Source organism: Acinetobacter sp. 24-47-62, from assembly GCF_056779765.1.
On sequence record NZ_JBWYIN010000002.1, the window covers coordinates 1 to 230,686 of the forward strand.

The 230,686-nt window shown below is 39.0% G+C and carries 218 protein-coding genes, 3 tRNA genes, 1 rRNA gene, 4 pseudogenes and 1 riboswitch (1 of these 227 cut by a window edge); of the genes and pseudogenes, 106 read left to right on the forward strand and 120 right to left on the reverse strand.

The window, feature by feature from the left end:
• Positions 1 to 128: 128 nt before the first annotated feature.
• Positions 129 to 243, forward strand: a 5S ribosomal RNA gene (rrf, locus tag AC1M87_RS01510).
• Between the two features lie 215 nt (positions 244 to 458).
• On the opposite strand, the gene AC1M87_RS01515 is transcribed toward rrf, so the two are convergent.
• The 6 genes from AC1M87_RS01515 to tssH are packed head-to-tail and all read right to left on the reverse strand — an operon-like array spanning position 459 to position 8,093.
• Positions 459 to 1,436: a M15 family metallopeptidase gene (locus AC1M87_RS01515; protein ID WP_180029098.1), complete on the reverse strand. Its 978-nt coding sequence runs from the start codon at positions 1,434 to 1,436 to the stop codon at positions 459 to 461.
• On the reverse strand, positions 1,433 to 2,050 hold the full coding sequence (locus AC1M87_RS01520; protein ID WP_481592760.1) for a hypothetical protein: 618 nt from the start codon (positions 2,048 to 2,050) through the stop codon (positions 1,433 to 1,435). Before AC1M87_RS01520 ends, AC1M87_RS01515 begins: the two co-directional genes overlap by 4 nt.
• A 12-nt stretch (positions 2,051 to 2,062) precedes the next feature.
• Entirely contained in the window at positions 2,063 to 2,866 is an 804-nt protein-coding gene (gene icmH, locus AC1M87_RS01525; RefSeq protein WP_481592014.1) for a type IVB secretion system protein IcmH/DotU, read from the reverse strand.
• Positions 2,867 to 2,885: 19 nt separating this feature from the next.
• Entirely contained in the window at positions 2,886 to 4,250 is a 1,365-nt protein-coding gene (gene tssK / locus AC1M87_RS01530; RefSeq protein WP_481592761.1) for a type VI secretion system baseplate subunit TssK, read from the reverse strand.
• A 5-nt stretch (positions 4,251 to 4,255) separates the two neighbouring features.
• On the reverse strand, positions 4,256 to 5,374 hold the full coding sequence (gene tssA, locus AC1M87_RS01535) for a type VI secretion system protein TssA (RefSeq protein WP_481592878.1): 1,119 nt from the start codon (positions 5,372 to 5,374) through the stop codon (positions 4,256 to 4,258).
• 22 nt (positions 5,375 to 5,396) lie between these two features.
• Complete coding sequence (tssH, locus tag AC1M87_RS01540) at positions 5,397 to 8,093, reverse strand: type VI secretion system ATPase TssH (protein ID WP_481592879.1); 2,697 nt, start codon at positions 8,091 to 8,093, stop codon at positions 5,397 to 5,399.
• A 433-nt stretch (positions 8,094 to 8,526) separates the two neighbouring features.
• Here tssH and AC1M87_RS01545 point away from each other — a divergent pair, with 433 nt between their 5' ends.
• The 12 genes from AC1M87_RS01545 to AC1M87_RS01600 all read left to right on the forward strand — a co-directional run bounded on the left by AC1M87_RS01545 (position 8,527) and on the right by AC1M87_RS01600 (position 22,326).
• Positions 8,527 to 9,114 (forward strand): hypothetical protein, encoded by a 588-nt coding sequence (locus AC1M87_RS01545; protein ID WP_092766614.1) that lies wholly within the window; start codon positions 8,527 to 8,529, stop codon positions 9,112 to 9,114.
• A gap of 28 nt (positions 9,115 to 9,142) precedes the next feature.
• A complete protein-coding gene (gene tssB, locus AC1M87_RS01550) occupies positions 9,143 to 9,655 on the forward strand; it encodes a type VI secretion system contractile sheath small subunit (protein ID WP_092766613.1) in 513 nt (170 codons plus the stop codon).
• Positions 9,648 to 11,129, forward strand: coding sequence for a type VI secretion system contractile sheath large subunit (gene tssC / locus AC1M87_RS01555; RefSeq protein WP_092766612.1), 1,482 nt, complete (start codon positions 9,648 to 9,650; stop codon positions 11,127 to 11,129). The genes tssB and tssC overlap by 8 nt, the downstream gene beginning before the upstream one ends.
• Positions 11,130 to 11,173: 44 nt before the next feature.
• Positions 11,174 to 11,677, forward strand: coding sequence for an Hcp family type VI secretion system effector (locus AC1M87_RS01560; RefSeq protein WP_092766611.1), 504 nt, complete (start codon positions 11,174 to 11,176; stop codon positions 11,675 to 11,677).
• Positions 11,678 to 11,745: 68 nt separating this feature from the next.
• Positions 11,746 to 12,225 (forward strand): type VI secretion system baseplate subunit TssE, encoded by a 480-nt coding sequence (gene tssE, locus AC1M87_RS01565; RefSeq protein ID WP_481592762.1) that lies wholly within the window; start codon positions 11,746 to 11,748, stop codon positions 12,223 to 12,225.
• 13 nt (positions 12,226 to 12,238) lie between these two features.
• On the forward strand, positions 12,239 to 14,047 hold the full coding sequence (gene tssF, locus AC1M87_RS01570) for a type VI secretion system baseplate subunit TssF (protein ID WP_092766609.1): 1,809 nt from the start codon (positions 12,239 to 12,241) through the stop codon (positions 14,045 to 14,047).
• Positions 14,011 to 15,006, forward strand: coding sequence for a type VI secretion system baseplate subunit TssG (tssG, locus tag AC1M87_RS01575; RefSeq protein WP_481592763.1), 996 nt, complete (start codon positions 14,011 to 14,013; stop codon positions 15,004 to 15,006). Before tssF ends, tssG begins: the two co-directional genes overlap by 37 nt.
• A complete protein-coding gene (locus tag AC1M87_RS01580; protein WP_481592764.1) occupies positions 15,003 to 16,409 on the forward strand; it encodes a hypothetical protein in 1,407 nt (468 codons plus the stop codon). Before tssG ends, AC1M87_RS01580 begins: the two co-directional genes overlap by 4 nt.
• 26 nt (positions 16,410 to 16,435) lie before the next feature.
• A complete protein-coding gene (gene tssM, locus AC1M87_RS01585) occupies positions 16,436 to 20,275 on the forward strand; it encodes a type VI secretion system membrane subunit TssM (protein ID WP_481590192.1) in 3,840 nt (1,279 codons plus the stop codon).
• A gap of 43 nt (positions 20,276 to 20,318) precedes the next feature.
• Complete coding sequence (tagF, locus tag AC1M87_RS01590; RefSeq protein WP_092766605.1) at positions 20,319 to 21,278, forward strand: type VI secretion system-associated protein TagF; 960 nt, start codon at positions 20,319 to 20,321, stop codon at positions 21,276 to 21,278.
• Positions 21,278 to 22,036, forward strand: coding sequence for an OmpA family protein (locus AC1M87_RS01595; protein ID WP_481586948.1), 759 nt, complete (start codon positions 21,278 to 21,280; stop codon positions 22,034 to 22,036). The genes tagF and AC1M87_RS01595 overlap by 1 nt, the downstream gene beginning before the upstream one ends.
• Positions 22,037 to 22,059: 23 nt before the next feature.
• Positions 22,060 to 22,326 (forward strand): PAAR domain-containing protein, encoded by a 267-nt coding sequence (locus AC1M87_RS01600; protein ID WP_481592765.1) that lies wholly within the window; start codon positions 22,060 to 22,062, stop codon positions 22,324 to 22,326.
• A 135-nt stretch (positions 22,327 to 22,461) separates the two neighbouring features.
• Here the strand turns inward: AC1M87_RS01600 and AC1M87_RS01605 are convergent, their stop codons facing one another.
• From AC1M87_RS01605 to ribF, 5 genes are all read right to left on the reverse strand, one after another.
• The gene (locus AC1M87_RS01605; protein WP_481592766.1) at positions 22,462 to 23,004 is read right to left on the reverse strand and encodes an NADPH-dependent FMN reductase; all 543 of its coding nucleotides are present in this window, start codon (positions 23,002 to 23,004) and stop codon (positions 22,462 to 22,464) included.
• 120 nt (positions 23,005 to 23,124) lie between these two features.
• Entirely contained in the window at positions 23,125 to 23,607 is a 483-nt protein-coding gene (locus tag AC1M87_RS01610) for an FKBP-type peptidyl-prolyl cis-trans isomerase (protein WP_035270560.1), read from the reverse strand.
• Complete coding sequence (lspA, locus tag AC1M87_RS01615; RefSeq protein ID WP_481592767.1) at positions 23,600 to 24,142, reverse strand: signal peptidase II; 543 nt, start codon at positions 24,140 to 24,142, stop codon at positions 23,600 to 23,602. Before lspA ends, AC1M87_RS01610 begins: the two co-directional genes overlap by 8 nt.
• Positions 24,135 to 26,981, reverse strand: coding sequence for an isoleucine--tRNA ligase (gene ileS, locus AC1M87_RS01620; protein WP_481592768.1), 2,847 nt, complete (start codon positions 26,979 to 26,981; stop codon positions 24,135 to 24,137). Before ileS ends, lspA begins: the two co-directional genes overlap by 8 nt.
• Positions 26,982 to 27,042: 61 nt before the next feature.
• A complete protein-coding gene (gene ribF / locus AC1M87_RS01625; protein ID WP_481592769.1) occupies positions 27,043 to 28,044 on the reverse strand; it encodes a riboflavin biosynthesis protein RibF in 1,002 nt (333 codons plus the stop codon).
• A gap of 189 nt (positions 28,045 to 28,233) precedes the next feature.
• Between ribF and AC1M87_RS01630 the strand changes: the two genes are divergently transcribed.
• Complete coding sequence (locus AC1M87_RS01630; RefSeq protein WP_171076810.1) at positions 28,234 to 28,803, forward strand: 5'-methylthioadenosine/S-adenosylhomocysteine nucleosidase family protein; 570 nt, start codon at positions 28,234 to 28,236, stop codon at positions 28,801 to 28,803.
• Positions 28,804 to 28,880: 77 nt separating this feature from the next.
• Here the strand turns inward: AC1M87_RS01630 and AC1M87_RS01635 are convergent, their stop codons facing one another.
• The 10 genes from AC1M87_RS01635 to AC1M87_RS01680 all read right to left on the reverse strand — a co-directional run bounded on the left by AC1M87_RS01635 (position 28,881) and on the right by AC1M87_RS01680 (position 37,907).
• Positions 28,881 to 29,495, reverse strand: a complete 615-nt coding sequence (locus AC1M87_RS01635; RefSeq protein WP_035264923.1) for a TetR/AcrR family transcriptional regulator — start codon at positions 29,493 to 29,495, stop codon at positions 28,881 to 28,883.
• Between the two features lie 315 nt (positions 29,496 to 29,810).
• On the reverse strand, positions 29,811 to 30,605 hold the full coding sequence (locus tag AC1M87_RS01640; protein WP_481592770.1) for an ABC transporter ATP-binding protein: 795 nt from the start codon (positions 30,603 to 30,605) through the stop codon (positions 29,811 to 29,813).
• 8 nt (positions 30,606 to 30,613) lie between these two features.
• The gene (gene ssuC / locus AC1M87_RS01645; protein ID WP_180000343.1) at positions 30,614 to 31,411 is read right to left on the reverse strand and encodes an aliphatic sulfonate ABC transporter permease SsuC; all 798 of its coding nucleotides are present in this window, start codon (positions 31,409 to 31,411) and stop codon (positions 30,614 to 30,616) included.
• 53 nt (positions 31,412 to 31,464) lie between these two features.
• Positions 31,465 to 32,640, reverse strand: coding sequence for an FMNH2-dependent alkanesulfonate monooxygenase (gene ssuD / locus AC1M87_RS01650; RefSeq protein WP_481592771.1), 1,176 nt, complete (start codon positions 32,638 to 32,640; stop codon positions 31,465 to 31,467).
• 21 nt (positions 32,641 to 32,661) lie between these two features.
• Entirely contained in the window at positions 32,662 to 33,594 is a 933-nt protein-coding gene (locus AC1M87_RS01655; RefSeq protein ID WP_481592880.1) for a sulfonate ABC transporter substrate-binding protein, read from the reverse strand.
• 81 nt (positions 33,595 to 33,675) lie between these two features.
• Positions 33,676 to 34,650: a sulfonate ABC transporter substrate-binding protein gene (locus tag AC1M87_RS01660; protein WP_481592772.1), complete on the reverse strand. Its 975-nt coding sequence runs from the start codon at positions 34,648 to 34,650 to the stop codon at positions 33,676 to 33,678.
• Between the two features lie 362 nt (positions 34,651 to 35,012).
• Positions 35,013 to 36,365, reverse strand: coding sequence for an amino-acid N-acetyltransferase (gene argA / locus AC1M87_RS01665; RefSeq protein WP_481592773.1), 1,353 nt, complete (start codon positions 36,363 to 36,365; stop codon positions 35,013 to 35,015).
• 150 nt (positions 36,366 to 36,515) lie between these two features.
• Entirely contained in the window at positions 36,516 to 36,893 is a 378-nt protein-coding gene (locus AC1M87_RS01670; protein WP_180000335.1) for an RcnB family protein, read from the reverse strand.
• A 179-nt stretch (positions 36,894 to 37,072) separates the two neighbouring features.
• Positions 37,073 to 37,471 carry an RcnB family protein gene (locus AC1M87_RS01675; protein WP_092766593.1) on the reverse strand — a complete coding sequence of 133 codons (399 nt, stop codon included), beginning with the start codon at positions 37,469 to 37,471 and terminating at the stop codon, positions 37,073 to 37,075.
• Between the two features lie 280 nt (positions 37,472 to 37,751).
• On the reverse strand, positions 37,752 to 37,907 hold the full coding sequence (locus AC1M87_RS01680; protein WP_481592774.1) for a hypothetical protein: 156 nt from the start codon (positions 37,905 to 37,907) through the stop codon (positions 37,752 to 37,754).
• Positions 37,908 to 38,127: 220 nt separating this feature from the next.
• Here AC1M87_RS01680 and dapB point away from each other — a divergent pair, with 220 nt between their 5' ends.
• Together dapB and AC1M87_RS01690 are read left to right on the forward strand one after the other, a co-directional pair.
• Positions 38,128 to 38,949 carry a 4-hydroxy-tetrahydrodipicolinate reductase gene (gene dapB / locus AC1M87_RS01685; protein ID WP_481592775.1) on the forward strand — a complete coding sequence of 274 codons (822 nt, stop codon included), beginning with the start codon at positions 38,128 to 38,130 and terminating at the stop codon, positions 38,947 to 38,949.
• Between the two features lie 55 nt (positions 38,950 to 39,004).
• Positions 39,005 to 39,655, forward strand: a complete 651-nt coding sequence (locus tag AC1M87_RS01690) for an START domain-containing protein (RefSeq protein ID WP_481592776.1) — start codon at positions 39,005 to 39,007, stop codon at positions 39,653 to 39,655.
• An 18-nt stretch (positions 39,656 to 39,673) separates the two neighbouring features.
• Here AC1M87_RS01690 and AC1M87_RS01695 read toward each other — a convergent pair whose 3' ends face one another.
• Positions 39,674 to 40,084, reverse strand: a complete 411-nt coding sequence (locus tag AC1M87_RS01695) for a hypothetical protein (protein WP_481592777.1) — start codon at positions 40,082 to 40,084, stop codon at positions 39,674 to 39,676.
• Between the two features lie 94 nt (positions 40,085 to 40,178).
• Between AC1M87_RS01695 and AC1M87_RS01700 the strand changes: the two genes are divergently transcribed.
• A complete protein-coding gene (locus tag AC1M87_RS01700; RefSeq protein WP_481592778.1) occupies positions 40,179 to 41,621 on the forward strand; it encodes an aminotransferase-like domain-containing protein in 1,443 nt (480 codons plus the stop codon).
• Positions 41,622 to 41,626: 5 nt separating this feature from the next.
• On the opposite strand, the gene AC1M87_RS01705 is transcribed toward AC1M87_RS01700, so the two are convergent.
• The 7 genes from AC1M87_RS01705 to AC1M87_RS01735 all read right to left on the reverse strand — a co-directional run bounded on the left by AC1M87_RS01705 (position 41,627) and on the right by AC1M87_RS01735 (position 45,767).
• Positions 41,627 to 42,196: a DNA-3-methyladenine glycosylase I gene (locus AC1M87_RS01705; protein WP_481592779.1), complete on the reverse strand. Its 570-nt coding sequence runs from the start codon at positions 42,194 to 42,196 to the stop codon at positions 41,627 to 41,629.
• Between the two features lie 18 nt (positions 42,197 to 42,214).
• Positions 42,215 to 42,460 carry a hypothetical protein gene (locus AC1M87_RS01710; protein WP_481592780.1) on the reverse strand — a complete coding sequence of 82 codons (246 nt, stop codon included), beginning with the start codon at positions 42,458 to 42,460 and terminating at the stop codon, positions 42,215 to 42,217.
• Between the two features lie 29 nt (positions 42,461 to 42,489).
• Positions 42,490 to 43,014, reverse strand: coding sequence for a M23 family metallopeptidase (locus tag AC1M87_RS01715; protein ID WP_035264946.1), 525 nt, complete (start codon positions 43,012 to 43,014; stop codon positions 42,490 to 42,492).
• 58 nt (positions 43,015 to 43,072) lie between these two features.
• On the reverse strand, positions 43,073 to 44,104 hold the full coding sequence (gene mutY, locus AC1M87_RS01720) for an A/G-specific adenine glycosylase (protein WP_481592781.1): 1,032 nt from the start codon (positions 44,102 to 44,104) through the stop codon (positions 43,073 to 43,075).
• Positions 44,105 to 44,210: 106 nt separating this feature from the next.
• Positions 44,211 to 44,579 (reverse strand): HIT family protein, encoded by a 369-nt coding sequence (locus AC1M87_RS01725; protein ID WP_265596980.1) that lies wholly within the window; start codon positions 44,577 to 44,579, stop codon positions 44,211 to 44,213.
• A gap of 62 nt (positions 44,580 to 44,641) precedes the next feature.
• A complete protein-coding gene (locus tag AC1M87_RS01730; protein ID WP_035264872.1) occupies positions 44,642 to 45,379 on the reverse strand; it encodes a dienelactone hydrolase family protein in 738 nt (245 codons plus the stop codon).
• Between the two features lie 229 nt (positions 45,380 to 45,608).
• Complete coding sequence (locus AC1M87_RS01735) at positions 45,609 to 45,767, reverse strand: DUF1328 domain-containing protein (RefSeq protein ID WP_035264869.1); 159 nt, start codon at positions 45,765 to 45,767, stop codon at positions 45,609 to 45,611.
• Positions 45,768 to 45,957: 190 nt separating this feature from the next.
• On the opposite strand from AC1M87_RS01735, the gene AC1M87_RS01740 reads away from it, so the two are divergent.
• From AC1M87_RS01740 to AC1M87_RS01750, 3 genes are all read left to right on the forward strand, one after another.
• Positions 45,958 to 46,410: a YcgN family cysteine cluster protein gene (locus AC1M87_RS01740; RefSeq protein WP_481591991.1), complete on the forward strand. Its 453-nt coding sequence runs from the start codon at positions 45,958 to 45,960 to the stop codon at positions 46,408 to 46,410.
• Positions 46,411 to 46,520: 110 nt separating this feature from the next.
• Entirely contained in the window at positions 46,521 to 47,705 is a 1,185-nt protein-coding gene (locus AC1M87_RS01745) for a PQQ-dependent sugar dehydrogenase (protein ID WP_481592782.1), read from the forward strand.
• A 102-nt stretch (positions 47,706 to 47,807) separates the two neighbouring features.
• Positions 47,808 to 49,082, forward strand: coding sequence for a replication-associated recombination protein A (locus AC1M87_RS01750; RefSeq protein ID WP_092766586.1), 1,275 nt, complete (start codon positions 47,808 to 47,810; stop codon positions 49,080 to 49,082).
• Positions 49,083 to 49,502: 420 nt separating this feature from the next.
• Here the strand turns inward: AC1M87_RS01750 and purC are convergent, their stop codons facing one another.
• From purC to dapA, 3 genes are read right to left on the reverse strand one after another with little or no spacing between them, the layout of a single operon-like run.
• Entirely contained in the window at positions 49,503 to 50,222 is a 720-nt protein-coding gene (purC, locus tag AC1M87_RS01755; protein ID WP_092766585.1) for a phosphoribosylaminoimidazolesuccinocarboxamide synthase, read from the reverse strand.
• Between the two features lie 37 nt (positions 50,223 to 50,259).
• On the reverse strand, positions 50,260 to 50,865 hold the full coding sequence (locus AC1M87_RS01760) for a lipoprotein-34 precursor (NlpB) (RefSeq protein WP_035264860.1): 606 nt from the start codon (positions 50,863 to 50,865) through the stop codon (positions 50,260 to 50,262).
• 17 nt (positions 50,866 to 50,882) lie between these two features.
• Complete coding sequence (gene dapA, locus AC1M87_RS01765) at positions 50,883 to 51,782, reverse strand: 4-hydroxy-tetrahydrodipicolinate synthase (protein ID WP_481592783.1); 900 nt, start codon at positions 51,780 to 51,782, stop codon at positions 50,883 to 50,885.
• Positions 51,783 to 52,463: 681 nt separating this feature from the next.
• Between dapA and mhpT the strand changes: the two genes are divergently transcribed.
• The 3 genes from mhpT (at position 52,464) to AC1M87_RS01780 (ending at position 55,484) form a co-directional block, all read left to right on the forward strand.
• Positions 52,464 to 53,672: a 3-(3-hydroxy-phenyl)propionate transporter MhpT gene (mhpT, locus tag AC1M87_RS01770; RefSeq protein WP_035264856.1), complete on the forward strand. Its 1,209-nt coding sequence runs from the start codon at positions 52,464 to 52,466 to the stop codon at positions 53,670 to 53,672.
• Between the two features lie 143 nt (positions 53,673 to 53,815).
• Entirely contained in the window at positions 53,816 to 54,469 is a 654-nt protein-coding gene (gene pncA / locus AC1M87_RS01775; protein ID WP_481592784.1) for a bifunctional nicotinamidase/pyrazinamidase, read from the forward strand.
• A gap of 49 nt (positions 54,470 to 54,518) precedes the next feature.
• Entirely contained in the window at positions 54,519 to 55,484 is a 966-nt protein-coding gene (locus tag AC1M87_RS01780; protein WP_481592785.1) for a bile acid:sodium symporter family protein, read from the forward strand.
• A gap of 6 nt (positions 55,485 to 55,490) precedes the next feature.
• On the opposite strand, the gene AC1M87_RS01785 is transcribed toward AC1M87_RS01780, so the two are convergent.
• The 9 genes from AC1M87_RS01785 to AC1M87_RS01825 all read right to left on the reverse strand — a co-directional run bounded on the left by AC1M87_RS01785 (position 55,491) and on the right by AC1M87_RS01825 (position 64,313).
• On the reverse strand, positions 55,491 to 55,955 hold the full coding sequence (locus tag AC1M87_RS01785) for a 2-thiouracil desulfurase family protein (RefSeq protein ID WP_035264844.1): 465 nt from the start codon (positions 55,953 to 55,955) through the stop codon (positions 55,491 to 55,493).
• Positions 55,956 to 56,016: 61 nt separating this feature from the next.
• Positions 56,017 to 57,855, reverse strand: coding sequence for a glutamine--fructose-6-phosphate transaminase (isomerizing) (gene glmS / locus AC1M87_RS01790; RefSeq protein WP_481592786.1), 1,839 nt, complete (start codon positions 57,853 to 57,855; stop codon positions 56,017 to 56,019).
• Between the two features lie 12 nt (positions 57,856 to 57,867).
• Positions 57,868 to 59,232 (reverse strand): bifunctional UDP-N-acetylglucosamine diphosphorylase/glucosamine-1-phosphate N-acetyltransferase GlmU, encoded by a 1,365-nt coding sequence (glmU, locus tag AC1M87_RS01795; protein WP_481592787.1) that lies wholly within the window; start codon positions 59,230 to 59,232, stop codon positions 57,868 to 57,870.
• A gap of 26 nt (positions 59,233 to 59,258) precedes the next feature.
• Positions 59,259 to 59,735, reverse strand: a complete 477-nt coding sequence (locus AC1M87_RS01800; protein ID WP_481590207.1) for a phosphatidylglycerophosphatase A family protein — start codon at positions 59,733 to 59,735, stop codon at positions 59,259 to 59,261.
• Between the two features lie 10 nt (positions 59,736 to 59,745).
• Positions 59,746 to 60,675, reverse strand: a complete 930-nt coding sequence (thiL, locus tag AC1M87_RS01805) for a thiamine-phosphate kinase (protein ID WP_481592788.1) — start codon at positions 60,673 to 60,675, stop codon at positions 59,746 to 59,748.
• Between the two features lie 12 nt (positions 60,676 to 60,687).
• Positions 60,688 to 61,137 (reverse strand): transcription antitermination factor NusB, encoded by a 450-nt coding sequence (gene nusB / locus AC1M87_RS01810; protein ID WP_035264834.1) that lies wholly within the window; start codon positions 61,135 to 61,137, stop codon positions 60,688 to 60,690.
• Between the two features lie 3 nt (positions 61,138 to 61,140).
• Entirely contained in the window at positions 61,141 to 61,611 is a 471-nt protein-coding gene (gene ribH / locus AC1M87_RS01815; protein ID WP_035264832.1) for a 6,7-dimethyl-8-ribityllumazine synthase, read from the reverse strand.
• Between the two features lie 24 nt (positions 61,612 to 61,635).
• Complete coding sequence (gene ribBA / locus AC1M87_RS01820; RefSeq protein ID WP_035264829.1) at positions 61,636 to 62,757, reverse strand: bifunctional 3,4-dihydroxy-2-butanone-4-phosphate synthase/GTP cyclohydrolase II; 1,122 nt, start codon at positions 62,755 to 62,757, stop codon at positions 61,636 to 61,638.
• A 284-nt stretch (positions 62,758 to 63,041) separates the two neighbouring features.
• Positions 63,042 to 64,313: a hypothetical protein gene (locus AC1M87_RS01825; RefSeq protein ID WP_481592789.1), complete on the reverse strand. Its 1,272-nt coding sequence runs from the start codon at positions 64,311 to 64,313 to the stop codon at positions 63,042 to 63,044.
• 77 nt (positions 64,314 to 64,390) lie between these two features.
• Between AC1M87_RS01825 and serB the strand changes: the two genes are divergently transcribed.
• From serB to AC1M87_RS01840, 3 genes are all read left to right on the forward strand, one after another.
• Positions 64,391 to 65,611 (forward strand): phosphoserine phosphatase SerB, encoded by a 1,221-nt coding sequence (gene serB, locus AC1M87_RS01830; RefSeq protein WP_180028375.1) that lies wholly within the window; start codon positions 64,391 to 64,393, stop codon positions 65,609 to 65,611.
• Positions 65,612 to 66,024: 413 nt separating this feature from the next.
• Entirely contained in the window at positions 66,025 to 66,339 is a 315-nt protein-coding gene (gene aciT / locus AC1M87_RS01835) for a ciprofloxacin tolerance protein AciT (protein WP_481592790.1), read from the forward strand.
• Between the two features lie 190 nt (positions 66,340 to 66,529).
• Positions 66,530 to 67,009 (forward strand): SCP-2 sterol transfer family protein, encoded by a 480-nt coding sequence (locus AC1M87_RS01840; protein ID WP_481592791.1) that lies wholly within the window; start codon positions 66,530 to 66,532, stop codon positions 67,007 to 67,009.
• Positions 67,010 to 67,101: 92 nt separating this feature from the next.
• Here AC1M87_RS01840 and dtd read toward each other — a convergent pair whose 3' ends face one another.
• Positions 67,102 to 67,542, reverse strand: coding sequence for a D-aminoacyl-tRNA deacylase (dtd, locus tag AC1M87_RS01845; RefSeq protein ID WP_481592792.1), 441 nt, complete (start codon positions 67,540 to 67,542; stop codon positions 67,102 to 67,104).
• A gap of 233 nt (positions 67,543 to 67,775) precedes the next feature.
• Between dtd and AC1M87_RS01850 the strand changes: the two genes are divergently transcribed.
• From AC1M87_RS01850 to asd, 5 genes are all read left to right on the forward strand, one after another.
• A complete protein-coding gene (locus AC1M87_RS01850) occupies positions 67,776 to 69,290 on the forward strand; it encodes a catalase (protein WP_481592793.1) in 1,515 nt (504 codons plus the stop codon).
• A 193-nt stretch (positions 69,291 to 69,483) separates the two neighbouring features.
• The gene (locus AC1M87_RS01855) at positions 69,484 to 69,933 is read left to right on the forward strand and encodes an ankyrin repeat domain-containing protein (protein ID WP_481592881.1); all 450 of its coding nucleotides are present in this window, start codon (positions 69,484 to 69,486) and stop codon (positions 69,931 to 69,933) included.
• Positions 69,934 to 70,046: 113 nt separating this feature from the next.
• Entirely contained in the window at positions 70,047 to 71,249 is a 1,203-nt protein-coding gene (pncB, locus tag AC1M87_RS01860) for a nicotinate phosphoribosyltransferase (protein WP_035264803.1), read from the forward strand.
• A gap of 111 nt (positions 71,250 to 71,360) precedes the next feature.
• A complete protein-coding gene (locus AC1M87_RS01865; protein WP_180028378.1) occupies positions 71,361 to 72,209 on the forward strand; it encodes a sulfurtransferase in 849 nt (282 codons plus the stop codon).
• Entirely contained in the window at positions 72,206 to 73,054 is an 849-nt protein-coding gene (gene asd / locus AC1M87_RS01870) for an archaetidylserine decarboxylase (RefSeq protein ID WP_035264801.1), read from the forward strand. Before AC1M87_RS01865 ends, asd begins: the two co-directional genes overlap by 4 nt.
• Before the next feature lie 41 nt (positions 73,055 to 73,095).
• On the opposite strand, the gene phoR is transcribed toward asd, so the two are convergent.
• From phoR to AC1M87_RS01885, 3 genes are all read right to left on the reverse strand, one after another.
• On the reverse strand, positions 73,096 to 74,457 hold the full coding sequence (gene phoR, locus AC1M87_RS01875; RefSeq protein ID WP_035264800.1) for a phosphate regulon sensor histidine kinase PhoR: 1,362 nt from the start codon (positions 74,455 to 74,457) through the stop codon (positions 73,096 to 73,098).
• 10 nt (positions 74,458 to 74,467) lie between these two features.
• A complete protein-coding gene (phoB, locus tag AC1M87_RS01880) occupies positions 74,468 to 75,178 on the reverse strand; it encodes a phosphate regulon transcriptional regulator PhoB (RefSeq protein ID WP_035264799.1) in 711 nt (236 codons plus the stop codon).
• Between the two features lie 228 nt (positions 75,179 to 75,406).
• The gene (locus AC1M87_RS01885) at positions 75,407 to 76,093 is read right to left on the reverse strand and encodes a TetR/AcrR family transcriptional regulator (RefSeq protein WP_035264798.1); all 687 of its coding nucleotides are present in this window, start codon (positions 76,091 to 76,093) and stop codon (positions 75,407 to 75,409) included.
• A 198-nt stretch (positions 76,094 to 76,291) separates the two neighbouring features.
• Between AC1M87_RS01885 and AC1M87_RS01890 the strand changes: the two genes are divergently transcribed.
• A complete protein-coding gene (locus AC1M87_RS01890; protein ID WP_035264797.1) occupies positions 76,292 to 77,137 on the forward strand; it encodes an SDR family NAD(P)-dependent oxidoreductase in 846 nt (281 codons plus the stop codon).
• Between the two features lie 51 nt (positions 77,138 to 77,188).
• On the opposite strand, the gene AC1M87_RS01895 is transcribed toward AC1M87_RS01890, so the two are convergent.
• From AC1M87_RS01895 to AC1M87_RS01905, 3 genes are all read right to left on the reverse strand, one after another.
• The gene (locus AC1M87_RS01895; protein WP_092766554.1) at positions 77,189 to 78,556 is read right to left on the reverse strand and encodes an MATE family efflux transporter; all 1,368 of its coding nucleotides are present in this window, start codon (positions 78,554 to 78,556) and stop codon (positions 77,189 to 77,191) included.
• 104 nt (positions 78,557 to 78,660) lie between these two features.
• Complete coding sequence (locus AC1M87_RS01900; RefSeq protein WP_481592794.1) at positions 78,661 to 79,824, reverse strand: methionine aminotransferase; 1,164 nt, start codon at positions 79,822 to 79,824, stop codon at positions 78,661 to 78,663.
• A 155-nt stretch (positions 79,825 to 79,979) separates the two neighbouring features.
• Complete coding sequence (locus AC1M87_RS01905) at positions 79,980 to 80,852, reverse strand: LysR family transcriptional regulator (RefSeq protein ID WP_481592795.1); 873 nt, start codon at positions 80,850 to 80,852, stop codon at positions 79,980 to 79,982.
• A 97-nt stretch (positions 80,853 to 80,949) separates the two neighbouring features.
• On the opposite strand from AC1M87_RS01905, the gene AC1M87_RS01910 reads away from it, so the two are divergent.
• From AC1M87_RS01910 to thrH, 3 genes are read left to right on the forward strand one after another with little or no spacing between them, the layout of a single operon-like run.
• On the forward strand, positions 80,950 to 81,720 hold the full coding sequence (locus AC1M87_RS01910; protein WP_481592796.1) for a 2OG-Fe dioxygenase family protein: 771 nt from the start codon (positions 80,950 to 80,952) through the stop codon (positions 81,718 to 81,720).
• Between the two features lie 3 nt (positions 81,721 to 81,723).
• Positions 81,724 to 82,332 (forward strand): LysE family translocator, encoded by a 609-nt coding sequence (locus AC1M87_RS01915; RefSeq protein ID WP_035264787.1) that lies wholly within the window; start codon positions 81,724 to 81,726, stop codon positions 82,330 to 82,332.
• A 12-nt stretch (positions 82,333 to 82,344) separates the two neighbouring features.
• Positions 82,345 to 82,977 carry a bifunctional phosphoserine phosphatase/homoserine phosphotransferase ThrH gene (thrH, locus tag AC1M87_RS01920; protein WP_092766549.1) on the forward strand — a complete coding sequence of 211 codons (633 nt, stop codon included), beginning with the start codon at positions 82,345 to 82,347 and terminating at the stop codon, positions 82,975 to 82,977.
• A 187-nt stretch (positions 82,978 to 83,164) separates the two neighbouring features.
• Here the strand turns inward: thrH and AC1M87_RS01925 are convergent, their stop codons facing one another.
• From AC1M87_RS01925 to AC1M87_RS01935, 3 genes are read right to left on the reverse strand one after another with little or no spacing between them, the layout of a single operon-like run.
• Complete coding sequence (locus tag AC1M87_RS01925; RefSeq protein ID WP_481591972.1) at positions 83,165 to 84,472, reverse strand: DUF445 domain-containing protein; 1,308 nt, start codon at positions 84,470 to 84,472, stop codon at positions 83,165 to 83,167.
• Positions 84,473 to 84,509: 37 nt separating this feature from the next.
• Positions 84,510 to 85,064: a CC0125/CC1285 family lipoprotein gene (locus AC1M87_RS01930; RefSeq protein WP_481592797.1), complete on the reverse strand. Its 555-nt coding sequence runs from the start codon at positions 85,062 to 85,064 to the stop codon at positions 84,510 to 84,512.
• Positions 85,065 to 85,099: 35 nt separating this feature from the next.
• Positions 85,100 to 85,639: a DUF924 family protein gene (locus tag AC1M87_RS01935; RefSeq protein ID WP_035264779.1), complete on the reverse strand. Its 540-nt coding sequence runs from the start codon at positions 85,637 to 85,639 to the stop codon at positions 85,100 to 85,102.
• A 212-nt stretch (positions 85,640 to 85,851) separates the two neighbouring features.
• Here AC1M87_RS01935 and gshA point away from each other — a divergent pair, with 212 nt between their 5' ends.
• Together gshA and AC1M87_RS01945 are read left to right on the forward strand one after the other, a co-directional pair.
• Complete coding sequence (gene gshA, locus AC1M87_RS01940; RefSeq protein WP_481592798.1) at positions 85,852 to 87,429, forward strand: glutamate--cysteine ligase; 1,578 nt, start codon at positions 85,852 to 85,854, stop codon at positions 87,427 to 87,429.
• An 18-nt stretch (positions 87,430 to 87,447) separates the two neighbouring features.
• The gene (locus AC1M87_RS01945; RefSeq protein ID WP_481592799.1) at positions 87,448 to 87,948 is read left to right on the forward strand and encodes a disulfide bond formation protein B; all 501 of its coding nucleotides are present in this window, start codon (positions 87,448 to 87,450) and stop codon (positions 87,946 to 87,948) included.
• A gap of 43 nt (positions 87,949 to 87,991) precedes the next feature.
• Here AC1M87_RS01945 and AC1M87_RS01950 read toward each other — a convergent pair whose 3' ends face one another.
• Positions 87,992 to 89,323: a PGAP1-like alpha/beta domain-containing protein gene (locus AC1M87_RS01950; RefSeq protein ID WP_481592800.1), complete on the reverse strand. Its 1,332-nt coding sequence runs from the start codon at positions 89,321 to 89,323 to the stop codon at positions 87,992 to 87,994.
• A 248-nt stretch (positions 89,324 to 89,571) separates the two neighbouring features.
• Here AC1M87_RS01950 and AC1M87_RS01955 point away from each other — a divergent pair, with 248 nt between their 5' ends.
• Positions 89,572 to 90,156 carry a YqiA/YcfP family alpha/beta fold hydrolase gene (locus AC1M87_RS01955; protein ID WP_481592801.1) on the forward strand — a complete coding sequence of 195 codons (585 nt, stop codon included), beginning with the start codon at positions 89,572 to 89,574 and terminating at the stop codon, positions 90,154 to 90,156.
• Between the two features lie 14 nt (positions 90,157 to 90,170).
• Entirely contained in the window at positions 90,171 to 92,051 is a 1,881-nt protein-coding gene (gene parE / locus AC1M87_RS01960; protein ID WP_481592802.1) for a DNA topoisomerase IV subunit B, read from the forward strand.
• Between the two features lie 44 nt (positions 92,052 to 92,095).
• Here the strand turns inward: parE and AC1M87_RS01965 are convergent, their stop codons facing one another.
• The 11 genes from AC1M87_RS01965 to urtA all read right to left on the reverse strand — a co-directional run bounded on the left by AC1M87_RS01965 (position 92,096) and on the right by urtA (position 101,030).
• Positions 92,096 to 92,392: an FmdB family zinc ribbon protein gene (locus AC1M87_RS01965; RefSeq protein WP_481592803.1), complete on the reverse strand. Its 297-nt coding sequence runs from the start codon at positions 92,390 to 92,392 to the stop codon at positions 92,096 to 92,098.
• Between the two features lie 121 nt (positions 92,393 to 92,513).
• Entirely contained in the window at positions 92,514 to 93,692 is a 1,179-nt protein-coding gene (gene fmdA, locus AC1M87_RS01970; protein ID WP_092766540.1) for a formamidase, read from the reverse strand.
• A 39-nt stretch (positions 93,693 to 93,731) separates the two neighbouring features.
• Positions 93,732 to 94,847 (reverse strand): AAA family ATPase, encoded by a 1,116-nt coding sequence (locus AC1M87_RS01975; RefSeq protein WP_481592804.1) that lies wholly within the window; start codon positions 94,845 to 94,847, stop codon positions 93,732 to 93,734.
• Positions 94,848 to 94,885: 38 nt separating this feature from the next.
• Complete coding sequence (locus AC1M87_RS01980) at positions 94,886 to 95,929, reverse strand: aliphatic amidase (RefSeq protein WP_035264753.1); 1,044 nt, start codon at positions 95,927 to 95,929, stop codon at positions 94,886 to 94,888.
• Between the two features lie 212 nt (positions 95,930 to 96,141).
• Positions 96,142 to 96,840: an urea ABC transporter ATP-binding subunit UrtE gene (gene urtE, locus AC1M87_RS01985; protein WP_035264750.1), complete on the reverse strand. Its 699-nt coding sequence runs from the start codon at positions 96,838 to 96,840 to the stop codon at positions 96,142 to 96,144.
• Between the two features lie 9 nt (positions 96,841 to 96,849).
• Positions 96,850 to 97,608, reverse strand: coding sequence for an urea ABC transporter ATP-binding protein UrtD (gene urtD, locus AC1M87_RS01990; protein ID WP_092766538.1), 759 nt, complete (start codon positions 97,606 to 97,608; stop codon positions 96,850 to 96,852).
• The gene (gene urtC, locus AC1M87_RS01995) at positions 97,605 to 98,771 is read right to left on the reverse strand and encodes an urea ABC transporter permease subunit UrtC (protein ID WP_481592805.1); all 1,167 of its coding nucleotides are present in this window, start codon (positions 98,769 to 98,771) and stop codon (positions 97,605 to 97,607) included. Before urtC ends, urtD begins: the two co-directional genes overlap by 4 nt.
• A 19-nt stretch (positions 98,772 to 98,790) precedes the next feature.
• Positions 98,791 to 99,132, reverse strand: coding sequence for an ABC transporter permease subunit (locus AC1M87_RS02000; RefSeq protein WP_481592806.1), 342 nt, complete (start codon positions 99,130 to 99,132; stop codon positions 98,791 to 98,793).
• 27 nt (positions 99,133 to 99,159) lie between these two features.
• Positions 99,160 to 99,285, reverse strand: a complete 126-nt coding sequence (locus tag AC1M87_RS02005) for a hypothetical protein (RefSeq protein WP_481592807.1) — start codon at positions 99,283 to 99,285, stop codon at positions 99,160 to 99,162.
• 7 nt (positions 99,286 to 99,292) lie between these two features.
• Positions 99,293 to 99,712 carry an ABC transporter permease subunit gene (locus tag AC1M87_RS02010; RefSeq protein ID WP_481592808.1) on the reverse strand — a complete coding sequence of 140 codons (420 nt, stop codon included), beginning with the start codon at positions 99,710 to 99,712 and terminating at the stop codon, positions 99,293 to 99,295.
• Positions 99,713 to 99,791: 79 nt separating this feature from the next.
• Positions 99,792 to 101,030, reverse strand: coding sequence for an urea ABC transporter substrate-binding protein (gene urtA, locus AC1M87_RS02015; protein ID WP_179999684.1), 1,239 nt, complete (start codon positions 101,028 to 101,030; stop codon positions 99,792 to 99,794).
• A 202-nt stretch (positions 101,031 to 101,232) separates the two neighbouring features.
• On the opposite strand from urtA, the gene AC1M87_RS02020 reads away from it, so the two are divergent.
• Both AC1M87_RS02020 and AC1M87_RS02025 read left to right on the forward strand, forming a co-directional pair.
• Complete coding sequence (locus tag AC1M87_RS02020) at positions 101,233 to 104,709, forward strand: hybrid sensor histidine kinase/response regulator (protein WP_481592882.1); 3,477 nt, start codon at positions 101,233 to 101,235, stop codon at positions 104,707 to 104,709.
• 3 nt (positions 104,710 to 104,712) lie between these two features.
• Positions 104,713 to 105,621 (forward strand): response regulator, encoded by a 909-nt coding sequence (locus tag AC1M87_RS02025; protein WP_481588780.1) that lies wholly within the window; start codon positions 104,713 to 104,715, stop codon positions 105,619 to 105,621.
• A gap of 88 nt (positions 105,622 to 105,709) precedes the next feature.
• Here AC1M87_RS02025 and AC1M87_RS02030 read toward each other — a convergent pair whose 3' ends face one another.
• The 3 genes from AC1M87_RS02030 to alc form a co-directional block, all read right to left on the reverse strand.
• Positions 105,710 to 106,417 carry a phospholipase D family protein gene (locus AC1M87_RS02030; RefSeq protein WP_481592809.1) on the reverse strand — a complete coding sequence of 236 codons (708 nt, stop codon included), beginning with the start codon at positions 106,415 to 106,417 and terminating at the stop codon, positions 105,710 to 105,712.
• Positions 106,418 to 106,486: 69 nt separating this feature from the next.
• Entirely contained in the window at positions 106,487 to 106,987 is a 501-nt protein-coding gene (locus tag AC1M87_RS02035) for an ureidoglycolate lyase (protein ID WP_481588782.1), read from the reverse strand.
• A 93-nt stretch (positions 106,988 to 107,080) separates the two neighbouring features.
• Entirely contained in the window at positions 107,081 to 108,088 is a 1,008-nt protein-coding gene (gene alc, locus AC1M87_RS02040; RefSeq protein ID WP_481592810.1) for an allantoicase, read from the reverse strand.
• A gap of 212 nt (positions 108,089 to 108,300) precedes the next feature.
• Here alc and hpxO point away from each other — a divergent pair, with 212 nt between their 5' ends.
• On the forward strand, positions 108,301 to 109,458 hold the full coding sequence (gene hpxO / locus AC1M87_RS02045; protein ID WP_035264930.1) for an FAD-dependent urate hydroxylase HpxO: 1,158 nt from the start codon (positions 108,301 to 108,303) through the stop codon (positions 109,456 to 109,458).
• A gap of 31 nt (positions 109,459 to 109,489) precedes the next feature.
• Here hpxO and AC1M87_RS02050 read toward each other — a convergent pair whose 3' ends face one another.
• From AC1M87_RS02050 to puuE, 6 genes and pseudogenes are all read right to left on the reverse strand, one after another.
• Positions 109,490 to 109,996, reverse strand: a complete 507-nt coding sequence (locus tag AC1M87_RS02050; RefSeq protein ID WP_179999697.1) for a GNAT family N-acetyltransferase — start codon at positions 109,994 to 109,996, stop codon at positions 109,490 to 109,492.
• A 95-nt stretch (positions 109,997 to 110,091) separates the two neighbouring features.
• Complete coding sequence (locus AC1M87_RS02055; protein WP_035264928.1) at positions 110,092 to 110,841, reverse strand: outer membrane protein OmpK; 750 nt, start codon at positions 110,839 to 110,841, stop codon at positions 110,092 to 110,094.
• Positions 110,842 to 110,963: 122 nt separating this feature from the next.
• A pseudogene (locus tag AC1M87_RS02060) lies at positions 110,964 to 112,321 on the reverse strand (nucleobase:cation symporter-2 family protein).
• A 34-nt stretch (positions 112,322 to 112,355) separates the two neighbouring features.
• Positions 112,356 to 112,682, reverse strand: coding sequence for a hydroxyisourate hydrolase (gene uraH, locus AC1M87_RS02065; RefSeq protein ID WP_481588786.1), 327 nt, complete (start codon positions 112,680 to 112,682; stop codon positions 112,356 to 112,358).
• Positions 112,679 to 113,182, reverse strand: a complete 504-nt coding sequence (gene uraD / locus AC1M87_RS02070; protein ID WP_035264722.1) for a 2-oxo-4-hydroxy-4-carboxy-5-ureidoimidazoline decarboxylase — start codon at positions 113,180 to 113,182, stop codon at positions 112,679 to 112,681. The genes uraH and uraD overlap by 4 nt, the downstream gene beginning before the upstream one ends.
• Positions 113,183 to 113,315: 133 nt before the next feature.
• Complete coding sequence (gene puuE, locus AC1M87_RS02075) at positions 113,316 to 114,278, reverse strand: allantoinase PuuE (RefSeq protein WP_481590159.1); 963 nt, start codon at positions 114,276 to 114,278, stop codon at positions 113,316 to 113,318.
• Positions 114,279 to 114,518: 240 nt separating this feature from the next.
• On the opposite strand from puuE, the gene AC1M87_RS02080 reads away from it, so the two are divergent.
• The 3 genes from AC1M87_RS02080 (at position 114,519) to AC1M87_RS02090 (ending at position 116,326) form a co-directional block, all read left to right on the forward strand.
• Complete coding sequence (locus AC1M87_RS02080; protein WP_035264715.1) at positions 114,519 to 114,878, forward strand: HPF/RaiA family ribosome-associated protein; 360 nt, start codon at positions 114,519 to 114,521, stop codon at positions 114,876 to 114,878.
• Between the two features lie 125 nt (positions 114,879 to 115,003).
• Positions 115,004 to 115,546, forward strand: a complete 543-nt coding sequence (locus AC1M87_RS02085; RefSeq protein ID WP_035264700.1) for an ankyrin repeat domain-containing protein — start codon at positions 115,004 to 115,006, stop codon at positions 115,544 to 115,546.
• Between the two features lie 12 nt (positions 115,547 to 115,558).
• Positions 115,559 to 116,326 (forward strand): transporter, encoded by a 768-nt coding sequence (locus tag AC1M87_RS02090; RefSeq protein WP_481592811.1) that lies wholly within the window; start codon positions 115,559 to 115,561, stop codon positions 116,324 to 116,326.
• A 61-nt stretch (positions 116,327 to 116,387) separates the two neighbouring features.
• Here AC1M87_RS02090 and AC1M87_RS02095 read toward each other — a convergent pair whose 3' ends face one another.
• Positions 116,388 to 117,302, reverse strand: a complete 915-nt coding sequence (locus AC1M87_RS02095; protein WP_035264694.1) for an alpha/beta hydrolase — start codon at positions 117,300 to 117,302, stop codon at positions 116,388 to 116,390.
• Positions 117,303 to 117,445: 143 nt separating this feature from the next.
• On the opposite strand from AC1M87_RS02095, the gene AC1M87_RS02100 reads away from it, so the two are divergent.
• Entirely contained in the window at positions 117,446 to 117,883 is a 438-nt protein-coding gene (locus tag AC1M87_RS02100) for a DUF2147 domain-containing protein (protein ID WP_035264927.1), read from the forward strand.
• Between the two features lie 48 nt (positions 117,884 to 117,931).
• On the opposite strand, the gene AC1M87_RS02105 is transcribed toward AC1M87_RS02100, so the two are convergent.
• Both AC1M87_RS02105 and AC1M87_RS02110 read right to left on the reverse strand, forming a co-directional pair.
• Positions 117,932 to 118,282 carry a Spx/MgsR family RNA polymerase-binding regulatory protein gene (locus AC1M87_RS02105; RefSeq protein WP_092766526.1) on the reverse strand — a complete coding sequence of 117 codons (351 nt, stop codon included), beginning with the start codon at positions 118,280 to 118,282 and terminating at the stop codon, positions 117,932 to 117,934.
• A 431-nt stretch (positions 118,283 to 118,713) separates the two neighbouring features.
• Complete coding sequence (locus AC1M87_RS02110; protein ID WP_092766525.1) at positions 118,714 to 119,532, reverse strand: exodeoxyribonuclease III; 819 nt, start codon at positions 119,530 to 119,532, stop codon at positions 118,714 to 118,716.
• A gap of 38 nt (positions 119,533 to 119,570) precedes the next feature.
• Here AC1M87_RS02110 and pyrE point away from each other — a divergent pair, with 38 nt between their 5' ends.
• Positions 119,571 to 120,221 carry an orotate phosphoribosyltransferase gene (gene pyrE / locus AC1M87_RS02115; RefSeq protein ID WP_481592812.1) on the forward strand — a complete coding sequence of 217 codons (651 nt, stop codon included), beginning with the start codon at positions 119,571 to 119,573 and terminating at the stop codon, positions 120,219 to 120,221.
• Positions 120,222 to 120,404: 183 nt separating this feature from the next.
• On the opposite strand, the gene arsH is transcribed toward pyrE, so the two are convergent.
• Genes arsH through AC1M87_RS02130 form a run of 3 tightly spaced genes read right to left on the reverse strand, consistent with a single transcriptional unit; the run spans position 120,405 to position 122,474 of the window.
• Positions 120,405 to 121,109 (reverse strand): arsenical resistance protein ArsH, encoded by a 705-nt coding sequence (gene arsH / locus AC1M87_RS02120; protein ID WP_035264925.1) that lies wholly within the window; start codon positions 121,107 to 121,109, stop codon positions 120,405 to 120,407.
• A gap of 5 nt (positions 121,110 to 121,114) precedes the next feature.
• Positions 121,115 to 122,155 (reverse strand): ACR3 family arsenite efflux transporter, encoded by a 1,041-nt coding sequence (gene arsB, locus AC1M87_RS02125; protein ID WP_035264685.1) that lies wholly within the window; start codon positions 122,153 to 122,155, stop codon positions 121,115 to 121,117.
• A 4-nt stretch (positions 122,156 to 122,159) separates the two neighbouring features.
• Entirely contained in the window at positions 122,160 to 122,474 is a 315-nt protein-coding gene (locus AC1M87_RS02130; RefSeq protein WP_035264683.1) for an ArsR/SmtB family transcription factor, read from the reverse strand.
• Between the two features lie 82 nt (positions 122,475 to 122,556).
• Here AC1M87_RS02130 and arsC point away from each other — a divergent pair, with 82 nt between their 5' ends.
• Positions 122,557 to 122,985: an arsenate reductase (glutaredoxin) gene (arsC, locus tag AC1M87_RS02135; protein WP_035264681.1), complete on the forward strand. Its 429-nt coding sequence runs from the start codon at positions 122,557 to 122,559 to the stop codon at positions 122,983 to 122,985.
• Positions 122,986 to 123,283: 298 nt separating this feature from the next.
• On the opposite strand, the gene AC1M87_RS02140 is transcribed toward arsC, so the two are convergent.
• The 4 genes from AC1M87_RS02140 to AC1M87_RS02155 all read right to left on the reverse strand — a co-directional run bounded on the left by AC1M87_RS02140 (position 123,284) and on the right by AC1M87_RS02155 (position 125,698).
• Complete coding sequence (locus tag AC1M87_RS02140) at positions 123,284 to 123,511, reverse strand: hypothetical protein (protein ID WP_035270938.1); 228 nt, start codon at positions 123,509 to 123,511, stop codon at positions 123,284 to 123,286.
• Between the two features lie 550 nt (positions 123,512 to 124,061).
• Entirely contained in the window at positions 124,062 to 124,442 is a 381-nt protein-coding gene (locus tag AC1M87_RS02145) for a hypothetical protein (RefSeq protein WP_481592813.1), read from the reverse strand.
• Positions 124,443 to 124,457: 15 nt separating this feature from the next.
• Positions 124,458 to 124,931 (reverse strand): hypothetical protein, encoded by a 474-nt coding sequence (locus AC1M87_RS02150; protein ID WP_092766523.1) that lies wholly within the window; start codon positions 124,929 to 124,931, stop codon positions 124,458 to 124,460.
• 251 nt (positions 124,932 to 125,182) lie between these two features.
• Complete coding sequence (locus AC1M87_RS02155) at positions 125,183 to 125,698, reverse strand: hypothetical protein (protein WP_481592814.1); 516 nt, start codon at positions 125,696 to 125,698, stop codon at positions 125,183 to 125,185.
• An 82-nt stretch (positions 125,699 to 125,780) separates the two neighbouring features.
• Between AC1M87_RS02155 and AC1M87_RS02160 the strand changes: the two genes are divergently transcribed.
• The 4 genes and pseudogenes from AC1M87_RS02160 (at position 125,781) to AC1M87_RS02175 (ending at position 127,716) form a co-directional block, all read left to right on the forward strand.
• A complete protein-coding gene (locus AC1M87_RS02160) occupies positions 125,781 to 126,065 on the forward strand; it encodes a hypothetical protein (RefSeq protein WP_035270248.1) in 285 nt (94 codons plus the stop codon).
• A gap of 384 nt (positions 126,066 to 126,449) precedes the next feature.
• A pseudogene (locus tag AC1M87_RS02165) lies at positions 126,450 to 126,931 on the forward strand (GrpB family protein).
• Positions 126,932 to 127,182: 251 nt separating this feature from the next.
• Entirely contained in the window at positions 127,183 to 127,452 is a 270-nt protein-coding gene (locus AC1M87_RS02170; protein WP_155757006.1) for a hypothetical protein, read from the forward strand.
• A gap of 60 nt (positions 127,453 to 127,512) precedes the next feature.
• Positions 127,513 to 127,716 (forward strand): hypothetical protein, encoded by a 204-nt coding sequence (locus AC1M87_RS02175; RefSeq protein ID WP_481592815.1) that lies wholly within the window; start codon positions 127,513 to 127,515, stop codon positions 127,714 to 127,716.
• 350 nt (positions 127,717 to 128,066) lie between these two features.
• Here the strand turns inward: AC1M87_RS02175 and AC1M87_RS02180 are convergent, their stop codons facing one another.
• The 4 genes from AC1M87_RS02180 to AC1M87_RS02195 all read right to left on the reverse strand — a co-directional run bounded on the left by AC1M87_RS02180 (position 128,067) and on the right by AC1M87_RS02195 (position 131,255).
• The gene (locus AC1M87_RS02180; protein WP_481592816.1) at positions 128,067 to 128,690 is read right to left on the reverse strand and encodes a LysE family translocator; all 624 of its coding nucleotides are present in this window, start codon (positions 128,688 to 128,690) and stop codon (positions 128,067 to 128,069) included.
• Positions 128,691 to 128,836: 146 nt separating this feature from the next.
• Complete coding sequence (locus AC1M87_RS02185; protein ID WP_481592817.1) at positions 128,837 to 129,448, reverse strand: NAD(P)-dependent oxidoreductase; 612 nt, start codon at positions 129,446 to 129,448, stop codon at positions 128,837 to 128,839.
• A gap of 250 nt (positions 129,449 to 129,698) precedes the next feature.
• On the reverse strand, positions 129,699 to 130,634 hold the full coding sequence (locus AC1M87_RS02190) for a hypothetical protein (RefSeq protein WP_481592818.1): 936 nt from the start codon (positions 130,632 to 130,634) through the stop codon (positions 129,699 to 129,701).
• A 63-nt stretch (positions 130,635 to 130,697) separates the two neighbouring features.
• A complete protein-coding gene (locus AC1M87_RS02195; RefSeq protein WP_035270262.1) occupies positions 130,698 to 131,255 on the reverse strand; it encodes a hypothetical protein in 558 nt (185 codons plus the stop codon).
• Between the two features lie 331 nt (positions 131,256 to 131,586).
• Between AC1M87_RS02195 and AC1M87_RS02200 the strand changes: the two genes are divergently transcribed.
• The 3 genes from AC1M87_RS02200 (at position 131,587) to gshB (ending at position 134,264) form a co-directional block, all read left to right on the forward strand.
• Positions 131,587 to 132,303, forward strand: coding sequence for a 2OG-Fe dioxygenase family protein (locus AC1M87_RS02200; protein WP_481592883.1), 717 nt, complete (start codon positions 131,587 to 131,589; stop codon positions 132,301 to 132,303).
• A complete protein-coding gene (locus AC1M87_RS02205) occupies positions 132,300 to 133,193 on the forward strand; it encodes a LysO family transporter (protein WP_481592819.1) in 894 nt (297 codons plus the stop codon). The genes AC1M87_RS02200 and AC1M87_RS02205 overlap by 4 nt, the downstream gene beginning before the upstream one ends.
• Positions 133,194 to 133,325: 132 nt before the next feature.
• Positions 133,326 to 134,264, forward strand: coding sequence for a glutathione synthase (gshB, locus tag AC1M87_RS02210; RefSeq protein ID WP_481592820.1), 939 nt, complete (start codon positions 133,326 to 133,328; stop codon positions 134,262 to 134,264).
• Positions 134,265 to 134,283: 19 nt separating this feature from the next.
• On the opposite strand, the gene AC1M87_RS02215 is transcribed toward gshB, so the two are convergent.
• Positions 134,284 to 135,501, reverse strand: a complete 1,218-nt coding sequence (locus AC1M87_RS02215; protein ID WP_481592821.1) for an MFS transporter — start codon at positions 135,499 to 135,501, stop codon at positions 134,284 to 134,286.
• Between the two features lie 393 nt (positions 135,502 to 135,894).
• Here AC1M87_RS02215 and murG point away from each other — a divergent pair, with 393 nt between their 5' ends.
• The 7 genes from murG to lpxC all read left to right on the forward strand — a co-directional run bounded on the left by murG (position 135,895) and on the right by lpxC (position 143,992).
• Entirely contained in the window at positions 135,895 to 136,992 is a 1,098-nt protein-coding gene (gene murG, locus AC1M87_RS02220) for an undecaprenyldiphospho-muramoylpentapeptide beta-N-acetylglucosaminyltransferase (RefSeq protein ID WP_179999161.1), read from the forward strand.
• Between the two features lie 16 nt (positions 136,993 to 137,008).
• A complete protein-coding gene (murC, locus tag AC1M87_RS02225) occupies positions 137,009 to 138,457 on the forward strand; it encodes a UDP-N-acetylmuramate--L-alanine ligase (RefSeq protein WP_180028490.1) in 1,449 nt (482 codons plus the stop codon).
• Positions 138,458 to 138,512: 55 nt separating this feature from the next.
• Positions 138,513 to 139,442 carry a D-alanine--D-alanine ligase gene (locus AC1M87_RS02230; RefSeq protein ID WP_035265835.1) on the forward strand — a complete coding sequence of 310 codons (930 nt, stop codon included), beginning with the start codon at positions 138,513 to 138,515 and terminating at the stop codon, positions 139,440 to 139,442.
• 3 nt (positions 139,443 to 139,445) lie between these two features.
• On the forward strand, positions 139,446 to 140,300 hold the full coding sequence (locus AC1M87_RS02235) for a cell division protein FtsQ/DivIB (RefSeq protein ID WP_035265833.1): 855 nt from the start codon (positions 139,446 to 139,448) through the stop codon (positions 140,298 to 140,300).
• Positions 140,301 to 140,361: 61 nt separating this feature from the next.
• The gene (gene ftsA, locus AC1M87_RS02240) at positions 140,362 to 141,624 is read left to right on the forward strand and encodes a cell division protein FtsA (RefSeq protein WP_035265831.1); all 1,263 of its coding nucleotides are present in this window, start codon (positions 140,362 to 140,364) and stop codon (positions 141,622 to 141,624) included.
• Positions 141,625 to 141,787: 163 nt separating this feature from the next.
• Positions 141,788 to 142,966 carry a cell division protein FtsZ gene (ftsZ, locus tag AC1M87_RS02245; protein ID WP_035265829.1) on the forward strand — a complete coding sequence of 393 codons (1,179 nt, stop codon included), beginning with the start codon at positions 141,788 to 141,790 and terminating at the stop codon, positions 142,964 to 142,966.
• A gap of 123 nt (positions 142,967 to 143,089) precedes the next feature.
• Complete coding sequence (gene lpxC / locus AC1M87_RS02250; protein ID WP_092766514.1) at positions 143,090 to 143,992, forward strand: UDP-3-O-acyl-N-acetylglucosamine deacetylase; 903 nt, start codon at positions 143,090 to 143,092, stop codon at positions 143,990 to 143,992.
• Positions 143,993 to 144,089: 97 nt separating this feature from the next.
• Here the strand turns inward: lpxC and AC1M87_RS02255 are convergent, their stop codons facing one another.
• Positions 144,090 to 144,533, reverse strand: coding sequence for a DciA family protein (locus AC1M87_RS02255; protein WP_035265826.1), 444 nt, complete (start codon positions 144,531 to 144,533; stop codon positions 144,090 to 144,092).
• Positions 144,534 to 144,640: 107 nt separating this feature from the next.
• On the opposite strand from AC1M87_RS02255, the gene AC1M87_RS02260 reads away from it, so the two are divergent.
• From AC1M87_RS02260 to recJ, 9 genes are all read left to right on the forward strand, one after another.
• Positions 144,641 to 145,348 (forward strand): M23 family metallopeptidase, encoded by a 708-nt coding sequence (locus tag AC1M87_RS02260; protein WP_481592822.1) that lies wholly within the window; start codon positions 144,641 to 144,643, stop codon positions 145,346 to 145,348.
• Between the two features lie 302 nt (positions 145,349 to 145,650).
• Complete coding sequence (gene aceE / locus AC1M87_RS02265; RefSeq protein WP_092766512.1) at positions 145,651 to 148,353, forward strand: pyruvate dehydrogenase (acetyl-transferring), homodimeric type; 2,703 nt, start codon at positions 145,651 to 145,653, stop codon at positions 148,351 to 148,353.
• Between the two features lie 2 nt (positions 148,354 to 148,355).
• A complete protein-coding gene (locus tag AC1M87_RS02270) occupies positions 148,356 to 150,335 on the forward strand; it encodes a 2-oxo acid dehydrogenase subunit E2 (protein ID WP_481592823.1) in 1,980 nt (659 codons plus the stop codon).
• An 89-nt stretch (positions 150,336 to 150,424) separates the two neighbouring features.
• Positions 150,425 to 150,571, forward strand: a riboswitch (yybP-ykoY riboswitch).
• 75 nt (positions 150,572 to 150,646) lie between these two features.
• Complete coding sequence (locus AC1M87_RS02275; RefSeq protein ID WP_035265818.1) at positions 150,647 to 151,222, forward strand: TMEM165/GDT1 family protein; 576 nt, start codon at positions 150,647 to 150,649, stop codon at positions 151,220 to 151,222.
• A 214-nt stretch (positions 151,223 to 151,436) separates the two neighbouring features.
• Positions 151,437 to 151,802, forward strand: coding sequence for a YkgJ family cysteine cluster protein (locus tag AC1M87_RS02280; protein WP_035265816.1), 366 nt, complete (start codon positions 151,437 to 151,439; stop codon positions 151,800 to 151,802).
• 177 nt (positions 151,803 to 151,979) lie between these two features.
• The gene (gene guaB / locus AC1M87_RS02285) at positions 151,980 to 153,446 is read left to right on the forward strand and encodes an IMP dehydrogenase (protein WP_035265814.1); all 1,467 of its coding nucleotides are present in this window, start codon (positions 151,980 to 151,982) and stop codon (positions 153,444 to 153,446) included.
• 125 nt (positions 153,447 to 153,571) lie between these two features.
• The gene (gene glmM / locus AC1M87_RS02290) at positions 153,572 to 154,906 is read left to right on the forward strand and encodes a phosphoglucosamine mutase (RefSeq protein ID WP_481592824.1); all 1,335 of its coding nucleotides are present in this window, start codon (positions 153,572 to 153,574) and stop codon (positions 154,904 to 154,906) included.
• A 14-nt stretch (positions 154,907 to 154,920) separates the two neighbouring features.
• Positions 154,921 to 155,577, forward strand: coding sequence for a pyridoxamine 5'-phosphate oxidase (pdxH, locus tag AC1M87_RS02295; RefSeq protein ID WP_092766509.1), 657 nt, complete (start codon positions 154,921 to 154,923; stop codon positions 155,575 to 155,577).
• Positions 155,578 to 157,281, forward strand: a complete 1,704-nt coding sequence (gene recJ, locus AC1M87_RS02300; RefSeq protein WP_481592825.1) for a single-stranded-DNA-specific exonuclease RecJ — start codon at positions 155,578 to 155,580, stop codon at positions 157,279 to 157,281.
• 38 nt (positions 157,282 to 157,319) lie between these two features.
• Here recJ and AC1M87_RS02305 read toward each other — a convergent pair whose 3' ends face one another.
• From AC1M87_RS02305 to AC1M87_RS02315, 3 genes are all read right to left on the reverse strand, one after another.
• Complete coding sequence (locus AC1M87_RS02305) at positions 157,320 to 158,081, reverse strand: putative porin (RefSeq protein ID WP_481592826.1); 762 nt, start codon at positions 158,079 to 158,081, stop codon at positions 157,320 to 157,322.
• Positions 158,082 to 158,254: 173 nt separating this feature from the next.
• Complete coding sequence (locus AC1M87_RS02310) at positions 158,255 to 159,037, reverse strand: putative porin (protein WP_481592827.1); 783 nt, start codon at positions 159,035 to 159,037, stop codon at positions 158,255 to 158,257.
• Between the two features lie 289 nt (positions 159,038 to 159,326).
• Positions 159,327 to 160,178 (reverse strand): putative porin, encoded by an 852-nt coding sequence (locus AC1M87_RS02315; RefSeq protein ID WP_481592828.1) that lies wholly within the window; start codon positions 160,176 to 160,178, stop codon positions 159,327 to 159,329.
• A gap of 177 nt (positions 160,179 to 160,355) precedes the next feature.
• Between AC1M87_RS02315 and prfB the strand changes: the two genes are divergently transcribed.
• From prfB to AC1M87_RS02340, 5 genes are all read left to right on the forward strand, one after another.
• Positions 160,356 to 161,451, forward strand: a protein-coding gene (prfB, locus tag AC1M87_RS02320) for a peptide chain release factor 2 (RefSeq protein WP_143047395.1) whose coding sequence is annotated in 2 segments (ribosomal slippage) — positions 160,356 to 160,427 and positions 160,429 to 161,451 — 1,095 coding nt in all. Because the reading frame shifts where the segments join, the coding sequence is not laid out codon by codon here.
• 216 nt (positions 161,452 to 161,667) lie between these two features.
• Entirely contained in the window at positions 161,668 to 161,970 is a 303-nt protein-coding gene (locus AC1M87_RS02325; protein WP_035265803.1) for an ArsR/SmtB family transcription factor, read from the forward strand.
• A 26-nt stretch (positions 161,971 to 161,996) separates the two neighbouring features.
• On the forward strand, positions 161,997 to 163,061 hold the full coding sequence (locus AC1M87_RS02330; RefSeq protein WP_035265802.1) for an alkene reductase: 1,065 nt from the start codon (positions 161,997 to 161,999) through the stop codon (positions 163,059 to 163,061).
• A gap of 98 nt (positions 163,062 to 163,159) precedes the next feature.
• A complete protein-coding gene (locus tag AC1M87_RS02335; protein WP_481592829.1) occupies positions 163,160 to 164,440 on the forward strand; it encodes a 3-deoxy-D-manno-octulosonic acid transferase in 1,281 nt (426 codons plus the stop codon).
• Between the two features lie 11 nt (positions 164,441 to 164,451).
• Positions 164,452 to 165,165 (forward strand): 16S rRNA (uracil(1498)-N(3))-methyltransferase, encoded by a 714-nt coding sequence (locus AC1M87_RS02340; RefSeq protein WP_481592830.1) that lies wholly within the window; start codon positions 164,452 to 164,454, stop codon positions 165,163 to 165,165.
• Here the strand turns inward: AC1M87_RS02340 and AC1M87_RS02345 are convergent.
• Entirely contained in the window at positions 165,139 to 166,122 is a 984-nt protein-coding gene (locus AC1M87_RS02345; protein ID WP_180028484.1) for a mechanosensitive ion channel family protein, read from the reverse strand. The two genes, AC1M87_RS02340 and AC1M87_RS02345, sit on opposite strands and share 27 nt — an antisense overlap.
• A 453-nt stretch (positions 166,123 to 166,575) precedes the next feature.
• On the opposite strand from AC1M87_RS02345, the gene acs reads away from it, so the two are divergent.
• Both acs and AC1M87_RS02355 read left to right on the forward strand, forming a co-directional pair.
• Positions 166,576 to 168,519, forward strand: coding sequence for an acetate--CoA ligase (gene acs / locus AC1M87_RS02350; RefSeq protein WP_481592831.1), 1,944 nt, complete (start codon positions 166,576 to 166,578; stop codon positions 168,517 to 168,519).
• A 149-nt stretch (positions 168,520 to 168,668) separates the two neighbouring features.
• Positions 168,669 to 169,850 carry an acyl-CoA dehydrogenase family protein gene (locus tag AC1M87_RS02355; protein WP_481592832.1) on the forward strand — a complete coding sequence of 394 codons (1,182 nt, stop codon included), beginning with the start codon at positions 168,669 to 168,671 and terminating at the stop codon, positions 169,848 to 169,850.
• 43 nt (positions 169,851 to 169,893) lie between these two features.
• Here the strand turns inward: AC1M87_RS02355 and AC1M87_RS02360 are convergent, their stop codons facing one another.
• From AC1M87_RS02360 to msuE, 4 genes are all read right to left on the reverse strand, one after another.
• Positions 169,894 to 170,508 carry a riboflavin synthase subunit alpha gene (locus AC1M87_RS02360; protein WP_092766502.1) on the reverse strand — a complete coding sequence of 205 codons (615 nt, stop codon included), beginning with the start codon at positions 170,506 to 170,508 and terminating at the stop codon, positions 169,894 to 169,896.
• Between the two features lie 78 nt (positions 170,509 to 170,586).
• Positions 170,587 to 171,735 (reverse strand): MFS transporter, encoded by a 1,149-nt coding sequence (locus tag AC1M87_RS02365; protein WP_306669939.1) that lies wholly within the window; start codon positions 171,733 to 171,735, stop codon positions 170,587 to 170,589.
• A gap of 309 nt (positions 171,736 to 172,044) precedes the next feature.
• Positions 172,045 to 173,154, reverse strand: coding sequence for a dimethylsulfone monooxygenase SfnG (gene sfnG, locus AC1M87_RS02370; protein ID WP_481592833.1), 1,110 nt, complete (start codon positions 173,152 to 173,154; stop codon positions 172,045 to 172,047).
• Positions 173,155 to 173,183: 29 nt separating this feature from the next.
• The gene (msuE, locus tag AC1M87_RS02375) at positions 173,184 to 173,921 is read right to left on the reverse strand and encodes an FMN reductase (protein ID WP_481592834.1); all 738 of its coding nucleotides are present in this window, start codon (positions 173,919 to 173,921) and stop codon (positions 173,184 to 173,186) included.
• Positions 173,922 to 174,297: 376 nt separating this feature from the next.
• On the opposite strand from msuE, the gene AC1M87_RS02380 reads away from it, so the two are divergent.
• Entirely contained in the window at positions 174,298 to 174,948 is a 651-nt protein-coding gene (locus tag AC1M87_RS02380) for a response regulator (protein WP_035265788.1), read from the forward strand.
• A gap of 61 nt (positions 174,949 to 175,009) precedes the next feature.
• On the opposite strand, the gene AC1M87_RS02385 is transcribed toward AC1M87_RS02380, so the two are convergent.
• A complete protein-coding gene (locus tag AC1M87_RS02385) occupies positions 175,010 to 175,777 on the reverse strand; it encodes a hypothetical protein (protein ID WP_035265786.1) in 768 nt (255 codons plus the stop codon).
• Between the two features lie 424 nt (positions 175,778 to 176,201).
• Positions 176,202 to 179,693 carry a hybrid sensor histidine kinase/response regulator gene (locus AC1M87_RS02390; RefSeq protein WP_481592835.1) on the reverse strand — a complete coding sequence of 1,164 codons (3,492 nt, stop codon included), beginning with the start codon at positions 179,691 to 179,693 and terminating at the stop codon, positions 176,202 to 176,204.
• Between the two features lie 183 nt (positions 179,694 to 179,876).
• Here AC1M87_RS02390 and AC1M87_RS02395 point away from each other — a divergent pair, with 183 nt between their 5' ends.
• The 4 genes from AC1M87_RS02395 to betT all read left to right on the forward strand — a co-directional run bounded on the left by AC1M87_RS02395 (position 179,877) and on the right by betT (position 184,941).
• Positions 179,877 to 180,209 (forward strand): DUF485 domain-containing protein, encoded by a 333-nt coding sequence (locus AC1M87_RS02395; RefSeq protein ID WP_035265779.1) that lies wholly within the window; start codon positions 179,877 to 179,879, stop codon positions 180,207 to 180,209.
• A 1-nt stretch (position 180,210) separates the two neighbouring features.
• The gene (locus tag AC1M87_RS02400; protein ID WP_481592836.1) at positions 180,211 to 181,917 is read left to right on the forward strand and encodes a cation acetate symporter; all 1,707 of its coding nucleotides are present in this window, start codon (positions 180,211 to 180,213) and stop codon (positions 181,915 to 181,917) included.
• Between the two features lie 137 nt (positions 181,918 to 182,054).
• The gene (locus tag AC1M87_RS02405) at positions 182,055 to 182,744 is read left to right on the forward strand and encodes an ion channel (protein WP_481592837.1); all 690 of its coding nucleotides are present in this window, start codon (positions 182,055 to 182,057) and stop codon (positions 182,742 to 182,744) included.
• A gap of 226 nt (positions 182,745 to 182,970) precedes the next feature.
• On the forward strand, positions 182,971 to 184,941 hold the full coding sequence (gene betT, locus AC1M87_RS02410) for a choline BCCT transporter BetT (RefSeq protein ID WP_481592838.1): 1,971 nt from the start codon (positions 182,971 to 182,973) through the stop codon (positions 184,939 to 184,941).
• 63 nt (positions 184,942 to 185,004) lie between these two features.
• Here betT and omp33-36 read toward each other — a convergent pair whose 3' ends face one another.
• On the reverse strand, positions 185,005 to 185,940 hold the full coding sequence (gene omp33-36 / locus AC1M87_RS02415; protein ID WP_481592839.1) for a porin Omp33-36: 936 nt from the start codon (positions 185,938 to 185,940) through the stop codon (positions 185,005 to 185,007).
• An 821-nt stretch (positions 185,941 to 186,761) separates the two neighbouring features.
• Here omp33-36 and blaOXA point away from each other — a divergent pair.
• Both blaOXA and AC1M87_RS02425 read left to right on the forward strand, forming a co-directional pair.
• Complete coding sequence (blaOXA, locus tag AC1M87_RS02420; RefSeq protein ID WP_481592840.1) at positions 186,762 to 187,655, forward strand: class D beta-lactamase; 894 nt, start codon at positions 186,762 to 186,764, stop codon at positions 187,653 to 187,655.
• Positions 187,656 to 188,143: 488 nt separating this feature from the next.
• A complete protein-coding gene (locus AC1M87_RS02425) occupies positions 188,144 to 189,850 on the forward strand; it encodes a GGDEF domain-containing protein (RefSeq protein ID WP_481592841.1) in 1,707 nt (568 codons plus the stop codon).
• A gap of 196 nt (positions 189,851 to 190,046) precedes the next feature.
• On the opposite strand, the gene AC1M87_RS02430 is transcribed toward AC1M87_RS02425, so the two are convergent.
• The 4 genes from AC1M87_RS02430 to tenA form a co-directional block, all read right to left on the reverse strand.
• Positions 190,047 to 190,559 (reverse strand): hypothetical protein, encoded by a 513-nt coding sequence (locus AC1M87_RS02430; RefSeq protein WP_035265770.1) that lies wholly within the window; start codon positions 190,557 to 190,559, stop codon positions 190,047 to 190,049.
• A 112-nt stretch (positions 190,560 to 190,671) separates the two neighbouring features.
• Positions 190,672 to 193,503, reverse strand: a complete 2,832-nt coding sequence (gene uvrA / locus AC1M87_RS02435) for an excinuclease ABC subunit UvrA (protein ID WP_481592842.1) — start codon at positions 193,501 to 193,503, stop codon at positions 190,672 to 190,674.
• Positions 193,504 to 193,757: 254 nt separating this feature from the next.
• Entirely contained in the window at positions 193,758 to 194,129 is a 372-nt protein-coding gene (locus tag AC1M87_RS02440; protein ID WP_180028470.1) for a hypothetical protein, read from the reverse strand.
• A gap of 172 nt (positions 194,130 to 194,301) precedes the next feature.
• A complete protein-coding gene (gene tenA / locus AC1M87_RS02445) occupies positions 194,302 to 194,976 on the reverse strand; it encodes a thiaminase II (RefSeq protein ID WP_481592843.1) in 675 nt (224 codons plus the stop codon).
• A 317-nt stretch (positions 194,977 to 195,293) separates the two neighbouring features.
• Between tenA and AC1M87_RS02450 the strand changes: the two genes are divergently transcribed.
• The 4 genes from AC1M87_RS02450 to AC1M87_RS02465 all read left to right on the forward strand — a co-directional run bounded on the left by AC1M87_RS02450 (position 195,294) and on the right by AC1M87_RS02465 (position 199,101).
• A complete protein-coding gene (locus AC1M87_RS02450; RefSeq protein ID WP_179999088.1) occupies positions 195,294 to 196,379 on the forward strand; it encodes a DUF475 domain-containing protein in 1,086 nt (361 codons plus the stop codon).
• Between the two features lie 172 nt (positions 196,380 to 196,551).
• On the forward strand, positions 196,552 to 197,916 hold the full coding sequence (locus AC1M87_RS02455) for an MFS transporter (protein WP_035265762.1): 1,365 nt from the start codon (positions 196,552 to 196,554) through the stop codon (positions 197,914 to 197,916).
• Positions 197,917 to 197,967: 51 nt separating this feature from the next.
• A complete protein-coding gene (gene ssb, locus AC1M87_RS02460; RefSeq protein WP_092766486.1) occupies positions 197,968 to 198,543 on the forward strand; it encodes a single-stranded DNA-binding protein in 576 nt (191 codons plus the stop codon).
• A 153-nt stretch (positions 198,544 to 198,696) separates the two neighbouring features.
• The gene (locus AC1M87_RS02465) at positions 198,697 to 199,101 is read left to right on the forward strand and encodes a hypothetical protein (RefSeq protein ID WP_143047394.1); all 405 of its coding nucleotides are present in this window, start codon (positions 198,697 to 198,699) and stop codon (positions 199,099 to 199,101) included.
• 115 nt (positions 199,102 to 199,216) lie between these two features.
• Here AC1M87_RS02465 and AC1M87_RS02470 read toward each other — a convergent pair whose 3' ends face one another.
• The 4 genes from AC1M87_RS02470 to kynU form a co-directional block, all read right to left on the reverse strand.
• On the reverse strand, positions 199,217 to 200,377 hold the full coding sequence (locus AC1M87_RS02470) for a porin (RefSeq protein ID WP_481590135.1): 1,161 nt from the start codon (positions 200,375 to 200,377) through the stop codon (positions 199,217 to 199,219).
• Between the two features lie 65 nt (positions 200,378 to 200,442).
• Positions 200,443 to 201,195, reverse strand: coding sequence for an alpha/beta hydrolase (locus tag AC1M87_RS02475; RefSeq protein WP_481592884.1), 753 nt, complete (start codon positions 201,193 to 201,195; stop codon positions 200,443 to 200,445).
• 14 nt (positions 201,196 to 201,209) lie between these two features.
• Complete coding sequence (locus AC1M87_RS02480) at positions 201,210 to 202,610, reverse strand: amino acid permease (RefSeq protein WP_180028467.1); 1,401 nt, start codon at positions 202,608 to 202,610, stop codon at positions 201,210 to 201,212.
• 40 nt (positions 202,611 to 202,650) lie between these two features.
• Positions 202,651 to 203,904 carry a kynureninase gene (kynU, locus tag AC1M87_RS02485; RefSeq protein ID WP_481592844.1) on the reverse strand — a complete coding sequence of 418 codons (1,254 nt, stop codon included), beginning with the start codon at positions 203,902 to 203,904 and terminating at the stop codon, positions 202,651 to 202,653.
• A gap of 141 nt (positions 203,905 to 204,045) precedes the next feature.
• Between kynU and gigD the strand changes: the two genes are divergently transcribed.
• The 8 genes and pseudogenes from gigD (at position 204,046) to ahpC (ending at position 208,773) form a co-directional block, all read left to right on the forward strand.
• Positions 204,046 to 204,498, forward strand: coding sequence for an Lrp/AsnC family transcriptional regulator GigD (gene gigD, locus AC1M87_RS02490; RefSeq protein WP_092766480.1), 453 nt, complete (start codon positions 204,046 to 204,048; stop codon positions 204,496 to 204,498).
• Between the two features lie 518 nt (positions 204,499 to 205,016).
• A tRNA-Met gene (locus AC1M87_RS02495) sits at positions 205,017 to 205,093 on the forward strand.
• A gap of 311 nt (positions 205,094 to 205,404) precedes the next feature.
• Positions 205,405 to 205,617 carry a cold-shock protein gene (locus tag AC1M87_RS02500; RefSeq protein ID WP_035267602.1) on the forward strand — a complete coding sequence of 71 codons (213 nt, stop codon included), beginning with the start codon at positions 205,405 to 205,407 and terminating at the stop codon, positions 205,615 to 205,617.
• Positions 205,614 to 205,814, forward strand: coding sequence for a hypothetical protein (locus AC1M87_RS02505; protein WP_092766478.1), 201 nt, complete (start codon positions 205,614 to 205,616; stop codon positions 205,812 to 205,814). The genes AC1M87_RS02500 and AC1M87_RS02505 overlap by 4 nt, the downstream gene beginning before the upstream one ends.
• Before the next feature lie 345 nt (positions 205,815 to 206,159).
• The gene (locus tag AC1M87_RS02510) at positions 206,160 to 206,381 is read left to right on the forward strand and encodes a transposase (RefSeq protein WP_481592845.1); all 222 of its coding nucleotides are present in this window, start codon (positions 206,160 to 206,162) and stop codon (positions 206,379 to 206,381) included.
• Positions 206,382 to 206,747: 366 nt separating this feature from the next.
• Positions 206,748 to 207,181, forward strand: a pseudogene (locus tag AC1M87_RS02515) (uroporphyrinogen decarboxylase/cobalamine-independent methonine synthase family protein); the annotation flags it as partial.
• Between the two features lie 112 nt (positions 207,182 to 207,293).
• The gene (locus AC1M87_RS02520) at positions 207,294 to 207,788 is read left to right on the forward strand and encodes a flavin reductase family protein (protein WP_481592846.1); all 495 of its coding nucleotides are present in this window, start codon (positions 207,294 to 207,296) and stop codon (positions 207,786 to 207,788) included.
• A gap of 421 nt (positions 207,789 to 208,209) precedes the next feature.
• Positions 208,210 to 208,773, forward strand: a complete 564-nt coding sequence (gene ahpC, locus AC1M87_RS02525; protein ID WP_035267594.1) for an alkyl hydroperoxide reductase subunit C — start codon at positions 208,210 to 208,212, stop codon at positions 208,771 to 208,773.
• Positions 208,774 to 208,818: 45 nt separating this feature from the next.
• Here the strand turns inward: ahpC and AC1M87_RS02530 are convergent, their stop codons facing one another.
• Entirely contained in the window at positions 208,819 to 209,742 is a 924-nt protein-coding gene (locus AC1M87_RS02530; protein ID WP_481592847.1) for a LysR substrate-binding domain-containing protein, read from the reverse strand.
• 122 nt (positions 209,743 to 209,864) lie between these two features.
• Positions 209,865 to 210,491 carry an isochorismate family cysteine hydrolase YcaC gene (ycaC, locus tag AC1M87_RS02535; protein ID WP_035267592.1) on the reverse strand — a complete coding sequence of 209 codons (627 nt, stop codon included), beginning with the start codon at positions 210,489 to 210,491 and terminating at the stop codon, positions 209,865 to 209,867.
• A 300-nt stretch (positions 210,492 to 210,791) separates the two neighbouring features.
• On the opposite strand from ycaC, the gene AC1M87_RS02540 reads away from it, so the two are divergent.
• The 3 genes from AC1M87_RS02540 to AC1M87_RS02550 all read left to right on the forward strand — a co-directional run bounded on the left by AC1M87_RS02540 (position 210,792) and on the right by AC1M87_RS02550 (position 214,260).
• Positions 210,792 to 211,661: a pirin family protein gene (locus AC1M87_RS02540; protein WP_481592848.1), complete on the forward strand. Its 870-nt coding sequence runs from the start codon at positions 210,792 to 210,794 to the stop codon at positions 211,659 to 211,661.
• Positions 211,662 to 212,113: 452 nt separating this feature from the next.
• On the forward strand, positions 212,114 to 213,412 hold the full coding sequence (locus AC1M87_RS02545) for an FAD-dependent oxidoreductase (RefSeq protein ID WP_035267588.1): 1,299 nt from the start codon (positions 212,114 to 212,116) through the stop codon (positions 213,410 to 213,412).
• 8 nt (positions 213,413 to 213,420) lie between these two features.
• On the forward strand, positions 213,421 to 214,260 hold the full coding sequence (locus AC1M87_RS02550) for a class I SAM-dependent methyltransferase (protein WP_092766473.1): 840 nt from the start codon (positions 213,421 to 213,423) through the stop codon (positions 214,258 to 214,260).
• A 49-nt stretch (positions 214,261 to 214,309) separates the two neighbouring features.
• On the opposite strand, the gene AC1M87_RS02555 is transcribed toward AC1M87_RS02550, so the two are convergent.
• Both AC1M87_RS02555 and AC1M87_RS02560 read right to left on the reverse strand, forming a co-directional pair.
• Positions 214,310 to 214,385: transfer RNA gene (locus tag AC1M87_RS02555), tRNA-Thr, on the reverse strand.
• A gap of 177 nt (positions 214,386 to 214,562) precedes the next feature.
• Entirely contained in the window at positions 214,563 to 214,790 is a 228-nt protein-coding gene (locus tag AC1M87_RS02560; RefSeq protein ID WP_035267585.1) for a hypothetical protein, read from the reverse strand.
• A gap of 900 nt (positions 214,791 to 215,690) precedes the next feature.
• On the opposite strand from AC1M87_RS02560, the pseudogene AC1M87_RS02565 reads away from it, so the two are divergent.
• The 3 genes and pseudogenes from AC1M87_RS02565 to AC1M87_RS02575 all read left to right on the forward strand — a co-directional run.
• Positions 215,691 to 215,813: pseudogene (locus AC1M87_RS02565) on the forward strand (DUF6471 domain-containing protein); the annotation flags it as partial.
• Between the two features lie 32 nt (positions 215,814 to 215,845).
• The gene (locus tag AC1M87_RS02570; protein ID WP_481592849.1) at positions 215,846 to 217,726 is read left to right on the forward strand and encodes a site-specific DNA-methyltransferase; all 1,881 of its coding nucleotides are present in this window, start codon (positions 215,846 to 215,848) and stop codon (positions 217,724 to 217,726) included.
• Entirely contained in the window at positions 217,719 to 220,556 is a 2,838-nt protein-coding gene (locus tag AC1M87_RS02575) for a DEAD/DEAH box helicase family protein (RefSeq protein ID WP_481592850.1), read from the forward strand. The genes AC1M87_RS02570 and AC1M87_RS02575 overlap by 8 nt, the downstream gene beginning before the upstream one ends.
• Positions 220,557 to 220,704: 148 nt before the next feature.
• Here the strand turns inward: AC1M87_RS02575 and AC1M87_RS02580 are convergent, their stop codons facing one another.
• From AC1M87_RS02580 to AC1M87_RS02610, 7 genes are all read right to left on the reverse strand, one after another.
• Complete coding sequence (locus AC1M87_RS02580; RefSeq protein WP_481592851.1) at positions 220,705 to 220,863, reverse strand: hypothetical protein; 159 nt, start codon at positions 220,861 to 220,863, stop codon at positions 220,705 to 220,707.
• Between the two features lie 288 nt (positions 220,864 to 221,151).
• The gene (locus tag AC1M87_RS02585; RefSeq protein WP_481592852.1) at positions 221,152 to 222,381 is read right to left on the reverse strand and encodes a hypothetical protein; all 1,230 of its coding nucleotides are present in this window, start codon (positions 222,379 to 222,381) and stop codon (positions 221,152 to 221,154) included.
• 65 nt (positions 222,382 to 222,446) lie between these two features.
• Positions 222,447 to 222,908 carry a hypothetical protein gene (locus tag AC1M87_RS02590; protein WP_481592853.1) on the reverse strand — a complete coding sequence of 154 codons (462 nt, stop codon included), beginning with the start codon at positions 222,906 to 222,908 and terminating at the stop codon, positions 222,447 to 222,449.
• A gap of 15 nt (positions 222,909 to 222,923) precedes the next feature.
• Positions 222,924 to 223,220, reverse strand: coding sequence for a helix-turn-helix transcriptional regulator (locus AC1M87_RS02595; protein ID WP_481592854.1), 297 nt, complete (start codon positions 223,218 to 223,220; stop codon positions 222,924 to 222,926).
• 95 nt (positions 223,221 to 223,315) lie between these two features.
• On the reverse strand, positions 223,316 to 224,116 hold the full coding sequence (locus tag AC1M87_RS02600) for a hypothetical protein (RefSeq protein WP_481592855.1): 801 nt from the start codon (positions 224,114 to 224,116) through the stop codon (positions 223,316 to 223,318).
• Positions 224,117 to 224,129: 13 nt separating this feature from the next.
• A complete protein-coding gene (locus tag AC1M87_RS02605; RefSeq protein WP_481592856.1) occupies positions 224,130 to 225,398 on the reverse strand; it encodes a tyrosine-type recombinase/integrase in 1,269 nt (422 codons plus the stop codon).
• A gap of 210 nt (positions 225,399 to 225,608) precedes the next feature.
• A tRNA-Ser gene (locus tag AC1M87_RS02610) sits at positions 225,609 to 225,699 on the reverse strand.
• A gap of 123 nt (positions 225,700 to 225,822) precedes the next feature.
• On the opposite strand from AC1M87_RS02610, the gene AC1M87_RS02615 reads away from it, so the two are divergent.
• The gene (locus tag AC1M87_RS02615) at positions 225,823 to 227,703 is read left to right on the forward strand and encodes a potassium transporter Kup (RefSeq protein ID WP_481592857.1); all 1,881 of its coding nucleotides are present in this window, start codon (positions 225,823 to 225,825) and stop codon (positions 227,701 to 227,703) included.
• 71 nt (positions 227,704 to 227,774) lie between these two features.
• On the opposite strand, the gene AC1M87_RS02620 is transcribed toward AC1M87_RS02615, so the two are convergent.
• The gene (locus tag AC1M87_RS02620) at positions 227,775 to 228,137 is read right to left on the reverse strand and encodes a hypothetical protein (RefSeq protein ID WP_481590131.1); all 363 of its coding nucleotides are present in this window, start codon (positions 228,135 to 228,137) and stop codon (positions 227,775 to 227,777) included.
• 300 nt (positions 228,138 to 228,437) lie between these two features.
• Between AC1M87_RS02620 and AC1M87_RS02625 the strand changes: the two genes are divergently transcribed.
• Both AC1M87_RS02625 and AC1M87_RS02630 read left to right on the forward strand, forming a co-directional pair.
• Entirely contained in the window at positions 228,438 to 229,481 is a 1,044-nt protein-coding gene (locus AC1M87_RS02625) for a DNA/RNA non-specific endonuclease (protein ID WP_481592858.1), read from the forward strand.
• 73 nt (positions 229,482 to 229,554) lie between these two features.
• A complete protein-coding gene (locus tag AC1M87_RS02630; RefSeq protein ID WP_179999072.1) occupies positions 229,555 to 229,800 on the forward strand; it encodes a hypothetical protein in 246 nt (81 codons plus the stop codon).
• Positions 229,801 to 229,842: 42 nt separating this feature from the next.
• Here AC1M87_RS02630 and AC1M87_RS02635 read toward each other — a convergent pair whose 3' ends face one another.
• Positions 229,843 to 230,686, reverse strand: partial view of an AraC family transcriptional regulator gene (locus AC1M87_RS02635; protein WP_481592859.1) — the 3' portion only. The gene runs 164 nt beyond the window's last position; 844 of the gene's 1,008 nt are visible here — the last part of the coding sequence; the start codon falls outside the window, past its right edge — the gene reads right to left on this strand; its stop codon occupies positions 229,843 to 229,845.

A 230,686-nucleotide genomic window follows, 5' to 3' on the forward strand; every position in this document is an offset into this window, starting at 1 on the left:
TTAGTTAGATAAAACGCTAAACTGCACAAATTAAAGCAACTCAAATAGCTGTTAATAACTTCTTTGACCAAGCAAAGGCACGCAAACAATATATGCGAATAAGACCCAAGCAAAGTCACAACAGTTGTGCTGGCGACAATAGCAAGAGTGAACCACCTGATCCCTTCCCGAACTCAGAAGTGAAACCTCTTAGCGCTGATGGTAGTGTGGGGTTACCCATGTGAGAGTAAGTCATCGCCAGCTCATTATTCTAAACACCCCCTTCAATAGAAGGGGGTGTTTTTTTATGCAGTAAAGAAAAAAATAAACAAATAAAATTAAGGGAAATGCATGGGTACGGAAAAATTAACTTCTAAATCGATGTCTTCACATAGTTAATTACAAGCGCAAAATATATCAATAAATACAAAAATGCCTGTATCGTTAACAGGCATTTTGAAAAGAGAATCAACGGATTATTACTGTTCTATATTGCTTGCCATTAAATTACCTTGTTCAGCTTCTCGCATGAAACGATCATGAGTTTCCTTGCTACGAACCAAGCCAGGCATTCGATATTCTGTATGACCGTAGTCATGAATTTTTGTCCAACGTCCTCCCCAAACTAAACCGACAGACTCAGCAACTTGACCATATAACTGATAGCCACGCATAGCCCAAGGATCACGTTCAGAAATAACGACTTTACCATCTCGCTTGAATGCGACATCAGCTGCTAAACCAAATTGGTGATAGCTACGGTATGCAGTCGCTAAAGTGGTTGCTTTATTCCGAGATAGGCTATTTTGTCGTGCAGGACTACGATAACCCTCTAGTAATACTAATTCATAGCCATGTTGTTCCTTCATAATTTTGAAGACCATAAGTAATCGTTGTTTATAGCGTGGATGCATCTTGTCCCACTTACGATTTACCATTGAAGTATCGAGATGACCATGAGAAAACTCTGAATTTTCTACATTAGGAATAGTTGTAGATGAAACAGAACCGCCAGTTTGAGCTTGATATTGTTGCTCAAGACGTACAGCTTCAACGATTGCTGCATCGACGAGACTTTCTTCAACCTCTGGTGGAGGGGAAAGAATTTCCCCATTTAATAAGTTATAAATTTGAGGATCAGCTTTCTTTAAATAGTTCGCTTCTATTTTTGTAGGATCAACGGGTTTTGTAAAAGCAAAAAGCATAATACTGCTAAGTAAGAAAAAACCAGCAATGAGTATCCACCATTGCTGTAAGTGCCAATGCGTTTGAATTTGGTCTGCTGAAGCAGCATGATTCATTTCATGTGCAAATTTACGTGCGTTTAAAAGCTTTTTTTTACCTTGTGGTAATAAGCTTTGTGCAAAATCTATTACTTTTTGTCTTATCTCATAAGACATCAATAAAGTCAGTGCGATGATTAATATCACAAAACTGACAATGATAAAAAAAATCACGGTGCAGGTTCTTTCGCAGTTCGTGTGACTGAAACTTCTACGCTGGCTACAGGAATATCAATATTTTCATCAGTGTCAGCTTTACTTTCAGCAACTTTATTTGCATTGGCTGTCGTAGGCTTAGACTCAGGCTTTTTTATGGTTTTCGGTAATGCTTCAGTTGTGGTCTTTTTTACTGGTTCTGCTTTAGGTGGAACTTGGGGAGTTTTGTTACTTAAAGGTTGCGCTTGATTAAAAGTTGATTCAAAGGGATTTTTACTTGAAGTCACTGGTTGAGTTGCTTGAGCAGAGTTTGTTTGCTGATGTTTGAAAATATTATTAAGCTCATTTAGCTTGGGTTGAGCTTGGTGATATTCATCAGGTTCAGATTGCTCGTTTTGATCAGCTTGGGTGATTCCCGAATCAATATTGGACAATTTATCATTTGAGTGTGTTGAATCTGTATCTGCTGCGTTAATCGGTTGGAAGCTTGGTTGATTTAAATAGGTATAAAAAGCTAAAGATGTGGCAGAGATACCAATTGCTACACCAATGATCCCACTTACTAGAGGCGAAATTTTTTTATTTTTTTTAGTAGGTGTAAGGACTCTAATATTTTTCTTTTCTTGGCTCATATTGAATATCTTTTATGGTAAATGAATCGTTATGTGGGCCTGTTCAGCAGGTGCACTAATGACATTATTATATTGAGTCATGGCTTTGGTCTCTTGTTGACTGAGCATATAGCGAAGTCCAGAAAATGCCAATAATGCAAAGAGGAGTAAAAATAATAGAATCCAAGCGAATGGAAGTTCTCTATGAATAATGTTTTTAATTTGATCAGGCAATGCAGCGAAAGGTGAAAAGAGGGCTTTTTTACCTTTTAAATAATCTATTTCATCGCCTACGCGTGCAACCAAATGATTTAAGCTTTCAATTGATTCAATACGGTATTTACCTTGAAAACCTAACAGTAAACAGTAGTGAAAAACTTCTAAAGCCGCTAAGCGATCTTTTCCACGAGTTCTAATTTTTTCTAATAAGTCAAAAAATTGATAACCTGCGAGTTGAGATCCAAATAAAGTTAACTGAAGAGGACTAATTAACCACGAATTTTGTAAATGGAAATAACTAGGGTCCTGTTGTGTGACAATCGTTTCATCAAGTAATGCACAAAATGCATATTTTGCATCATGGATATCCTCGGCTGAGAACTGCAACTTCTTCGCTTGTAATTCGAAACGTTGTAGTTGATCCATGATTTTTTGGCGAAATTCATCGACATTGTCAGGAACGTATTGGTTACGAATTAAAAAAACGATATAGAAACCGTCATGCATTAAATCAACCAAATTAGAAGACTGTGTCAATTTATTCTGTTGCTGTGGTGTAGAGCCTGCTCCAATCTGACCGTCATCGAACAGTGAAGGTGCTCCATTAGGCATATTCATATTTTTCTCTTCTCAATCTCTAGCCATTCATCACTGCGATGAGTTCAATACTGATATCTTGGAATCCAGCAGGTACATAAATACAGATGGTTTCAGACTCCAACATGCGTTGATAGAGTTCATGATGAGGTTCAATTTCAAAATAACTCACACCAGAGCGGACTGGAATCGCAGTAGGTACTTGCATCAAATGGTGAATCGGAATAGCAGGCAATGCAGAGACGACACGTTGCTCAACATCGACTGTTGTGCCCACTTTAAAACGTAGTGGGACAATTTGTACAAGTTCGTGTGTCTGCATCATTGAACTAGACACAGCAATATACAGACGAGATTCGCGAGTGATCTTATCTGACTCTAAGCTACCAACCCAATACGAAGGACGTATTTCTTTAAGACTGATATTGAAGTATCGACTTGAAATGATTGTGTCAAGTAACTCTCTTAAAATGACATCTAACTGCGCAAAGCTATCTTGTAAATTATGATGTTGATATTGAGGTAAATGTTCAACTTCATAGGCTGTTGAGAATGTCAATAATGAGCCAGTCAATCTGAGTAATTCAAAAAATAAGCGTTCAGGGTGAATTTGGGGATGAGTCAATAAATGGCTGAGAGTTGCATGAGCAGTATTCAATGCATTCACTAGCCAAAATGAAACAATGTCACCTGATCTAAATTCAATTAATTTTTGTTCGTTTTCGCGATTGTTGGTTTGAATAGTTTTGATTTTTGCTTTAATGACATTCAAGGTACGTTTTAAATTAGCAACCAATGACTCACATGAAGCAATATGCAAAATTGGTGGAATAAATTTTGTATCAAGTTCAAAGCTTCCTGAACTATGACGCTTAATTTTTCCTATCGGCAAATATAAAAAACCATCCAGTTCATGAGGAGTATCATTCTGAGATTCCAGCAATTTCAGCTCAGCACGACGACGAATGTAAGTAATTTCAGCAGGTGTGGCATCTGTGAACAAATCATGAGTTTCATTCAGATACGAATGATATCGACTTGGTTGTGTCGAAGCCTCATGGGCGATATTACGCTTGTTTGGTTGAACGATAGGGAGCGCAAGAAAAATGGTCATTTCACCACGGAAATTGAGCTCATCGAGCAGTACGGGCTGAGGTAAAAGATCTCGCGAAGGAGCAGCGTAAATTTCACCATCTTGCCAAATCATTTCAATGTGCTCAATTGCTAGCACATGGGTCGTTAATTGAGATTCATCAAATTTGAGCTGTTGTACCCCATATGCGAATGGAATGGTGGAGCGAATAGTTTGATTTAAACGCTGTTCATGATAACTGTCTTGAATTTGAAAGTGCTGCGGTCTTAAAAATAGACCTTCACCCCACAGTACTTTTTCTGCTTTAAACATTGAGATTACCATTCATTAGATTCATTGCTATTTTTTACACCCAAGAGTTCATGGACTGATTCCAATGGGTTGTTATCGTTTTTAATGACTTGTGCGAGCCATTCATGAAGCGGCATTTGGCTCCATTTAATGGTTTTTTGAAGCATATAACTCACAGGACTATGTGGTTCATTTGCTTGAAAATAATCCGCAATATCTTTAAGCACCCGCATTGCTTGTTCACGATTTTGTAGATGACTTTGTGGTTGAGGTTGAAATGACTGCTGAGTTACTGCTGCTTGTATATTTGCTGTTGGAGCAGAATTTATATTTGAATTGTTTTCTTGGAATTGTAGGTCTTGATTCATGTCAGGAGTATCCTCAGACATTAAAAATGCATCTGCTTTGTAAATTTTTTTCAGTGTTTTATGTATGTCTTCCAACTGAGAATCAGTATTTGCGAAACTTGGAGCATCTAATTGCATCAGTTGATCAAGTACTTGCTTGAGGGTATCCCAGTGCGTCAAAATTTCTAAAAAGAACTGATAATTGTTGTATTGGAAACTTTTTGAGGTATTAAATAAGCTTTGTTCGAACTGCTCGATTTCTGGATGATTCTGAGAAGATCCATAATCATCAGCATTTTTTAATCTTACATTTTGTTGATGCAGTAATTTTTCATAATCGTAGATTGAATACAAAGGAGCTGAATTGATGAGTGGAACACGTTTAATCAAAGCAGGTAACTGAGAAGTCAAACCTTGCAATAAACCCAGACGTTGATCTAAATCATCATCTTCAATTTCAGGATGTATATCTTTCCAATAATTGGATAACATACGATGCGAAAGCTCAAGGCTACGAGCGACTCCTTCGTAACCGTAGAGTTGACTCCAAGCCTCGCTTAACCAAGTCAATAAACGAATATCCTTACTTTTTTGAGTCAGAACATCGATACATTTTGCCGAAACAAATGACCAATCTGCTTGTTTAGGTTCAGCTACCCAATCCCCCATATCTAAGAGCGGATCATCTTGGGTTTTCGCTTTCTTGATCTCATGAAATTCATTCGAAAAAGATAGATCTTCGCCACAGATTGCTTGATCTGAGATTGGTTGAAGTAGCTGTTCTATATCAATGTTCATATTCATTTATATACTCAAATAATTATGCTTCAACAATTTTCTTTTTGGTGGCTTTACGCTTTTTCGGTGCTGTTGTTGGATCTAATCGATACTCAATCATGTCATCTTTGCTATCAATTTGAATTAACTTAGGGACTTTGTTATCAGCCAAGGCGATCAATATTTGTGTTGCAAGTTCAGGTAAAACTGAAGAGTTTAGAATATTGTCGACATTACGTGCGCCACTATCGACTTCTGTACAGCGACTTAAGAGGAGTTCCACCAAATCATCCGTGTACTCAACACGTGTTTGATATTGTTTGAAAATACGATCAGTAATTTTGCCTAACTTATGATGAATAATACGCACAAGTAGATCATCATGGAGTGGGAAGTAAGGCACGATACGCATACGTCCCAAGAAGGCCGGTTTAAACTGTTTATATAAACTTGGCTTTAAATGTTCAATTAAGTCTTCTGCCGTAGGCCATTCTTCTACAGGTTTAGTCAAACAGGCCTGCATAATTGCGCTTGAGCCAGTGTTAGAGGTCAATAAAATTGTGGTGTTTTTAAAATCGATAACACGTCCTTCACCATCTTCAAGTGTGCCTTTGTCAAAAACTTGGTAAAACAACTCTTGAACATCTGAATGTGCTTTTTCAATTTCATCTAACAAAACAACGCTATACGGATTGCGTCTAACAGCTTCAGTGAGGACACCACCTTGACCATATCCTACATAGCCTGGAGGCGCACCTTTCAATGAGGAAACAGTATGAGCCTCTTGATACTCAGACATGTTAATCGTGATGAGATGAGATTCCCCACCATACAGCTCATTGGCTAAAGCTAAAGCCGTTTCTGTTTTCCCTACACCACTTGGCCCAACCAACATAAATACCCCTTGAGGCTTGTTTGGATCTTCAAGTTTTGCTTTAGAGGTTTTGATTCCTTGAACAAGTTGATGCAGGGCATAGTCTTGCCCCATGACTCGTTGTTCCAGTTTTTCTTCTAAACTTAGAATTTGCTTAATTTCGTCATTGACCATTTTTCCTACAGGAATACCAGTCCAGTCTGAGATAATCTCATTAATGATTTGAGCATTAACACGTTCAAATACCAGAGGTTGTTCACCTTGTAATATTTTTAAATCTGATCTAAGTTGCTGAATCTGATTTTTAAAATCATTACTTTGTTCTTCATCTTTTATTTCAGAATTTTTTTGCTCAAGTGTTTTAATTTGTTGAACAATTTCAATTTCTTGTTTCCACTTTTCAGTTGTGGTATTTAACTCATTTTCTATTTCATTGATCGTATTTTTAAGATCGGAAATGCGTTCGTCATGCTGTGGGAACTGATTATTCTCTTGTTCCAAAATATCTAATTCAAGCAATAAATTATGATGTTGAGCATGTAGCTGATCTAACTTTACTGGCTGAGCATTCTGAGTCAATGCCACACGAGCGGCAGCAGTATCTAAAACACTCACTGCTTTATCTGGGAGTTGTCGACCAGCAATATATCGATGTGAAGAATGAACAGCAGTCACAATGGCTTCGTCATCGATTTGAAGATTAAAGTGTTTAGCCATTACAGGAATCATGGCGCGAAGCATATCAATCGCAACCTCTTCAGTCGGTTCTTCAACTTTGACGACTTGGAAACGACGACTGAGCGCCGCATCTTTTTCAAAATATTGCTTATATTCAGCCCATGTAGTTGCAGCAATTGTTCTTAACTCGCCACGTGCTAAGGCTGGTTTAAGGAGATTCGCCGCATCATTTTGACCCGCTTGACCGCCTGCACCAATCAGTGTGTGTGCTTCATCAATGAAGATGATGATAGGATGAGCGGAACTTTGAACCTCTTGGATGACTTGTTTTAAGCGATTTTCAAACTCACCTTTTACACTTGCACCTGCTTGTAATAGACCCATATCAAGAACATGGATATGTACATTTTTTAATGCATCAGGCACTTGGTTGTTGGCAATCTTCAGCGCTAAACCTTCAACGACAGCAGTTTTACCTACGCCTGGCTCACCCGTTAAAATAGGATTATTTTGACGACGACGCATCAGAATATCCAACATAAGGCGAATTTCAAACTCACGTCCAATGACAGGATCAATCCCACCGTTAAGCGCTTTTTGAGTCAAGTTAATGGTGTATTGATCTAGTGCAGGTGTTTTTACATGAGATTCTGAACTTTGAATCGTATCCTGATCCTGAACATCATTTTGATGATCAGCTTGAGGGAGATGCTCTTCAATGCTAGCTCTACAAATTTCTATAAATTTGTGTTTCATCGTATCAATCGGGAACAGATCGAATAAACTCGATGCACGAAGCGCGATTTGATATAAATCTCCTGCAGTCAATAACGCAACTAATAAGTGTCCGCTACGGATGACTGGGGTTTGATCTGCGGAAGCGATAAGCCAAGCTTGTTCTAGCAAACGTACAATCGATTGAGCAAAAATAGGTGTACGCGTATTGCCTTTGGGCAAGTGCGAAATCGTTTCTTGTAAATCATCGATCAGTGCATTTTTAGAAATTTTATAGTGATCGAGCAAAATGGAGAGATCATTTTTTACGTTTTGATTTAATAATTCGAAGAGTAGATGTTCAATTTCGATTTCATAATTTTGTTGATTAATACAATAATTTGCAGACTTTTCTAGTGCTGTTCTTGTCGTAGGAGATAGTTTTGTAATCAAAATTTTCAAGTTATTCATCAGAATTCTCTGTGTTCAAATTATTTATAGTTACTTAAAATAAACCTGCATAACGTCTATTTTTAAGATTTTTAACGACTAAATATTTAATAAACAATAATTTTTAGTATGAAAAAATTCACCCATATTTTTTATTCTACCTAAATAAAGGTGATAAAAAAACTATCCTATAGTGTGAATCGTTTACAGAACTATATAATTTTGTAACTTAAAAAGCTTAATTGTTTCTTTATTATAATGGTCATAATGTTGACTAAGTTTGCATTTATAAGTTTAAATTTTAATTAAATCTAATATATAGAAGACATTGCTCTAAACATTGAGTGTGTTAAAAAAATGATTTAATGAATCATATAGTTAATGTAAATTTTATAATAAATGAGGGTGTGTTTTGAATACTAAAATTCTGCTTACAACTCTGCTAATTGGGTTGGGGATGGCGTCTACAACTTACGCAGATGAAGTAAAACTCAAAAGAGGTTGTGTTAAAGATCATCCATTAGTAGCGGGTGAAACAGACCAGACATTGCTACAAATTTATGCTCAAGCATGTGATAAAAAAAATAAAGACAACAAAAATGGTTTTCTAGCACAAGCAGCTCAGCGTTTTCAACAAATCGGACAAAATCAGAAAGCACTTCAATTGGTGAACAGTCTTAATGCACAAAATGTTCAGCACTCATCGTTAACAGATACTAAGTTTTTAGCTGGAATCGGAATCGCGAATGAGGCATTAGAGCAAATGCGTGGACCAGAAGTACGTTATTTGACTGAAGAGACTTACGAACCTGCGTTGGCACTTTCTGAAGCAGTTAAAAAAGCTAAACCTTTGACTGTAATCGAAACCAAAGTTGAAGAAGCCCCTAAGCGTGTTCAAGAGACTCGAACTACTCGACAGCCTGCACGTACAACGCGCCGTGCATCGACTCCAGCAAAAACAACACCTGCTAAAACAACGACACCTGCGAAAGTTGAAAAACCAGCAGCACCAAAACGTGAGAATCCGTTTGGCTCGTTGAACTGATCAAATTACAAATTTAGGAAAAAATAATATGGCTAAGCGTGAAAGTGTTCAAAAAAAATTACAACGCATCCGACCACCTCGAGTACAACTGACGTATGACGTAGAAGTAGGTGATGGTAAAGAAATAAAAGAACTTCCTTTTGTTGTTGGTGTATTAGGGGACTTCTCAGCAGCATCTGAACTTGAAAGAACCAAACTGAAAGATAAGAAATTTATTAATGTGGATTTGGATAACATTGATGAAGTAATGAGTTCGCTAGCACCAAGAGCAGCCTTCCAAGTTGAAAACACAATTTCGGAAGAGGGTGGAAATATGTCGGTAGATCTTACTTTTAACTCAATGGAAGATTTCCGACCTGAAAATGTTGTTCAACAAGTTGACCCTTTACGCAAATTGGTTGAAGCGCGTGAACGCCTTTCAGATTTGCGTAATAAAATTTCAAATAGTGAACGTTTAGAAGATCTGCTTGATGAAATTCTTCAAAATACAGATCAAGTACGCAAATTAAGTGCTGAAGCAGGAGGCGACGACCGTGAGTAATTTACAAACCGCACCTGCGACAAGCAATGCTGTTGAAGAAACGAGTCTTCTAGATTCGATTGTTGAACAAAGTCGAATTGCGCGTAACGATGATGAACATGTTCGTGCGAAAAATTTAATTGGTGAATTAGCCAAAGAAGTTATGGCTGGAACAATTACTGTTTCAGAAAACATGACGGTCTCAATAGATAAGCGTATTGCTGAAATTGATGCTTTAATTTCTGCTCAATTAAGTAAAATTATGCATCATGAACAGTTTCAAAAGATTGAATCGACTTGGCGTGGACTTTACTACTTCTGTCAAGAAACACCATCAAATCCTTTAATTAAAATCCGCATTTTAAATACCACTAAAAAAGAATTGATTAAGGACTTCCAAGGCGCAACTGACTTTGATCAAAGCACATTGTTCAAAAAAGTGTATGAAGAAGAATATGGTTCTTTTGGTGGTGCACCATACGCAACTTTGATTGGTGATTTTGAGTTCGATCGCACACCGTCAGATATGTATCTTTTAGAACAAATCTCTCATGTTGCCGCTGCCTCTCATGCACCCTTTATTTCAGCAGCAAGCCCTTCAATTCTAGGTCTTGAATCTTTCACTGAAATTGATCGTCCTCGTGATGTATCTAAAATTTTTGAAACTGCAGAATATGTACAGTGGCGCTCATTCCGTGAAAGTGATGATTCTCGCTATGTGGCTTTAACTATGCCACGTGTTTTAGGTCGCCTACCTTATGACCCTAAAGAGGGTTGGGCAACAGAAGGCTTTAACTTCGTTGAAGAAGTCTCAGGTGAAGATCACGATCAATATCTCTGGATGAATGCAGCATACGGTTTCGGTACACGTTTAACGAATGCATTTGATATGCATGGTTGGTGTGCAGCAATTCGTGGGGTTGAAGGTGGTGGTTTAGTAGAAGGCTTGCCAGTACATACTTTCAAAACTAATGATGGTGAAGTCGTATTTAAGTGTCCGACAGAAGTTGCGATTACGGACCGCCGTGAGAAAGAGTTGAGCGATCTCGGTTTTATTCCATTAGTACACTGCAAAAACACAGACTACGCAGCGTTCTTTGGGGCTCAATCGACCCAAAAGCCTAAGAAATATGATAGCGATACAGCGAATGCAAATTCAGCACTTTCAAGCCAGATTCAATACATCATGGCTGTGTCGCGTATTGCGCATTATTTGAAAGCAATGATGCGAGATAAAGTCGGAAGTTTTGCTTCAGCTGGAAATGTAGAAAGCTTCTTGAATGATTGGTTATCTCAATATGTATTACTAGATGATGGTGCATCACAAGAGGCTAAAGCTAAGCGCCCGCTTCGTGAAGCATCTGTAAAAGTTGTGGAAGACCCGGCAAACCCTGGTCACTACAAATCGGTCGTGTTTTTAAGACCGCACTTCCAGTTGGACGAGTTGTCGGTATCTTTGAGACTTGTCACTGAGTTACCTCAGTCCTCTAATTAAATAGAGCAACTTTATAATAACGTTAAATAAAACAGGAAATCTTCATGAAAGATATATATGTTCAATTTCGAGGAAAATACAAAGTAGACGGCGAATCTCGTGACACTGAGCACAAAGATTGGTTGGAAGTTAATTCTTGGTCTCATAACATCCGTCAGCCTAAATCTGCGACATCTTCAAGTGTTGGTGGTCATACTTCTGAGCGTGTTGAACATTCAGACATGTTGTTCGTTAAAGATTTAGATGCGACTAGCCCGAAACTTTGGGAAGCATGTTCTGCTGGTTACACTTTTGATGAAGTACAAATCGATTACTACCGTGCGAATGGTGATAAGCGTATCAAGTACCTTCAAATCAAATTGAAACATGTTCTAGTTTCAAGCGTAACACCATCTGTAAATGCTGAAGGTGTTCCGACTGAAGCATTTGGTTTGAAATATGCTGCTGTTGAGTGGACATATAACCAACAAGATATCGATGGTACTCAAAAAGGTGCGATCACGAAGCAATGGTCACTTTCTAACAACACTGCAAGCTACAAAGCTTAAAGTCTTGAAAGTGAGAGGAGTAGGGGCTGACTTAAGTTGGCCTTTATTCATCTTCTAGAGTAGGCAAGATGAAAACAAATTTAGATCATCTTTATCCATTTGGCTTCCGTTCAACTTTATTTGATCGCTTGATTCCAGAATACGAGGATCAGATCAAAGGCTTGTCTATGCAAGAGCTGCGTGAATCTGTTGCACATGACTTGGAAGATCTACTCAATAGTCGAGTAGCTAAGTTTGATCAGATTGATGACTTCCCTACGGTTAAAGGCTCGATTGCACAGTTTGGCATTATTGATTTTGTTGGATTATCAACAGCGAATCCAATGGATCGAGACAAAATTTGCCAATCTATTCAGCAGTCCATTGCGGCACATGAACCTCGCCTACGACAAATTCAAGTTGAAATGCTGTTAGACAGCGACAATATGGGCGCACTTTGCCTCAGTATTCAAGCATATTTAAATATCCATCCATTGTATGAGCCTGTAGTTTTTGATGCTTTATTGAAACCAACGACACAACAATATGTAATTTCGGCTAGATCTTAAGATTGGGGCTTTTGTGATAGAAGAACTTTTACCGTACTACGAAAAACAATTACAAGAATTTGGTCAACAATCTCGCGAGTTTGCTCAGAAGTATCCTAAAATTGCCCAACGGCTCTCGCTCAACCAAGAACAGATTGATGATCCACATATTGAGCGCTTAATTCAGGCGTTTTCGTTGATTGCTGCTCGAATTGATAAAAAATTAGCAGACAGTTATGACGTTTTTACACGTGCTTTATTTGAGGTGATGTTCCCTCAATATTTAAGACATTTTCCAAGTTGTACTGTCGTCAGTTTCGAAGATCAAAATAAAATAAAACAATTAACTGAAGCTCACGTCATTCCGCAGGCAACAACGCTAAAATCACGAAGTTTTAAGGGGGTTCAATGTGAATTTAATACCTCTCAAGCTGTACGATTACTTCCCATTCAACTGAACCAAGTTCAATTTAAAACGAACCCAAGCGCTCAAATTCATCTCAATCAAAATGCCACTTTGCAATTAAGTTTTGAAACTTTCAATGAAGCAGGCTTGTGGATTCATCAAGAAAAACTCCCTATTTATTTAGATGCTATTTCAAATTTTCCGCTGCAAGTTTTGGATAGTATTTTCAAAAAAGATACGACTTTTACGGTACGCATTGGAACACAGCTTTATCAAATTTCTAATCCATTTTCCTTAATGGGCTTTGAGGAAGATGAGAGTTTATTGCCTATTGATCAACATACACATCATGCCTATCGCTTGTTGATGGAATATTTTTGTTTTGCAGATAAATTCAGCTTTCTTAATCTTGATTTGTCTTTTTTAAGAAATTTATTAGATCAACAAACGAGTTTTGATCTCCAAATTCATTTTAAGTTAAACCTAAACGATCAGGCGATTATTCGTAATTATTCAGAGCTGAATGTTGCAAATTTCAAATTATTTAGCACGCCGGCTGTTAATCTTTTTGAAAAAAATGCTGAACCACAAAAAATACATCATCGACAACTTGAATATCCATTGATCACGGATGCGCATCATCCTGAGTTTTATCAGGTCTATTCGATTCAGAAAATGCACATGGTTCGTGAAAAGATTAATCAGGAACAGGTTTATCATCCAGTGTTGCCGTTCTTTGGAATGAGTCATTACCATGATGAAAATGTCCAATTTTTCTATGCATTGAACTCATCACAGCTCAACAATAAGTTTGTTGAAACGGGTTATTCCATTATTTCTAAGCATTTACAGCCGTATGATACAAAGTCTGATTTTATTAGCACCGTATTGCTATGTTCGAATCGGAATTTACCGCATGAAGCATTAAGCCAGTCAAATAATATTTTAAATCTGAATGATAGTAGTTTGGCACGTCGAGCGTTGGTATTGAAGCGTCCGAGTTTACCCTATCAATTTGAGCAAAATCAGAAAGAGCAATGGCGCATTATTTCTCATCTTTCATTAAATACGTTAGCACTGATGAAAGGGGATGCGGTAGCACATTTAAAAGAATTATTAGAGTTATATAACTTACCAGCGAATAAAGAAAATCATCTGTTAATTAATTCGATTAAACAAATTGAATTTAGCCTGACGCATAAGTTGGTTGAAGCAAAACCTTTCCCGCTTTTCGTACGAGGACTCAAAGTTGTTATCCGAATCGATGAACAAATATTCAGAGGTCATAGTCTTTATATTTTCAGTCAATTGCTGAGTCATGTGTTTAACTTAAAAGTGCAGTTAAACAGTTTTGTCGATGTCATAATCGAAGATGCTCAATCACAACAGGAGTTATACCAATGCGTGCAGAATGTTGGTGGCAAGAAGCTTCTGTAACAGACCATTTATTTCAACAGCCGACTGCATATGAATTTATTCAGTCGATTCGATTGTTAAGACATGTGCCCTATGCTCGGCCACATACACCATGGGATCGTGATTTTAAATTTCATCCTTCCTTAGAGCTTAACTTCCCTAAAAAAGAAATTGAATCACTCGCTTTAGAAGATGAAAAAGTTCAGCTTACAAATTTAATGGTGGGTTTGACTGGAATGCAGGGGGCATTACCCTATAGCTATACCAATAAAGTTAAATCAGCACCACGCAAATTTCGAGTTGAAACAACGCAATTTTTGAGTTTATTTAATCATAAGCTCACTTCACAATTCGTTGATGCGACGGTCAAGTACAATTTACCAGTACGGTATGAGGTCGAGTCTGAAAATCATTATCTGAATATTATCCATGCTTTAAATGGTTATATTAGTCAGCAACATCAACAACAAGAACTTGATGATTATTTTGCTGAATTTGCAGGATTAATGCAGGGGCAAAATAATACAGCACATGCTTTAAAAACTATGATTGCACAGGTATTTAATCAGCATGTGGCAATACAAGAGTTTATCCCTGAAAAATTTAAATTAGAGCTTCAGCAGAGAACATCCTTAGGAGGGGCGACGCCAAGCTTGTTAGGATTGAATACATTTTGTGGAGAGACTATTACCCAAATTGATGGCAAAATTGAAATTCAAATTGGACCGTTGGATCGTAAAACTTACCTAGATTTTCTACCACAACAAAAACTAAGTTTAAAATTAAAAAAACTACTACAAAGCTGGTGTAGCCCAACCTTATTGGTCGATGTTCGTTTAATTTTATCAAAACAAGAAATACAGCCTATTACTTTAAATTCGGAGCATTCTATGGGGCTTAGTCAGGGTGCCTTTTTAGCTCATAATCAACCGCTAGACAATGATGAAACTTGCTACCCATTGCTTGGAGTAGCGTCATGATCAAAATCATTGTTGGAGTGTTCCTTACTGTTTATCTGGTGATTTCTGCGATTGTGGTGCTGTATTGGCGTGACATCAATTTTGATCCTTCTGGCAGTGATCTACTTATCTTTTTTGGATTGTTACCTGTTGCAATCACTGCTTTTTTGGTGATGCCCTATATGATTTATCATTGGATAAAAGAGCAAAAAAATAAACAGAATGATCCTCAACTTAGCGATGAGACCACAATTGAGGAGCTACAGCCTGAGCCCGTGGAGTGGATCAATTTAAATGTCTATCGCGCTTATGCACTCAATGCTTTGGGTGAAAATCATCTAATTATTGATGCGATTCGGGAGTTCAAGAGCCCTGAACTTGATGACAAATTATTGAATGGGTATGGGTTGCCTATTCTGAGTTATCGAATTTCTGATTTAGACGTCGAACAAGATGAAGAGGATGAATATAGCTTCAAACGGCAATACCGCATTCATCAATTGATTCTGACTCAACTCGAACAACAAACAGAAATACTCTGGGAAATTAGTGAGCATTTAAAAAAATCAGCGCTTTTCTACGATACTCAAATTAGCCAATCTTATCGTATGCATCCAGCATGGATTGATCCTCAGGCTGAGTATCATGATGGGGAAGAAGATATTCCTTCTGTGCAGCAAGTTTATCGACTGAATAAGCTTAAAATCCACCTGGTTCTCGCTGAAGAATTACTGCATGTTTGGGATGAACAAGATTCTGAGCAACTCATTTCAGACTACCTGAGTCAGCTCAATTATATTCCTGAAGTGTTTCACGTGGAACACCACTATTGGGGTGCTGAAACAAGCTATAGTGAATGGATTCATCTTTTACAAAGTATTGAAAAAGATGAGTCGTCTATAAGTCTTGTGTTTATCGTTGATTCCGAAATTGATCAAGATACATTGGATGAAAAGATTTGGATTTCAGAACAATATATTCCTGCAGAATATATTTCGAGCTGTTGTTTAGCTTCACCTAAAATTCAAATTGAAAATGTTTTACCTACGAAAACATTAGATATTGCGATAAATGAAAAACAACTGAAACAGAGTTTAGATCGCTATAACATTGATCATCAGTTCAAAGTGGAAAATGAGCAGCCCTTTACAATTCTGTTGGATGACATTACTCAACTCAACACACTTAAGAAAATTGAGCAAAATTTTGCCAATACGAATATTGAGCAACATCACTATTTAATGCTTTATCCAACACTTGGGAATACACAAAGCTTAGCTAAAATTTTTGGCTTTACTCTCGCTTTTCAGTTTGATGATGCCTTGATGACAATGGTGTATACAACTCAAAACCCAGATGTTCAGACATTTATTCAAACTTATCAATCAGAATCAGACATAAATCCTGAGCAGCAAAACGTTTAAAAATTTACGAAAAAAATGAGAATACAATGCACACGATATTAGGCTATGTATGGCAGTACGTTTCAAACCCAAAGGCAATCATTGCATTGTCATTGTTTGTTGCCTTAGTGTCTGCCTATCACACGATACCTAGACAGTATTTCTGGCCGCTTGCGGTGGCTTATGTACTGGGTCTAATCGGTTATGGAATCTATTGGTTCATTCAACGCAAACGCCATGAGAAACAAGGGGAAGAATTGGCGGAAGCAATCGAAAAAGATACCCAAGCTGAGTATGGTAAGCAGAAGGATAAAGATGAACTGCAATTGGTTCATCAACAGATGAAGGATTCAATTCAGCTCATTCGTAAGTCAAAGCTGGGTGATAAAAAAGGGAATGCAGCGCTATATGAGTTGCCTTGGTATATGGTCATTGGTAACCCTGCTGCCGGTAAGAGTTCTGCCATTTATAACTCGGGGTTAAAGTTCCCATTCGAAGAAACGCATAAAAATGCAGTGTCTTCAGGTTTGAGTGGAACACGTAATTGCGATTGGTTTTTCTCAACAGAAGGGGTGTTGTTAGATACGGCTGGTCGTTACTCAGTCTATGCAGAAGATCACTCTGAGTGGATTGGTTTTTTGAACTTGCTCAAAAAAAATAGATCTAAAGCGCCGATTAATGGACTGATTGTCACCGTCAGTATTGCCGAGTTAGTTAGTCAAAGTCCTGAAAAATCGTTGAAACTCGCTAAAAACTTGAGAGCACGTATACAAGATTTGACGGAACGTTTAGAAATCTTTGCACCTGTGTATTTGGTGTTTTCTAAAATGGATTTGATCGCAGGATTCACTGAGTTTTTTGATTGCTATGATCAGGATGAATTTGACCAAGTTTGGGGAGCAACGCTGCCTTATAATCCAGATTCATCTGAAAATGCTGTTGATCTATTCGAGCATCATTACAATATTTTGTATGATGGATTGAAAAGCGTAAGTACGACTCATTTAAGTCGCCGTCATGCACAGAATATCTCACCAAGTGTGATGACTTTTCCGCTTGAGTTTAAGACTTTAAAGCCAGCACTCAAAACTTTTATAGGAACACTATTTGAGGAAAACCCGTATCAGTTCAAACCTGTATTCCGTGGTTTTTACTTCACGAGTGCCTTACAAGAAGGAACGATCGAGAGTCCAATGACGGAGCAAATTGCTCAAGAATTTAGACTTCAGAAAATTCCGAACAGCGAACATGGTATTCCACAAAATTCTGTATCACAGAATCATGGGTATTTCTTAAAGGGATTATTTTCAGATGTCATTCTGAAAGATAAAAACTTGGTGAAGCAACATATTAACCCGGCGAAAAAGCGCCAACGTTATTTGAGTTTTATTGCAGCTTTACTTGGGGTATCTGTAATTTTAGGCCTGTGGGTGTGGTCTTACCGTAACAACCAACAGTTGATCGCAGATGTTCAAGCAGATCTGAATAAAGTGATGCAAATGGAGCAGGCATCAGGTCAGCATTTGGCGACACAGCTTGACTCGTTACTAATTTTACAACAGCGTTTAGAACAGTTAGATCAATTTGAAGAAGATCGTCCATTAAAGTTTGGCTTTGGTTTGTATCAAGGCAATGATCTGCGAGAAAAACTTAAAACCGAATATTTAAATGGTGTGCGACAAATTGTTTTAGAACCATCTCAACAAAATATTGGTCAGTTCTTGCAACGTGTAAAAAATAATGAAGCGACACTAAAAGAAAATCACGTTAATGTTGAAATTCAGCAAGTATCGGCTAAACCTGCACAAAATGCTTTGGAACCTTCTGATTCGAATCCGCAAGATGCTTACAACGCATTGAAAGCTTATTTGATGATGAGCAATTCAAAATATATGGAAGCAAGTCATCTGAGTGATCAGGTTACGCGCTTTTGGCGTTCATGGTTAGATGCCAATCGTGGACAAATGCCACGTGGTGAAATGATCCAAAAAGCGGAGCAGGTGCTGACCTATACCATGACATTGGCGAATGATCCAAAATTCCCACAGTTGTCAGCGGATGCGCAATTGGTTGATCAAAGCCGACAAGTATTGTTGGCGGTGATGAAGGGGATGCCAGCACGTGATCGAGTTTATAATGAGATCAAAATGCGTGCTGCCGTACGATATCCAGCAGTGACAGCAGCTCAAATTGTAGGTGAGAACAATCGTAGTGCCGTATTAGGTTCTTATGCTCTTCCTGGGGTATTTACATATAAGGCATGGAACGAATATATCGATCAAGCCATTGATGAAGCTGCGAATAGTCCGACAGACAGTCGTGACTGGGTGTTGAACAGCAATCAATCAGATGACCTCACCTTTAGTGGTAGTCCAGATCAAATTCGTAAGCAGCTGACTGAACTCTATAAGAAAGAATATATCGCAGAGTGGCGTAAATTCTTGAATGGAATTTATTATGCAAAACAACCTGATTTTGCCCAGCAACATAAAACAATAGATTTATTGGGTGAGCCTCAAAACTCCCCGATACGTTTGCTCATTGAGCATACAGCGAAAGAAACCAATTGGGATAACCCTGTGGTTCAAGCGGAATTGGCTGCTCCACAAACAGGATTTATCGCTTGGTTTAAACGTAAGGTTCTTCGTCAAGATAATACCAATGAAATTCAACGTGCAGCTGAGCGCGCCCAAGGTGCTATCTCAAAAGAATTTAACGTTTTTTATCAGTTGGTTCGTAAACGTGATGATCAGCAAAATAAATCATTACTTGATGAGTATTTAGAAAATCTCGCACAGGTACGCAGTAAGTTTAATGATCTCCGAAATGCAGGGGATATTGGCCCAAATGCGATGGCTTTGGTAAAACAAACCATCAATGAACAAACCTCAGTATTTAATACTACGCAAAAACTTGTCGATGAAAAACTGACGGTCGGTCTGAATGATATTGACAATAAGCTCATTCAAAAGCTTTTGGTGAGTCCACTGACACAATCCTTTGCAAGCTTAATCACGCCAGCACAAGATGAGATTAATAAATTATGGGTGATGCAAGCTTATCAACCGTTTAATCAGACTCTGAGCCAAAAGGTTCCATTCAATACCTCGGCTTCAATCCAAGCGACGAGTAGTGAAATCGGTCAAATCTTCGGTGAGGGCGGTAGTATTGCCAATTTTGTTAAAGAAACGCTCGATCCATTTGTGATTCGTCGTGGCTACACACTGACTTCTAAAACGTGGAAAGACCAAGGCATTATCTTGAATCCACAATTTGTGATGAGTTTCCAACGCTATGTTTCACCACTTAACGGTGTAGCTACAGGTACTTTGTCACAAGGTTCTGCGCCTGCTGCGACCAATCAGTCCAACTTCCAATTCTATCCATTGTCTAATCCACAGTTGCTGTCTTATACAATTGATATTGATGGTCAACGTATGGTCTTTGAAAATGGTATCCAACAGTGGGTGAACTTTGTTTGGCCGAATACTGGTGCTATTCCTGGAGCGCGTATTACTGCAGTCGATCTCGAAGGGAAAACGCATACGATTTTTGATGCACCAGGTGAATACGGGATCAATCGTTTGATCGACTCTTCACAACGTCGGGATCAAAATGGTGTCATCGAAATGACTTGGGCAAGTGCTCAACAACCATCATTAGCGGTAAAAGTAAACTTTCGTTTGATCAGTGGGAATTCAGGTCAAGGTGGAACAGGCGTTGGCTCTAATCGTGATTTAAACGGTTTGCAATTGGTTGATAAGGTGACGACCAACAAGGCGACAGCACGTGTGGTATCTGCTCAAAAGGCACCAACACCAGCACCTCAAGCTGAGAATTCAACGAATACGGCATTGCAAAATGCAACACAAGGAGCACAGCCATGATGCATGGAGTACAACTTAAGATGGATCATCAGTAGGAGGCGATATGTACAGTGTGAAAACAACGCCTTTGTACTATGGTAAGAGTCCTGCTCGTGGCGATTTTCTGAAAACCAAAGGACAGTATTCTCTGATTCAAGTGATTGATCAGTGGATTACTGAAGCACTTGAAATGGCAATGAGAAATCCAAACTTCGATCAAAATTATCAAAGTTTGGCATCATTAGATTTCTTTATTGCCAATCCGCGTGAAAATATGTTCTTGGTTGCAAACTTAGTGACCAGCCAAGACAGCTCAGGTCGTCAGTTTCCTATGGTGTTGAGTCACTTATTGGAAGTGGATGCACCCTACCAAAATTTGCTCTATGCACCTTATAGCTATAAGCCAGTTTTGATTGACTTATTTCAAAGAAACCGAGTGATTCGTCAAATTCGAGATGCTGATGATTTAATCGAAAAACTGGCTCAGCTCAAAAAAGAAATTCAAGTTCTTGATGTAACTGAATCAACCGCTTTTTTTGAAAATCACACCATGCATTCGTTTGCACAAATGATGAAAATATCGGTCTATGAGCTTGCACAAAGCATGATTGGACTAGGTCTTTTACTCCAACCTGTATTAAAAAATGGAACGAGTAAACTGAATAAGGTGTTAATTTTACCGATTCACAACCCTAGTTTTTGTTATGAAATCGCAGCATTCTGGGTTAGTTTAATCGCAAGATTTTTGCCAAAACATAATACCGAAGTGTTAATTGGTATTCTTCATTCAGAACGTCCAGTTTTATTATTTGGCTTTCAGGGCGCAGATATTGAAGCATTAAGTGATATTTTCAATCAAAACTTAAGCTCTGAACATTGGGTTTCATTGGTACAAGCACAGTGGATTGATCGCTATTTGGAGCAAAATGCAGGTCTTGCTGCACTCGAGCAATCTTTGTGCGAACGACAGTTAAGTTTAAATCAAGGAATGAAATTATTCCGACAGACTTTTATAGAAGAATAATGATGAAGAAAACCTTATTAAAGATTTCACTGCTTAGTTCGATATTGAGTTTAAGTGTTATATCGTTTGCGAAAGAAATTATCGTTGAGGGAGTTGTTCCTAACGAGATGAGCAAACAGGCCATATTGAGTAAAATGAAAGTGGTCTATAGCCAAGACCAAATTATCGATAAAATTCAGGTTCGTCCTGTCACTGCACCCAATGGATGGAGTGATTCCGTAACCCAAGTCATCACACCTGATCTTAAAAAAGTTTCTCAAGGAAAATTGAGTGTAAGAGGAACACAAGTTGAGCTCACAGGTAAAGTCCTCAATCAAAATGATATCGTACCGACTCAAAATACATTTCAAAATTTAGTTGTGGCACCTTATCGCTTTAATGCACAGTTATCTGTGAATCATGCAGAACAAGCTATCATTGATAATGCTTTAAAAAATCGAATTATTGAATTTGCTTCTGGAAGTGCCACACTTTTACCAGCAGGCACACAAATTTTAGACGAAATGGTGGTTGCGCTAAACAAAGTTCAAGGCAAAAATGTCAAAATTATCGGACATACTGACAGTCAAGGTAATCCACAGAAAAACAAAGAATTGAGCTTGCAACGTGCGGATGCAGTAAAACAATATTTGATTGCGAAGAATATTTCACCTTCACGATTAAGTACAGCGGGTATGGGTGCTGATGAACCTGTTGCAGACAATGCAACGGAAGAGGGTCGTAAGAAAAATCGACGAATCGAGTTTGAAGTTCAATAAAATATTATAAAAGGAATAAGTGTATGACTGTCCCTTATATTACGATTGGCTCTCCAACCACAGGTGGTGGGCAGGTTATTTCAGCAAATAGTTCTTTCTTAATCGAAGGTAAGCCAGTTGCTTGTGTAGGGGATAAGGTCACCTGTCCTAAACATAAAACGGTGACGACAATTGTTGCGGGTGACAGCAAAATGGTTATTATGGGAAAACCCGCCGCACAGCATAATTCACCTTTGGCATGTGGATGCAAATGTATAGGGAATCAAAGTTTAACGGTTGGACAAAATTAGTTAATTCATTGCGATCTGTATCTAAAAAGAACCCTCTAATTTTAGAGGGTTCACTTTTTTAACTATAATTTTATCTCGATCAAAGTGTCTTCGGTATTTATAATCGCGCACCTATTGATGATCAGAAGATGATTTTTACGCACTTACATATTGCACAATTTTATCAAACGCAGATTTAAGCGCTTTGTCATCGAATTCATTGCCTTCGAATGTTTCATTGCGATTGCGTGCAAAAATATCGCGAATCTCAACCACGGCATTTGAGTCGATTAAACCTAATTGCGTAGCAACTTGACGGATTTGATCGATAGAGCGAGAGCCATTACTACCGCCATAACTGACATAAGCAGCAGGTTTTCCATTCCACTCTTTACCTAAATAGTCGAGTGCATTTTTAAGTGCAGGGCTGTAACCATGATTATACTCAGGACTAATAAATATAAATGCATCACCTTTCGCGATTTGAGCAGCCCATTCTTGTTGCTTAGGTTGATCATATATCCCTGTTAGTGGTGGATTTGCTCCAGCGAAAAACGGTAAATCCCATTCTTTTAAGTCCACAATTTCTGTCTGAATCGTGCTGTAGTTATATGATGAAATCGTGTTTTGAACCCAATTTGCAACTTTAATGGCTGTGCGGCCTTCTCGAACGCTTCCCACAATAATTTGAATATTCACCAAATTAATCCTTCTAACTGTTATCACACTGACTTTAAAATGTTTTTTTTAAAAAAGGTAGATCGAAAATGTATCTAAAAAAAAGCGCCATAAGGCGCTTTTTTATGCACGAATCAGGCATTACATAATTTTGATGCCTTGCTGACCTGCTGGTGTTACTTTGAAAATTTCAACTTCAAAAGTAATATCTTTACCAGCAAGCGGATGGTTAAAGTCGACCTCAGTGATATCATCACCAACCGATTTAACCACACCATATAATGACTGCTTTGCTTTATCTTCAAACTCAATCATTTGACCTTCAGCAGGACGTTGCTCAAATTTAACAGTATCAAATTTTTGCACGTTCTCTTGGTTCCAAGGACCAAAAGCATCTTCAGCAGGTAAACTTACTGTACGACGGTCCCCCGCACGTAAGCCAAATAAAGCTTTTTCAAAACCAGGCAATAAGCTGCCATCACCTATCACAAGGCTTACAGGTTCTTCGCGACTACGTGTATTATCAATTTCAACACCATTTTCAATGGCTACTGAAAAGTGTAAATGTACTTTTGAACCCGCTTCAATGCGAGTATCTTCATTTGGATTAATAAAATCAGTCATTTTGCGCTTCCGCACGTTGAATACGATGTTTCTCTAAGAAAAAAGTATCGATCAGCATTAAGATGGTACCTAAAGTAATGGCACTATCTGCAAGGTTAAAAGCAGGGAAGTGACTATTGTTATAGTAAATATGAATAAAATCAACAACATAGCCTAAACTTACTCGATCAATAAGATTACCAATCGCCCCACCTAAGATGAGTGCGATGGCTAAAGGCAATACTTTCATGTTTTTTGGCATACGCATAATCCAAAACACAAAAATAACCGAGACAATTCCTGCAAGCGATGTAAAGAAATAACGTTGCCATCCACCGGCATCGGACAAGAAACTAAAGGCAGCGCCGTAGTTATGTAGTAATGTCCAATTTAAAAAAGGTAAAACAGGTACAGGGTCTGCATAAGTCAGATGTGTACTTGCTATCCATTTAGTCCATTGATCCAAAATAATGGCAACAATAGACAATCCTATCCACCACAAATTGTGGGGATAGAATTGGAATAAACCTTTTTTATTATTTTGTGGATTAGGCATATTTTCTCTCTTCGCCTTGACCTGTAGGGAGGTTAATAATACAACGACCACATAGTCCTGGATGTGATGGATGTGTATTCACATCAGGCAGAACATGCCAGCAACGAACGCATTTTTCGCCGTCAGCAGCAGAAACTTTCACATTCAAGCCTTCTAAGTCAGATACTTCACCTTGTGCTGCATCGAAACTATTGACCATCACTTGTGAAGTAATGAGAACGAAACGAAGTTCATCGCCTAATTTGTCTAGAACGGCTTTAAGTTCATCATTCGCCCAAAGCTCAACCTTAGCAGACAAGTTTGAACCCACAGTTTTCGCACCACGTGCTGCCTCGATAAACTTATTCACTGCCGATTTCACATTGATCAATGTTTGCCATTCAGTTTCTGATACGACATTGGCACTTGATGCAGTCGGAATATCATACCATTCAGCAGTGAAGACATATTTCTCAGTTTGACCGGGAATCAATGGCCAAGCTTCTTGTGCGGTGAACGTTAAAATAGGTGCCATCCAACGTACAAATGCTTGAACCAAATGGTACAACGCAGTTTGTGCAGAACGGCGTGCTTGAGAATCTGCTTTGGTGGTGTACTGACGGTCTTTGATGATGTCTAGGTAGAAACCACCTAAATCGTTGATACAGAAATTCGTCAGCGCACTTGTCACGATATGGAAGTTCATATCTTCGTAAGCTTTCTGAATCGTTTCTTGCACTTCTGAAGCACGTTGCAAGATGTATTGATCAAGTGCAATCAAATCATCAATCGCTAAGCAATCAGTCGCAGGTTGGAAACCATTTAAATTTGCTAACAAGAAACGCAATGTGTTACGAATACGACGGTAACCGTCTGAGGCACGGCTAAAGATTTCTTTACCTGCGGTCATTTCATAACGGTAATCTGCAGATGCAATCCAGAAACGAAGGCCATCAGCACCCATATCTTTAATGATGTCTTGCGGTGTGATGACGTTACCGATCGATTTCGACATCTTACGGCCTTTCTCATCGACCACGAAGCCGTGTGTCAACAAGCCTTTATACGGTGCGCGTTCGTTGATTGCCATTGAAGTCAACAATGAAGATTGGAACCAACCACGGTGTTGGTCTGAACCTTCAAGGTACAAATCAGCAGGGTCTTGTAGCTCTTCACGTTCACGAAGGACTGCAAAGTGTGTTGTACCTGAATCGAACCATACGTCTAAAGTATCTCGAACAGCGTTATAGCAATCTGCATCATCACCGATGAATTCGCGTGCATCACGGTTATACCAACCATCAATACCTTCTTGCTCGATTAACTTCGCAACTTCTTCAATCAATTCAGGTGTACGAGGGTGTAACTCGTTAGTATCTTTATGAACGAAGAATGGAATTGGCACACCCCAAGTACGTTGGCGAGAGATACACCAATCTGGGCGACCTTCGATCATCGCTTGAATACGGTTTTTACCCCAATCTGGTACGAACTCAATATCATTTTCAATCGCGTTCAATGCACCTTGGCGTAGACCTTTGGCATCCATGCTGATGAACCATTGTGGTGTTGCACGGAAGATAATCGGTGTTTTATGGCGCCAGCAATGTGGGTAGCTATGTTTAATCACAACATGTGCCCAAAGTTTGCCTGCTTCAGTCAATGCTGTAATAATTTTTGGATTGGCTTTGTAGATGTGCTCGCCTGCAAAGAGTGGCGAAGTTGGTAGATATACACCATTACCACCGACTGGGTTTTCAACTTTTAAGTTGTACTGTAAGCCAACTTTATAGTCGTCTACACCATGACCTGGTGCAGTATGTACAGCACCTGTACCGCTACCGTCAGTCACGTGCTCACCTAAGATTACAGGCACTTGGCGTTCAGCGATCAGTGGGTGTTGCAGAACAAGGTTTTCAAGTTTTGCACCAGTGAATTCTGCAATGACTTCAAATGCAGTAAAACCATAACGCTGAGTAGCTGATTCAACCAATGATTTCGCAAGAATGAAGTTTTGAGGTACTTTGTCTTCGCCAGTCGCTTTCACAAGTTGATATTCGAGATCAGCATGAAGCGCAACCGCTTGGTTGGCAGGCATAGTCCAAGGTGTTGTGGTCCAAATCACGATGTCGGTACGTTCAGCAATGTCTACACCCAAACGTGCAGAAAGGTCAGCTAAATCAACAACGCTGAAACCCACATCAATTGCGTCTGATTTTTTATCTTCGTATTCAACTTCAGCTTCAGCCAATGATGAACCACAGTCTAAACACCAGTTGACGGGTTTAAGACCTGGTTCGATATGACCTGCTTTGGCAATAGCACCCAATGAACGCACGATGTCGGCTTCTTGTTTGAAGTTCATCGTTAAGTACGGATTGTCCCAATCACCAAACACGCCCATACGCACGAAGTCTTTCTTTTGCAGTTCAACTTGTGTGTAAGCATATTCACGGCAGGCTTTACGGAATGTAGAAGCATTTACTTTTACGCCGACTTTACCGACTTTTTCTTCAACTTTAAGTTCAATTGGAAGACCATGACAGTCCCAACCCGGTACGTATGGTGCATCAAAACCATCCATCACTCGGCTTTTAATGATGATGTCTTTTAAGACTTTGTTAACCGCATGACCTAAGTGAATTTGACCATTCGCATATGGAGGGCCGTCATGAAGCACATATTTTTTCTTGCCAATACGCGACGCACGAATCTGCTGATAAATGTTGTCGGCATACCACTCTTCTAACCATTTCGCTTCACGTACTGCGAGATTTGCTTTCATCGCAAAGTCAGTACCTGGGAGGTTTAGCGTGGCTTTATAGTCCACTGCATTTTCAGGAGTTTGCTTATCGCTCATGCAAGTTGTCTTCCAATTTAATCAGTCTAAAGCTGACGCGTTTTACAAAAATTAAGGAGTATTAATAAGGAAAGTTGGGGTTATTTCGGCGAAACTCAAGCAGTTGCTCAACATCATCATCGATCCCAGCTTTGAGTGCTTCTAGCGAAGGATAATTCTTTTCGCCATGAACAAAGTTCAAAAATGTTACCCGCATTAACAGGCCATACAGATTAGCAGAAACATCAGGGAAATGTACTTCTAATCGCCACTCTGGATGTTCCTGTTCGATGGCTGGTCGGGTGCCGACATGTCCTGCACCGAAAAGGGCTGTAGCCTTATAACCAGCGATACCTGGATATTCGGCATTTTCATTGCGAACTTTGTCTTTTAACGATTCTGTTTCACAAATCACTTCAACACCATAGATGCCATGCAAACAGGGTTTATGGCGGTTTAGACGAACATTGATAGTTGGAAAGTTAATGGTGCGACCGATTTGATCACCATATTGAACACGACCCGTAATGCTATACGGGCGACCAAGTAGCTCCGCAGCTTTTTTAAGATCACCTGCAGCCAAAGTTTGGCGTATTAAGGTGGAGCTAATACGCTCGCCATTCAGTTCAACGTTATCTAAATCGGTGACTTGAAAACCATAATCGCGCAAGAATTGGCTATTACCTTGTCGGTTTTTCCCAAAATGATGATCTTCACCGAGTACCAGACTTTGGGTATTCAGTTTGTATTTTAGAATATCAGCAAACTCTTCCGCACTTAAATTACGGAAAGTGTCATCAAATTTGGCAACAACAATATAGTCGATACCAAGTGCAGCCAAATGTTCCACTTTTTCACGTAATGAACTAATTCGTGGTGGTGCATCGTAACTTTTAAAATATTCTAAAGGCTGTGGCTCAAAAATCATCACCACAGTTTTTAAATCTTGTTGTTGTGCTATGTCTTTTAATTGCTGAACCATCGCCTGATGACCCAAATGAACACCATCAAAATTGCCAATGGTGACGGCAGTTTTGGGCAATTGAAAGTTGGGCGCTAAAGCATTCAGACGGAGTAGCTTCATGGGCGAAATGGTGACTAAAATTAATTTGGGCTATATATTGCCATATTCTCACAGTTTCGTCTTGTTGTTGTGTTTTTATTCAATACTTTTCTTATTCTAGATCAAGACGCTTGAGTCATTAGATCAAAGAAACTTTTATTTCCGGATATATTTTTGTCTAATGTATTCCATTCGAAATTTAATGAGTAAGTGATGTCTGATCTAGCCCTAATTATGGCCTTAGCAAGCGAATCTAAAGGATTATTCGAAGCTGAAAATATTGCAGTACATTACAGTGGTATTGGTAAGGTCAATGCAGCATTTAAAGCTTTTGAAGTGATTCAAAAAACGGGATGCACAACTTTGCTGAATTTAGGAACAGCAGGAAGTTCGCATTTTGATGCGCATTCCTTGGTTGAAGTAACAACATTTGTACAGCGAGATATGGATGTTTCACCGCTTGGCTTTGAAGTTGGTGTTACACCGATGGATCAGGAATTTCCCGCAGCGATTAACCTAGAGCCGTATTTTCAACATCTTCCCAAGGGCATTTGTGGGACTGGCGATAGCTTTGAAACTGGTGAACCTAAGGTGCCATGTCAGTTGGTTGATATGGAAGGATATGCGCTCGCCAAAGTATGTAAGAAACTTGGCGTTCGTTTGATTTCCGTGAAATACATTACAGATGGGGCAAACGACACCGCACATTTAGATTGGGAGGAGAACTTGTTGTTGGGCGCTCAAAAATTATTGGCTTTATATCAGAGTATGGAACACTAGATTTTTAAGATTTTGGCGACCATAGAAACTATGGTCGTATGCCAGAGATCAATCTCGAAGAGATTTAGAGAAACCAATTATGGTCGAGGTAAAATACCGTATAGCATCATATGGACTGTATGCTCAATGGTACGTTGATACATGGTGCGATTGCGCAAGGTTTTTCCCGTTACCATTTCAGTTTGGGTGCTAAAATCAGCATAGTTTTGTGTGATACCCCAAAGGTTAATAATTAAAACCTCAGCATCGATCTTGTCTGATATTTTGCCTTGCTCTTGCCACGTGGAAATGACTTTAGATTTGCGTTTGAAGAGTTTTTTTAATGGGCCTTTCAAAATTGGCAGGATATGTGGTGCGCCTTGGATAATTTCTAAAGCAAATAATTTTGATGCCTTATGTTGAGTACGAGAAACCTCAATCTTTTGCATGAGATATTGCGTGATCGCTTCAGCAGGCTCTAAATCAGCTTCCAACATTTGCAGTGGAGCTAACCATTTTTGCATGACAGTAGTCAGCACTTCGACATAGAGCGCTTCTTTATTTTCATAGTAATAGAAAATATTCGATTTGTGCATTTCCGCGAGTTGTGCAATTTCATCTAAGCTTGCACCACTAAAACCATACACAGAAAACACATCTAATGCAGCAGCTAAAAGCTGTTGACGTTTTTGCGTACTCTTCTTTTGTTCCATCTCGTCAGTAAATTATAAAAAGGAACCTCAAATTGTACGGCAAAACGTGCGATTTGTGCACAAGGATTAGGGCATTTGCAAAAGAATATGAAGAATAATTGTGTAGTTAAGTGATAAAACTAATAATAAGACACATGTACAATCTATTTGATAAACAAATACATATTACTCATGTGGGAAATGCTGATCGAGAATATCTTTTAATTTAATTAAAAAAAGCCATTTATCAGTACGAAAAGTGTCTAATTTTCCGACGAAAATTAGACACTTCCATTTACCTTATTCAACAATTCAGAATGTCATATTTTGTATCGCTTAAGTTGAAAGTACGGCTTCTAAAACTTGTTGTTCAAGCTCTGCAAATTTGACATTTTTTTGTCGCGGTCGTGGTAAATCTACTTTGAACTGATGTGCGATATGACCTTTATCGAGCAAAATAATACGATCTGCTAACTGAACAGCTTCACTGACATCATGTGTCACTAAGATGGTGGTGAAGCCTTGTTCTAGCCATAGTTTCTCGATTAAATTTTGCATGTCTAAACGCGTAAGCGCATCTAAAGCCCCCAAAGGTTCATCAAGTAATAGTATTCGAGGGGTATGAGACAAGGCACGTGCTAGCGCTGCTCGTTGACGTTGTCCACCTGAAAGTTGTGCAGGCCAAAGTTCAGCTTTTTCATTTAAGCCAACTTTTTCCAATAATGCTTCAGCCTTATCATGCTGGGATTTATCTAAGCCCAATTGCACATTTTTTAAAATGCTTTTCCATGGTAATAGGCGAGGATCTTGGAACATGACGCGGATGTCATCAGCGGTAATACCTTCACGAAAGTTCAGTGCAGATTTAAATTTAATCTCACCATAACTCGGTTGTTCTAAATCCGCGATTAACCGTAACAACGTACTCTTACCACAGCCACTTCGACCCACAATGGCAACAAATTCACCAGGTTCTATATGTAGGTCTAAATCCTCTAATACTTTAACTTTGCCATAGAACTTGTGCAGTTGTTCAATATTAATTTCTGCACCGATCTTTTGTGGAGCTGATCTGGCATGATCTGGAATGACATGTTCATCAGCGAGATTTGAAATACTTAAATCAGTCATACGCATTCCTATTTTTGATAGCCTGGATGCCAGCGTAATAAATATTTTTCTAAGGCAACCGCGAGTACATCCGCTAATTTACCAAGTAGGGCATACAGTAGAATCCCTACTAAAACGACATCTGTTTGTAAAAATTCACGCGCATTCATGGTCATGTAGCCAATTCCAGCTTGTGCCGAGATGGTTTCAGCCACAATTAAAAGAACCCAAACTAAACCTAGTGCGAAGCGCAAACCAACTAAAATGGAAGGAAGAGCACCTGGTAAAATAATTTCTTTGTATAACTGCCAGCGTGTTAAACCATAACTCTTGCCCATCTCGATCAGCTGAGGATCTACAGATCGGATACCGTGATACGTATTGATATAAATTGGGAAAAACACGCCAATCGCGACCAAAAATAATTTGGCAGATTCGTCAATTCCAAACCATAGAATCACCAATGGAATTAAAGCTAAAGCTGGAATATTACGGATCATTTGTAGGGTCGTGTCGAGTAACGTAGAGGCGACTTTAGATGAGCCATTTAACAACCCTAAAAATAATCCTAAGCCACCACCAATCAGCAAGCCAATCAGTGCACGTCCCGCACTGACTTGGACATGTGTCCACAGTTCACCACTAAGCAATAGATGCCAAAAAGCTAAAACCACTGCGGTTGGAGCAGGCAAGACGCGGCTTTCTAAAATGCCAGTGACTGATGCCAGTTGCCAAATCACAATAAGGAAAATGGGTACTAACCAAGGCAACAAACGTTGCCCCAGTTGTTTGGTTCCTCGAGAGAGAAAACCTTCAGCTTTAACCACCTTGGTTTTACTCAACACGATAGAATGCTTTTGAGTTTTATTTACTGCTGTTGTCATGCCGGCTCCTGAACCTGATCTCCTTTTTTATTTTCTTCAGGAGTGTAGTTATTCGCAACAATCTCACCAAAAGGTCCAGTCAGATTCGGTTGAGTCAGTTTTTGGCGTGTTTCTAATGGTAGAAGAGGGAATACCAATTCAGCAAAACGAATTGATTCTTCAAGGTGCGGATAACCCGAGAAAATAAAGGTATTAATGCCTAAATCTGCATATTCTTGGATACGTGCCGCCACAGTTTCAGGGTCACCTACTAATGCCGTGCCTGCACCGCCACGGACGAGACCTACGCCAGCCCATAAGTTTGGTGAAACTTCAAGTTTCGAGCGATCTCCATTATGAAGTTCAGCCATACGACGTTGACCAACAGAGTCCATTTGTTTAAATTTTTTCTGTGCCGCAGCGATGGTTTCGTCATCAACATACTGAATTAATTCTTCAGCAGCTCTCCATGCTTCCTCGTTGGTTTCGCGGACGATGACATGTAAACGAATACCGTAATCTAGGGTGCGACCTTTAGCTGCCGCCTTAGCGCGGACATTTTCAATTTTTTCTTTAACTGCTGCTGGTGGCTCGCCCCAAGTTAAATAGGTATCCACTTGATCGGTTGCCAGTTCAACAGCATCATCAGAAGAACCACCAAACCACAATGGTGGGTAAGGTTTTTGGACGGGTGGATATAATAATTTTGCATCATCCACGCTTAGATGTTCACCATGGAACGTGAAGCTTTCACCCGTATGAGAGCGTTTTAAAATTTCGCGCCAAATCGTAGTATATTCAGTCGCAGTTTTATAACGCGTTTTATGATCTTCATAGACGCCGTCACCTTTTAACTCTTGCTCATCACCACCAGTGACCAAGTTCAATAGAACACGGCCATTTGAAAGACGGTCAAAGGTTGCTGCCATACGTGCAGCCAGTGCAGGAGTGGTTACCCCTGGACGCAAAGCAACGAGAAATTTAAGATTTTTGGTGGCATCAATTAAACTTGCGGCAGTTAACCATGGATCTTCACAAGAACGACCAGTCGGGATAAGCACACCTTCATAACCTAGATTATCCACCGCCACAGCGATTTGTTTCATGTAGGCATGGTCGACAACACGTCCGCCTTTGCTTGTACCTAGGTAGCGACTATCACCATGAGTAGGAATAAACCAGAAAATTTTCATTACTTAAGTCCTTAATATGAGTTACTTACCAGTCCATACGACTTGGTTGATTTGTATCGGTTTAGGAATGATTTTGAGCTCAGCAAAGCGATCAGCCAGTTGTTGCTGATCTGCAATGACTTTCGCGGTTAAAGGTGCTGCATAAGATGGACGAGGTCGGCGCTGAACAAAGGTTTGGCTCACATTCGGCTTTAAACCTGTTGTTTTGGCAAAAATCGTTGCTGTAGTTTTTAAGTTCTTTTGAACCCATTGATCAGCAAGATTAATCTGTTCAATGACACCTGAAATCGCTTGAGGATGTTTGTCGATAAACTTGCCTGAAGCGAGATAGAACGTGTAATTCGGGCTCAGCCCTTGTCCAGTGGTCAAAACTTTTGCTTTATCTTCAAGTTCAGCAGCAGCGTAATACGGATCCCAAATGGCCCATGCATCAACAGCACCTTTTTGGAATGCTGCGCGTGCATCAGCAGGACTTAACCAAATTGGTTTTACATCGCTCCATTGCAAACCTGCTTTTCGGACGGCTTGGACCAATAGATAATGTGAACTAGAGCCACGATGTACTGCGACACGCTTGCCTTTGAGTTGTTTAAGCTGAGTAATTTTGGATTTTTGCGGCACTAAGATTGCTGAAGAAAGAGGCTTCGCCGCCTCATAAGCAATGTAATGCAAAGGTTTGTTTCCTGCTTGAGCATAAACAGGGGGGGTATCACCTGTTGCACCAATATCCACTGAACCCACTGCAAGTGCTTCTAAAATTTGAGGACCACCAGGGAACTCATTCCATGTAATTTTGGCATTGGGAAATTCTTGCTCAAACAGTTTTTGCTGTTGAGCAATCACCAAATTTACGGAAGATTTTTGGAAGCCAATGCGTAATTCTTTCACTGAGGGATCAACAGCCCATGCAGCTGAGCAACCCAACATCGCACAGGCAAATAGCATCGTTGTCATTGAATGACTTGAGGTTTTAAACCAAGTGTGTGCTGTATTTCCTGATTGATATTGAGTCATGTTCATCACCTTTTCATGTTGTTATTTGGGTGTAGGCGCAATAATTGCGGCCTGAATATTGATTTTGTTTGGAATTAACTTCTGTTGATGGAATACATCGGCAACTTTTTGCTGATGTTGAGCAACTTCAGTACTAATTGGATAAACGCCGAAGCTCATACGTCCAATTGAGGTTTGAAGAATTTTGAAATCTAGGCCTGTAGGCTTCACGAGCAGTTGAGCTGCTTCGTCTTTATTGGAAGCAATCCAATCTGATGCTTCATTAAGTTCTTGAACAACGGTTTGTATAATTTCAGGATTCTGTTCAACGAACTTACGATCAGCCATATAGAACTGGTAGTTATTGGCATTCCCTTCGCCAGAAGCGAGAACACGTGCGCCGATTTGATGCTCTGCTGCTGCAAAGAACGGATCCCAGATTACCCATGCATCGACTGCACCGCGCTCAAATGCTGCGCGAGCATCCGATGGTGGTAGGTAAACCACTTCAATATCATCAAGCGTCAAATGATTCTTTTCTAAAATCTTCAAGAGAAGATAATGAACGTTAGAACCTTTGTTTAACGCTACACGCTTACCTTTAAGTTGTTGAATATCTTTGATGTTCGAATTTTTTTGAACAATCAACGCTTCAGCGCGTGGAGTCGCAGGTTGATTTGCGACATAAACCAAATTTGAATTCGCTGCTTGGGCAAAAATAGGGGGGGCTTCACCGACTTCACCAAATGAAACACTGCCGACATTCAAACCTTCTAACAGTTGTGGTCCACCTGGGAACTCTACCCATTTCACTTGAATGTTTTGATCCTTCAAAACGGCTTCTAATTCACCACGTTCTTTAATCACGGGCAGTAAGCCATACTTTTGATAACCGATATTTAACACTTGGGTTTTATCTTCTTTTTTTGAGTCGCAACCAGTGAGTAGCAAAGCACCTGTTAACGCAGAAGACAAAATGAGTGTTTTTTTCCAAAGATTAGCGTTAAAGCTGCTCATATTGAAAATCCTGAAAACTTAAAAATAAAAAAATCAAAAAAATAAATGCGTCATGTAACGCGCCTAAGTTAATGAATTTTCTATTTCGTAAAAAATAAGAATTCAGGAATTCCTAATGAATAAAAAAGATAAAATTAAAAGAGAAAAAAATATCTAAAAAAATGCAAAAGACTCAAGCTGATAATAGCGATATTTTTGTTTCTAAGTTAATGAAATATATAAATATATATTAAAATATTAAATTGTGATAATGATATGATTTGTATGAATATATCGAATGAGTGTGAAGATAGTTCAACTAGGAATATCGATATATAAAAGAAAGATAAAGCAGTTCATGAGGGTGCAATAAAAAAGCCACTTTAGAGTGGCTTTTTACAAACAATTGAGTTTCTTTGGAAATTATAAAGTGCCTGACGCGCTTGTGGTAAGTCATCCACCGATGCTTTGACAAACCCTTGTTCCAAAAACCAATGTGCGGTTCGTGTCGTAAGAATAAATAACTGTTGGATATTAGACTTTTTTGCTTTCTCTTCTAAATAGTGCAAGATTTGGCTACCACGATTTGATTTGCGGTAACTTGGATGTACTGCCACACAGGCTATTTCTGCAGAACGAATTTCATTTGATTCAGTTGGTATTGGATATAATGCTGCACAAGCCAGAACCATACCGTCACGTTCAATCACAGCGAAATGATCAATTTCATTTTCTAAGCGTTCTCTAGAGCGGTATACCAAAATGCCTTCTTGTTCTAATGGGCGTAATAAACTGATTAATCCACCGACATCCTGAATCGTCGCTGTGCGGACTTCTTCATAATGTGCATCGGTGATCATCGTGCCATGCCCATCACGAGTAAATAATTCTTCGATTAATGCACCATCATGTTCATAAGATAATAAATGAACGCGGTTAACGCCATTTAAAGAGGCTTCCTTGGCATTTTGTAAATGCAATGCCAATTCATAATTTTGCTCTAAAGCAACGTCAATATGTTGATCTAGCTGATGCGGGGTCACTTCGCGCAACAACTGCTGTGGGCTTTGCATTAAACCTTGTTCGGAACCGAGAAAAATGAGTTTATCGGCACCGAGTTGGATAGCTGTTTTGGTCGCCACTTCTTCAGCAAGCAAGTTATAAACTTCACCAGTGGTTGAATAACCTGAGGGGCCAAGCAATACAATATTGTGATTGTCCAAATGTTTTTGAATCGCATCTGCATCGACTGAACGCACTTCACCGGTAAGTTGAAAATCGATACCGTTACGAATGCCATAAGGTTTAGCTGTTATAAAATTACCAGATACCACATCAATGCGAGCACCATACATGGGTGAATTTGCAAGTCCCATAGACAATAAGGCTTCGATTTGTAAACGGATTGAGCCTACGGCAGACATGACCGCACCTAATGAGTCACGTGTTGTTACTCTACGATGATTATGAAAAGGACTATCTAAATTCTTCTCAGCAAGATTTGCACTGATTTGTGGTCGTGCTCCATGAACCAGAATGAGTCGAATGCCGAGAGAATGTAAAAGGGCAATATCATGAATAATATGTTGAAAATTTGGTGATTGAACTGCTTCGCCGCCAAACATTAAAACGAAGGTTTTATTACGATGGGCGTTGATATACGGCGCTGAGTTTCGGAACCAATGCACATATTGCTGTGTCATATTTTGAATTGTATCTATTGAGTCCGATTGCATGCATGTACCGATAGAAGCGGGAAGTGGTCATCAGATTCTAAACAAAAAAATGATTTTCCACACCTGCATTAAAATAAAGACATAAAAAAGCCCAAACTGAGTTTGGGCTGAGTGCAGGGAAGATCAATTTGAGAAGATCTAGGAATAAGCTTATCCGATGATACGCACGATGCGATCTGTACGCTCATTCACTAAGACATAGTCTCCATTAATTTTGTACCACTGCTGGTTACGCGCCGCTTTAGGTAGATTCTTCGCTTGACGATCACTTAACTCAAATTTTGAAGAGTTGAATTGACGTGGTAACTGTTGACCTACTCGCCATTGACGGCTTGGATTTACATTTTGGAATCCACGATTTTGTTCATAGCGGTCATGTTGATATTTCGCAGGCTGACCTTTATTCCAATGCGCTGGTGGTGGAGTTGGTTTTGAATAGTGACGACCATCGTCATGTGGACCAGCCATCGCAGATGTTGCCAATAAACCACTCATTGCTAATGTAAGTACTGATACTAACTTTTTCATGTAGGATACCTCTAACTTTGTTATTTATCCGATATCGCTAAAGTACAAAATGATTTGAGATAAACCGTGGAGAGATATAGTCAATTTGTGAAATGTATGAAGAAGTGATGAAGATGAATGATTAGGATTGCACTCAACAAAAAACCCGACATGAAGTCGGGTCGATTTAAACGTCAAAATTAATCTTGCTGGATTTTCAAAATACTATTGCTGTTTGAATCCACCAGAATAAAGTCATTATTCACTTTGTACCATTGTTGGTTTTTACCAGGTTTTGGTAGGTTATGATCTTTATATTCGGTTTTATAACTATTGCCACGATAGTGTTGAGGCATGACGTAGCCAGTTTGCCATTTATGTTGACGTAAACGTTTTACGCCACGCTCTTCTCTGTTTTTACGACGATCTTGGAACTCTTGATCTGATGAAGCATCATATTGAGTACGTTTCTCAAATCCTTTACCACGTTCACGTGAACCTTTATCTTGGTAGTCATCAGAGTAAGGAGCAGCATTGGCAATATTTGCTGTAAATATTGCACTTAAAGATAATGTCAAAACTGTCATAATCTTTTTCATATTCCGCCCTCGTTGACCTTATAAATTGGGGTTCACACTAATGTACTGAAAAAATGCAGAGAAACTGTGAAGATAGAATGTAATTTAGATTAAAAATAACGAGATAATAAGAACATATTTTAATAGGAATGAAAATAGAAACCGATGCTTTAGCTGAGCAATCAATGCTTTGAGCAATTTTAAATTTTGAATCCTAATATGATTTTTAAATTGTAAATATTTTAATAACACAGAAGATGATTTTCCTTTAAATGTGAAAAATCATCTGATCCGTTTCATCTCAGTGCCACTGATTATGATATTCCTGCAATTGTTGAATGGCTTCGACAATGATCCACGCAGTGTCGGCATGATCTAAACCTTGAACTAATGAAGCATCCAACTGTAACTGTTCGATCGTTTGGATCGTTGATAATTTTCGAGCTTGGTCTGCCATATTATTTCCTTATAAAAGTGTTGAATTTCATGGCATTGATCATAGTTAAAATTTATAAATATAAAAAACCGAATATTTTTCTAAATTTAATCTAATTATTCGATTAAAGTTCAAATCAAATGCTTAGAAGACAGCATAATTTTTTATATCGATAAACTTAGCGTATGTATAGACTTTTGTTATAGTAAGAACAATTTTAAAGCAACACTAGGAATAGGTTATGTCTGTCGCTCCGCGTATTGGGATTTTAGGTGCTGGTGGCCGTATGGGTCGTACATTGATTCAAGCAGTTCAAGATGCTGGTTATCAATTAGCAGCAGCGGTAGAGCGTCCAGGCAGTAGCCTTATTGGCGCAGATGCAGGCGAATTAGCAGGTATTGGTACACTTGGTGTGAAAGTTGTGGGTGATATCCAAGATGTTTTAAATGATTGCGATGTATTTATTGACTTTACTACACCAGTAGCAACTGAACAGCATTTGAAACTGTGCCGTGAGGCTGGTGTTGCATTAGTGATCGGTACGACTGGAATGAACGATGAGCAAAAAGCATTTTTAGATGAAAGTGCAACGATTGCTCCTGTAGTATACGCAGCAAACTACTCCGTAGGCGTGAATGTATCCATTAAACTTTTAGAATTAGCATCTAAAGTCTTTGGTGACAGTGTCGATATTGAAGTGATCGAAGCACATCATCGTCATAAAGTTGATGCGCCATCAGGTACTGCTTTAATGATGGGTGAGGCGATTGCTGATGCATTAGGTCGTGATTTGAAGCAAGATGCTGTGTATCACCGTGAAGGGCATACTGGTCCTCGTGAACGTCAAAGTATTGGTTTCCAAACCATTCGTGGTGGCGATATTGTGGGTGAACATACGGTAATGTTTATTGGTGAAGGTGAACGTGTAGAAATCACACATAAAGCCACGAATCGCATGAATTTTGCTGCAGGTGCAGTACGTGCAGCTGCTTGGGTTGTAGGTAAAGCACCGAAAAAATATGACATGAAAGACGTTTTAGGCTTCAACGATATCAAAGTTTAAGTTTAAAAAAACTGCGTGATCATCTAAATAATAATGTTAAATATGAAGAATAAAAATGAAGAAAATTTCTATGATCTGCTTGCTTGTCAGTGCCATTGGCCTGACAAGCCAAGTTCAAGCTAATGAAGCCTCTCGACTCACTATTAACAAAAACAATATTAAAGTGTGGACGATACAAAATCCTGATCATCCTGTGTTGTCCTATCGTGCTGAAACAGTAGTGGATGCTTCACTCGAAAGAGCAGTTGCAATAGTTTTGGATGTAGAAAATGCAAAATCATGGGTACCCAATGTCGGTTCAGCACAGGTGATTTCTCAAGATTTGAAGCAAGGGGAATTTAAACTCTACATGGTGTTAGATTTTCCATTTCCTTTGAAAGATCGAGACCTGATTGTGCAAGGGAAAATGTATAAGGACTCAAAAGGTATTATTCATATTAAGAATAAAGCTTCGCAAACGGGAAAACCTAAGAATCCTCAGTATATTCGGCTGCAACACTATGTTGGAGACTGGAGCTTTGAACAGATTGGACCGAATAAGGTGAAGGTCAGCACTTCAGGATATGCGGATCCAGAAGGTGCAATTCCACAAAGTGTGACCAATATGTTTGTACAACAGCAGCCTTATCAAATGTTGCAAAAAATGAAAACTGAATTAGCAAAAGCTCAATCTGCGCAGATACCGTTACCAGATATTTTGAAATAATGAGTTTAAATTAGGCATTTAATCATTTTTCAAAGTGTAAGCTGTAAATTGCTTTAACTCTGCTGCTTGAGGCAAATGAAAACTCAAAATTGGTTGCTTTGTCTTAGATGCCTGATCCAATAGAAAAACTTGGTAGGTCTGTTTTTTGGAATCATCACATTGAAAATTTAAATTTTTTTGTGTGGGACTATTGAGCTTGACTGCATGACCAGAAGATACGGTGTAAAGGTAAATTTTCTGCTGCTCTGGAGATTCAATACTTTTTGTAAAACGATAATGACTGTTGTGCGTCACTTTTAAGAATCCATCAATTAACGATGTACAAATAAATTTTTGTTCAAGTGCAGCTTGATCGATCGCATGCTCTGGTTGGCAAGCTGTCAAAAGTGTTACCAAGGGTAATATCAAATATAATTTATCGTTGTTCATGTGGCCTCCTGTGTCTTTTTAACTGTAAGACCATCATAAATTTGCTAGGTTTATAGATACAGATACACAGATTTTATAAAAATGAGCACAGTTCATGTTTCAGTATCAAATCTTAGCCAAACATATCAAACAGAAAATTCTGAGTGGAGAACTGTGTTCAGGACAGAAGCTCATTTCCCTTCGACAATTTTCAGCATTACATTCCGTTAGTTTAAATACAGCAAAAAATTGTTATGCATTATTGGAATCGGAAGGGCTCATCACTGTTAAAAATAAATCAGGTTATTTTGTACAACATTCGAAATCCAAAAATGATCCACCAGTATTGCCTTATCATCGTGAATTTGAAGCTGAAGCAAAGGATATCAGTAACTTAGATTTGCAAATTGAAATACAGGAGTCTTCAACCAATAATCGATCAATTCATTTAGGTGCAGTACAAATCTCTCCAAATCACGTGCCTGTAGATGCAATCCGAAAGTCAATTCAACGTGCTTTAAAACACAGTCAACCAGAAGATTTCCTTTATAGTAATCGACAAGGGCATCTGAGATTGAGACAAGCTTTATCAGACCATTGGGCTGAAGATGGGTTTTATATCAATCCAGACGAGATTTATATCACCAATGGCTGTATGGCTGCGTTATCACTCGTGGTTCAGCTCTTGACCAAGGAAGGGGATGGCATTGTGATTCCAACCCCAAATTTTAATGGTCAATTACAGTTGTTAGGGACACTGAAACGCAAGTTGATTGAGATACCTGCACATGTGGATGGTTTTGATTTAGAACGTTTAGAAAGAGCTATGCAGCACCCCGATACCAAAGCCTGTCTATTGACTGTGAATTATCAAAATCCACTAGGATTTGAGCTTTCAAATCATGATAAGCAGAAAATTGTGCAATTGGCTGAACAATATCAATGTTATGTGATTGAAGATGATATTTATGCTGAATGTAGTTTTAATTTACAGCGACCTTTACCGATCAAACATTGGGATGAAGCAGGCTATGTCATTTTATGCAGTTCAATATCAAAATCATTGTCCAGCGCATATCGAGTAGGTTGGTTTTGTTTACCGCCAAGGCTTAAACATTTACATCGTCAAATTGTCATTCAAAATGTCAGTGTGAATACACCTTTGCAATTGGCTTTGGCTGACCTGATGTATAGTAGAGCCTATCGTGAGCATCTACTCCGATTAAAACCAAAATTAAATCATCAAGTTGATGCATATCGAAAAACGATATTAAACGCTTTCCACGGGATCGATATTGGGTTAAGTCAGCCGGATGGTGGTTATGTTTTATGGCTGCAATTGCCGACACATATTGATGGTTTAGAACTCTATTATGCCGCACGTCAACATGGTATTAACATTGTTCCCGGTGATGTTTTTGGAGAAGAGCGCCGTTATAAAAATTATATTCGCTTAAATGCAGGGCATGAACTGACTCATGAAATTCATGACTCCATCGTGTTTTTAGCGGATTGGGTGAAACAAAAAATGAGGTCATCATCCCAAGCACCTTCTTAAAAAGTTTATGGCGCTAAACTAAGGTTTTTAAAGCAGTGATTTTCATGATCATCAATCATTCCTATCGCTTGCAGATAAGAATAGATAATGGTTGGACCCACGAATTTAAAACCATTCTTTTTTAGAGTTTTAGACAGTTGCAGGCTTAATTCGCTTTGTGTTGGTGCTAAGCGATAGTCTGGCACAGAATGAACTTTGGGTTGATGCCCTACAAAACTCCATAGCCATTTGACCATATCAGGCATGTTTTGGCGCATATTCAACCATGCTCGAGCATTATCTCGAATCGCCTTTAGTTTACCTAAATGACGAATTATGCCCGGATCTTGTGCTATTTCGATTAAATGTTCATCTGTAAAAGTCGCAATTTCTTCAATGGTGTATTGAAAGAAATGATGTCGATATCGCTCGCGTTTTTTTAAAACAATAATCCAAGCGAGTCCTGCTTGCTGACCTTCTAAACAGAGCATTTCAAATAAGGTGTGTTCATCATATACAGGAACACCCCATTCTTGATCGTGATAATCAATATAAATCTGCTCATCGGAGCACCAGCTACAGCGTTGAATCGTCATGCGAATGCTCTGAAGTGATCAAATGTTAAAAGCAACCCACTGATCGTTTTGATTGTCCCAAAAGAACAACTCTGCCTGTTCTAAATCCGAAAAATTAATCCAGAAATCTTTACCTGCTTTATCTGCAAACCCAGTGCTAATCAACAGAGCTTCTTCGGTAATTTCCATAATCCAGCCCTGATGGCTTTGTCCATTTAAGACAATACGTTGTTGATTGCCAGATTCTGCAAATTCAACTAGACGATTAATCAAGGCTTCTGACATGAAAACTTCCTAATAATAAAAACTTTAATTTAACGTAAATAAGGGTATGGATTGACAGGGCCTCGACCGCGACCATCTAAGTAAATTCCATAATGTAAATGAGGGGCAGTATGTCGAGCATTACCCGTATTGCCGACATAACCAATATGGTCACCTCGTCGCACGAAGTCACCCTCATTGAGACCTTTTTTATGCTGATCTAAATGCGCATAATAATGCCAAGAACCAGCGGGTCCTAAAATCCAAATGACTTTCCCACCCAGCTTATTATCGCGCATACTGCGAACAATTCCATCAGTTGCACTATAAACTTTTGTACCACGAGCCGCCAAGATATCAATGCCTTCATGTGTTCGACCGTGACTTCGTGATGCACCCCAAGTGTCAGTGAGTTGTCTCGCTTTTACACCTTGTACTGGGATAGGTAATTTGCGGTCCAAAGGAAGCATATGTAAGCGAGCAACGAGGGTTGGGTCAAGCGGCGTTTGTTTTGGAGGTTGGCTACTGCAGGCAACAAGTAAAATAGCTACACTTAGGATGATGTAATGTCGCAAATACTTAGTCACTCCAACTCCTTGATTGATACAGCCACACTTATTTGAATCGACTATGTCACAATTTCACGGCTGAGATCAATTTTTTCATCGCAGTTGGAATGCCCATTTCTGTTACAACTTGTGGAGCGAGCCATTCACCTTCTAATTCTGTTTGGAGGTATTCCATCTGGTCGAGATCAACATGGAAAATATGTGCATTCAGTAACCAGGTAAAGTGGGTGAAACTGTGTGAAATTTGAGTTGGTAATTGATTACTCACCAAACCATATTGCTGAGTCAATTGACTAAATTCTGAAGTTTCATCAATGATGGGTAAGGTCCATAAACCACCCCATAAGCCTGAATGCGGACGTTGTTGCCATAACCATGTATTTTCAGTACTTCGCAGTAATAAAACATCCGCAGTCTTTATAGGCACTGCTTTTTTTGGCTTTTTAAATGGTAACTCTTGTGTCAGACCCTGCTTTAAAGCTTGGCATTCTGACTGCATTGGACAGTACAGGCAAAGTGGTTTTTTAGGAGTACAAATTGTTGCACCCAAATCCATAATGGCTTGCGTGTAATCATGGTTGCGTTGTTCAGGACAGAGTTGCTCGGCTAATTCCCACATTGCACGTTCATGGACAGGCTTTGATAAATCATCTTCAATGGCAAAGAAACGTGCTAAAACACGCTTAACATTTCCATCCATTATCACGCCGTATTTGCGTAATCCAAGTGACATCAATGCACCAGCAGTTGATCTACCTATTCCTGGCAGGGCCATCCAAGCTTCTAAAGTCTCTGGAAAATGTCCATTTTGACTTACGATTGTGGCTGCTTTATGCAGGTTGCGAGCACGCGCATAATAGCCTAGACCTGCCCAGTAAGGAGCAACTTCATCCCAAGTAGCATGACCTAAATCGGTGACCGTCGGAAAGCGCTCAATAAAACGATCATAGTATTTCAGAACAGTTTTCACTTGGGTTTGCTGCAACATAATTTCAGAGACCCAAACTTTGTAAGGATCATCTGCGACTTGCCATGGCAGGTCATGTCGACCATGTACATCAAACCAATCCAGTAACGCAGTTGAAAAAGAAAACATGAAAATACCATTAATACAATCTGTGCTCAGTATAACCAATCTAGGCAAAGACCTTTTAAAAAAGCATGAAAAAAGGCGCATATTGCGCCTTTTTGTAAAATCAACATTACTCTTGAATAATGCCCCAACGACTATCTAATTTAAGCGGTTGGTTTTTGTAACGAGGAATAATATGGATGTGTAAATGTTCCGACTCTTCATCGCCAAAAACTTTGCCATCATTAAAAGCGATATGAAAGCCTTCCGGATGATGACGGATTTTTAACTCGTTACGTGCCAGTTCTAACAACGACTGTAAACTTTTACGCTCTTTATCGGTAATTTCAAAAAAAGAACTCACATGACGTAAAGGAATAATAACGGAATGTCCTTTAGTCAACGGCTGCTGTTCTGGCAAAATCACACCGAATTCATTTTTATCAATCACATCATATTCATCGTGATTGCAATAAGTACATTGTTCACTCATCCTTATATTCCTCTTATATTTTATCTTCTTTCTTCAATAATCTTAGCGCTAATAAACTTTGAAAGTAATTAATCTAAGTGACGCGACAGTAACTCATACATCGCAGCTAAGCTTTTTTCCTCAGCTTCAGCGTTATAACCGAGATCTACACCATTGGCTTTTGCCCGTTCATCAGCTTGTGGATTGCTAAAACCATGTTTTGCATCCTCAAAGATAATGACCTCATGTGGCACCTGAGCTGCAAACATTTCTTCTTTAAATTGTGCCACATCATCTAGCGTGACCATGCTATCTAGCTCACCATGCAAAACCAGAATTTCAGCTTTTACTTGACCTTGTTGAGCAGGTGTTTGCGCAGATAAATTAGCATGGAAGGTAGCAACTGCTTTTAAGTTCGCACCAGAGCGAGCAAGATCTAAAACAACTTTTCCGCCGTAACAAAAACCAATCGCAGCTAATCGAGTTGCGTCAACTTCAGGCTGTGCAGATAAAGTGTCTAACGCAGCTGTAGCGCGTTGTACAATCGTTTCAGGCTGTGCGAAAGTTTGCATCATCCACTCATTTGCTTGAGAAGCTTCAGTGGTTACCTTTTTGTCGCCGTACATATCAATGGCAAAAGCAGCATATCCTTGTTCTGCAAGTTCTCGAGCACGTTGTTCTGTATATTCATTACGACCCCACCACTCTGGGGCTACAATAATACCTGCAGCTCCTGAAGAGTTTTCAGGTGCGGCAAAATAACCAATCAATTGAGTACCATCTGCCGCTTTATACTGAATTTCTCTTGTTTGAATTGCTGAAGTCATTATTGAAAGTCCTTTCGTTTATGAAAATCAGCAAAGATTAAAGCATAAATGTTTTCCGAAGTGATGAATTTGCAATAAGAAAGTAAAATCAAATGTGAGAATTTATGAAAGATTGGAATATATAAAACGCGTATCAATGAACAGATAAAAAGAAATAAAAAAAGAAGAAGGAGTACCTTCTTCTTTTCATCAATCTTGTGTTTTCAATTTAATCTAGTGATTTAGAACACTAGACTTTGCCTCTTGAGATAAAGCCTACAATTGCGAGAATCACTGCAATCACAAGTAAGATAATTGCGAAATCTTTAGATAAGCCTGCTACACCACCAAACCCTAGCAAACTTGCTATCAATGCAATCACTGCAAAAATAATCGCCCAACGGAACATTTTGATTCTCCATAAATTTTTATTAATGTTCATTCAGTATAAGAAAATAAACTGAGCAAAATGTATACAAAGGGTATTTTAACGTAGAGTATTGATATTCTTTAGTTAATCAACTGTAACTGAGATTGATGAAATTTTATGAGAATTATTAGTGATATACTGACTCAAATTTTTGATATTTAGCTGAATCATGAGCACATCTTTACGCCCTGAATTTTGGAAACATTATTCACTGTTTGAAATGAACCAAGCAGAATGGGAGGCACTGTGTGATGGTTGTGGTATGTGTTGTTTGGTTAAATTAGAAGATGATGAAACCGAAGAAATCGCATATACCAAAGTGGCGTGCAAACTTCTAGATTGTCAGACGGGGCATTGTTCAGATTATGAAAATCGTCAGGTGCATGTACCTGACTGTATTCAGTTAACGCCTGAAAAATTACAACAAATACGATGGCTACCTTCGAGTTGTGCATATCGACGTATTAATGAAGGTAAAAAGCTACCGAATTGGCATCACTTGGTGACAGGCAATAAACAAAGTGTGATTAGTGCTCGAAAATCTGTAGCAGGTCGTTGTATATCTGAACAGCTTGTTAATGAAAATGAAATAGATGAATACATCGTGCGGTGGGTACGCTAGTACATTCAATTGCTAGACTACACATATTTTGTAATATAAAAACACTTTTAAAATGATCATTGCCGTTTAATCCTTGAGACTGATATTCAAGGATTTAAAAAGGGAAAGGCATGTTAAAAGCTGCAAAACTAATTTGGATTGTTGGTTTGAGCGGAATCATAATGGCGTGTCATGCCAATCAAAATAAAGCCACTGAAGCACAGAATCCGCAGGAATCAACAGTCAAAAACGAGAATTCAAAAGCTCAAGAACAACGATATCAAGTTGAAAAAATTGCTCTATTTGATGAACCATGGGCGATTGCAACTTTACCAAATGGTCAACTGTTAATTACAGAAAAGTCAGGCATACTTAAGTTGTTTGACCCACAATCAAAACGTAGTTTTAACGTGGCTGGTGTGCCTCAAGTTGCTTATGGCGGACAAGGTGGGTTAGGTGATGTTTCGATTCATCCTAATTTCAATAATAACGCTTGGTCATATCTCAGTTATGCCGAAGAAAAAAATGGATTGTTTGGTGCAGTGGTAATCCGAGCGAAATTGGATTTATCGAATATCGAAGCACCGAAACTGACGGATATCGAACGCATATGGGAGCAAGTCCCTAAAGTGTCGGGTCAGGGGCATTATGCACATCGTATAGTGTTTGACCAGCAAGCGAATTTATGGATTAGTTCAGGGGAACGGCAGAAGTTTCAGCCTGCACAAGATATGCAGTCTAATCTAGGTAAAATTGTATATTTGTATGATGATGGTCGTGCTCAAGAATCTAATCCATTTGCCAAACAAGGTGGTGTCTCAGCGCAGATTTGGAGTTTAGGTCATCGTAATCCTTTAGGTATGGCATTTGATCATCAAAATCGTTTGTGGGTGGCAGAAATGGGCCCTAAAGGTGGCGATGAGTTCAATCTTATTGAAAAAGGTAAGAATTATGGCTATCCAATTGTATCTAATGGTGATCACTATGATGGGAAACAGATTCCGAATCATGAAACGCGACCTGAATTCATAGCCCCTAAACTTGATTGGTCTCCAGTGATTTCACCCTCGAGTCTGATTTTTTATAAATCTAACTATTTTCCACAATGGAAGAACAAAGCCTTAATCGGTGGATTATCATCGAAAGCCATTATTGTGGTAGATCCACAATCTGAACCTGTACGAGAAATTCAGCGCTTGGATATGGGGGTTCGAGTACGAGACTTGCATGAAGCGAAGGATGGCACAATTTGGGGAATAGAAGATGGACCGCAAGCTTATTTATTCAAATTAAAAGCAAAACTCGAATCTGAGTAAAATGAAAAATGTTGAATAGTGATGGTTGTTTTGACTATTAATATTGGAATTTGACTATTACATAGTAGACTAGTCAACAGCACTTTGAGATCTATAAAAAATATGTCCGATACACAAATTCCGCTACCTGAACGCTTACGTCCACGTGATTTGTCTGAGATTATCGGACAAGATCATTTACTTGGTGAAGACGCACCTTTACGTCAAATGATTGACCAAGGACATTTACCTTCGATTATTTTTTGGGGGCCTCCAGGCGTCGGCAAGACCACCATTGCGCTATTGTTAGCTCAAGCTGTAGATCGTACTTTTATTAGCTTGTCTGCACTCAACACTGGTGTTAAAGAGCTTCGAGAAATCATTGGGGAAAGTGGTGATCTCATTGTACCAGTGGTTTTTATTGATGAAATTCATCGTTTTAATAAATCTCAACAAGATGCCTTACTGAGCGCAGTAGAAAAAGGCAAGATTACTCTGGTTGGTGCAACCACAGAAAATCCTTCTTTTGAAGTCAATAATGCTTTGTTGTCGCGCTGTCAGGTGTATACGCTGAATGCATTATCTGAGCATGATATTCAACATTTAATTGAACGTGCACTCAAGCAAGACCAATTTCTGAAAGACCGTCATATTCACATCGAAGAATATGATGCATTAATTCAATTTGCCGCAGGTGATGCTCGTAAAGCACTCAATTTATTGGATCTCATTGCGAGCACATTTGAAGCAGATGTTGAAAATATTGTCACCAATGCCATCGTGGTGAAAGTAGCTCAACAAAATATTGCGCGATATGACAAATCTGGTGAGCAGCACTATGATTTAGTCTCAGCATTCATTAAATCAATTCGTGGAAGTGATCCTGACGCTGCACTATATTGGATGGCGAGAATGTTAAAGGGGGGGGAAGATCCAGTCTTTATTGCGCGTCGGATGTTGATAGCCGCTTCGGAAGATATTGGAAATTCTAATCCTAATGCGTTGTTATTGGCTGGGGAGTGTTTTAGGTCCGTTCAAGCGGTTGGGATGCCAGAATGCCGTATTATTTTAGGACAATGTGCAGTGTATTTGGCCACAAGCGCGAAAAGTAACAGCACTTACTTAGCAATCAATAAAGCATTAGAGTTGGCTGAACGTACGTCAAATCTTCCAGTTCCATTGCATTTAAGAAATGCTCCAACCAAGTTAATGAAAGAGCAGGGATATGGTGTAGATTACTTATATCCACATCACTATCCAGAACATTTCGTGTTGCAGGATTATATGCCTCCAGAGCTGAAAGGCACCAAATTGTACGAATCAGCTCGTAATAAGCGTGAAGTCGAAGCAGAGCGTTTACAGCAGCGACGTTGGCAGCAAGAGCAGCAACAACAATAAAAAAAAGCCCAGTTCTATAGGAAGCTGGGCGAAAAGCGATTCATCTGGTCGGCAACTACAGTCTCTCTCTTGAGCCACCAACTCCTGTAGTTGCCTGGTATAAAAATATATTAGTTGAACTTAGTGATATTGTAAAAACGATCATTTTAATAAATAGCATTAATTTATTCGATTAATGGGGGTAAATTTAAAAACAAAAACAACAATTGAGTTTTTTAATGATCAATGACCCAGATTTGTCATCTTATTTAAATATCGATTCGATAAATTAATAGCATTACCAATGAGGAGAGAGCATTGGTAATGCGACTTAACAAAAATAATGAATGTATAACAACAATTTGAAAATATAAAAATAATATCAACAGATACAAAAAAGCCGAGTCATATGACTCGGCTTTATTTTATCTAAATTTTGATTTAGATATCAGAAAGGTCAACACCGATACGTGTAGCAACTTCTTCATAAGCTTCAACCACACCACCTAAACCTTGGCGGAAACGGTCTTTATCTAATTTTTTCTTGGTATCTTTGTCCCATAGACGGCAACCATCTGGAGAGAACTCATCACCAAGAACGATACGGTCATGGAACACACCAAATTCAAGTTTAAAATCAACTAAAAGCATGTTGCCTTGAGCAAAAAGATCTTTTAACACCACGTTTACTTGGTGAGTTAACTCTTTCATACGCTCAAGTTGCTCAGCAGTAGCCCAACCTAAAGCAATGGCTTGAGATTCATTCACCATTGGGTCGCCCAAAGCGTCATCTTTGAAAAATAATTCAAATGTAGGTGGTGTAAGTTCTAAACCTTCTTCAACACCCAAACGACGGCAAAGCGAACCAGCTGCATAGTTACGGATTACACATTCAACTGGAATCATGTTTAACTTTTTAACCAAAACTTCGTTTGGTGTTAAAAGTTTTTCGAAATGAGTTTCGATACCTGCAGCTGCAAGTTTTTCCATGATAAAGGCGTTAAAACGGTTGTTCACCTTACCTTTGCGATCTAGCTGTTCGATTTTTTCGCCATTAAATGCTGAGGCATCATCACGAAAGACTAAAATCAGGTGGTCTGCACTATCGGTTTCATAAACGGATTTAGCTTTACCAGTATAGAGCAAGGTTTGTTTTAACATGGTGGAACCTTTTTCAGAAAAAATATGCCTAGAACGACTAGGCTGGCCAGTTTTGATAAATCTGGGTTAACAGGCTCGCAGCTTTTTGTTTGTCTGCAAACGCGTTAGTTGGGGTAAACACGGCCAAGGTATGACTCGAACCTACAGATGTCAGTTTAAGCACTAAACTTTCACCATCCACTTGAATTGTCGCGGAATGGGGATTCTTAGGTTGATTGACAAAGTTGTAGTTGAGGCTACTGAGGGTGGCGATTGTGTATTGCCAAATTGTAGCAGAATTTCCGTCAATTTTGATCAACGGATTGCCATTTCCATCAGTTAAAAGTTGTGGACGACCGACAGCAGTTGATTGTTCACTCTCAACAGGATTAGAAACGGTTGGTGCCACATTAGGACGAGGTAGCTCGAAACGATTACCTCGCTTATTAACCATTTGTGGCGCATTGTCTATTGCAAGCTGTTCAACAACAGGCGCTGGATAAAGCGGTGTTGCTGGTCTAACCATTGAACCTTCAGGAAATTTAAGCGGGGTTTGTGCAGTAGATTTTTTATAATCGAGTGAACCATTATCGATACCAATCGTACTACAACCGACCATGCTGAGGGCTGAAAGGGCAAGGGGTAAGCCAAAACGTAGTTGCATAGTTGTTATACTCTTCTTTAAATAATGCTCGCAGCTTTTAATGCATCACGCAGTGAAGCTCGATATTGTTCTGCTAATGGAGTAAGTGGTAAACGGATACCTGTACCAATTAATCCCATTTCATGAAGTGCCCATTTCACAGGAATTGGGTTTGATTCACAAAATAGAATTTCGTGTAAATTTGCAACTTGATCATTAATTGCTTTTGCTTGAGCTGCATCACCCACTAAACCAGCGGCACACACTTGGCTCATTTGCTTTGGAGCAACGTTAGCGGTCACAGAAATATTACCTTTCGCACCATGCTCAATCAGTTGATATGCTGTTGCGTCATCACCTGAATAGACCACCATTTCTTTGCCTTCAAGTGCTTTTAAAAGCTCAGCACCGCGAGGAACATCACCTGTTGCATCTTTAATACCTACGATTTGAGGAATATCAGCAAGACGAACTACAGTTTCATTGCTCATATCAACGCCAGTACGGCCAGGTACGTTATAAAGAATTTGCGGTAAATCAACAGCTTCAGCAATTGCTTTGTAATGCTGATACAAGCCTTCTTGAGTCGGTTTGTTATAATATGGCGTTACTAAAAGTGCAGCATCTGCACCAAGCTCTTTAGCTTCTTTGGTAAGCTCAATCGCTTCATGCGTTGAGTTTGCGCCTGTGCCGGCAATAATTGGAATGCGTTTATTGGCTACACGAATTATTTCTTTGATCACTTGAGTGTGTTCAGCCATGCTTAAGGTCGAAGCTTCACCTGTTGTTCCCACGGCAACGATACTATTTGTACCTTGTTCAATGTGCCATTCAACAAGCTTCTCGAGACCCTTCCAATCAACAGTTCCATCTTCAAACATTGGAGTGACGATTGCGACGATTGAGCCTTGAATTACCTGAGCTTGCTGAGTAGTCATTTTAAAACACGATCCTATTTTTCCATCCAGTGAAGGTTGAGAAGCGAAGTTTGGATGGGTATGTATTTTGATTTATATCACGATCCAATATGCCTGCATACTGGATAATGCGTATGCAAATTATGAACTAAGCAACCAATAAGAACAATATGAATTCACTTCAGTCAAAAAAAAGTTTAGTTAAAACAAGTAACTTTTTTTAAAAAAAGCAATTTTAAGACCTTATGGTTAGGCATTTAAATAACAGTGAAGATAGATGTTCGTCTATGAAAGTATTGCGGATAAAAATGAAAATTCGAACTAAAATCTGACCAATTTACCCTGAATTAATAGCTTATATCACTTACATCAGATTTAAGATGTATGTATATACAGGTGAATAGACTAATAATTTTTAAATTATGTGATTATTATAATTTATAAAACGTCTTATTTTTTTTACTTAAAGGTTAAATTATTCTAATACTTATAGATTTTATAATAGATTTTTCTTGGTTTTTTCCTAAATAAAAAAAATAATTAATCGTTTTGAAGACTAGAATTTATTTTGGTTGGCAAGAGGTATGAAATTTAATCTTATTTTGATTACATTTTATTACACCATTTGATAACTCTCACTTTCATTGACTTACATAGATAATCGGGCATCGGACTCAAATGCTGATGAGTGAGGGAAGTTCAATGCAAGAATCAGTAAGTAACAAACATGCAATTTTGACGGTAGGTATCTGCTTCCTCATTGCAGTAATTGAAGGCTTAGATATTCAGGCTGCAGGTATTGCAGCTGCGGGTATTCGTGAACATTTTGGTTTAGATAGTTCACAATTAGGTGTGTTTTTTAGTGCCGGTATTTTAGGTCTGTTACCTGGGGCACTGGTAGGTGGGCGTATTGCGGACCGTATTGGTCGTAAAACAGTTTTAATTTGGTCTGTTGCTGTTTTCGCTGTATTCACTTTATGTACGGTATGGGTAAATAGTTTTAACAGTTTATTGGCTGTACGTTTCCTTGCAGGTGCAGGACTAGGTGCAGCAATGCCAATTCTCATCACTTTGGCTTCTGAAGCAGTAACCCCACAAAATCGTGGTCGCGCTGTTGGGCTAATGTATTGCGGTATGCCTGTCGGTGCTGCGATCTTATCTTTAATTGCAAGTACAGATTTCGGTGCTAACTGGAAAAATATTTTCTATCTTGGTGGTTTATTACCATTAATTGTTATTCCAGTGATGATGAAGTTCTTACCTGAATCTAAAGAATTCTTGAAAACGCAAAATAGAACTGAAGCTGAAATTGCAGAAGCTCCACAAGGTTCGTTTAAAGATTTATTTAATTCACAGAATCTTCTTCGTACGATGTTCATCTGGTGTAGCTATTTCTTCACGCTCATGGTGGTTTACATCATGCTCAGCTGGTTACCTTCTCTATTCCAAGAATTAGGTTTCTCAAGAAAAGAAGGTGCGACAGCGCAATTCTACTTCATGGTAAGTGCTACTGTAGGTACTGTGATTTTAGGTGTATTAACTGACCGCTGGAAAAAAGCTTATGTGATCTTGTTAATGTACGGTGGTATTTTGGCTGGCCTTCTTGCGTTGAATGCAGCAAGCTCACTCACACAAATGTATTTGGCTTCAGCATTGGTTGGTGCTTTCGTGATTGGCTGTCAAGGTGTGCTTTACGCATTTGGTGGTATTGTGTACCCAACAGAAGTACGTGGTACAGGTGTTGGTGTAGCATCAGCAGTAGGTCGTATCGGTGCTATGCTTGGGCCAGCAATTGCAGGATCATTGTTAACGGCAGGATTTGGTGCAGCAGGCGTAATCTCTGCAGCAATCCCTTGTATTATTATTTCTGCGATCTTCATGTTAATGTTGGTACGTCGTATCCAGAATTAAGACAAAAACATAGATTAAAGCCTGCTTGATGCAGGCTTTTTTTATAGAGTTTTCTTATCAAATTTTCTACTCAAACAATTGTAGTTCTCATGATCCTATGCAATAGTCCCTAACAATTTCAAAAATATAGGGAGCTGAAAAGGATGTTCCAACCACAACAAAGTGCACTTATCGTTGTTGATGTTCAGAATGGATTTACCCCTGGGGGAAATTTGGCGGTAGCAAATTCAGATCAAATTATTCCAACCATTAATTTACTTGCTCGGCATTTTGACAATGTTGTCCTTACCCAAGATTGGCATCCTCAAGACCATATTTCATTTTTTGAAAATCATCCTGGAAAGTCTGCTTATGAGACGATTGAATTAGCTTATGGCCGCCAGGTGTTATGGCCTTCACATTGTGTGCAGGGTACACATGATGCAGATTTTCATCCAGACTTGAATATATCCAAAGCGCAGTTGGTCATTCGTAAAGGTTTTCATCCACATATTGATAGTTATTCTGCCTTTTTAGAAGCTGATCATCGAACATCGACTGGCTTAGCAGGTTATCTGCGTGAGCGTGGAATTCGTGACATCTTCATTGTCGGGATCGCCACTGATTTTTGTGTGGCTTGGACGGCAATTGATGCTGCAAAATTAGGTTTTAACAGTTATGTCGTGTCAGATGCGACTAAAGGCATCGATTTAAATGGTTCGTTGCAACATGCATGGCAAGAAATGCTTGCACAAGGTGTGAAACGAATTTACGCCAAAGAACTGATGACTCTCAGACACTCAGCGCAGACCATTTAAAGGCATGGCTCAAGATCATACGTCGTTAATCCAACAAGTGAACTTCTAAATGAAAGCTATCAATCAATTCGTGCAGAAAACCTTTGCGCTGTGGGTACTCTTATTTGCAGGAATTGCCATGTATATGCCAGAAGCTTTTATTTGGCTTAAGTCTTATATCACTTGGATGCTCGGGATTATCATGTTTGGCATGGGAATGACCCTGTCGTGGGAAGATTTTAAAAGTGTTCTCAGCCAGCCTAAGGCGGTTGCCGTTGGCGTGAGTGCTCAATTTATAGTGATGCCATTATTGGCATGGGGATTGTGCATAGCATTTCGATTACCCGCTGAAATTGCCGTTGGCGTACTCCTTGTTGGATGTTGTCCCGGAGGTACAGCATCTAACGTCATTGCTTATATGGCAAAGGCAAATGTGGCTTTGTCCGTCGCGTGTACCTCAGTTTCAACGATGTTAGCACCTTTGCTGACACCATTGATTTTTTATCTCTTAGCGAGTCAGTGGATCGATATAGATGCGGTAGCAATGCTTGTATCGGTAATGCAAGTGATTTTGTTCCCTATCATTTTAGGGGTGATCGTGAGCGGCCTATTTAAGCAAAAAATAGATCGATATATCGCAATGATGCCTATGGTTTCAGTCATCGCGATTGTATTGATTGTGGCTGCGATTATTGCTGGAAGCAAAATGCAAATTTTACAGTCAGGGTTACTGATCCTTGCTGTTGTAATTTTACATAATGGATTAGGATATTTTATAGGTTATTGGGCTGCAAAATTATTGCAGCTCAATCAAGCAGATGCTAAAGCAGTTTCGATAGAAGTAGGGATGCAAAATTCTGGCTTAGGCGTTGCTTTAGCTGCGGTTCATTTTGCGGCAACCCCCATTACAGCACTTCCAAGTGCAATTTTTAGTTTGTGGCACAATATTTCTGGACCCGTCTTGGCAAGTTATTGGGCGACGCGTGACAAAGCTGTCCTTAAAAAAAATAAGTATGACGGTGATGTGATTAAGTAGCTGATTTTATTTCATTAACTGATCTAGAAATTCTTTTTCAGTCATGATGTGAATACCATGTTGCTTTAAAAGCGCTGCTGTAACACCGTCCGCATTTATTTTTGACCCCGAAAAAGAGCCATCATAAATCTGACCAAAACCACATGATGGACTTTTAGCTTTCAAAATCGCATGAGTAATCCCATGTTTTTTCGCAAAAGCTAAGGTCTGTTTGGCACCTAAAATAAATGCTTCGGTAACATCTTTTCCCGAAAGATCAAATACTTTTGCATGACCACTCAAAACATCGGAGCCTGTTCCTTTTTGAATTTCAGCAGGGGCTCTGGGAGTGCTAAGTCCTCCAGAAATTTCAGGGCAGATTACGACGGCCTGATCGGTATCAATCAGCGTTTTAATTTTTTCTTGAAGGCAATGTTGACCATCGTAGCGAACTGGATGTCCGACTAAACATGCACTGATAAGATATTTCATTTGATAAAAAAAAGACCGATAATTTTCATTATCGATCTTTTTAAGTGTAGATCAAATTGAATTATTCAACCGTAACTGACTTAGCTAAGTTACGCGGCTGATCTACATCGGTACCACGTAGTACAGCGACATGATAGGACAAAAGCTGCACAGGAATACTGTATACGATTGGTGATAATAGTGCTGAAACGCTCGGAACTTGAACGACGTGTTGGCGCTCTTTCTCCTTAATGCCACTATTTTCATCTGCAAATACAAACAGCTCACCACCACGTGCTTGAACCTCTTCCATATTTGATTTGAGCTTATCAAGCATGTCATCCTGAGGAGCAAGAATGACAACAGGCATATCATTATCAACTAAGGCCAATGGGCCGTGTTTCAACTCACCAGCTGCATAACCTTCAGCATGAATATATGAAATTTCTTTCAGCTTAAGCGCTCCTTCAAGCGCGATTGGGAACTGTGTTCCACGACCTAAAAATAGGCAATGTTGTTTTTCAACAAACAATTCAGATAGGCGTAAAATTTCTTTATCACATTGTAATGTATCAAGAATCACTTTAGGTGTATGCCACAATCCAGTAATGATTTCAGTTACTTGTTCATTAGAAATCGTTTGTTTAACTTGACCGAACTTAAGCACGAGAAGCATCAAGGCAGCAAGTTGTGTGGTGAATGCTTTGGTCGACGCAACCCCAATTTCTGGACCTGCTAATGTCAATAAGCTGTAATCTGTTTCACGCACCATGGAAGATGTTGCAACGTTACAGATCGTCATCGTGGTGATATTAATATTTTTCGCTTTGGCACGTTTTTGTGTATCACGAAGAGCAGCCAATGTGTCGGCAGTTTCACCTGATTGAGAAATACACACATAGAGTGTATTGTTCACGATGACTGGAGTGCGATAGCGGAACTCACTTGCAATTTCAACTTGGCAAGGTACATCAATCAGTTGTTCAAACCAATATTTTGCGATCATGCCTGCATGGTAACTGGTACCGCAAGCGATGATTTGAACTTGCTGAATCTGAGAAAAATCTTCTACAGCATTTGCAAGAAAATCATCACGTAAGTGATCGGCATTTAAGGCTTGAGAGATGGTTTGCTTGATCGCTTCGGGTTGCTCAAAAATTTCTTTCAGCATGTAATGCTTATATTCACCTTTTGAAGCATTACTCACTGTCGCATCAAGTTCTTTGACAGGGCGTTCAACGCGCTCACCTTGTACATAGACTTCAATCGTATCACGTGTTAAACGCGCAATATCACCTTCTTCAAGGTATATAAAACGATTGGTAATCGGTAATAGGGCCAATTGATCAGAACTGATAAAGTTCTCACCAATTCCCACACCGATCACGAGCGGTGAACCTTCACGAACAGTGATCAATTCATTTGGGTAATCTGTATGTACGATACCGAGTGCAAATGCACCTTTGAGTTGAGGCACAACTTGTTCAACGGCTTTAAGCAGGTTAGGAGCAGACTTCAGTGCATCATGAACTAAGTGTGCAACAACTTCAGTATCTGTTTGGGATGTAAACACATATCCTAATGTTTCAAGATCATCTTTAAGCTCTTGGTAATTTTCAATAATACCGTTATGTACCACAGCGACTTGACCAGATATATGCGGATGTGCATTATTTTCTGTAGGTTTGCCATGAGTAGCCCAACGTGTATGTGCGATACCAAGCGCGCCAGTGATTGCTGCTTCTGAAACCGCTTCTTCAAGGTTGATAACTTTACCGACACGACGTTCACGTAAAACTTGACCTGCATTGATTAAAGCTAATCCCGCTGAGTCATAACCACGGTATTCAAGACGCTTTAAGCCTTCAATTAGAATATTCGTTATGCTTCGTTCTGCTACACCGCCGACGATACCACACATATTGTAATCCCCTTAATTCTTAATCTTTTGTGGACGTGGATAATTGTCTTTCACAAATTGTTTAGAGCGTTCTACGGCTAAACTATGATCATCCACATCACGAGTAATCGTCGATCCAGCACCAACTGTTGCACCATTACCAATTTTAACCGGCGCGACTAAAGAGCTGTTTGAACCTATAAAGGCTTGGTCACCAATGATCGTTTTAAACTTGTTGGCACCATCATAATTACATGTGATCGTACCCGCGCCGATATTTGAACCCTCACCCACTTCAGCATCACCTAAGTACGTAAAATGATTGGCTTTAGAGCCTAAACCAATGGTGGTGTTTTTCACTTCAACAAAGTTGCCAATGTGTACTTCATTTGCCAATTTAGCACCAGGGCGCAAACGTGCGAATGGTCCAATTTGAGTCTGCTCACCCACAATGGCTGAATCAAATACGCTATATGGTTGAACTTTCGTGCCTGCAGCAATTTTGGAGTTTTTAATTACACAGCCTGCACCGATTTCGACATTGTCACCAAGTTCACATTCGCCCTCGATAATGACATTGATATCGATACGTACATCTTGACCAACCTTGAGTGAACCTCGGAGATCGAAACGACTCGGGTCGATCAAATGTACACCTTGCTGCATCAGCAATTTCGCTTGGTAGTTTTGGTATTCTCTTTCCAATGCTGCCAATTGCACACGATCATTTACACCTTCAACTTCGAAAGCTAAAGCAGGTTCAACTGAAGCAATTTCGAGTCCATCGTCAATAGCCATTGCTACGATATCTGTTAAATAATATTCGCCTTGCGCATTATTATTATTCAGACGTGGCAACCACTCGTGCAATTTGGCATTGCTTACCGCATAAATGCCAGTATTAATTTCTTGAATTAAACGTTGCGCTTCAGAAGCATCTTTATGTTCAACAATGGCTTGGATTTTACCATTTTCTCTCACGATACGACCGTAACCTGAAGCATCGTCTAGTGTAAGTGTGACTAAGCCAATACCTTTAGATTGTGTTGCTTCAAGTAATTTTTGTAATGTATCGGCTGTAATACAAGGAACATCACCGGATAAAATTAAAGAAATACCATCTTTGGGTAATACAGGTAAGGTCATTTGAACAGCGTGACCTGTACCAAGTTGTTCAGCTTGTTCAACCCAGTCAATATTTTCTGTCGAAAATGCTTGTTTAACTAGAGCGCCGCCGTGACCGAAAATAGTAATAATATTTTCAGCTTGTATTTTTTTTGCGGTTTCAATGACATGCCCTAAGAGTGGACGTCCTGCTAAAGGCTGTAATACTTTTGGTAGTTTTGAACGCATTCGCGTCCCTTTACCTGCAGCAAGAATAACAACTGTGGTTGACATACAACATCCTTTCTTTGGAGCTTGGCTTAAGCCATATCAATATAGAGATAAATTATAATACAAAGTGCTGCCCACAGACCTGCGATCAGGTCATCAAGCATAATGCCGAAACCACCGTCGACTTGACGATCAATGACACGAATCGGCCAAGGTTTCCAAACATCAAAGAGACGGAAAAGTGCAAAACCGACCAATAGCCATACCCAATTCATTAGGCCTAGGTAGATTAAAGGGAGAAACGTGATCGATTGCCCCGCAAATTCATCCCACACAATTCGTCCGTCATCATGGACGCGCATTATATCAGCGGCTCTTCCACAAATATATATTCCAATCAATGACATAACGATTATGGCAATCGTGCTATACAAAAAACCTATTGTCATGAAAGCAGGGATAAACAGCAACGCAAAAGCTGAACCAAAAGTACCCGGTGCTTTTGGTGCCAAACCAGAGCCGAATCCAACGCCACAAAAAACAATGAAACGTTCAGACCAAGTCATCGCTTTAAAATTAATTGGTTGTTTTGGCAAAGTGCTGATATCCCTGTAATTCTAGTTCTTGTAGTTGTTGATGATGATAAAAATCTAATTGCTGAGTCTCTTTTACGACACCAATCACCGTGATCGGTGTATCGCAGTGTCGAGCTTTTAATTCATCCAAGGCAGGTGAAGGAATGGTAAAACACAATTCATAATCATCACCACCTGCTAAAGCCAATTGCCATTTTTGTTGATTGGGCAATGCTTGTAAGGCAGGACTAAGTGGAAGTTGATCTAAGTGTAGGTCGGCACCAACATGAGATGCTTTGAGAATATGTCCTAAATCTTGTGCTAAACCATCGGATACGTCAATCATACTATGCGCCAATCCTTTAAGCGCTTGACCGAGTTCACAACGTGGAGTGGGATAATCGAGACGTTTTTTTAAAGCATGATCGGGATATTTTAATCCGAATGCAGCATCACCGACAGTGCCGGATACACAGATTAAATCACCTGCTTGAGCACCAGAACGTGGCACGGCTTTTCCAATATCCACCCAGCCTAGAGCGGTAACTGATAATGTGAGATGTGGGCTTTGCGTTGTGTCGCCGCCAATTAAACTTACTCCAAATTGATCGCAACAATCATACAAACCCTGACTAAACCCTTTTAGCCAGTGATGATCAATTTGGGGTAGGCTCAATGCCAAGAGAATGCTTTGAGGTTTTGCACCCATGGCTGCAATGTCTGAAAGATTCACAGCTACAGATTTCCATCCAATCGCATGGGGATCTGTATCGATGGGGAAATGTCGACCAGCAACGAGGGTATCGGCACAAATGACCAATTGTTGCTGTGGAGGCGGGGTGAGCAGGGCTGAGTCATCACCGACACCTAGATCGACTGAAGAATAACTCGGTCGATTGAAATAGGTGTCAATAATAGAAAACTCAGCCATTTCAACAACAACTTATTTTGCTTGTTGCTTTTCTGCTTCACGTAGGCTTTGTGCCAAACGGTCTAATACACCATTGATGTATTTGTGACTATCTGCACCGCCGAAGTGTTTAGCCAATTCAATTGCTTCATCGAGAACGACGCGATATGGAATTTCAAGATGCTCTTTCAATTCATACGCGCCAAGACGCAAAGTAGCTAATTCAACGCCGTCCAGTGCCGAGATCTCACGATCTAGTACTGGAATTAATAACGCATCCAATGCTTCATGATTTGCAATCACTTGTGTGAGCAACTCGTGATAATAGCTGAGATCCACTTTATGCATGGCATTTTCAGCACGTGTACGTGCTTCAATTTCATGCACAGGGTTGTGGCTCATTTGCCATTCATAAATCCCTTGTACAGCAAAACGACGTGCTTTGCGTTTAGCTGCATAAGTAGCTTGGAGTGTCTGCGACATGCTTTAGATCGCCTTTAGCAAGTTAACCATTTCAATTGCAGTCAAGGCAGCTTCACCACCTTTATTACCTGCTTTTGTACCTGAACGCTCGATGGCTTGTTCAATGCTGTCTGTAGTCAATACGCCATTGATTACAGGTAAACCAGCTTCTAAACCAACAACACCAAGGCCTTTTGCACATTCACCAGCAACAAAGTCAAAGTGAGGAGTGCTACCGCGAATAACTGCACCAAGTGCAATTACCGCATCAAACTTACCAGAATTTGCGAGTTTTTTCGCCACAACCGGAAGTTCCCAAGCGCCTGGCGCGTGAACGACAGTGATATTATCGTCTTTAACACCATGTCGATGCAATGTATCAATTGCACCTTCTAATAAATGTTCAACAACAAAGCTGTTAAAACGACCAACTAGAATCGCGTAACGATCTTCGCTCGCGAGATGTAATAAACCTTCAATACGGCGAATCGCCATAGCAACCTCGATATTTAATAAGAGTTATGAATGAGAGCTCTGATCAGCTGTGATGTATTCGACCACTTCTAAATTAAAGCCAGACAATGCATTGAAGCGTAAAGGTGAGCTCAGGAGCTTCATTTTCTGTACGCCTAAATCACGTAAAATTTGTGCACCCACACCAATCGTTTGGTATTGCTGCGATAAGGCAGCATTTGACTTGGCTGGTTTTGGCGCAGTTAATGCTTCTAATGCTGGACCTAAATCAGACGGCTGACGTTGTCCAATCCATACCAAGACACCACGATCGCTTTGAGCAATTTCTTTTAAAGCACGATCTAAATTCCAAGCTGCTTCACCATCTTGCTTATTAAGCTTTAATAAGTCTCGCGCCGGATTGAAGCCATGAACGCGAACAGTCGTCACACCCTCTTCAGGTTGACCTTTAACCAATGCCAAATGAATATCAGGATTCCCGACTTCACGATAACGGTAAAGATCAAAAGTACCATACTCGGTATCGAGTTTTTGTTGATCCAAACGCTCTACCGTTTGTTCATTGGTCATACGGTAGTGAATAAGATCAGCAATTGTACCAATTTTTAGACCGTGTTTTTCAGCAAAAATTTCAAGGTCAGCACGACGGGCCATAGTCCCGTCTTCATTGATAATTTCACAAATCACAGAAGCTGGTTCAAGACCTGCAAGACGAGCTAAATCACAACCTGCTTCGGTATGACCTGCACGATGGAGCACACCACCTGGTTGTGCCATGAGTGGAAAAATATGGCCTGGCTGAACGATATCTGCTGGTTTTGCATGTGCCGCAACTGCTGTTTGAATCGTGTGCGCACGTTCTGCTGGAGAAATACCTGTAGAAATGCCATTTGCAGCTTCAATAGAAAGCGTGAAGTTTGTCCCGTGTTGAGCGCCATTCGCATCAACCATCAACGGTAAATTTAATTGTTTGCAGCGTTCACGGCTTAAGGTTAAACAAACTAAGCCACGAGCATGCGTGATCATGAAATTAATGTCTTCAGGTCGTACGTGCGTTGCAGCAATAACGAGGTCGCCTTCATTTTCACGATCTTCATCATCCATCAGGATGACCATTTTTCCTGCACGGATATCTGCTACAAGTTCTTCTACAGTATTGAGCGACATCAACCTTCACCTTTTTGTTATGTCATTCTGACATTTGAATAAATTTGTTGCGCCATAGTCTAACGCTTTTTTAGTCAGTTTGCCTATGCTTATGACTGTACCATTCAACACAGTCCAACTTACACCTTCATAGCACATTGAAAAGAGAGATAAAATTACCAAAAGAGCAATTTTGTATACAAACTAGACGCTTAGTCTAACTTTTCACGACTGTGAGCTTTAAAAAAGAAAAACCAGATTTAACTTAGCATCAAATCTGGTTTACTTATTAAAATTTAATCTAATTAAGAGCTGATTGTGCGATCCGTCGAAGAGCTTTGAGCTTTGCCTTTCAAAATTTCAGTACGGATATTTTGTGCAAGTTCGGCACAGGCTTCGTTCATACCATTAATCATGAAAGCGTGACGTGTTAACACACTGGTTGGATTCGGCATCGGAACCAATTGATAGCATTCACCAATATGCTTTAACTGATCGTGGGTCAAATATAGCGCCATTTCTTTCGCAATCAGGTGATGTGTGAGTCTTTCCGCCGCTTGTACTGAGTCGAGTTGCATTGCTTCCACTGGCGCGGTTACAGCACAGCGCGTTTGTAATACGAACCGTTTATCCTCACGGTAACGTTTATAGAGTACTTCTGACAATAATTGAAACACCGAACCAATCATTAAGATGCAAGCAATCGAGTTATTCTTGAGTGAAGAAATACTGATGACAGCGCCTTGTTGATCAAAACTACGATTCACAACGATATCATCAACATTCAAATGATAATGCGCTGTACACAGTTCGATACTCTTATTTAAGAAAATTTGACATAAATTAAAATAAGGTAAAGAGACAGATTTGTTGACCGTATTAATTAATTGTTTCGGATCATAAAATTGGATATTCAGTGATAAAGCATCCTGATTTAACTGCAGAGTCGGTACTTTTGGCGTAATTGCAGCTTGTTCTTTATTTTGCTCTGGCGTATGAGGTTGTTTAGGCTGACTCTTTTCCAGTTCTAATGCTTCAGTGAGCAGTTTGATCTCATGACGTAAACGGGACTCATTATTTAATCTCGCAAGATATTCGCTACGAGTAGGGCGAGCAATGGCACGATAAGCCAACCATAATAAGCCATGAATAAAGAGTGACGAGAGGATCGCCAGCCATTGTGTTCTTAATATTTCACCGATACTTGATTTAACCAATGTGATTTCCACACTGCCAATTTTCTTTTCATTTTGTAGTGCATCTCGAACGAAGATTTCACCCTGACGCGTCTTAGACAAGCCTGCAGTCGCGAGAACTTGATCTCCTGTGCCAAGAATACGTATATATGCAACACTTGGATTCGTTGCATAGCGGTTGGCTAATAATGCAAGAGATACAGTATTGGCAGGTTCAAGTTCAGTTAAGCTATCTGCGACCAGTTGAGTCGTCATTAGCAAACCTTGGCTTGCACGGTTTTCATTTAATTGATGTGTCGTTGCAATAACCAATAAAAAGGTATGCAAGGCAAAACTTACAATCAGCAGGCTAGCAAATAGCCCTTGTCTAGGCGCATTCAACGTAAACTTCCAAAGAAAATTAATTCAATTTCGATTATGATTCTTACAATATTCGTAGCTCAGACCCGAGTCAATTCATGCGAGAAATCATTCTTATTTCATTTTTAGGACCTGACCAACCGAATCAGTTTACTCGATTGATGCAGGTGTTGTCCGTACATTCTTTGCAAATTTTAGATGTAGGACAAGCAGTTATCCATAACCAATTGACTCTCGGCATCGTGGTTGCTTCCGAAGACCAGACAGCAACGGCTTTGGCCATGAAAGATATTCTGATTTTAGCACACGATATTGGTCTTACTGTGCGCTTTAAACCGATCGATTCAGAAGATTATGAGCAATGGGTGAAAGAGGGTGGACGTACACGATATATCGTGACGGCATTGGCACCTGAACTTACCGCAGCACATTTGCAAGCAGTGACTAATATTGTTTCAAGTCAAGGGTTTAATATTGAAACAGTCACTCGTTTGTCTGGTCGCCCAACGTTGAATCATTTTGAAAATGAACCAAAACGTGCTTGTGTGCAATTTGGTTTGAGCGGTCAGATGTTAGATGCTGCAGCGATGCGAGCGGCATGTTTAAGTTTATCAAATGACCTTAGTGTCGATGTTGCAGTACAAGAAGACACGCCGTACCGTCGTAATCGTCGTTTAGTTTGCTTTGATATGGATTCAACGCTGATCGAACAAGAAGTGATTGATGAGCTTGCAATTGAAGCAGGTGTCGGTGCACAAGTCGCAGAAATTACTGAGCGTGCTATGCAAGGTGAGCTGGACTTTCAGAGCAGTTTCCGTGCGCGTGTGGCGCTACTGAAAGGTATGGATGCTTCTGTATTGCCTAAAATTGCAGAACGTTTAACGATTACTGAAGGTGCAGAACGTCTTATTTCAACCCTGAAATCTTTGGGTTATCGTACGGCTATTTTATCTGGTGGCTTCCAATACTTCGCTGAATATTTACAAGAAAAACTTGGGATTGATGAAGTTCATGCCAATATCTTGGATGTTCAAGATGGGCAGGTCACTGGCGAAGTTAAAGGGCATATTGTGGATGGCGCTCGTAAAGCATTTTTATTAGGCCAAATTGCGGATGAAATGGGCATTTCACTTGAGCAAACGATTGCAGTAGGTGATGGTGCGAATGATTTGCCAATGCTCTCTATAGCGGGCTTGGGCGTTGCATTCCGTGCTAAACCATTGGTGCGTCAAAATGCAAATCAAGCCATCTCAAGTGTTGGGTTGGATGGTGTTCTGTACCTGTTAGGTGTACATGATAAAGATTTAAGTCGAGCTTAAAATCAAAAAAAGCTTATTAAAAAGGCGACCAAATGGTCGCTTTTTTTTATCTAAGTGAATCATTCTTAGACAAATTTTAATCAGCTAAGTTCAGACGAAAAAACAGATGGTCATCATCGAAAAAAAGATGTTTTTGACAAAAAATTACGAGGTATTTTTTTGTAATGACACGCCAAGTTTGACTGATTCTGACTCTATGAAAAATGTCTAATCTTAAAAAATGTAATGACAAAAGAATGTTGCGACAATATGTGTCGCTTACAAAAGCATCAGGTCTTTTTTTCTGAAAAAAACTCACCATAATGCTTTCATAAACGCCAACAAGACCATTGAAGAAAGTGAAGCGTTATTTAATTTGTTGTGAAACACCATTAGGCAGTATTTGAAACATCTAAATTTTGACGGAGATTTTTATGGTCACTTTAACTTTTGCAACGATACTCGGATTTGCTCTGATCGCTCTAGCATTGGCGGCCGTATTCTTTTCACCTTATCGTCATTGGCTAGGGTTTATGTTGGCGGGTATGGTCTTCTGGGGTTTACTTGAAGGTATTCGTTATAGTGTCCAACACGTCTTTGACATGTCTTTGGCATATAGTTATTTAACAGCGATTAGCTTAGCCATGGTGGCTTTAACGGCTTTCTTACTTCGCGAAGATAGTCGTGCGCAAAAGGCTTTAGAAAATCGTCGTTATATTGAACATACTCCTGTATATGAGGACGATTAAATCCTACTCATGACAAATGATATGTAGACCAAAACTGCGTGGTAACAATTTTATATTTAAAGGTGTATCAAAATGATATACCTTTTTTTTGCCTATACGTTTTGTTAAACAAAGCTGCATTTCCTTACTTATAAGATATGCTAGGATGAATCAATTATTTTTGATATTAAAAAAACGGACTTAAATTGTCATGAAACTATCTTCAATACCTGTTGTGAAATTACCTATCGTTGATGCAAGCACAGATCCACTAGACCTTTTGGTGTTAGGTTTGGCGTTGCGTATGAAACAATTGTCACGTACGAGTCCAAAATTTATTGAGTTAATTCATGATCGTCAGTTCCGTATTCAAATAGGTACAGATCTAGGTGTTGCACGTCAGATTTTAGTCAACAATGGTCAGATTGATTCTGTTTCAGGTGATGCAGAGAAAGCAGATTTCGTACTTCAGTTTGCTGATAGCGAGCAAGGTGTTAAAACCCTGTTGAAAGGTGATCCAACTGCATTCATGACGGGTATGCAAAATGGCAGTATTAAAATGGAAGGTGATTTCAGCTTATTGGTATGGTTTAACCAAGTCGCTAAATTAATTCCACCAAAAATTCCTAAACCTGTAAAAGAAAAAATACAATTTGCTCGTCAATTTATTAAAGAAAAGACAGGTAAGTAATACAGCACCTAAATACGGACTTTTCTCGTTTTGATTCTAGAGATGAGTATTGAAATGCAAGAAAAAAAGCCCTCATCAGAGGGCTTTTCTAGTCATTCAACTTCAAGATTGAAGGTTACCGGACCATCATTGATGAGATGCACTTTCATATCCGCTGCAAAGATTCCGGTTTGTACATGTTCAAACTGAGATTTTGCGTATTCAACTAACTGTTCATACAGTTCTTTTGCTTCGAGAGGCGGCATTGCAGGGCCGAAGTCAGGACGCAAACCTTTTTGGGTTTGTGCCATCAGGGTAAATTGCGAGACTAATAATAATCCGCCTCCGACTTGGCTAAGATTCCAACCCATTTTTCCTTGGTCATCATCAAAAAAACGGTATTTTAAAATCTTATCGATGAGCTTCTTACCTTTTTCAAAGTTATCTTCTTTGCCAATACCAATAAAAACTAAAATCCCTTTTTCGATTTGACCAGTAATCTCACCATCCACAACGACTTTCGCTTCAAGGACGCGTTGGAGTAAAGCACGCATAATTCAACCAAGTTTGATGTTTTTTAATTCAAATGAATTGTATCAAATTGGAAAAAAGAAAAGGGATAAAGTCGTCATCTATCCTAATAAGTCATTGATAAAAAAATAATTAATCGGAGTATATACTTTTAATCTAATAAAGCGATTGAAATAATAAAAATTAACCTTTTTACCAATTTTGTTAAAGAAGGTAATTTACGCGTGCAGGAAAGGTAAATTTGAGAGAGAAAACGATGTTTAAGCGTTCAATGTTGGTTGCAATGCTTGCAACTGCGACAGCAGCATCAGCTGCACCATTAACAAAAGATAACGGCGCACCAGTGGGTGATAACCAAAACTCAATCACTGCAGGTCCAAATGGTTCTGTATTATTACAAGATGTACAGTTGATTCAAAAACTTCAACGTTTCGGTCGTGAGCGTATCCCCGAGCGTGTTGTACACGCACGTGGTACGGGAGCTTATGGTGAATTCGTTGCAACTAAAGATTTATCAGATCTTACTATTGCTTCACTTTTCAAAGCAGGTACGAAAACTCCAGTATTCTTACGCTTCTCTACAGTAATTCATGGTAAGCATTCTCCAGAAACTTTACGTGACCCACATGGCTTCGCAATTAAGTTTTATACTCAAGAAGGTAACTGGGATTTAGTTGGTAACCAAACGCCTGTATTCTTCATTCGTGATGCGATCAAGTTCCCAGACTTCATCCACGCAATGAAACCAAGCCCAATTGACAACGTTCAAGACGCTAATCGCGTATTTGACTTCTTGTCTAGCCAGCCATGGGCAACAAATATGTTGACTTATGTATATGGTAACCAAGGTGTTCCTACGAGCTACCGTGAACAAGACGGTTTCGGTGTACATGCATTTAAATTGTACAACGACAAAGGCGAATATAAATACGTTAAATTTAACTTCCGTTCTAAGCAAGGTGTTAAAGGTCTAAACGTTAAAGAAGCTGCTGAATTACAAGGTAAAGACTTCAACCACTTAACGAATGATCTTTATAAGAACATCAATGCGGGCAATTTCCCGAAATGGGATCTTTATATCCAAGTGTTGGATCCTAAAGATTTGAATAGCTTCGATTTCGATCCACTTGATCCAACTAAAATCTGGCCTACTGATTTAGTACCAGAAACAAAAGTGGGTACTTTGACATTAAATCGTATGCCGAAGAATTTCTTCCAAGAAACGGAACAAGTTGCTTTAGCACCAGGTAATTTAGTACCAGGTATCGAGCCATCAGAAGACCGCTTACTTCAAGGTCGTATCTTCTCTTACTCTGATACACAAATGTACCGTTTGGGTGCAAATCACCAGCAAATTCCAGTAAACCGCCCATTGGTAAATGTGAACAACAATAACCAAGATGGTTATATGAATGTTGGTGCAACTTCATCTAACGTGAACTATGAACCAAGCCGTATGGAGCCAAAACCATCTACAGCGAAAGCTCGTGCTGTTGAAACTCCACTTTCTGGTACGGTTCAGCAACGTGGTGTGAAGGAGCAAAACTTTAAGCAAGCGGGTGATTTATACCGTTCATACTCTGCTAAAGAGAAATCTGACCTCATTATGAACTTAGCAGCTGATCTTGGTAACGTAAAAGATTCAGAAACTAAACACATCATGTTGTCTTATTTCTATAAAGCAGATGCGGATTACGGCACACGTATGACTAAAGCTGTAAACGGTAACTTAGCGACTGTTAAAGCGAAAGCGGCAGCTTTAAAAGACTAATCAAGATTAGTCCTTGGATTGGTGATTAGGGTCTAAGGTGTCACCTCAAAAAAGTCCTGTAAAACTCAATTCCTTTCCTGCAACCCTAGGGGAGTTTTACAGGCATTCGTTATCGAATTTAAACTCAGGTGAGGGAAGAATGAAAAATATTGTATATAGTTTATTAATCGCTTTACTGAGTTTAAGTTCAGTAATGCTTCACGCTCAAACGACGTCTGTCAGTAGCTCACAACAATCAGATCAGAAAGAAGTGATTGACTTATTTTTTGCAGCAGCGAAAACAGGAAACAAAGAAGTTATTCATGAATTTTTGAAACATGGTTTTCCAGTCAATATTAAAAACCATGCTGGTTTTACACCATTAATGATGGCGACCTACTATGGTCATCAAGATATTGTAACGACTCTATTGGAAAACGGCGCAGACCGCTGTGCTCGTGATAATAAGGGTAATACAGCTTTGATGGGTGCTATCTTTAAGCTTGAATGGTCAATTGCCAAACAATTACGCCAGGTCGATTGTGATGCTCAAGCAAAACAGACAGGACACAAGACCACAGAAGAATTCGCAAAAGTTATTGGGCAAGATAAAGCATTGAAAGCTTTGACTGAGTCATATAGTCAAGACAATGCAAAAGAATAATCAGTTTAAGTTTTAGTAATTAGTCGAATAATCTTCGACAATTACTAAAACGAGCTATGAATCGCAACAAAATGTGCTTTAATGCAATAAGTTGCTAAAAACTGAAAAATAATATGTCTGCCATTATTCAATCCTTACTTGATACTGACTTGTATAAATTCACGATGCTACAAGTGGTATTACATCAATTTCCTCAAACGGATAGTGTCTATCAATTTCGTTGTCGTAACCTTGAAGATACAGCCTATCCACTCGTGGATATATTAGAGGAACTGAACGAACAGTTAGATTTACTGTGTCAGCTCAAATTTAAAGAAGATGAATTACAATATTTAAGAAGTTTACGCTTTATTAAAAGTGATTTTGTAGACTATTTAGAATTATTCCAACTTAAGCGCCGCTTTATTAAAGCCAGTATCGATGATCAAGGTCGTTTAGATATTCGTATCGAAGGACCTATGGTTCAAGCAATGATGTTTGAAATTTTTGTGCTTGCAATCGTCAATGAACTCTATTTTCGTCGTATTCGCGATGAGCAGGTATTGGCAGAAGGAGAGCGCCGTCTTAAAGCTAAAATTGAATTGTTGAAACACTATGAAAGTAGTCAACAACCCAATGATCCACCATTCCTTGTTTCCGATTTTGGAACACGCCGTCGCTATAGTTTTGACTGGCAGAAACATGTGGTGGAAGAGTTTAATAAGGCTGCACCACATATTTTTCGTGGCACAAGTAATGTTTTATTGGCAAAGCAGTTGGGTATTACACCCATTGGTACGATGGCGCATGAATTTTTACAAGCTTTCCAAGCACTTGATGTTCGCTTACGTGATTTCCAAAAAGCTGCACTTGAAACTTGGGTGCAGGAATATCGCGGAGATTTAGGCATTGCACTGACAGATGTTGTTGGTATGGATGCATTCCTAAGAGACTTTGATTTGTATTTTGCCAAATTGTTTGATGGTCTACGACATGACAGTGGTGATCCATATGAGTGGGGCGATAAAGCCTACGCACATTATAAAAAATTAAAAATTGACAGCAAAACTAAAATGCTCACTTTCAGTGATGGTCTAAACTTAGAGAAGGCATGGGATTTGCATCAATATTTTAAAGATCGTTTCCAAGTCAGTTTCGGGATTGGTACTAACCTCACCAATGATATGGGACAAACTGCTTTGAATATTGTTTTAAAGTTAGTCGAATGCAATGGTCAATCGGTAGCTAAACTCTCTGATAGTCCAGGAAAAACGATGACTGATAATGATACCTTCCTCGCATATTTGCGTCAGGTATTTGATGTTGAGTCTCCTTAATCATAATTTCCCTTTTCTGATTTTTTGCTAATACCATGCAAAAAATCAGAATAATTTTGAAAAAGTCTTGTGCTAAGATTTGAACAAGGCCAATAGAACTATTCAATAAATATGACCACTAACGCTTTTGATTTCGGTCTGCTCATTGAAGCAGAACAACTTGTTCCTCATTTAGGAAGTGAAAAGTTACGTATTGTTGATTTGACCCGAAGTTCGGTCTATGAGCAATTACATATTCCGCATGCTATACATCTGAAGCCAAAATTTTTAGTGCGCCAAGAGGAACAAACTACGGGTTTATTGCCTGATGATGAAGGGCTTCAGCAGCTAGTCCAGATATTAAACATATCACCTGAGCATCATGTCGTGGTCTATGATGATGAAGGTGGGGCATGGGCTGGTCGATTGATCTGGAATCTACACTGTATGGGTTTTTATAACACCAGTTTATTAAATGGTGGTATTCATGCATGGTTAGGCGCCAACTATCCTACGTCTTCAGAAGTTGAAGAGGTTCAGCCAGTCACATGTCTTTTTCAAGTTAAGACATCCAATGTTGATCAACACCGTATTGATTATTCAACTTTAATAAAAAAAATTGAAAATAAAACTTGCCAAGTATGGGACTGCCGAACGGCTGAGGAGTATACCGGGCAACGTCTCGCGGCACGTCGTGGTGGACATATTCCAACGGCTAGACATTTTGAGTGGAGTACTGCACTTAATCGTCAAAATCATTTAAAATTGCACCCCTTAGAACGCACGCAACAACGTTTAGAACAATTGGGCTTTCAATTTGATCAGCCAGTCGTCGTATATTGTCAGTCTCATCACCGTTCAGGTTTAGCTTACATTATTGGTCGATTACTGGGTTGGGATATCCAAGCTTATGATGGTGCGTGGAGCGAGTGGGGCAACCGCCTCGACAGTCCAATCATTACTGGAGAGTCACCTGAGTGAGTCTGACAAATTTAAAAAAGAAACTATTTATTCAAGCGCAGCAAATCGTCCCGCAACAAAAACTCAGCCGTTTGGTGGGTAAAGTCGCAGCTAGTGAAAACCCAGTATTAAAGAATGTTGTCATTCAAGCATTTAAAGCAAAATATGGCATTGATATGTCAATTGCTGAGCAACAAAATGCCTTGAAATTTAAATCCTTTAATGAGTTTTTCACTCGCTCTTTGAAAACAGGCGTTCGTTCAATTGATCCTAATCCTAAAAGTGTCGTGTCACCTGCAGACGGTGCAATTTCACAATTAGGTAAAATCAATGAGGGCGATATTTTTCAGGCAAAAGGTCAAAGCTTTTCAGTTGAAAAGTTAATTGGTGATCCTCAATTGGCAGCACCATTCAAAAATGGTGAATTTGCAACAGTGTACTTATCACCGCGTGATTATCATCGTGTGCATATGCCTTATTCTGGTACATTGACTGAAACTTTATATATTCCAGGTGAATTATTTTCAGTCAACCAAACTACAGCTGAAAATATTCCGGGTTTGTTTGCACGTAATGAACGAATGGTATGTTTATTCGATACTGATATTGGTCGTATGGCTGTTGTTTTAGTTGGCGCAATGATTGTTGCTGGAATTGAAACTGTTGCGACAGGTAAAGTAAAACCAACAGGTCGCTTAGAGCTGAACCATCATGCGATGAAACTTGAAAAAGGTGATGAGCTCGGACGTTTTTATTTGGGTTCAACGGCTGTAGTTTTGTTTGAGAAAGATAAAATGCAATGGGACCAAGCATTTAAGGCGAACTCAACTGTAGTAATGGGTGAAGCGTTGGGTCATCTTATTTGAGTATATCTTTTGAATAAGAAAAGCGCCTAAGGCGCTTTTTTTTATTCGTGCATTTTATACAAGCGTTCTTTGGGAAACACGGCAATAAATGTAGAGCCTTCGTTTTCTTTCGACTCGATTTCAATATGTGCGCCATGTTGCATAAGTACGTGCTTAACGATGGCAAGGCCTAAACCAGTACCACCTGTTTGACGACTGCGTGCACTATCCACACGATAAAAACGCTCAGTTAAACGCGGTAAGTGTTTTGGATCAATTCCAATACCAGTATCCTGAACAGAAAAATAGCCACGTTCTCCATCATCATGCCAGCCGATGGTGATGGTGCCACCTTTCGGGGTGTACTTTATGGCATTGGTAATTAAGTTGCTAAATGCACTCGCCAATTCCATATCTGAACCAATTAAGTCACAGTGGCTGTCTATATCAAGGTTAAGTGTATGACCATAATCAATATTGTAAGCTTGCGCATCATCAAACAGATGGTTCATTAAACTTGGCATTTCGATAATTTGATTTTTCGCAATTTGTTTTTCATTTTCTAAACGAGACAAAAGCAAAAGATCATTGACCAATGCATTCATGCGTTTAGTTTGCGATTGCATTTGTTCAAAGGCACGTTTCCAACGCGGATTGATATCTTCTTGATCTGTGAATGTTTCGATATACCCACTTAACACTGTGAGTGGTGTTCTTAATTCATGTGAAATATTGTCAACAAAATCTGAACGCATTTGCTCGAGATTTTTCATACGCGTAATGTCGTGCGCAACTAAGAGGCGACTTTCATTGCCAAAGCGAGTCAGTTTGATTTGCGCGTACTTATTATCATGGTTCACCAATTTAATTTTTACACCATCTGGTGCTTGATGGGTATTATGAAAATATTCAATAAAATCTGGCTGGCGAATAATCGTGAGCAGGTTGCGGCCACGATCAACAGCTTGAATGCCAAATAACTTTTCCGCAGCAGGATTCCACCATTCGATTTGATGGGAATCATCCGTAAGAATAATCGCTTCTGATAAAGCCACGAGAGAAGATTGAGTTCGATCGATCAGTCCAACCATTTCAGACTGAACAATACGTTCTTGGCGTTGAGCCCGATATACATTGAACAGTAATGCCCCCCAGATTCCATTTAAATTTGGTGGTACATCGTAAGGACGATTCGAAATCCAATCATTGACTAAATATAATGAGCGTAATTGGATACCAAAAAATATGAGACAGGCAATGCCTAAGCATATCCAAAGATAGCCAATCCCTAACCCGATACAGCCCGCAATAATCAGTAGAAATACCAGTAAACGTAAGTCTTGCTTGGCAAAAGTCCATAAACTGCTATATAGAAACTTTTGATGTTCACGTGCCAATTCTGGGACGGGGTAGGGTTCGTACATAAAATCTAAATTAACCTAAAGCAACATCAGCTCGTGTTGAAAAACGATAGCCAGTACCACGCACAGTTTGAACATAACGGTCTGCACCATAAGGTTCGAGCACCTTACGTAAGCGACGGATATGGACGTCGATGGTTCTGTCTTCAATATACACATTTCCACCCCATACCTGATCAAGTAATTGAGCACGGGTATAGGCACGTTCTGGATGAGTCATAAAGAATGCCAATAGACGATATTCTGTTGGCCCCATATCAAGAATATTTTGATTATAGCTGACACGTTGGCTTACTGGGTCAAGAATTAAGCCATTTGCATCAATGGTTTTTTCGCCATTTAACGCATTTGCACGTCTTAACACCGCTTTAATACGGGATACCAACTCACGTGTTGAAAATGGTTTCGTCATATAGTCATCTGCTCCAGCATCAAGACCTTGAACTTTATGGTCTTCTTCGCCACGCGCAGTCAACATAATGACTGGAATTTCGGAAAGTGTTTCATCACGCTTAAGGCGACGACACAAATCTACGCCACTCACGCCACCCGGTAACATCCAGTCGAGTAGGATAAGCGCTGGACGTTGATCAACAATCATTTGATGTGCTTGTTTCGCATCTTCTGCTTCCAAGCATTGAAAGCCTGCCATATCTAAAGAAGTATGGATCATTTCCCGAATTGGGAGCTCGTCGTCGACAATTAAAATGTAGTCATCTTTCACAACGCAATATCCTATGATGAACGGTGAACCGTTTTATATTTATGACAGGCTTATTACAAAGATTAATTATGACAGTATCATTGCAAGATGGAAATCGAAGTTAAATATAGCAATGTTTTGTGACAATTAGGCTGATATTTTGGCTCATTGATATTTATTAATTTGAAATTAAATCAATATCTTAAATTTACTTACGATTTGTCACAATTTCTTCATCTTAATTTGATGCTACTTTTTCATTAGATCATTCAATAGGGCGAGAAAAACGGTTTTACATGCCTGAACGACCTCAGCACGTGGAAGTTTAAAACCACCTACTACCCAGCGAACAGCAACTTGAGTGACATAGCCATTTAGACCAGTTGCAATCAAGGAGATCTCTTTTTCAGTGAGATGGGTATGTGGCATCATTAATGTGACAAAGGCATGAATCATTCGGTCGAAACGGCCCATTGTTTCTTGAATGGTTGCATGATTATGAAGTTCTTGGACGAGCATTGCATCAATATAAATAATCCGAGCGGTACGCGGATCATCTTCTAAAAAACTAAAGAACGCATTTAGACCTGCATCAATCATGTTTAGAGGCTCAGGAGAGGCTTTCATAATAGCTTGCATTAATGTTTGTTGAAGCTTCTCAATCAGTTCTAAAAAGATCGTTTGGAATAAGTTTTCACTTTTCTTAAAAGATTCATAAAAGTAACGTTCAGTTAATTTCGCTTGTGTGCAAATATCTTTAACGGTTACTGAGAAAAAACCATGAGTTCCATATGCTTCAATACCCGCTTCAATAAGTTTCTCACGGCGTGCTTGTTTGCGTTCAGTTAAGGACATCCCTTTAAATTGACGCTCTTTTGCGGGAGGCTTTTCAATCGCTTGCTCGTGTTCTGATGGAGTGAGGTTCTCTGGGTTCATAGCAATTCGAGTCTTTTTATAAAAGTGTTATGCTGCGGTCAGTATAGAGTACTGATCAGCTAAAGATACTAAATTGGCCTATAGTAACAATAAAAATGGTCGATAGTTACATTGACAATAATAATTGTCAAAATTATAGTGAACATGAATGACCCAGATCAACGCTGTGGTGCATAAAAATCAAAAAAAGGATTCACAATGAAAAATTTTAAAAACAAAGTGGCTGCAATCACAGGTGCAGGTTCTGGTATTGGTCAACAACTTGCGGTGTTACTGGCTAAGCAAGGTTGTCATTTGTCTTTAAGTGACGTAAATGAAAAGGGCTTAGCAGAAACAGTTGAACTGACGAAGAATGCAAATGTACGAGTCACAACCAAGAAAGTAGATGTTGCGAATCGTGACGAAGTTAAAGCATGGGCGGCTGAAACTGTACAGAATCATGGTTCAGTGAACATGATTTTCAACAATGCTGGGGTGGCATTAGGTTCGACCGTTGAAGGTGCAACATACGAAGAGTTGGAATGGATTGTTAATATTAACTTCTGGGGTGTTGTGTACGGCACCAAAGAATTCTTACCATATATTAAGAAAACAGGTGATGGACACATTATCAACATTTCAAGTCTATTCGGTTTAACTGCGCAACCAACTCAGTCTGCTTATAATGCAACTAAATTTGCTGTACGTGGTTTCACTGAATCTCTTCGTCAAGAGCTAGATATTGAAAATGTGGGTGTGAGCGCGCTTTGCGTACATCCAGGCGGCATTCGTACCAATATTGCGAAAGCTGCAAAAATGAATGACAGTTTAAAATCTTTGGGCATGAATCCACAGAAATCTGCACAGACATTTGATAAATTATTACGTTGTCCACCTGAAGAAGCAGCGCGTCAAATTCTAGAAGCAGTGCAAAAAGATCGCCGTCGTTTACTGATTGGTAACGATGCGAAAGTGATTGATTTAATGCAACGTGTGATGCCAACGGGCTATCAAAAAGTGACTGCATTTGCGACTAAAATGAGTAAACGTTTCGATTCTAAATAATTGTTAAAAAAACCCGCGTCATGCGGGTTTTTTATTTTCTTGATTTCTAATTTAAATCAGTACTTGAACAGTTTTCTTTTTCCAAACAAATTGATAATACAAACCTTGCATCACACATAAGCAAACGAAGGCCAAAGCATAAGCGTACCAGATTCCCGCCAGCCCCCACCATGCGCTAAATAGATAAGCTGCTGGGAGTTCTATACAGAGTATGGCTACAATATTGATGATCATTGGCATAGTCACAGTGCCACTTGCACGCATAATTGAGGCGAAAATAGCACTCGCGCCAAAAAATAAAATTGACCACAGCACAATAAACAATAATTGTTGCCCGAGTATCACGACTTTTTCATCTGTAATAAATAATGCCATGAGATATTTTGAGAACAAATAAGCCAAGATTACGAGCCCGCCTGTAAAGACAAAATTCATGCCCAGTGCTGTTTTAGTTACACGTGATAAAGAATCCGCTTTACCTGCACCAATCGCTTGAGCCCCAAAAATAGAAGCGGCAATTGCGATAGACAGAGCAGGGAATTGGATATAGTTCAAAACCTGATTGACTGCGCCATAAGCAGCTGTTGCTTCTGAACCATAGCGATTGACCAAGCCGACAATGACTAAACCTGCCACAGAAGTCGTGACCATTTGAATGCCAGTAGGAACGCCAAGCCTGAGAATAATTTTGCTTAGTTCAGGATTGTGGCGTACATGTTTACACATTGCTAAATCTGGACGTAATGGATGATTTTTTTTATTTAAATAAACGTACAGAAAAATAAGCACGGCCAGATAACCCACAATCGTGGCGATGGCAGGTGCAATGATACCCAATTGAGGAAATCCAAAATATCCAGCGATGAGAACAGGGGTAATAAAGAGCCCAATTAAACTGGTCATTCCCAAAGCGATGAGAGGTGTAATGCTATCACCGACACCACGTAAGATAGAGGTATAAATAATATAAATAAAAAGGAGTGGGCTACCTGCTAACATCCATTGAACATAAGGCAAAGATAAATGCATGACACTTGGGTCTGTGCCCAAGGCCTCAAGAATGTGGCGTGCAGATAGAACACCTAAAATGGCAATAATCGTCCCGCCGATCAATGTCATAAAAATAGTAGAGCCGACAACCGCTCTTACTTTTTCTAAATTTTGTGCTCCCCACGCTTGACCAACCAATACCGTCGAGCCAGCCGAAAGCCCAATTACGAAAGCCAAGAGACAGAACAAAATAGGGAAGAAGACGGAAACAGCAGCAATTGCTTGGACGCCCATCATTTGCCCGACGAAGATCGTATTAATTGTGCCTGATAAATTTTGCAGGATATTGGTTGCAATCAGCGGAACTAAAAAAACTAAAAAAACTTTCCAGAAACCAGGTTCATCAATCGGCCGTAAGGTTCTCGCCATATATAAGTCTTATCCATTATTGTTTTCTATATCAACGGATTGACCTTAACACCTTATCATTCAAATTGCTTTAGTAATAAAGTAATCCGTCTCGTCTCTTTTCGTTATTGTGATTGAACCTTCGTTAAAATTTCTCCTGCAAGATGCAAGGTTTCCTCTCGTTTTGCAAAACAGACCCGAACGAGCTTCAGATCTTGAGGTGGCTGTTGATAAAACACTGATATAGGAATCGCTACCAGTTTGTGTTGTTCTGCAAGATATTGGCACATTTCTATATCTGTGAGCTCAGGTCTTAGTGTACTGAAATCTAAGTTTTGAAAATAAGTTCCTGGTGACGGCAGATATTGAAATTTTGAATGTTGAATTCCATGGATGAATAAGTCACGTTTAGCTTGATAAAAATTGGGGAGATCTAAAATATGTTCAGGATGTTGTTCGATGAATTGATTAAGCGCGACTTGAATCGGATGGACACCACAGAAATTGGCAAATTGATAAATTTGACGAAATACTTTCATCAGTGCCTGAGGTGCAACGCAATATCCAGTTTTCCAACCAGTAACATGAAACGTTTTTCCGAATGAACCAATCACAAAACTACGATCTCGAAGTTCAGGAAAACTAAGCGCAGAATAATGTTGTTGACCATCAAACACTAAATGTTCATAGACCTCGTCAGAAAGTACACAAATGTTTTTATCCTGAATCAACTCGATCAGTTGTTGCCAATCTTGCTTGGACCAAATTGCACCTGAGGGATTATGTGGTGTATTTACAATGATTAATCGCGTTCGTTCATTTATTCGATCTTTCACCACATTCCAGTCAACATGGAAGTCTGGATGTACCAAGTTGATATGGATCGCTTGCGCCCCAGCGAGTTTCACTGCAGGTGCATAACTGTCATAAGCAGGATCGAAAATAATTACTTCATCTCCAGCATTTACAACAGCTTGAATCGCACACAAAATTGCAGTCGTTGCACCAGGTGTAATGGTAATTTCGCTGATCGGGTCTAAATGGACTTGGTCTCGTTGGCAGAATTGGGCTGCAATTTTTTGTCTTAAACTCAGCAGACCGTCACCAGGTGGATATTGGTTATAGCCTTGTTGTGTGGCTTGAGCTAAAGCTGCAATTAATTCAGGAGGAGGTGGAAAATCAGGAAAACCTTGAGAAAGATTTAACGCGTTCAACTTTTGGGCGAGTGCTGACATCACGCTAAAAATAGTGACACCTAAGTCTGGTAATTTAGATTCAATTTTAATCATGCTGGATAGTAATATTTAGCCCGTTTCTTCGTAGTTTAGCAGTTGAAATGCCTGCACTAAATACAAATATCTGCGACATATTCGTTTTAATTTTCATAAGATTCTAATGATCTTCAATTAAGTTTAAAACCTTAGATGATCTATGTGATCTCATGTTAAAAATGATTGATCTGACTTTGCTTCATTTCATTTTTTAACCAATTTAAAAAAATAATCTTCCGAGGATCTTCAATAAATCTAGTATGGGACAGTAGATAATAGGCAGAACCATCCTGAAGAATTGGTGTTATTTTTTTTACAGACTTGAGCTCTAATTCTTTTTCAATCATGTAGATAGAAATGATCGTCTTTCCTAAGCCAGCCAAGCAGCCTTCTAAGCATAAGTAAAAATGCTCTAATTCTATTTTGGAATGTTTCTTCAGAATATCTTTGAGTTCATCCAATTGGTGTAATTTTTTTGAAAAATAAGGGCGTGATTTAGAAATTAACAATTCTTTGGTTTTAGGGTGGTGAGATGCTTGGACTGCCACAATATATTCATCGCCAATTTTCTCACTAAACAGATGCGATCCCCATTCAAAATCATTTCTTCGTATTGCGATATCGATATTATCTTTTTCAAAGTCGACTACACCACCACCTGTGAGCAAAACCACTTCAAAATCATGTCCAAGTTTTTTAAATTCAACAAGTCGTGGAATTAACCACTTCATCGAAATGGTTGGTTCACAGGACAGTACCAATTGTTTGTTTTCAGTTTTATTTTGAGTTAGTCCAATTAAACAATCATCCAATTGATTGAAAATATTCTGAGCGCAATGAAAAAGAGTTTCTCCTTCTTTGGTGAGTATCAAGGTTTTATTTCGTCGTTCAAATAATGTGATATTTAATATTTCTTCGAGATTGTAAATTTGCTTACTGACGGCACTTTGCGTAACAAATAATTTCTTTGCTGCAATCGTGACACTGCTGTATTTAGCGACAAAATAAAAAAACTTCAGTGAATTCAAAGATATTTTTTCTACCATTCCAAAAACTCATGTATTTTTAGTCGATTTTATTGATTTTATTTTTTTAACTTTTGTTCAAAATGAAGATTACCAAAAGCAAAATAAAGCTAATACAATGGAAAATATATTAAAATTCAGTCCATTTAACAAGCAGCATCTCGATGAATACACATATTCAAAAGAGATAATCAACAAGGGTTATGCATTTATTGATTTAAATACATTCCAAGAAATACAGAAAAATAATAATTTTCACGATGTTAATGAGCAAGATGTCAGTGATTTTATAGACAGTTGGAACGCTCTAGATTTAGATCAATTTATGTCGGATAAAGGTAAATATCGAACAAGAAAACATGCAACTTTTACTATTAATGATAAGCATAAAATTTTACTGAAAAATTCTTATATTCCTCATTTTCAGACGATTGAATACAACACTTTGAATGGTGGAATTGCGAGATATTTTTCAGAGATTGATAAAAATACAATTGAAAATCCAATTTTTAGAAATTTACTACAATTCGCATATCTCACCTTTTCAGAAATTGAAACTGAAAATTGGTTTATCGAAGCGCATCAATTTCGCATTGAAGCAAAATTTAACGATAGTGGTAAGCCAACCCCTGAGGGGATACATCGCGATGGGGTGGATTTCGTTTTAATGGCCATGATCAACCGTCAAAATGTTCAGGGTGGAATGACCCGAATTTATGACTTAAATAAGAATTTGAAAGCAGAATTTATGCTTGAAAATTTTTTAGATATCGCACTTGTGGATGATCATCAGGTCTATCACAGCGTAACGGAAATCAAAGTCAATGATTTTACGTTGGGTGATATTGGATTAAGAGATGTATTAGTGATCACGTTTAAAAAGGCATAATGAATGGGTGAGTTTATAGCAGTTATTCTCATCACCATACTCGCTGTTGTGAGTCCTGGTGCTGATTTCGCTATCGTGACAAAAAACAGTTACTTATATGGTAGAAGGATAGGTGTTCTCACTTCACTGGGAATTTCTTTAGGTGTGTTGATTCATGTGACTTATACGCTCATTGCTGTCGCATTTGTCATGGCGTATACACCTCAAATTCTAAATATTGTGAAGTATATTGGAGCCATCTATCTCATCTATATCGGTTATAAAACTTTTGTACAAAGTCCGGTTGTCGAGACGTCATCAACTGCTGCAATTAATCCTTTTCAAGCAGTGAAATATGGCTTTTTCACCAATGCACTTAATCCTAAAACGACTTTATTTGTGATTAGTACATACACTCAGATCATCAGTGTGAGTACGCCGAAAGCGATTCTGGTCGGTTATGGGCTATTTATGTCTTTTGCTCATTTTTTATGGTTTGGATTGGTGGCTTTGCTTTTTTCATCGATTGTTTTAAGACAGAAAATGTTAGCTAAGCAAGTACAGATTAACAGAGTGATTGGAACTGTATTATGTCTGCTAGGGATAGCACTTCTGTTTGCTAAATTTCAATAATAGGGTAGCAATATGAAAAAGATGGCTTTTATCGATATGGAAGGTGTTCTTGTCCCTGAAATATGGAAACACTTTTCAAATGTATACAATATCCCAGAGTTGGCGATTACAACTCGAGAAGTCGCAGACTATAAGTCTCTGATGGAATTTAGAATTAATTTACTGAAAGAAAATAAAATTCCTTTAAAACAATTAATCGATGACATTAAAGAACTGGATGTCATTCCAGATGCTAAGGAGTTTTTAGAATATTTGCAAAAGGCTGAAAATTTTGAAGTTAACATTATTTCAGATTGCTTTTATGAGTTTTTATTTCCCTTTTTTGAAAAATTAAATCTTCCTGTTAAAAATACATATTGTCATCACTTAGAAATTGGACCAGATGGATTTATAGAAAATGTTCTGTATACACGAGATAAAGGGAAACATGAAATTATTGTAAAGTTCCAAAAAGAAAACGTTTCAATGACCAATAGTATTGCGATCGGTGATGCATTCAATGATTTTTCGATGTTGCATTTAGTTGATTATGGTTTTTTATTTCAACCCTCAGAAGACGTGAGAAAGAACTCCCCAGCTTATTTTTGTAAAGTAGACTCTTATCAAGATATTATTTCACATTTAAATCGTAAAAAAATTATGTAACCTTATAATATTATTATGGTTTATATAAGATGAAGTAGATAGGAATGACTCTAGTGATAGCTTAGTTCTTTAAATGGATTAAGAATAATAAATACAGCCCATTCATGCAGAAATGGGCTTTTTGATGACGTCAATTCACAATGAATTCAATTTTAGTCAGCGACCAAATTTAAATTTCATTTCTAAGTTAAATCAAAAATTCAACTGCTGCTCGGATGATCCCTAACACTAAACCGATAAATGCACCAACGACAACACCGTTGACGCGAATCATATGTAAGTCACCACCGACTTCATTTTCAATTTTATCGATCATTTCTCGTGAGTCCCATTCGTGAATGCGTTCACTGATAAATAAAATGACTTTTTCGCTGTATTGATCACTGAGATTGACTGCCATTGAACTCATTTTTTCATTTAATAATTGGCGTAATGCAGGATTGGAAATGATGTTTTGACCGACTTGTTGAATCGCAACACGTAAATTTTCAGCTATACCTGAATCTGCTTTCTCCAAATCTTCACGAATGGCATTGCACAGAATGACGACAGCACCAGTAATAAAATTTAAAACTTGAGGACTATCTAACAATGCATTTTTAGTTTCATTTAATTTAAGACTCGCCTGACTTTCAGGATTTGCGAGTTCAGTCATTAAATGCTGTGCAATACTCTCAATTTTTTGACGCCATGGATGCTCTGGATCTGCCAACATTGACTCGACACGCTCTATTAAAGAGTCAATCGTTCTTTGTTGAACATCGATACCGATCCAACTTGCGCCTTTGGCTAAACGCCACACTCCGAGTTCTTTAAATAGGGTGCGGGTTAGCTCCCGAGTTTGTTCAGGATGTGAAGTCACCCAACCGTGCGCAACATCGAGACCACGTTGTAAAACATCTTGGTGGAAGTCATTTTCTAATACGGCACGAATCATTTCACTGGCCAGGGTATTGATTTGAGTGTTCTTTACCCATTGCACACTGTTAGTTTGAATAAACCTACCGACTTGTTCTTGTCCAACAAACTCAAAAACTTTAGGCACTGTCTGTTGAATCACTTGAGTCACTTGACGATTGTTATCTGGATTGGCTAGCCATTGTCCTACTGCCAAACTCACATCTGTTTGACTCAAGCTTTTTGCCACAATCTGTGGCGATAGGAAGTTTTCTTGAACAAAACGTCCCATGGATTCTGCAATACGCGCTTTGTTACGTGGAATAATTTCGGTGTGATCTTTTAAAAACTTAGGAATAGGGATACGGCCGAATGGGTTCCGAAACAAAACCGTAATGGCATACCAATCTGCTAAACCACCAACCACACCTGCTTCAGCAGACAACATTAAAATATGAATAAGCCAAACATATTCTGGAAAAATTTTGGCAGCCACCATGAGCGATATCCAAGCCAATACAGCGACAACCAGTGCGATCATGGCAAACCGTTTGCTTCGATCCAGACTAGGGGTAGTCATTGTTGGTGATACACTCATGCATAATTCCTATGTAAGCTGTTGTATTAATATTATTTTATTGTGATTGAGAAGGCTGTGTTTGTACAGGCAGTATGTCGCCTGTAGCACTTAAACCATATTTAGACCCTAAGGCCTGTAAAATTAAACGTGCATCAAAAGCATCTTGAGGTGCTGTTTTTTGATCTTTAAAACAGGTGATGGTATAGGCTACTTGAACTGGCTCTAAACTGACCACCTGTGGCACATCATAAAAAGGATCAAAGAACATAGGATGTCTACGATATCCATAACCATACGGGTAAGGATTGGAATAAACCACAGCTTGACGAGGTGGTTGTTGTGTGCGATTGCTTGGATCATCTTGGACTTTAAAAAAATGAAAGCCCTGTTTGACTGTTGTTTGTGCAGCTTTAAGTAAGGTTATTTCTTCAGCTGTACCATAGCTCATGTTAGATGAGCCTTGAAAACTAATACGATACGTTGATTGGTTCAAGGGAATAGTTGCGAATTGCCCAAGCTGATCAAATGTACGCGGTTTACTTGGCGTCGTGGCACAACCAGACAGCAGGAGCATGCCAGATAATCCCAAAATCATGCATAAGTTTTTCATTTCGCTCTCCTGAAGTCTGTTGTGTCAATATCAATTTAGAAGCTACTGTTTGGCTGTTTTAAGAATTCTATTTCCTCAGGCGTAGAGAGACGATTTAAAATTTCATTACGATGAGGATAGCGGCCGAAACGTTCAATGATGACTTGATGCTTTTTCTCAAAGTCTAAATTTACAGGGTTGCCTAATGCCTCAAACAAACGAAGCGCTTGAGTGTGAATGATTTTTGATTCGCTATGCATGAAAGGCATATATAAGAAGCTACGTTGTTCAGGTTCCAGTTCGAGATCTAAACCAAGACGAACCGCTTCTTGAGCTAGCCCAAGTGCTAATGGATCTTGGGCAAAAGATTCAGCTTTGCCACGATAAACATTACGAGAAAATTGATCCAAGACAATGATTTCTGCTAAGCGTCCTAAAGCAGTTTCCCGCCATGTCCATAGTTCGCCTGCGGCAGCTTGTTGGATGGTGTGACCAAATTGCGCTTGAATAAGTTGATCGAAAGCATCGCTTTTCGCAAACCAATGTGGTTGAGTTTCAGCACTGAACCAAAAATCTATAACGTTGTGATAATTCATATTCTTTACAGTTTGTTAGCATTTATTCTGCAATAAAATCACAAATTTCAGATGTCTTAAAGACTAAGATTGTGTTAAAAATTTGCCAAAATAAAAGGTTTATCCAACTGAAATGTATATGCAAACTGCATTTGGGAATATAAATCACGGTATACTTGATATAAATCAATAATTTTTTATCTCAGTCGTTCTTCTAGATAAGCGAGTAAGTAATGAGTCAACCCGAAGCGCTCTCTGAAACAATTTTACCAAATTGGGTGGATTCGACGGTGTTTAAAGGTATGTTACGAGGCATTGAGCGCGAAAGCCTAAGGATGCAAAGTGATGGCTTTATCTCCCAGAAAGATCATCCTAAGGGTTTAGGCTCTGCGTTAACTCATCCTCATATTACGACAGATTATTCTGAAGCCTTACTTGAGTTTATTACGCCTCCTCAATCTTCAATTTCTGAAGCATTAAGCTACTTAGAAGATATTCATGCTTTCACCCATCGACACCTAGAAGATGGTGAAAAGCTATGGCCAATGTCGATGCCATGTATGTTGGATGATGAAGAAGAAAGCATTCGTCTTGCGCAATATGGCTCATCCAATATCGGTAAATTCAAAACTTTATACCGCCGTGGTTTAGGTGTACGTTATGGTCGTCGTATGCAGACGATTTCAGGTGTACATTACAATGTTTCATTCCCTGATGCGTTGTTTGAGCAGTTGCAAGCAAACGAGCAAGATGAAGCTTTAAAACAGCTCAGTTTGCAGGATTATCGCAGCCATCGATATTTCGCTTTAATTCGAAATTTCATTCGTTTAACCCCATTGGTTATGTTCCTGATAGGTGCAAGCCCATCAGTCTGTCGTTGTTTTATGACGGGTCGTGAACATCATTTATTGCCTTTAATTAAGGGAACATTGTATTTGCCATATGCCACTGCATTGCGTATGGGGCGCTTTGGATATCAAAACTCGGCGCAGAAAGAGTTAGGTATTCATTACAATGATTTGAAAGGATATTTAGCAGGCTTACAAAAGGCGGTGAAAACGTCTTATGCTGCTTTCAGTCGTTTGGGATTAGATGACGAAGCGGGCGAACCGATCCAAATTAATGATCACGTACTGCAAATTGAAAATGAGTACTACAGTCTTGTACGCCCTAAACAAGTACCACAGTCTGGTGAAACACCATCTGATGCATTAGCAAACCGTGGTGTAGGGTATGTAGAATTGCGCGCAGTAGATGTGAATCCATACAGCCCTATTGGTATCAATGAAGATACTGCAGGCTTCTTAGAGGTATTAGCGCTTTATTGTTTATTAAAAGACAGTCCTGAGCTGCTAGATGATGAACTTGAAGTGATTGAACAAAACCAGCAAGAAGTTGTGAATCGTGGACGTGCGCCAAATGCTGCCATTGTTGAAAATGGTCAATCAATTGAAATTGAGACATGGGCAAATCAATATCTCAAACAGATGCAGCCTTTAGCAGAAAAGTTAGATCAAGCTCACTCGACCTCGTTGTATTCTGATGCAATGCAAATTATGCAATCACGAGTAGATGAAGTGGATGAAACCTTCTCTGCGAAAATAGTAGAAGATACAGTAAAACATAGTGGTACTTGGAGCTTAGGTAGTGTGCTCGCGCATCAACATGCTAATCATTATCAAAATTATGTGTTATCTCAGGATAAAATCACCTATTTTGAACAACTTACAGTGCAATCACTTGAGCAGCAACAACAGTTGGAAGCAGAGTCTAGTTTAAGCTTTAAAGAATATCTAAAAGCATATCGATAAAAATATTGAGGAAAGTATATGCAGTGGCAAAATTACCGCATGGTGAGTGGCCTGTTGTTTATAGCCAGCGTGATTGGAATGGCCTTCGCGTTGTATCTCGAACATGTCCAAGGTCTTGAACCTTGTCCATTGTGTGTATTTCAACGGTTAGGTCTGATCGGATTGGGGCTGATTTCTTTTATTGCGTTTCTACACAATCCCGTCCGTAATGGTTTAAAACGAGTATATGCTTTCCTAGGGACATTATCGATTTTATGGTCAGCGGGTGTTGCTGCACGTCATGTCTGGCTGCAGAGTTTACCTCCAGATAAAGTGCCAAGTTGTGGTCCTGGTTTAGATTATTTGGTAGATGCTTTGCCGCTTAAAACAGTGCTTCAACAAGTGCTGTCAGGATCAGGGGAATGTGCGGTGGTAGACTGGACTTTCCTAGGTCAGTCTTTACCTGTATGGTCTTTGGTATTTTTTAGTATTTTGCTGATCATCTCGATTTGGCAGTTATTCAGAAAGTATCCTGCTTAAAATAAAAAAGCCAACTAATAGTTGGCTTTTTTATTGAAGATGGTCAGGTTTCTACGATTCCTTCCATGCTTTCTAATTTGATTAAATATTTACGGATTTGCTCTTCAGCTAATTCATCGTGATGTGGATAGAACCATTTAACGATTTGCTCAGCAACACTGGAATGGTATTGAATTTCCATATGATTGAGCCCGTAGAACACCGCTTTATGTGATTCTGGCAATTTCAGTTGGAATCGCGGATTTGGATGCTCACCCAAAGCACTTTGCACACTCACTAAGTAATCGCCAATGACTTTGAGTGTGCGATTTTTACGATTTTCAAACTCAATTGTTCCAGCTACTAGGAATGTATTGATATGTGAAGGCAGCGGTGCAGGTTTACGATTATCATCCATCATGCCAATACGAGCGTGATTGTGTTCCCAGTCATCATCACGGACACTACCATGGCGTAAATCCAAAATACCATCACTGCGAATATTCACAATGTGGCTGGCTAACTTGATGATGGGAAAGTGTCCAATTTTTTCTTGAACGGCAAAGCCAATACGTTCTAGAACCGCACCATGATGTGGAGAACCTAAGCAGACCAAATTCTCTGCCATGTGAAACCATTGATGGAGATTTTGTTTACCATAAAACAAAGCACTCCGAGAAACCAAACCACCCATACTGTGACCGATTAAATCAAGGCTGGTGATACGTGGATTGTGCTTTACCAAGTCTTCAAGCATATTGGCCAACGAACGACCATTCGCTGAAATTCTGCGACCAGTGTTGTAATGCAAATAAAGCATGGTGTTGTTGTCGCGTTGTGCAAGCAGTTTTTCACCAATACCGCCATAGTTGCGATTCGTCCAATCAAGATGATTCATGCACAGACCATGGCAAAAGATCACGACACGACCTGACAGGTCACCCTGTTGTAACTCTCCATAGTGATCATACAGATTACTGGTAATCGCCAACGGATTTTGATTTTTGAGTAAATAGTCGCCAATCACACCATTAAGAGCACTGACCAAAAAAATCATTTTTGGCGTGAGGGGCTTATCATGGAGTTTCGGAAATTGATCAATGATTTTGCGCAGGGCTGGTGCGACCAAATAATTTCCGTAATTTAGAAGCGTGTCATATGAAAATTGATATAACTTTCGAACGTAGGTTTTCTTTTGAAATTCTTTTGATGTTTTTTTACTTAAACCAAATACGGTTAAGAGCACTTCACGTTGAAGCGATTGAATGAGATTTTGAACAGCATGGTTGATTGGAGTGCTGACCAGTTGTGCCAAACCTTCAAGCACATCGGCCTGACTCGGAGGAGATCGATCCCATTTACAATAGGTTTCATGTAGTGGCGTTAAACTCGGCATCTAGTCTTATCCTGATAGTGCATGATCATCTAAAGACACTTTATTTTTAGCAATGATCACTGTATAAAATTCCTTGTATTTATCTTATGTTGTTCATCCCGAACAATTTTTAAGATAACTTTGATTTCAGATCGGCTCTAATTTTTTTGTCTGACAATATTTGTTATCGTACAAAAGAGAAACAAATATGTGATATGATTCACAATAAAAATTAGAACAATTTTGAGGAAAATGCAATTAATCAGTTCATGAATATTATCTATCTACATGGATTTCAAAGTAGTCCTTTTTCGATTAAAGGGCAACTGATTCGTCAGTATTTTGAAAGACATGAGCATATACAGGTGCATTTGCCCGATTTAAATATGCCGCCTGATCAGGTCATTACTTCGATTTCGACACTCATCGAGTCTATGTCAAATGTGGTTTTGATTGGGAGCAGTTTAGGTGGATTTTATGCGACGCAGCTTGCCGCAAAACATGGAGTCGCAGCTGTACTGATTAATCCCGCTATGCAACCATGGAAATTATTTAGAAACTTGTTTTCAACGGTGCAGTTTCCTTATCCAGTCACTGCGAATTGGTCGTTAGATGAAGCTCAGCTTGATCAATTGGAGCATATGGCAGTTCCGTTTGTGCAAGATGCAGACAAAATCTTGGTCTTGTTACAACAAGGTGATGAAGTTTTGGATTATCGTGAAGCGGAACGTTATTATAATTGCGATGGTCATCAAGCGTTCCTCATTACAGAAACATATGGCAATCACGCGATGGATGATTTCGCGGATAAAATACCCTTGGTATATCAGTTTTTAGCTGACAGCTTAAAATAAGGAAACAATTTAACGTGTCTCAATATACGGCCCAATCCCTTGAAGTCTTATCTGGTTTAGATCCTGTACGCCGTCGTCCAGGCATGTATACCGATACCACACGTCCAAACCATTTGGCGCAAGAGGTCATTGATAATGCGGTCGATGAAGCATTGGCAGGACACGCGAATAAAATTACAGTGACCGTGTATAAAGATGGTTCATTGTCAGTAGAAGATAACGGGCGTGGTATGCCAGTTGATATTCATCCTGAATATGGTCAAAGCGGCATTGAAATTATTCTGACTAAACTGCATGCAGGTGGGAAATTCAGTACAGATAATTATCAATTCTCTGGTGGTTTGCACGGGGTTGGTATTTCTGTTGTAAATGCGCTTTCCACACGTGTGGAAGTCCAAGTTCAGCGCCAAGGTAATTTATACAAAATGGCCTTTGAGCAAGGTGAAGCAACGGCACCACTTGAAGTTCTGGAAGGTAAAGCACCCAAACGTGCATCGGGTACCTCAGTTCACTTTTGGCCTGAAGCGAAATATTTTGATTCACCTAAATTTGCATTGAAGGCGCTTAAACATAATTTAAAAGCGAAGGCGGTATTAGCTGCTGGCTTACAAATCAATTATGTTGATGAAATTAACGACGAAAAGATCACGTGGCAGTTTGAAAATGGTCTCGTCGATTATTTGATGGATGAGTTGGAAGATCGTGAAATCATCCCTATGCCTGCATTTGTCGCTACAGGTGACGCGGAACGTGCCAGTGCGGAGTTTGCGATTTGCTGGAATGTTGAAGGCGGAGAGAGCATTCAAGAATCTTATGTGAACTTGATTCCAACGGCTCAAGGTGGCACACATGTGAATGGTCTACGTTCAGGTGTGACGGATGCGATCCGTGAGTTCTGTGAGTTACGTAATCTCTTACCACGTAATATGAAGCTTTCAGCAGAAGATGTTTGGGATGGCGTGAACTATATTCTGTCTTTGAAATTTCAAGAGCCACAATTTTCAGGTCAAACCAAAGAGCGTCTTTCAAGTCGTGAAGCCTCTGCGATTGTGCAGAACATCGCAAAAGATGCTTTTGCCTTATGGTTGAATCAAAACTCTGAAATTGCAATGCAATTGGCTGAAATGGCGATTTCAAAAGCGGGACGTCGTTTAAAAGCAGCGAAGAAAGTTGAGCGCAAAAAAATCGTTTCAGGTCCAACTTTACCAGGCAAATTATCTGATTGTGTGGGACATAGTTTGGAAGAGTCAGAACTATTTATTGTGGAAGGTGATTCTGCTGGAGGATCTGCCAAACAGGCGCGTGATAAGAATTTCCAAGCGATTATGCCGATCCGCGGAAAAATTTTAAACACTTGGGAAGTCTCTTCAGATGAAGTACTTGCTTCTCAAGAGGTTCATAATATTGCAATCGCAATAGGAGTCGATCCGGGTTCTGATGATTTGTCTGAACTCCGCTATGGCAAGATCTGTATTCTTGCCGATGCAGACTCAGATGGATTACATATTGCGACTTTGCTATGTGCATTATTTGTGAAGCACTTCCCAAGTCTAGTTGAAGCAGGGCACTTATTTGTTGCGATGCCACCTTTATTCCGTATTGATGACGGTAAAGATGTGCATTACGCGCTTGACGAAGCAGAATTAGAAGGCATATTGAAAAAAGCCAAAACTAAATCCCCACAAATCACACGATTTAAAGGTTTGGGTGAGATGAATGCAAGTCAGCTCCGTGAAACAACATTGGATCCCAATACTCGTCGTTTGGTGCAACTAGATTTGGATGATGTGCATTTTACTTCAGGTTTATTAGATAAATTATTAGCCAAGAAACGCGCAAGTGATCGTAAAGAATGGTTGGAACAAAAAGGCAACTTAGCTGAATTAGTCGTTTAATTGTCCGTAGACACGAGCATTAAAGCCCGCAGATGCGGGCTTTTTTATACTTCACAAAGTGAACAATTCACACCACGACAGTTGTGCAGCACTGAACTGCGCGCACTATTTTTATTGGTACCTGGACCGCCGACTAAAGGTCCTGCAAGTTGTTCTGCGCCTGACCCTGGGCGCCATTTGGTCTTCATGTTGATTTGTTGTCTGCCAGTAATCATTGGTTTCGCTAAGGTGAGTTGTTGGCAGTATTTGCATTCGATGGTGTCAGTTGCAATCCTAGAAATAGGCACACGTTGTTCAAAAATTCCTTCGCAGTGCTCACAACGGAAATCGTATAATGGCATGGTCGTGCTCCTACTTATTTTTAAGCATGCGCATATTTAAAAGTTAAAAAGGAGGTAGCTCGCATGCTTACTCAAGCTACCCCGTAAAATGGTGAAACCTGTAACAACAATAATGCGCTAATTAGCGTTTATGCCCCCAAAATTTATCGTCATTTAAAGCACCTTGCGGCAAGATATTTTGTTCAAAAATGGAGGTTGGGAGTGAGACGGTACATGCACAGTTTGGAATATCTACAATACCTCCGATACGACCTTCAACTGGTGCAGCGGTAAGTAACATGTAGGCTTGTGACCCAGTAAAGCCAAAGTTTTCAAGATACTTGATGGCTTTTAAACATGCTTGGCGGTAAGCCACTGTCGCATCGAGATAGTGATTTACACCATCTTCAACACTGATCCCTTCGAAAGTCAGCCATTGATCATAATTTGGACGAACATTGCTTGGAACAAAGATAGGTGAATCAATATTGTATTTTTCCATCCCACCTTTAATTAAATCGAAACCGACACGTGTAACACCGTCCATTTCAATCGCACCACAGAAACCAATTTCACCATCACCTTGTGAGAAGTGGAGGTCACCCATTGAAAAGCCAGCACCTTTTTGATAAACAGGGAAGTAAATACGGCTTCCTGCAGCAAGGTCTTTAATGTCTGTGTTACCCCCATGTTCACGTGGAGGAACTGTGCGTGCAGCTTCAGCCGCCATACGATCAAATTCGGGACCTTTCACACCACGCAGAACGGCTGTACGTGGATCAGGAGGGTTTGCCTGACCTTTAGGAACGAGCAATGCTTCACGGCGATTCCATTCTTTCAGTAAATCATGTGATGGTAGAGTTCCCATCAAGCCAGGATGTTTTAATCCTGCAATACGTACACCAGGGATATGACGTGAAGTTGCAAATAAACCTTTTAAATCCCAAATGGCTTTATCTGCCTCTGGGAAATAGTCCGCCAAGAAGCCACCACCATTTTCCTTGGCAAAAACACCCGAAAAACCCACATCAGAAATCGGTTGAATGTCTAGTAGATCAATGACCAACAAATCACCTGGTTCTGCACCTTCAACATAGAATGGCCCTGTTAAAGGATGAGCACGTGTTAAATCCACATTTTTAACATCAGAAATATCGTCAGTATCTTTAATTTGTGCGTCAAGGAAATCCAAACTTTCAATCAGAATTTCTTCACCAGGTTTTACTGATGTCAGAAAAGGTAAGTCTGGGTGCCAACGGTTGTGACCAATTTCGGCTTGCTCCGCAAGTGGAACTCCTGGTTTGATTTTAATATGTTGCATAATGTATCCCCTGTATTGAGGTCAAATAAAGTTTAGGTCTCAGTGTTGTTGAGATGCTTCGTGTATCAGTAACGGATCAAGTTGTTTCACTGCTGGCTCAATCATCTGAATTTGAAGCTTCGTATTGTCGTAATCGATGATGAATTCACTAATGTGCTTGTTGTTTAGAAAAGCTTTCGCGAGTTCAGGTTCAACTAACACTTTAAAACGACGGCTTAAACCCCGAGCACCAAATCGAACATCATGTCCTGAACTTAGGAATCGAATGGCAGCATCGGTCAAAGCAATGGTTCGACTTTGCTTTTTTAGACGTTGGTTCATTTTGTCAATTTCGAGTTGGACTAAGGTTGCAGCAAAATCAGATTCAACTGGCTGATAATGTAAGATTCGCTCAATGCGATTTAGAAACTCAGGATCAAACTTTTTATCGAGTGCTTTTGTCGTGATTTCACTGTCATCTAATTTCAAATGCTTGGCTAAATTCTGGAGTGGTTTTGGTAATTGACTGAGTTGTTTCAGACGCTTTTGAGCATCTTTGGCACCTACATTACTGGTCATAAAAATCATGCAGTTTTTAAAGTCTAAAACCTTTGTACCCGCAGTTAATTTTAAAGTTCCTGTTTCAAGCACATTGAGTAGCCCTCGAATGACTTCAGTACTTGCTTTTTCAATTTCATCAAAGAGAACAATGCCAGGTTTGGAGAAATTCCCTTGAATCAGGGCTTCATCGAATAAAGTATTTCCTTCTTTAGAGCCGACATAGCCTGGTGGGGCACCTGTCAGGGCGGCTGCATAATGCTCTTGTGCCAATGTATTCATATCAATTCGGCAGAATGCATCAGCTTTACCGTGTATCGCTTCAGCAATGAGGCGGACTGTTTCAGTTTTTCCTACACCGGTAGGACCTAACATCAGTGTGACACTTAAAGGACGATGAGCTGCGTTAAAATCTGCTTTCACTGTGGTGAGCATATTTTCAATTTCATCAAGTGCGGCTTCTTGTCCAATAATATGTTCACGTAGATGGGTCATCACGGCATCTGGTTCAAAACTGAATCGGGAAGTACGTGCAATACATTCCTTGCTTTGCATGTCATAGCGTTGTTTTGCCAAAGTTTCCTGATTGGCATGTATACGGTCACTGGCAAATGTCATGTTCGAAACCTCCTGAAATCAAGTCGGACGAAGCTTCTTTAAGAAGCTTCTTTCTCTAACCCTTCGTGAGGTAAGTTGCCAATTGGGCACTCTGCAACGCCAATGGTTGAACGCGTAAACTGCTCAACATTTTCCTGTGCTTTTTGTGCGTCTAAGACCCATGTCTTGTAGAAGTCGAATGGACAATCGGCAACCCCTTTATCACCATCACCATTGTTGTATACGCCTGTATAGCCACGGTGTAGCAGCTTGAACAAGTGGTTTTGTGATTGATCGTATTTACGTGCATCACGTATTTCTGTGAGTGATAACTGTGCGTATTGGATACCATTTTCTTCCGTACCACATTCACCTAATGTACGTCCGTCAAAGCCGACCACTGCCGAATGTCCAAAGTAGGTATACACCCCATCAAAACCAGTACAATTCGCAACAGCGACATAAACGTTATTTGCCCAAGCCATACATTTGGCCATATTGATTTGCTGCTCATCAGCCGGGTACATATAACCTTGGCATCGCACTACAAGTTCAGCACCTTTCATCGCACAGTCGCGCCAAATTTCAGGGTAATTACCGTCGTCACAGATAATGAGTGACATCTTGATGCCTTTAGGGCCCTCTGTCACATAAGTCGTATCTCCAGGGCACCAGCCTTCAATTGGGCACCATGGAATAATCTTGCGATATTTTTGAACGATTTCACCTTTGTTATTGATGAGCACTAAGGTGTTATATGGCACTTTATGCGGGTGTTCTTCGTGCTGTTCCCCAGTAATTGAGAATACGCCCCAAACATTTGCTTCAATACAAGCTTGAGAGAAAATTGCCGTTTCATCACCTGGGATTGTGGCTGCCGTTGCCATCATTTCATCATGATCATACATAATGCCCATGGTGCTGTATTCAGGAAAAACAATGAGATCCATACCTGGAATACCTTGCTTAATCCCTTTCAACATTTCAGCAATTTTTTTTGCATTCTCAAGTACTTCTGCTTTGGTGTGCAAGCGTGGAATTTTATAGTTCACTACTGCTACACCTACTGTATTTGGACTACTTGAGATATCACCGTGACGCATTCAACTTACTCCCCATATCTTTAAAATTAAAATCTATGTAAGGAGTTTCGCGTGAAATTGATCGATGCAAAATACGGTGAATTGCGTATATTAAGCGATATTTTGAATGAGTCTTTAGATCGAAATAACAATACCACTCCAACAAATGGTCAAAAAAATCCCCCGAAAAATCGAGGGAGATGCCAAATTAAGAATTGATGAGATGACGTGCTTTAAACTGAAAGATATTTGCTAATGGTTGCTTCATCGACATTCGCTCTGACATCTTCATAAGCAAAACGGCCTTTATCGATGACCAAGAAGCGATCTGCCATCGCCATAGTAAAGCTCAGTACTTGCTCGGAGACCACGATAGTGAGGTCTCGTTGATCGCGAATTTCTTTTAGCGTTTTCGCAATATCTTTAATAATCGAGGGCTGGATTCCCTCGGTAGGTTCATCGAGCAGCAATACTTTGGGATTGGTGGCGAGTGCACGTGCAATTGCCAATTGTTGCTGTTGTCCACCAGATAAATTTCCCCCTTTGCGTTTACGCATATCCCAAAGTACAGGGAAAAGCTCATACAGATCGTCAGGTACTTTGCCATGGGCAGACGCAGGGAGACCCGTTTGAATATTCTCTAGAACAGACATGGTTGAGAAAATCATACGACCTTGAGGAACATAGGCAACACCATTTTCCACGCGTTGATACGGGTCAAGCTTTTCTAAGTTTTTACCATCGAGCTTGATTTCGCCTTGAGTATTTTTAATATCACCGATAAGGGTTTTAAACAGTGTGGTTTTTCCCATCCCATTTCGACCCATAATCGCCACAATTTCTTTGGGTTGAATTTTAAGCTCTAGATCATGAATGACTTGGCTTTGTTTATAACCTGAACACAAAGAACTAATTTCTAATAATCCGCTCATAAGGCCTCCTTAGTGTCCGAGATAGACTTCAATGACTTTTGGATCACTTTGCACATCATCCATTTTTCCTGCTGCGAGGATTTTCCCTTGATGCAATACAGTCACTTTATCTGCAATAGTTTTTACGAACTCCATATCGTGCTCAATCACGAGGACTGAGCGTCCTTTACTGATTTCACGAAGCAGTTGTGCTGTCTGTTCGCGCTCAGAAACACTCATGCCTGCCACAGGTTCATCCAGCATTAACAACTCGGGGTCTTGCATAAGCAACATCCCTATTTCAAGCCATTGTTTTTGTCCATGAGACAATAGGCCTGCGGAGGTGTGTAATAAATCAGTGAGGAAAATTTTTGAAGCGACTTCTTGGATACGCTCTTCGACATCTTTGGTTCGCTTAAAGAACAAAGCCCCAAACACATTACGACCACGTGGGAAAGACATTTCGAGGTTGTCATAGACTGAAAGGTTTTCGTAAATATTGGGATTTTGAAATTTACGACCGACACCTTTACGAACGATTTCGAACTCTTTGAGCTTAGTCAGTTCAATATCATTAAATTTGATCGTGCCAGAAGTTGCTTTAGTTTTACCGCAAATCAAATCTAACACTGTTGTTTTACCTGCACCATTAGGGCCGATCACCACGTGAACTTCGTTTTTATCGAGATAGAAGTTGAGATCGCTGACGGCTTTAAAGCCGTCAAACGAGACTGTGAGATCTTCAATTACAAGTACAGGTTTTGCCATTTCTACGCCGACTTTACTCATTTCACACCTCCTTCTACTTCAATATTGCTATCTTTTTTGGACTCCGTAGGTTGATGGGGGGGAGGCGAAGCCGTTGTTTTTTTATCTTTGAAGATAAGTCGGCGAACATATTTTTCATATAGGCCAGCTAAACCATTCGGTAAGAACATCACAACGCCTATGAACAATGCACCAAGGAAGTACAACCATACTTCAGGGAATGCTTCAGAGAAGTAAGTTTTACCAAGGTTAACTAAAACTGCACCATATACAGCTCCAATCAGTGATAAACGTCCGCCTACTGCAGCCAAGATCACCATTTCAATAGATGGGACGATGCCAATAATCGTTGGAGACATGAAGCCGACTTGCAGTGTAAACATTGCCCCACCGACGGAAGAAACGACTGCCGCAAAGCAGAAGATAAAGACTTTGTACATTGAAACGTCATAGCCAGAAAAACGTACACGTTCTTCTTTTTCACGCATTGCAGAAAGTAAGCGACCTAACTTTGAGCTGAGAACAAAGCGACTGATCATGATGACTGCAATGAGTAATAATGCATTGATGTAATACAAAACGTACTTTGCTTCATCCGTACGGATGTCCCAGCCATGTAATGTTTTGAGATCAGTAATACCGTTGATACCACCAGTAAAGCCTTGTTGACCAATAATCAAAATTGTCAAAATCGCCACAATCGCTTGCATGATGATAGAGAAATACACGTCTCCTACACGACGAGTAAACATTGCAAAACCAATAATAAAAGCCAATAAAATTGGAATAATTACAATCGCGAATAGGGTAAATGTGAAACTATGGAATGGTTCCCAGAACATTGGTAGGCTGGTAATTTGGTTCCAGTCCATAAAATCAGGAATACCGGGTGTGGTTTGAGCTGCTGTGGATTGCATGTCAGAAGCTTCAAGTTTAAGGAACATGGCCATACAGTAGCCACCGATCCCAAAGAAAATACCCTGACCTAAACTTAAAATGCCGCCGTAACCCCAGCACAGCACTAAACCAATCGCGACAAAAGCAAACGTAAGATATTTACCCATTAAATTGAGACGGAAAACATCTAAAAACATGGGCATTACAAATAGGATCAGTACTGCCAATATAGCCAGTCCAATCGTACCTTCTTTACCGCCTAACAAGGCATTCATTGGATTACTCATATCAATCTCTCCTGAATACCTATTTACGAACTTTGATTGAGAACAAACCTTGAGGACGTAACATCAAAATGATGATGACCGTCGCTAAGGTAATGACTTTGGCAACAGAGCCTGAAAGGAAGAATTCTAGGACTGACTGGGCTTGTGCAATACTGAAAGCCGAAGCGATAGTGCCTAATAGACTTGCAGCTCCACCAAACACCACAACCAAGAACGTGTCTACGATATAGAGAGAGCCTGCAGTTGGACCAGTTGAGCCAATTGTTGTAAACGCCGCACCAGCAATACCGGCCAAACCACAACCTAATGCGAATGTTAGACTGTCCACACGCTTTGTATTAATACCAACGGCACCACTCATGAAACGGTTTTGGTTTGTCGCACGGAGCTATAAGCCCCAGCGAGAACGATAGATAAGGAAATAGACGAAAGCAGTCACGGTGAGTGTGACACCGACAAGGAATAAGCCATTAATAGGAATATCAATCGTCTCTGTCGGTTGATAGGAGCCCATAAGCCAATCAGGTAGTGTTGGACTCACTTCTTTGGGACCAAATGTAGAGCGAAACACTTGTTGCATGATTAAGCTCAAGCCCCCAAGTTGCAAGCAAAGTATCGAGTGGCCGCTGATAAAGCCGACTAATCATGAGCCGTTCGACCATATAGCCGATAATGCCTGCTGTCAGAAAAGCTGCCACAATCGCTACAATAAAATAATAGGGAAGCAATTGAGGAAAATAGCTTTCTGTCAGGGTTGAAATGACAAATGTGGTATACGCACCTATTGTGAGGAATTCACCATGTGCCATATTGATGACACCCATTTGCCCAAAAATAATTGCAAGGCCCAGTGCCATTAACAACAGCACACAGAAAACAGAAAGACCATTAAAGCCTTGCATCGCAAAAATTGCACCGAAGTCAGCTAAAGATAAATCCATCGCCTCATCCTCCAAGCTTTAAATAATAGGTTTGAAATGAAAAGATCAGGAGAGGGCTCTCCTGATCATGTGCTGTCGATTAGTAGCCTTTAGGGAATGGATTAGGCTTGATTAAACCTTTTGATTCGTAGACCACTTTGAATTGACCATTGGTTTGCACTTGTGCAATACGTGATTTGCTCCATAAATGATGATTGGCATCAATTTTCACGTAACCTTCAGGCGCATTTTTCATTTCGATCCCTGGAGAGGCTTTGGTCACTTTAGCAACATCAAAACTACCAGCTTTTTCAACTGCGGCTTTCCATAGCCACGGACCAAGATAAGCGGCTTGAGTCACATCACCAATTACTGCTTTAGGACCGTATTTCGCTTTAAATGCTTTTACGAAAGCTGCATTACTTGGATTATTTAGACTTTGGAAATATTTCATTGAAGAGTAGAAACCCTTCATATTTTCGCCACCAATCCCCAGTAATTCATCTTCTGTCACAGAGAAGGTGAGCAGTGTTTGCTTATCGCCAGTCACGCCTGCAGCTTTCATTTGCTTATAGAATGAAACGTTTGATCCACCCACCACGGCAGCGACAATTGCATCTGGTTTACGAAGTTTGGTTTTGTTAATTAAAGAACCAAATTGCGTATGTCCAAGCGGGTAGTATTCTTCACCGACGACTTTACCTTTCAACACTTTTTCAATGTGTGTACGGGCAATTTTCATGGTGGTACGTGGCCAAATATAGTCAGAACCGATCAAATAGAATGTTTTGGCTTTTTTCTCACGTGCAAGCCAATTCAGAGACTCAAGCACCTGTTGTGTAGCTTCTTGACCGGTATAAATCACATTTTTAGATTGTTCTAGACCTTCATAGAATGTTGGGTAATACAGAAGTGAATTATTTCGTTCAATAATAGGTAATACGGCTTTACGAGAAGCTGAAGTCCAGCAACCAAAAATTGCTGCAACACGATCCTTTTCAGTTAATTTTCGGGCTTTCTCAGCGAAAGTTGGCCAGTCAGATGCTCCATCTTCTTGAACAATTTTAATCTGACGACCTAATACACCACCTTGTTTGTTGATCTGCTCAATGGCTAAACGTTCTGCTTGGATGGCTCCCGTTTCAGAGATTGCCATCGTTCCTGTCGCTGAATGAAGCTGACCGACATAGACGAATTTATCATTTACGTTAAGTTTGGTTGTATTTACTTTTGCTGTCGCTGGAGCACTCGCAGTGGTCAAGACAGGTGCCAGTAAAAAAGGAACAGCGAGTAGTCCTGCGAGTAAGCCAGATGTTTTAACTTTAGATTTTAAGGTCATTGGTGTTCCCCTGATGAAGTGGATAAGGCCATTGCGCGATTTATTGTTTGCGCTTGCTATGGACTTAAGCCTAAGGGGTGTTAAAAAATGAGCATATACGTCACTTTACGTATATCGATGTTCCTCAAAATGTTTTTTGATGAAAGTTAAGCTGGGCATAGATTTTGCTAACTGTAAGGGTCTATTTAAATTGCCTAGCTTTATGGTTTCATCTAGCAATACTCCTCAAGCACCGCAACGGGTGATTCATACTCGCCGTAAATACAATACTTGGGTGGTTGATGAGAGTATTGAAGACTATGCACTACGCTACGCACCGAGGTCAGTAAGACGGTGGTCCCTTTGGACGGTGACCAATACAGCGCTTGCAGCAGTCAGTTTTCTAGCGATGGAAGCGCTTGGTGCAACCATGTTATGGCAATACGGCTTTAGCAATGCATTCTGGGCCTTAGTGGTCGTTTCAATCATTATCTTTTTGACCAGTTGGCCTATTGGATATTACGCGGCCAAATACAATGTTGATATTGACCTACTTACGCGGGGCGCAGGCTTTGGCTATATCGGCTCATCTATAACTTCAGTCATTTACGCCAGTTTTACTTTCATCTTCTTTGCTTTTGAAGCCGCTATCATGGCTTTGGCGCTTGAGCTTGGTTTAGGTGTACCGCTGAGTCTAGGTTATTTAATTTCTGCGCTTATTATTCTGCCCCTAGTGATCAAAGGCATAGGGTTTATTAATAAAGTACAAGCGTTTACCCAACCATTATGGATTTTTTTATTATTACTACCATGGTGCTTTGTTTTGGTGAAGCATCCGACTCTGCTCTCTGAAGTTGCCCTAATAGAAGGCGCGCAAAGTCAAAGTGCAGGATTCAATTTGGCTTTTTTTGGCGCATCTTGCACTGTTTTGTTTGCGCTGATTACGCAGATTGGTGAACAAGCTGATTATTTAAGATTTTTGCCAGACAAAAAAAATGCTCAAAAGAAATGGAATTGGGCGGTATTTTTAGGCGGTCCTGCATGGATATTGGTGGGATTCATTAAAATTTTTATGGGCATGATTTTAATGGTACTCGCCCTTAAATTTATGGTACCGAATCATGAGTTAAGCAATCCGAATTATCTATATTGGATCGCCTACCAACAAGTGATTGAGCATCCTGGTGCTGCATTATTTCTTACAGTCATGTTTGTGTGTATCGCACAGTTAAAGATCAACGTAACCAACGCTTATGCTGGCTCATTGGCATGGTCTAATTTCTTTGCACGCTTAACGCACAGTCATCCCGGACGTGTGGTCTGGTTAGTATTCAATATTTTTATTGCGCTATTGTTGATGGAGCTGGGTGTCATCCATGCGGTGGAGCGTGTATTAGGGCTTTATAGTAATGTGGCCTTGGCATGGGTGGGTGCCATCGTTGCTGATCTCGTCATCTGTAAGCCATTGGGGCTGAGCCCGAAAGGAATTGAGTTTAGGCGTGCTTACCTCTATGACATTAATCCAGTCGGTGTTGGCAGTTTATGTATTGCATCCTTATTGTCGATTTTATGCTACTGGGGATTATTTGGTGATATCGCAAAATCCTTAGCAGGATTTATTGCTTTAGGTTCAGCTATCGTCTGTGTCCCTATGCTTGCTTATTTTACTCGTGGCAAATACTACATCGCACGTCATGAAGATAAATCATTAAAACCAATAGAGACACAACGATGTGTGGTTTGTGAGCATGAGTATGAAATGGCTGACATGGCAACTTGTCCTGCTTATAACAATATGATTTGTTCTTTATGCTGTACCTTAGAAGCTCGTTGCCATGATTTATGTAAGCCTCATGCACGGTGGTCTGCACAACTTAAGCATTTTGCAGTTTGGTTTCTACCGCGCCAATGGTTGAGATACATCAATACTAGATTGAGTCTTTATATTTTGATGATCTTTGTTCTGAGTGTGGTTTTGGCAGTCAGTTTAAGTCTGGTTTATTTACAAGAACTGAGTAAATTCGGCACAGTATTTGGATCAACTCAACAGCATGAGTTGCTGATGCTATTTGTGAAAATTTATGCCGTATTATTTTTACTGTTATGTGTTGCAGCATGGTGGTTGGTGCTCAATGATGAAAGTCGCCGACAAGCTCAGCTTGAAAGTAATATGCAAACACAACTGCTCATGGACGAAATTGAAGCGCATAAAATTACAGATCGGCAATTACAAGATGCACGAACTCAAGCTGAAAAAGCCAATGAGGCCAAAAGTCGTTATGTTGTTGGAATTAGTCATGAACTGAGAACACCTCTAAATAGTATTTTAGGATATAGCCAGTTACTCAATAAACAAGAACAACTCTCTGAACAAGGAAAAGCTGCGCTGGGTGTGATTCGTCGTAGTGGGCAGCATTTAACGTCCTTGATTGATGGTTTACTTGATCTTGCAAGGATTGAAACAGGTAAAATTTCTTTAGAAATGTCGAATATTGAATTTCCGAAGTTTCTCCAACAAATCGTGAATATGTTTGAGCCACAATTCCAACAGAAACAACTGAAATTTACGGTCGAAATTAGTGAAAAAATACCACAATACGTACGTATAGATAAAAAAAGACTTGAACAGATCCTTATCAATTTAATGGGAAATGCTTTGAAATTTACGCTCGAAGGAGAGGTGAAATTTCGAGTAGATTATCGCTTTCAGACGGCATATTTTGAAATTCATGATACGGGATGCGGGATTGCTCAAGCAGATCTAGAGCGAATATTCCAGCCTTTTGAGCGCGGACAAAATGTCGTACAAGGTAGCTTTGCTGGAACAGGTTTGGGTTTACCAATTGTTAAACTATTGGTGGATATTCTCGGTGGGGAGTTAAAGGTAAGCAGTACGTTAAAAAACGGTTCAATTTTTAAAATAAAACTATATTTACCTTCAAAGTCGGTCATTCATCCCATTGCTGATGTCGCATCGAATACAGTATCTGGCTATACGGGACATCGCCGTAAAATATTGGTCGTAGACAATGAAGCAACTGATCGTGGACTAGTTTTAAATTTCCTTAAACCTCTCGGCTTTATTCTTGAAGAAGCAGAATCGGGATTGCAATGTCTAAGAAAAGTCCCTGAATTTCGACCAGATTTAATTTTGATGGATTTGAGTATGCCTTTGATGGGAGGGTGGGAAACTGCGAAATTATTGAGAAATAATAAAATGACCAATGTTCCCATCATCATTATTTCCGCAGATGCCAATGAACGAATGCAGAATCCTGAAACCGATGTATTGAATGAAGACTTTCTGGTCAAACCCGTGGACTTAAATCTGCTACTGAACAAGATTGGAGATAAATTAGGCTTAAACTGGCTTCATCAGAATGAGCCGAATCAAGCCGCAGAAGAACCTCAAAAACAGGTTGAACCCTTACACCATGATGGCAACGCTTTATCTGTCAGCGTGATTGATGAGAATGATGAAGCACCAGAACAAGCGCTAATCAAACTAGAAGATTATTTGAGTATTGGTTATATCCGTGGAGCCAAAGAGATGCTCGAAATTTGCAAGAAACTCAATGTCTGTGATCCTTCTATATGGCAGCACATAGAATTTGATATTCAACGCTTCGATACCCAACGTGCATTACAACGATTACACGAGCACCTATCTGATATCAGATCTGATTTGGAAGGGAGTTAAGCTATGTTAGAAAGTATCTTAATTGTGGATGATATTCCTGAAAATCTAAGTTTATTACATGAGAGTCTTGATCAAGCCGGCTATCAGGTCTTAGTTGCCACCAATGGTTTTACTGCTATTGAAATTGCGCACCGTTCACAGCCAGATATGATTTTATTGGATGGGAGTATGCCTGAGATTGATGGTTTTGAAACCTGTATCCAGCTTAAAGCGAGTCCAATGACTGAGCACATCCCTGTCATATTTATGACGGGTTTGACGGAAACCGAACATATTGTAAAAGGCTTTCAAGTTGGGGGTGTAGATTATGTGACAAAGCCACTGAATATCGATGAAGTACAAGCACGTGTCAAAACGCATTTACTGCAAGCCCGTTTAATGCACCAACAGAAACAAATGCTCGATGCAACAGGCAGTGCAATTTTGTCGATGAATATGGATGGGGAAATTATTTGGCAGACACCTGTAGTGCAAGGTTTATTAACGCAACATGGAATTGATATTGCTCATTTTAGAAAGAGTATAAATCAGTGGTTAAAAGCACTTTTCCAGCAATCGAATCAAGAAGAAATGCTACATGGTCAATATGGTCATGGGCATCAGCAATTACAATTAAATTTATTAACCAAGTTGAAAGAAGGACAATTACCTAAACATGTTTTGGTTCAGCTCAAAGAGCAAACACACATGCCAAGTGTTGAAGAGATCGCTCAAGCTTGTCCGAATTTAACACCACGTGAGGCTGAAGTTATGCATTGGGTAACGCTTGGCAAAACCAACCGAGATATTGCAGAAATTTTGGAGTTGAGTCCACGCACCGTCAATAAACATTTAGAGCATGTTTTTGAGAAGCTGTTTGTGGAAACGAGAACTGCTGCGGTGTTACATGTGATGTCAGCTTGTCAAAATTAAACATGGCTTAAAGAAAATCGATATAACTCCTTTAAGCCTAATCAATGCCAAATACTGTTGGAGATTAATTTTTTGATTAACATGATGTTTATATTTCTAAATTTTCATCCCATAAAAAATAAATTCCGAATTGACCTGATCTAAATTCACCCCCAGCTGCTTTGCCTGCATCAGTTAAAAAATGCTTCTCATTTTCAAGTTTGAGATAACCCTTGGAAACTAATTTTTCTAATAAAACAGGTGTTTTTAAACCAACTTTTGCAGCAAGTTTTGCTGAAGTTAATTTGCTAAATTTGCTACTCTCAGATTCGTTATCAGCTATATGCTCAGGTTCTGTATTATCCGATTTAACTTCATCTAAGCTAATTCGAACTTCTTCACTAATACGGATAATCCGCTGCGCTTCTTCATAAGCTTCTTTAAACACTTCATCATCTTCGTATTTACGGACTAAAATACCCATTTCATTATTATTAACTTGGCTAAACTCATATAGGTTGAGGCTTGAAATAATACATTCACCTTCGTTTAGGTAGCATTTAGCGTGTAAGTTTTTACAAAAACTGAGACGGACGTAATCAAGCTTTTGCAGCCATTTAATTTCTTCAGGATGTAAATCACTTTTCCCATACACGATTCGAATATCAATTTTTAGACGATCTTTATCTTCTAATAATTCTTTAATTCGATCATTTAGTCGAAGATAAGGACTGATTAGAATCAAGCGCTCCTTTGCATTTTTTATGAGTTCTCCAAGATAAAAGTTAGTAGCACTGGTATTTAGGAACTTCGCCATTATTCCCTCTAGTATATTTTATATTGTACAGTGCGATATTAGCTCAGAATTTATGCATACCAAATAACATTATCGATCAATTATTTTAAAAAAATCAAACTGAAACACATCACAATTATTCCCAGCACCAATCCGATCCACCACCGCAAAATCACTCGGGCTTTCCAATGTTAAAAGTGGATGATGCCAAGTCCCCGCCCGATAGTTCACACCTTGAGAGCCATTGGTTATAAAAGCTTGTAGCTTTGAAATATCGGGCTGATCCGCATTTAAGTTTGGTGCAACCACTACTAAAAACTTTTGTCCCTGCATCGGGATGAAAGCTTGTGATCCATGAGGATGACGTTCAAGCATTGAAATTTTGAACGGAATATTGGTACTTTGAATATTTCGAAAAATACTAATCCCGGCTTTGGCATCGCCAATAATTTCAGTGGTCACTAAAGCATGATAGCGCTCTGTATGCGCATCGTTAATATGAAAATAATCATTTCCTTGGCAAGCAATGACGTCACCAAAAGGTGCAAAATTTTCGGAGGTTAAAGGCTGTAGGGTAATGGTATGCATCATAATAATTCGCTAAAAAGATACTGCATTTTCAATTTAGAATTCAGTCGAAAATGCAGTCAAAATAAGATCACTTTAAAAGTAACAAATGCTCAACTAAGGATTTACTTTACCCCAGACGCGTATACGACTAATCCCTCCATCAGGAATCATATTCACCCGAATATGAGAAATTTTTTCGTGTCCCAATACTTCATTTACAAAGTTATGAATGTGATCCATTTGCATTGGTTGAGCATCTAATAAGAAAGGCCAAAACATACTTTGTGGAATCAATTGAGGATCCGTTGCATCTTCTATATAAATGGCTTGAATGGACACTTCAGCAGGATAATTTCCTTTAAAGTGGGCTGTATCAATCTCGATCTTTTCAATGTGACCAGCTTGCCCTAAAGCTAAAATACACCAGTCGAAACCGGGTGCACGACGGCGTGCGGTTTCCCAACCATCACCCATATTAACCCCACGTCCTGGATTGATCAGATTACGTGGATGTCCGAAGTGTGCATCACTATAGGCAATAACACGTCCACCATTTTCAAGTGCAAGCAGGTCGAGGGTTTGGTTTTGATCTTGGATTTGAACGCTGACTTCACCATATACGCGGAATCGTGCGATACCTCCATCTGGAAAAATATTTAAACGCAGATGGGTAAAGATCTGATTCATTGAAACTTCAAAGACATGGTGCTGACTTGGTCCCAATATACTATTTGGTAAAATTTGGTGCCATTCAGCATCATCTAAGTTTTCATTTGGTGCATAACACCCTTCTACTGAAGCAGAAGCGGGATAATTACCACTAAAAAAAGTGGTATCAATATCGAGTGCTTTAATTTTACCTGCAACACCTAACTGAACAATCGCCCAATCATAACCACTGTGACGTTTACGACGGGTTTCCCATCCATCCATCCACTTGCCATGATCATCAAATTTACCTTCTACAAAGATAGGCGCATCAAACTGAAGCATACGTTGAGCTTCAGCAAAAAAATCATCAGAACATGTTGTGACTTTTGCACCAATTCGGGCATCTGCAAGGTTAGTAAGTTGCTGTAAAGGAGTAGGGATTTCAAATTCCGGTGCCAATAGTGTTGCCATGTCATCTTCCATTATTGCTTTAAAACTTGATTCTTATCAAAAGAATGCATTCTTAGAATCGTAATGCGTTGTTATGTCGCATCTGCTTAAGGGCTTTAAAAAGAATGCACAGCATGTGCCAACCTTGCACTTATGTAGCGCTCTATTGGTGGAAATGGCACGTTTTTCGCTTTAAGCAGTGGGTTAAAGCAAAAAAAATTGTGGAAGTAAAAATGAATATCACCATTATTGGTGCCGGAATGGCAGGATTAACGACCGGAATTGCGCTGAAGAAATTTGGTCATCAAGTTTCAATATATGAACAAACTGAAAAAATTTTACCCGTGGGTGCTGCGATTTCATTGTGGTCAAATGGTGTGAAATGTTTGAACTATCTAGGACTCACGGATCAAGTCGCTCAACTTGGTGGGAAAATGGATCACCTTGCTTATGTCGATGGGCTCACGGGTGATGTCATGACGCAATTTAATTTATATCCGTTGATTGAAGAAGTTGGGCAGCGACCTTATCCAGTTTCTCGCGCTGAATTACAAAATATGTTGATGGATGAGTTTGGACGTGAAGATATTCATCTTGCAAAAAAAATGATCGGACTTGAGGATCAAGGTGATGACGTCAAAATCCATTTTGCTGACGGAACACAAATAACGACGGATTTATTGGTCGGCGCGGATGGCACTCATTCGATCACGCGTGCCTATGTTTTAGGTGAGCAAGTTGAGCGTCGTTATGCAGGTTATGTGAATTGGAATGGGTTGGTCGAAATTTCTGAGTCGCTGGCACCTGCTGATCAGTGGACCACCTTTGTAGGAGAAGGGAAGCGAGCTTCTTTAATGCCAGTCGCAGGTAATCGTTTTTATTTCTTCTTTGATGTACCACTTGAATTAGGTTTGGAAAATGATCGTACTCAGTATAAAAAATTACTAAAACAATATTTTGACGGTTGGTGTCCGCAAGTACAAACTTTGATTGATGCTATTGATGAACAGCGAACCAATCGTGTTGAAATCCATGATATAGAACCATTTGCAGATTTCTATAAAGGGCGAGTGGTGATTGTTGGCGATGCAGCACATAGTACAACACCTGATATTGGGCAGGGCGGTTGCCAAGCGATGGAAGATGCCATTTATTTGGCTCGGGCATTACAGATTAATACACTGGGAATTCAGGATGCTTTAAGACGTTATCAAAACAAACGTAATGAACGCACTGCTGAAATGGTATTGAGAGCGCGTAAACGTTGTGATGTGACGCATATGAAAGACGAATCGATTACTCGTGAATGGTATGAGGACTTAAGAAAAGAACAAGGACCTCATATTATGAAAGGTATTATCAGTAATATTGTTGGAAATCCTTTGGATTAAAGATTTCAACTAAAAGGGCTAAATGCCCTTTTTAAGTATTTAGATTCAGTTGGAATAAGACGAGATTGCGCCAAGATCCAAATTTTTGTCCGACTTCAGGTAAATAGCCTGTTTGTTTAAATCCAAAGTATTCATGTAATTTGATGGATGCAAAATTTTCATGATCTATAGCAGCGATCATGACATGAATTTTATGTTGGCTTGCGTGTTGAATTAAATGTTGGAGTAAAGCTTTACCTAAACCCAAACGTGTAAAATTGGGATGAATATACACAGAGTGTTCGACAGTTTGTCTAAAACCACTGATCGCTCTAAATGTACTATATTCAGCATAACCTGCAATTTGTTGGGTGAGTTCGTTTTCAACCACAAAAATAGGGAAATGATCTATTAGATGCTGACGATACCAATTCTGATAATAATAAATGTCTTGATCTTGCTCATTCCATGTTGCAAAACCATTCAGAATTTCATCGTTGTAAATATCTTGGATTTGAGTTAAATCCTGTTCAGTTGCGAAACGAATTTTAAAAGACATTTTTTATTCTAATCGTCAGTATTTATAACTTTATTTTGATTATTGAGCATAAAAAAAGCAAGACACTAGTCTTGCTTTTTTATTATAAATATCAATTAGAAATGATATTTAACCAATGCGCTTACATCGTTTTGGTCTTGACCTTTTTGACCGAATTTATTGTTCCAGACAGAGTGTTCAACACCTACATACAATTTGGTTTTTGGAGAGATATGTTTACCAACATTCCATTTATATTGGCTTGTCCAGTTCAATTCACTCGCATGACCAGGACCTTCATTTGTAGACCAATCAAGGAATGCATCTGCCAAGAATTCTTCATTGCCTAGCTTGAATGGAACAGCGTAAGTGATCGTCATTTGGTAGTCATCTTCAGTCAAGTCATTGTCAACTCGATAGAAGTTAATATTTGCATATTGCGTGTAAGGAATATCTAAAGCAAAGCCTACGCCATACAAGAAGTTATTGAACTCAGTATTGTTGTTATAACCAGCGTTGTGTTCCCAAGTCGTTGCAATCAATACATCTTTGATTGGACCAGCGCTTAGTTTTTGGCCAGAAACTTCACTTAAACTTAATCGTGGAGCTAATTCAAGGTAAGTTGAATCGCCATCTTTTCCGCCCCATTGTTGATCGACGAAAAAGAACACATCCGAGTACTTAAGCTTTGCAGCATATTCAGCAGTGATGGTATAGCGTTCACCTTCTTGTTGAGAGAAAGGGTTTAGGTAGTTATCGCCATAAAGACCAGTTAGGCTGAAATCTTGCCAAACAATTGGACTTGCTTGAGTAAACGCTGCTGTAGAAGCTAATGCGCAAAGTGCTGCGATTTGATTAAGTTTCATAAAAGAATCCCCAGAGAAAGCGGTAACAGAATAACGATTCTTTTGCAAAAATAAAGCCAAAAGTGGATGAAAGGAAAAATTAATGCCCACGTATGCAGGCATTGATACAAAGATGGTTTAAATTAATGATGAGAATCAATTATTTGTTTACTTTTAATACTAATTTTCGGTCCAAATAATTTTAAGTGATTAAATAATATATTGAGGATTATCGCCATTAAGCAGGTTGAGCTAATACCCGAATGGAACAAGGTTTGGACCCATTTTGGGAAGTCGGAATAGAACGAATGGTCAATAATGGGTACCATTCCTGCAGCAATGGAAGTCGCGACAATAATTAAGTTTTTCTGATCGTTATAATCAATTTTTGCCAGTGTACGGATACCGCTCGCGGCTACTGTACCAAATAAAACAAGGCCAGCACCCCCAAGTACAGGCACAGGAATCGCTGCAATAAAACGCCCCATCACTGGGAGTAATCCAAGTACGACCAGAATTATCCCGCCAGCAGCGACAACATAGCGACTTTTAATCCCTGTTATTGCAACTAAACCAACGTTTTGCGCAAACGCACTTTGCATAAATGAACCAAAGATCGGTGCTGCTGCACTTGATAACATATCTGCGCGTAGACCATCTGAAATACGTTTTGAATCTACATCGGTACCGATAATTTCACCGACTGCAATAATATCAGCTGTAGTCTCAGTCATAATCACGAGGGTAACAATGATCATGGAAAGTATTGCTGTAAACTCAAAGGTCGGCATACCAAATGCAAAGAAGCTAGGAACCTGTAACCAATGACCTTCCCCAACTTTGCTAAAATCACCAAAGCCAAACATAAATGCTAAGACAGTGCCAAGAATAATTGCCAGTAAAATTGAAAGGCGTCGAATTGTGGCACTGCCAGCCATATTCAATATTATGACGATTGCAAGCGTCACTAACGCTAAACAAATATTTTCAGCACTTCCCCAATCAGGTGCACTTTTATTGCCGCCCATCATCCAACGCACAGCAACTGGCAGGAGTGATAAGCCTATGATTGTAATTACACAGCCTGTAACAACTGGGGGAAAAAATCGAATAATTTTAGAGAAGTGGGCGCTAAGAAAAAACCTAAAAGTGATGCCACAATGACGGCACCATAGACTGCCTGTAATCCGCCACCTGTGGTGACAATTGCGACCATTGTGGCTACACCAGCAAAAGAGACACCCTGAACCAAGGGCAATTGTGCGCCAATATGTTTAACGCCTATGGTTTGTAAAATTGTCGCTAAGCCACCGACAAATAAAGCAGCAGCGATGAGTAGCCCAATTTCCATACCTGATAAGCCTGCAGCCGTACCCACGATCAGAGGAGGCGCTATAATGCCACCATACATGGTTAAAACATGTTGTAAGCCATAAGCAGCACTTTTACCAGTACCAAGATATTCATGTTCGGGTGATTGTTGTTGTTCGTGTGCAGTCATAATAAATCCCTCTATATTTTAAATTTGCGAGTGCTCAGCTGCCACGATAGGTGGAGTAGGCATAAGGGCTAATGAGCAAGGGAATGTGATAATGTTGGTGAGCATCGGTTACTGAAAAATGAATGACGGCTTTTGGAAAAAAAGTTGGGATGTTCTGCGCTGAGAAATAAGCTTGCGTCATAAATTCGATGCTGTATTCAGCGACATCAATTTGATCGAGTCCAAAATCTGCTGCTGTCACACGTCCATCAGAATTGGTTTTGGCTATCGCTAATAACTCTCCAGACGCAGAAAAAAGCTTAACTTCAACATTACTTGCAGGACGTCCAAGGTGGGTATCTAAAATATGTGAGCTGATCATGCTTGAATTTCCTGTGAGAGGCGCAGTAAAGCTATTTCTAAAAGTTGGCGATGGACGATTCTTTTTTCAGTCTCAAAATCGTTTAGCAAGCGGTATTCCAATGCAGTCAGAATCTCTTCACTATTCAAACCAGAAGCTTTAATCAGAAAAATAAAACCGAATTTTTTTTCATAGGCCAAGTTGCCTTTATATAACGCATCTAAAACTTCTTGATCATGTGTGATGCGTGCTTGTTCACGCCTTGAAAAAGTTTGTTCTTGTTCTGATAATTCAATTTTTGCTTTTCTTTCGCCAATCCTTGGGTGTGTATTTAGGGCTGCTAAAATTTCATCCCATGTCCATGTAATGGCATGTTGTTCAGCATACTTTAATAGTCCTTCTCGTGTGTCAAAAGGACCGTAATGAATGATTTCCTCGCCCCATCGTGGGATATGAACACATTGCAATAAAAATGCTTTCTGATGTTCAACAGATGTTTGATTAAATTCTGAAAGCAACACAATTCAAACCTATACATTGAAACTTTAGGCTTAAATTGCAATAACAATGCCAACGTAGATTTGGTGGAAAAAGTGACTGAAAAAAGATCAAAAGAGCACCTTATAAAGCACTCTTTTTCTCGTGAATGTGAAATTATGGTGCGAAATGATCGATCCAATGTTGCGCAATATCTCCACGACGACAAATCCAAACATGTTCATGAGATTGAACATAGTCTAAGAACTGTTGTAGTGCCTTGAAGCGTCCTGGGCGTCCTAAAAGACGGCAGTGCATCCCAATAGACATCATTTTTGGTGCAGTTCCCCCTTCGGCATACAAGACATCAAAGGCATCCTTTAGATATTGATAAAACTGTTCACCATGATTGAAGCCACCTGCTGAACTAAACTTCATGTCGTTGGTGTCCAGGGTATAAGGAATAATTAAATGCGGATGCAGCTCGCCATTGGGATGGGTGAGCTGTGTCCAAAAAGGTAAATCATCGCCGTAATAATCGCAGTCGTATTTGATTTGAGGAAATTCAGTTAAAAGTTGACGTGTGTTGGGACTATCTCGACCTGTGTACCAACCGATTGGGGCTTGTCCGAATAGCGTTTCAAGTACACTAATGGCTTGATCCATATGCTGCCTTTCGGTCTCAATATCCATATTCTGATAATGCAACCAACGTTGACCATGAGATACCACATCGTAATCCGCAGATTTAATTGCTTCGACCACATCTGGATGACGTGCCAAAGCCATTCCCACACCAAAAATAGTCATGGGTAATTGACGTTTCTTGAACTCATTATGAATACGCCAAAAACCGACTCTTGACCCATACTCATACATAGAATCCATTGACATATGCTTAGCATTAAAACTGGCAGCACCAACGATTTCAGATAAAAATTGCTCTGAACCTTGATCACCGTGCTCAATGTGGTTTTCACCACCTTCTTCATAATTTAAGACAAATTGCACTGCGATACGCGCTTGATTAGGCCAATGAGGATGAGGTGGATTCGCCCCATAACCTCTTAAGTCTCTGGAATAAGGTGCATTTTGAATCGAATCAATAAGCGCCTGTCCGCGTAAGTAAGTACTTGTCACAATGAGTAATCCTTTTATTAATTTTTTAAAATACCACTTGCATATTTTTGAGTTAGGCCCGATATTCAAAGTATAAGGACACGGTTCTGCAGACTCAAAAGTGTTCATCATTCAATGTGGAGGGACGTATTCCAAACAGCAATTGAAGATGTTCGATGCAATTAGATTGCAAGCTACAAACGTGCCAAGATAAAAAGTTTTGCACAAAAATGATTCAGAAGAAGAGTGAGGATGATATTTATGAACATAGAAATCCGTACAGATAAGAATATTCAAAACAGTGAGCGATTAATTGATTATGTACGTGCAGAACTAAATACAGAGTTTCAACGCCATAGTGAAAGAATTACCCATTTTTCGGTTCATTTAAGTGATGAAAATGCCCATAAAGGCGGTGCAGACGATATTCAATGTATGATCGAAGCTCGCCCAGCTGGATTAAAACCAGTCGTGGTCAATCACAGAGGTCATAATATCGACACAGCGATTCATGGTGCGATTGACCGATTAAAGCGTAGTCTTGAACATGTATTCGAGAAAAAAGAGAACCCTCGTGGAGCGCCCATCCAACTGAAAGAAGATGAAGTGGATGTGGAATAGCAAAAAGCCCTTCGGGGCTTTTTTTTTGAATAAAATTTTGAATGAACAGTTTTGATTTATTTAATTGAATAATGATCTGCATTATTAGGCATAATGTCGTTATAGATAAATAGTAGAGAAAGTAAATGCTAACAGCACATCAACAAGTGTTTTTACAGGCCTTAGAAGAATTAGACCTAGCACAGGTACAGCGCCTGTTAGCAGAAGGTTTAGATCCAAACTTTATCGCAGGAGAGAAAGGCCCTGCGGTTTCTGTGTGGTCAGACACTTTATTTCAATGGTGGGAAGAAATTTGTGAAGCGTATGAGCAAGGAAATGCGCTTTCAACAGAAGAAAAACAACAGAAATTACAAGTACATCTTGATATTCTAGATGCACTGATTGCAGCGAAAGCTAATTTCCATTTATGGGATGCAGAGGAATGTTACGGCCCACTTTGGGATGCTGCGAGTGCTGCATGTGTGCCTGCAGTTCAACGCTTACTTGATCATCAAGTTGATCCTAATACCAAAGATGAAGAGGGGAATACCATTCTGAGTTCAATTAGTGATTTATTTTTCGACTGCGATTTTGATACCATTGATTGGTCACAGGCTTTACCGGAAGAACGTGAGACACTCGAGTTATTACGTAGCCGTGGCGCAAAAATGACGAAAGAATTAAATTAATTTGGGTGCCCCATGACAAAATTAAAACAACTGAGCTTGATACTTTGCTCAACCGCGAGTGTAAGTGCGATGGCTGCAGATTTTGCCTTCGATCGACCTGGTACGAGTTTCAGCACAGGCATTACGCCCGTAGGTCAATTGGCATGGGAGCAGGGACTTCCAACTGCACAGTATGTTGAAATTACTGAAAATGGTTTTAAAAATAAATCATTGCGACTCAATGCTGATGTCCTGTTGCGTACGGGATTGAGTAAGAATACTGAGCTTCAATTGGGTTGGGATGGCCCAGCGTGGGAGCGGACCCGAATCCAAAATCGAACTGATGACCATGATGGTTTAGGTGATGTTTCTGTTGGGATTAAGCATCACGTTGACTTACAAGATGATCAACTGAAAATGGCAATTTTGGCACAAGCTAAAATCGCAACAGGAAATGATCGTTTTACCCATGTTGATGATATTTATACCTTGGGATCATCTGTTGAGTATCAATATAACGATACTGTAACGACAGGAATAGGAATGTTCTATTCAGCTCAAAATAGTGATTGGTCTGTGACTGCTGTCCCGACAATTGGCTATAAAATCGTGGGTAATTTATCGGGCTATTCTGAAGCAGTATTTACCAAGAAAGAAAGCCAAGAGCGAGAGTATGGACTGGCATCTGGTTTAATCTATGCCTTGAATGATCGTGCGCAGTTAGATGCAAGCATCGGTGTAGACCTAAGTGGATCCGATCGAAGTTATCATGGTGGATTTGGTGTCTCATACTTATTCTAAATGAATAAAAAAGGAGTAGCTTACGCTACTCTTTTTTATGTTTACTTCAGTTTTGATTCAATCAGTCTTTATCCAAACGATGGGCAAACTCTGCGATATCGGTCAAAGCTTGCTTTGCTTCATCAAACCAAGCGCTAAACATTTGGAAGTTATGCCACATACCGGTGTATAACTTAAACTCAACATCTACTCCAGCTGCTTTAGCCTTTTCTTCAAATCGCGTAGAGTCGTCTAACAAAATTTCTTTTGAACCCACCTGAACCAATGTCGGTGGCAATCCTTTGAGATCTCCAAAAATTGGGGAAATTTCGGGAATTGAGACATCTACACCTTTAGGAACATAATGATTTATGCCTGCTTCTAAAGCTTCAATTGACAATAAAGCATCATGCTTTTGATTGTAGCGTAGAGATTCACTGGTCAAAGTTAAGTCAAGAAAGGGTGACATTAAAATCAAGCCACTTGGAAGAAGTTTTGGATTTTCTTCTTTTAAACGTAAAGCCAGTGCAAGTGCTAAATTGGCACCACAAGAATCGCCAGATAAAATAATATCTTTCGGTTGAGCACCTTGCTCTACCAATAATTGGTACACATCATAGATTGCTTCTCCGAGATCGGGGAAACGTTGTTCAGGTGAAAGAGGGTAATCGATATGTAGCACTTGCATTTGAGTCCGAAGTGCCATTTCAGTCATCAATGCGCGATGTGTATTTAACGATCCTAAAAAGAATGCGCCACCATGAATGTGAAAAATGAGCTGAGTCGTTTCAGGTTGAGGCAAAATTTCTTCGGCACGAATACCTGCGATTCTTAGTTTTCGAATACTGACATCTTTGGACTGTGGAAAAACACGCGTCATCTGCTCTAAGGCAACACGAAGTACGGTGGGGGGAAGATTAAAGCGACTCGGAAAGCGAAGACTCGTTTTTAAAAAAGACTCTGTTATGTATTGTTTCAAAACCGGATTGATCTTCATTGTTTTTCCATATTAATGAAATTATGTTTATTATCAGCACACAGCATTACAATGGTACACTAAATAGTCACATTCAAAAATTGCTTAAATGTTATCAATTTTTAATAATATTAAAGTCAATTCAGCAAGGGAAACAAAAAACAATGAAAAAAATTGCACTAGCGTTAGGATTACTCGCTTCAGCAGTATTTGCAAATGCTGCAGATCCACTCAATGGTACCGTGTGGAATACGATTGATGAGAAAACTAAAAAAGCTAAAGCTTTTGTAAAATTCACTGAACAGCCAAACGGAACATTGAATGCAACGATTCAGAGTGTTGTCACACCGGGTCAAGAAAATTCATGTACGAACTGTGAAGGTCCCTATCACAAGAAATCTTTAAAAGGTTTAACCATTGTGAAGGGTCTTAAAAATGTAGGTGGAACGAATTACGATGGTGGTTCAATCTTAGACCCACAATCTGGAAAAACTTACAAATTGAAGGGTTCATTGAAAGACGGTGGTCAAAAGCTCGAACTTCGTGGTTTCATCGGCGTATCAGCGCTTGGTCGTAACCAAACTTGGGTACGCGTGAACTAATTTAAGATTCATAAAAAAGCCGAGTAGTTGCTCGGCTTTTTTTATTTCTTATTTCTTTAATGCTTTTATCGCATTCTCATCAAAACCTACTACATAGCCTGATTCAGTAGTGATCACTGGTCTTTTAATAAGGCTCGTATGTGTAGTCAGTGCTTCAATCAAACCCTGTTCAGATGCAAGGGCAATTTGTTGATCTTCCTCAGACAATTTACGCCAAGTCGTTCCCTTTTTATTGAGGACAAGTTCAGCACCAAGATCATTTAGCCATTTTTGTACTGTTTCAGCATCAATACCTTGTTTCTTATAATCGTGGAACTCATAACTAAGCCCCAACTCATTGAGTAAATCGAATGCTTTTTTCATCGAGTTGCAATTTTTAATGCCGTAAACTTTAATCATCTCTAACAGTCTTATTCATTGTGATCAGTCTAGAGCTTAGCAAAATTTACGCAAAAACATAAATGTGATCAGAATATTTTAAATAGGTTTGAAATCTACAGTGTGGCTTCATGGTGGTTATCAATAAAATGGTGGAAAATTTCTTATCTTAAAATTTGTATTGATCTTTTAAATAGAGAAAACCCGCATTAAATCATCCTGATCATGCGGGTCTCAATTCAACGTCCAATGTCTTCATCCTTGGAAAATAAACCGAAATTTATTTTCTTTTCATCCTACGGCTTCCAATCCCTATTGTCATCCTGACATGTCCCTGTGCCGTGCGACAATAATGCACTGAATTAGTCGGAATAAAAATACGTTAACACGACAAGATTTGTGAGCAATTAGCGTGCATTTAGTAAACAGTTGTTCACTCAGTTTGCACGGCACTAAATTTTATAATCGATAATGACAGGGGCATGATCGCTAAACCACGTTTCTTTATATACCCATGCATTCACAGTACGATCTTTCCAATCTGGTGAGCAAGCTTGATAGTCAATCCGCCAACCCACGTTCTTGGCACGGGCTTGTCCTCGGTTTGACCACCATGAATAAAGTTCTGCTTCTTTACGCACTTCACGGAAGGTATCGACATAGCCTAAATCATCATAAATATGATCGAGCCATGCACGTTCATGTGGTAAACAACCTGAAGCTTTTTGATTGCCTGACCAGTTCTTAATATCAATGCGTTTATGTACGATATTGTAGTCACCGCAAACAATCACAGATTTACCTTCATCACGCCATTGTTTCAAGATCTGCTTGTATTCATTTAGGAAGTGATCTTTACGTGCTTGTGCTTCTTCACCAGAAGAACCTGATGGTAAATAGAGTGAGCAAATATGAGCTGTTTTCTCTAAGCCTAGATCAAATTCTGCTGAGATAAAACGACCTTGTGAATCAGCCAATTCAAAACCCAGACCATCGGTAACTGAGATAAACGGCAAACGACTATAGATTGCGGTACCAGCATAGCCAGGACGCTCAGCTGGGAATAGGTGTGTATACCAACCTTCTGGCTTAAATTTATCTGTCCATTGTTCGTGTGTAATACGGGATTCTTGCATGCAAATGACATCGGCATCTGAAGTTGCCATCCAGTCAAAAATTCCTTTTTTTTCTGCAGAACGAAGACCATTTACGTTGATTGATACGACACGTAAAATTTTTTGATCACTAGGATAGCTACTCTTTGGTATCATGCTCGAGTTTAACCTCAATTTAATAAATGGAGCACCTCATGACAGCGCAAGCGGCATTTAATCCACAAGCTTTTATCGAACTGGCATTATCACGTGGTGTGCTTAAATTTGGTGAGTTTACTTTAAAATCAGGTCGTGTGAGTCCTTATTTTTTTAACGCCGGTTTGTTAAATGACGGTGAAGCCTTAACTGGCTTAGCTTCTGGCTATGCAGCAAAGTTAACTAAATGCGAACACGTTGAAGTGATATTTGGCCCTGCATATAAAGGGATTCCATTTGTAGCTGCAACGGCTGTAGCATTGTCACAAAACTACGGTGTAAGTGTACCTTGGGGCTTCAACCGTAAAGAAGCTAAAGATCACGGTGAGGGTGGTGTGCTTGTGGGTGCTTCGGTAGAAGGTAAAAAAGTGTGGATCATTGATGATGTGATCACTGCGGGTACAGCCATTCGTGAAGTTGTGACCATTTTAAAAAATGCAGGCGCGCAAATCGCCGGTGTATTGGTTGCGCTTGACCGTCAAGAAAAAGGTCAGGGTGAATTGTCTGCGATTCAAGAAGTTCAAAAAGAGCTTGAAATTCCTGTACATGCGCTTATCACAATGAAAGATTTAATGGATTACTTAGATGCTAAAGGCGACAAAGATGCTTTAGCGAAAATGGAAGCGTACCGTGTGAAGTACGGAATCTAAGTCTTATAAAGTTCTACTTAATATTAATGTGAAACATTGCTTAATAAATAAGCGTGGAACTTGAAGAATCTATAAAAAAGCCCAGATCTATAGGTCTGGGTTTTTTATATTGATATAAGTTATTGATTTGTATTTAATAAAAAATCATTTCGCATAAGGTGTATTATGTTAATTTTAGGAAATCTAGATACTCTTTTGATTCACACGCTTTGAAAGCTCTTCTGCACTTTCTACACGTTCAGAGTAACGGTCTGTGAGATATGAGGACTGTCCCCTGGTTAAAAGCGTAAATTTATAAAGTTCTTCCATCACATCGACAATCCTCATGTAATAAGAAGAAGGCTTCATACGACCATCCTCTTCAAACTCTAGAAATGCTTTAGGGACTGAGGACTGATTTGGTATCGTGATCATACGCATCCAACGCCCTAAAATACGTAATTGATTTACAGCATTAAAGGATTGCGAACCTCCACACACTTGCATTACAGCTAAGGTTTTACCTTGCGTTGCACGGATTGCACCCGCTGCTAATGGAATCCAATCAATTTGAGCTTTCAATATCGAACTCATTGAGCCATGACGCTCAGGAGAGCACCACACCATGCCTTCTGACCATGCTAAGAGTTCATGGAGTTCCTTAACCTTTGTATGTTGCATATCACCATCTTCAGGGAGGGGTAGCCCTTTTGGATGGAAGATTTTCACTTCCGCACCAAAATATTCAAGAATTCGACCAGCTTCCTGAACAGCTAAACGGCTATATGATCTATCACGATTTGAGCCATACAAAAGCAGTATTCTTGGTGGATGTTTAAGGTTCTTTGCCTGAACTTTTTCTAAAGTCGGTTTTTCTAAAAGACTAGGATCAATATTTGGTAGGTTCATTCGACTCATGCCTCTTTAAACACTTTTTTTCTAAGCCATAGCGACACTGTCACTAAAGCAATCAATACAGGAACTTCAACAAGCGGACCAATCACGGTTGTGAAAGCTACAGGTGAAGCTAATCCAAAAGTGGCAATCGCTACAGCCAGTGCTAATTCAAAATTGTTGCCTGCCGCAGTAAAGGAAATAGCAGTCGTTTTAGGGTAATCATTGCCCATCCACTTACTCATAAAGAAGCTGATGAAGAACATCGCAACAAAGTAAATTGTCAAAGGAATAGCGATTCTAAGCACGTCTAGAGGAAGGCTAATCACTTCACCACCTTTAAGACTGAACATGGCTACAATCGTGAATAAAAGGGCAATAAGGCTGATTGGGCTAATCTTTGGGATAAATTTATCCTGATACCAAGCCAAACCATTCTTTTTAACCAAAATCAGTCGGGTTAAACACCCAAGTAAGAACGGAATACCTAGATAAATAAGAACAGCATGGGTAATTGTCCAAAAGCTCACATTAATGATTTGTGCTTCTACCCCAAAGAATGGTGGTAAGAAGGTTAAGAATAACCAGGCATAAGTACTAAAGAATAAGATCTGGAAGATACTGTTAAACGCGACTAAGGCAGCGACATATTGATTATCCCCACATGCCAGATCGTTCCAGACGAGGACCATCGCAATACATCGGGCTAAGCCTATGAGAATTAGGCCAGTCATGTATTCAGGATAGGCATGTAAAAAAATGATTGCCAAACCAAACATTAAGCAAGGTGCTATTAGCCAGTTTTGAACGAGAGATAATGTAAGGGTTCGCTTGTCCTCAAAGACTTTAGGCAAAGTCGCATAGTCTACTTTGGCAAGTGGTGGATACATCATCAAAATAAGCCCTATTGCGATAGGGATATTCACTGAATTAATGCTTAATTGATCGAGTACCACAGATGCTTGAGGAAAAAATACACCAATACCTACTCCTAATGCCATGGCAATAAAAATCCATAGCGTTAGATTTCGATCTAAGAATGAGAGCTTTGATCCGGACATTGAATTACTCGCATTGCATAGAGATAGATAAGTTGCTTGCAGGTTTATTCAGTACTTCATCATTTAAGACATTGAGCACTGCATTTACCCATTCTGGTAAATCAGGATTTAATCGGTAATACACCCATTGTCCCTTGCGCTCATCTAGCAAAATTGAGAGGTTACGGAGTAAAGCCAAGTGACGAGAAATTTTGGGTTGGCTCAGTTGTAATATCTCTGTGATTTCACAAACACATACATTTTGTCTTGCTAAAATAATTTTTAAAATATCTAGACGTGTCGGGTCAGATAGGCATTTAAAGAAATCTGCTTGATCCATCATCTACACTCCAATATATGCTATTGCGAATATACGCATATCCATATATAAATGCAATATTACTAAGCTTTGAGTTAATCCAATGTCATCAAAAGTTAAGATCTATCACAACCCTGCTTGCGGAACATCAAGAAATACACTGGCTTTAATTCGAAATACCGGAGAGGAACCTGAAATTATTGAGTATCTTCTCAACCCTCCGAGCAAGAGAGAACTGATTAATTTAATTGAAAAATCAGGTCTTTCTGTACATGAAGCTATTCGTAAAAATGTAGAACCTTTTGAAACTCATAAATTGGATCAGCCACACTGGACAGATGAACAGCTCATTAATTTTATGCTTGAGTATCCAATTTTGATTAATCGTCCATTCGTAGTAACTGAGATCGGTGTAAAACTTTGTAGACCATCTGAACTCGTTTTAGATATTTTATCTGCACCTCAAATAGGTGCTTTTACTAAAGAAGATGGTGAAATAATCATCGATAAAAATGGTAAGCGGATTAAATAAATCCGCCTCATTTAACATAATGGTCGTTATGCGAAATGAAACTAAAATAATGATTTAAAATCAATAACTTAAAAATTCCCACCCACCCCAAAAAACAGCAAAAAACCGACTTTGAAACATCTCAGTTTCTTTTTGAGCATATTTGTCATTTTTCGCCAATAAAAATGGTTAAAAAGTGATCAAAAACCGCAATTCCCTATAAGATATATGCCTCTCGGAATCAAATCCATCCCCAATTTCTGCGGACAAATTTTTGGATAATTTAAGAGAATTTGAGTATTGGATACTTAGCTTACCTTTATTCAAAATCCAGCTGATATTCATCTGTTGTGATTCTTATTTTTATTTTCTTATATTTTCTTTTCGTAGTACTTAATGCTGAATTGATAACTTCTTCATGAAATTTAGAATCATTCATTAATTCACCAAATAATTTATAACCGATTAGGATTTTCTTTACTTCTTTGTCTGCTTTTCGATATTTTTCAATCAATAAATCTAAATCATTAACGCTAAAATTTTTCATTTCTATTCTAATTGACCTCTAGGTGATGATAAAATACACTCATATTTTTAGATAATATATAATATCTTCATCTATTATTTATCTAGTTTTTAATGACTCGTCTGCATCCTGTTCAGGAAGTATTATTCTTACTTAAAAATGATGAATCTAATATGAAAAGATTATTAAAATTTTCTCTTTTGCTCAGTAACCCTATGGCTGAGCTTTTTTTCATGTATAAAAATTCGAATAAGGTTTGATATTAAATCAAGAGGATTAAGTAAATCCACTTATCAATTTTTGATAAAGTCGTCTAATTAAAGAATAGATAAAATATTGCAGATAGTTAACGTAATTATTCGCCTAATCAAATCATTAAAAGTTGGCGGTTCATCCAAACTGGATACAACTTGCTCTAATTTTATGATTTTAAAAGGTTTTTCATTAGATTATGAAAAACCCCTGAAGAAGATAGTTATGTATGTCTAAAATTTTGGTGGATACCTAGTATTTTCGATCAAAATCTAATTAAAAATATTTAAGAAAGTGATAGTTATTTAGATAATCTCTTTTAATCACCACGATATGACCAATGTACAGTTTTATAATCTTCATCACTATTTCTATATTCACTAATGAGATTATTTCGTTCATCTAATGCATCTTGATAATCATCTTCATGAAAACAAATAGCCATACGGGCTTGACCACCAAATTCAGCTTCAATAAAAGAATTAAAACTATTTTTTATTCCAATATCTGAGCGAGATATACTCAAGTTATTACGGAAAACTGAAGATACAACCCAAAATGATTTATCCCAAGATATAGCACTTTCTGTAATTAGAGAACGACAAAATGTATATCTAGTATCTTGTGCATTTGTATATGCTGCACCACAGATTAAGGTTATCCCTAGGAATGTAGAAGATAATTTTTTGTAAAAACTCATAGCATCACCGGTAGTTTATTTGTATTTACACTTTTCATGTAAGTAATCAAGAGCTGCATTCATCTTTTTAGCATGACTATCTTTTACGTACCATATAGCAGCACCGCCTGTTCTTGTAGGATCTAACTTCCATCCATTTAATAAAGTATATTGTGAATATTTTACAGGACCAACATAAAGCTTATTAATCGTATATCCATCTCCTCTCACACTAGCTCTTGTCCAATCTATAGAAATTTCTCGCAGATATTTTCCATTATTGCCACTACGATCTTTATCAGTAAACATTATTGAATAACTAGTTGAACATCCTGAACTCTCAAATGAAAAAAGATCAGCTCGGATATTATTACCTACTATTTCTTGGGTATAGAGCCCTGCTTCGTCTATAACCTCATGAGCATCTTGTAATGAAGAAAAACTATCAACTTTTTTTGCGTAAGTAGATGAACAAAAAATAGCAATTAAAGCTAAGCTATAAATTTTCATGATCTGAGCCTTATCTAAAGGTTTAACAATATTTATTTCTTAAAAATATAAGCTTTCTAGTAGTTAGATTGGTGACTAATAGAAATGAGTTAAAACAGGATTTTTTAGTAACCAAATAATATAAAAATGATTTTCACGAGGATCATACGCCTTACTACTCTATTATGAAATATCTTTCTTTAATTCTCATTCTATCTAATTAAAAGAAAGTCTATAGAAATAGTGGTAATTGAATAATCACATCATTTTTTTTATTTACTATTAGCTAACTGACTTAACAGTAGTTCAAGTTTATTAATCTCACTTTTACTAACTTTTTTCGTTAAAGGGAATTCTATTGTATCTGTAACTTCTCTTGTTGGACGGGGTGATTTATAAGTATTTACTTTTATCAACTTTATGTTAGGTTTCTTAAAAAACAAGAACCCATTAACATTTTCCTTATTAATTGTTAAATATTTACCATTATTATTTTTTTTCATGTCTGACCATTTAATATTATCATAGGCTTCAACATAAACTGGACGATCATAATCATACTTCAGTCTTTGTCCAACCATCATCACATCAACGTTTATAGCAGCACTACTATAAAATGTTTCTTGTGGAACTTTTTTATCTTCTACAAATTCATCTACGACATGTTCAGTTAACCAAGAATTAATTTTCTTAATTATTTCACTTTTATCATTAATATCTGATGCATAAGCAGCATTAGTTATTAGTGTAAAAGACATACATAAGAATAAATATAATATATTTCTCATAATATCACCTGAAAATACCTTTTGTGTTTTAAAAAATATTATTATATTATAATTAAGAGTAGATTAAAAAAGGAAATTAATTATGAAATTAAAAAAAATTATTATTGGGGGATTATTAGCTTCATTAGCTACTCTGGTATTTGCTAATAAGCCCTTGTTCCTATTATGTAAACATAATTCTCATGGAGAGACTTGGCATCTAATAGGTGGACCTTATAATAAAATCGCTGATTGTGACAGAGTTGCTGATCGCCATAGAGATTATCATTCTAATCGAGGGGATCAATATCCGACTGTCCAATGTTCATGGAGAACTCAAAGTGAGATCAATGATATGTTGTACAATGGTAGATTGAGCCGTTGGTAATTATTTCTATTAAAAAGCCCGACATCATGTCGGGCTTTTTAATAAGAGGCTTAATGGTGCTGGACGTTTAACATTCCCTGTTTATCCATATCTTATTTTCTAGAACTTCCTGCTCTATATTTATTTATAATAAAAGAACGAATAATTACATCCAAGATGACAAATACTAGAAACAATGTACACCATGGATTACATGGTTGATTAAAAAATACTCATTTAATTTGATTACTCATTTTTCTTTAAAAGAACACCTAATTTCTTTAGTTATTGTTTTAATATATTTCACATAAGAGATTTTATGTTAAATAAATCAAACATAAAAAAATTATTAGATTTTTTATGTTTGATAAAGTATTTCTGAATTAATAGTTAGTTTTTAGAATAATGAAATTTTTTCCTGCAAGTGCTTATCAAGATGAATTGAAAATTCTTTTTAATGAATATGAAAAGAAAATTATAAGATTACTTCCAAATGCTAGAGTTGAGCATATAGTATCTTCAGCAATACCTAATGCATATTCTAAGGGTGATCTCGATATTTTAGTTTGTATCCCTGAAAAGAGTTTAAAAAATCTATAAATTTATTAAAAAAATTAAATTTTAGAGAGAAAGGCAATACGTTAAGAACAAATGATCTTTGCATGCTAGAAGCTATTAACTCTGAGAAAGATATAGCATTTCAAGTTATTACTGAAGATTCTTTGTACTTAAATTTTCTAACTTTTAGAGATATCTTAATTTCTTCACCACATTTAGTAGATCAATATAATCAGTTAAAAATCGACTGTATTGGATTTGAAGAAGATGATTATAGAAAGGTAAAAGCTTCTTTCATTGAAGAGATATTATATAAAAATATTTCTTAAAATATTTATATTTTCTTAATTTAAATCAAAATGTTACGTTTTGTATTAAGGTCAAAATAGGATCCTTATCTACTATTTTTGATTTCGCATAACGCCTATTATGTTAAATAGAAGTAAATTTATTTAAAAATATGTTTGATTTAAGTAATTTTAATAATGCTTAACTTTTAATAAACTATATTTAAATATCAAATTAACAATAAAGTTGGTTTTCTTATGTTATTAAAAAAATAGTTTTAATTAGTACAATAATGACTAGTAGTCTTGCTCTTGCATATGATCCTACAACGCCTTCATATTATTTAACTAAAGAATTGTGTGCAGAATATTATGCAGACTGTATTGATGTCTATGGGTCTGCTGGTAGCGGTGGAATGTCAGAGTGTGGAAACTCTTTAAATACATGCATCACTACAGGTGACTGGAATCCACCAAATCTTCCTGTGCCATCATCGAATAGATTATTAAACCTTTTTAGTTCAGAAACTAGAGAAGCTAAAACAATATATACCACGGTCTAATAAATCAGGATCTCAATGTAATATGATTGGGATCCTTACCAACATCTATAGAAGAGAAAAATGGATCAATTAAAAAAAATAAATGATGATTTATATCAAGCCGCAATATTATTAGACAGTATTCCTAGTAAGATTCAATCGGATCCATCACTAGAAAATAGAGAGAATATTTTACTGATAGGAAAAGCTCTCAGTCATATTTTTGAACTCCAAAATAATATTTATAAAATTCGGCCTAATTTAAAAAATAATAATCAGCAATAACAGTTCTTTATAGATTTTTTAAGAAATATAACGGCTTATTTGAGAATGCAAAAGTAATATTATATTTGTAATAGTTTCTCTAAAATTAACATAATACACGTTATGCGAAATTCTTATCTGCATCACACAAATTACATTTTTACGTTATGCCCAACTTTTCATTCAGTTCTTGTAACCTCATCACTCAAGGACGATTTTGCCACGGTGGGGTATATCAAATGCATAACCTGATCGCAGGCAAGAATCATCTAATCAATGATTTTTATCTTCTGAATAAAAGACGATCATGGCGGGTTGCATCATTAGAAACCCCGGGAATAAATTCATTCATAAATTTTAGTTTAAATAAGTTAAAGTGACTCATAAAAGAGCGCTGTGTGGAGTAACCCATACCCAGCAATGCTAATGAAGATCGCGCCACACAAGGCTAAGATTTTTGAATAAATACGTTGTTGAGAAATAGCGTTAAAACCTAAATAGACCAAAGATAGTACGACAAAATCTAGAAGAATCCATGTGATGATTAACAGCGACAAACTTAAATCTATATTTGGTGTAATTTGAATAAACTGCGGAAAAAAAGCAGTGAAGAAAATAATATCTTTTGGATTGGAAATTCCAACTAAAAACCCTTTGGAAAAACCGCCATCGATAGGTTTGATCTTTGAAGAGGCAGTTTGATTGTGCTGAAAAGTTTCTCTAAGAATTTCAAAACCTAAATAGCCAATATAAAGACATCCTAGGACTTTGATGATGTTGAAAATATGCTCATTAAAATGAAGAACACCCTTAAGTGCAAGAATTGAAAGCGCAATTAAACATAGTGAGGCAACATTAGTGCCTAAAATGGTTTGTAATGCTTTTCGATAACCACCTTTTGCGCCTGCACTGGCCACCAAAATCATAACCGGGCCTGGAGTGGCAATCATAATAATGACAGTGAAAATATATAAAAAATACTCAAGATAGTTCATGAAAAGACTAATTTTTAAATTTTATTTATATGAATATTATAACCTCTTTAGATTTCATTCATCTCATTTATTTAAAATATCTCATAGAGTGAAATATATAATAAAAAAGGAAGCTTAAGCTTCCTTTTTTATTATATTATTGAATATTAATAACCTACGCTAAAGCGCTCTTGAATATGGTTATTATTTTCCAGCTCATCACTGAGCGCTACTGCGAAATCTTCTGCAGAGATTTTACTGCCTTCTTCACCAACGATAAGTTCATCTTTACCAGAGCGATATTCACCAGTTCGCTTACCAGGACCGAATTCCGCTGCAGGAGCAATAAAAGTCCAGTCAATGTCGTCCACTTGTTTTAACTTATCAAAGAACTGAATGCCTGCTTCCGCCTCAGCTTTATATGCATCAGGAAAGTCCTCTGTATCGATTACACGCACATTTTGATTTGGTACAGTTAAACCGCCAGCGCCACCAACAACAATATAACGTTTAACTTTTGATTCACGAATAGCATTAAGAAGTGAATTGATATCAAGACCTTGGAAACGTACTGCACTAATTACAGCATCTTGACCTTTCAGCTCATTTACAAGTGCTTCTTGATCATTTAAATCTAAATCTACAGTTAAAACACGCTCTGTATCTGAAATTTTGCTTGTATTACGCGCAATCGCTTTGACGTAGTGTCCACGTGAAACAAGCTCTTCAAGAATACGAGAACCTGCCATGCCTGTTGCACCAATTAATACTATTTTCATAATGCCCTCATTAAATTTATAGCTATGATTATTGGAGTGCTAAATATTTAGTCATCACGATTAAGAAAATGAAATCATGAATGATTAAAATGTAATATTAATTTAGCTTAAAATAAAAAATATTAATGTATTAAATCTATGTTGATTTATAGTTAAAATAGGAGTGAGAAGTTATTTAATTATTTTAAATGTAAATTTTATGTAATTATAAGCTTGAAAAATATTCATATAAAACCAGTCTAACTCTTATTTATTGTTGAAGTTGGTTTAAAGAAAATCGCCATATATCATTTTTATATCCATAGCTTTCATCTTTCGAGTTTGGTGGATGTTGTAAGATAAAATCATGTAGTTGCTTTTTTTGATCATTATTCAGAACTTCAACTATGGCGGGTTGGTCGACAATTTGAATATTTAAAATCGCAATAATGTCTTCAATCATCTTCGGATTTTTATGCGCAAGTTGTTCTAAAGTTGTGTTATTTCCCTGACCATTTAGCAGATATTGAGAAAGAAATTGTGCTTCGTTTGGTGAGATAGAATTTTGTTGAAGAAGTTCTTGTGCAAGATTGTGCTGAGTTTGGACAGATGCGGTATGCGGTAGGCTAGAAATAAGAACTTGTTTAACCTTTGGATCTAAATTTGGATCCTGAAAACGTTGCTCTAAAGCGTGACTAATTTTCTGTCGAATCAAATCATTTTCAGGTAAGGATTTTTTGAGTTCATGTTCTCGATCAGTCAGCAACATCGCATTATTCAGTGCGCCTATCGCTAAGCTTTGAATTTTAGGATTTTGATGTGTTAGAAATGGCAAAATTTGTTCAGTTGCTTCTAAAGGATTGAGAGAAGTAAGTTGAGTCAGGATTTCTTCTATTGCATTTTCATCATGCTGGTTTTGTTCAAGGAGCTGAATTAAATCATGTATTTTTTCTTCTCGATTCGCAGCAGATTGATCAAGTTGAAGTAACTTTTTTGCCCATACGGGTAGGTTAGTGTTGAGTTTCATATCTGCACTATTTTCAGACATGCTAGTCGAGCGATCTTCATTGCTTTTTAACGTTGAAGTATTATTGTTTTGATTTGATATACTTTGAGTCGTATCTGCTGTCGATTTCAAATACACCCATAAAATTACTGCACAGATCACGAAGATCAAAATAACCAAAAAAATATTTTTCTTATTCATAATATTAAGCTGTCGTTGCCTTCAACATCAGAGATGTGAAGGCAATCCAATGGAATGATTTATTTACACTCGTGTAATTGTGAGTAAGCTACTGTTGAAAGTTCCACGCGGTGTGCTTCCTCCTAGATTACCATTACCCGTCTGAGTGTAGAGCCATTTCGTAAAGCTGTCACATCGGAACGTTCCCTTTTGCCATGTATATTTGCTACAAGCACCATTGGAGTTATATTGTGAACAGACTTGCACAGCTGGGTTCGGTGTTGCTGAATACAGCGTGTAAGCGACATGAGGTCGTTGCTGATTTGAAATCGCAGTGATTTGATTAGCAGCAGATGAGTAAGGAGATTTATATCCAAAACTTGTTTTGGCCTTTGCTCCCCAATATTTTGTAGTTTTAAATCCACTTAAGCTGACATATTCAATCACATCTACATATGCCGTTTTGTTCATGACTTGAACAATATTGTTTGAACTTACATATACACCTGTATGCCCTAATGCACCAACGAGTGGAACGTCGAGGTCTCGACCGAGTACATCACCGACTCGTGTAGGATTGCCTGCTGCTAAAGTAATTGAACTGATAGTGAGTAAACAGAGTGTAGAAATTATTTTAATCATGGACTTGTACCTATTGTTGGAATAGCAAGTCCTGTTAGTTTTATTCAACGATGTTAACGTTTGATGTAACTTGTATTTGAAGTTGTAACAATAATTTTGTAATTTTTCTTAATAATTTAATTTGAAATAGTAATATTATTTTGTGAGTAAACCTTAATAAAAACGTAATAATTTTAGCGTAACTATGATATTTATTTAGTTATTCTTAAGGATTAATTGTGCTTGATCAATTAGACGCTAATACTGAATCGTATAGCAATTTGACTGCTATAAAACATCAAGAAATTGATTTGAAGAATACCTTCAAAGCAAAAGGGTATCTACATTATAAATCTATAGAGGTGGATTTTCTAAACTATTACTAGCTAAAGAGTTTGAAAAACTTGAAAAAGATCCTTTTGCACCTACACATACTCAAAGGTTTAGAAGATACGGAAATGCCTTAATTTTACCTTGGGAAAAAGATCTTAAGCCTATTTGGTTGCCGACAGTGCGTGATAATATAGGGCAGGAGTTATCTGGATATGATCAGGGAGGGAACAATCCCGAGCATCAGTCGATTCGTTATTTTAACGCGTTGAGCCAAGAAGCTAAATCTACGCAATATCTTAATGATTTGATTGTAGATGATTATCAACTTACTTTTGGTTTGGAAAATGCCTATCTGCCAATTTACGTGGGTGTCCATTTTGTCAAACTGCGTTCAACTCATGCCGATCAGCTAGGAATTAGTTCGCCTAATTGTTTTCATCAGGATGGTGAGCCATTCACATTTGCTCATTTGTTTTATAGGAGCAATAACATTGAAGGAGGTGAAAACTTTATTGCATCACCTCAGGAAAGAAATAAGCGTTTAGATGAGGTAAATAATTATAATATTTATCAAAAATTTACGTTGAGACAAGCTTCTGAAAGTTTTGCTGTACACGATCCAGCAGTTTCACATTATGTATCACCTATTAGAAAAATAGATCAAGGCACAAATGCTGAGGCTGGTGAGCGCTGGATGATTTTGATTGATTTCTCTCTTACAAAGCAAAAAATATGATTCAAAATTTAATAATTTCGCTTCTACCTATTCTCATTTCTCTTATATTGGGTTGGGGCACAGGTAAAGCTGCAAACGTTCAAGTCCGCAATATATTGGTTGGTCAAATTACGTTTTTGGTGTGGTTGCTCCTCATCTCTATAGGCTTTCAATTTGGCAGTGTCTTGTTTGATAAAGATCTTGGTTCAAAAATATTAATTGAAGCTTTTATTTATTCTACAGTGTTAAGTGTGATTACCTTTGGACTTTTATTTAATCGTAGCCACTTTAAGGCTGAGCACCAAAAATCATTCAAGGATATGCTCAAACCTATTACCGAATGCTTGATTGCGATTGGAATGGTGTTGATCGGGATGGGGCTATATTGGCTATTACCCAAGACTTTATCAGGGGAAATGTTAAGCGCGATACTATTGTATGTGTTGATTTTTTTAATCGGAGTGGATTTGTCTACGATTAAAATTCAAGCCCTCACTATGAATCATATTAAAGTGCCATTTTTTTCAATCATTGCACTATTTATTGCGGCTTATTTGACGAGTCATATCATGACTCAATCTTTTGTCGAACTCGTTGTGATGGGGAGTGGATTTGGTTGGTTCTCTCTTTCTGGTCCTTTAGTTGCTAAAGTTTTAGGACCTGAGCAGGGAACTTTTGCTTTGATTACAGATCTTGTACGAGAGTTTTATGCGATTGCATTGTTGTATTTATTAGGTCAGCGTTATCCAAAGCCAATCATTGGTGTATGTGGTGCCACGGCGATGGACTCGACTTTACCCTTTGTAAAAAACAATTGTTCACCATTAGATGTACAAATTGCAATTCTCAGTGGATTTTTCCTGACGCTCATTGCGCCGTTTTTTATTATTTTTTTTAGTAGTTTGATATGAATCCAAATTCTAGTGCTCAGCAGAAATAGGAAAGAGCTTCTCTGAATTTATACAATTGATCCTTTGATAGATCAGTAGATCGTTCACTAAACTTCGTTATAATCGCTTCATTGATAAAATAGAGAACAGATCATGCGCGTACTTGTGGTGATGGATCCCATCGAAAATGTAAACCTCAAAAAAGATTCGACCATGGCAATGCTTTGGGCTGCTGCACGTCGCGGTCATGAGTTAGGGTATGCACTTCAGGAAGATTTATATATCGATCAAGGCAAAGCTTTTGGTTTGATCTCACCACTTAAAGTGTTTGAGGATTATAATCATTACTATGAACTTGGTGAAAAACAGAAAGAATCTTTAGCCGCATACGATGTTGTACTCATGCGTAAAGATCCACCTTTTGATATGAACTTTGTTTATACAACTTATATTCTGGAACAAGCGGAACGTGAAGGTTCCTGGATTATCAATAAACCTCAAAGTTTGCGAGACTGTAACGAAAAGCTGTTCGCTACACAATTTCCAGAACTGCAGGTTCCGACTTTGGTAACTTCACAGCAAAGTTTAATCCGAGAGTTTATTGCTGAACATCAAGATGTGATTGTAAAACCGCTAGATGGGATGGGCGGTATGGGGATTTTCCGTTTAACTGCTGCAGGGGCAAATATCGGTTCAACTTTGGAAATGTTGACTCAAATGGGGCAGCAACCGATTATGGCGCAACGTTATATTCCTGAAATTGTGGATGGAGATAAGCGTATTCTGATGGTCAATGGTGAGCCAATACCATATTGTTTAGCTCGTATTCCACAAAATGGTGAAACGCGAGGTAACCTTGCTGCTGGTGGGCGTGGTGAAGCACGTCCGTTGACTGAAAATGATAAGGCGATTGCTGCTAAAGTTGGACCATTCTTGCGTGAGAAGGGACTAGTATTTGTTGGTCTTGATGTCATTGGAAACTATGTAACAGAAATTAATGTGACTAGTCCAACATGTATACGTGAAATAGATGCACAATTTGGTACATCTATCGCAGATACATTATTTGATGTTTTAGAAACTGGACGTTAGTTGATCTGCAAAAAAGAGCCTAAATAGGCTCTTTTTTTTGCGTATATATTTTAAATAAATAATAGCTGGTCAATAGTCCTAGGGTGGAAAGACTTACGGTAACCCATGCGGCATTGGACCACTGGTGAGAAGACGAAACGAGAGCTGCTGTTGCTGGGGGAACAAGGAACTGCGCACATGCAGAAATTTGCAGCACTAAGCCCATACTGGATGCTGCTGCATTGACCTGTGGCGCGTATCTAAGCGTATTGGCAAAGACGGTCGTCGGAATAATGCCACCGATAAAAGAAAACAAAATAGCGCACAAATATTGCAACTCAAAAATCAACCAATAGGGTTGTGAAAATACAACCCAGCTACATAAAATTAGACTTAAAAAACTAAATTGAAGTAATTTAAAAGGAGCTATGCCTTTTTGAAGTAATACGCCTGCGCCAAAGGTTCCACCTAAGTTAGATAACACAACCATTGACACCAAAATTCCTACAAGCTTTAAATCCATATTGAATGAGACATACAAGCTGGGTAAAAAACCTGTGAGTGTGATCCATTGACTGGTATAGCAAGCAAAGATAACGGCTAGACAGAGAATGGGTGGATGGGTCGCGGTGGCTTTAACAATAGATAAAAAAGAGTTGGAGGTTGATGTGCTCAGTGCCTTTGTCGTTACAGTGGTTTGCTTATCGTCATAACGTAAAAAATGGTAAATCATCAAGGCAACCAGCCAACACAAGGCACCAAATAATGCCCAAATGTGTTGCCAACTGAGCCATTCGAGTAATACAGGGATGGTCAAAATAGCAAGACTAACCCCAACTCCCATATAAGAACTCCATAACCCCATTTTAAAATTCATGGTTTCAGGCGTGCTTAGGCGTTTTAAAATTGCGGGAGCGCAAAGACTAATGGTGAGAAATCCAATGCCTTCCATAAATCGAAAAAAATAAAGGCTAACACTATGATCAATCCATAAGCCTGCAAAACTACTCATCCCCAATAGAATGAGTGCAAAAATAAGACATTTTTTGAGTCCTATTTTCTCAGATACAGCACCAATACACAGGGCAAATAGCATTCCAGCACCTTGAACCAGTGATAAGGATAGGCCTGCTTGGGTGAAACTTAGATTTAAATCTTTTTGAAGAATTGGAATAACAGCAGAAAGTTTACCGACATGAATTGCAGCAAGGTAGCCTGCCAAAATAATCCAAATGTCATAAGATGATATTTTTGACATTTGCGTTTAAAAATCCTTTTATTCGCGAGCTGAATCTCAATGAGATATAGCAATATCATAAATAGAACTATTGCCTCATACCATTTAGACATAAGTTTATATCCAATATGGCGGTAGCGCAGATACGAAGGAACAATAGAACCAATGCTGTGGTGGTTTTTAATGTGCACATTAATCATTATGTTGGTGCGTTATAAACTAGATCGAATGGTAAAATACATAAAAAAGGCACACCTCATAATAAATCTAGTTTAAACTCTGAAATCATATGAAAAAAACAATTAAAGGGTCCGTGAAAAAAAGTAAATAAACTTTCATGGATATACGATTGTGATTACAATTGATACCTTATATAAAATTTTCTGTTAGCTCTTAGATTTGAAGAATTAGACCGTGACACAAGCTCAGCATAAACAACCTAAACATGTCATGATGATGGCTGCAGGTACAGGTGGACATGTATTTCCTGCCCTAGCAGTTGCTCAGGAATTACAACAGCAAGGTGTCGAAGTGTCATGGTTGGCAACGCCTTCCGGTATGGAAAACCGCTTGCTTAAAAATCACCACATTCCAATTTATCAAATTGATATTCAGGGTGTGCGTGGCAATGGAATCGTCCGTAAGCTGCAAGCCCCTTTTAAAATTTTAAAAGCAACGCTTAGCGCAATGCGCTATATGAAACGATTAAACGTAGATGCAGTCGCTGGTTTTGGCGGTTATGTTGCAGGTCCTGGTGGTTTGGCTGCGCGTATTCTTGGTATTCCTGTCATCATTCATGAGCAAAATGCAGTAGCGGGTTTCACCAATACCCAATTGGCTCGTGTTGCTAAAACGGTCTGTCAGGCATTCCCGAAAACATTTCCAGAAAACCATAAAATCGTGACTACAGGTAATCCCGTACGTAAGGAAATTTCTGCGATATTGAGTCCTGCTTGGCGATATCAAGAGCGAGAAAAAGCCAATCAACCTATTCGTATTTTAATTGTAGGCGGCTCTTTGGGCGCACAAGCATTGAATGAGCGCGTACCCGAAGCACTGAAACAATTAGATGTTCCTTTAAGTGTTTATCATCAGTGTGGTCAAAATCATGCTGATAGCACGCGGGCACGTTATGCCGATGCTCCTGATCATTTACAGGTAGAAGTTCAACCGTTTATTGAAAATATGGCGGAAGCCTATGCCAATGCCGATCTAGTAATCTGTCGTGCTGGTGCACTGACAGTTACTGAGATTGCTACCGCGGGTGTTGCAGCCGTATTTGTACCTTTGCCAAGTGCGGTAGATGATCACCAAACCGCGAATGCCAAATTCCTAGCAGATATTAATGCTGCAAAAATTTGTCCACAAGCGACACTCACTCCTGATTCATTAAAAGCAGTTTTATTGCCACTCATGAACCGTACATTGTTGACGGAAATGGCTGTTAAAGCACGTCAACAAGCTCAACCAGATGCAACTCAGCGTGTGGTTGGTTTAATTCAAGATTTGTAAGTTTTTAGAGAAAATTATGTCTTCAACGAACCCAGCTGATAAAGCAAAAAACCTGATCAAAATTCCTGAAATGCGCCGTATCAAACATATTCATTTTGTGGGTATAGGTGGTGCAGGAATGTGCGGGATTGCGGAAGTCTTAAAAAACCAAGGCTATAAAGTTTCAGGGTCGGATATTAAAGCCTCTAAAACCACTGCACAGCTTGAAGAAAATGGCATTAAAGTTCATATCGGACACGCTGCTGATAATATTAACGGTGCGAATGTATTGGTTGTATCGACCGCGATTGACCAAGAAAACCCAGAAATTAAAGCAGCGATTGAAACACGCATCCCTGTAGTGCGTCGTGCGGAGATGTTGGGCGAGTTGATGCGTTACCGTCATGGTATTGCGGTTGCAGGCACACATGGTAAAACCACTACGACAAGTTTGGTGACCTGTATGCTTGCTGAAGAAAACATGGATCCGACATACGTGATTGGTGGTTTGCTTAATCGCTCTGGAGTAAATGCTGCTTTAGGTGCGAGTCGTTATATTGTAGCTGAAGCAGATGAATCTGATGCTTCATTCCTATATTTAGAACCAATGGCCGCTATTGTCACCAACATTGATGCTGATCATATGGACACTTATGGTGGTAGCTTCGATGTTTTGAAAGATACTTTTGTTCAATTCTTGCAGAAGCTTCCGTTCTACGGTTTAGCAGTGGTGTGTGGCGATGATCAAAATATTCGTGAAATTATGCCACGTATTGGTCGACCTGTTTTAACTTATGGGTTTAACGAAGATAACGATATTCGTGCTGTAGATGTGGTACAAGAGGGGATGCAATCACATTTTACTGTGCTTCGTAAAAACAAAGAGCCACTCAAGTTAACCATTAATATGCCTGGTTTGCATAACATCCTTAATGCGTTAGCTGCGATTGGTGTGGCAACTGATGAAGGTGTATCTGATGCTGCAATCGCTCGTGCTTTAGAAAGTTTTAGTGGTGTAGGGCGTCGTTTCCAAATTCAAGGTGAATTTGAGTTAGGTGATGGAACGGTCAAACTGGTTGATGATTATGGTCACCATCCAAAAGAAGTTGAAGCAACGATTAAAGCTGCGCGAGCAAGTCATCCTGATCGTAGACTTGTGATGATGTTCCAACCTCACCGTTTTAGCCGTACACGTGATTGTTTTGATGATTTCGTTGATGTCTTGTCACAAGTCGATCAATTACTGCTATTAGAAGTATATTCTGCAGGTGAAAAGCCGATTGTTGGTGCAGATAGTCGCTCACTGGCAAGAAGTATCCGATTACGTGGTGATGTTGAACCAATCTTGATTGATCCAGTAGAAGGGAATTTGCCAAATGTGATACAAAAAGTGTTACAAGCAAATGACTTGTTATTGACTCAAGGTGCGGGTAACGTTGGAGCAATTTCAATTGAGCTTGCTCAGAACCAGCTCTATTTAAAATAATCGTCGTTTGATGATTTGGCTAAATTGAAAATTTTATAAGTTTAAGGAACTAAACGTGTCAAATGCTTCTAAATTCGGCAAAGTTGCTGTATTGCTTGGTGGTAAATCTGCAGAGCGTGAGGTGTCATTAGATAGTGGTAAGGCTGTACTTGAAGCATTGGTACGTTCAGGGGTGAATGCAGAGGGTTTTGACCCTCAAGAACGCAGTGTGACTGAACTGGTAAATTACGATCGTGCATTTATTGTGTTACATGGTCGTGGTGGAGAAGATGGTCAAATCCAAGGCGCATTAGAGTGGTTAAATATTCCATATACTGGAACTGGTGTGCAGGGGTCGGCTATCGGAATGGATAAAGTAAAGACCAAGCAAATTTGGCAAGGTTCTGAACTTCCTACAGCGCCATACCGCATTGTTTCTAAAGATACTGATGCACAAGCACTCGTTGCAGAGCTTGGATTACCACTGATTATCAAACCCGTGCACGAAGGCTCGAGTGTGGGCATGAGTAAGGTTGAGAAAGCAGAGGATTTAGCTGAAGCAATTAAAAAAGCGACTCAACATGATGCCGTGGTCATGGCTGAGAAGTGGATTACAGGTCGTGAATTTACGATTTCATTTTTAAACGGACAACCATTACCAGTCATCCGTTTACAACCTCCAGCTGATGTAGCCTTTTATGATTATGAAGCTAAATACCAACGTAATGATGTTGAATATGGTATCCCTTGTGGTTTGAGTGAAGCTGAAGAAAAAAGTTTACAAGCGCTTTGCTTACGAGCGTTTCAAGCTGTTGGGGCAAGTGGTTGGGGTAGAATTGATGCTATGCAGGACGAGCAAGGTCAATTTTGGCTGCTAGAAGTGAATACTGTTCCAGGCATGACCAGTCATTCATTGGTACCAAAAGCAGCTCAAGCAGTAGGTTATAGTTTTGAAGATTTGTGTTTGGCTATTTTAGAGCAAACCTTAGCGAAAGAATCACACTAAGTTATGGCTCAACTACCTCCATCGATGCGTCGCAAACGTGCGGCGATTACATCGATTCATGACAAACCACCGACTCGCAAAGAGAAAATGATTAATGCGGGTGGTTGGGTCATGCTTATTTTTGCATGTTGTGTACTTTTGGTCGGGATTTATGGCTTATATAGCGTCATGACCAGTGCAAAGGTAGCATCTTTGGATGTGGTTGGTCTGCAAGCCGAGCCTGAAATTAGTCAAGTGAAACAGCAGTTAATGCCTACCATTACAGGCAATTATTTTACTGCTGATCTTGAGCAAATTCGTGATAAGGCATTAGAGATTTCTTGGGTAGATCGAGTGGTCATTTCTAGAGCTTGGCCAGACGGTATTAAGGTTCGTGTTATTCCGAAACATCCGATTGCACGTTGGGGAACAGGACGTCTGTTAAGTGATCAGGGTGTGGTCTATACAGAGGCATATTCTAGAAATCACGCAAATTTACCACTTATGCATGGTCCGTCAGATCAGTCAAAAGTCATGATGAGACGTTATCATGAAATTAATCAACTGTTTAGTCCAGTGAATCTGCGTTTGAAAGAGCTATATTTAACAGATCGTCGGACATGGTTTATGCAGTTCGATTCGGGTTTACGTATTATTGTGGATCAGGATCAGACCATGAGCAAACTGCAACGATTGAGTCACTTATCTCAAGCAGATCTGAAAGTGGTTTGGCCAAGAGTTTCAGCGATTGACTTACGTTACCGTAATGGCTTGGCGATTCAATGGAAAAATGCGACACCACCAAAGATTATAAATGGTCAGTTTGTTGTAACCATTAATGACATTAACATTGCAGATTCAAGAGTTGCAAAGCCATAATACGTGGCTTTAAAAATAGGCATAAGCCAGATATAAACAATGAAGAAAATGGTAGTGAATCATGAATGAGGCTGTTCCCTCAGTTGTTGCGATAGACATTGGGACACATAAAGTTTCAGTTCTAATTGGTAAAGTGCATGCGCCGGATAATATCCAGGTCATCGGTATGGCGACTGCGCGAAATAAAGGCATGAACAAAGGAAAAATTGTTAGCCTTGAAAAAGTGATCTCTGCGATTAAGAATGCGGTACAAGAAGCAGAAGATATGGCGGAGTGTCGTGTGCATTCAGCATGGGTATCGATCCCGAGTACAGAACTGCAAAGTGCTTATGCGACAGGCCGGACACCGATTTCTAATCCAGAACGCACCATTACGACTTCAGAAGTGGTTAAAGCTTTAGAAATGGCAAAAGCCAGTCATTTAACTTCTGATCATTATCTTGCAAGTGCAGTCCCATTGGGTTTTGAGTTGGATGATTCACCTGAGTGGGTGCATAATCCAATTAACCTTTCAGCAAATAGCATGACGGCGCATTATCAACTCATGATGCTACCAATCAGCACCATGCAAAATTTAGATCGTGCAATGAAAGGCGCCAATATTTTTGTCGAAAAGATGGTGATTTCATGTTTAGCAACGGCTGAAGGTGCATTGCTGAAAGATGAAAAAGAGTATGGTGTATGCTTATTGGATATTGGGGCTGGTACAACCAATATTGCAGTTTATATTGAAGGTCATTTAGTGCTAGCACACACCATTCAACGTGGTGGTGAAAATGTAACGCGTGATATCGCCGCAGTATTGCAAACGACGACCGAAGAAGCTGAACGACTCAAATTGCTTTACGGTTGTGTTGATTTACAGCAAGTCAAACCTGAACATATGATCGAGTTTGAAGCGATCGATGGTCCTCAAGCGATCAGTCGGATTGAGCTATCAGAGATTATTATTGCACGTTACGAAGAAATTCTTTCTATGGTGCGTGATGAGTTACAACAACGTGGTGCGCTACAAAGTTTATATCACGGTGTAGTTTTAAGTGGTGATGCATGTCAGATTGAGGGTATGATCACATTATCACGTCGTATGTTGGGTGTTTCTGCTCATTTAGGCAACCCTCCGCTACAAGTATATGCGGATGATCAACATTTACCTGCATTAAGACGTTCAATGTATTCTACCGCAACAGGACTGCTGTTATTTAGTCAAAGCGATTTACAAGAATCGGTTGAGCAACCTGAAGAAGTGAATAAGCGTCCATTATTAGAGCGCATAGCGAATGGTTGGAATGCGTTTAATAACAAATTGAAAGGTATTTTTTAAGTTTAGTTTTTAAGGGAGTATTGTTTGCAACTTGTAAGAGCAACTTCATGTGCTTGACAAGAATGTGATTGCAACGCATCCTAAAAACAAATTTTTATTATTGAAGATCAAGGCAGTATACGGGCTTAAGTGACTGCCAAATTTATTAGGAAAAGTTAAGGTCATGGCTTCATTTGAATTTTTAGAAGATGAACAAACCGATAATAACGGTCAAGCCCGTTTTACTGTGTTTGGTGTTGGTGGCGGTGGTGGTAATGCCGTACAACACATGGTGCAATCTGATATCAAAGGCGTGAAATTTGTTTGTGCAAATACAGATAAACAAGCTTTGGATCGTATGAATGCGCCATTCAAAATCCAATTGGGCCAACAAAGTACCCGTGGACTAGGTGCAGGAGCAAATCCTGATGTCGGTCAAATTGCAGCAGAAGAAAGTCGCGAATTAATCCGTCAGCATCTGGAAGGTGCAGATATGGTATTTGTTACTGCCGGCATGGGTGGTGGTACTGGTACTGGTGCAGCACCAGTCGTGGCTGAAATAGCACAAGAAATGGGTATTTTGACGGTTGGTGTTGTCACCACTCCATTTAACTTCGAGGGTCGTCGTCGTCAACGTTCTGCTGAAAAAGGGATCGAAGAACTTGAAAAGCATGTTGACTCATTGATTATCATTCCAAACCAACGCCTACTTAGCGTTTATGGTGATATCTCGATGCAAGATGCTTATCGCAAAGCGGATGATGTCTTGCTTAACGCGGTACGAAGTATCTTTGATCTAGTTGTGCGTCCTGGTCATATCAACCTTGACTTCGCCGATTTAAAAACAGCGATGAGCACACGCGGTTATGCGATGATGGGTGAAGGTAAGAGTAGCGGTCCAGATCGTGCTGAAGATGCAGCGCGTCTTGCGATTCGCAGTCCGTTGCTTGACAACGTAAATATTATGAACGCGAAGGGTGTTTTAATTAATATCACTGGCGGTAATGATGTTACCTTACGTGAAACTGAAATTATCACAGATGTTGTCAATCAAATTGTTGATCTGGATGAAGGTGAAGTCTTCTTTGGTACTGTATTTGATCCAGATGCGCGTGATGAAATCCGTGTTACTGTGATTGCGACAGGTTTAACTCGTAATGCGAATGAAACGGAAGTGAAGCGCCGTGCGCCAGTGAGTGTAAACCCATCAGTTGGTGGACAAGCTGCTGCTTTGGATGAAGATGATGTTCCAGCAATCAGTAAACGTCAGAATCAAGAGAGTGTAGCCCCTGAGCCTTCTGCAGCGCCTCGATCTGCACCAATGAGCATTCAAGATTATCTTAAAAATCAACAGCGTAAATAACATGTAACATAATGTGTTTACGATGATCAAACAGAAAAGGTGGCGCTTATGCCACCTTTTTGATTTTTATCAATGGCTAAATGTGCTAACGTATACTAGATTTTAGATGAATATTGAAGAAACATGTTGAAACAACGCACCCTGAAACGAGTCGTGAAAGCGAGTGGTATCGGATTACACAGTGGGCAAAAAGTAATGATTAACTTTGTACCACATGTCGCTGATGGGGGTATTGTTTTTCGTCGTATTGATTTAAATCCGCCTGTAAATATTCCTGCTAATGCGATGCTGATTCAAGAAGCATTTATGTGTTCGAATTTGGTACAAGAAAATGCCAAAGTTGGGACTATCGAACATATTATGAGTGCGATTGCAGGTCTTGGTATTGATAATCTGATTATTGAAGTATCAGCTTCAGAAGTTCCAATTATGGATGGAAGCGCCGGTCCATTTATCTATTTACTCATGCAAGGTGAGTTGATGGAGCAAGAAGCGCCTAAAAAATTTATAAAAATATTAAAGCCTGTAGAAGCATTAATTGACGATAAGCGCGCTATTTTTAATCCGCATGATGGTTTTCAACTTAATTTTACGATTGATTTCGATCACCCAGCCTTTGCCAAAGAATATCAGTCTGCCAGTATTGATTTCTCAACGGAAACATTTGTTTATGAAGTCAGTGAGGCACGTACTTTCGGCTTTATGAAAGATTTGGATTATCTTAAGGCGAATAATTTAGCTTTGGGTGCTAGTTTAGAGAATGCAATTGGTGTTGATGATTCAGGTGTCGTGAACGAAGAAGGCTTACGATTTGCTGATGAATTTGTACGTCATAAAATATTAGATGCGGTGGGTGATCTTTATTTACTCGGACATCAAATTATTGCGAAGTTTGATGGTTACAAATCTGGACATGCACTCAATAATCAACTGCTTCGCAATGTTCAGAGTGATCCATCTAATTATGAAATTGTAACATTTGATGACGAAAAGTCTTGTCCAATTCAATATGTAAGTGTGATCTAAGTCATTGTCTTCAGGTTAAATGTTATAGTATAACATTGTTAAGTGTGACTTAATTCTCCTTTAAAATAGTGAATGACGTTTAAATCAAATGGTCCTGTTACTTTTTATTGCTTGCCAAACGTATCATAGCTTGGCTAAGCTTAGGATCGTTCACAAAACTAGCAGCGTTGAGTAACATTTCTTGCGTTGTCGGACATAAGGAAGTTTTGGAATTTTCAGTTTGTGTTTGGGGAATTTCTTTTTTTGCTCGAAGACGAACTTGGATTTTTTGTAAATCTTTGAGTTCAGGGATTTGTGATAACTGAGAAATATACTGTTTTTGAAGGTAACCGAGTTGACTAATCATGGCTTGATTTTCACCGGTGATGGTCAAAATACCGTATTGATAACAGACAACTTGCCATTGTTCATTTTTGGGCAATAGCGGTTGAATTAATTTTGTAAGTCTCTGCCAGTCAGCAACTTGCTTTGTGAGAAACGATAAGTTTCCTGTTTTTATGTGTTGTCTTGTTTGTTGAAACATATTTTTTGGTTCTGACATACATTGTTCCTACATTGTTTTGTCTTAATCTTAAACGCTTGTTTCTTTCGATATCAAGGAAGAGATCACACAAGAGACTTGAGTAAGAACAGTTTAATGAGGTTTATATGTATACGCGACGTATTTTATTAGCGTTTTCTTTAGCAGCTTCAGCAGCTTCGGTTGCATTTGCAGATTTAGTTCAATTAGATGCCACACAAGCCTCCAATCCTGATCGATTGGAAGAGTTAACAAGAACACTATCACAAGGTTCTTATAGTCATCCTGATGACATGGACATTCCATCGACAGCACAAGTCGATGTGACAGTTCGAGCGAAGGCGGATCCAATCGAATTAAATAATGCGCTGCTTAATAGTAAATACCCTGCTCAAAAAACTACAACGACAAGTTCAAATCGTTACTCTTCAAATAATGCGTATTCATGGTTAGTGACACACCCACTTCCAAGTGGTCGTGTCAGTTCAAATTATGGCGGCCGAACAATGGGCGGACGTGCTGAAAACCATTCTGGTTTGGATCTTGCGGCACCAACAGGAACTCCAATATATGCAACTGGTCCAGGAATAGTGACTAAATCAGGTTGGGGTACAGGTTATGGTCAATATGTCGAAATCAACCACGGTAATGGGTATATCACACGATATGCACATGCTTCACGCTTAATTGCTAAAGTAGGTGATAAAGTCACTGCTGGTGAGCATATTGCCAATGTAGGTTGTACTGGACGCTGTACTGGTCCTCACTTACATTACGAAGTGGTCAAAGATGGTCAGCGTAAAAATCCTTCAACTTACCTAGCGATGTTGCCTTAATTAATTATCAAACCTCATTAATACACATCCATTGTTAAGTCATTTGAATAAATCGCCAAGCATAGTCTTGGCGATTTTCGTTTTTGCAGTCAGGTCACCTGACTAAATTCAAGATTAGAATAAAGCTTTGTATAAAAAAACAGCAAAATTGGCGTTTTAGTGTTAATTTGTGTAATAAACGGTCAAGTACTATTTATTATCGAAATATTAGTCTAATGTCGTATTCATTTATAGCCATAACTGCGTATCGCGAAAATATGTTAAATATAGGGCATACAAATAGGCATGAATATAGGTGTAATATGGCGTATTACGGTGATACCGACGCACAAGAAACCCAAGAGTGGCAGGACGCTTTTGACTCTGTTTTACAGCATATGGGGACGGAAAGAGCAGCCTTTCTTCTTGAAAAACTGTATCAACGTGCGATTGCGAAACATGTTCCCATTCAGCGTCTAAATACTCCTTACTTAAATACGATTTCAGTAGAAGAGCAACCTGCAATGCCTGGCGATCCAGATATGGAGCGCCGAATTCGTGCTTTGATTCGTTGGAATGCTTTAGCAATGGTGCTTCGCGCCAATAAAACAGGCGACGATCTTGGTGGTCACTTAGCCAGCTTTGCATCCTCTGCAACTTTATATGATGTTGGCTTTAACCATTTCTTCCGTGCGAACAGTGATAACTTCGGCGGTGACATGATTTATTATCAAGGTCACTGTGCACCAGGGATTTATGCGCGTTCATTTTTGGAAGGTCGTTTAACTGAAGAGCATCTGAACAATTTCCGTCGTGAAGTTGATGGTATTGGTTTACCTTCGTACCCACATCCGTACTTAATGCCAGACTATTGGCAGTTCCCAACGGTATCGATGGGTTTAGGTCCAATCATGTCCATTTATCAAGCACATATTCAAAAGTACTTGATGAACCGCGGTTTGATTAAAGAAGAAGATCGTAAGGTTTGGGCTTATCTCGGCGATGGTGAGATGGATGAACCAGAAAGTACTGGTGCAATCTCCTTGGCAGGTCGTGAAAAGCTAGACAACTTGGTTTGGGTTGTAAACTGTAACTTACAACGTTTAGATGGTCCAGTTCGTGGTAATGGTAAGATCATCCAAGAACTTGAGTCTTTATTCCGTGGTGCAGGTTGGCGCGTGATTAAAGTAGTATGGGGTCGTCATTGGGATCCACTACTTGCTAAAGATGAATCTGGTGCGCTTAAAGCCATTATGGAAGAAGCTGTAGATGGTGATTATCAGCGTTATCAAGTGAAAGGCGGCGCTTATACACGTGCGCACTTCTTTGGTAAATACCCTGAAGCTGAAGAGTTAGTTAAACACTTAAGTGATGAAGATATCGATAATTTAAATCGTGGCGGCCACGATCCTTACAAAGTATATGCTGCTTATGCAGAAGCCATGAAATCTACAGGTCAGCCAACGGTTATTCTCGCGAAAACTGTTAAAGGTTACGGCTTATCTGAAGAAATTGAAGCGGTCAATAAAACGCATCAAATCAAGAAAATGCAACTTGAATCGCTTAAATATGTACGTAACCGTTTCAACTTGCCATTTACCGATGAGCAACTTGAAGAAGTTCCATTTTATCGACCAAGTGAAAACTCGCCTGAAATTAAGTATATGAAGGCTCGTCGTGAGGCTTTAGGTGGTTACTTACCAGCACGTCGTAAAGAAAGTGAATCTTTAGCGATTCCTGAGTTGTCTGTATTTGATGCAGTGTTAGCTGGTTCTAATGGTAAGCAACAATCAACGACCATGGTGATGGTACGTTTGATTTCTGCACTACTGAAAGAAAAAGCAATTAAAGACCGTGTGGTACCAATTGTTCCAGATGAGGCGCGTACTTTCGGTTTAGAAGGGATGTTCCGTCAATTGGGCATTTATGCCGCGCACGGTCAAAAATATACCCCTGAAGATCAAGAGCAGTTGATGCATTACCGTGAAGCGAAAGATGGTCATATGCTTCAAGAGGGGATCAATGAAGCAGGTGCGATGAGTGCTTGGGCTGCTTTAGGAACAAGTTATTCAACCAATAACCTTCCTATGATCCCAATGTACATGTATTACTCAATGTTTGGCTTCCAACGTATTGGTGATATTGCATGGGCGGCAGGTGATGCACAGGCGCAAGGTTTCTTATTGGGTGCAACTGCTGGTCGTACTACGCTGAATGGTGAAGGTCTACAGCATCAAGATGGTCACTCACATATTCTTGCGAATACGATTCCAAATTGTATTTCTTATGATCCATGTTTCGGATATGAACTTGCGGTGATTGTACATGACGGTCTAAAACGCATGTATGTGGATCAGGAGCGTGTGTTCTATTACTTAACTGTAATGAATGAGAACTATGAGCATCCAGCGATGCCACAAGGTGCTGAAGAAGGCATTAAACGTGGTATGTATTTACTTGAGGAAGATGAAAAAGCCACAGTTCAGCTTTTAGGTTCAGGTGTAATTCTGCGTGAAGTGATTAAAGCGGCTCAAATCTTACGTGATGAATATCAAATTCATTCGAATGTCTACAGCGTAACAAGCTTTAATGAGCTTGCACGTGATGGTATGGCGTGCGAAGAATATAATCGTTTACATCCACTTACTGAAGATGTGAAAGAAGCATGGGTGTCGAAGCAGTTGCGTGGTACGAAAGGTATCGTCGTTTCTGCAACAGATCATATGCGTGCTTACAGTGAACAAATTCGCGCTTACCTTCCAGATAATCGTCCATTTGTAGCATTAGGTACAGACGGTTATGGTCGCTCAGATACACGTGCAAAACTTCGTAGCTACTTTGGTGTAGATGCTGCGCATATTGTGGTTGCGACACTGAAGAAACTTGCCGACGAGGGTGAAGTAGATGCGCGTCTAGTTAAGGATGCGATTTCTAGCTTTGAATTAGATACTGACCGTCCAGTCGCTTGGGCACCTCAAACAACGCCTGAACTTCACGCTGTAGCTGACTACAAAGAGGAGAACTAAGCATGCAAATTACGACTCCTGATATTGGTGTAGATAAAGCCACAGTGGCTGAAATTTTGGTCAAAGTGGGTGATACGATTAGTGTCGATGACAGCATTGTTTTGTTGGAGTCTGACAAAGCATCTGTTGAAGTGCCAAGCACTTCAGCAGGTGTGGTGAAAAGTATTTTGGTGAGCCTTGGTGACGAAGTTGCTGAAGGTGCGATTTTGGTAGAGCTTGAAGCGGAAGGGCAAACGTCATCTGAAGCACCTACAGCACAAGTTGAAGAATTGAAAGCACAAGCTCAAGCAGAACCTGTAGCTCAATCTCAAGTGGAAGCACCAAAAGCAGCAGCAACGGCATCTGAAACCGTTGATGTACAAGTACCAGACATTGGTGTTGAAAAAGCCACTGTGGGTGAAATTTTGGTTGCTGTTGGCGACGAAATTGATGTCGATCAAAGTATCATAGTCGTTGAGTCAGACAAAGCAACAGTCGAAGTTCCAAGTGCTGTTGCGGGTACAGTTGAATCGATTGAAATTTCAGTTGGTGATACAGTGAAAGAAGGTGTTGTGATTCTGAAAGTGAAAACAGCAGCTTCAGTATCAACCGCGGCGCAAGCTGCTGCAGAAACTGCATCGTCTTCTGCTCCAGCTGCAGAAGCACCACCTGCAGAATCAACAAAAGCGACAGTTGCTTCAGCGCCAGCAGGTAAAGTTGAGATTGCTGTCCCTGACTTAGGTGTAGACAAAGCTGCTGTAGCTGAAATTTTAGTGGCTGTTGGTGATAAGGTTGAAAAAGACCAAAGCATCATTGTGGTTGAATCGGACAAAGCGACCGTTGAAGTACCAAGTACTACCACAGGTGTGATTACCGCAATTCATATTGAATTGGGTCAAAACGTGTCTGAAGGCGTGGCTTTAGTTACGATTGAAGCTGAAGGTCGAGTAACCCCAGTTACAGAAGCCCCTGTAGCAGCACCAGTGAGTACAAAAGCGGAAGCACCAAAAGCAGTCCCTGCGCAAGCTGCTGCTCCTGTACAAACAGCTGCTCCTTCAGCAGATAAGCTGACCAAAGAGCAAAATGCAGCAAATGCTAAAGTATATGCTGGTCCTGCGGTACGTAAGTTGGCGCGTGAGCTTGGTGTTGTGTTGGCAGAAGTGAAAGCTTCTGGTCCACATGCACGCTTAATGAAAGAAGACATCTTTGCGTATGTGAAAACACGTTTAACTGCACCAGCACCTGTAACTGCTGCACCGACAGTTGCTGCACCAGCAGGATTGCCTAAATTACCAAGTTTTGATGCCTTTGGTGGTGTAGAAGAAAAAGCGTTAACACGTTTACAGCAAGTGTCTATTCCACAGTTGTCATTGAACAATTATATCCCGCAAGTGACCCAATTTGATGCGGCAGATATTACGGAGCTTGAAGCATGGCGTAATGAGCTTAAAGGCAACTTTAAGAAAGAAGGCATTAGCCTGACCATTATGGCTTTCATCATCAAGGCTGTAGCGCATTTGCTAAAAGAAGAGCGTGAGTTTGCAGGTCACTTGTCTGATGATGGCAAAACCGTATTACTGCGTAAAGAAATCCATATGGGCATTGCTGTTGCTACACCAGATGGTTTAACAGTGCCTGTGCTACGTAATCCAGATCAAAAATCAATTAAGCAAATCGCAGTTGAACTCGGTGAGTTGGGTCAAAAAGCACGTGATAAGAAATTGTCACCGAAAGATCTGCAAGGTGCCAACTTCACGATTTCAAGCCTAGGCGCAATTGGTGGTACTGCATTCACTCCGCTTGTCAACTGGCCGCAAGTGGCAATCTTGGGTATTTCACCTGCAACGATGCAACCTGTGTGGAATGGACAAGGTTTTGATCCACGTTTAATGCTTCCATTGTCATTGTCTTATGACCATCGTGTCATTAATGGTGCTGATGCTGCTCGATTTACCAATAAATTGACGAAGCTGCTTAAAGATATTCGTACATTGCTTATCTAATTATTTTTAAAAGCATTTTGGATGCAGAATCAAAACCTCACTTCGGTGGGGTTTTTATTTGTAAAAACAAAAAGCCAGGCTTATAATGGAGAAACTTCATTGGGGAGTAGCCGCTGTTCTGCAACAGAACAGGTGATGGTCAACATATTTGCTCTAAAACGAGCATGGTCATCATAGCAAAGAACCAAATGAGCTCCTTTCGAGCTTTCTTTCTTTTGTTGGCAAGACCTTTGATTTACCATTCTGCAGATTTTTGGCTAGCAGGGGTGGTGGGTCATTGGTATTTGTTATGCTAGCCAGAGAAAGACATCATGTATGAATTCCTTCTGTCTACAGGTATCGTCGCATTAGCTGAAATGGGTGATAAAACCCAATTGTTGGCTTTACTGCTTGCTGCACGTTTTCGTAAACCCGTTCCAATCTTAATTGCTATTTTGTTAGCGACAATTGTCAATCATGGGGTTTCAGCTGCTCTAGGACAATGGGTTACAACAATTTTAAGTCCCGAGATCCTCATGTGGATTCTAGCAATAGGATTTATTGCTATGGCTGCTTGGATGTTGGTCCCTGATGAATTAGAGGATGAGTCAGGTAGTATTCAAAAATGGCAAAAATTTGGCGTTTTTGGAGCGACATTTATTTTATTTTTCTTGGCTGAAATTGGCGACAAAACGCAGATTGCGACAGTGGCACTTGCTGCACGTTTTGACAGTATCTGGTGGGTGATGGCTGGAACGACATTAGGTATGATGATCGCTAATGCGCCGGCAGTATTTATTGGTGATAAATTGGCGAATCGATTACCTATCTCCTTGATTCACAAAATTGGCGCAATAATTTTCCTTGTCATTGGTGTGGGCACTTTAGTGCAACATTATTGTTTATAAATGGTTGTATACGCATAAAGATCTGAATCTTCAAAAGATTTAGTTTATTTATAAATAGTATTGAAATAATGCACCATGAAAGTGATTCATAATGGTGCATTTTTTTAATGGAAGTTATTGATTAGTAAATAAATATAATAAAAAAAATCTTGTTTTTGAAATTAAGTTTTTTTAGGATTTCGTCACTAAAAAATTATTTTTAAGAGATTTAAAAATGCTCTCTCAGATTTCTGCACAGGATGCGTGTTTAAGTTGTGGTGCTTGTTGTGCCTATTTCCGTGTTTCATTTTATGGTGCGGAAGCGATGAACATCCCTACCGAGATGGTTGAGGATATTAACCCTGTATATGCTTGTATGGTGGGGACGAATCAAACTAACCCGCGATGCGTTGCTCTAGAAGGAGAAATAGGGAAGCAGGTCTCTTGCTCGATCTATACGGTTCGCAGTTCATCGTGTAGAGAGGTCCAAGCCGGAGATGCGCAATGTGCCAAAGCTCGACAAGCCCATCATCTGATCCCATTAATTGATATTGAAATTGTTCCATCGTCGAATGATGAGGATTACGATCAGGTCAGTTAATTTGAATGATTTAAAATATGCTTCTGTTTTATATGCTCTTATTATGATTTTTTTGGATAATAAATTGCATGAAAATAGGAGTGATGGGTAAATTTCATAAAATTGTCGATAATAAGAAATGAAATTTACCTTAAAATTTGTATATAATGGCGCACGGAAATTACCAGTGAGACTGTTATGTTGACCATCGTTCAAGACGCGTTAACTTTTGATGATGTCCTATTACTCCCTGCCTACTCTACTGTTCTCCCAAAAGATGTCTCTCTAAAGACACGTTTAACTCGCGGCATTAATTTGAATATCCCTCTTGTGTCTGCAGCAATGGATACGGTGACTGAATCCCGTATGGCAATTGCAATGGCACAAAATGGCGGTATTGGTATCCTTCATAAAAATATGGATATTGCAGCGCAAGCTGCTGAAGTACGCCGTGTGAAAAAATTCGAAGCAGGCATGGTGAAAGATCCAATTACAGTAACCCCTGAAACGACTGTGCGTGAGTTAATCGCAATTACGCAAGCGAACAATATCAGCGGTGTGCCAGTGGTGAAAGATGGCAAAGTAGTTGGTATTGTGACAGGTCGTGATACACGCTTTGAAACTAATCTTGAACAGCCAGTAAGCAACATCATGACTGGTCAAGATCGTTTGGTCACCGTTCGCGAAGGTGAATCGAAAGAAAACATTCAGGCACTTCTCCAAAAAAATCGCATTGAGAAAGTGATTGTTGTTGGCGAAAACAACGAACTAAAAGGTTTAATCACTGTAACAGATTTTAATAAGGCTGAGCTTTATCCAAATAGCTGTAAAGATGACTTAGGTCGTTTACGTGTGGGTGCTGCAGTTGGTACAGGTGTTGAAACTCCAAGCCGTGTTGAAGCATTGGTTGATGCGGGTGTTGACGTGATTGTAGTCGATACTGCACATGGTCACTCTGCTGGTGTTATCGAGCGCGTACGTTGGGTTAAAGCCAACTACCCACAAGTTCAAGTCATTGGCGGTAACATTGCGACTGGCGATGCTGCATTGGCTTTACTTGATGCAGGCGCAGATGCTGTGAAAGTAGGTATCGGTCCTGGTTCAATCTGTACGACTCGTATTGTTGCAGGTATTGGTATGCCACAAATTTCGGCGATCGATTCTGTTGCTAACGCACTGAAAGATCAAATTCCATTGATCGCAGACGGTGGTATCCGCTTCTCAGGTGATATGGCAAAAGCGATCGGTGCAGGTGCAAGTACGATTATGGTGGGTTCTTTACTTGCTGGTACTGAAGAAGCACCAGGTGAAGTTGAATTCTTCCAAGGTCGTTATTACAAAGCTTACCGTGGCATGGGTTCATTGGGTGCAATGGCGGGTGCAACAGGTTCTGCGGATCGTTATTTCCAAGACTCTAAAGCAGGTGCTGAGAAGTTGGTTCCAGAAGGTATTGAAGGCCGCGTACCTTACAAAGGGCCAATGGGCAACATCGTGCATCAAATGATGGGTGGTTTACGTTCATCTATGGGTTATACAGGCTCTGCAGTGATTGAAGATCTTCGTCAAAATGCGAAATTCGTGAAAATCACGTCTGCGGGTATGTCTGAATCACACGTTCACGATGTGACCATTACTAAAGAAGCACCGAATTACCGTGTTGGTTAATTGCCTGTTATAAAACAATTTTTAAAAAAAACCGTCATGTAAATGACGGTTTTTTTATTTTGGTGTAAAGTGGTGCGCATTGAAAAAGGATGATGTTAATCACCCGCTAAGAAGTGAGAGAATGAATGAGTTATTTTGGTACTGATGGTATTCGTGGGAAATTCGGTGTATTTCCAATCACACCTGAGTTTGCACTCAAATTAGGGTTTGCTGCGGGTAAAGTACTTAAGCGTAGAACAAAAAGAAATAAACCGATTGTGGTGATGGGCAAAGATCCTCGTTTATCAGGTTATATTTTAGAAGCGGCTTTACAATCGGGTTTAAACGCAGCTGGTGTTTATGTGCATTTATTGGGTCCATTACCTACGCCTGCCATTGCTCATTTAACTCGTGCTTTGCATGCCAGTTTAGGGATTGTCATCTCAGCTTCACATAACCCTTATCATGATAATGGCATTAAGTTTTTTTCTTCAGAAGGAAAAAAATTACCAGACGAGTTTCAAGATGAGATTAATGCTGAACTCGAGAAAGATATTGTCATTGATGATATTGCGAGTCTAGGAAAAAGTGTGCGTGTTGATGATGCTCCAGGTCGTTATATTGAATTTTGTAAATCAACGTTCCCATACCATTATGATTTAAACAATTTAAAGATTGTCGTCGACTGTGCCAATGGAGCAGCATATAACGTGGGTCCTGCGGTATTCCGTGAGCTCGGTGCCAAAGTGATTGCGATTCATAATGAACCGAATGGTTTGAATATTAACCAAGGCTGTGGCTCAACTCATCCTGAGAGTTTGCAAGCTGCTGTTGTTGAGCATCAAGCAGATTTGGGTATTGCATTTGATGGCGATGCAGATCGTGTCATTCTAGTGGATCAGAATGGAAAGCTGATTGATGGCGATCATATTCTATATATCTTGGCGACACAAAGTGCCAATAAACCAGCCGGTATTGTCGGTACGCTCATGAGCAATATGGCACTTGAATTAGCACTTGAAAAAGCAGAAGTTCCACTGCTACGTGCCAAAGTTGGTGACCGTTATGTATTGCAAGGTTTAGAGGAAAACGGTTGGGTTATTGGTGGTGAACCTTCAGGTCACATTTTAACTCTAGACAAGAGCACCACAGGTGATGCGATTATTGCAGCCCTACAAGTCTTAACTGTCATGGTTGAACAGAAGAAAGCATTGCATGAGTTGGTTGCTGACTTTAAATTACTGCCAAACGTGCTTGTAAATGTCCGTTTAGATGCAATGTTTGATCCATACTCAGTACCTGCATTGGCTGCAGAATTTGCCAAAGCCGAAGCGCAACTTAAAGGTCGTGGTCGATTACTGATTCGTAAGTCAGGGACTGAACCTGTAATTCGTGTGATGGTTGAAGGTGATAAACTTCAAGAAGTGACTGCACTGGCACATGCTTTGGCAGATGCTGTACGTGCTAATGCAGCAGCTTAATCGGGGATTGACTCATGAGTGATTTGATTAAAGATCTCAGTGAACTGCGCCTAAATTATCAAAAAGGCGAATTACATGAGGATCAAGTGAATGCTGATCCACATGAACAGTTTCTATTGTGGTTTAACCATGCGTTAGAAGCTCAGCTTCACGAACCGTATGCCATGTCATTGGCTACGGCAAATGCCGATGGTCGACCGCACGTACGTACCGTATTACTTCGAGGTGCGGATGAAAATGGTTATGCGTTCTATACCAATTATGACAGCCAAAAAGGACTCGACTTAGTAGCCAATCCTTATGCGCAAATTCTGTTTTATTGGGCAGAACAAGAACGCCAAATTCGCATTTCAGGTCGAGTGGTAAAAATTTCGGAACAAGAATCCGCTGATTATTACCATAAGCGTCCGCGTGATAGTCAAATTGCAGCGCATATTAGTACCCCACAAAGTGGTGTGATTGCGAGCCGTGACGAGCTACAGCAACGCTTTAATGATTTGCATGAGCGTGTGGCAGATCAACAAACTTTAGATAAGCCTGGCTTCTGGGGTGGTTACCGTATAGAGCCAGATTATTATGAGTTCTGGCAAGGTCGCCCAAACCGTTTGCACGACCGTTTGTGTTATGAAAAAATCGACGGTGCGTGGAAATTACAACGATTGATGCCATAAATGCCAAAATTTGAAATCAAGCAACGTCCATTTTTAACACGCCCTGAAAATTTTCAGGGCGTGCCTTCATTTATTGCCGAAATTTTGGCACGTCGAGGCGTTGAATCTGAACAAGAACTAGAACTGAAATTAAAATACTTATTAGCGCCAACTATGAAGGGGTTAGATGCTGCAATTCAGTTGATCGACCAAGCCATTGATCAACACAAAAAAATTGTGATTGTCGGTGACTATGATGCTGACGGTGCGACCAGTACAGCACTGATGATGCTTGCACTACGTGACATGGGGGCAGATGTTGATTATTTAGTCCCTGATCGCTTTAAGTATGGCTATGGTTTGACACCTGCTATTGCAGATCTTGCGTTTGCCAACTTTACGCCTGATTTGTTGATTACGGTCGACAATGGTATTTCAAGTCATGATGGAGTTAAGCAAGCCCAAGATCATGGCATGCAAGTAATTATTACTGATCATCATCTCACAACCAAGCCAACGCCTATGGCTGAGGCAGTGGTGAATCCGAATCAACTCGGTTGTGAGTTTCCAAGTAAAGCTTTGGCAGGAGTAGGAGTTGCCTTTTATGTGTTGGCGAATTTATCTAGTCATCGTAAAAAAATGGGCAAGTCTTTTTCACAAATGATTAACTATTTGGATTTGGTAGCGCTTGGGACCTATGCCGATGTTGCCAGTTTGGACTATAACAACCGAATCTTAATCGACAGTGGTCTAAAGCGGATTCAACAAGGATTATGTCGCCCCGGGATTTCAGCCTTATTAGATATTGCCAAACGTGATCCTTTAGGACTTAAAGCACAAGATTTAGGTTTTGTGATTGGACCGCGAATTAATGCGGCAGGGCGTATGGAAACCATGGATATTGGCATCGAATGTCTCTTAGCATCCGACTTGGCTACAGCATATCCTTTAGCGGAACAGCTGAATCAACTCAATGTGGAACGTCGTCAGGTAGAAGGCGAGATTAAACAAGAAGCATTGACTGCATTAGATCAAATTCAGCTAGATAAGGATGCAATACCTGCAGCGTTAATTATGTTTGAGCCACATTGGCATCAAGGCGTGATTGGAATTGTGGCAGGACGCTTAAAAGAGCAGTTCCATCGTCCGAGTATCGTTTTTGCCCGTGATGAAGATGGCATTCATATCAAAGGTTCAGCGCGTTCAATTGAGGGAATTCATATTCGAGATGCGATTGAGCGTGTGGCTGAGCAATATCCGTATCTTGTTAGTCATTTTGGTGGTCATGCAGCGGCAGCTGGATTGACCATTAAAAAAGAACATTTTGCTGAGTTTAAGCAGGTATTTGAGCAGTTGATCGGCAGTCAAGATGAAAGTCTGTTTACTGCAACTTTATGGACGGATGGGGAGTTGCCAGCTTCAGCTTTCCAAATTGAAACGGTGGACGTATTACAAAATTTAAGTCCTTGGGGGCAAAAGTTTCCTGCGCCTGTATTCGAGGGAGTATTTAAAATTTTGGATTATCGCTGGCTGAAGGATGTGCACTTGAAACTGCGTGTAGCTTTAGAAAATGGTCAAGTGGTAGAGGCAATCGCCTTTAACGCAGCAGACAAATATCAGTTTGATCCGATGCTCAATGAAATTCGCTTGGTCTATGAGCTGGATAAAAATACCTTTAATGGCAATACCAGTTTACAAATGCGCATTGTACATATGCATCAATAAAAAAACCGCTCATCAGAGCGGTTTTTAGCACTCAAAGATCAGAAGCGGTATGCACCACGTACAGCAAAGGTATTGCCGTCATCTGCAAAACCAATTCGTCCTTCGACACTTATTTGCTGATTGAAGAATTTTTTAGCATTTACACCAAACTCATCAAAAGATCCGCCATTGAAATCTTGATTGAAATAGTCAACACCCACGCTGAGTGTTTTATCAATATAATAATCGCCTCTTAACGAGAACTCGTCTAGATCACCAAATGCAGCTCCAGCCTCTAAATTCACATCATTTGTGCCAATTTGAGTGACATATTTTGCTCGAATAGTAGGGTCAATACCATCATCGTTGTCATCATCCCAACCACGTAAACCAGCTGCGACCAATAAAGATGGTGCTAAGAAATAACCAGCTTCAATTTTATAGTTTGTGACATCATTATCAGGGGTGTTAGGTATTTTTTGAGTTTCCTGAGAAAGATTGGTATTTAGATAGAAATCAGTATTTGGAACAAAGTATTCAATTCCAACACCATAATTCCAGTATTCGACCACATCAAAGTCGTCATAAGATACTTTTGCATTCACGTTGCTCGAACGATTTAAAAATGCAGCTTCGTTCAATGGAGAGTTCTTGATTTGAACAGGATTAAAATAATATGTGCCATCAAGCGCAAAACCTGCAGAATTGCTACCATTATCAGGATCGATCAATTTGGCTGTAGCCCCAACTTCAGCTTGATACGCATGTGCAGTTCCTAAGCTTGCAATAAGTGCAGTCGCAAGTGTAATTTTTTTAAACATATATTGACTCTCTTTGTTATAGAAATATGACTGTTTTGTGACAGCTGATTTCTATTGTAAGAACAAAAGGGGATGAGTCAATGCACAAAAAATGACATTCCATCGGGATTTTGCACAAAAAAAGCCCATCATTAAGATGGGCTTTTAAGAAACACTAAATTTTAATTAAGATATTAGAAGCGATATTTAGCAGCTAAACCGAACTTGTTGTAATCATTATTTGCAAGTTCACCGAAACCTACACGACCTTCTAAGCTTACTTGAGGTGTGAAGAATTTACGTGCGCTTACACCAAACTCGTTTGTATCTGCAGGACCAGTATCTTTACTATAGTAATCCACACCAACACTTAAAGTTTTATCGATGAAGTAATCAGCAGCTAGATTATATTCATCAAGATCACCGAATGCAGCGCCAGCTTCTAAGTTGATATCTTTACCGTTAGACAATGTAGTTACATATTTAGCACGTAATGTTGGGTCAACACCATCATCATAGTCGTTATCGTAACCCTTAAGACCTGCTGCAATTAATAAGCCAGGTACAGGCAAATAACCTACTTCAGCACCATAAACTGTCTCATCAAAATCAGGTCCAATATCAAATTTACGATCATCACGACCAATATTACCGCTTACATAAAAATCAGAATTAGGTACGAAGTATTCAACACCTACGCCGTATTGATGTCTTTCATCATCACCAACTTCGCTGTATTGGTATTTCGCATTTACATTACTTGCACGATCAAGGAATGCAGCTTCAGCTAGTGGAGCATTGCGTGTTTGAACTGGTTGGAAATAATAAGTACCATCAACACCAAATGAACCACTTGTACTACCATTATCAGGATCGATAAGACCTGCAGAAGCACCTACTTCAGCTTGATATGCATTTGCAGTTCCAGTTACAGCTAAAGCAGAAAGAAGTGCAGACGCGATTGCTAATTTTTTCATGGATACTTCCCCTCAATAGAGTTAGTTGTTAATACATTTTTTGTTACAAGTTCAGTGTAGGGGAAAATCATGAAGGATCAATCAAGCAAAAGTAACAGTAATGTATCTTGTGTAATTTTTATGTAAAAATAAAAATTTAAGTTATTGATTTTAAAAAAATAAAAAACATGTTAATTCATGTGAAAGATAAGGTGTTTTAGTCATTTTATGTTGCTTTTGAATATGAATTGTATGCAATTTGAACGAAAGTAGCAGTTTTGGCACTGCTACTTCCCCCTGTTGAATGGAATTAGAATCGATATGTTCCGTTTACATTAAACTTATTTTCATCATCACTGAATCTTAAAATACTCCCAAGAGAGAGGTTATTATTGATAAAGTATTTGCCACGTAATTGGTATTCGTCTTTATGAATTTTACTAGTGCTATTCGTATCTCGCGTATAAGCACTACCTAGGCTTAAGCGTTGAGTTAAATAATAATCCCCACCAAATGTAATCGAATCAATATCATGTCCAAAACTACCATCCAATTCTAAATTGAGATATTGACCATTTTGGCCTAATGGGGTGACATATTTGGCTTTTAAAGCAAAAGCATTTTCATCAAAGCCTTCACCTTTATAAGCATTAATACCTACTGCTATCAGTAAATTTTGAATAGGAGTATAACCAACGAGAGCTCTATAGGTGGTTATATCGAAACGCTGCTTAGCATGAGATGAACCGTTTAGTGAGCTTGAGCGTGACTCCACTTTATAATGTTGACGACCGACCTCACCTGTGAAGTACAGTTGATCAATATAATATTCTCCCCCTATTGAATAGCCGTGCAGCTCTTGTTTGCTTTGTGCAACTGTTTCATTTATATACACTTTATCGTCTTTAATATGCTGAAAACTATATTTCGCTGAAACGCGATTATGGTGGCCAAGAAATGCAGCCTCTTTAAGTGGTTTATTTTCAGTATCAACTGCTTTGAAGTAATAAGTACCTTCTGTTTCAAATACACCGTGATAATCAACCTTGAGACTATCATGGTCAAAATAGGTATATCCAGCATCAATTTGAGCTTGGTAGGCCATAGCTGAAGTTGTCAAAGGGAGGATGGCCAAAGCCAAATAGGTTTTGTTCATTTTCATAAGTCTCTGCTTATTGTTGTAAAAATAAAGTAAGTATTTTTTAATAATTAAATGTATTGTTAATAATAACTAAACTATGGTCAAGAGAATATTGAATAAAAAAGCAAACTCTCAAGTTTTACTTGGCTGTGTTAAAATATTGGCAATTTTGATATAGACATATTTAGGATCTACACCGTGGAAATTAATCCTTATCTTCTCCAGCTAAAAGACTTGAGCGAACGTGGTCAAACACTACGGGGGTATCTTTGACTACGATCTAAAGAAAGAGCGTTTAGAGGAGGTTCTCCGCGAACTTGAAGATCCAGCAATTTGGAATGATCAAAATCGTGCCCAAGCGATGGCGAAAGAAAAAGGTGAGCTCGAAAACGTTTTAAATGTTTTAGATGGTTTAGCAACACAACTTGATGATGCACAAGCGATGCTTGATCTTGCTGTAGAAGCGGATGAAGAAGAAATGCTTGCAGATGTTCAAGCAGAACTTGATTCAGCTGAGGCTGAACTGGCTAAACTTGAATTCAGACGTATGTTTAGTAATCCAATGGATCCAAATCCTTGCTATGTCGAAATTCAAGCGGGGTCAGGCGGTACTGAAGCTCAAGATTGGGCATCTATGCTATTACGTATGTACTTACGTTGGATTGAGCGTCATGGCTTTAAAGCTGAGTTAATGGAAGAATCTGACGGTGATGTGGCTGGGATTAAATCGGCAACAATTCGTGTAGAAGGCGAATATGCTTATGGTTGGTTACGTACTGAATCAGGTGTACATCGCTTAGTTCGTAAATCACCTTTTGACTCAGGCAACCGTCGTCACACTTCATTCTCAGCGGTTTTTGTGTCTCCAGAAATTGATGACAACATTGAAATTGAGATCAATCCAGCAGATGTCCGTACGGATACATACCGCGCTTCAGGTGCAGGTGGTCAGCACATTAACAAAACAGATTCTGCCGTGCGTTTAACCCATGCACCAACTGGAATTGTGGTGGCTTGTCAGAACCAGCGTTCACAACATGCTAACCGTGATCATGCTTGGAAACAGCTTCGTGCTAAATTGTACGAATTGGAAATGAATAAGCGTAATGAAGCAGCTCAAGCACTAGAAGATTCTAAATCGGATATTGGGTGGGGGAGCCAAATTCGATCTTATGTGTTGGATGATTCACGTATTAAGGACTTACGTACTGGCGTTGAAAATTCAAATACGGGTGCCGTGTTAGATGGTGATCTTGATAAATTTATTGAAGCTAGTTTGAAACAAGGGCTTTAATATTTTTTTAAAAAAAGGCAGGGCAAAAGCCCTGCCTTTTTCGTTCTAGCACGAAGCTTGCTAGATTAAATCAGTTCAATGTTAGAATCAGAATTATTCGGCACAGTCATTCATAAACTCGATTTGTTAAATATCGTAATAATTCGATATTAATATCTATATAAATCGATATAATGAGTTCAGCACAGTGCAGATCATTAACTTGAGTGAAATGAGATGGATACTGAAGCAATTTTCAAAGCCTTATCGAACCCGATACGCCGCCAAATTTTACAATGTTTAAAAGATCCAGAGCGCTTTATTCCACAAGATGAGTGCGTGCAAGATTTTAGTCGTGGCGTATGTGCAGGACAGATTGAAAAAATTGCAGATGTATCTCAGTCAACCATGTCTAATCATTTATCTGTTTTACAACAAGCAGGTTTGGTTCATGTTACTAAGCATGGTCAATGGTCTTATTTTTCTCGTAATGAAGCACTGATAAAAAGTTTTGCAGAACACCTTCAACAATCACTCTAACGATAATGAGTGAAGAGGATAGATGAATGACTGATTTTAGTAGCCCAGTAGTCTTTGGTGAATTAAAGCTCAAAAATCGCGTGGTTATGGCACCTTTAACGCGTAGTCGTGCGACAGATGATCGTGTACCAACAGAAATGATGGCTGAGTATTATGCGCAACGTGCAAGTAGTGGATTAATTATCTCAGAAGCGACCGTAATTTCTGAGGAGGCGAATGGCTATTTAAATACGCCAGGATTATTCACTGATGCTCAAGTGGAAGGGTGGAAGAAAGTAACCCAAGCTGTTCATGACAAAGATGGCTTAATTGTCGCTCAGCTTTGGCATGTTGGACGTGTGTCACATCCAGATTTACTGAAGGGTGATATACCCGTTTCGGCGAGTGCTGTTCAACAAGCCGGACATGTCAGTTTGTTGCGTCCGAAACGTCCTTATGTCTTGCCACGTCCATTAGAAATTTCTGAAATTCACGCGATTACAGCGCAATATAAACAAGCAGCAATTCGTGCTAAAGAGGCAGGATTTGATGGTGTGGAATTGCATGCGGCGAATGGTTATTTAATTGATCAATTCTTGCAATCGAAAACCAATCAGCGTGAAGATGAATATGGCGGCTCGGTGGAAAATCGTGCGCGTTTCTTGTTAGAAGTCGTGGATGAGCTAATTGAAGTTTGGGGTGCTGGTCGAGTAGGTGTACATTTAGCTCCTCGTGGTGATGAACACGATATGGGTGATGATGATCCACGTGAAACTTTTGGTTATGTGTTAGAACAACTCGGTCAAAGACACATTGCATTTTTCTTTACACGTGAATATTTGGCAGAAGACAGTATTAGTCAAGAATTAAAAGCGCGTGGACAAGGTATTCCTTTTATTGCCAATATGCGTTTAAGTCGAGAGGATGCTTTACAACTTCTCACTTCAGGTCAAGCTGATGCAGTGTCTTTTGGTAAAGATTATATCGCCAATCCTGATTTATATGAGCGTTTGGTACAGAATGCTCCTTTGAATGAATTAAAGTTAGAAAATATGATCGGGACGAATGTGGCTGAAGGCTATATCGATTATCCTTTTTTACAAGGAAATTGAAATTTAAGATAAGTATTTGAACCGAAAAAATTCGCAGGGTATGATCTCAACTTCGTGGTCATGCCCTATTTTGTTAAGAAAGCTCGAGGTCTTACGTTTTGACAACTCCATTTTGGTATAACGCAGCATTGGCTTTATTAAAGCCAATTTATAAATGGCGTATAAAAAAGCGAGCAGACAATATTGAGCAATTTCATCAAGAGTGCTTAGAGCGCTTCGGTCCGTTTCAATCTCCAAAAAATCTTAATGCGATATGGTTTCATGTGGTTTCAGTTGGAGAAACCAATGCTGCACAACCTCTGATAGAACATTATTTAAAGCTTGGGTATGCTGTGTTGGTTACGAATACCACCAAAACAGGTCAGGCACGAGCTAAATCCTTATTTGCAAAAGTACCATATGTAGATCTTTTTCAAGCAGTATATTTACCTGCAGATCAAAAAAAATTAGTCAGTGCTTTTTTAAAAAAATATCAACCTAAAATGTTGGTTTTGGTTGAAACGGAACTATGGCCCAATTTAATTGATCAGGCGAAAATTAGTAAAATACCCACTTTTTTGGTGAACGCACGTTTATCTAAAAAGTCAGCAAAAGGATACGCCAAAGTACCAAGTATTACTCAGCCTATGCTCAGCGGTCTGACTCAACTTTTGGCTCAAGATGAAGCTTCACTGAATCGATTTAGGGCTTTAGGTGCTGCTACAGCGCATAGTCAAACAGTGGGTAGTATTAAGTTTGATATTCATGCGCCCGAAGAAATGCTATTGAAAGCGCAACAAATTCATCAAGATTGGGATTTGCAAGCACGCCAAATTATTACGATTGCAAGCACACATCATCCTGAAGAGAAAAATCTGTTATCTAAGTTTAAAGATTATTTAAATGATCATCCTGCCGTCTTGCTGATTATTGTACCGCGTCATCCAGAACGTTTTGATGAAGTTGCACAAGCCATTCAAAGTCATGAGTTAAAAATGCATCGACGTAGTTTAGGTGAAATCATTGAGGCTGATACACAAGTTTATCTTGCTGATAGTATGGGTGAAATGTGGATTTGGTATGCATTGAGCCAAGCAAGTTTTGTGGGTGGATCATTAAATGAACCTGGCGGTGGGCATAATATCTTAGAGCCAATATCACTCAATGTCCCGACTGTGATTGGACCGAACTACTTTAACTTTCAAACCATTGTCGATGAATTTGTGGAAGAAAAAGGGATTCTAATCGGTCAAACTACGGAAGAGGTGGTGAATCATCTTATTCAGTGCTTATCTCAGGATGAAACGATTTTAGCAGTACAAAATCAGGCTCAAAAGATCATGCAACGGAATACAGGGTCATTGCAAAAACATATTCATGTCCTGAATCAATACCTTTAGTTTTTAAGTATATGAATATTGTATTGCTTGATCGTGCATCAGCACAGGATGACCTCTGGACGATTCAATCAGCACGCCAAATTGAGCATCTGAAGCATCAACTTGATATTAAAATTGGAGATACTTTAAAGGTTGGTATTAGAGGTGCTGGTCGATATACAGCTGAGGTCATAAAAATTTCTGAAAGGAAAATCTTAATTCAGCCACTTTATGAAGAGCCTGTGCCGAAGAAACTACCTGTAACGTTAATCGTTGCTATGCCTAGACCGAAAGTATTGAGACGATTGATTCAAGATGCTGTAACTCTAGGCGTAGAAAAAATCATTTTGCTGCACAGCTATCGGGTGGATAAAAGCTATTGGCAAACACCATTTTTACAGCAAATTAATCACTATGTTCAACTGGGCTTAGAACAAGCGGGTGATACATTTCCACCTGAAATCGAAATATATAAACGCTTTAAACCTTTTGTGGAAGATGTTCTTCCTCAAATGATTTCCGTTGAACGACCAGCTTATGTAGCACATCCTTATGCAACCCACAGTATGCCTCATGCGATTGAGCACCCGTGTACGATATTGATTGGGCCTGAAGGTGGTTATATTCCTTATGAAATTAATTTACTCATAAAAAACGGCTGCCAAGCTGTCAGCTTAGGCAACCGAATTATCCGTACTGAAACGGTGATTCCTTATGTGTTAGGTCGTCTGTTTAGCACGTGGTGATTCATCTTCTTGTGAAGAATCTCCGCGATAGACTTTAACTTCTTGAACTGGATATGGAATCGAGATTTCATGTTCAGCAAAAGCTTGAATCACTTTTTCTTGCACTAAACTGATAGATGTAGATGTCGCAGTTTCACCCGTATTCACCCACCAACGTACAGTGAGGTTGATTGAGAAATCAGCTAAGGCAGAGACATTCACGCTAAATCCGGGTTGACTGAGGATTTGTTGATCCCGGTCTAAAATACTCAAAATAATATCTTTCGCTTTTTGAACATTATCTTCGTAACCAATACCGACCACGAATTCACAACGACGACGTGGATATGCCGTATTAACAGTAACTGCATTGGTATAAACCGTTGCGTTGGGAATGACGATACGGCGACCATCAGGTGAACGTAAGTAGGTTGCACGAATTTGAATATCTTCAACGGTCCCTTCTAAACCATTCACAATGATATCGTCGCCAATTTTGAAGGGTTCACCGAGTAGAATTAAAATACCAGAGAGCAGGTTTTGAAAAATATCTTTAAATGCAAAACCAATTGCGACAGAGCCGATCCCCAGTGCACTCATCAGCTGTCCAGGTGTAAACCCTGGAATTGCAATAACCATCGCAATTAAGAAGCCAAAGAAAATAATAAAAGAGCTACCGACGCGGTTGAGGACGAGCACTAAATTTTGTTTGGTATATGAACGCTCTGAAAGTGCTTTTCTGACAAATAATTTGAACAGCTTAGACAACAACCAAAATAAGGTAAATACAATCAAAGCAATACAGATATAAGGGATTCGTTCCCAAAAGCCATCCATGATTTTATCAATGGTGGTATATGCATCATTGTATTTCGCAGTATGTGCAATGACGGTTTGAGCCGTTTTCTCACTTGCATCTTGTAGAAGTTGAGTCGTACCTTGAGCCACCTGACTCAAAGAATTTTGTTGTTCAGCCACGAGTGTTCCAAATGTATTGAATGTTTACATTTTGCCTGAAAATACAGTGAATAAAAATCACGTTCGCAGGTTTTATCGTCATTTTTATTCATTGAATAAACTGAAAATAACAAAAAAATTGCATGTTTTTATAAACATTCAGCACCTTGTCCAACAAAAAAATCGAAATGGTATTTATTGATAAAAAAATGGAGTTTTTTGACAACGACAGATTTTACTTGCTTAGGAATGATGATCAGCAATGATTCGGATCATTGATTGTTAGATATTTTAGGTTGTTCAATTGGCAAGAAGATACGGATAACTTTTGAAATAAATGAATGCTCAGTCTACGACCAAAGCATGATTGTTTGAAATTTTAAAGTATAGTCATACTCAAGATATAAGACAAAAAATGATCAGTATGATCAAGACAACTCTCGAGATGAGAAACATAAATCAAGGATGCGAATTATGAATGAAATATATCCAGTACCCGAAGTTTTTAAAAAAACTGCACGAACCAATGAAGAGCAATATTTCGAGCGGTATAAAGCATCTATTGAAAACCCCGAAGCATTTTGGACCGAAGCAGCCAAGAAACTAGACTGGATTAAGCCTTTTACACAAGTCAAAAATACCAACTTTGATAAAGAGAATTACAAAGTTGAATGGTTTGCAGATGGCCAATTAAATGTCAGTGAAAACTGTCTCGATCGACATTTAAAAGAACACCCACATAAACCTGCGATTATTTGGGAAGGTGATCATCCATCACGCCATAAAATTATTTCATTTGAAGAATTACACGATGAAGTTTGTCGTTTTGCCAATGTTCTCAAGAAGCATGGCGTGACTAAAGGCGACCGTGTTGTTCTGTATATGCCAATGGTCCCTGAAGCAGCCATTGCGATGTTGGCATGTACGCGTATTGGTGCGGTACATTGCGTGGTGTTTGGAGGTTTTTCACCAGATTCTTTAGCAAGTCGTATTGATGATAGCCAAGCAAAAGTCATCATTACAGCAGACTCGGGCATGCGTGGTGGAAAGCCAATTCCACTGAAAGAAAACGTTGATGCAGCGATGGAGCTTGACGGGACGAGTTCTGTACAAAATGTCATTGTGGTACATCGTACTGGTAACCCAATCACGATGCATGAAGGGCGTGACCTGTGGTATCACATGGAAATCATGACAGTCACAGATATCTGTCCACCTGAACCAATGAATTCAGAGGATCCGTTGTTTATTTTATATACTTCAGGCTCAACGGGTAAACCTAAAGGTGTGCTACATACTACAGGCGGTTATCTGACTTACGCGAACTTTACCTTTAGGGAAGTATTTGATTTAAAACAAGACGATATTTTCTGGTGTACCGCTGACGTCGGTTGGATTACTGGTCATTCTTATGTGTTGTATGGTCCGCTTTCAAATGGGACGACAACATTGATGTTTGAGGGTGTTCCACAATACCCAACTTGGGCACGCACAGGACATATTGTAGATAAGCACAACGTCACAATTTTATATACGGCACCAACGGCGATCCGAGCGATGATGCGTGAAGGTGATGCATTTATCCGTGAAAGTGACCGTAGTAGCTTACGCTTGTTGGGCTCCGTCGGTGAGCCAATTAATCCTGAAGCTTGGAACTGGTACTACACCGTAGTTGGTGAAAGTCGTTGTCCAATTGTAGATACATGGTGGCAAACTGAAACAGGTGGCTTTATGATTTCGCCTTTACCGGGCGCAACTGCACTTAAACCTGGTTCTGCAACACGTCCATTCTTTGGTGTACAACCTGCTTTGGTTGATGCTGATGGTAAAGAGCTAGAAGGAGAGGCTGAAGGTAATTTGGTGATCAAAGATTCTTGGCCAGGACAAATGCGTACCATTTGGGGTGATCCAGATCGTTTTATCGAGGCATATTTCTCAACTTATCCAGGGAATTATTTCACGGGAGATGGTGCACGCCGTGATAAAGATGGTTATTACTGGATTACGGGGCGAGTGGATGATGTTCTGAACGTTTCGGGACACCGCTTGGGGACTGCAGAAATTGAAAGTGCATTGGTTGCACATGAACATGTTGCAGAAGCAGCCGTTGTGGGTATGCCACATGACGTCAAAGGTCAAGGGATTGCAGCCTATGTAACTTTACAGGCAGATACGCCAGAGTCAGAAGAGCTCAGGAAAGAGCTAGTAGGTTGGGTAAGAAAAGTTTTAGGACCTGTGGCTACACCAGATGCAATTTATTGGGCGCCAGCATTACCCAAAACACGTTCAGGCAAGATTATGCGCCGAATTTTGAGAAAAATTGCCGCTAATGAGCTAGATAGTTTGGGCGATACCTCAACTTTGGCAGATCCACAGGTCGTGGATCAATTAATTGCTGAAGTGAAATCACAGCAGTAATCCCGATTAAACAGACGAAGTCATGTTTTAAATACCGTTAGTTCAACTAGCGGTATTTTTAGTTCAGTGATAAGAAAAGCAGGCATTGTGATAAGTCAAATCATGTTGATCTGCTAAGCTTATCAGCAGATGCGATACGGAATATAAAAATGAATTCTCCCCTAAATTTTAATCCTGAAACGCCACTTGAAACTGCGCAAATACTTGCATCTGAGTTTGCGAAAACCGCAGCAGAACGAGATAAACAAGGTGGAAATCCAAAGGCTCAGCGAGATCAAATTCGACAAAGTGGTTTGTTGTCTTTATCTATTCCAAAAGAATTTGGTGGGCAAGGTGCAACATGGAGCACGATTTTTAAAACCATTCAAACCATTGCTCAAGTCGATAGTTCGCTTGCGCATGTATATGGCTTTCATCATTTGCTTATAGCGACGGTACAACTTTTTGCACAGCCAGCTCAATATGGAGATTGGTTTAGACAAACCGCCAAACACAACTTATTTTGGGGAAATACGTTAAATCCATTAGATCGTAGAACAACCGCGAAACAAGTTTCTGACGAAGAATTTATCTTCCATGGTGATAAAAGTTTTTGTTCTGGATCAATTGATTCAGATATCTTGCTCTGTTCAGGATTTAATGAAGATGGAAAGTTACTGATTGGCGTGATTCCAACAGCACGAGAGGGCGTGAGCTTTCTTGGAGATTGGAATAATATGGGGCAACGTCAAACGGATAGTGGTACCAGTCATTTTGAACAGGTCAAAATTCGCAAGGATGAATTGCTCCTCAATCCCGGTCCTTTAAGTACACCTTATTCAAGTTTGAGACCGCTAATTGCTCAACTGATTTTCGTGCATTTATTTTTAGGTGTTGCTGAGGGAGCGTTCAATGTTGCGAAAGAGACAGTTCAAACACAAAAAGCTTGGTCGAAATCACTGGTTGAACAAGCGGTGAATGATCCATTTACCCAGAAGCATTTCGCCGAATTTTATGTGCAACTTGAAGGTGTGCGCTTGCTCGCGGAAAAAGCGATCAATACATTACAAAAGGCGTGGGATGAAGGGGAAACATTAACTGCGGAGCAACGTGGTGAAGCCTCAATTGCAATCGCTACCGCCAAAATCGCAGCGACTCATACTTCACTTTATGTGACACAAAATATTTTTCAAGTGATGGGTGCACGCGCGACTACTGCAAAACTGAATTTAGATCGATTCTGGCGTAATGTACGAACCCAAACCCTGCATGATCCAATTGATTATAAATATCAGGAAGTCGGAGAGTGGGCATTAACTGGAAAAGTTCCAGATCCGAGTTTCTACTCTTAGATCCAATGGATTATGAAAAAGCCTCCATCGTAGAGGCTTTTATTTATTTTTGGTGAATATTTTCTAAAGTATCGACAAGCGTACGTGTCATCTGATCAATTTCGTAATTGACTTGATCGCCGACTTGAACATATTTCCATGTGGTTAAGCGTAAAGTTTCTGGAATAAGATCGATTGAGATTTGATTGTTTGCACGATCAACTCGATTGACTGTCAAACTGCAGCCATTTAAACCGATAAAGCCCTTTAAGAAGAAATATTTGATATTGCCATTTGGAATTTCAAGGTCGATATGAAACGTTTCACCATTTTTGGTTAAATGCTTTACGGTTGCAGTGCCTTCAATATGACCATATAAATTATGCCCACCATTCTCAGCACCTACTTTAGCGGAGCGTTCAATGTTGACCTCATCACCGACGTTGAGTTGACCTAAAGTGGTTAATTCAAGTGTTAGATTTGAAACATCAAAATGCACTTGACCAGCGATCAAATCAATTTGTGTAGCGGTTAAGCAAACACCATTAATCGCAACACTGGCGCCGATAAATACATCATGAAAAAGATTGAGCGCATTAGAAATAACAAAAGTCCGATATCCCTCTTTATGCTGTATATCTAATACTTTTTCTAACCCTTGCACGATACCTGTATACATAATAAACCTTTGCCTAAAAATAAATCTTAATTGCTTTTAATCCTACCTGAGATCGTAGCGATGATCATCTTACGCAGATCAATTGGTTCTAGGTAAAAAGAAGGTCAATACACCCAGTAGTGGTAAGTATGAGCTAAAGTGAAATACCCAACGAATACCTTGATGATCTGCCACATAGCCCAAAGCTGCTGCCGCGATACCGCTGATCCCAAACATCAAACCAAACATCAAACCAGAGACCATGCCGACACGACCTGGCATCGCTTCTTGTGCATATACAACCATTGCTGAAAATGCGGAAGACATAATCAATCCAGCAAGAATCGCAAAGATACACGTCCACATCAAATTCACATGTGGCATGAGTAATGCAAAGGGTGCCATGCCAATGAAGGAAATCCAAATGACAGCTTTACGACCTATTTTGTCACCGATAGGGCCGCCAGCAAAAGTACCGATTGCGACTGCGGCTAAAAAAGCAAATAAATAAAGCTGAGCTTGTTGAATACTGACCTGAAACTTTTCGATCAAATAGAAGGTATAGTAATTTCCAATACTTGCAATGTACGTGAATTTTGCAAACATTAACGCACAGATAATCACAATTCCCTGTACAAGTTTAGAACCTTTCAACGGTGTTGATTGCTTGGCTTTTACTGCTGAAGCAGCTTGAACACCATATTGAATGGTCCATCGACTTATTCTGTAAAGCAGATAAATAGCGAAAATGGCAAATATCATGAGCCAAGCAACTGAGGCTTGGCCGTTCGGTACAATGATTGCTGCGGCCAACAGTGGCCCAACGGCAGAGCCGCTATTACCACCCACTTGAAAAGCGGATTGAGCAGTTCCGAAGCGACCACCTGATGCTGTTCTCGCTACTCGTGAGGCTTCTGGGTGAAAGGCAGATGAGCCCACACCGATGAGTGCTGCTGAAATCAGTAAGATTGGAAAAGTCCATGCAAATGCCAGCAAAACGATACCTAGCAGTGTAACGCACATACCCAAAGGGAGGAGGTAGGGCTTAGGATGCTTATCAGTGTAGAGTCCAACCCAAGGTTGCAGAATAGATGCAGTCATTTGATAGACCAAAGAAATAATCCCAATTTGGGTAAAACTCAAGTCAAAATTGAGTTTCAGCATGGGATAAATGGCAGGTAAGCAAGACTGGATCAGATCATGTAATCCATGCGCTAATGCAATAGCGAAAATAATATGAACCGCCATTTTATTCGCTGAAGTACCAGAGGAATTGTTTGAATGTTCTATTGATTGAATTGAACCCATAAGGCTGTGCTGTCTTCATTTTTGAGGTGATTATAACCGTGTAACAGCGGAACAATGTACGATTTATTCAATTTTCGATGTACTGTTGCTGATCAGATTATATGAACTATCCAATAAAAAGCCCCCAAGCCGAGCCTTGGGGGGTTAAGTTGCTACTGCATGACGCTATTATTATAGTTATCAGGGTCAAAACAAGATTGAACAAAGCGCTGTTTTCATTCAGATCGTTGTTAATTAATCGAAGACCAATTAAGCTGATTTAGCGATGATGTGTTGTTGCTGTTCAGCTTCGAGTTTTCGAACTAAAGGCAGTACTTTTTCACCAAAATATTCAACTTCCTCTATAAAATGTAAGAAGCCAGATAAGATCAGATCCACACCAACTGATTTTAATTCAACGATACGTTCAGCAATTTGTTGCGGTGTACCGATGAGATTTGTTCTGAACCCGTCGTTGTATTGGACAAGATCTTCAAATGTTGATTTTGCCCAGTTACCTTCACCTTCTTGAGTTGCGGCACCAGCTTCACGAGTTGCATCACCAAAGGCATTGACTGCTTCTACATTTGCATTGTCAATGATTTCTTGAAGCACAGCTTTTGCCTCTTCTTCAGTATCACGAGCAATGATAAAGGCATTCACCCCAATTTTGACTTGATGTTGATTCAGCTTGGCTTTTTCACGGATGTCATCAATCTGCTTTTTAATTTCAGCAGGCGTGTTTCCATTGGTGAAATACCAATCAGAAACACGAGATGCCATATCGCGTGCGGCACGCGAGCTACCCCCTTGGAAAATTTCAATATGTGGGCTTTGAACAGGTTTTGGCTTCAAGGTGTAGTCTTTAAATTGATAATATTTTCCATCAAAACTAAAGTTATCCTGCGTCCAAATGCCTTTTAAGCTACGAATAAACTCCTCTGAACGTGCATATCGTTGATCGTGTTCAGGCCATTCTTCACCGATGGCATCAAATTCACCACGGAACCATCCGCTCACAACATTAATAGCGATACGACCATTGGTTAAATGATCAATTGTCGCGAGCTGTTTAGCCGCCAGCGCGGGTTTCCAAGGGCCTGGTAAAATTGCTGCGATTACACGTAACTTTTCAGTTTTTGCCAATAAGCCATGACTAAAGCTTACAGATTCATGCTGATTCTCCGCACCGTATCCTGCCGTGAATCGAATCTGTGTCAAAGCATATTCAAATCCACTTTTTTCAGCAGCTTGTGCGAGTCGAACATTGTAGTCGTAGCTCCAGTCTGTTCGTTGTTCAACATTACTGACGACAAGACCACCGCTGACATTTGGAACCCAATAGGCAAATTTAATCGCTTGTTTTTCTGCATTAGACATGGCTTATACCCTCATTGATTCAATTATATTTATACCACTTCAATTTTTGGGGCAGCATTATTCTTGTGATGCAAGCGTGACTCTGCTGCATCTAAACTTGGTACTGCTGCTGAAGGCAATACTTCTTCTTGTTCGATTTGTTTGTTAATGCCCAAGTTTTGATTGGCTTGTTGGGTTTTATCTTTAACGACTTCAGCACGTTTACCTTTGGCTGGTGCCCACTCTAAAATTGGTAAAGCACGAGCAATGGCTAAGGTAATGCGCGCACGTAATAGTTCACTGTGAATGGTGTATTCAGGCGTAAAATCACGATCAGTTGCATAAACGCCAATTGGCAAAGTCTGTGCTTGGAAGAAGCTAAATAAAGGACGCAATTGATGCTCAAGTACTAAGGCATGGCGATCACTGCCCCCTGATGCAGCTAGTAATACAGGCACATCAACCAGCGCAGTTTGTTCTACAAAGTCAAAGAAATGTTTAAATAAACCTGTGAAAGATGCGCGATATACGGGCGTTCCCACAATCAACGCATCCGCGGCTTCAACAGCAGCAAGATCATCTTGAACACGTTGCGGCAGCTGATTGCGATAAATGGCACCACCTAATAAATGACCGATTTCGCTAAATTTAATAAAATGCACATGAATTGGTGTTGCTTCACCTAACTCATCCAAAATCGCTTGAACAAGCGCTTCAGTTTTTGAAGGATTATTTAGACCGCCAGAGACAGCGACGATATTTAATGGTTTTTGTTGAGCAGTAGACATAGTACAAACCTAAAAATTTAAAATTAATCTCGGATGCACTATTTATGTGGGTTAATGCTTATTCTGTAAAATAAGCAAAATAAGAATAAATATCATTTTTGCGTATATAGCGGGAATTTAATCTTCTTGAGATATAAATTAGTGATAAATAACTGAATAAACGTATATTTATGATTATGAATAAGCTATTTCAGTATTTGAATAAATTTTATATTTAAAAGTGATGTGCTTATCGAATTTTCAAAATTACATAAAAAAATCGCGTTTGTAAGATTTAGCCCGACATTTTCTGCAAAAATTCGTTAATATTTATATATCCTTAACAGCTATAGCACAGTTAGTATATTGATTGTGTTTGAGATCTCTCGCCTCGCTTATGAATATTTTAATCGTTGATGATCATCCACTGTTTCGTCATGCTTTAATTCAAGCAGTTCGTTACAGCTTACCGCAAGCCCAAATCCATGAAACAGCTGCTGTTAATGAATTTTATGAACGTTTAGAAAAAGGTCCTGAACCAGATTTAGTACTTTTAGATTTGAATCTTCCAGGTGCATCAGGCTTCTCAGCGTTGGTGCATGTGCGTGCACAGTATCCATCGTTACCAATTATTGTCGTATCGGCGCATGAAGAAGTTTCAATTATTCAACGCTCGATTGCACATGGTGCAATGGGCTATATTCCAAAATCAGCGCATCCAAGTCACATTGGTGAAGCGATTCGTCAGGTATTAGAAGGGGATATGTGGTTACCGCCAAATCTGCCTGCGAATTTAAACTTTGATCCACGTGCTGCAGATGAAACAGCTTTAGCAGAACGTATTCAATCTCTAACACCACAACAATTCCGAGTGTTAATGATGGTTGCAGAAGGTTTGTTGAATAAACAGATCGCATACGAACTTGATGTTTCTGAAGCAACGATTAAAGCGCATGTGACCGCGATTTTCCGTAAATTAGGCGTTCAAAATCGTACTCAGGCTGTATTAGCGATTAATGCATTAAACATCGAAGAAAAACGTGTTTAATTGATTCTTAGATTTGAAAAAAAGACCTAATCAAAGGTCTTTTTTTCGATGCGTATCTACTTTAGGCTAAACAGTCCTGTTTAGGTGTCAACTCATTACAATATAGAGGATTGAGTGCACATTGAAGTTCATCAATTTGATCTTGTGTTACATAGCCCTTGCGTTTTAAATATTCTGCAACGCGATCATCTCTAAGACTTAAAAAAGCGGCATCATAAACTTTCAGATCAACAAAGAGTGCAGCCGTTTCAAGTCCATTAAAACGATCTAAAAACACCTCATTGCCATACATGAGAAAAATATGATCGAAATCTGCATATGCATCGATGCCTAATTGTTCTGCGAGTGCAAGCGGCGGTGTTTTGATAAAGAGTAAATCTGAAATTTCATCAAACTGCGTGGTATCAAGCGTATTTTCACCAGTTTTCACTTTACCAAGCCAAGCTTTAAAGACCAAAACGGCACCACCACGCAACAACATACTCCACACTTGATGACGCGTATGTTCATCTAAATCTCGGCATTCTGATGCTAAACGTTGAATAAGTTGATTTTCTTGTTGTGCCAATTTATCAAATAAACCTAAGCCTTGAGGGTGATAAGCTGCTGGTGTAAATACATCAAATTTTAATTGTTCAAAAACCTGTAAAGCCAAAGGTACTGCAGTTTGGTAAATCTGTTCCAAGGCACGTACATGTACATTTTTTAAGGATGTAGATGGAAAAATTTCTTGCCACTTGATTTCAGGCAAAATTGCATTGGCACCATATTGGCGATGAAATTCGTGATTACGATCTAAACCATGTGGCATAGCTTCTGAAATGTTCATTGCAAGACTCCATTTGATACTTTTATTCTCGAGAAAATTTGAGGCACTTTGATTGCTTTAATCGAAAGAAGATGTGCTGATGGCTAGATTTAGAATTATGTTGATTGCAATAAGAATAAGACTAAAGTATTAATTTTTATTTGATGAGTAAATTTGTCATCTAAAAACATGATGTTAGTAAACTTGTAACTATTTGTTTTAAATACTTTTTCAACTTTTGATGTGTTTTGCCATAGAAAATCAGACTTTGATTTTTTTGGTCAATCGCCAACGCTCTCTTTAGCTTTATTTTGTTCTCTTTTGCCACCTGTGAAGCTGAGGACTGCCAATCATTGTAAAGTACAGTGTCAATATGTATAAAAATCACCCAGCTCTTCTTGGAAAAACTGGGTGATGAATGTATCAAAATATAACTATTCAAATCTTATTTTGAAATTTTTAAACCTGATAACCATGAACGTAGTGAGGCAGGTTTGAGAGGTTTTTTCAGTAGGACAATATTCAGCTCTTTGAGTCGTTGAGGAAGCTCAGGATCTGAATCAGCTGTAATCAATGCCACAGGTACATTTTCTTGACGATAGTCTACAATAAAATCTAATCCTATTTTATTTGAATTCAGGTGTTGATCGACCAACCAAACTTGAATGTTCTCTTGTTGAATAATCTCAAGCGCTTGTTCAGGTTCTGTGGCTTTAAACACTTGATAACCCCATTTAGTAAGCAAAGTTGCCATGCCTTCTAAAATAGTTTCATCATTGTCTAAACATAAAATTTTATACGCTGCAGATTTTAATGGTGTGGCTTGAACTGGTGCGGTCACAACCTTTGGTGCATCGATGAGTGGGACTTCAATCATAAAACATGAACCCTTACCCAACTCGGAATACACATGCACAGGATAACCCAACATACTGGTCATTCTCTGAACGATGGCGAGTCCAAGACCTAAACCTTGTTCACCCCATGGCGAGGTATGTCCGCAACGTTCAAACTCTTGGAAGAGTTTAATACGTTGTTGTTCAGCAATCCCTGGACCAGTATCCCAAACACCAATACGAATATGATTCGCTCTTTCTGCTGAACGTAACACCCCAACAATTACACGACCTTTTGCTGTGTATCTTAGGGCATTACTGACAAAGTTTTGAATAATACGGCGAATCCATTGAGGATCTGTATCAATCCAGAACTTCACGTCATGCACTCGGAAGGAGATCGCTCGTTGTGCTGCAATTGATTTAAATTGTAGTTCTAAGTCACTCAATAGGTCATGTAATGGATAGGCTTGTCGTTTAGGTTGTATTGTTCCACCTTCTAAACGTGCAATGTCTAATAATGCAGAAAGCATACTCTCTGCACCATGTAAGGCACGGTCGAGTTGCTGTAGCGTTTTAGCATCTTCTTCATTTTGAATGCTTTGTTCTAATGCCGTACTGAATAACCGTGCAGCGTGCATAGGTTGAAGTAAATCATGACTTGCTGCAGCAATGAATCGACTTTTTGACATATTGGCTTTGTCAGCTTGTTCACGTGCCAATTGTTGTTCTGCCAAGGCATTGGCAAGTTGTTGAGTACGATCTTGAACGCGTCCTTCAAGTAGTGCTTCAGTTTCTCGGAATGCCGTGATATCAGCAAATGTCGTCACGAAGCCACCGCCTTCGATTGGATTTCCTCGCATTTGGATAACACGACCATCTTTTCGAATACGTTCGAACTCATGAGCGCTACCTACTTTCATCCAATGAATACGTTTACGTACGTGCTCTTCAACGGAACCAGGTCCACATTCACCGCGCTCTGCGTTGTATCGGATCAAGTCTGCAATTGGGCAGCCCACATATACCAAATCTTTTGGATAATCGAATAAAACGAGATATTGATTATTCCATGCGACTAAACACATGTTTTCATCGACAACACTTACCCCTTGGGTCATGTGGTCGATCATGGTCATAATTAGATTTTGGTTAAAGCGTTGCCATTGTGATGCTTGATCTAGAATATTAGCGACCTGTCCAAGTGCTAATCCATTGTTAACCATGGCTGTAGTGAGTAGGGTACGTGCCGATGCAGCTCCAATTGTGCCAGCAAGATATTGTTCAGTGAAACGCCACCACATCCCATTGGCACTGCTGTTTTCGTTTAATATCACATTATTGGATAAGCAGAATTGATTAAACGCATGCATGGTCGGACCTTCACCCGTAATCCGTTTGGCAAGCGTGATCAGGTCACCCACTTTTAATCGTGCGACATCATGATGTAAATAATTAACTTCATTTGAGGTTTGTTGCGTTTGTAGGGGTTTTGTTTCGTAATAGAAGAAACTTTCTGCCTGTATTTGCTCAGCAATACTTGGACGATAAATTCGTGAGATCCAGATGTAGAGCACGATATTTAAGCCAAGTGACCAAATTACACCATGTGTTAATGGCGCAAATGATTCAAAACCAAGTAATGCTTCAGGCTTTAATAAGTCAAATCCCAGAGGGCCAAACATCAGAAACGAATAAGTAAATTGATAATATTCATCTGGTAAACTTCTTAAAATTGTTGGTAAGAGCAGTGTGTAACTCCACATCACAAAACCAACGATGAGACCTGCATAGACCCCTTGTTTACTTCCACCACGCCAGTACAACCCCCCAATAAGTGCAGGTGCAAACTGTGCAACAGCACTAAATGCCAAAAGACCAAATACTGACAGCTGATCAATGTCATTAAAGAAATGGAAGAATAAGAATCCAAGTAGCATGACCGCCAAAATACATACGCGACGTGTGAATTTCAGCATTCGAGGTAAACGCTTGTCATGACGAGAAATCCAACCCAAACGCCATAGCGCAGGCATAATCAAGTCGTTACTGAGCATGATTGAGAGTGCGACTGAAGAGACTAAAAGCATACCAGTTGAAGCCGAAAATCCTCCAAGGAATGCTAAGAGCGTCAGCCATTCTTGGTTATAGCTCAAAGGCAGTGACAGCACGGCAACATCAGGGACTGCCATGTATTCTGGTGCAGCATGAAGTGCCCAACTTGCAATCGGAATAATCGCGACAACGGTTAAAATGATGTAAGCGGCAAACCATCTGCGCGCACCACGAATATGTTTTTCATCACGTAATTCAACTACAGCAACATGAAACTGGCGTGGCAAACATATAATCGCTAATGCTGCTAAAAGTGTTTGAATCCAAAAGGTATCTGGCACGCCCATCAGTTGAATTTCATGGAAGGTTTTGGATACGTCTGCGGAAACTTGAATGAGGTTTTCGGGGCGTTCAAATAAAAAGAAAAAAGCGACACAGAGGAGTGCAAATAATTTAACAAAGGATTCAAAAGCGACTGCCAGCATTAAACCGCCATGCTGTTCGGTGTTGGCAATCTGACGTGTACCAAACATCATAGCCAAAATTGCTAGAACCCCTGTAAGTGCAAGTACACCATTGGTGGTCAGATTCATCACTTCTGAATCTTGTTGCAACATCACGGATGCACTGAGTGCAATGGCTCTCAGTTGTAAGGCAAGATAAGGAATGATGGCGATCACGGCTAAAATGGTGACGAGTGAGGCGAGAGGTCCGCTTTTGCCATAACGTGCTGCCACAAAGTCAGCAATTGAGGAAATAGCATGGTGCTGACGTACTCGACCTAAGCGACGCCAAATATCATAACCAAACCAGACAAACAGAAGTGGGCCTAAGTAGATTGGAAGGAAAATGATCCCTTCACGAACAGCAGCACCCGTTGCGCCGTAGAATGTCCAAGACGAACAGTACACGCCTAAGGTCAAACTAAACAATAACATGCGTCCACGTGGGCTGAGCCGACTGGCATGTTTTTCACCAAAAAAGGCGCAAATAAAAAGGATGAGGATGTAGAGGGCGAGTACCCCAATAATCAACCAACTGTTCATAGGACTTACACTTGAGAATCTCGTGTAATGATAACGCATCCATGAACTGTCACGTTCAAATTGATCAAAATTTAGCGACCAAAGTCTAAATTACAACCAATGCAAAATCTTGCTAATTTAAAAATCGGAATAATTTAAATAAAAAAAATGACCTACGGTTGGGTCTCATATGGAGTCTTGTTTATGGATGAGAGACAAGTAGAGCAAATTCTACAGAATCCCAAATTCAAAGAAATGGTCAAAAAGAAAAGCACACTGAGCTGGACATTGACAGGCATTATGCTGTTTGTCTACGTTGGTTTTATGCTTTTAGTTGGCTATAACAAAGAGTTTTTATTGTCATCGCTTTCAGGTGGTGTAACCACTTGGGGTATCCCTCTAGGATTAGGCATCATCGTGCTGTCTTTCTTGTTATGTGGTGTGTATTCGTACATTGCCAACAATAAGCTCGATCAATTAAACGAAGAAGCTATGCGCGAAGTTGAAGCCATCACTCACGAGAAGGGACTACACTAAGATGAAATGGAATTCTTTACTCACATTTGCAGGGACTGCAATGTTATCTGGATTGGCATTCGCAGGTCCTGATTTAGGTGCAGCAGAACAACAAGCAACAAATTGGCCTGCGATTATCATGTTCTTGATTTTCGTCGGTGCAACGCTGGGGATTACCAAATGGGCAGCTAAACAAACCACAAACACCAAAGATTTCTATACCGCAGGCGGTGGAATTTCTGGTTTCCAAAATGGTTTAGCCATTGCTGGTGACTATATGTCCGCAGCATCGTTCCTTGGTATTTCTGCGATGGTTTTCCTGTCAGGTTTCGATGGCTTACTCTATTCACTTGGTTTCATGGTAGGTTGGCCTATCGTACTTTTCTTGATAGCAGAGCGTTTGCGTAACTTGGGTAAATACAATTTATCTGACGTTGTATCATTCCGTTTACAAGAAAAACCTGTACGCACACTGGCAGCGTTAAGCTCTCTTGTTGTTGTTGCATTCTACTTGATTGCCCAAATGGTCGGCGCTGGTCAGCTGATCAAGCTTCTGTTTGGCTTGAACTATAACATTGCTGTCGTCATCGTCGGTCTGCTCATGATGGCATACGTTATGTTTGGCGGTATGTTAGCGACAACATGGGTGCAAATCATTAAGGCAGTGATGTTGTTGTCAGGTGCTACCTTCATGGCATTTATGGTGATGAAAGGCGTTGGCTTTAGCTTCACCAATATGTTCGAGCAATCGATTCAAGTCTTCTCTAAAGTACATGATTTAACCTTAGATGATGCAACCAAAATCATGGGACCAGGTAGTCTGGCATCAAACCCAATTGATGCGATTTCTCTTGGTTTAGCATTGATGTTTGGTACAGCTGGTTTACCACATATCCTCATGCGTTTCTTCACAGTAAAAGATGCGAAAGAAGCACGTAAATCAGTTGTTGTTGCAACAGGCTTTATCGGTTACTTCTATCTTTTAACTTTCATCATTGGTTTCGGTGCGATTCTCTATGTATCGCACAACCCACAATTCCTTGATATTGCGAAAATGGCAGTAACTGGCAAGCTAGAGCTTGTTGGTGGTAATAACATGGCTGCGGTTCACTTGTCTGATGCTTTAGGCGGTGACTTGTTCATGGGCTTCATTTCAGCGGTTGCATTTGCCACGATTCTCGCAGTTGTTGCAGGTTTAACGTTGTCAGGTGCTTCAGCAATTTCACATGACTTATATGCGAACGTATTGAAAAAAGGACAAACTACACCTGAATCTGAACTTCGTATGTCTAAAATCGCGACTTTAGGTCTTGCGATCTTTGCGATGATCTTGGGTATCTTGTTCGAGAAACAAAACGTTGCCTTCATGGTAGGTTTAGCATTCTCTGTTGCTGCATGTGCAAACTTCCCAGTGCTTGTACTTTCAATGTTCTGGAAAGGTTTAACAACGCGTGGTGCAGTTGCCGGTGGTGTTGTTGGATTAGTTTTAGCGGTTGTACTCATCGTACTTTCTAAAGCAGTTTGGGTAGATACGCTTGGTATTTCTGATACACCAATTAATCCATATAACGGTCCTGCATTATTTGCGATGCCTTTAGCATTCTTCTTCTGCTGGTTGTTCTCTGTGACAGACAATTCTGCACAAGCGCAAGCAGAACGTAAAGCATTTGATGCACAGTTTGTACGTTCACAAACAGGTATTGGTATTTCTGGTGCGTCAGACCACTAAACCATACTGATCATGATAAAAAGCCCCTTTAAGGGGCTTTTTTTCTTTACCAAATTTCTATTTTAAATGACATACAAGTCATCAACTGTCCGCTATGCTTTCATTCAAACAAAACAATAAAAATAGTTGGAGTTGAGATGAGTTTAATATGCCGCGTGATACGTGATCTCGTACGTTTACCATCCGCGTGTCTACTGATTTTACAGCTGCTGATTTTATTCCTCGCAGTGATATCAAGTCATGATTTGGCTTATCGCTCCATGACTTGGATTCTCGGCGCTTTAGTCCTTCTTATTATTGCTAAAGTCATCAAAATGACCCCAATTTTTAATGCTGTAGGTTTATTTGGGGTATTAGGAGCTCTCATTTTTTCTTTCTTGATTCTGATTGGATATCATCAAGCCTATATTCAAATTACAGCGCATATATTTGAAGTTATCGCGTATACGACAGCGGCTTATGGTTTGATTCGATATATGTTCGAAGACCGCTATTTGACCAAAGATGAATTATTTGCGGCAGCAGCTGTTTTTACTTTAATTGCATGGAGCTTCGCATTTTTATATAGCATCTGCCAGCTATATGACCCACTGAGTTTTAGCATAACGCCTGAACAATCTATTCAACATAGTTGGTTAGATTTGTTGTTTCTCAGTTTTAGTATTCAGTCGGCAACAGGTCTTTCAGATATTATGCCCTTGAGTCCGCTGGCGAGACTGATTGCTATGATTCAAATGTTTAGTGGAGTCATGTATCTGGCTTTGATTGTTTCGCGCTTAATTGCATTGCAATACATTGCTCATTTGCCAAAGCATCAGGATGATTAAAACAGAACGTTACATCTTGCTAACGGCATTCATCTGCAAAATCATGAATAATAAGTACTTAGATCAAAAAACAGTCTCCGATGCTCTATATTGAGCCGATTTTTCTATTCCATCTTTGATGAAACTAACTCGGCTTTGTATGAGGTTGAGGATAAATGATCTCATTTGATATAGCGTTTTATCCAGTTTGAAGCGTTTCACCGAAAAATAAATATATAGGGGAATTATGTCTTCTCAGCATCCTTCATGGTATTCAAATGTGAATCCACGTGTTTTTATCAGCACGGTACTCATTATTTTTGTATTTTTGGCCACTGTGGTGTTATCTCCTCATGGTTTTGAATTAGTTACTCAGCAACTGAACCAATGGATTACGGATTCTTTTAGTTGGTTTTATGTTTTAGCAGTTGCCATATTTCTGATCGTGCTGGCTTATATCGCAATTTCTGACTACGGCAAAATCAGGCTCGGTCCAGATCATAGCCAACCGAGTTACAGTAATGGCTCTTGGTTTGCAATGCTCTTTACCGCAGGTATGGGGATTGGCCTGATGTTTTTTGGGGTAGCAGAACCTGTAATGCATTATGTCTCTCCGCCAGTCGGTGATGGAGAAACGGTTTTGGCAGCGCAGCAAGCGATGCGAGTGACTTTCTTCCACTGGGGACTTCATGCATGGGGAATCTATGCATTGATTGGATTGTCTTTGGCGTATTTTGCTTATCGACATCAATTGCCTTTAAAAGTGCGTTCTGCGCTGTATCCGATCATTGGAAAAAAAATTCATGGTCCAATGGGGGATGCCGTAGACACATTTGCCACGATTGGAACAGTATTTGGTGTGGCGACAACGTTGGGTTTTGGTGTAACGCAAATTAACTCAGGCTTGAATTATTTATTTGATGTTCCTCAATCAGCAAGTACACAAGTGATACTGATTATTATCGTCAGTGCATTGGCATCATTATCCGTTTTTCTAGGTTTAGAAAAAGGAATTAAACGGTTGTCTGAGCTGAATTTAGTATTGGCATTAAGCTTATTACTCTTTGTATTCTTCACGAGTTCTACCATTTATCTTTTGCAAACCACAATTCAGAACATGGGTCAGTATGTTTCTAATCTCTTTACCATGACATTTAATTTATATGCTTATCAACCCAATGGTTGGATTGGTGGTTGGACGATTATGTATTGGGCATGGTGGATCTCATGGTCACCATTTGTCGGGATGTTTATCGCACGTGTGTCTCACGGAAGAACTATTCGAGAGTTTATCGTTGGAGTTATTTTGATTCCTACTGGATTTACACTCATTTGGATGGGCTTTATGGGGAATGCTGCGCTCTTCAGTATTATGCAAGAAGGCAATGAAGCACTGATGCTAGCAGTACAGAAGGATTCTTCCGTTGCATTATTCGAATTTTTAAATAGCTTACCACTCGCTTCAATGATGAGTGTGGTAGCAACATCGCTGGTTATTTTATTCTTTGTCACTTCAGCGGATTCAGGTGCATTAGTTACAGACTATTTGACGGCTAAAGGTGAAGGTTCACCGACATGGCAACGACTCTTTTGGACTGTGCTTATGGCGGTATTGGCAATTGTATTATTATTGGTCGGTGGGCTCGGTGCTTTACAATCTGCAACCATCATGAGTGCATTGCCATTCTCCGTCATTATGCTCTTTATTTGTTGGGGATTACTCAAAGCCTTAAAAGTAGATTTAATTAAAATGAATGCTTTGCAAGAAGCGAGAATTACACCTCGAGCAATTCATCAACCACGGAGTTGGCAAAAACGCTTAGGATTGATTATGCACTATCCTCATTCTAAGGAAGAGGTTGATGTATTTATTGAATCTCAAGTATATCAAGCATTAGAGCAAGTGCAGAAAGAGTTCAAGAGAAGACAGTTTAAGGTTAGTGTAAATCGATTGGGTGAAGGAATAGAGTTGAGGGTAGATCATCATGACGAGTTGAATTTCGTATATCAAGTGATGTCACAAAGAACAACGCCACCGAGCTTTATGCCAGATACAATGGTGAATGAGCAGGATTATTATCAGGCGGAAGTGTTTTTAAGAGAGGGTGGACAGGCCTATGATGTAATGGACTGGACACAAGAAGACTTAATTCAAGATGTCATTGATCAATACGAAAGACATTTACATTTCTTAAGTGTAATTCGTAGCCCTGAGTAAATAGTGAATGATTAAAAAAGGACGCATTATGCGTCCTTTTTTGATTCTGTATCTAATAATTTATTAGAAACGGAATTTAGCATTTAAGCCAACAGTTTCAGTATCACGGCTAGAACCATTTTCAGCGTTAGCATTTACATAACTTGCACCAACAGCTACAGCTGGAGTGATGAAGTAGTTTACGTTAGCACCGATAGCTGAGCTTGGAGTGTCATTAAAGCTTGATTCAGTATAAGAAACGCCTGCGCTTAACTGTGGATTGAAGTAAAGGTCAGATTTTAATTGGTAAAGTGTATCTTCACCGTATACTAAACCAGCTTCAAAGCCGACAGACATATTTGTATCAGTGATGCCGCCTACATATTTAGTACGAGCTGTGATCGCATCTTGATCTTCAGCAATAGTACCTGCTTCAAGTGCTGAGAATACGCTACCGTTGTTGATTGCTTTGAATACATCAAAAGAGTATTGATCAGCAACGCTTGTATAACCTACAGCAACCAAAAAGTTTGGCAGTAACATTGCACCAACTTCTAATGCATAACGATCGCCGTTACCATCTGCTAATTTAGCAACTTGTGGGTGGTTAGATGGATTGGTTGCAGTGAATTCATTTTTAGCATCAGTTTTTGAGTGGCTATATGACGCGCTTGCATATAAAGGAATAAGTTTAGTTGGGATATAAGCTTCAGCTTTTGCACCATAGTTATGTTGCTGAGCTTCAACTTTCTGATTAGCAGCTTTAATATCAGCAGAATATTCACCGAAGTTATAAGCAACAGAAACATTAGATGCTTGATTTAAGAAAGCCGCTTCAGCTAAAGGACCTTTAGTTGAGTCTACATTCTTGAAGTAGTAAGTACCTTGAACAGAACCAGTATAGTTATCATTGTTCAATGAGTCATCAAAGTATTCAGCAGCGCCTTGTACTTCAACTTGATATGCGTGTGCCCCAGTCATTGCTACTAATAAAGCAGTGGCTAAACTAATTTTTTTCATAATAGTTACCAAATAAATGTCGAATGAATATGCAGTAAATATTGTATTGTAACAATGTATTAAGTCAATGATCTTTAAGGTAATAGTCTGCTGGTCTAAATTTATTTTGTGTGTTATTTCTTGATACAAGAAGATTAAGAACATGAATTTTTGAACATTTTATTCAAAAATAACAATGTGATAAGGAGATTTTCAAGGTCGATTAAGCTAAAAAAATTGCATCGAAATTATACAAAAAAAAGATTATTAGAATCGGATAAAACGTATAAAGAAAATGTTAATTTACATGAAATTTAAGATTTTCGTTTAATTTTAACTCATTTGAAAATAAATAATGTGACTTTTTTCACCTACTTGGCTGTAAAGTGTTAGGTCGATTCGGAATTTCAAAGGGTTACGATCTTTGCAATTTAAGTTAATTTTCACATAATTACATGCTCGTTAACTAAGTTTTTTTTTATATTTAAATAAATTGAGTTTTACCTTTTAGATTTACTAAATATTATAGTGGTTATTTCTCTTATATACCCAGCTTTCCCCAAGGCTGGGTTTTTTTTAACTTATATTTATTTGCACCATTATAGTGCGTAATTGGGTGTATTCTTTATCAATACTGAGCAAAAAAAAACCTAGTTTTCATAGAAAACTAGGTTTTTTCGCCAAAACTTGAGGGAAATACAGAAATTCTGCTGAGGTATATTTCTATCTCGCCCTAATGTGGGGCATTATGCACCAGCATATTGCACATGTAAATAATATTTTTAAAAAAAGTGTTAAAAATAGACAAAAAAATTGGAAATAATCTGTCAAAATTGAATTAAATGCATTGGTCAAATTGGAACATTGAATTGAAAGGAATCTACGTTGTTGCACTTGTTTTAACGTCTGTTTTTTTATCTGCCTGCCAGGCCTTAGATCATATTAATCCGAGAATAAAAGCATACGATTTAAAAGACGATTCAATGCTGAATAGCAGTGAATCAAAGAATCAGCATCATATTGAGACCCTATTTAATCAGCAAAATATTCAAGGTGTATTTATCACCTATGATGGCAAACACGTTAAAACTTACGGTTCTGATCGAACAAGAGCAAAAGAAAATTTTATCCCTGCATCCACTTTTAAAATAGTGAATGCTTTGATTGGATTAGAACATCATAAATCAACTCGGTATGAAGTGTTTAAATGGGATGGAAATAAACGTTCATTTGATAGTTGGCAACGTGATTTTACGCTTGGTGAAGCCTTACAAGCATCTGTTGTACCTGTGTATCAAGCCTTAGCACACCGTATTGGACCAACATTGATGCAACAGGAATTAAGTCGAATTCAGTATGGAAATGCAAAAGTCGGGGATCAGATAGATCAATTTTGGTTAAAAGGTCCTCTAGAGATTACACCTGAACAACAAGTTAAATTTGTTTATAGATTGGCACAGTTGTCATTGCCGTTTCGTAGAGATGTACAACAAGATGTAAGGGACATGATGTATGTCGAATCACGTGGTGCGAATAAGCTATATGCCAAAAGTGGTTGGGGAATGGATATTGAGCCTCAGGTAGGCTGGTATGTGGGGTTTGTAGAACAAGCCAGCGGTCAAGTCACTGCCTTTGCATTAAATTTAGAAATGAAAAATGGTGATCAAATTCAGCAACGCAAGGAAATCACTTTAGATATTTTAGATCGACTTGGTTTCTTTCATTATTTACGTTAAAAGTCATATAAAAGATAAAAAAAACCCAGCCGATTGGGATGGCTGGGCTGAAAAAGGATGTTCTGTATGTGGGAGAAACATCCGAGGGTAGAACAAAATTCATTAAGCAAATCTGATATGAATCAGTATCTTTGCGATGTAAGCATTATGGTTTAAAGGATGAGGTTTGTATAATGATTAAAAATTATGCGCATGATCTATTTTTTCGATGCTGATTAAGTGATCAAAATAATCATCTGATTTTAATTCAAAAAAAGTAAATACTGCGAAATATATCACTTGTATATTGGTGGAAAAATAATTTAAATATTGAACAAAAAAAATTTACGGCATTACAATAGTGTGATATTTATCACATTGTTTCTTAAATAAAAACTTGTGCTTTAAGTGCTTTTTAAACATGGTTATATTGTAAAGTATAACTAAGTTCAAAGAAATTTTATAAATCTTACCGCTTTATACGGTCTTTTATTTTAGAGGTAGTTTGGATGTTAAAATCACATTCCGAGCAAATTGGTCGCCGCCTATTTGTGTTCGTGATGATTATCGTCTTATCTATCCTCTGTATTTCAATCCCATTGGTCATTAGCCATTATCGCGAATATCAGAAATCACAAACAGCATTGATTGAAATTGAAAATCTTCGAGCTGTTGCTGCTCTAGCGAACCGTATTTCACGCGAGCGTGGCCCTGCGAACATGGCAATGTCGAGTTCACAAGAAGAGTTTGAAAAAAATAAACAAGCGCTTATTGAGTATCGCGCGGGAGTAGATGAACAAATTAAGGTCTCGATTCATCGATTAGATCAGTCTGGATATGATGGGTTAGAAGAGTACGTCGCTCAATACCTAAATCCAAAATTAGCGGAAGGTCGCAAACAAGTCGATCACTATATTTCGTTGCCATTTGCAGAGCGTACGCCTGAAGCTTTAGATCAGGCTATTCTTACAATGTTTAATGCGTGGGATAGCAGCCATGATTTACTGAAAAAACTGGTAATGCAGTCTAAAAGTAAAGACAGTTCGATGGGGCATTATTACACCATGATTTTGGTGTTAGCAGATTTGCGTGATCAGGCTGGACGTGTTGCTTCAAATGTAACTGCACATGTGACATTTCAGCAGCCGTTACCAAGTGACAATATTGCACGCGCATTACAAACGCAAAAACAAGTTCGCTATTTGTGGGATTTAGTGAATACCATCCAACCCGAACGCCATCGTACAGCTGAATTCGCTCGCTTACACCAAGAAGTGAAAACTCAGTTTATTGATCAAGGTTTACCTATCATCATGCGATTAATTGATGAAAGCCGAAAGGGACAACCTTATTTTTTATCAGGGACTGAATTAAGTGTAGCTGTATCTGGTAAATTCTTAACAGTTATCGATTTACAAGACTATTTGCTCAATAAGAGCGTTGAAATCGCAAAGTCAGAAAAAGACGCGAATCAACTGAACTTCCTACTCACGTTGATAGTCTCTTTAATTTCACTATTGGCTGCTTTATTTACGATGATCTATGTTCAACGTAAAGTTATTTCGCCGCTTATCATGGTGAGAGATAAATTAGTTGAATTGTCGTATGCCAATGCTTTGGTCGATAGTCATTTTATTGAAGATCAGCAGAAACAAGTACATTCATTACACGAAGCGATGCAAAAACTTCAGAAAATGTTGCATCAACGTGATGAGTTTGAATTTGAATTAAAGAATATTGCCAATACTGATAAATTAACAGGTGTTTCAAATCGTTTTGCTTTAGAAGCCTATACCAAACTTATGGAGGCTCAGCCCAATAAGTTTACCCAAACGTGTTTGATGATTGTAGATATTGATTATTTTAAACAGGTTAATGATCAATATGGTCATGTGGCAGGGGATCAAGTCATTCAGCAGGTGGCAAATTGTTTAAGTCATAATGTTCGTTCTACGGATTTGGTCGTACGCTTTGGTGGTGATGAATTTTTGGTGTTGATTGAAAATTTAAACCTTGAACATGGTTTACGTGCTGCAGAAAAGATGCGTAAGAGTATTGGTGATATACAATTTACAGATGAGCAAGGTCAATCATTTACGGTTTCGATCAGTGTGGGTGTTGCGGTAGGTGCTGATTCTTGGAAAGCCTTATTTGCTAAGGCAGACCAAGCATTATTTAGAGCGAAAGCGCAGGGGCGTAATACTGTTTCAAGCTAAGATTATGTGAATATTGGCAGTAGTCACGTCCTCAATTGTCAGTTAGATTTTTTATTAAATTTGCGTAGGAATTTCCTACTTTTGAAAGCACAAAAGTAGGCAAAATGCTTTTTTTTTGATTGAGGATATATCCTTATATCCTAATCAAACGGGCGACATCCAGGTCGCTTTCATGTGATTGGATTTCAGTTAAAAATTATTTAGGAATGGCTTTATTTAAACTTTGATAAAGTTGTTTTCTAGTCTCTAATATACTTGCTTTATATTCAGCAGTTTTCTCAATTGAAACAGATTCTTTACGAAAACATGTATAGGAATTAAAAGCACCTACAAGTTCACCGTATCTTCTCAATATTTCTTGTTGATCTTTATAGTCATATAAAAGTAAAAGCCCTTCATTTTTACTTAATAGATTAAAGTCATCAAATAGGTTTTCTCGCAGAGGAGAGAGTCTGTCGCTAATTACTTCTTTATCTAATACAGGCTTTTTAATTTCAAAATCAAATATAGCCCAAATTTTTAAAATTAAATGATTTATTTCCTCTATATCAGAAGAAATTTTTGTTAAAAGATTACGATTAAATTCTTTGTTTTCCTTATTTTGTTGTGCCTTCAAATTTGCCTTTTGATTGAAATAAGTAATGATCCCTGTAATGAGCGCACCTAAACCAATTTTAATAGCTGTATCTAATATTTCTAATAAAGTCATAAGAATAAAAAACGGTGAATGAATCACCGTTTTAGCATAATAAATTATTATTTTGAAACCTCCCTAACCCTCCTTTTCAAAGATGAGGAGCATTAATCCGTAAGGGGGGAGATTATTTCAACATTGGCTTCAAGAATCTCGCTGTATGCGAAACCTTATTTTTCGCTACTTCTTCAGGCGTACCTTCGGCAATAATCATACCACCACCTGCACCACCTTCAGGACCTAAGTCCACAATCCAGTCGGCAGTTTTAATGACATCTAAGTTATGCTCAATCACCACAATGGTATTACCCTTATTGCGTAGCTCATGAAGAATATCCAAAAGTTTCGCAATATCGTGGAAATGTAAACCTGTGGTTGGCTCATCAAGCACATACAGTGTTTTACCTGTATCACGCTTCGCCAACTCACGTGCAAGTTTCACACGCTGTGCTTCACCACCTGAAAGCGTGGTTGCCGACTGACCCAAACGGATATAGCCCAAACCAACTTGATGTAAAGTTTCTAAACGACGATGAATCACAGGAATCGCATCAAAGAAATGCATCGCATCTTCAACGGTCATCTCAAGTACGTCAGAAATATTTTTGCCTTTATAGCCGACTTCCAAAGTTTCACGGTTATAACGCTTGCCATGGCAGGCATCACATGGCACATACATATCTGGTAAGAAATGCATCGCCACTTTAATCATACCGTCGCCTTCACAGGCTTCACAGCGACCACCTTTCACATTAAATGAGAAACGACCCGCGGCATAACCACGCGCTTTGGCTTCTGGGGTTTGAGCAAAGAGTTCACGAATTGGCGTAAACAAACCTGTATAAGTGGCAGGGTTGGAACGAGGCGTACGTCCAATTGGGCTTTGGTCAATATCCACGACTTTATCGAGGAATTGCAGGCCATCAATCGAATCAAATTTTGCCGCCGTTAACGTCGTTGCACCGTTCAATTGTGTTGCTGCAAGCGGTAATAAGGTGCGGTTGATTAAAGTCGATTTACCTGAACCCGATACACCCGTCACACAGGTCATCACACCTAAAGGAATGGTGAGATCAACATTCTTTAAGTTGTGACCACATGCACCCATCAGCTTAATTTGCTCATCAGGTTTAGGTGGTTGTACACGCGTTTTCGGCACCTCAATTTTTAACTTACCTGAAAGGTATTTGCCGGTCAGAGAATCCTCATTGGCTGCCAATTCATCATAAGTCCCCTCGGCAATGACATGACCACCATGCACACCTGCACCAGGACCAATATCAATAATATGATCGGCTGCGCGAATGGCATCTTCATCATGCTCTACCACTAAGACAGTGTTACCGAGATCACGTAAACGAACCAAAGTCTCAAGCAAACGGTCATTATCACGTTGATGCAAGCCAATTGATGGTTCATCCAGCACGTACATGACGCCCATAAGACCTGCACCAATTTGCGAAGCCAAACGGATACGCTGTGCTTCACCCCCTGATAAGGTTTCGGCTGAACGAGATAGACTTAAATAGTTCAAGCCGACTGATACAAGGAAGTGCAAACGCTCACGAATTTCTTTAAAAATCTTATCGGCAATTTCACCTTTGGCGCCTTCAAGATTGAGATCTTGATAGTAGCTTTCGGCATCGCCAATCGACATTTTGGTGATTTCGGCAATGGTTTTGTCTTTGACACGCACATGACGTGAAATTTCATTGAGACGTGAACCGCCACAAGCGTCACATGCAGCATTCGATAAATACTGAGCTAAATCATCACGTACATAGTTTGATTCAGTTTCACGGTAACGACGTTCTAAATGTGGTAAAACCCCTTCGAAAGCCATCACACGGTTATGACGGCGACCACGTTCATCGATATAGCTTAAATCAATTTTTTCTTTGCCTGTACCGTAAAGGAATTTCTTTTTGGTTTCCGCATCAAGTTCATTCCACGGCGTATCAAGAGAAAAGTCGAAATGTGCAGCGACTTTTTCAATCATGCTGTAATAGTATGGACGCTGACGATCCCAACCACGAATTGCCCCTTGGCTAATGCTGACTTCAGGGTTTGGAATGAGTTTGTCAGAACTAAAATGGCTGCGTGTCCCTAAACCATCACAGACTGGGCAAGCACCAAATGGGTTGTTAAAAGAAAACAGACGAGGTTCTAATTCGGCAACGGCACGGTCACATTCAGGACAAGAGTGTTTTGCTGAAAACACACGATCAGATTGTTCGCCTTTCATCCATGACAAAATCGCAATATCGCCACCTAAACGCAGTGCGGTTTCAAAACTTTCTGCAATACGGTTGCCTAAGTCATCGCGGACTTTAAAACGGTCGACCACGACTTCAATGGTATGTTTTTTCTTCTTATCCAGTTCAGGCGGTGGATCAATTTCCATGATTTCACCGTCTACACGTGCACGGACGAAACCTTGGCTTTGTAATTGCTCAAATAAATTGGTGTATTCCCCTTTGCGCTCACGTACAACAGGAGCAAGTAACAATAAAGCCGTACCTTCTTCAAGTGCTTTAACCGCATCAACCATTTCCGACACGGTTTGTGCCACCATCGGCAAGTCATGCTCAGGGCAGTAGGGTGTACCCACTCGAGCATACAACAAACGTAAATAGTCATAAATTTCAGTAATCGTACCGACCGTTGAACGTGGGTTATGACTGGTTGATTTCTGCTCGATGGCAATAGCTGGGCTTAAACCTTCAATCGAATCGACTTCAGGTTTTTCCATTTGTGACAGGAATTGGCGTGCATAGGCAGATAAAGATTCCACATAGCGACGTTGACCTTCTGCATATAAGGTGTCGAAAGCCAGTGAAGATTTACCTGAACCTGAAAGTCCCGTAATCACCACGAACTTATCGCGTGGAATATCAAGGTTCACATTTTTTAAGTTATGGGTGCGTGCGCCTCGAATACGGATATGACTTTGGCTCATAAAACATCTCGAAAATATGCTGAGTGAAGGTGATATATGATAGCGATTTAATTTTGTTCAAGCACAATTGAAAAATAAAACACGACAAATTATGTCGGTAGAATTTCATTGAACAGCAAAAATCCAATGTAAAGTGCTTTAAGAGCTCCTGCAATCTGATTTTAAATAGATGAACAAGACAGAATCAATTCGCAAATTTGATGTCATGATGAGCCATAGGATATTAAATATAAGTAATTTCGGGTGAATATTGATCAGCAAGCACGTGAATAGTGACGTTCGAAAATAGAGTCCACCTGTTCAAAACATATATGTCTTTCAATAGCATGATGTTGACGTGCGTAAAAATTTACTTCTTTTTCTAAGTGTTGAAGAAAATCGTTATATTCGGCTTCGAAATGTTGTAAATCTAGAAAATCAAAACGTATAGAGCTTGAACAAGAGTATTGTGCAATGAAGTCGAGCATTAAATTTTGAATATGATGATTGGTAAAATAAATGAGATATGTGGCAGCAGATCCACAGTGTGTACATCCTTTTTCTAAATAAACTTCTTCATTATTTAACCAACAGCATTGTAAAGTGAAATATGCACGGATTGCTTCTGTTCCCAGTGAATGTTGCATAGAAAACCTCAAGTAAATTTTATTTATGATAATGAGAATTATTATCAATAATAATTGTGCTTGAAGTTTGCTTTAAAATCCAGTCTTAAATCCATTTAAATCGAAATGAGCCTGAAAGTCGGCAATGCAGTTTAGATCACCGACCTTTAATTTAGTTATACAGGTGATAGCATCATGAGTGATCTAGGCTTAACCATTGACGTTGATGATAAGCACTATCCCAGAATAAATATTCGAGTTCAGCTCCCCGTGTGTAAGCTTGATGCATTTTTTCAATGGTATGTTGATCGCTTTCTGCCGCAACTCGGTCAATAATTTCAATGACTTTGCGTACTTCTTCGTTGAAATGCTCGCCAGCATAAGTGTCAATCCACGCTTGATAAGGATTATTTGCAATATTATGTTTAAGAATGTCTTTGCCCACTTCCGCATAAATCCAATAGCACGGCAGTAATGAAGCTAAAACGACAGGATAACTCTCTGACCATGCAGTAGCTGTCAGAAATGAGGTGTAATGATGGCAAGCAGCAGTCAAAGGTGTATTTTCAAAATCAGCTTTAGTGATGCCAAATTCGTGCATAAAACCATTGTGCAGTTCACGTTCAACCACAATTGCTTCATTAGCGCCTTGCGTAAATTGAATAATGGCATCGGAGTCATATGCTTTAGCACCACAAATAGCCAATGCTCGACCATAGGCAACCAGGTAATGCGCATCCTGAATGACGTAATGGCAGAAAGCTTCTCGATCGAGTGTTCCAAGCGCCAGTTCTTGGTTAAAAGGGAGTGCTAATGTTTTTTGATATAAATCGTAGTTTCGTTGCCAAACGGCTTCTGAAAAACGCATAAATCCATCCTGAATAAAATCATCTCTATGTATCAGCTAAGATCATATCAATTTGTCGTTACAAAACTAGCTTGAGCGATACATCATCTTCAACAAAAAAATCATACGAAGAACTTTGGATAAATTTTGAAAACTCGTCATAATTAGCACAGTTTAATTGAGTGTCTTTTAGCGCTAGAGATCAGACATTCAATTTATAGAATTTTTACAAATCACTAAGCACAGACTTCACTTAATATTCGTCATATAAAAATCCTAAGTTTATGTTTTGTAAAATTTTTATTGATTCACCTCATTTTTTATAAGGTCGCTAGATTATGTGGAAACATTTTGGTTTCTCTATCGTATTCACGATCGTGTGTCTTGCGCTGTCTGCCTATTGGGGTTATACCCATGGTCCAGAAGCTGGCCTCAAGACCATGTTCACCGTACTGACCATCACTGCAATTTTAGCTGTGATGGAGGTTTCACTTTCTTTTGATAATGCTGTCGTCAATGCTTCAGTGCTTCGTCATTGGGATCACTTTTGGAAAATGCTTTTCCTGACTGTGGGTATTCTCATTGCAGTATTTGGTATGCGTTTAATCTTCCCAATTGTGATCGTCGCGGTCACAGCGGATATGGGCATGATGGAAGTTGTCAATTTGGCATTAAATGACCCTAAAGAATATTCGGCACGACTGATGAATCATCATCCTGAAATTGCAGCATTTGGTGGTGCATTCTTATTGATGGTATTCCTTAACTTTTTCTTGGATGATGGTAAAGACACGCATTGGTTCAAATGGATTGAGCGTCGTTTAGCGAAACTGGCATCTGTACCTGCACTATCTGTATTTGTAGCTTTAGTGGCTTTACTGATCATGGCAGCTAATGTTGATGAAGCTAAACGCTTAGTCGTGACTATGGCGGGTATCTGGGGCATCGTCATTTATATTGGGGTACAAGTACTGAGCCATTTGCTGGGTGGTGAGCCTGAAATTGATGAAAATGGTAATGCAATTGGTCACGATAGTAATGGTGTGCCAACAGGCGTAGTCAAAGCGGGTATCGGTGGATTCTTGTATTTAGAAGTATTGGATGCATCATTTAGTTTTGATGGTGTGATTGGTGCTTTTGCCATTACTTCAGATGTTGTGGTGATTATGTTAGGTCTCGCGATTGGTGCCATCTTTGTTCGTTCGATTACCATCTATCTCGTTGAGAAAGGTACTTTAGATGCTTACATCTATTTAGAACATGGTGCGCACTATGCAATTGGTGCATTGGCTTTCATTATGATTGCGAGTGGTACGGGCGTACATGTTCCTGAAGTGGTAACAGGTCTGATTGGTGTAGCATTTATTGTTTGGGCAGTGATTGCATCTATTCAATATAAGAAGCGTCAAGCGCTACAAGGCTAGATGAACACATCGAAAAAAGCACAGCACAAGCTGTGCTTTTTTGGCTTAAGGCTTTTGCTCTAGGGAAAACAGATGGTGTTGATCTTTATTTCAAATAAAATTCATGCCTGTTCATCAGCCGAATATTCTATAATCAAAGTAGACATAGAAATCACGCGATAACCTAAATTTTATGATGAATGCCTTAGAACGCCGTTCCACATTTGCATTGAGCAGCATTTTTGCATTGCGAATGTTAGGTCTGTTTATGATTGTCCCGGTCTTTTCTGTTGCGGGACAGGCTTATGAATATGCAACACCTGCTTTGATTGGTTTGGCCGTAGGTGTGTATGGTTTGACTCAGGCAATACTACAAATTCCTTTTAGTTTGATTGCAGACCGCTATAGCCGAAAGCCGCTGATCGTATTGGGTTTATTGTTGTTTGCCTTGGGTGGTGCAATCGCAGCAATGTCAGACACAATCTATGGTGTGATTATAGGGCGTGCAATAGCTGGGGGTGGAGCTGTCTCTGCTGTCGTCATGGCGTTATTGGCAGATGTTACGCGTGAAGAAAATCGTATGAAGGCGATGGCAATGATGGGGATGAGTATTGGTCTCTCTTTCGTTATTGCATTTAGTTTAGGGCCATGGTTGACCAGCGTGGTGGGTATTTCAGGCTTATTCTGGGTGACCACACTCATGGGATTACTTGCCATTGCAATGCTATTTCTTGTTCCCAAAACAACACGTCATCATAAAAATTTTCAGCAAGGTTATCTCACGCAGCTAAAACAAGTTTTGAAAATGGGCGATTTAAATCGCTTACATGTTTCTGTGTTTGCTTTGCATTTATTGCTGACGGCGATGTTCATCTATGTGCCTTCTCAATTGATTGACTTTGCAGATATTCCTTTAGCTCAGCATGGTTTGATCTATCTTCCCTTATTGGTAATCAGTTTATTTTTTGCTTTTCCTAGTATCATTCTTGCTGAAAAATATCGAAAAATGCGAGGTATTTTTCTGACTGCGATTGCTGGGATCATCGCCGGTTTGATCGTGATGATTTTTGGATTTGAATCGAAATACATTTTGTTGCTTGGTTTAGGTCTTTTCTTTATTGCCTTTAATGTGATGGAAGCACTACTGCCATCTTGGTTATCGAAGGCAGCACCTATCCAATCCAAAGCGACAGCAATGGGTGTGAATGCCAGTGGTCAATTCTTAGGTGCTTTTTTTGGCGGTATACTGGGTGGGCAATTGCTGATGTTAAATAACACTGCTCTAGGCTGGGGGGTACTGACAGGAATTGCCATTCTTTGGCTGTTGATTAGTTTTGGATTAAAGCAGCCACGTTATTTATCATCACTGATTTTGAGTTTGCCCAAAGTCCAAGAAACAGATGAATGGACTTCTCAGTTACTGGCAATTCGTGGTATTGAAGAGGTCGTGGTGATGACTGATCAACAAGTGGTCTATGTCAAAGTTGATAAGCAGCAGTTAGATGACACTGCGCGACAACATTTAACGCACTTGTTGGGTAAAGAGGTAGCCATTTAATCATAACTCTTATAAAGTAAAACATAGAATCGAATAGGAAGATTAGAGCACATGCGCGGCGTGAATAAAGTTATTTTAGTTGGTACTTTAGGTAAAGATCCTGAGACAAAAACATTTCCCAATGGTGGTTCATTAACGCAGTTTTCAATTGCGACAAGTGAATCTTGGACAGATAAAAACTCAGGTGAACGCAAAGAACAAACAGAATGGCACCGTATCGTCTTACATAATCGTTTAGGTGAAATTGCACAGCAATATTTACGTAAAGGTTCAAAAGTTTATATTGAAGGCTCTTTACGTACCCGTCAGTGGACAGACCAAAATGGTCAAGAACGTTACACGACTGAAATTCGTGGCGAACAAATGCAGATGTTAGATTCTAATAATCGTCAGCAAAGTGAAAATGGTGGTGAAGGTTATAATCAACCACGTTTTAATAACAACCAAGGCGGTGGTTATGGCAACCAAGGTGGTTATAACAATAATAATCAAGGTAGCGGTTATGGTAACCAAGCTGGTTATGGTAATAACAACGTTAACCAAGGCTTCCAAAAGCCACAAAATCAACCAGCGCCGAAGCCAATGGCGACAGCACCATCTGATTTAGATGATGATTTACCGTTCTGACACATACCTGAGAGTAGTTTTTGTTAAATTTTAATGTTTTTTATTATTTAACAATGAATTAAATAGTTAAAAACCCTTTGTATAACAAAGGGTTTTTTGTTTTTATGGTGATATAGTAAAACGTTTGTTCATAGTTGAATTAGGGATAGTTGAATGAAAGACGGGATTATATTTTTAACTTGTGTGCTGTGTAGCAGCATGAGTTTAGCACAATCACCACAATGGACCATGTTTGATCGGGATGATGGGGGCTGGTCTTATATTGATAAAACGACTATTAAATCACTCGATCAAGCCTCGCATATTTTTGAAATTGACTATAAATATGTGTATGAACATGGCGTGCCCTCATTAAACATCAAACCAAAGGGCTACATACAAGCCGTTCATCAAATTGATTGTCAAAATAAAGCCAGAGCCTATGTCAAAAGTCAGCGTTTTACACCTCAAGGTAAAGCCGTAGATGATAATAATTCATTCGATACGATTTATTTTGAACCCATGTCAATGCAACTTTCTAAAAATATTAAATTAATTGAGATGTTGTGTATCAAATAAATTGAATCATTTTAAAGAGCAGAGCATTGTGACATTATATTTGAATCAATGTGTCATCATTCAAAGCCTATGAGCATATCAAGGCTTTGCATGATAGTTACTCTAAAATTAGAATTTACCATTCATAACGTAAACGGAATAAATGCATATCTGGGGTTTGGAACGTATCATGTGTATATAAACGTTCATAATCAAATCCAAAACCATGGTTAAATCTAGCTGCTATACCAACACCGAGATCACGGCGTTTAAACTCTGAGCCACTGGTATATTCAAGTTGATTTCCCATGATATAGGGCTGAATGAATTTGATACCGTATTCTTCAATCTTGAAGTGCTGTCCCGCATAAAATTCAACGCCATAAGCCTCAGTATTCAGCAATGATTGAAGTTGAAAATCGCTCGATTCACTGTAAGCATCAAAATTTGGAACTAGATTTTTATACCAACCAGCGCCAAAGCTAAGCATCCATTTTCCATCAAAATAAAATAATGAACTTGCCCAAATTTCTTGCTTTAAATCATGTTTATCTTGTTGATTGTTCAGACTAGCATCGTTGTACTTCCATGAGGTCGCCCAACTTAAATTTTTATTTAAATGCACATCAACTGCCAATTCGGCACCATTTTTACGTTGATATTGCACATCCGTATCTGCGACCGTCGTACTATCCTTGAACAAATAGCTGGCATATAAGTTTGCTTTATCCGTTTTGAGCTCATAACGTAAAGTTTTATGAGCTGCTTGCGTACCATCTGTATAAGCGACAGGGCTCCACGTTTGGGGCTGAGCCAAGGTTGAGTAATTCCATAGGTCAGTTTTGGCACCTACAATGTCGTAATAAATACTATAGATTTTTCCAAATTTAACGGTACCGTATGCTGAATCACGCAGACCAATATACGCCTGTTCGGTGGTGATGTTTTCATCAGAGGAACGGTAATGACCGTCCCAATCCAGCATCTTGGGAAGATTGATATAGTTTTGATAGCCTGCAATTAAATGCAAACGTTCATTCCATGCATAATCAGCATTGGCATACATACGGCTATTTGAGCTATAACCATCTCTGCGATATTTCTGATTTTCGTTAGATTGATCGTAATGATCGAAATTTAAGGCTTGTAGACGAATACTACCAGACGTGGTGAGTTTTAAACGATCGGATTCACTCACAATTTGCTGTTCATCAATGAGTGTTATCTCGGCAAATGTAAGATTTGACAAAATAAAGGTGCAGGAAAGGAATAGCTTGTAAAAGCATGGTTTTGACATAGTAACATCCGTGTGACTAGATATGAATTAAGCTGGTGATTCAGCTGATTAAAGCTGAGCAGAAATTAGGTGGTCATTATCGATTTAAAATATCGTTCCAAAATGGAGTAGTGGTTAGTGTCTACAAAACTCAATAGATGCGTGAATTCAGGCTCTAGTTGCTGTCGAATTTGATAATATTTTTGGCTCTGCCATTTCAGTTCTGGTAACTCATCGAGTCCATACGCAATCGTACAGGGCTTCGCAAAGTGCGTAGAATGTTCAACTGGACTTAAGTTTTTAATGTCTAGCTCAGATAAATTTAGCGCCTTGTTTAAATGTGTTTCTTGAATCGGTTTTAGGTCATAGATACCACTGAGTAATATCGCTGAACAAATCAAGGGATGATCTAAATTTAAAGCAGCCAAATGGGCACCAGCAGAATGTCCAACCACAATGACATTGGGGCTGATCCAAGTTTGTTTGTGGATATAATCGAGCGCTTTGCGAATTTGTAGATTAATCAGATTTAAACTACTTTGAGGCGCTAAATCATATTCAACCAACACACATTGAGCATTTTGCTGTAAAACAAATTCAGCAACAAAGGCAAAATCCCTTTTTTCACACCATTGCCAATAACCACCATGTATAAAAATAACAGTAGTATTGGTGGCAACAGGTGTGGGGAAAAAATCAAGTGTAGATCTTCGCTGAAAGTCGTACTGTAAATCGGCAATATGATGGTGTTGCTTATAAGTCGCTTGGCTCATTTTTTGAAAATCAGACAAGATCTGATTTTCATCCGTCACAGTTTGCGAGTTGTCATAGAGCATGATTTACAGCTCCTTTACTAGGCTTGTTCATTTTCAGTTAATTGATGCTTTAAGGATGATTTCTTCATTTGATAGAAAATGATTAACATCACGATAAAAGGCACGCCAAACTGGAGAGTTGATTTAAATTCTTGCGTAAACCATGTGGTAAGCGTGATTGCAAGAATGGCAAACAAACCAATAAAGGAAATATAACGACTACCAGGAATGCTGTATTTGAGGTGGATATTATTTTTTGCTAAGTTCTTTCTAAAGAAGTAGTGTGTGGCAAAGATCGCCCCCCAAGTAAATAAAGCTCCAAACATGGACAGTGCAATCATGATTGGAAATGCTGATTCGGGATTAATGCTATATACAATACTCGCCACGGCAATACCTGTTGCCGAAAGTAGCAAGGCATTGATGGGCACCCCATTTTTACGAATTTTACCAAACAGCTTAGGTGCATCTCCTGAACGTGACAAGCTGAATAACATACGCGTTGAGATATATAACATGCTGTTCATTGCGGACAGTGCTGCCACAATCACAATGAAGTTTAAAATATGATCAGCAAAAGGAATGCCGACAATTTGCATAACAGACACGAAAGGACTGGTTGCACCTGGTGCTATCAATTGAGTCCATGGAACGAGAGTGACAATTAAACTCAGCGATAGTAAATAAAATAGAAATAAGCGAATCGCAGTGCTTTTGAAAGCGTATTTAACTGCTTTTTCAGGATCATTGGCTTCACCTGCAGCAACCGCGATCATTTCGATACTGAGATAACTAAAAATAGAAATAATGACACCAATCCAAACACCTTTAAATCCATTTGGCATAAAGCCATCATGTGCAGTGAGATTGTGAGTTAGCGCTTGATGAGGATTTGGATCTTGCGTCAAAATACCTATTGCCAACAGAATAAACACAATGATGGCAAATACTTTGATCGTCGAAAACCAATATTCAACTAAGCCAAATGCTTTGACACTATAAGCATTTACTGCGAGAAGTACGGTTGAAAAAAATACGATCCAAATACCTGAACCGACATGAGGAAACCAAAGTTTCATATAGTCAGCCACGGCGGTAATTTCTGTGCCTACAGCCAACACGATACATGCCCAGTAGCTATAACGAACTAAGAAACCAGAAAGTGGGTTGATATAATGTTCAGCGTAAGCACCAAACGAGCCTGAAGTGGGGTGTTGTACAGTCATTTCTGCCAGGCAAGCCATTAGTGCAAAAGCAATTAATCCGCCGATCGCATAGCTTAGAATGACAGCAGGTCCTGCAAAACTAATGGCAAATTTACTACCCATAAATAGACCAGTGCCTATGGCACCGCCTATTGCAATCATGCCCATTTGTTTAGCGGTTAATTTTTTATGTAATCCTGCTTCGCGTGTTTGAATTTTATCGAAGTTACTCATAAGCCCTCCTGGCCATGGTGATGTAAAGTGAGTAACTGAATTAAGTTACTTGACCTCGCACCGAATATTTTTCATTTTTCCATTCTTTATTCAGCATCACTTGTTTAAGATGTTGAACAGCATGCCAAATGTCTTCATGGCTTAGGTACAAAGGTGTGACCCCGAATCTGAGCACGGCTGGCTCTCGGTAATCTCCAATCACACCACGTGCAACAAGCGCTTGGACAATGGCATAACCGTGTTCATGGCAATAACTCACATGACTACCACGCTGTAAATGATCGATTGGTGTAATTAACTCAAAACCAAATTCAGCACATTCCTGTTCAACCAATTGAATAAAGAGATCTGTTAAATTTAGAGATTTTTCTCGGATCTTTTGCATGTCAGTTTTTAAGAACACATCTAAACCACATTCGATCAAACTCATGGACAAAATGCTTTGGGTGCCACATAAAAAACGACGAATGCCTTGAGCTGGCTCGTAGTGATCAGCCATATCAAAAGGACGTTGATGCCCCCACCATCCTGAAAGAGGTTGCCAAAATTTATTTTGGTGTTTTGCATGTACCCAGATGAGGGCAGGAGAACCTGGTCCACCATTAAGGTATTTATATGTGCAACTTACGGCAAAATCACTTTGGGTCTTGTTTAAATCGATTGGAACAGCGCCTGCAGAGTGGCATAGATCCCAGATGACCAAAGCGTTATGTTGATGAATCGTTTGATTGACCTGTTTCATGTCATAGAAATAGCCTGAGCGGTAATTGATATGTGACAACACCACAACTGCCGTTTGATGGGCTTTCAGAGTGGTTTCTAATTCATCAGGATGTTCGATTAAAACCAGTTGGTAGCCTTTTTGAACAAGGTCAATATAACCTTCAATAATATATAGGTCAGTCGGGAAGACGTCCTTTTCCGCAATAATCACTTTACGTTCAGGAGCGATTTCAGCTTGGATTTTGACAGCAGCAGAGAGTGCTTTAAATAAGTTGAGTGTGGTTGAATCAGAGATCACCGTTTCGCCTGGATTTGCCCCAATGAGCTGAGCCACCTTATCACCTAACCGAGTCGATAATCCCCACCAATCCGCTTTGTTCCAGCTATTGATGAGATCTTCTCCCCACTCTTGACTGACCACTTCGTGAGCACGTGTTAAAGCAGATTTAGGGCGTGCCCCAAGGGAATTTCCATCTAAATAAATGGTGTTCTCAGGTAAAGCAAATTCATTCTTTAAGTGGCTTAGTTTGTCTTGAGCATCCCATGCTTTGCATTGATCTAAGGTAATCATTTTTAACCTAACTTAGTCCGTGTTATTTCATTCGATTTTATCACGGCATTTTTTCATATTTATCCGATAATCATGCTTGAAATTGCATGAAAACTGGATAATATTCGAATTAAATATAAAAAATCAGGATGATATTTAGGAATGAATTTAGACCTCATTGATCATAAAATTTTAAGACTGTTACAACAAAATGCACGACTAAGTCATCAGGAATTGGCAGATTTAGTGAATCTTTCTGCTTCAGCTTGCCATCGCCGTGTCAAAATTTTAGAAAACAATGGAGTCATCGAAAAATACCAAGCAAAAATTAATTATGAAAAATTGGGTATTCAGGTTGAGGCGATTGTCGAAATTAAACTCAATCAGCTGACCGAATCAGATCATCAGCATTTTCTGAGCCAGATTCGTAATTTTGATGAAGTGATCAATGCTTTTATCATTACAGGGGATTCGAATTACGTTCTCTTTGTGGCCACCAAGGATTTAAATGGGTTTTCCCAGTTTATTATTAATAAGTTAAACAAAATTAAAGGTATAGCCAACATTAATTCTAAAATTATTCTTGAAAAAGTGATCGAGAAGACCTTCATGTGATCATTAATTTTTTTATGAAAAAAGTGAATCCGTATTTTAAAATCAACCTCGAATTGATTTTACAAGCGATGTTTTTTTTATGAGTTAAAACACATAAAACTGCTATTATGGTTCATCTTTTTTTTAAAAATAATTCTATGAACGAACATTACAAATATATATACACTAAATTTAGTTTTTTTGGTTCATTACCTACATATAAGGTGTTTCTGAATGAACAAAATAAGATCGTAAAATGGGTCTTTGCTGATAACTCTTTTATCTATGGGTATATATCTGATTGGGCATTGAATCATTCTGGTTTAGATGTGGGAAAGGCTACTTGGGCTGAAGAGTCGACATTATTACTAAATAATGAAAAATTTAAACTCAATTTGTATAGGTCTTTACATCAAAAATTTAAAACAGAATTGTCTGAATAATTTATCTAGTAACGATAATGATTTTATAGTTTTTGATAAAAATAAATTATTTAGATTGCTATATATCTCAAATTAGCGTACAAATGCACTTGTTGATGCGGGATGGAGCAGTCTGGTAGCTCGTCGGGCTCATAACCCGAAGGTCGTTGGTTCAAATCCAGCTCCCGCTACCAATTAAAAACTAATTTAAAAGTTTACAACCTAATTGCGGTCGATCTGTAGTTAGGTTTTTTTATTAAATCAATAAATCAATAAATCAATAAATCAATAAATCAATAAATCAATAAATCAATAAATCAATAAATCAATAAATCAATAAATCAATAAATCAATTAAATATGTGTTATATTGGTTTTCTAGAATTATAATTTTATTGTTTACTAATTTTATTTTGATCTGATATTAATTACATCTTTCATTCTATTAAAAGTCTATCTTCAAAATTATTTTCTAATTATTCATTACATAATATAGGAAATAAATGATGTCTAATTTAACAACTGGTACAGTTAAGTGGTTCAACGAAACTAAGGGTTTCGGATTTATCGCTGTAGATAATGGTCAAGATGTATTTGCTCATTTTAGTGAAATTCGAGCAAATGGTTTCAAGAATCTAGTCGAAGGACAGCGAGTTCAATTTGTTGTGCAACAAGGTCAGCGTGGCTTACAAGCAAGTGATATTGTAGCTATTTCATGAATACCTCATTAATTGAGGTGAAAGATCAGTTTGAAGTTAAATATGCAGTGATAGGTACATTTAATACTTCGCAGCATGCTTCGAACTTATCTCAAATAAATATTAAATTTATCACTGTTGATAATGAAAATATAAGACCTAGTTTTGATTTAAATTTTCATAGTTTAAATACTGGTAAAATTTACCAGCTCATTTAAATATTAAAATTAAACCATAAAATATTTTTTATGGTATAATCGTTGTTGATCGAATCCGTAAGCGAAACGGAAGTGTTTAGATAGAACTTAGAATTGCGTATTCTCAATTTATAGATTTTAATATCTATGATATCTAAACAGTTAACGCAGAGCATGAACTCGCACCATGCCGATCTTAGAAGTCCACAATCTCATTGTGGGCTTTTTATAATTAAATACATGCTAATGTAAAATTGTAATTTGAATTATAGGCTTGAGCCTCTTCGATATCAGAATCCATACTCTCGATTTAAATATTTAATATTATTTTTAATTTTACATGAGCTCATTAATGAGTAAGTGAAAATGAATATCTCTAATGGCTGGACTACAGCAAAAGCAGTGAATGGTGAAACCATTCGAATTAACATTATCCCATTTCATAAAGTTCAAAATACGATGAGAGGGCAAATTCTTGTAGAAGTTTATAAACAAGTTGAAGTCGAATCAGGTGAAGTATTTGAAATAAACTTAGATGGCCGATCTTTTTTCTTGGGATTTAATAATCTATATAAGATTATGATTTAAAAATATTTTTCATAAATGATGCTATTTTTAGTAGTAAAACCTTTAAAGATCATCAAGATAAATTTAAGAAAGCGATACAAAATCACAGACTCTGGTCTCGAGAGGATATAGTAGCAAGTATCCCAGCATAAAAATAAGAGAAGCCTAGATTCACTATCTAGGCTCTTTTTTTTAGGTAGTCATGATAGGTTTATTGATCGAATTATTTTGATTGGTCTTAAGTAAATATACCGTGAATAATCTGAGCACAGTTCATCATAGAACTTATAGACTCGTAATTCGAGCGACGTTAGATCGCTACTTGATTGGTTTCTATTTATGACCTTGAGTAATTTGATACAAAGCTAATTTTGATTTGTCTAGAGAATTGCTATTCTTGAGCTAGCGCTTGAAAATTTGAAATGTGAAACCGCCATACATATTTGTTAAAGTTATTCTATGAAAGATAATAAAAATGGGAAACGAATTTTGAGTAATGAACCGCGTCCTTTTGAAACGTCACTCCCGATACTACAAAAATCTAAGTTGGGGCATCATTTCTTTAGAGTGCAAAACTCACATATATCCATGGATCTTATTGAACTGATTCGTGGAAGAAAGTCATGATCGGTGCAATCGATGTGGCAACCAATCAAATTGAAACACTTGACGAGATGGTAAACACTTTGCGTAAAGTTTTGCAATTTGTCGATGCTGATAAGCTATACCCTTCAACCAACTGTGGAATGATACCACTGTCTCGTCACGAGGGACGTGACAAACTTGAAGCCTTAAGCACGGGTTCAGCGATCTTAAACTAAGAAATTAGTGCTTTAGCTGTGTTTATTTTCTACATTCAAGATGGATCATCTGTGCAATCACCTATATCCTAGGTTCGCACGAGTTTAGCAGTTTATATTTGAGAAGAGAAAAATGGTTGAAGCTTCAGACTACAGAAACGCAATGTCTTTATTAACCACTGCAGTCAATATTATTACAACAGCTGGTGAAACAGGACAGCATGGTTTCACGGCGTCTGCTGTATGTAGCGTTACTGATTCACCTGCTACACTTTTGGTGTGTATGAATCAATCATCCCGATCTCATCAGTATTTTATTGAGAACAAAGTTTTATCTGTCAATGTGCTCAGTTCTCAACATGAGTCTCTTTCAAATGCTTTTGCATCGAGTCAATTGAGTGCAGAACAACGTTTTGGATTAGCCCAATGGGGTAAATTGAAAACAGGTTGCCCGGTCTTAAAGGACGCTTTAGTCAGTTTTGATTGTGAGATTGAGCAAATTCAACAAGTGGGCACACACAGTATTTTTATTTGCCGAGTTGTAGCTATTCAACAAAGCTCGCAAGAGGAAAGTCTTGTCTATTTTAATCGATCTTATCATCAGGTTAATGCAAAAGAGGAAGTTTAATGAGCTAGAGCAGCAAGATTTTCAATCGTTTCATATAATGATTATAGAAATAGATCAGCGCTTGATTAATGATCTCGGGAAAAGATGGTGAATCGTAAGCCTCGAACAGTGAGCTTTCATAGTGTGAGGTTAAGCCCAATGGATATTACTCGAATTGTTTATGATCATACAGAGTGAATGATCTTTCTCTTTGGGATGAAAAAAGACAAGTATTATTTTCAAAAATTTGAAACCAATTGAATAAATTTCAAAAAATAAACAGTGTTTTATATTTGATTCATTCTCTTAAAGAAATATATTAACTTTTAAATCTAGAAATTCGATTGTTTTTATAAATACTTTCGGTTTTACCAATTTAATCATCTTTTGTATTCTCTATTTCAATGAAGCAACACTCTCACAAAGAAATAGAGGAAAACACATGAGTTTAATCAATACTGAAGTCAAACCATTCAATGCAACTGCTTATCAAAATGGTGAGTTCATTGAAGTTTCTGAGCAAGATTTTAAAGGTAAATGGTCTGTTGTCTTTTTCTATCCTGCAGATTTTACATTTGTATGTCCAACAGAATTAGGCGATCTTGCTGATAACTATGCTGAATTCCAAAAGTTAGGTGTAGAAATTTATGGTGTATCTACAGATACTCATTTCACACATAAAGCTTGGCATGATACTTCTGATGTGATTGGTAAAATTCAGTATCCACTTATTGGTGACCCAACGTGGACATTGTCTAAAAACTTTGATGTATTGATTGAATCTGAAGGTTTGGCAGATCGTGGTACATTTGTAATTGATCCTGAAGGAAAAATTCAAATTGTAGAGATTAATGCAGGTGGTATTGGTCGTGATGCTCAAGAACTTCTTCGCAAAGTGAAAGCGGCTCAATATGTTCATGCTCACCCAGGCGAAGTATGTCCTGCGAAATGGAAAGAAGGTGATGCTACACTTGCACCATCAATCGATCTTGTTGGTAAGATCTAAATTAAGTTGAAAAGTAAAGAACCAGCACGATGTGCTGGTTTTTTATTAAGAGGCATAACCTTCTTGATTTTGTGCTGCTTGTCGTAAACCTTCAACCAAGTGGTCGATGAGTTTTTCCATCACGAGTCGTTGTCCTTTACGTGATGCATAAACGAGTTGCACAGTCCCTATATTTGAGCACCAGTCAGGCAAGATGTGTATAAGCCGTCCTGCTGCCAAATCCTTTTGCACTGTAAGATAAGGTAGATCTGCAATACCTAATCCATCCATTACTGAATAATACACACCAGCCAAATCATTACTTTTAATACGTGGTTGTAATGGAATTTCAATGAGATCATGCCCTTCAATTCGGTGCAAATTCCATTGATAATGAGTTTTTTGAGTGCCTAAAACAATTGTTGGAAAATCATTGATTTCAGTTGGATATTCTAAAACGCGACCCTGTAAAAGCTCAGGGGTTGCCACTAAACAATGAGTGGTTTTGATGACATCACGAACCACGATGGTGGAGTCTTCATTGGCAGAAAAATTAGTTCTGATCGCCAAGTCAATATCATCGTGCAATACATCTACGCGTCGGCTGGTTAATTCCATCTCGACTTGAACTTGTGGATAGCGCTTCAAAAAATCATTGAGTAAAGAGCGAATTTGATAACGCATCATTACGGGTGGGCAACTAATTTTAACTAGACCCTGAGGTTCACTTTTCTGTTTAAGTAAAACATTATGAGCGCAATCAGCTTGGTTGATTACTTTTTCACATTCTTGAAAAAATTCTTGACCTAAAGGCGTTACTTTGAAATGGCGAGTAGAACGTTGAATGAGTGTGACATTAAATTTTGCTTCGAGTTCTAAAATACGTCGACTAAGCTTTGATTTAGTTATATTTGACGCGTCACTAGCAGCACTGAAACCGCCGTATTTAACGACCAAATAAAAATAGTAATAGTCATCAAATGAATGCAATTTTCACCTCGACGCCTGATCCGATAAAGTTTAAGCATAGGTTAAACTAAGCCGTTCAAGAAATCATCTTGGGTTTTGAATATGGTAAAAAAAAGCGACCCAAAGGTCGCTTTTATTAAATATTATTTTTTAGTGGTGTTCTTTACATAGCTAACCATTAAGTTTTTATAGTCAGGAATATGCTCACCGAATAAAGCACCTAAACCTTCGATATCATTACGCCAGTCACGATGTAACTCACCTGCAGCACCAAACCATGTCATAAGTTGAGCACCTGCTTGAGACATGCGGTTCCATGCAGCATCGCGCGTAATTTGGTTGAATGTACCAGATGCATCAGTAATCACGAATACATCAAAGTCTTCAGCAAGAGCTGAAAGTGTAGGGAATGCAACACATACTTCAGTCACAACACCAGCGATGATCAGTTGTTTTTTACCTGTCGCTTTAACAGCATTTACAAAATCTTCGTTATCCCAAGCATTGATTTGACCTGGACGCGCGATATATGGAGCATCAGGGAACATTTCAACTAATTCTGGAACGAGTGGACCATTAGGACCATCTTCAAAACTTGTTGTTAAAATTGTCGGCAAGTTAAAGTATTTTGCTGCTGCTGCGAGTGCTAAAACATTGTTTTTAAACTTATCAGGATCGATATCACGTACAAGAGAAAGAAGACCTGTTTGGTGATCGACTAAAAGCACTACTGCATTATCTTTATCTAAACGAACGTAAGGTTTGCCCATTATTATTAGCCTCTATGATGTTAGTAAGTGTGAATACGTATCAATGAACTCGTATTCAGTCACCAGTTATATTAGACTGAAAATGAGATAAATTTGTGACCATTTTTAGGATAATTAGTCTTATTAATAGGAATATTGTAATCATGAATTTAAAATTTCAGTGAATAGTCACATATATGAATTAATTTAGATTATTATAATCATAAAAATAGGAATCTGTGTGGCAGTAAAGCTCTTTTTATTTTCTGTGCAAAGTCTAAAATGAGCGCATGTTCATCCTATCGAATATAGGAGTAAAAGATGAAAAGAGTAATTGGGGTTTATCGTAACCAACATACACATTGGGTTGGTGATGGTCTGCCAGTGCGTAACTTATTTTCTTATGATCGGTTAGGTCAAGCACTTAGTCCTTTTTTGTTATTAGATTACGGTGCACCACATCACTTTGAGCCAACGACACGTCAGTTAGGTGTTGGTTCACATCCTCATCGCGGATTTGAAACAGTGACTATCGCCTATCAAGGTGGTTTGGCACATAAGGATTCCAGTGGCGGTGGTGGTGTTATCGAGGCAGGAGATGTGCAATGGATGACTGCTGGGGCTGGATTGGTTCACGAAGAGTTTCATTCTCCTGAATTTGCTCAAAAAGGTGGAATTCTTGAAATGGCACAGCTTTGGGTCAATCTACCAGCCAAAGATAAAATGACTCAACCACGTTATCAAGCGATCACATCTCATGATATTCCAACAATTACCATGGATGATGATGCTGGTCACATCCGTGTAATTGCGGGTGAGTTTGGTGGTCATTATGGTCCTGCTGAAACATTTACTCCAATAAATGTGTGGGATGGTCAGCTTAAAGCTGAGTATGAAACATTCATACATGTTCCTGTAGATCACAATGTATTGGTTGTAGTGTTGAATGGTGAACTCGTAATTAATGGGACTCAAAAAGTTCTAGACAGTTCAATTGTGATGTTTGCTCGTGATGGTGAGGCAGCAATTCAATTGCAAGCATATAAAGATACACAATTTTTAGTGCTTACAGGAGAGCCACTAAATGAGCCAATTCAAGGGCATGGACCATTCGTCATGAACACCAAAGAAGAAATCATTCAAGCTTTTCATGATTTCAATAATGGTAAATTTGGTGAAATTGCATGTTAATTGGAACGAGAAAAGCGGAAATATCATTTCCGCTTTTTTTGTGATTATCATTTTAAAAAATAAAGGACCTCTATCCCACACAACAGAGGTCCTTATACGCTGTAATTTATATTTATTTTCTAGATCACATTCTATTTGTACTTCTTATTTTATTAATGTGATGTAGTTCTCATTTTCAAAACAATGATAATGCATTTTTTTTAAGCTGTAAACTAAAAAATTAAATTATTGGTGAAAATATCTATTTTGTTTTTAAACATATTTTTTGATTTCTTAAAAAATACAAGTGTATTAAATATTTAGCGTATGACGAATAGTGTAGCAAGAATTTTACGTAAATTTATTTGATTAAAAATTAATCAAAAACAAATAAAATCTGGAAGTTTTTAATAGCAAGTTTCAAAGTGTTCTATCGCATAATTAAAAAAATTTTTAATGCTTGGATCATAATTTTGAAAATTGCAGTGATTGGAAGTGGTATGGCAGGGTTGGCAACTGCGAGAATTCTCAAGGATGCTGGTCACCAGATCACAGTTTTCGAGGCGCTTCCAGGGCGTGGTATGGATAGTTATAGTCTTGAGTATGAAGGTGGGATTATTGATTCGCCATTACGTGTCATGAATCCAATGCTCTGGAAAAATACATTGAGTCTTGCCACACATTTGGGTCTCAACACTTTTCCAGTACGTACCTATATGTCATGTAGCTGGTTATTTGAAGATAAAATCGATACTTGGCTGACAACATCACGTTCACGTATAGGCAACTTTCCAATCATTAACAATCGAAAAGGATTAAAGCAATATGGCATCCGTTTAGTGAAAGGGATGTTACAACTTAGATCTGCATTGAAGCAGTTTTTTAAATCTAAGAATCAAGATATTACTTTAGATGAGTTCGTTAAATATAACCAAATAGAAGAGGTATTTTGGAATGGGGCAGTCATGCCTGTCCTATTTACCATTTGTACATGTGATGCAAAAACCATTGGTGAATGGCCAGCAAAACCATTGTTGATTTTCTTACGTCAACTGACGGATGGAGATGCACTCCTTCGAATTCAAGGTGGGACACCAGCTTTCGTTGATAAATTGCTGGAAGATATCGATTTAAGAAGTGGGCAGCCGATTACTCGTGTACAAGAGCAGGGTGATTTAGTCTATGTGGAAAATGAAGCAGGTGAATCTGACTTATTTGATCGTGTGATAGTCGCGACACCAACAACAAAAGTTCATGAGTTTTTAGATGCTGAACAGTTTGCGGATGATATTGCACTTCTCAAACAATTTAAGTTTGTTGATGGTGAGCTGGTCATTCATACTGATTCAGTGGTAATGCCTGTGAAGCGTAAAGATTGGTGCGTATTGAGTTATATGATGGATCGTAAATTTACTAAACAGCATTTCACTGTTTGGCTGAATTCGATTGAGCCAACATTAGTGGGTAAATCTCCTGTTTTTCAAACTTGGAATCCAGTAATTGAGATTGATCCTAAAAAAGTAATACATAAAGTGAAGCTCACTAGAGCTGTTGTAGACCGTCATACTTTACCACTAACCCATGAGTTGAGTGCTCGTCACCAACAACAAGGTCGCAAAGTATTTTATTGTGGTTCTTGGTCATGTGATGGATTGCCAATTTTGGAGTCAGCGGTGACTTCAGCAATGGATATAGCAAAATTACTTGATGCGCCGTTACCATTTTTAGGTTTAAAGCCTAAGGTACAGGTTGCACCAGAGTTAGGATATTAAGGGATTGAATGAAGAAGCTCCAAGCATGGATGAAAGCCCCTCGACATAAATATGCGATCAATGCAGCTTTATTGGGGGATTACCGTAATTGTGCTTGGAGTAATTTAGGTCTGTGGAAAACTGACCAGCTGAATTATCCACAAGCCTGCGAGTTACTCGCAATAACCCTTGCTCAATCTATTGATTTAAATTCAAAAGATAAATTAATTGATTTAGGTTGTGGACAAGGTGCTAGCCTAATTTTATGGAAAGAAAAATTTCAAATCGAATACTTGGAAGGAATTGAATTACAAGAATATTATGTAAATCATACGCGTAAGTTTTTACCTCATGTCAATCGGATCTCGCAGGGAACATTTTTAAATTTAGAATCTAGATCATTTGAATTTAAATTTGATGCGGCAATTTGCATCGATGCTGCTTATCACAGTAATTTGAATTTATTTCTTCGTTCTGTAGATGGTATTTTGAATTCAAAAGGACGCTTAGCATTTCATTATCTTGCTTTGAATTCAAAGTTCTATACTTTGAGTCCTCTAGCGCAATTGAAAGTTAAATTATTATTAAAAGCAGCTGACGTTCAACTGAACCATTTGCACTCATTCGATGAAACACAATCAATCTTAGTGCAAACGGGTTTTAGAGATATACATATTCAAGATTTGAGTCACGAGGTATTTGCAGGATTTGCAACGTATATTCAGAGTGATATTTTTAAAAATAACATCCAAGCTCATTCGTATCACGTTTTAGATTTGGCAAAAATTAAGATGACAGCAAAGTTGTGTGCGAAACTTTATCAAGAGGGGATCGTGCGATATGTACAAGTGAGTGCAAGTAAAAAATAAATCATCAAAAACAACAAAGCCTCACTAAAAAGCGAGGCTAAGTATAAAATGGTGCCGGCACACGGATTCGAACTGTGGACCTACTGATTACAAGTCAGTTGCTCTACCAACTGAGCTATGCCGGCAACGTGGAGAGAATAATAGCGTTTTTTCACTAAAACGCAAGTCAAAAATTAATCGATTAATTAAAATTGAGCAGGATGAATTGTTTTTGCTTTATTTTTGATCGTCTTTTCTCCTCATTTTATAGTGATGCCCGTCATAGCGTGTACAGGCATCTTGAGAAAATTTTATAGGATCAGCTATTTGTTTTTTAGAATACGATCAAGGTCTTGTGCACACTCTTCAAGAGTATAAGCCATATCAAATTGCATTTGAGGTTTTAACTCTTGTGCTAATTTTCTCCATTGCTCAATTAATCTTAGCGCTTTTTGAATTTTGTGTTTATTCACATCTTTAGCGATAGTGGGTGTGTAGCCACCACGTTTTGCATTTTTAATTTGTTTTACATAGTTGGCGCTGTTATTCATATTATCTCCGGAATAGCAGGTTCTCTATTTTATAGGTGTGCAAAAATCATCTATTTGAATAACGTTGTTAGGTTGTTCAGCTCCTTAAGTATTGTTTTTATTAACTTAACATGATGTTGATGACAGTAAAATGAAGCGAGATACGTGCCAAAAGCGAAGTTTTAGGCGAAAAAAAACCGAATCTCATGATTCGGTTTTTTAAATTCTGGCGGTGAAAGAGGAAGCCAATTTATTATTATAACTTATTGAATATTATTTAAAATAAAATGTAAATATGCAGAACATACCCTCAAAAATACCCGCAAAAAATTAATGATTCGTTTGGTTAATATTTAGCTTTTTATGTATTATTTTGATATAGGTACATGCCTGACACCGCCAAACAAGTTCCATTGGATATTTATAATAGATCTAATTGATTTGGTTAATTGACGAACGCAGCTTTATATCTTTGGATATGTTCTTAGATATGATCTTCCGCTTCGTAACCACGTTTATCAGGATTAGCATATATCGTTGCCATGCAAATGTGTTTAACTAAATAAGGAGTGTCTTTATAAATCACTTCAATTTCTGTTTTTTATGCATGGAATATGTGTAATTATTTTGCCAGCTTTTCTATATAACGTGTATGGTGCACTTTACTATGCAGTAGGACATGTCCCATTCCTCAGAGAATGTGAGCTGGGTTTTTTATATAATGATCTTTTGATCAAAAAACACTTTGTAGGGTTTTATAAATTATTAAATATAATGATTTTCTACACTATTGTGACATTCTATCTCACTTTGAGCTAAAGAGGCTGAAAAGTGAGTAATGAAGGGCAGAAAAATATGTGAAGGTCTTACTCAAAGAAGGAGTAGCTCGGAAAATTTGAGCTTTATTAAAGTAAAAAGCTAGCAACAGTAGGTATATTTGAAATGCCTCAAGATGTTAGCAATCAGATCAACCGGGGTACTTTGGGAGTAGTCTTTATGCTTCAAATACTCAAAGTAATTGATTGTACTGAATTCCGTTTTTAACGGACGCTTAATAGTAATAATAGGATTTATTCATGTCGGATAACTCGCTCAAGAAAGGTAGATATACTCGCCACAGCAATAAAATTGGACTGTATTCAACCAACCATGATCGTATTGGATTCATTAACAACCATAATGATGTAGTTTTAAGTTTTCCCTTCAAAGACACTATTCTTGAAGCCGGAATGAGTAAAGAAGATGCGGGGCGTGAAGAAAGGTTTTTACATCAAGAAATTGATGGTGCAGATATTGATACCTTATTTGAGCCTAAGGTATTCACTAATTTTGAATATTTTTCAAAAGAATATAATTCCGCCCAGCAAATAGAAGAGCTGTCTAAAGACCAAACTACTTTTTTTGATGATCAAGGCAATTTAAAACAAAATCTGTTAATTAAAGGGAATAACCTTCTTACGTTACATTCATTGAGCGAGAAGTTATCTGGCAGCATCAAACTGATATATATAGACCCACCATACAATACTGAAAGTGACAGCTTCACATATAACGATTGTTTCAATCATTCATCCTGGCTTACTTTTATGAAGAATCGCCTTGAGATAGCGCGAGCATTATTAAAAGAAGATGGCGTGATTTTTGTCCAATGTGATGATAATGAACAGGCTTATCTCAAAGTATTAATGGATGAAGTCTTTGGGCGCAATAACTTTTTAAACCAGGTTTCTGTAAAAATGAAACAAACATCAGGTGCGTCTGGTGGTGGTGAAGATAAAAAGTTAAAGAAAAATATCGAATATCTCCTGATTTACACTAAAAACATGGATAGTGATTCTGGCTTTATCAAGTTCAACGAAGTCTATGACGAAGAGGACTTGTTTAGCGTGATTAAACAAATGCGCGATGAAGGTAAAAGTTGGAAATATACACGAGTAATTAAAGATTTAGGTTCCAGAACTTTTTTAAAAACGATCTATGATGGTTCAGGTCAGCCTATTGAAATATATACGCATGATAATGTGATCATCGAACCAATATCAAAAATATGTAAAGACGAAAATATTTCCGAAGAAGAATGTTACGTGAAATATTTTGATCTTATATTTCGTGATACAAATGCTCAAAGTTCAATCCGTACAAGAGTGATCGAAGCTATTAACGCTGAGTATGATTTTGTGAGCATTGATTACGTTCCAATATCAGGCAAAAGCAAAGGAAAAAAAACTACTTTGTATTACAAAGGCAATAATTGTGACCTCATTGCCTGGCTAAAAGACGTAGCGGTTCAAAAAGGTAATCGACTTGTTAAGTTAGAAAAATTAGGAACTTACTGGGATGGTTTTCCTTTAAATAATCTAACAAAAGAAGGTGATGTTCTTTTCCCTAATGGGAAAAAGCCAGAGCAACTACTTAAAAAGATTATTGATCTTGCAACAGATGAAAATGACATTGTTCTCGACTACCACTTAGGTTCTGGTACAACGTGCGCCGTGGCTCATAAAATGGGGCGCAGATGGATTGGCATTGAGCAAATGGACTATATCGAAAATATTACCAAAGAACGCTTAAAGAAAGTCGTAGAAGGTGAACAAGGTGGTATTTCTAAAGCTGTGAATTGGCAAGGCGGTGGCTCTTTTGTCTATTTCGAGTTGAAAAAATATAACCAGGATTTCTTAGATCGAATCATGGCTGCCAATAGTAAAGGCGAGCTTGATGAAGTCTACAATGACATGGCTAAAAATGCCTTCTTGAAGTTCTGGTTCGATAAGAATGAATTTGAGAAAGATGAGAATTTCCGCTCTCTTGATTTAGATAAACGTAAAGAATTGCTAATTAGTACTCTAGACGAAAACCAACTTTACCTTAACTATGCTGATATGCGTGATAGCCGATACCACGTTTCAGAACAGGAAGTGGCATTAACCGATTTATTCTATGGAGAGAATAATGGCTAAAAATGTGAAAACCAGAGTTAAGGATACATTGTCACAATTTTTATTCAATCAAATTGAATCAAACCCAGACTATCAAGAATGGGTGGGAAATTATCAGCTCCCGACTTATATTACTGATAACCTATCAAAGACATTGCGAGATTATCAAGAAATCGCCATAAAGCACTTTATCTGGTTGTTTGAACAAGATCCAAGCAAAGCTAAACACCTACTGTTTAATATGGCAACAGGTACAGGTAAAACGCTAACAATGGCTGCTGCAATCTTGTACCTGTACCAAAAAGGCTACCGTAATTTTGTATTTTTGGTGCATCAATTACAGATTAAAGATCAAGCAATAAAAAACTTTACTGATTATAAGTTCGCCAAGTACCTATTTAACCCTAAAGGAGTTAAAGTGAATGGTAAGACAATCAGTATTCGTGCAATTGATCGTTTTCAAGATGCTCAAAAAGACGCAATTAACTTCATGTTTTTCAGCACAGCGCTTTTATACAACCGTCTGACAGAAGATAAGGAAAATAGCCTAACTTCTCAGGACTTTGCGGATAATGCAGTGGTTGTCATTGCTGATGAAGCTCATCGTCTCAATGTAGATACCCGTAAAAAACTCAAGAAAACGGATGAAGAGGATATACGAAATTGGGAAACTGCCGTTCAATCTGCAATCTATGCTAGACCTAATAACCTGTTATTGGAATTTACTGCTACCGTAGATTTAGAAAACCCCTTTATCCATAAAAAATACCGTGACAAGTTGATTCATCGTTATGATTTTCTACAGTTCAATAAGGATGGATATAGCAAGGCAGTAAGTTTCCTTTATAACGAAGAAACACAGCTTGAAGATCAAAAGCGGCTATTGGTTATTAATGCGGTGGTTTTGAGCGAATACCGCAGATTGCTTGCTGAACGAGAAATGAATGTTCACATCAATCCGATTATCTTAGTTAAATCAACAAAGATTTCTAAAAGTGGGGAGGATCGGGAGTTTTTCCATAAAGTCGTTAGCTCCTTAAAAGTAAAAGATTTAGACCATTTAAAGAATTTAGGTGTAGGTACTCAACAATCTTTAATAGAGGAAGATCGAAACCGCTTTATCTCGCAGATGTTTAGTTGGATTGGTTCGCGTAAATCAGGTTTGGTATCAGCTCAAGACCCTGACGGTTTAAATGCGTTCATTGCAGAAATCAAAATGCATTTTCGTGAAGATAACAGTATGACGTATAACAGTCAGAAAAAAGAAAAAGCTGACTTACTTCCGCTATTGGATAGCCCTAGAAATGTTATTAGAGCAATTTTTTCTGTCAATGCGCTCAATGAGGGATGGGATGTCCTCAGCCTTTATGACATCATTCATTTTGATATTTCTGAAACCAAAAAAGTATCTTTACAGGACATTCAGCTTATAGGTCGTGGCGCAAGATTGTGCCCATATAAACTACCAAAAGCATATAAGATTTCTCAAAGTGGTGGATTGTTTGATGAAGAACACGGCTATGAGTTTGACCCGTTCAAGCGCAAATTTGACAATGCCCCGCATGAGCATGGACGCATTTTAGAAACTTTCTTCTATCACTTTGTTAAAACAGGCACGTTCCTAGAAAATCTGCAACATGCCCTACTTGATGAAGGCATTGTCAATCAGAGCATGGAGAAACGGACAATTAGGCTCAAGTCTGAATTTCTCCAAAGCGAGACCTATAAAAAAGGTTTTGTCTTGGTTAATCAGCAATTGTACCGCACCAAAACAACGGATACGGAAATTGATGCCACATTTAAACGAGAAATCAAAGCGAGTACGTACAGGCTTCATACAAGAAGTTTAACGGATGCTGAACAAAACAATATTCAGGCGGGTATTCGATATAAAACGATTCATCTCACTGAAAAGTATTTTTCATCATTGATCATTCGCAAAGCGTTAATGTCGGCAGAAAACAACTTTTTCCGCTTTAATAACCTGAAAAATCATATTGTTGGAATAAAGAGCATTGATGAATTGATCGAAAACTATCTCCCTTTATATGAAATTAAATATTCATATTCAGAGGGGAAAGACATTCATCAGCTTGAAGCCCACGAAAAACTGCAATTGTTGGTCGGTATAATTTTACCCGAAGTGCGTAAAGCCATAGATCGGCACATGCCTAAGATCACGGGAAGTCATCTCTTTAAACCAAAATCCCTGTCCTCTATTTTCCAACAGGAAAAGAATATTTACTTGGTTGCATTCCCTACTCAGGATGCCAACGGTGAAACAGGGGTCATTGCGCCGGATGAACGTGCAAAAGCGCAATCAAGCCATGACAACCCTGACCTGCAATTTGATATTCATATTGCGGATTGGTATGCGTACAGTGAAAACTATGGCACAAGTGAAGAGAAACGCTTTGTGAAGTTTATTGCGACTCAAATTGATGAACTCAAAACCCGCTATAACGGTGCAGAGATTTACCTGATTCGTAATGAACTCGACTATTGGTTATTCAGCCCTAAAGATGGTCGTAGATTCAGCCCTGACTACATGCTCGTTATTAACGATGCAAAGAATGGTGAAATGTACTATCAATGCTTAATTGAGCCAAAAGGCGGTCATTTACTTGAAAAAGATGCTTGGAAAGAAGGAGTCTTGATTAGTTTGGCTGATGAATGCGAAATTACTTTTGATGCAGATCACGATGACTCTCAAAACTATGTGGATTTCTTGAATGAAGCTAAACAGTATGGGTATAAGGAAGTGAAGTGTTTAGGTTTTAAATTCTATAACACTGAACCTCGTACAGAAGCTGAGTTTGCTATTGATTTTCAAAAAAGAATGCTGAGTTAGTTTCGGTTTTTTTATAAGGGAGATGATTATTATATTAATAAAACCCTTAGACAAGGGTAATTCAAAATGACCGCACGCATTTAACACGCTATACCTTGAGGGGAGGGCGAAATTTCTAAGACTTCGCCCTTTTTTGTGACAGGATACTTTACTGAGTAATTAAAACATACTCGCCGCTTGCACTCTGAATGATAATACCTTCCGAGCTATGTAAAATCGTCATTGAATTGAGTTGAATCATTTCATCTCTGTTTGATTGTTCTGCCAAGTGAATAAATTGAGCCTCAGTGATTTGAGTTGTTTGCATCTCATACTCCTATTTGCTTTAACTTTGTATTAACCTTTTTTGAAGGATCTTAAACCTGAAACAAGTTGTAAATCGTCTACTTGTTTATATTGTTTTATAAATTCTCATATCTCATATAAGTTATTAGGCAGAACACATATCGCTAATCCCGCTTACGATAAATGTCATAAGGTTTTATGACGGTTATCCATTTTTTTGAATGAGGATTTTTTGCGATGAATACTCATTCAAGAGTGAGAACTTTTTGCGATGATGAGCCAGCTGTATTTGAGAATTTTTTGCGATTGATTATTTAAAGTTGCGTTTTAAGTTGCTCACCTTTTTACTAATCAATTTATTAATTTCTCCATTTTTTGAGATATGAGGTTTTAACGTTCGGACGTGTCTATTGCTGCTGTAATAGGCTGGAGAGCGTAAACCGAACATATCTACATTTTGACGATAATTCTCTTTGTCTCTAGGACTTGCACTTTTGTTTAGCTTGGTCAGTTTCATTTGATCAAATGCACACTGAATAATCTCTGACAAGTTATTTAAACTGTCGTGGATACCCAGTGCTACCACGCTACAATTGACCTCTGCTCTTATGCGGTGCTCACTTAAGGGCAAAGCCCGTTTCTGATCGGTCACTTTGTAATACAGTCGGTAATAGATGGGTGAGCCTTTGGGATTCACACCAATGCAGTAGCCTTTATTTAACCTAGTGAGTAAAGTATACGGTTGGCTTGGCATACGAAAAAATTTGCCTACGTCATCTTTGTAAATGCGTTCATTGCTCGCATTTTCCGCATAGGACAATGATTTAAATAATGCGATGAGAAAGGCTTTGTTTTTGATGCCATAAAAGTCGGTTGCAACTTCGATTCGATTAACCTTAATGTCATTCTCCTTAACGCCAAAGTGCTTTAAATACTTGAGCACAGGCTTTAAATCATTTTGTGTTTTGATATCATGCAATCGAATCATAAAGTTTTGATGCTCTGATTCTTTGCGGCAATCCGTATCGGCAATAAAATAGGCCTTGCCTACATGCTCGGTGAGGTACTTTTTAATATTATGTCGGCTTGTTGGTCTTGAGACGCAAAATAGCAGATCAACATAATCAATGACGACCTCAACACGGATATTCATTGCAGGCAATTCATAGCTATGAATATCGCTATATATTTGAGTCTCCCAATGATCTGCATCCTCAGCATATGGGGCAAAGCGGGTACGCAATTGGTCAAGATGGTGGTATAAGTCCTCATCAGACATCCGTGCAGACATCACCATTAGTCGGTGTTTATCATGAGCATCTGCCAAAAGTAATTGCTCAAGCTCTGCATCTAATTGCTTCTCTAGCTCCTCAGCCCCACCTCCGTCGATGATTAAGGCTGTCCGCATGGATTTAGAGGCAATGTCTTCTCCCGCATATAGGCACTCTAATTTTCTCAAGGTCTCAACATTGCTTTCATACATGGACGTGACAAAATTGTCAGGTCGCAAAACTTGATCAATAATAGATATTGCGTTCATATTCATTCTTGAGTGAATTAAAAGGGTGTTGTAATTAGTGTTTACAACACCGCTGTATTGTTTAATTACATGATATTGAGCTGTTTAAAGGCTGTGATTCGTTTTTTTAGTTCGCGTTTAATCTGGGCAGCTGTAACTTTCAGACCTGCTAATTGGTAATAGTAGGCTGCATATTCAGAGACCTCATTGATGCCTGATGAACTATTCAAATCAAAACTACCATCATTCTCATATAAGATATTCAGCACAATCTCACTCATGATTTCATCTGAGGCTTCTTGTAGCGGAGTATCCTTATCTTTAGTGCATGAGCTATGTGATGTCCTATTAACACGGACATACTCAAGCAAGGCTTCACGCGTATATGCACGTTTGCCGTTTAAAACATGAGTCGTAATCTTGTAGTAATTGCCGGCATCATTTTGATTACGGCTATTCTTCGTTAGAAATCCGAACCATTGATTTGGCGAACCTTTCAAATGCTCTGCAAGGAGTTCGGCGGCTTCCCATTGAGTTAAATATTCCATTTCATCTCCCCTTAATTAAATTAAGTTGCGTGTTTTCATCCATTTCAAAATATCTGATGATTTCCAAACGGTAATACGGTTAGAAAGTCTAATTGGTTTAGGAAATTCACCTCTTCGAACCATTTCCCAAATGGTACTTTCGCCTAGTGGAAGTAGACCTTTCTTAGCAGGCTTCCCTTTTATTCGACGGACTCTGCCGTAGCAGTCTGTAAACGTACGTGCTGATCGTTCCGCAGTTGTGGCAAGCTCTGCAATGCGGAAGAATTCCTGAGAATGTAATGAGATAGAATTCGAATGATTTTGAATTGACATAAAAATCCTCATAACAAAAGGGTTGTTCTGTTGTGATGAGGATTGTGGAATGTTCTTGCCTAAAAATGTGGAAATGCAAAAATAAAAGATGAAATTCAATTTTTCGACTGTGTTAACTCTTTATACGTCTTTAAGGCTGCAGAAATCCGTTTATTAAATGACTCTAAGCCGCGCAGATCTTCTTCTTTAAAATGTTGTTGAGCAATTGCATCAATTTCCTTTCCTAGCTGTGAAGCATTTGGTTTTTTTCCAACTCTAAATTTTGCAGCATTTTTTGACAGCATCATTGCCATTATCGCTATAGCTTTATCGCTAGACATACTCACAGCTTTGCTCTCGATTACATTTTCTTCATTACTTGACATAAAACGGTCAAGGCTTTCTTTGGTGATTCTTAGTTTGCTAGCTGTGACTTGTATTGATGTGCTGACGCCACTTGAACTCAGATGAAACACTCTTAGCGGGGTGTTTCCCAAAAGCCCCAGTTCATATATCAGTTGGTGGTTTTTCTTATCAGGTCTGACATTGCTTAAAATTTCAGTTATGAGTCCTTCATAACAATCAGGGAAAAGTACCGATATGTTTGCACCATTGCTGACCAATGATATTTCGATAGCTTCTTTTTCATCTAGTAATAAGCAATAGATGTCTTTGAAGTGAACATCATAGGGAGTGAGGAAGCCTTTTATTTTATTTATTTCTTTAAGGGGGTGTTCGTCAATACCATCTTCAAGGTGTAAACCACTTAATATACCTGCGTAACCCTCAAACCAAAAAACTGGTTCAAGGTGATTATTTATGATGAGGTCAGCGATATTCTGTGTATTCCAAGCGGTCTTGGTTTTTTCACTTAAAATCGGAATTACTTGCTCAATAGTTAAAAAATTCAATTGCATAAAAAAATTAAACCTATGCTGTTTTAAATTGAATAATCTTTGCATCCGTTTGAGGTTTGAATGTAGAGACATCACCACCTTGTCTAAGTGTGTCCAAGTAGTCCGCCCAAAGTTGCATTAGCTCACGTCGACGGCGCAAGAATTTAGTTCGGTTATAGGCTGTACCATTTGGGTCCTTCACTCTATGTGCCAATTGATGTTCAATGATGTCAGTTCTATATTCGATTTCTTCATCTAAAATAGTACGTGCGGTTGCGCGGAATCCATGAGCAGTATGTTTGCCCTGATAGCCTATGCGTATCAATGCCTGACGAATGGTGTCTTCACTCATACATTGCAAGCCTGTTTTAATGCTCGGGAAAACATATTTCGAAGAGGTACGCATATTCTCTAGCTCTTTGAGAATATCAAAGGCTTGGCGCGATAAAGGAACAATGTGTTCCTGATGTGTTTTACTTGCGGCAAAAGCTAGACAACTGTTGTCAAAGTCTACTGACTCCCATAATAACCCTCGTATTTCATTAGGTCGCTGAAAAATATAAACAGATAACTTCATGGCAAGTTCAGTTCTTTTTCTTGCTCTAGGGTTGTCTGCGCAATACCGCCATATTTTACGTAATAGAGATTGCAACTCATTTTCCGAAACAATTGCCTTGTGATTGCCTCTTATTGGCTTAGGTAGCGTAATCTCAGGGGCAGGATTGTATTGAATTAGTCGACGTCTTAGGGGTAGTTTTAATACCATATTCATGATGGATTTCACCCGCCTTGCTGACTCAAGTGCCCCGCGTTCAACAAGTGAACTTGTTACATCCCGCTCGAGTTGTTCTGTATTAAGGGCAGTCACAGGCATATCACCAATAAAAGGCAGAATATCCTTGTTCAACTTACGTATGGTCTCACGATCAGACTTTCCTTCTTGTTCACGAAAAGCTAACCATTCCGCTGCAAATTTTCCAAACGTATTTTCAAGTTCGGTTTTTTTAGTGCGTTTAAGGTTGTTTCGTTCCTCTGCTGGGTCAATTCCATTGGCTAGCATTTTCTTGAATTCATCGCGTTTTAACCGTGCCTGTTCAAGGGTTACGGTTGGGTATACGCCAATCGCTAATGTATTTTCTTTTTTGGTTATAGGGCGTCTGTAATTCATGCGCCAATACTTAGAGCCGTTGGCGCTAATGAATAAATACAGACCACCGCCATCGGCGTATTTATTCGAACAATCTGCTCGATATGTAAGGTTTTTGACTGTTTTTGCAGTGAGCTTATTTGATTGTTTTGCCATGATTTAGTCACTAGTTGAGGGTATAAATTTGCATGACTCTGGTTTTCTCATCCCATTTCGATGTAGAAATGAGCTGATACCCACAAATATACCCGCAAAAGTCACTGGATACTACTGTACTGCTCTGTAGTGTGACGGATAATAAAAAAGGCTTAAATTATTGAAATTTAAGCCTTTTGCACTACGGGAAACTCCCGTAAAATTCAAATTTGGCGGTGAAAGAGGGATTCGAACCCTCGATACGCTATTAACGTATACACACTTTCCAGGCGTGCTCCTTCAGCCACTCGGACACTTCACCAAGGCGTGCGATGATAACTAAAAAAAAAGCAGATGCCAAGTTGAAACAATTGATTTAAAGAAAAAGTTTTTAGCCAGTGATATGATTGCCGAAAAATTCTGTCGAATGCATGAAGACTAAAATATGCAAAGCACTGCAAAAAAAGCCGCACTTCCTGCGGTAACATTGGCAGCATTAGGAGTGGTGTTTGGTGACATTGGAACCAGTCCTCTGTATGCATTGCGTCAATGCTTCCTTACGGCTCATATTGCAATTACTGAGGCAACCGTTCTGGGCATTTTGTCGCTCATTTTCTGGTGCATGATGCTCACCATCAGCTTTAAATATGTCTCAGTCATTATGAAGGCAGATAACAATGGTGAAGGCGGTATTATGTCGCTTCTCGCCTTAAATCTACGTTCAACCCGTATTGCAGATCAACGCAAAATTTATCTGATTGCCTTGGGCTTTATCGGGGCATCACTGTTTTTTGGTGATGGCATTATTACCCCAGCAATTTCTATTTTATCCGCGATTGAAGGTTTAAGTATTGCGACTCCGATGTTTAATCAATGGTTATTACCATTGGCCGTCGGTATTTTAACAGCACTGTTTTTAATTCAGCGCCACGGCACGGCGACCATGGGTAAGTTCTTTGGACCAATCACATTATTGTGGTTTGCATCTATTGGACTATTAGGCTTATGGAGTGTTATGCAAACACCGTTCGTGTTAGCAATGATCAGTCCGCACTGGGCGTTTGGCTTTATCATCAACCAACCTTTTGTTGCATTCCTCACGATGGGTGCCGTCATTTTAACGATGACGGGGGGTGAAGCACTATATGCAGATATGGGACATTTTGGTCGTATGCCCATTAAGCTTGCTTGGTTTGTGATTGTATTGCCAAGTCTAGTTTTTAACTATGCGGGTCAAGGTGCTTTACTTTTACGAGATCCAAATGCAATTGAGAACCCATTTTACCTGTTAGTCCCTGATTGGGCTTTATTTCCAATGATTGGTCTTGCAACCGCTGCTGCCGTGATTGCGTCTCAAGCGGTGATTACGGGCGTATTCTCAATGGTCAATCAAGCGATTCAATTACGCTATTTACCGCGTTTAACTGTGCAACACACCTCTGATGTTGAACAAGGACAAATCTATGTCCCGTTCATCAACTGGGTATTATTTATTTCAGTCATTATTCTCATTTTATTATTTGAAAATAGCGCGAATCTTGCCAGTGCCTACGGTGTAGCAGTGACCATGACGATGCTGTGCGGTACGATTTTAATTTCGATTTTAGCTTATGGCGTTTGGCGCTGGCCTGTTTGGAAAGTAGCCCTTTTTGCTGTGCCTTTATTGATCATCGACCTCATTTTTGTTGCTTCGACTTCTTTAAAAATTGTTGGTGGTGGATGGGTGCCGATCTTGATAGGTGCAATTGTATTTACCGTTTTAATGACGTGGAAAGATGGCCGTCAAATCGTACTTAATAAGCTTGAGTCTGATGCGTTACCTATTGATCTCTTTATTCAAAGTGTCAAGATGAGTGATGAAACGCTGATCGTTCCTGGGGATGCAATTTTCCTCACAGGAACACCTAATATCGTTCCACATGCGATGTTGCACAATATTAAGCATAATAAGGTTCTACACGAACGTAATATGATGATTACGGTCATTACTAAAGATGTACCATATGTACCTGATATTGAGAGAATTCGTGTAGAAAAGATGGATAATCGATTCTTTAGGATTTTTGTATATTATGGGTTTAAAGACCAACCCAACATTCCAGTTGCGCTGAAAGCGGCATATAAGCAGTTAAATTTTGAATTTGATATGATGCAAATTAGTTTCTTTATTTCACGTGATCGTCTGATTCATACCGTGGGAGAGGGAATGGCGCCATGGCGTGAAAAATTATTTATATCAATGCAGCGGAATACCAGTCCTGTGAGTGATTTCTATTTAATTCCACCAAATCGCGTGGTCGAAATGGGAAGCCAGATCGAAATCTGAGTAAGCGTTTGCTAAAATTTTGGATATAAAAAAACCGCCTCAAAGGCGGTTTTTTTATTAAGTCTAATACATTACTCAGCCGCTGGTGCTTCTACAGGCGCTTCTTCAGTTGCATTTACTTCAGGTTGAGCTGGAACTGCAGTTTGTGCTTGAGGAGCAGTTTCTTCTGCTTCAGCGGGTGGTAAGTTTCCAAGAGGCGCTTTCGCATCAGCAGGCGCTTGTGTTGTAGCACCTTCAGAAATAACTTTCATCTGACCATTAGCTAATACTTCTTGTAAAGTACCAGGCTGACCATTAACTGTTGTTACGACTTTAGCTTTAGAAAGGCTTTCCAAAGTTTCGCCAGCTTGAACTGGTGGCTCAGCAAATGCACTTGCACTTGCCAAAGATAAACCCATTACTAATGCTGTCAAAGAAGTATGTGCTAATTTCATAGTGTCCTCACTTTCAATTCTTTTAATTTACTAAATAACTTTTATAGCATCTCACAAGTAATTGATGTAATTCAATCAAATACACGTAAAACCTTAAAGAGTGTTAAAAAACTATTCTATAAAAACAACAATTTGTTACTTGTTTTGAGTGATATTTGAACGGAATGCGAAGATCCTTTATTCACTTGAAAATTCACTTGATGTACTTCAAATTCATAGCTTGTTAAGCTGTGGCGGGTTTTGAATAAAGCCCACGCATTGGGCCAGAAGTTGAACACGGAATGAATAGGTAATCTGAGTTTGAATAATATTGTGGTAAAAGCTGTATTAGGTATTGTTGCAGCAGGAAGCTTTGCAATTGCTTTCGGTCAAGAAAAGTTGTCTTCATATCTGCCCTTTTCAGGTTCGGTTAATAATACAGCTTGTCTAAATCAATTTTATCGCCAAGAGCCACCTTATTTAATCAAAGAGAGCTTAAATAAAGATCGCTACCCATTATGCTTTAATGGATTCACCACTATGTATTCTGGTGTCTCAAAAACACCATTATGGGTAGCTGAATATCTGAATCCAGATCGGCTGAGCCAAAAAATAAAAAGAGAAGACAGTTTCCATGAGGAGACTCGTGTAGCAGAAAAGCATCGAGCATTATTATCAGATTATCGTGGGTCGGGATATGACCGTGGTCATATGGCTCCAAATGCTGATATGCCAAATAAAGCTGCACAGTACGACAGTTTTTCTTTAGCCAATATGGTTCCTCAAGCTCCGCAGAATAACCAACAAATCTGGCGAGAAATTGAGGAAGCGACACGTGCAATCGTTACGAAGCAGAAACATGATGTGTATGTGATTACCGGGTCTGTATATAGTGGCAAAAAACTGAAAACTATTGGACGCGGTGTTATTGTTCCAACAGCGGTGTTTAAAGCCGTATATATACCTAAAACAGGTGCTATTGGCGCATATTACGCTCCCAATAATAATTCACTACAGATGCAAGTGGTCAGTGTATGTCAGTTAGAAGAAGTGCTTGGCATGAATTTGTTTCCTCAACTTACATCTGAGCAAAAGCGAAATACTTATAAATTGCCATTAAAAGCCAATCAGGTCAAAGCCCAACAAGCCATAGAGTATTCGCACTGGGATGCCGAAAGCCAATGTGCAGTTGATATCTCAACAGATCAACTCAAAGCGCTGCAAAAAGAGTTTAGTAGTCAAAGCGTACCTGTCAATACAACCGCAACGCATCAAGAGGCTAAGATCGATGAACAAGCACAAGATGCAATCGTGAAAGAGTTGGTTCAAGCGTTGTTGCAATATTTATTACAAATCCTTAAATAAAAAAAGCTCGAATTCGCCCTGAAGATTCATTTATCTTCAGGGATTGATATTTATAAACTTAAAGAGATTTGCCATGTTTAAGCCTTTTGAAAATGGGACTGAGTCACATTCGATACATGACCTGACGCTTGAAAATGATCTTGATCGTGTGAGTATTTATGGCAACTTGCAAATCACCAAAGATCAAGCCGGTTTAGCCGCTGCGAAAGCGTTAAAACAATATTTAGATGCAATGGTCATCTACTTAGAAGATCAAAAAAATTTAGCAGAAAAAATAGAAACGACGGCTGAGAATGAAATAGAAAATCCTTTCTTGTGATTCATCAATCATCTTTGGACTGAAGACTTAAATTCACAATCATCAAGTGCGAATATGATGTTGAATACGCCACTGTTGGGGTGTCATCTTCATCCACTGACGAAATGCGCGTTGGAATGCACTTTGTTCAGAATAACTGAGCAATAACGAAATCTCATGTAAGCTGAGATAAGGATCTTGTAGATATTGAATCGCTAGAAGTTTGCGGACTTCTTGAACACGCTGCTGATAGGTATCACCTTGATTTTGTAAATGGCGCTGAAGTTGTCTGACGGACATTCCCACTTGTTCTGCGACAGTTTGAATTTGATAATTGTGTCTCTGTATTCCAATCAGAATGGCTTGCTGTAACCGCTCATCGATTTGTGTGTTGTTGGGGAGTCGACTTAACAAATCTTGAGCTTGTTGCATCAGGAGTTTTTGTAAAGTTTGATCAGCTTGTTTAATCGGTGCTTGTAGGAGCTGGCTTGGAAAAGTAAGCTTGACATGAGGCTGAGAGAATTTTACTTTGCTCTGAAAAAAACGCTCATAAATCGCAATATTTTTTGGTGCTGGAAAGCGAAAGTGAATTTCTTGAATATGTAAATGCTCAATACCCGCATAACGTTTTAGAAATTCAACCAATAATGCCATCGCAATTTCATCCGTGATTTGTGTCGACAAATGCATCGGCAAATCTTCCCAACGTACGCTAAATACGCCTTGCTCCAGATCAACGGCGAGAGGTGTACCATCATAAATTAAACGATGATATTCATGATAACGGGTGAGTGCTTCTGCTAGGTTATCGCATGATAAAGCGATATACGCGATAATGCCTAAATGTTGCGGTTTGACCCATTGAGCAATTTCTAACCCTAAAGCAGGTTGTGGGTGTGCTTCATAA

Excerpts from the sequence above, each read along its gene's own strand:
- AC1M87_RS01520 (WP_481592760.1), bottom strand. The coding sequence starts at position 2,050 with ATGAGCCAAGAAAAGAAAAATATTAGAGTCCTTACACCTACTAAAAAA.
- icmH (WP_481592014.1), bottom strand. The coding sequence starts at position 2,866 with ATGAATATGCCTAATGGAGCACCTTCACTGTTCGATGACGGTCAGATT.
- tssK (WP_481592761.1), bottom strand. The coding sequence starts at position 4,250 with ATGTTTAAAGCAGAAAAAGTACTGTGGGGTGAAGGTCTATTTTTAAGA.
- tssA (WP_481592878.1), bottom strand. The coding sequence starts at position 5,374 with ATGAACATTGATATAGAACAGCTACTTCAACCAATCTCAGATCAAGCA.
- AC1M87_RS01545 (WP_092766614.1), top strand. The coding sequence starts at position 8,527 with ATGGCGTCTACAACTTACGCAGATGAAGTAAAACTCAAAAGAGGTTGT.
- tssB (WP_092766613.1), top strand. The coding sequence starts at position 9,143 with ATGGCTAAGCGTGAAAGTGTTCAAAAAAAATTACAACGCATCCGACCA.
- AC1M87_RS01560 (WP_092766611.1), top strand. The coding sequence starts at position 11,174 with ATGAAAGATATATATGTTCAATTTCGAGGAAAATACAAAGTAGACGGC.
- tssE (WP_481592762.1), top strand. The coding sequence starts at position 11,746 with ATGAAAACAAATTTAGATCATCTTTATCCATTTGGCTTCCGTTCAACT.
- tssG (WP_481592763.1), top strand. The coding sequence starts at position 14,011 with ATGCGTGCAGAATGTTGGTGGCAAGAAGCTTCTGTAACAGACCATTTA.
- AC1M87_RS01580 (WP_481592764.1), top strand. The coding sequence starts at position 15,003 with ATGATCAAAATCATTGTTGGAGTGTTCCTTACTGTTTATCTGGTGATT.
- tssM (WP_481590192.1), top strand. The coding sequence starts at position 16,436 with ATGCACACGATATTAGGCTATGTATGGCAGTACGTTTCAAACCCAAAG.
- tagF (WP_092766605.1), top strand. The coding sequence starts at position 20,319 with ATGTACAGTGTGAAAACAACGCCTTTGTACTATGGTAAGAGTCCTGCT.
- AC1M87_RS01595 (WP_481586948.1), top strand. The coding sequence starts at position 21,278 with ATGATGAAGAAAACCTTATTAAAGATTTCACTGCTTAGTTCGATATTG.
- AC1M87_RS01600 (WP_481592765.1), top strand. The coding sequence starts at position 22,060 with ATGACTGTCCCTTATATTACGATTGGCTCTCCAACCACAGGTGGTGGG.
- AC1M87_RS01610 (WP_035270560.1), bottom strand. The coding sequence starts at position 23,607 with ATGACTGATTTTATTAATCCAAATGAAGATACTCGCATTGAAGCGGGT.
- lspA (WP_481592767.1), bottom strand. The coding sequence starts at position 24,142 with ATGCCTAATCCACAAAATAATAAAAAAGGTTTATTCCAATTCTATCCC.
- ileS (WP_481592768.1), bottom strand. The coding sequence starts at position 26,981 with ATGAGCGATAAGCAAACTCCTGAAAATGCAGTGGACTATAAAGCCACG.
- ribF (WP_481592769.1), bottom strand. The coding sequence starts at position 28,044 with ATGAAGCTACTCCGTCTGAATGCTTTAGCGCCCAACTTTCAATTGCCC.
- AC1M87_RS01635 (WP_035264923.1), bottom strand. The coding sequence starts at position 29,495 with ATGGAACAAAAGAAGAGTACGCAAAAACGTCAACAGCTTTTAGCTGCT.
- AC1M87_RS01640 (WP_481592770.1), bottom strand. The coding sequence starts at position 30,605 with ATGACTGATTTAAGTATTTCAAATCTCGCTGATGAACATGTCATTCCA.
- ssuD (WP_481592771.1), bottom strand. The coding sequence starts at position 32,640 with ATGAAAATTTTCTGGTTTATTCCTACTCATGGTGATAGTCGCTACCTA.
- AC1M87_RS01655 (WP_481592880.1), bottom strand. The coding sequence starts at position 33,594 with ATGACAACGATGCTATTTGCCTGTGCGATGTTGGGTTGCTCAGCTGCA.
- AC1M87_RS01660 (WP_481592772.1), bottom strand. The coding sequence starts at position 34,650 with ATGAGCAGCTTTAACGCTAATCTTTGGAAAAAAACACTCATTTTGTCT.
- argA (WP_481592773.1), bottom strand. The coding sequence starts at position 36,365 with ATGCAATCGGACTCAATAGATACAATTCAAAATATGACACAGCAATAT.
- AC1M87_RS01670 (WP_180000335.1), bottom strand. The coding sequence starts at position 36,893 with ATGAAAAAGTTAGTATCAGTACTTACATTAGCAATGAGTGGTTTATTG.
- AC1M87_RS01675 (WP_092766593.1), bottom strand. The coding sequence starts at position 37,471 with ATGAAAAAGATTATGACAGTTTTGACATTATCTTTAAGTGCAATATTT.
- AC1M87_RS01680 (WP_481592774.1), bottom strand. The coding sequence starts at position 37,907 with ATGGCAGACCAAGCTCGAAAATTATCAACGATCCAAACGATCGAACAG.
- dapB (WP_481592775.1), top strand. The coding sequence starts at position 38,128 with ATGTCTGTCGCTCCGCGTATTGGGATTTTAGGTGCTGGTGGCCGTATG.
- AC1M87_RS01690 (WP_481592776.1), top strand. The coding sequence starts at position 39,005 with ATGAAGAAAATTTCTATGATCTGCTTGCTTGTCAGTGCCATTGGCCTG.
- AC1M87_RS01695 (WP_481592777.1), bottom strand. The coding sequence starts at position 40,084 with ATGAACAACGATAAATTATATTTGATATTACCCTTGGTAACACTTTTG.
- AC1M87_RS01700 (WP_481592778.1), top strand. The coding sequence starts at position 40,179 with ATGTTTCAGTATCAAATCTTAGCCAAACATATCAAACAGAAAATTCTG.
- AC1M87_RS01705 (WP_481592779.1), bottom strand. The coding sequence starts at position 42,196 with ATGACGATTCAACGCTGTAGCTGGTGCTCCGATGAGCAGATTTATATT.
- AC1M87_RS01710 (WP_481592780.1), bottom strand. The coding sequence starts at position 42,460 with ATGTCAGAAGCCTTGATTAATCGTCTAGTTGAATTTGCAGAATCTGGC.
- mutY (WP_481592781.1), bottom strand. The coding sequence starts at position 44,104 with ATGTTTTCTTTTTCAACTGCGTTACTGGATTGGTTTGATGTACATGGT.
- AC1M87_RS01730 (WP_035264872.1), bottom strand. The coding sequence starts at position 45,379 with ATGACTTCAGCAATTCAAACAAGAGAAATTCAGTATAAAGCGGCAGAT.
- AC1M87_RS01735 (WP_035264869.1), bottom strand. The coding sequence starts at position 45,767 with ATGTTCCGTTGGGCGATTATTTTTGCAGTGATTGCATTGATAGCAAGT.
- AC1M87_RS01740 (WP_481591991.1), top strand. The coding sequence starts at position 45,958 with ATGAGCACATCTTTACGCCCTGAATTTTGGAAACATTATTCACTGTTT.
- AC1M87_RS01745 (WP_481592782.1), top strand. The coding sequence starts at position 46,521 with ATGTTAAAAGCTGCAAAACTAATTTGGATTGTTGGTTTGAGCGGAATC.
- AC1M87_RS01750 (WP_092766586.1), top strand. The coding sequence starts at position 47,808 with ATGTCCGATACACAAATTCCGCTACCTGAACGCTTACGTCCACGTGAT.
- purC (WP_092766585.1), bottom strand. The coding sequence starts at position 50,222 with ATGTTAAAACAAACCTTGCTCTATACTGGTAAAGCTAAATCCGTTTAT.
- AC1M87_RS01760 (WP_035264860.1), bottom strand. The coding sequence starts at position 50,865 with ATGCAACTACGTTTTGGCTTACCCCTTGCCCTTTCAGCCCTCAGCATG.
- dapA (WP_481592783.1), bottom strand. The coding sequence starts at position 51,782 with ATGACTACTCAGCAAGCTCAGGTAATTCAAGGCTCAATCGTCGCAATC.
- mhpT (WP_035264856.1), top strand. The coding sequence starts at position 52,464 with ATGCAAGAATCAGTAAGTAACAAACATGCAATTTTGACGGTAGGTATC.
- pncA (WP_481592784.1), top strand. The coding sequence starts at position 53,816 with ATGTTCCAACCACAACAAAGTGCACTTATCGTTGTTGATGTTCAGAAT.
- AC1M87_RS01780 (WP_481592785.1), top strand. The coding sequence starts at position 54,519 with ATGAAAGCTATCAATCAATTCGTGCAGAAAACCTTTGCGCTGTGGGTA.
- AC1M87_RS01785 (WP_035264844.1), bottom strand. The coding sequence starts at position 55,955 with ATGAAATATCTTATCAGTGCATGTTTAGTCGGACATCCAGTTCGCTAC.
- glmS (WP_481592786.1), bottom strand. The coding sequence starts at position 57,855 with ATGTGTGGTATCGTCGGCGGTGTAGCAGAACGAAGCATAACGAATATT.
- glmU (WP_481592787.1), bottom strand. The coding sequence starts at position 59,232 with ATGTCAACCACAGTTGTTATTCTTGCTGCAGGTAAAGGGACGCGAATG.
- AC1M87_RS01800 (WP_481590207.1), bottom strand. The coding sequence starts at position 59,735 with ATGACTTGGTCTGAACGTTTCATTGTTTTTTGTGGCGTTGGATTCGGC.
- thiL (WP_481592788.1), bottom strand. The coding sequence starts at position 60,675 with ATGGCTGAGTTTTCTATTATTGACACCTATTTCAATCGACCGAGTTAT.
- nusB (WP_035264834.1), bottom strand. The coding sequence starts at position 61,137 with ATGTCGCAGACACTCCAAGCTACTTATGCAGCTAAACGCAAAGCACGT.
- ribH (WP_035264832.1), bottom strand. The coding sequence starts at position 61,611 with ATGGCGATTCGCCGTATTGAAGGTTTATTACATCTCGCGAGCGAAGAT.
- ribBA (WP_035264829.1), bottom strand. The coding sequence starts at position 62,757 with ATGTCGCTCAATACTGTAGAAGAACTTGTAGCAGATATCCGTGCAGGA.
- serB (WP_180028375.1), top strand. The coding sequence starts at position 64,391 with ATGCGAGAAATCATTCTTATTTCATTTTTAGGACCTGACCAACCGAAT.
- aciT (WP_481592790.1), top strand. The coding sequence starts at position 66,025 with ATGGTCACTTTAACTTTTGCAACGATACTCGGATTTGCTCTGATCGCT.
- AC1M87_RS01840 (WP_481592791.1), top strand. The coding sequence starts at position 66,530 with ATGAAACTATCTTCAATACCTGTTGTGAAATTACCTATCGTTGATGCA.
- dtd (WP_481592792.1), bottom strand. The coding sequence starts at position 67,542 with ATGCGTGCTTTACTCCAACGCGTCCTTGAAGCGAAAGTCGTTGTGGAT.
- AC1M87_RS01850 (WP_481592793.1), top strand. The coding sequence starts at position 67,776 with ATGTTTAAGCGTTCAATGTTGGTTGCAATGCTTGCAACTGCGACAGCA.
- AC1M87_RS01855 (WP_481592881.1), top strand. The coding sequence starts at position 69,484 with ATGCTTCACGCTCAAACGACGTCTGTCAGTAGCTCACAACAATCAGAT.
- pncB (WP_035264803.1), top strand. The coding sequence starts at position 70,047 with ATGTCTGCCATTATTCAATCCTTACTTGATACTGACTTGTATAAATTC.
- AC1M87_RS01865 (WP_180028378.1), top strand. The coding sequence starts at position 71,361 with ATGACCACTAACGCTTTTGATTTCGGTCTGCTCATTGAAGCAGAACAA.
- phoR (WP_035264800.1), bottom strand. The coding sequence starts at position 74,457 with ATGTACGAACCCTACCCCGTCCCAGAATTGGCACGTGAACATCAAAAG.
- AC1M87_RS01885 (WP_035264798.1), bottom strand. The coding sequence starts at position 76,093 with ATGAACCCAGAGAACCTCACTCCATCAGAACACGAGCAAGCGATTGAA.
- AC1M87_RS01890 (WP_035264797.1), top strand. The coding sequence starts at position 76,292 with ATGAAAAATTTTAAAAACAAAGTGGCTGCAATCACAGGTGCAGGTTCT.
- AC1M87_RS01895 (WP_092766554.1), bottom strand. The coding sequence starts at position 78,556 with ATGGCGAGAACCTTACGGCCGATTGATGAACCTGGTTTCTGGAAAGTT.
- AC1M87_RS01900 (WP_481592794.1), bottom strand. The coding sequence starts at position 79,824 with ATGATTAAAATTGAATCTAAATTACCAGACTTAGGTGTCACTATTTTT.
- AC1M87_RS01905 (WP_481592795.1), bottom strand. The coding sequence starts at position 80,852 with ATGGTAGAAAAAATATCTTTGAATTCACTGAAGTTTTTTTATTTTGTC.
- AC1M87_RS01910 (WP_481592796.1), top strand. The coding sequence starts at position 80,950 with ATGGAAAATATATTAAAATTCAGTCCATTTAACAAGCAGCATCTCGAT.
- AC1M87_RS01915 (WP_035264787.1), top strand. The coding sequence starts at position 81,724 with ATGGGTGAGTTTATAGCAGTTATTCTCATCACCATACTCGCTGTTGTG.
- thrH (WP_092766549.1), top strand. The coding sequence starts at position 82,345 with ATGAAAAAGATGGCTTTTATCGATATGGAAGGTGTTCTTGTCCCTGAA.
- AC1M87_RS01925 (WP_481591972.1), bottom strand. The coding sequence starts at position 84,472 with ATGAGTGTATCACCAACAATGACTACCCCTAGTCTGGATCGAAGCAAA.
- AC1M87_RS01930 (WP_481592797.1), bottom strand. The coding sequence starts at position 85,064 with ATGAAAAACTTATGCATGATTTTGGGATTATCTGGCATGCTCCTGCTG.
- AC1M87_RS01935 (WP_035264779.1), bottom strand. The coding sequence starts at position 85,639 with ATGAATTATCACAACGTTATAGATTTTTGGTTCAGTGCTGAAACTCAA.
- gshA (WP_481592798.1), top strand. The coding sequence starts at position 85,852 with ATGAGTCAACCCGAAGCGCTCTCTGAAACAATTTTACCAAATTGGGTG.
- AC1M87_RS01945 (WP_481592799.1), top strand. The coding sequence starts at position 87,448 with ATGCAGTGGCAAAATTACCGCATGGTGAGTGGCCTGTTGTTTATAGCC.
- AC1M87_RS01950 (WP_481592800.1), bottom strand. The coding sequence starts at position 89,323 with ATGCCGAGTTTAACGCCACTACATGAAACCTATTGTAAATGGGATCGA.
- AC1M87_RS01955 (WP_481592801.1), top strand. The coding sequence starts at position 89,572 with ATGAATATTATCTATCTACATGGATTTCAAAGTAGTCCTTTTTCGATT.
- AC1M87_RS01965 (WP_481592803.1), bottom strand. The coding sequence starts at position 92,392 with ATGCCATTATACGATTTCCGTTGTGAGCACTGCGAAGGAATTTTTGAA.
- fmdA (WP_092766540.1), bottom strand. The coding sequence starts at position 93,692 with ATGCAACATATTAAAATCAAACCAGGAGTTCCACTTGCGGAGCAAGCC.
- AC1M87_RS01975 (WP_481592804.1), bottom strand. The coding sequence starts at position 94,847 with ATGACATTTGCCAGTGACCGTATACATGCCAATCAGGAAACTTTGGCA.
- AC1M87_RS01980 (WP_035264753.1), bottom strand. The coding sequence starts at position 95,929 with ATGCGTCACGGTGATATCTCAAGTAGTCCAAATACAGTAGGTGTAGCA.
- urtE (WP_035264750.1), bottom strand. The coding sequence starts at position 96,840 with ATGAGCGGATTATTAGAAATTAGTTCTTTGTGTTCAGGTTATAAACAA.
- urtD (WP_092766538.1), bottom strand. The coding sequence starts at position 97,608 with ATGAGTAAAGTCGGCGTAGAAATGGCAAAACCTGTACTTGTAATTGAA.
- urtC (WP_481592805.1), bottom strand. The coding sequence starts at position 98,771 with ATGAGTAATCCAATGAATGCCTTGTTAGGCGGTAAAGAAGGTACGATT.
- AC1M87_RS02000 (WP_481592806.1), bottom strand. The coding sequence starts at position 99,132 with ATGAGTGGTGCCGTTGGTATTAATACAAAGCGTGTGGACAGTCTAACA.
- AC1M87_RS02005 (WP_481592807.1), bottom strand. The coding sequence starts at position 99,285 with ATGGGCTCCTATCAACCGACAGAGACGATTGATATTCCTATTAATGGC.
- AC1M87_RS02010 (WP_481592808.1), bottom strand. The coding sequence starts at position 99,712 with ATGGATTTATCTTTAGCTGACTTCGGTGCAATTTTTGCGATGCAAGGC.
- urtA (WP_179999684.1), bottom strand. The coding sequence starts at position 101,030 with ATGACCTTAAAATCTAAAGTTAAAACATCTGGCTTACTCGCAGGACTA.
- AC1M87_RS02020 (WP_481592882.1), top strand. The coding sequence starts at position 101,233 with ATGGTTTCATCTAGCAATACTCCTCAAGCACCGCAACGGGTGATTCAT.
- AC1M87_RS02025 (WP_481588780.1), top strand. The coding sequence starts at position 104,713 with ATGTTAGAAAGTATCTTAATTGTGGATGATATTCCTGAAAATCTAAGT.
- AC1M87_RS02030 (WP_481592809.1), bottom strand. The coding sequence starts at position 106,417 with ATGGCGAAGTTCCTAAATACCAGTGCTACTAACTTTTATCTTGGAGAA.
- AC1M87_RS02035 (WP_481588782.1), bottom strand. The coding sequence starts at position 106,987 with ATGATGCATACCATTACCCTACAGCCTTTAACCTCCGAAAATTTTGCA.
- alc (WP_481592810.1), bottom strand. The coding sequence starts at position 108,088 with ATGGCAACACTATTGGCACCGGAATTTGAAATCCCTACTCCTTTACAG.
- hpxO (WP_035264930.1), top strand. The coding sequence starts at position 108,301 with ATGAATATCACCATTATTGGTGCCGGAATGGCAGGATTAACGACCGGA.
- AC1M87_RS02050 (WP_179999697.1), bottom strand. The coding sequence starts at position 109,996 with ATGTCTTTTAAAATTCGTTTCGCAACTGAACAGGATTTAACTCAAATC.
- AC1M87_RS02055 (WP_035264928.1), bottom strand. The coding sequence starts at position 110,841 with ATGAAACTTAATCAAATCGCAGCACTTTGCGCATTAGCTTCTACAGCA.
- uraH (WP_481588786.1), bottom strand. The coding sequence starts at position 112,682 with ATGATCAGCTCACATATTTTAGATACCCACCTTGGACGTCCTGCAAGT.
- AC1M87_RS02080 (WP_035264715.1), top strand. The coding sequence starts at position 114,519 with ATGAACATAGAAATCCGTACAGATAAGAATATTCAAAACAGTGAGCGA.
- AC1M87_RS02085 (WP_035264700.1), top strand. The coding sequence starts at position 115,004 with ATGCTAACAGCACATCAACAAGTGTTTTTACAGGCCTTAGAAGAATTA.
- AC1M87_RS02090 (WP_481592811.1), top strand. The coding sequence starts at position 115,559 with ATGACAAAATTAAAACAACTGAGCTTGATACTTTGCTCAACCGCGAGT.
- AC1M87_RS02095 (WP_035264694.1), bottom strand. The coding sequence starts at position 117,302 with ATGAAGATCAATCCGGTTTTGAAACAATACATAACAGAGTCTTTTTTA.
- AC1M87_RS02100 (WP_035264927.1), top strand. The coding sequence starts at position 117,446 with ATGAAAAAAATTGCACTAGCGTTAGGATTACTCGCTTCAGCAGTATTT.
- AC1M87_RS02105 (WP_092766526.1), bottom strand. The coding sequence starts at position 118,282 with ATGATTAAAGTTTACGGCATTAAAAATTGCAACTCGATGAAAAAAGCA.
- AC1M87_RS02110 (WP_092766525.1), bottom strand. The coding sequence starts at position 119,532 with ATGATACCAAAGAGTAGCTATCCTAGTGATCAAAAAATTTTACGTGTC.
- pyrE (WP_481592812.1), top strand. The coding sequence starts at position 119,571 with ATGACAGCGCAAGCGGCATTTAATCCACAAGCTTTTATCGAACTGGCA.
- arsH (WP_035264925.1), bottom strand. The coding sequence starts at position 121,109 with ATGAACCTACCAAATATTGATCCTAGTCTTTTAGAAAAACCGACTTTA.
- arsB (WP_035264685.1), bottom strand. The coding sequence starts at position 122,155 with ATGTCCGGATCAAAGCTCTCATTCTTAGATCGAAATCTAACGCTATGG.
- AC1M87_RS02130 (WP_035264683.1), bottom strand. The coding sequence starts at position 122,474 with ATGGATCAAGCAGATTTCTTTAAATGCCTATCTGACCCGACACGTCTA.
- arsC (WP_035264681.1), top strand. The coding sequence starts at position 122,557 with ATGTCATCAAAAGTTAAGATCTATCACAACCCTGCTTGCGGAACATCA.
- AC1M87_RS02140 (WP_035270938.1), bottom strand. The coding sequence starts at position 123,511 with ATGAAAAATTTTAGCGTTAATGATTTAGATTTATTGATTGAAAAATAT.
- AC1M87_RS02145 (WP_481592813.1), bottom strand. The coding sequence starts at position 124,442 with ATGAGTTTTTACAAAAAATTATCTTCTACATTCCTAGGGATAACCTTA.
- AC1M87_RS02150 (WP_092766523.1), bottom strand. The coding sequence starts at position 124,931 with ATGAAAATTTATAGCTTAGCTTTAATTGCTATTTTTTGTTCATCTACT.
- AC1M87_RS02155 (WP_481592814.1), bottom strand. The coding sequence starts at position 125,698 with ATGAGAAATATATTATATTTATTCTTATGTATGTCTTTTACACTAATA.
- AC1M87_RS02160 (WP_035270248.1), top strand. The coding sequence starts at position 125,781 with ATGAAATTAAAAAAAATTATTATTGGGGGATTATTAGCTTCATTAGCT.
- AC1M87_RS02170 (WP_155757006.1), top strand. The coding sequence starts at position 127,183 with ATGACTAGTAGTCTTGCTCTTGCATATGATCCTACAACGCCTTCATAT.
- AC1M87_RS02175 (WP_481592815.1), top strand. The coding sequence starts at position 127,513 with ATGGATCAATTAAAAAAAATAAATGATGATTTATATCAAGCCGCAATA.
- AC1M87_RS02180 (WP_481592816.1), bottom strand. The coding sequence starts at position 128,690 with ATGAACTATCTTGAGTATTTTTTATATATTTTCACTGTCATTATTATG.
- AC1M87_RS02185 (WP_481592817.1), bottom strand. The coding sequence starts at position 129,448 with ATGAAAATAGTATTAATTGGTGCAACAGGCATGGCAGGTTCTCGTATT.
- AC1M87_RS02190 (WP_481592818.1), bottom strand. The coding sequence starts at position 130,634 with ATGAATAAGAAAAATATTTTTTTGGTTATTTTGATCTTCGTGATCTGT.
- AC1M87_RS02195 (WP_035270262.1), bottom strand. The coding sequence starts at position 131,255 with ATGATTAAAATAATTTCTACACTCTGTTTACTCACTATCAGTTCAATT.
- AC1M87_RS02205 (WP_481592819.1), top strand. The coding sequence starts at position 132,300 with ATGATTCAAAATTTAATAATTTCGCTTCTACCTATTCTCATTTCTCTT.
- gshB (WP_481592820.1), top strand. The coding sequence starts at position 133,326 with ATGCGCGTACTTGTGGTGATGGATCCCATCGAAAATGTAAACCTCAAA.
- AC1M87_RS02215 (WP_481592821.1), bottom strand. The coding sequence starts at position 135,501 with ATGTCAAAAATATCATCTTATGACATTTGGATTATTTTGGCAGGCTAC.
- murC (WP_180028490.1), top strand. The coding sequence starts at position 137,009 with ATGTCTTCAACGAACCCAGCTGATAAAGCAAAAAACCTGATCAAAATT.
- AC1M87_RS02235 (WP_035265833.1), top strand. The coding sequence starts at position 139,446 with ATGGCTCAACTACCTCCATCGATGCGTCGCAAACGTGCGGCGATTACA.
- ftsA (WP_035265831.1), top strand. The coding sequence starts at position 140,362 with ATGAATGAGGCTGTTCCCTCAGTTGTTGCGATAGACATTGGGACACAT.
- ftsZ (WP_035265829.1), top strand. The coding sequence starts at position 141,788 with ATGGCTTCATTTGAATTTTTAGAAGATGAACAAACCGATAATAACGGT.
- lpxC (WP_092766514.1), top strand. The coding sequence starts at position 143,090 with ATGTTGAAACAACGCACCCTGAAACGAGTCGTGAAAGCGAGTGGTATC.
- AC1M87_RS02255 (WP_035265826.1), bottom strand. The coding sequence starts at position 144,533 with ATGTCAGAACCAAAAAATATGTTTCAACAAACAAGACAACACATAAAA.
- AC1M87_RS02260 (WP_481592822.1), top strand. The coding sequence starts at position 144,641 with ATGTATACGCGACGTATTTTATTAGCGTTTTCTTTAGCAGCTTCAGCA.
- aceE (WP_092766512.1), top strand. The coding sequence starts at position 145,651 with ATGGCGTATTACGGTGATACCGACGCACAAGAAACCCAAGAGTGGCAG.
- AC1M87_RS02270 (WP_481592823.1), top strand. The coding sequence starts at position 148,356 with ATGCAAATTACGACTCCTGATATTGGTGTAGATAAAGCCACAGTGGCT.
- AC1M87_RS02275 (WP_035265818.1), top strand. The coding sequence starts at position 150,647 with ATGTATGAATTCCTTCTGTCTACAGGTATCGTCGCATTAGCTGAAATG.
- AC1M87_RS02280 (WP_035265816.1), top strand. The coding sequence starts at position 151,437 with ATGCTCTCTCAGATTTCTGCACAGGATGCGTGTTTAAGTTGTGGTGCT.
- guaB (WP_035265814.1), top strand. The coding sequence starts at position 151,980 with ATGTTGACCATCGTTCAAGACGCGTTAACTTTTGATGATGTCCTATTA.
- glmM (WP_481592824.1), top strand. The coding sequence starts at position 153,572 with ATGAGTTATTTTGGTACTGATGGTATTCGTGGGAAATTCGGTGTATTT.
- pdxH (WP_092766509.1), top strand. The coding sequence starts at position 154,921 with ATGAGTGATTTGATTAAAGATCTCAGTGAACTGCGCCTAAATTATCAA.
- recJ (WP_481592825.1), top strand. The coding sequence starts at position 155,578 with ATGCCAAAATTTGAAATCAAGCAACGTCCATTTTTAACACGCCCTGAA.
- AC1M87_RS02305 (WP_481592826.1), bottom strand. The coding sequence starts at position 158,081 with ATGTTTAAAAAAATTACACTTGCGACTGCACTTATTGCAAGCTTAGGA.
- AC1M87_RS02310 (WP_481592827.1), bottom strand. The coding sequence starts at position 159,037 with ATGAAAAAATTAGCAATCGCGTCTGCACTTCTTTCTGCTTTAGCTGTA.
- AC1M87_RS02315 (WP_481592828.1), bottom strand. The coding sequence starts at position 160,178 with ATGAAAATGAACAAAACCTATTTGGCTTTGGCCATCCTCCCTTTGACA.
- AC1M87_RS02325 (WP_035265803.1), top strand. The coding sequence starts at position 161,668 with ATGGATACTGAAGCAATTTTCAAAGCCTTATCGAACCCGATACGCCGC.
- AC1M87_RS02330 (WP_035265802.1), top strand. The coding sequence starts at position 161,997 with ATGACTGATTTTAGTAGCCCAGTAGTCTTTGGTGAATTAAAGCTCAAA.
- AC1M87_RS02340 (WP_481592830.1), top strand. The coding sequence starts at position 164,452 with ATGAATATTGTATTGCTTGATCGTGCATCAGCACAGGATGACCTCTGG.
- acs (WP_481592831.1), top strand. The coding sequence starts at position 166,576 with ATGAATGAAATATATCCAGTACCCGAAGTTTTTAAAAAAACTGCACGA.
- AC1M87_RS02355 (WP_481592832.1), top strand. The coding sequence starts at position 168,669 with ATGAATTCTCCCCTAAATTTTAATCCTGAAACGCCACTTGAAACTGCG.
- AC1M87_RS02360 (WP_092766502.1), bottom strand. The coding sequence starts at position 170,508 with ATGTATACAGGTATCGTGCAAGGGTTAGAAAAAGTATTAGATATACAG.
- AC1M87_RS02365 (WP_306669939.1), bottom strand. The coding sequence starts at position 171,735 with ATGGCGGTTCATATTATTTTCGCTATTGCATTAGCGCATGGATTACAT.
- sfnG (WP_481592833.1), bottom strand. The coding sequence starts at position 173,154 with ATGTCTAATGCAGAAAAACAAGCGATTAAATTTGCCTATTGGGTTCCA.
- msuE (WP_481592834.1), bottom strand. The coding sequence starts at position 173,921 with ATGTCTACTGCTCAACAAAAACCATTAAATATCGTCGCTGTCTCTGGC.
- AC1M87_RS02380 (WP_035265788.1), top strand. The coding sequence starts at position 174,298 with ATGAATATTTTAATCGTTGATGATCATCCACTGTTTCGTCATGCTTTA.
- AC1M87_RS02385 (WP_035265786.1), bottom strand. The coding sequence starts at position 175,777 with ATGAACATTTCAGAAGCTATGCCACATGGTTTAGATCGTAATCACGAA.
- AC1M87_RS02390 (WP_481592835.1), bottom strand. The coding sequence starts at position 179,693 with ATGAACAGTTGGTTGATTATTGGGGTACTCGCCCTCTACATCCTCATC.
- AC1M87_RS02395 (WP_035265779.1), top strand. The coding sequence starts at position 179,877 with ATGGATGAGAGACAAGTAGAGCAAATTCTACAGAATCCCAAATTCAAA.
- AC1M87_RS02400 (WP_481592836.1), top strand. The coding sequence starts at position 180,211 with ATGAAATGGAATTCTTTACTCACATTTGCAGGGACTGCAATGTTATCT.
- AC1M87_RS02405 (WP_481592837.1), top strand. The coding sequence starts at position 182,055 with ATGAGTTTAATATGCCGCGTGATACGTGATCTCGTACGTTTACCATCC.
- betT (WP_481592838.1), top strand. The coding sequence starts at position 182,971 with ATGTCTTCTCAGCATCCTTCATGGTATTCAAATGTGAATCCACGTGTT.
- omp33-36 (WP_481592839.1), bottom strand. The coding sequence starts at position 185,940 with ATGAAAAAAATTAGTTTAGCCACTGCTTTATTAGTAGCAATGACTGGG.
- blaOXA (WP_481592840.1), top strand. The coding sequence starts at position 186,762 with ATGCATTGGTCAAATTGGAACATTGAATTGAAAGGAATCTACGTTGTT.
- AC1M87_RS02425 (WP_481592841.1), top strand. The coding sequence starts at position 188,144 with ATGTTAAAATCACATTCCGAGCAAATTGGTCGCCGCCTATTTGTGTTC.
- AC1M87_RS02430 (WP_035265770.1), bottom strand. The coding sequence starts at position 190,559 with ATGACTTTATTAGAAATATTAGATACAGCTATTAAAATTGGTTTAGGT.
- uvrA (WP_481592842.1), bottom strand. The coding sequence starts at position 193,503 with ATGAGCCAAAGTCATATCCGTATTCGAGGCGCACGCACCCATAACTTA.
- AC1M87_RS02440 (WP_180028470.1), bottom strand. The coding sequence starts at position 194,129 with ATGCAACATTCACTGGGAACAGAAGCAATCCGTGCATATTTCACTTTA.
- tenA (WP_481592843.1), bottom strand. The coding sequence starts at position 194,976 with ATGCGTTTTTCAGAAGCCGTTTGGCAACGAAACTACGATTTATATCAA.
- AC1M87_RS02450 (WP_179999088.1), top strand. The coding sequence starts at position 195,294 with ATGTGGAAACATTTTGGTTTCTCTATCGTATTCACGATCGTGTGTCTT.
- AC1M87_RS02455 (WP_035265762.1), top strand. The coding sequence starts at position 196,552 with ATGATGAATGCCTTAGAACGCCGTTCCACATTTGCATTGAGCAGCATT.
- ssb (WP_092766486.1), top strand. The coding sequence starts at position 197,968 with ATGCGCGGCGTGAATAAAGTTATTTTAGTTGGTACTTTAGGTAAAGAT.
- AC1M87_RS02465 (WP_143047394.1), top strand. The coding sequence starts at position 198,697 with ATGAAAGACGGGATTATATTTTTAACTTGTGTGCTGTGTAGCAGCATG.
- AC1M87_RS02470 (WP_481590135.1), bottom strand. The coding sequence starts at position 200,377 with ATGTCAAAACCATGCTTTTACAAGCTATTCCTTTCCTGCACCTTTATT.
- AC1M87_RS02480 (WP_180028467.1), bottom strand. The coding sequence starts at position 202,610 with ATGAGTAACTTCGATAAAATTCAAACACGCGAAGCAGGATTACATAAA.
- kynU (WP_481592844.1), bottom strand. The coding sequence starts at position 203,904 with ATGATTACCTTAGATCAATGCAAAGCATGGGATGCTCAAGACAAACTA.
- gigD (WP_092766480.1), top strand. The coding sequence starts at position 204,046 with ATGAATTTAGACCTCATTGATCATAAAATTTTAAGACTGTTACAACAA.
- AC1M87_RS02500 (WP_035267602.1), top strand. The coding sequence starts at position 205,405 with ATGTCTAATTTAACAACTGGTACAGTTAAGTGGTTCAACGAAACTAAG.
- AC1M87_RS02505 (WP_092766478.1), top strand. The coding sequence starts at position 205,614 with ATGAATACCTCATTAATTGAGGTGAAAGATCAGTTTGAAGTTAAATAT.
- AC1M87_RS02510 (WP_481592845.1), top strand. The coding sequence starts at position 206,160 with ATGAATATCTCTAATGGCTGGACTACAGCAAAAGCAGTGAATGGTGAA.
- AC1M87_RS02520 (WP_481592846.1), top strand. The coding sequence starts at position 207,294 with ATGGTTGAAGCTTCAGACTACAGAAACGCAATGTCTTTATTAACCACT.
- ahpC (WP_035267594.1), top strand. The coding sequence starts at position 208,210 with ATGAGTTTAATCAATACTGAAGTCAAACCATTCAATGCAACTGCTTAT.
- ycaC (WP_035267592.1), bottom strand. The coding sequence starts at position 210,491 with ATGGGCAAACCTTACGTTCGTTTAGATAAAGATAATGCAGTAGTGCTT.
- AC1M87_RS02540 (WP_481592848.1), top strand. The coding sequence starts at position 210,792 with ATGAAAAGAGTAATTGGGGTTTATCGTAACCAACATACACATTGGGTT.
- AC1M87_RS02550 (WP_092766473.1), top strand. The coding sequence starts at position 213,421 with ATGAAGAAGCTCCAAGCATGGATGAAAGCCCCTCGACATAAATATGCG.
- AC1M87_RS02560 (WP_035267585.1), bottom strand. The coding sequence starts at position 214,790 with ATGAATAACAGCGCCAACTATGTAAAACAAATTAAAAATGCAAAACGT.
- AC1M87_RS02570 (WP_481592849.1), top strand. The coding sequence starts at position 215,846 with ATGTCGGATAACTCGCTCAAGAAAGGTAGATATACTCGCCACAGCAAT.
- AC1M87_RS02575 (WP_481592850.1), top strand. The coding sequence starts at position 217,719 with ATGGCTAAAAATGTGAAAACCAGAGTTAAGGATACATTGTCACAATTT.
- AC1M87_RS02580 (WP_481592851.1), bottom strand. The coding sequence starts at position 220,863 with ATGCAAACAACTCAAATCACTGAGGCTCAATTTATTCACTTGGCAGAA.
- AC1M87_RS02585 (WP_481592852.1), bottom strand. The coding sequence starts at position 222,381 with ATGAACGCAATATCTATTATTGATCAAGTTTTGCGACCTGACAATTTT.
- AC1M87_RS02590 (WP_481592853.1), bottom strand. The coding sequence starts at position 222,908 with ATGGAATATTTAACTCAATGGGAAGCCGCCGAACTCCTTGCAGAGCAT.
- AC1M87_RS02595 (WP_481592854.1), bottom strand. The coding sequence starts at position 223,220 with ATGTCAATTCAAAATCATTCGAATTCTATCTCATTACATTCTCAGGAA.
- AC1M87_RS02600 (WP_481592855.1), bottom strand. The coding sequence starts at position 224,116 with ATGCAATTGAATTTTTTAACTATTGAGCAAGTAATTCCGATTTTAAGT.
- AC1M87_RS02605 (WP_481592856.1), bottom strand. The coding sequence starts at position 225,398 with ATGGCAAAACAATCAAATAAGCTCACTGCAAAAACAGTCAAAAACCTT.
- AC1M87_RS02615 (WP_481592857.1), top strand. The coding sequence starts at position 225,823 with ATGCAAAGCACTGCAAAAAAAGCCGCACTTCCTGCGGTAACATTGGCA.
- AC1M87_RS02620 (WP_481590131.1), bottom strand. The coding sequence starts at position 228,137 with ATGAAATTAGCACATACTTCTTTGACAGCATTAGTAATGGGTTTATCT.
- AC1M87_RS02630 (WP_179999072.1), top strand. The coding sequence starts at position 229,555 with ATGTTTAAGCCTTTTGAAAATGGGACTGAGTCACATTCGATACATGAC.